Annotated in this window: 202 protein-coding genes and 1 pseudogene; 161 read left to right on the top strand and 42 right to left on the bottom strand. The window is 45.3% G+C overall.

Annotated features, from left to right (window positions below):
- Positions 1-372: 372 nt before the first annotated feature.
- The 5 genes from ERX55_RS02760 to fabI all read left to right on the top strand — a co-directional run bounded on the left by ERX55_RS02760 (position 373) and on the right by fabI (position 6176).
- Positions 373-1731, top strand: coding sequence for an AAA family ATPase (locus tag ERX55_RS02760; RefSeq protein ID WP_133451068.1), 1359 nt, complete (start codon positions 373-375; stop codon positions 1729-1731).
- Positions 1721-2482 (top strand): hypothetical protein, encoded by a 762-nt coding sequence (locus ERX55_RS02765; protein ID WP_133451069.1) that lies wholly within the window; start codon positions 1721-1723, stop codon positions 2480-2482. The genes ERX55_RS02760 and ERX55_RS02765 overlap by 11 nt, the downstream gene beginning before the upstream one ends.
- A 95-nt stretch (positions 2483-2577) precedes the next feature.
- A complete protein-coding gene (locus tag ERX55_RS02770; protein ID WP_133451070.1) occupies positions 2578-3423 on the top strand; it encodes an RluA family pseudouridine synthase in 846 nt (281 codons plus the stop codon).
- A 35-nt stretch (positions 3424-3458) separates the two neighbouring features.
- Complete coding sequence (locus tag ERX55_RS02775) at positions 3459-5285, top strand: monovalent cation:proton antiporter family protein (protein WP_133451071.1); 1827 nt, start codon at positions 3459-3461, stop codon at positions 5283-5285.
- 120 nt (positions 5286-5405) lie between these two features.
- Complete coding sequence (fabI, locus tag ERX55_RS02780) at positions 5406-6176, top strand: enoyl-ACP reductase FabI (RefSeq protein WP_133451072.1); 771 nt, start codon at positions 5406-5408, stop codon at positions 6174-6176.
- 42 nt (positions 6177-6218) lie between these two features.
- Here the strand turns inward: fabI and ERX55_RS02785 are convergent, their stop codons facing one another.
- On the bottom strand, positions 6219-6716 hold the full coding sequence (locus ERX55_RS02785; RefSeq protein ID WP_133451073.1) for a 2'-5' RNA ligase family protein: 498 nt from the start codon (positions 6714-6716) through the stop codon (positions 6219-6221).
- A 40-nt stretch (positions 6717-6756) separates the two neighbouring features.
- Positions 6757-7458, bottom strand: coding sequence for an alpha/beta hydrolase (locus tag ERX55_RS02790; RefSeq protein WP_165983686.1), 702 nt, complete (start codon positions 7456-7458; stop codon positions 6757-6759).
- 103 nt (positions 7459-7561) lie between these two features.
- Between ERX55_RS02790 and ERX55_RS02795 the strand changes: the two genes are divergently transcribed.
- Positions 7562-8674 (top strand): AI-2E family transporter, encoded by a 1113-nt coding sequence (locus ERX55_RS02795; RefSeq protein ID WP_133451075.1) that lies wholly within the window; start codon positions 7562-7564, stop codon positions 8672-8674.
- Here the strand turns inward: ERX55_RS02795 and ltaA are convergent.
- Both ltaA and ERX55_RS02805 read right to left on the bottom strand, forming a co-directional pair.
- The gene (gene ltaA / locus ERX55_RS02800) at positions 8669-9868 is read right to left on the bottom strand and encodes a lipoteichoic acid biosynthesis MFS flippase LtaA (protein WP_208001501.1); all 1200 of its coding nucleotides are present in this window, start codon (positions 9866-9868) and stop codon (positions 8669-8671) included. The two genes, ERX55_RS02795 and ltaA, sit on opposite strands and share 6 nt — an antisense overlap.
- Entirely contained in the window at positions 9846-11015 is a 1170-nt protein-coding gene (locus ERX55_RS02805; protein WP_133451076.1) for a diglucosyl diacylglycerol synthase, read from the bottom strand. The genes ltaA and ERX55_RS02805 overlap by 23 nt, the downstream gene beginning before the upstream one ends.
- Before the next feature lie 201 nt (positions 11016-11216).
- On the opposite strand from ERX55_RS02805, the gene ERX55_RS02810 reads away from it, so the two are divergent.
- Genes ERX55_RS02810 through ERX55_RS02830 form a run of 5 tightly spaced genes read left to right on the top strand, consistent with a single transcriptional unit; the run spans position 11217 to position 17295 of the window.
- Entirely contained in the window at positions 11217-12692 is a 1476-nt protein-coding gene (locus tag ERX55_RS02810) for a UDP-N-acetylmuramoyl-L-alanyl-D-glutamate--L-lysine ligase (protein WP_243721439.1), read from the top strand.
- A complete protein-coding gene (locus ERX55_RS02815) occupies positions 12673-12912 on the top strand; it encodes a YueH family protein (RefSeq protein ID WP_133451078.1) in 240 nt (79 codons plus the stop codon). Before ERX55_RS02810 ends, ERX55_RS02815 begins: the two co-directional genes overlap by 20 nt.
- Before the next feature lie 10 nt (positions 12913-12922).
- The gene (locus ERX55_RS02820; RefSeq protein WP_133451079.1) at positions 12923-14485 is read left to right on the top strand and encodes a peptide chain release factor 3; all 1563 of its coding nucleotides are present in this window, start codon (positions 12923-12925) and stop codon (positions 14483-14485) included.
- Positions 14486-14501: 16 nt separating this feature from the next.
- Positions 14502-15938: a trypsin-like peptidase domain-containing protein gene (locus tag ERX55_RS02825; protein ID WP_133451080.1), complete on the top strand. Its 1437-nt coding sequence runs from the start codon at positions 14502-14504 to the stop codon at positions 15936-15938.
- A gap of 13 nt (positions 15939-15951) precedes the next feature.
- Positions 15952-17295: a TrkH family potassium uptake protein gene (locus ERX55_RS02830; protein ID WP_243721440.1), complete on the top strand. Its 1344-nt coding sequence runs from the start codon at positions 15952-15954 to the stop codon at positions 17293-17295.
- Here ERX55_RS02830 and ERX55_RS02835 read toward each other — a convergent pair.
- Positions 17282-18748: an ATP-binding protein gene (locus ERX55_RS02835; protein ID WP_165983687.1), complete on the bottom strand. Its 1467-nt coding sequence runs from the start codon at positions 18746-18748 to the stop codon at positions 17282-17284. The two genes, ERX55_RS02830 and ERX55_RS02835, sit on opposite strands and share 14 nt — an antisense overlap.
- 45 nt (positions 18749-18793) lie before the next feature.
- On the opposite strand from ERX55_RS02835, the gene ERX55_RS02840 reads away from it, so the two are divergent.
- Positions 18794-19645, top strand: coding sequence for a bifunctional metallophosphatase/5'-nucleotidase (locus ERX55_RS02840; protein WP_165983688.1), 852 nt, complete (start codon positions 18794-18796; stop codon positions 19643-19645).
- 10 nt (positions 19646-19655) lie between these two features.
- Here the strand turns inward: ERX55_RS02840 and ERX55_RS02845 are convergent, their stop codons facing one another.
- The 3 genes from ERX55_RS02845 to ERX55_RS02855 are packed head-to-tail and all read right to left on the bottom strand — an operon-like array spanning position 19656 to position 20932.
- A complete protein-coding gene (locus tag ERX55_RS02845; RefSeq protein ID WP_133451083.1) occupies positions 19656-20246 on the bottom strand; it encodes a CPBP family glutamic-type intramembrane protease in 591 nt (196 codons plus the stop codon).
- A complete protein-coding gene (locus ERX55_RS02850) occupies positions 20239-20418 on the bottom strand; it encodes a YkvS family protein (RefSeq protein ID WP_133451084.1) in 180 nt (59 codons plus the stop codon). Before ERX55_RS02850 ends, ERX55_RS02845 begins: the two co-directional genes overlap by 8 nt.
- Before the next feature lie 43 nt (positions 20419-20461).
- Positions 20462-20932, bottom strand: a complete 471-nt coding sequence (locus ERX55_RS02855) for a sigma-70 family RNA polymerase sigma factor (RefSeq protein WP_133451085.1) — start codon at positions 20930-20932, stop codon at positions 20462-20464.
- 209 nt (positions 20933-21141) lie between these two features.
- Between ERX55_RS02855 and ERX55_RS02860 the strand changes: the two genes are divergently transcribed.
- Both ERX55_RS02860 and ERX55_RS02865 read left to right on the top strand, forming a co-directional pair.
- On the top strand, positions 21142-21600 hold the full coding sequence (locus ERX55_RS02860) for a competence protein ComK (protein WP_133451086.1): 459 nt from the start codon (positions 21142-21144) through the stop codon (positions 21598-21600).
- Between the two features lie 115 nt (positions 21601-21715).
- On the top strand, positions 21716-22162 hold the full coding sequence (locus tag ERX55_RS02865; protein WP_133451087.1) for a MarR family winged helix-turn-helix transcriptional regulator: 447 nt from the start codon (positions 21716-21718) through the stop codon (positions 22160-22162).
- Between the two features lie 57 nt (positions 22163-22219).
- Here the strand turns inward: ERX55_RS02865 and ERX55_RS02870 are convergent, their stop codons facing one another.
- The 3 genes from ERX55_RS02870 to ERX55_RS02880 all read right to left on the bottom strand — a co-directional run bounded on the left by ERX55_RS02870 (position 22220) and on the right by ERX55_RS02880 (position 27740).
- The gene (locus ERX55_RS02870; RefSeq protein WP_133451088.1) at positions 22220-25750 is read right to left on the bottom strand and encodes an N-acetylmuramoyl-L-alanine amidase; all 3531 of its coding nucleotides are present in this window, start codon (positions 25748-25750) and stop codon (positions 22220-22222) included.
- A 209-nt stretch (positions 25751-25959) separates the two neighbouring features.
- Positions 25960-26433 carry a DUF2538 family protein gene (locus ERX55_RS02875; protein ID WP_133451089.1) on the bottom strand — a complete coding sequence of 158 codons (474 nt, stop codon included), beginning with the start codon at positions 26431-26433 and terminating at the stop codon, positions 25960-25962.
- Between the two features lie 14 nt (positions 26434-26447).
- On the bottom strand, positions 26448-27740 hold the full coding sequence (locus ERX55_RS02880) for an LCP family protein (protein WP_133451090.1): 1293 nt from the start codon (positions 27738-27740) through the stop codon (positions 26448-26450).
- A gap of 253 nt (positions 27741-27993) precedes the next feature.
- Between ERX55_RS02880 and ERX55_RS02885 the strand changes: the two genes are divergently transcribed.
- The 7 genes from ERX55_RS02885 to ERX55_RS02915 all read left to right on the top strand — a co-directional run bounded on the left by ERX55_RS02885 (position 27994) and on the right by ERX55_RS02915 (position 37786).
- Complete coding sequence (locus ERX55_RS02885) at positions 27994-29250, top strand: nucleotide sugar dehydrogenase (protein ID WP_133451266.1); 1257 nt, start codon at positions 27994-27996, stop codon at positions 29248-29250.
- 94 nt (positions 29251-29344) lie between these two features.
- Positions 29345-30154 (top strand): ABC transporter permease, encoded by an 810-nt coding sequence (locus ERX55_RS02890; RefSeq protein ID WP_133451091.1) that lies wholly within the window; start codon positions 29345-29347, stop codon positions 30152-30154.
- A gap of 18 nt (positions 30155-30172) precedes the next feature.
- Positions 30173-31105: a hypothetical protein gene (locus tag ERX55_RS02895; RefSeq protein WP_133451092.1), complete on the top strand. Its 933-nt coding sequence runs from the start codon at positions 30173-30175 to the stop codon at positions 31103-31105.
- Positions 31105-33801, top strand: coding sequence for a glycosyltransferase (locus ERX55_RS02900; protein WP_133451093.1), 2697 nt, complete (start codon positions 31105-31107; stop codon positions 33799-33801). The genes ERX55_RS02895 and ERX55_RS02900 overlap by 1 nt, the downstream gene beginning before the upstream one ends.
- A gap of 8 nt (positions 33802-33809) precedes the next feature.
- Positions 33810-35525, top strand: coding sequence for a hypothetical protein (locus tag ERX55_RS02905; RefSeq protein WP_133451094.1), 1716 nt, complete (start codon positions 33810-33812; stop codon positions 35523-35525).
- 13 nt (positions 35526-35538) lie between these two features.
- Positions 35539-36891 (top strand): glycosyltransferase family 4 protein, encoded by a 1353-nt coding sequence (locus ERX55_RS02910; protein ID WP_133451095.1) that lies wholly within the window; start codon positions 35539-35541, stop codon positions 36889-36891.
- Positions 36884-37786, top strand: a complete 903-nt coding sequence (locus ERX55_RS02915) for an ABC transporter ATP-binding protein (RefSeq protein ID WP_424960675.1) — start codon at positions 36884-36886, stop codon at positions 37784-37786. The genes ERX55_RS02910 and ERX55_RS02915 overlap by 8 nt, the downstream gene beginning before the upstream one ends.
- A gap of 29 nt (positions 37787-37815) precedes the next feature.
- Here the strand turns inward: ERX55_RS02915 and ERX55_RS02920 are convergent, their stop codons facing one another.
- Positions 37816-38625: a glycosyl transferase gene (locus ERX55_RS02920; protein WP_133451097.1), complete on the bottom strand. Its 810-nt coding sequence runs from the start codon at positions 38623-38625 to the stop codon at positions 37816-37818.
- Positions 38626-38929: 304 nt separating this feature from the next.
- Here ERX55_RS02920 and ERX55_RS02925 point away from each other — a divergent pair, with 304 nt between their 5' ends.
- The 3 genes from ERX55_RS02925 to ERX55_RS02935 are packed head-to-tail and all read left to right on the top strand — an operon-like array spanning position 38930 to position 41130.
- Positions 38930-39595 (top strand): YncE family protein, encoded by a 666-nt coding sequence (locus ERX55_RS02925; RefSeq protein WP_133451098.1) that lies wholly within the window; start codon positions 38930-38932, stop codon positions 39593-39595.
- A gap of 45 nt (positions 39596-39640) precedes the next feature.
- A complete protein-coding gene (locus ERX55_RS02930) occupies positions 39641-39898 on the top strand; it encodes a YncE family protein (protein WP_133451099.1) in 258 nt (85 codons plus the stop codon).
- 56 nt (positions 39899-39954) lie between these two features.
- On the top strand, positions 39955-41130 hold the full coding sequence (locus ERX55_RS02935; RefSeq protein ID WP_133451100.1) for a glycosyltransferase family 4 protein: 1176 nt from the start codon (positions 39955-39957) through the stop codon (positions 41128-41130).
- A 28-nt stretch (positions 41131-41158) separates the two neighbouring features.
- On the opposite strand, the gene galU is transcribed toward ERX55_RS02935, so the two are convergent.
- Complete coding sequence (gene galU / locus ERX55_RS02940) at positions 41159-42031, bottom strand: UTP--glucose-1-phosphate uridylyltransferase GalU (protein WP_133451101.1); 873 nt, start codon at positions 42029-42031, stop codon at positions 41159-41161.
- A gap of 230 nt (positions 42032-42261) precedes the next feature.
- Here galU and ERX55_RS02945 point away from each other — a divergent pair, with 230 nt between their 5' ends.
- The 15 genes from ERX55_RS02945 (at position 42262) to ERX55_RS03015 (ending at position 57624) form a co-directional block, all read left to right on the top strand.
- Positions 42262-44091 (top strand): polysaccharide biosynthesis protein, encoded by a 1830-nt coding sequence (locus ERX55_RS02945; protein ID WP_424960676.1) that lies wholly within the window; start codon positions 42262-42264, stop codon positions 44089-44091.
- A 41-nt stretch (positions 44092-44132) separates the two neighbouring features.
- Positions 44133-44810 carry a YveK family protein gene (locus tag ERX55_RS02950; protein WP_133451103.1) on the top strand — a complete coding sequence of 226 codons (678 nt, stop codon included), beginning with the start codon at positions 44133-44135 and terminating at the stop codon, positions 44808-44810.
- A 9-nt stretch (positions 44811-44819) separates the two neighbouring features.
- The gene (locus tag ERX55_RS02955; protein WP_133451104.1) at positions 44820-45506 is read left to right on the top strand and encodes a CpsD/CapB family tyrosine-protein kinase; all 687 of its coding nucleotides are present in this window, start codon (positions 44820-44822) and stop codon (positions 45504-45506) included.
- Between the two features lie 33 nt (positions 45507-45539).
- Entirely contained in the window at positions 45540-46742 is a 1203-nt protein-coding gene (locus tag ERX55_RS02960; RefSeq protein WP_133451105.1) for an oligosaccharide flippase family protein, read from the top strand.
- 298 nt (positions 46743-47040) lie between these two features.
- Positions 47041-48099, top strand: coding sequence for a hypothetical protein (locus ERX55_RS02965; RefSeq protein ID WP_165983689.1), 1059 nt, complete (start codon positions 47041-47043; stop codon positions 48097-48099).
- 9 nt (positions 48100-48108) lie between these two features.
- Positions 48109-49266 carry a glycosyltransferase gene (locus ERX55_RS02970; protein WP_133451107.1) on the top strand — a complete coding sequence of 386 codons (1158 nt, stop codon included), beginning with the start codon at positions 48109-48111 and terminating at the stop codon, positions 49264-49266.
- The gene (locus tag ERX55_RS02975; protein WP_133451108.1) at positions 49263-50267 is read left to right on the top strand and encodes an NAD-dependent epimerase; all 1005 of its coding nucleotides are present in this window, start codon (positions 49263-49265) and stop codon (positions 50265-50267) included. Before ERX55_RS02970 ends, ERX55_RS02975 begins: the two co-directional genes overlap by 4 nt.
- An 8-nt stretch (positions 50268-50275) precedes the next feature.
- Positions 50276-51604, top strand: a complete 1329-nt coding sequence (locus ERX55_RS02980) for a phenylacetate--CoA ligase family protein (protein ID WP_133451109.1) — start codon at positions 50276-50278, stop codon at positions 51602-51604.
- A gap of 4 nt (positions 51605-51608) precedes the next feature.
- Positions 51609-52883, top strand: a complete 1275-nt coding sequence (locus tag ERX55_RS02985) for a nucleotide sugar dehydrogenase (protein WP_133451111.1) — start codon at positions 51609-51611, stop codon at positions 52881-52883.
- Between the two features lies 1 nt (position 52884).
- Positions 52885-54042 (top strand): glycosyltransferase family 4 protein, encoded by a 1158-nt coding sequence (locus ERX55_RS02990; protein ID WP_243721442.1) that lies wholly within the window; start codon positions 52885-52887, stop codon positions 54040-54042.
- Between the two features lie 3 nt (positions 54043-54045).
- Positions 54046-54951 (top strand): SDR family oxidoreductase, encoded by a 906-nt coding sequence (locus ERX55_RS02995; protein WP_133451112.1) that lies wholly within the window; start codon positions 54046-54048, stop codon positions 54949-54951.
- Positions 54947-55507: a sugar transferase gene (locus ERX55_RS03000; protein WP_133451268.1), complete on the top strand. Its 561-nt coding sequence runs from the start codon at positions 54947-54949 to the stop codon at positions 55505-55507. Before ERX55_RS02995 ends, ERX55_RS03000 begins: the two co-directional genes overlap by 5 nt.
- Positions 55508-55517: 10 nt before the next feature.
- Complete coding sequence (locus tag ERX55_RS03005) at positions 55518-56039, top strand: PglD-related sugar-binding protein (protein ID WP_133451113.1); 522 nt, start codon at positions 55518-55520, stop codon at positions 56037-56039.
- Positions 56040-56252: 213 nt separating this feature from the next.
- Positions 56253-57050 (top strand): tyrosine-protein phosphatase, encoded by a 798-nt coding sequence (locus ERX55_RS03010; protein WP_133451114.1) that lies wholly within the window; start codon positions 56253-56255, stop codon positions 57048-57050.
- 1 nt (position 57051) lies between these two features.
- Positions 57052-57624 carry a YdcF family protein gene (locus ERX55_RS03015; protein WP_133451116.1) on the top strand — a complete coding sequence of 191 codons (573 nt, stop codon included), beginning with the start codon at positions 57052-57054 and terminating at the stop codon, positions 57622-57624.
- A 426-nt stretch (positions 57625-58050) separates the two neighbouring features.
- Here the strand turns inward: ERX55_RS03015 and ERX55_RS03020 are convergent, their stop codons facing one another.
- Positions 58051-58410, bottom strand: a complete 360-nt coding sequence (locus tag ERX55_RS03020) for a two pore domain potassium channel family protein (protein WP_133451118.1) — start codon at positions 58408-58410, stop codon at positions 58051-58053.
- Positions 58411-58628: 218 nt separating this feature from the next.
- Here ERX55_RS03020 and ERX55_RS03025 point away from each other — a divergent pair, with 218 nt between their 5' ends.
- The 3 genes from ERX55_RS03025 (at position 58629) to ERX55_RS03035 (ending at position 62544) form a co-directional block, all read left to right on the top strand.
- The gene (locus ERX55_RS03025) at positions 58629-59387 is read left to right on the top strand and encodes a glucose 1-dehydrogenase (protein ID WP_133451120.1); all 759 of its coding nucleotides are present in this window, start codon (positions 58629-58631) and stop codon (positions 59385-59387) included.
- 38 nt (positions 59388-59425) lie between these two features.
- Positions 59426-60655 (top strand): ArgE/DapE family deacylase, encoded by a 1230-nt coding sequence (locus tag ERX55_RS03030; protein WP_133451121.1) that lies wholly within the window; start codon positions 59426-59428, stop codon positions 60653-60655.
- 230 nt (positions 60656-60885) lie between these two features.
- On the top strand, positions 60886-62544 hold the full coding sequence (locus ERX55_RS03035; protein ID WP_133451122.1) for an FAD-binding dehydrogenase: 1659 nt from the start codon (positions 60886-60888) through the stop codon (positions 62542-62544).
- Positions 62545-62631: 87 nt separating this feature from the next.
- Here ERX55_RS03035 and ERX55_RS03040 read toward each other — a convergent pair whose 3' ends face one another.
- Positions 62632-63552 carry an alpha/beta hydrolase fold domain-containing protein gene (locus ERX55_RS03040; RefSeq protein ID WP_133451123.1) on the bottom strand — a complete coding sequence of 307 codons (921 nt, stop codon included), beginning with the start codon at positions 63550-63552 and terminating at the stop codon, positions 62632-62634.
- A 30-nt stretch (positions 63553-63582) separates the two neighbouring features.
- Positions 63583-63729, bottom strand: a complete 147-nt coding sequence (locus tag ERX55_RS11385) for a hypothetical protein (protein WP_165983690.1) — start codon at positions 63727-63729, stop codon at positions 63583-63585.
- A gap of 415 nt (positions 63730-64144) precedes the next feature.
- On the opposite strand from ERX55_RS11385, the pseudogene istB reads away from it, so the two are divergent.
- Positions 64145-64902, top strand: a pseudogene (gene istB / locus ERX55_RS03045) (IS21-like element helper ATPase IstB).
- A gap of 76 nt (positions 64903-64978) precedes the next feature.
- Here istB and ERX55_RS03050 read toward each other — a convergent pair.
- Positions 64979-65542 carry a hypothetical protein gene (locus ERX55_RS03050; protein ID WP_133451124.1) on the bottom strand — a complete coding sequence of 188 codons (564 nt, stop codon included), beginning with the start codon at positions 65540-65542 and terminating at the stop codon, positions 64979-64981.
- A gap of 338 nt (positions 65543-65880) precedes the next feature.
- Here ERX55_RS03050 and ERX55_RS11650 point away from each other — a divergent pair, with 338 nt between their 5' ends.
- The 9 genes from ERX55_RS11650 to ERX55_RS11600 all read left to right on the top strand — a co-directional run bounded on the left by ERX55_RS11650 (position 65881) and on the right by ERX55_RS11600 (position 79154).
- On the top strand, positions 65881-66066 hold the full coding sequence (locus tag ERX55_RS11650) for a hypothetical protein (protein ID WP_341777455.1): 186 nt from the start codon (positions 65881-65883) through the stop codon (positions 66064-66066).
- A 59-nt stretch (positions 66067-66125) separates the two neighbouring features.
- On the top strand, positions 66126-66251 hold the full coding sequence (locus tag ERX55_RS11655; protein WP_341777456.1) for a hypothetical protein: 126 nt from the start codon (positions 66126-66128) through the stop codon (positions 66249-66251).
- A gap of 482 nt (positions 66252-66733) precedes the next feature.
- Positions 66734-71047: a SpaA isopeptide-forming pilin-related protein gene (locus ERX55_RS03060; protein WP_133451125.1), complete on the top strand. Its 4314-nt coding sequence runs from the start codon at positions 66734-66736 to the stop codon at positions 71045-71047.
- Positions 71048-71104: 57 nt separating this feature from the next.
- On the top strand, positions 71105-72571 hold the full coding sequence (locus tag ERX55_RS03065) for a SpaH/EbpB family LPXTG-anchored major pilin (RefSeq protein WP_133451126.1): 1467 nt from the start codon (positions 71105-71107) through the stop codon (positions 72569-72571).
- Positions 72572-72637: 66 nt separating this feature from the next.
- On the top strand, positions 72638-73501 hold the full coding sequence (locus ERX55_RS03070) for a class C sortase (RefSeq protein ID WP_133451127.1): 864 nt from the start codon (positions 72638-72640) through the stop codon (positions 73499-73501).
- Positions 73502-73505: 4 nt separating this feature from the next.
- Complete coding sequence (locus ERX55_RS03075) at positions 73506-74327, top strand: class C sortase (protein WP_133451128.1); 822 nt, start codon at positions 73506-73508, stop codon at positions 74325-74327.
- A gap of 396 nt (positions 74328-74723) precedes the next feature.
- Positions 74724-75446, top strand: a complete 723-nt coding sequence (locus ERX55_RS03080) for a WxL domain-containing protein (RefSeq protein WP_133451129.1) — start codon at positions 74724-74726, stop codon at positions 75444-75446.
- 69 nt (positions 75447-75515) lie between these two features.
- Positions 75516-76505 carry a WxLIP family cell surface protein gene (locus ERX55_RS03085; protein WP_133451130.1) on the top strand — a complete coding sequence of 330 codons (990 nt, stop codon included), beginning with the start codon at positions 75516-75518 and terminating at the stop codon, positions 76503-76505.
- A 6-nt stretch (positions 76506-76511) separates the two neighbouring features.
- Entirely contained in the window at positions 76512-79154 is a 2643-nt protein-coding gene (locus ERX55_RS11600) for an Ig-like domain-containing protein (protein ID WP_133451131.1), read from the top strand.
- 38 nt (positions 79155-79192) lie between these two features.
- On the opposite strand, the gene ERX55_RS03095 is transcribed toward ERX55_RS11600, so the two are convergent.
- Positions 79193-79612, bottom strand: a complete 420-nt coding sequence (locus ERX55_RS03095) for an RrF2 family transcriptional regulator (protein ID WP_133451132.1) — start codon at positions 79610-79612, stop codon at positions 79193-79195.
- Between the two features lie 175 nt (positions 79613-79787).
- Between ERX55_RS03095 and ERX55_RS03100 the strand changes: the two genes are divergently transcribed.
- From ERX55_RS03100 to ERX55_RS03110, 3 genes are all read left to right on the top strand, one after another.
- Positions 79788-80936 (top strand): globin domain-containing protein, encoded by a 1149-nt coding sequence (locus tag ERX55_RS03100; RefSeq protein ID WP_133451133.1) that lies wholly within the window; start codon positions 79788-79790, stop codon positions 80934-80936.
- A 184-nt stretch (positions 80937-81120) separates the two neighbouring features.
- Positions 81121-81426, top strand: coding sequence for a DUF3243 domain-containing protein (locus tag ERX55_RS03105; protein WP_133451134.1), 306 nt, complete (start codon positions 81121-81123; stop codon positions 81424-81426).
- Positions 81427-81486: 60 nt separating this feature from the next.
- Positions 81487-82314 (top strand): manganese catalase, encoded by an 828-nt coding sequence (locus ERX55_RS03110; protein ID WP_133451135.1) that lies wholly within the window; start codon positions 81487-81489, stop codon positions 82312-82314.
- A 154-nt stretch (positions 82315-82468) separates the two neighbouring features.
- On the opposite strand, the gene folD is transcribed toward ERX55_RS03110, so the two are convergent.
- Entirely contained in the window at positions 82469-83317 is an 849-nt protein-coding gene (folD, locus tag ERX55_RS03115; protein ID WP_133451136.1) for a bifunctional methylenetetrahydrofolate dehydrogenase/methenyltetrahydrofolate cyclohydrolase FolD, read from the bottom strand.
- 203 nt (positions 83318-83520) lie between these two features.
- Here folD and purE point away from each other — a divergent pair, with 203 nt between their 5' ends.
- The 11 genes from purE to purD are packed head-to-tail and all read left to right on the top strand — an operon-like array spanning position 83521 to position 94617.
- A complete protein-coding gene (gene purE / locus ERX55_RS03120) occupies positions 83521-84003 on the top strand; it encodes a 5-(carboxyamino)imidazole ribonucleotide mutase (RefSeq protein WP_133451137.1) in 483 nt (160 codons plus the stop codon).
- Positions 83990-85099: a 5-(carboxyamino)imidazole ribonucleotide synthase gene (gene purK / locus ERX55_RS03125; protein WP_133451138.1), complete on the top strand. Its 1110-nt coding sequence runs from the start codon at positions 83990-83992 to the stop codon at positions 85097-85099. The genes purE and purK overlap by 14 nt, the downstream gene beginning before the upstream one ends.
- Positions 85100-85798 (top strand): phosphoribosylaminoimidazolesuccinocarboxamide synthase, encoded by a 699-nt coding sequence (purC, locus tag ERX55_RS03130; protein ID WP_133451139.1) that lies wholly within the window; start codon positions 85100-85102, stop codon positions 85796-85798.
- 2 nt (positions 85799-85800) lie between these two features.
- Entirely contained in the window at positions 85801-86052 is a 252-nt protein-coding gene (gene purS, locus ERX55_RS03135; RefSeq protein WP_133451140.1) for a phosphoribosylformylglycinamidine synthase subunit PurS, read from the top strand.
- Positions 86052-86714 carry a phosphoribosylformylglycinamidine synthase subunit PurQ gene (purQ, locus tag ERX55_RS03140; RefSeq protein WP_133451141.1) on the top strand — a complete coding sequence of 221 codons (663 nt, stop codon included), beginning with the start codon at positions 86052-86054 and terminating at the stop codon, positions 86712-86714. Before purS ends, purQ begins: the two co-directional genes overlap by 1 nt.
- A gap of 3 nt (positions 86715-86717) precedes the next feature.
- Positions 86718-88895 (top strand): phosphoribosylformylglycinamidine synthase subunit PurL, encoded by a 2178-nt coding sequence (gene purL, locus ERX55_RS03145; protein ID WP_133451142.1) that lies wholly within the window; start codon positions 86718-86720, stop codon positions 88893-88895.
- Positions 88874-90292, top strand: a complete 1419-nt coding sequence (purF, locus tag ERX55_RS03150) for an amidophosphoribosyltransferase (protein ID WP_133451143.1) — start codon at positions 88874-88876, stop codon at positions 90290-90292. Before purL ends, purF begins: the two co-directional genes overlap by 22 nt.
- Positions 90293-90294: 2 nt before the next feature.
- The gene (gene purM, locus ERX55_RS03155) at positions 90295-91320 is read left to right on the top strand and encodes a phosphoribosylformylglycinamidine cyclo-ligase (RefSeq protein ID WP_133451144.1); all 1026 of its coding nucleotides are present in this window, start codon (positions 90295-90297) and stop codon (positions 91318-91320) included.
- A 2-nt stretch (positions 91321-91322) separates the two neighbouring features.
- Positions 91323-91886, top strand: coding sequence for a phosphoribosylglycinamide formyltransferase (gene purN / locus ERX55_RS03160; protein WP_133451269.1), 564 nt, complete (start codon positions 91323-91325; stop codon positions 91884-91886).
- Between the two features lie 10 nt (positions 91887-91896).
- Complete coding sequence (purH, locus tag ERX55_RS03165) at positions 91897-93375, top strand: bifunctional phosphoribosylaminoimidazolecarboxamide formyltransferase/IMP cyclohydrolase (protein ID WP_133451145.1); 1479 nt, start codon at positions 91897-91899, stop codon at positions 93373-93375.
- A 9-nt stretch (positions 93376-93384) separates the two neighbouring features.
- Complete coding sequence (purD, locus tag ERX55_RS03170; protein ID WP_133451146.1) at positions 93385-94617, top strand: phosphoribosylamine--glycine ligase; 1233 nt, start codon at positions 93385-93387, stop codon at positions 94615-94617.
- Between the two features lie 264 nt (positions 94618-94881).
- On the opposite strand, the gene ERX55_RS11605 is transcribed toward purD, so the two are convergent.
- Complete coding sequence (locus ERX55_RS11605; protein WP_279512548.1) at positions 94882-95010, bottom strand: hypothetical protein; 129 nt, start codon at positions 95008-95010, stop codon at positions 94882-94884.
- A 139-nt stretch (positions 95011-95149) separates the two neighbouring features.
- Here ERX55_RS11605 and auxA point away from each other — a divergent pair, with 139 nt between their 5' ends.
- The 5 genes from auxA (at position 95150) to ptsP (ending at position 100418) form a co-directional block, all read left to right on the top strand.
- Entirely contained in the window at positions 95150-96427 is a 1278-nt protein-coding gene (gene auxA, locus ERX55_RS03175) for a lipoteichoic acid stability factor AuxA (protein WP_133451147.1), read from the top strand.
- A gap of 168 nt (positions 96428-96595) precedes the next feature.
- Positions 96596-97756, top strand: a complete 1161-nt coding sequence (locus ERX55_RS03180; RefSeq protein ID WP_133451270.1) for a class I SAM-dependent rRNA methyltransferase — start codon at positions 96596-96598, stop codon at positions 97754-97756.
- Positions 97757-97811: 55 nt separating this feature from the next.
- A complete protein-coding gene (locus ERX55_RS03185) occupies positions 97812-98339 on the top strand; it encodes a DUF697 domain-containing protein (protein WP_133451148.1) in 528 nt (175 codons plus the stop codon).
- Positions 98340-98442: 103 nt separating this feature from the next.
- Entirely contained in the window at positions 98443-98709 is a 267-nt protein-coding gene (locus ERX55_RS03190) for a phosphocarrier protein HPr (protein WP_133451149.1), read from the top strand.
- Positions 98709-100418, top strand: a complete 1710-nt coding sequence (gene ptsP / locus ERX55_RS03195; protein ID WP_133451150.1) for a phosphoenolpyruvate--protein phosphotransferase — start codon at positions 98709-98711, stop codon at positions 100416-100418. The genes ERX55_RS03190 and ptsP overlap by 1 nt, the downstream gene beginning before the upstream one ends.
- A 481-nt stretch (positions 100419-100899) precedes the next feature.
- Here the strand turns inward: ptsP and ERX55_RS03200 are convergent, their stop codons facing one another.
- Together ERX55_RS03200 and ERX55_RS03205 are read right to left on the bottom strand one after the other, a co-directional pair.
- A complete protein-coding gene (locus ERX55_RS03200; protein WP_133451151.1) occupies positions 100900-101673 on the bottom strand; it encodes a metallophosphoesterase in 774 nt (257 codons plus the stop codon).
- Positions 101666-101890, bottom strand: a complete 225-nt coding sequence (locus ERX55_RS03205) for a glutaredoxin family protein (RefSeq protein ID WP_133451152.1) — start codon at positions 101888-101890, stop codon at positions 101666-101668. Before ERX55_RS03205 ends, ERX55_RS03200 begins: the two co-directional genes overlap by 8 nt.
- Before the next feature lie 173 nt (positions 101891-102063).
- On the opposite strand from ERX55_RS03205, the gene ERX55_RS03210 reads away from it, so the two are divergent.
- From ERX55_RS03210 to ERX55_RS03220, 3 genes are read left to right on the top strand one after another with little or no spacing between them, the layout of a single operon-like run.
- On the top strand, positions 102064-103413 hold the full coding sequence (locus ERX55_RS03210; RefSeq protein ID WP_133451153.1) for a cytochrome ubiquinol oxidase subunit I: 1350 nt from the start codon (positions 102064-102066) through the stop codon (positions 103411-103413).
- Positions 103413-104432, top strand: coding sequence for a cytochrome d ubiquinol oxidase subunit II (locus ERX55_RS03215; protein WP_133451154.1), 1020 nt, complete (start codon positions 103413-103415; stop codon positions 104430-104432). Before ERX55_RS03210 ends, ERX55_RS03215 begins: the two co-directional genes overlap by 1 nt.
- A 3-nt stretch (positions 104433-104435) precedes the next feature.
- Complete coding sequence (locus ERX55_RS03220; protein WP_133451155.1) at positions 104436-105098, top strand: potassium channel family protein; 663 nt, start codon at positions 104436-104438, stop codon at positions 105096-105098.
- A 34-nt stretch (positions 105099-105132) separates the two neighbouring features.
- Here ERX55_RS03220 and rnjA read toward each other — a convergent pair whose 3' ends face one another.
- Together rnjA and ERX55_RS03230 are read right to left on the bottom strand one after the other, a co-directional pair.
- Positions 105133-106809, bottom strand: coding sequence for a ribonuclease J1 (gene rnjA / locus ERX55_RS03225; protein WP_133451156.1), 1677 nt, complete (start codon positions 106807-106809; stop codon positions 105133-105135).
- On the bottom strand, positions 106809-107021 hold the full coding sequence (locus ERX55_RS03230) for a DNA-dependent RNA polymerase subunit epsilon (RefSeq protein ID WP_133451157.1): 213 nt from the start codon (positions 107019-107021) through the stop codon (positions 106809-106811). The genes rnjA and ERX55_RS03230 overlap by 1 nt, the downstream gene beginning before the upstream one ends.
- 176 nt (positions 107022-107197) lie before the next feature.
- Here ERX55_RS03230 and ERX55_RS03235 point away from each other — a divergent pair, with 176 nt between their 5' ends.
- On the top strand, positions 107198-107974 hold the full coding sequence (locus ERX55_RS03235; protein WP_133451158.1) for a Cof-type HAD-IIB family hydrolase: 777 nt from the start codon (positions 107198-107200) through the stop codon (positions 107972-107974).
- Positions 107975-108410: 436 nt separating this feature from the next.
- Here ERX55_RS03235 and def (ERX55_RS03240) read toward each other — a convergent pair whose 3' ends face one another.
- Positions 108411-108965 (bottom strand): peptide deformylase, encoded by a 555-nt coding sequence (gene def / locus ERX55_RS03240; RefSeq protein ID WP_133451159.1) that lies wholly within the window; start codon positions 108963-108965, stop codon positions 108411-108413.
- Positions 108966-109076: 111 nt separating this feature from the next.
- Here def (ERX55_RS03240) and ERX55_RS03245 point away from each other — a divergent pair, with 111 nt between their 5' ends.
- The 13 genes from ERX55_RS03245 (at position 109077) to ERX55_RS03305 (ending at position 120857) form a co-directional block, all read left to right on the top strand.
- The gene (locus ERX55_RS03245) at positions 109077-109712 is read left to right on the top strand and encodes a YkyA family protein (RefSeq protein ID WP_133451160.1); all 636 of its coding nucleotides are present in this window, start codon (positions 109077-109079) and stop codon (positions 109710-109712) included.
- Between the two features lie 171 nt (positions 109713-109883).
- The gene (gene pdhA, locus ERX55_RS03250) at positions 109884-110999 is read left to right on the top strand and encodes a pyruvate dehydrogenase (acetyl-transferring) E1 component subunit alpha (RefSeq protein ID WP_133451161.1); all 1116 of its coding nucleotides are present in this window, start codon (positions 109884-109886) and stop codon (positions 110997-110999) included.
- Between the two features lie 3 nt (positions 111000-111002).
- Entirely contained in the window at positions 111003-111980 is a 978-nt protein-coding gene (locus ERX55_RS03255; protein ID WP_133451162.1) for an alpha-ketoacid dehydrogenase subunit beta, read from the top strand.
- Between the two features lie 69 nt (positions 111981-112049).
- On the top strand, positions 112050-113351 hold the full coding sequence (locus ERX55_RS03260) for a dihydrolipoamide acetyltransferase family protein (protein WP_133451163.1): 1302 nt from the start codon (positions 112050-112052) through the stop codon (positions 113349-113351).
- A 3-nt stretch (positions 113352-113354) separates the two neighbouring features.
- Complete coding sequence (gene lpdA, locus ERX55_RS03265; RefSeq protein WP_133451164.1) at positions 113355-114761, top strand: dihydrolipoyl dehydrogenase; 1407 nt, start codon at positions 113355-113357, stop codon at positions 114759-114761.
- 66 nt (positions 114762-114827) lie between these two features.
- Entirely contained in the window at positions 114828-115112 is a 285-nt protein-coding gene (locus tag ERX55_RS03270) for a UPF0223 family protein (protein WP_133451165.1), read from the top strand.
- Positions 115113-115215: 103 nt separating this feature from the next.
- A complete protein-coding gene (locus ERX55_RS03275; protein ID WP_133451166.1) occupies positions 115216-115758 on the top strand; it encodes a helix-turn-helix domain-containing protein in 543 nt (180 codons plus the stop codon).
- A gap of 9 nt (positions 115759-115767) precedes the next feature.
- Positions 115768-116856: an ABC transporter ATP-binding protein gene (locus tag ERX55_RS03280; protein ID WP_133451168.1), complete on the top strand. Its 1089-nt coding sequence runs from the start codon at positions 115768-115770 to the stop codon at positions 116854-116856.
- Complete coding sequence (locus ERX55_RS03285; protein WP_133451169.1) at positions 116853-117656, top strand: ABC transporter permease; 804 nt, start codon at positions 116853-116855, stop codon at positions 117654-117656. Before ERX55_RS03280 ends, ERX55_RS03285 begins: the two co-directional genes overlap by 4 nt.
- On the top strand, positions 117656-118456 hold the full coding sequence (locus ERX55_RS03290) for an ABC transporter permease (protein WP_133451170.1): 801 nt from the start codon (positions 117656-117658) through the stop codon (positions 118454-118456). The genes ERX55_RS03285 and ERX55_RS03290 overlap by 1 nt, the downstream gene beginning before the upstream one ends.
- The gene (locus tag ERX55_RS03295; RefSeq protein ID WP_133451171.1) at positions 118456-119529 is read left to right on the top strand and encodes an ABC transporter substrate-binding protein; all 1074 of its coding nucleotides are present in this window, start codon (positions 118456-118458) and stop codon (positions 119527-119529) included. The genes ERX55_RS03290 and ERX55_RS03295 overlap by 1 nt, the downstream gene beginning before the upstream one ends.
- A 73-nt stretch (positions 119530-119602) precedes the next feature.
- Complete coding sequence (locus tag ERX55_RS03300; RefSeq protein WP_133451173.1) at positions 119603-120418, top strand: DUF4064 domain-containing protein; 816 nt, start codon at positions 119603-119605, stop codon at positions 120416-120418.
- 28 nt (positions 120419-120446) lie between these two features.
- Positions 120447-120857, top strand: coding sequence for a hypothetical protein (locus ERX55_RS03305; RefSeq protein WP_133451174.1), 411 nt, complete (start codon positions 120447-120449; stop codon positions 120855-120857).
- A gap of 35 nt (positions 120858-120892) precedes the next feature.
- Here ERX55_RS03305 and ERX55_RS03310 read toward each other — a convergent pair whose 3' ends face one another.
- A complete protein-coding gene (locus ERX55_RS03310; protein WP_133451175.1) occupies positions 120893-121483 on the bottom strand; it encodes a YktB family protein in 591 nt (196 codons plus the stop codon).
- Positions 121484-121568: 85 nt separating this feature from the next.
- On the opposite strand from ERX55_RS03310, the gene ERX55_RS03315 reads away from it, so the two are divergent.
- Entirely contained in the window at positions 121569-122390 is an 822-nt protein-coding gene (locus ERX55_RS03315; RefSeq protein ID WP_133451176.1) for an inositol monophosphatase family protein, read from the top strand.
- Here the strand turns inward: ERX55_RS03315 and ERX55_RS03320 are convergent.
- Positions 122372-123250, bottom strand: coding sequence for a hypothetical protein (locus tag ERX55_RS03320; protein WP_133451178.1), 879 nt, complete (start codon positions 123248-123250; stop codon positions 122372-122374). The two genes, ERX55_RS03315 and ERX55_RS03320, sit on opposite strands and share 19 nt — an antisense overlap.
- 152 nt (positions 123251-123402) lie before the next feature.
- Positions 123403-123588, bottom strand: a complete 186-nt coding sequence (locus ERX55_RS03325; protein ID WP_133451180.1) for a DUF5325 family protein — start codon at positions 123586-123588, stop codon at positions 123403-123405.
- A 95-nt stretch (positions 123589-123683) separates the two neighbouring features.
- On the opposite strand from ERX55_RS03325, the gene typA reads away from it, so the two are divergent.
- Positions 123684-125528, top strand: coding sequence for a translational GTPase TypA (gene typA / locus ERX55_RS03330; RefSeq protein ID WP_133451182.1), 1845 nt, complete (start codon positions 123684-123686; stop codon positions 125526-125528).
- Position 125529: 1 nt separating this feature from the next.
- Positions 125530-125859 (top strand): YlaH-like family protein, encoded by a 330-nt coding sequence (locus tag ERX55_RS03335; RefSeq protein ID WP_133451183.1) that lies wholly within the window; start codon positions 125530-125532, stop codon positions 125857-125859.
- Positions 125860-125890: 31 nt separating this feature from the next.
- Here ERX55_RS03335 and ERX55_RS03340 read toward each other — a convergent pair whose 3' ends face one another.
- Positions 125891-126367 carry a hypothetical protein gene (locus ERX55_RS03340; RefSeq protein WP_133451271.1) on the bottom strand — a complete coding sequence of 159 codons (477 nt, stop codon included), beginning with the start codon at positions 126365-126367 and terminating at the stop codon, positions 125891-125893.
- A gap of 122 nt (positions 126368-126489) precedes the next feature.
- On the opposite strand from ERX55_RS03340, the gene ERX55_RS03345 reads away from it, so the two are divergent.
- From ERX55_RS03345 to ERX55_RS03355, 3 genes are all read left to right on the top strand, one after another.
- Positions 126490-126762 carry an Fpa/YlaN family protein gene (locus tag ERX55_RS03345; protein WP_133451185.1) on the top strand — a complete coding sequence of 91 codons (273 nt, stop codon included), beginning with the start codon at positions 126490-126492 and terminating at the stop codon, positions 126760-126762.
- A 46-nt stretch (positions 126763-126808) separates the two neighbouring features.
- A complete protein-coding gene (locus ERX55_RS03350; protein ID WP_133451187.1) occupies positions 126809-127999 on the top strand; it encodes an FtsW/RodA/SpoVE family cell cycle protein in 1191 nt (396 codons plus the stop codon).
- Positions 128000-128100: 101 nt separating this feature from the next.
- Positions 128101-131526: a pyruvate carboxylase gene (locus tag ERX55_RS03355; protein ID WP_133451188.1), complete on the top strand. Its 3426-nt coding sequence runs from the start codon at positions 128101-128103 to the stop codon at positions 131524-131526.
- A 33-nt stretch (positions 131527-131559) separates the two neighbouring features.
- On the opposite strand, the gene ERX55_RS03360 is transcribed toward ERX55_RS03355, so the two are convergent.
- Positions 131560-132471, bottom strand: a complete 912-nt coding sequence (locus ERX55_RS03360) for a COX15/CtaA family protein (protein ID WP_133451272.1) — start codon at positions 132469-132471, stop codon at positions 131560-131562.
- 276 nt (positions 132472-132747) lie between these two features.
- Here ERX55_RS03360 and cyoE point away from each other — a divergent pair, with 276 nt between their 5' ends.
- The 7 genes from cyoE (at position 132748) to ERX55_RS03395 (ending at position 139282) form a co-directional block, all read left to right on the top strand.
- Positions 132748-133659: a heme o synthase gene (gene cyoE / locus ERX55_RS03365; protein ID WP_424960677.1), complete on the top strand. Its 912-nt coding sequence runs from the start codon at positions 132748-132750 to the stop codon at positions 133657-133659.
- Between the two features lie 31 nt (positions 133660-133690).
- On the top strand, positions 133691-134755 hold the full coding sequence (gene coxB / locus ERX55_RS03370; protein WP_133451190.1) for a cytochrome c oxidase subunit II: 1065 nt from the start codon (positions 133691-133693) through the stop codon (positions 134753-134755).
- A gap of 22 nt (positions 134756-134777) precedes the next feature.
- Positions 134778-136679, top strand: a complete 1902-nt coding sequence (gene ctaD / locus ERX55_RS03375) for a cytochrome c oxidase subunit I (protein WP_133451191.1) — start codon at positions 134778-134780, stop codon at positions 136677-136679.
- Complete coding sequence (locus tag ERX55_RS03380; RefSeq protein WP_133451192.1) at positions 136679-137308, top strand: cytochrome c oxidase subunit 3; 630 nt, start codon at positions 136679-136681, stop codon at positions 137306-137308. Before ctaD ends, ERX55_RS03380 begins: the two co-directional genes overlap by 1 nt.
- Before the next feature lies 1 nt (position 137309).
- The gene (locus ERX55_RS03385) at positions 137310-137729 is read left to right on the top strand and encodes a cytochrome C oxidase subunit IV family protein (protein ID WP_133451193.1); all 420 of its coding nucleotides are present in this window, start codon (positions 137310-137312) and stop codon (positions 137727-137729) included.
- 128 nt (positions 137730-137857) lie between these two features.
- On the top strand, positions 137858-138811 hold the full coding sequence (ctaG, locus tag ERX55_RS03390) for a cytochrome c oxidase assembly factor CtaG (RefSeq protein WP_133451194.1): 954 nt from the start codon (positions 137858-137860) through the stop codon (positions 138809-138811).
- A 9-nt stretch (positions 138812-138820) separates the two neighbouring features.
- On the top strand, positions 138821-139282 hold the full coding sequence (locus tag ERX55_RS03395) for a DUF420 domain-containing protein (RefSeq protein ID WP_133451195.1): 462 nt from the start codon (positions 138821-138823) through the stop codon (positions 139280-139282).
- A gap of 72 nt (positions 139283-139354) precedes the next feature.
- Here ERX55_RS03395 and ERX55_RS03400 read toward each other — a convergent pair whose 3' ends face one another.
- The gene (locus ERX55_RS03400; RefSeq protein WP_133451196.1) at positions 139355-139714 is read right to left on the bottom strand and encodes a winged helix-turn-helix transcriptional regulator; all 360 of its coding nucleotides are present in this window, start codon (positions 139712-139714) and stop codon (positions 139355-139357) included.
- A gap of 157 nt (positions 139715-139871) precedes the next feature.
- Between ERX55_RS03400 and hxlA the strand changes: the two genes are divergently transcribed.
- Together hxlA and hxlB are read left to right on the top strand one after the other, a co-directional pair.
- Positions 139872-140504, top strand: a complete 633-nt coding sequence (hxlA, locus tag ERX55_RS03405; RefSeq protein ID WP_133451197.1) for a 3-hexulose-6-phosphate synthase — start codon at positions 139872-139874, stop codon at positions 140502-140504.
- 6 nt (positions 140505-140510) lie between these two features.
- Positions 140511-141068 carry a 6-phospho-3-hexuloisomerase gene (gene hxlB, locus ERX55_RS03410; RefSeq protein WP_133451198.1) on the top strand — a complete coding sequence of 186 codons (558 nt, stop codon included), beginning with the start codon at positions 140511-140513 and terminating at the stop codon, positions 141066-141068.
- Positions 141069-141196: 128 nt separating this feature from the next.
- Here hxlB and ytvI read toward each other — a convergent pair whose 3' ends face one another.
- Positions 141197-142246 (bottom strand): sporulation integral membrane protein YtvI, encoded by a 1050-nt coding sequence (ytvI, locus tag ERX55_RS03415; RefSeq protein ID WP_133451199.1) that lies wholly within the window; start codon positions 142244-142246, stop codon positions 141197-141199.
- 50 nt (positions 142247-142296) lie between these two features.
- Positions 142297-142656, bottom strand: a complete 360-nt coding sequence (locus tag ERX55_RS03420) for a YugN family protein (protein WP_133451200.1) — start codon at positions 142654-142656, stop codon at positions 142297-142299.
- A 119-nt stretch (positions 142657-142775) separates the two neighbouring features.
- On the opposite strand from ERX55_RS03420, the gene ERX55_RS03425 reads away from it, so the two are divergent.
- The 4 genes from ERX55_RS03425 (at position 142776) to ERX55_RS03440 (ending at position 146269) form a co-directional block, all read left to right on the top strand.
- Complete coding sequence (locus ERX55_RS03425) at positions 142776-143678, top strand: CAP-associated domain-containing protein (protein WP_165983691.1); 903 nt, start codon at positions 142776-142778, stop codon at positions 143676-143678.
- Positions 143679-143691: 13 nt separating this feature from the next.
- Complete coding sequence (locus ERX55_RS03430) at positions 143692-144120, top strand: YlbF/YmcA family competence regulator (protein ID WP_243721443.1); 429 nt, start codon at positions 143692-143694, stop codon at positions 144118-144120.
- Positions 144121-144131: 11 nt separating this feature from the next.
- Positions 144132-144668, top strand: a complete 537-nt coding sequence (locus ERX55_RS03435; protein ID WP_133451202.1) for a methyltransferase domain-containing protein — start codon at positions 144132-144134, stop codon at positions 144666-144668.
- 263 nt (positions 144669-144931) lie between these two features.
- On the top strand, positions 144932-146269 hold the full coding sequence (locus ERX55_RS03440) for a sodium-dependent transporter (RefSeq protein WP_133451203.1): 1338 nt from the start codon (positions 144932-144934) through the stop codon (positions 146267-146269).
- 378 nt (positions 146270-146647) lie between these two features.
- Here ERX55_RS03440 and mprF read toward each other — a convergent pair whose 3' ends face one another.
- The 3 genes from mprF to ERX55_RS03455 form a co-directional block, all read right to left on the bottom strand.
- Positions 146648-149140, bottom strand: a complete 2493-nt coding sequence (gene mprF, locus ERX55_RS03445) for a bifunctional lysylphosphatidylglycerol flippase/synthetase MprF (protein ID WP_165983692.1) — start codon at positions 149138-149140, stop codon at positions 146648-146650.
- Positions 149140-149739 (bottom strand): C39 family peptidase, encoded by a 600-nt coding sequence (locus ERX55_RS03450; RefSeq protein ID WP_133451205.1) that lies wholly within the window; start codon positions 149737-149739, stop codon positions 149140-149142. The genes mprF and ERX55_RS03450 overlap by 1 nt, the downstream gene beginning before the upstream one ends.
- A gap of 87 nt (positions 149740-149826) precedes the next feature.
- Positions 149827-150735, bottom strand: a complete 909-nt coding sequence (locus tag ERX55_RS03455; protein ID WP_133451206.1) for a glycerophosphodiester phosphodiesterase family protein — start codon at positions 150733-150735, stop codon at positions 149827-149829.
- A gap of 85 nt (positions 150736-150820) precedes the next feature.
- Between ERX55_RS03455 and ERX55_RS03460 the strand changes: the two genes are divergently transcribed.
- A complete protein-coding gene (locus ERX55_RS03460; RefSeq protein ID WP_133451207.1) occupies positions 150821-151057 on the top strand; it encodes a DUF2129 domain-containing protein in 237 nt (78 codons plus the stop codon).
- Here the strand turns inward: ERX55_RS03460 and ERX55_RS03465 are convergent.
- Complete coding sequence (locus ERX55_RS03465; RefSeq protein ID WP_133451208.1) at positions 151052-151438, bottom strand: DUF7147 family protein; 387 nt, start codon at positions 151436-151438, stop codon at positions 151052-151054. The two genes, ERX55_RS03460 and ERX55_RS03465, sit on opposite strands and share 6 nt — an antisense overlap.
- Before the next feature lie 29 nt (positions 151439-151467).
- Here ERX55_RS03465 and rsmD point away from each other — a divergent pair, with 29 nt between their 5' ends.
- Entirely contained in the window at positions 151468-152013 is a 546-nt protein-coding gene (gene rsmD, locus ERX55_RS03470; protein WP_133451209.1) for a 16S rRNA (guanine(966)-N(2))-methyltransferase RsmD, read from the top strand.
- A complete protein-coding gene (gene coaD / locus ERX55_RS03475; protein ID WP_133451210.1) occupies positions 152003-152491 on the top strand; it encodes a pantetheine-phosphate adenylyltransferase in 489 nt (162 codons plus the stop codon). The genes rsmD and coaD overlap by 11 nt, the downstream gene beginning before the upstream one ends.
- Here the strand turns inward: coaD and ERX55_RS03480 are convergent.
- Entirely contained in the window at positions 152466-153521 is a 1056-nt protein-coding gene (locus ERX55_RS03480; protein WP_133451211.1) for a tRNA(Met) cytidine acetate ligase, read from the bottom strand. The two genes, coaD and ERX55_RS03480, sit on opposite strands and share 26 nt — an antisense overlap.
- A 123-nt stretch (positions 153522-153644) precedes the next feature.
- Between ERX55_RS03480 and ERX55_RS03485 the strand changes: the two genes are divergently transcribed.
- The 32 genes from ERX55_RS03485 (at position 153645) to ERX55_RS03640 (ending at position 186416) form a co-directional block, all read left to right on the top strand.
- Positions 153645-154139 carry a YceD family protein gene (locus ERX55_RS03485; RefSeq protein ID WP_133451212.1) on the top strand — a complete coding sequence of 165 codons (495 nt, stop codon included), beginning with the start codon at positions 153645-153647 and terminating at the stop codon, positions 154137-154139.
- Positions 154140-154160: 21 nt separating this feature from the next.
- A complete protein-coding gene (gene rpmF, locus ERX55_RS03490; RefSeq protein WP_133431044.1) occupies positions 154161-154334 on the top strand; it encodes a 50S ribosomal protein L32 in 174 nt (57 codons plus the stop codon).
- Between the two features lie 118 nt (positions 154335-154452).
- On the top strand, positions 154453-156027 hold the full coding sequence (gene bshC / locus ERX55_RS03495) for a bacillithiol biosynthesis cysteine-adding enzyme BshC (protein WP_133451213.1): 1575 nt from the start codon (positions 154453-154455) through the stop codon (positions 156025-156027).
- 137 nt (positions 156028-156164) lie between these two features.
- Entirely contained in the window at positions 156165-156596 is a 432-nt protein-coding gene (gene mraZ, locus ERX55_RS03500) for a division/cell wall cluster transcriptional repressor MraZ (protein WP_133451214.1), read from the top strand.
- Positions 156597-156606: 10 nt separating this feature from the next.
- On the top strand, positions 156607-157542 hold the full coding sequence (rsmH, locus tag ERX55_RS03505) for a 16S rRNA (cytosine(1402)-N(4))-methyltransferase RsmH (protein WP_133451215.1): 936 nt from the start codon (positions 156607-156609) through the stop codon (positions 157540-157542).
- An 11-nt stretch (positions 157543-157553) separates the two neighbouring features.
- Positions 157554-157931, top strand: a complete 378-nt coding sequence (gene ftsL, locus ERX55_RS03510) for a cell division protein FtsL (protein WP_133451216.1) — start codon at positions 157554-157556, stop codon at positions 157929-157931.
- Positions 157918-160218, top strand: a complete 2301-nt coding sequence (locus ERX55_RS03515) for a penicillin-binding protein (protein WP_133451217.1) — start codon at positions 157918-157920, stop codon at positions 160216-160218. Before ftsL ends, ERX55_RS03515 begins: the two co-directional genes overlap by 14 nt.
- Positions 160219-160233: 15 nt before the next feature.
- Complete coding sequence (gene mraY / locus ERX55_RS03520) at positions 160234-161202, top strand: phospho-N-acetylmuramoyl-pentapeptide-transferase (RefSeq protein WP_133451218.1); 969 nt, start codon at positions 160234-160236, stop codon at positions 161200-161202.
- A gap of 1 nt (position 161203) precedes the next feature.
- Positions 161204-162556, top strand: coding sequence for a UDP-N-acetylmuramoyl-L-alanine--D-glutamate ligase (gene murD / locus ERX55_RS03525; protein ID WP_133451219.1), 1353 nt, complete (start codon positions 161204-161206; stop codon positions 162554-162556).
- Positions 162538-163428, top strand: coding sequence for a cell division protein FtsQ/DivIB (locus ERX55_RS03530; RefSeq protein WP_133451220.1), 891 nt, complete (start codon positions 162538-162540; stop codon positions 163426-163428). Before murD ends, ERX55_RS03530 begins: the two co-directional genes overlap by 19 nt.
- A gap of 101 nt (positions 163429-163529) precedes the next feature.
- Complete coding sequence (gene ftsA, locus ERX55_RS03535; RefSeq protein ID WP_133451221.1) at positions 163530-164879, top strand: cell division protein FtsA; 1350 nt, start codon at positions 163530-163532, stop codon at positions 164877-164879.
- A 29-nt stretch (positions 164880-164908) separates the two neighbouring features.
- On the top strand, positions 164909-166072 hold the full coding sequence (gene ftsZ, locus ERX55_RS03540; protein ID WP_133451222.1) for a cell division protein FtsZ: 1164 nt from the start codon (positions 164909-164911) through the stop codon (positions 166070-166072).
- A gap of 67 nt (positions 166073-166139) precedes the next feature.
- Positions 166140-166892 carry a peptidoglycan editing factor PgeF gene (pgeF, locus tag ERX55_RS03545; protein WP_133451223.1) on the top strand — a complete coding sequence of 251 codons (753 nt, stop codon included), beginning with the start codon at positions 166140-166142 and terminating at the stop codon, positions 166890-166892.
- A complete protein-coding gene (locus ERX55_RS03550; protein WP_133451274.1) occupies positions 166892-167542 on the top strand; it encodes a YggS family pyridoxal phosphate-dependent enzyme in 651 nt (216 codons plus the stop codon). The genes pgeF and ERX55_RS03550 overlap by 1 nt, the downstream gene beginning before the upstream one ends.
- Positions 167543-167551: 9 nt before the next feature.
- Positions 167552-168040: a cell division protein SepF gene (locus ERX55_RS03555; protein ID WP_133451224.1), complete on the top strand. Its 489-nt coding sequence runs from the start codon at positions 167552-167554 to the stop codon at positions 168038-168040.
- Positions 168037-168330, top strand: a complete 294-nt coding sequence (locus tag ERX55_RS03560) for a YggT family protein (RefSeq protein WP_133451225.1) — start codon at positions 168037-168039, stop codon at positions 168328-168330. Before ERX55_RS03555 ends, ERX55_RS03560 begins: the two co-directional genes overlap by 4 nt.
- A 58-nt stretch (positions 168331-168388) precedes the next feature.
- Positions 168389-169159, top strand: coding sequence for a YlmH family RNA-binding protein (locus ERX55_RS03565; protein WP_133451226.1), 771 nt, complete (start codon positions 168389-168391; stop codon positions 169157-169159).
- A gap of 21 nt (positions 169160-169180) precedes the next feature.
- The gene (locus ERX55_RS03570) at positions 169181-169684 is read left to right on the top strand and encodes a DivIVA domain-containing protein (protein WP_279512550.1); all 504 of its coding nucleotides are present in this window, start codon (positions 169181-169183) and stop codon (positions 169682-169684) included.
- Between the two features lie 210 nt (positions 169685-169894).
- Positions 169895-172618 (top strand): isoleucine--tRNA ligase, encoded by a 2724-nt coding sequence (gene ileS, locus ERX55_RS03575; RefSeq protein ID WP_133451228.1) that lies wholly within the window; start codon positions 169895-169897, stop codon positions 172616-172618.
- Positions 172619-172751: 133 nt separating this feature from the next.
- Positions 172752-173243, top strand: coding sequence for a signal peptidase II (gene lspA / locus ERX55_RS03580; protein WP_133451229.1), 492 nt, complete (start codon positions 172752-172754; stop codon positions 173241-173243).
- The gene (locus ERX55_RS03585; RefSeq protein ID WP_133451230.1) at positions 173230-174135 is read left to right on the top strand and encodes an RluA family pseudouridine synthase; all 906 of its coding nucleotides are present in this window, start codon (positions 173230-173232) and stop codon (positions 174133-174135) included. Before lspA ends, ERX55_RS03585 begins: the two co-directional genes overlap by 14 nt.
- A 181-nt stretch (positions 174136-174316) precedes the next feature.
- The gene (gene pyrR / locus ERX55_RS03590; protein WP_133451231.1) at positions 174317-174841 is read left to right on the top strand and encodes a bifunctional pyr operon transcriptional regulator/uracil phosphoribosyltransferase PyrR; all 525 of its coding nucleotides are present in this window, start codon (positions 174317-174319) and stop codon (positions 174839-174841) included.
- 99 nt (positions 174842-174940) lie between these two features.
- Positions 174941-176248, top strand: coding sequence for a uracil-xanthine permease family protein (locus ERX55_RS03595; protein WP_133451232.1), 1308 nt, complete (start codon positions 174941-174943; stop codon positions 176246-176248).
- An 11-nt stretch (positions 176249-176259) separates the two neighbouring features.
- Positions 176260-177138 carry an aspartate carbamoyltransferase catalytic subunit gene (locus ERX55_RS03600; protein ID WP_133451233.1) on the top strand — a complete coding sequence of 293 codons (879 nt, stop codon included), beginning with the start codon at positions 176260-176262 and terminating at the stop codon, positions 177136-177138.
- Position 177139: 1 nt separating this feature from the next.
- On the top strand, positions 177140-178420 hold the full coding sequence (locus ERX55_RS03605; RefSeq protein WP_133451234.1) for a dihydroorotase: 1281 nt from the start codon (positions 177140-177142) through the stop codon (positions 178418-178420).
- The gene (locus ERX55_RS03610; RefSeq protein ID WP_133451235.1) at positions 178413-179507 is read left to right on the top strand and encodes a carbamoyl phosphate synthase small subunit; all 1095 of its coding nucleotides are present in this window, start codon (positions 178413-178415) and stop codon (positions 179505-179507) included. The genes ERX55_RS03605 and ERX55_RS03610 overlap by 8 nt, the downstream gene beginning before the upstream one ends.
- On the top strand, positions 179500-182673 hold the full coding sequence (carB, locus tag ERX55_RS03615) for a carbamoyl-phosphate synthase large subunit (protein WP_133451236.1): 3174 nt from the start codon (positions 179500-179502) through the stop codon (positions 182671-182673). The genes ERX55_RS03610 and carB overlap by 8 nt, the downstream gene beginning before the upstream one ends.
- Positions 182674-182682: 9 nt before the next feature.
- Complete coding sequence (locus ERX55_RS03620) at positions 182683-183441, top strand: dihydroorotate dehydrogenase electron transfer subunit (protein WP_133451237.1); 759 nt, start codon at positions 182683-182685, stop codon at positions 183439-183441.
- Positions 183438-184367, top strand: a complete 930-nt coding sequence (locus tag ERX55_RS03625) for a dihydroorotate dehydrogenase (RefSeq protein WP_133451238.1) — start codon at positions 183438-183440, stop codon at positions 184365-184367. Before ERX55_RS03620 ends, ERX55_RS03625 begins: the two co-directional genes overlap by 4 nt.
- Complete coding sequence (gene pyrF, locus ERX55_RS03630; RefSeq protein WP_133451239.1) at positions 184357-185055, top strand: orotidine-5'-phosphate decarboxylase; 699 nt, start codon at positions 184357-184359, stop codon at positions 185053-185055. The genes ERX55_RS03625 and pyrF overlap by 11 nt, the downstream gene beginning before the upstream one ends.
- Positions 185049-185660, top strand: coding sequence for an orotate phosphoribosyltransferase (gene pyrE / locus ERX55_RS03635; protein WP_133451240.1), 612 nt, complete (start codon positions 185049-185051; stop codon positions 185658-185660). Before pyrF ends, pyrE begins: the two co-directional genes overlap by 7 nt.
- Before the next feature lie 60 nt (positions 185661-185720).
- On the top strand, positions 185721-186416 hold the full coding sequence (locus ERX55_RS03640) for a hypothetical protein (protein WP_133451241.1): 696 nt from the start codon (positions 185721-185723) through the stop codon (positions 186414-186416).
- 35 nt (positions 186417-186451) lie between these two features.
- Here the strand turns inward: ERX55_RS03640 and ERX55_RS03645 are convergent, their stop codons facing one another.
- Positions 186452-188098 (bottom strand): phospho-sugar mutase, encoded by a 1647-nt coding sequence (locus tag ERX55_RS03645; RefSeq protein ID WP_133451242.1) that lies wholly within the window; start codon positions 188096-188098, stop codon positions 186452-186454.
- 12 nt (positions 188099-188110) lie between these two features.
- Complete coding sequence (pulA, locus tag ERX55_RS03650) at positions 188111-190147, bottom strand: type I pullulanase (protein ID WP_133451243.1); 2037 nt, start codon at positions 190145-190147, stop codon at positions 188111-188113.
- A gap of 191 nt (positions 190148-190338) precedes the next feature.
- On the opposite strand from pulA, the gene glgB reads away from it, so the two are divergent.
- Genes glgB through ERX55_RS03680 form a run of 6 tightly spaced genes read left to right on the top strand, consistent with a single transcriptional unit; the run spans position 190339 to position 198786 of the window.
- Positions 190339-192282 (top strand): 1,4-alpha-glucan branching protein GlgB, encoded by a 1944-nt coding sequence (gene glgB / locus ERX55_RS03655; protein WP_133451244.1) that lies wholly within the window; start codon positions 190339-190341, stop codon positions 192280-192282.
- Positions 192279-193427, top strand: a complete 1149-nt coding sequence (locus tag ERX55_RS03660) for a glucose-1-phosphate adenylyltransferase (protein ID WP_133451245.1) — start codon at positions 192279-192281, stop codon at positions 193425-193427. The genes glgB and ERX55_RS03660 overlap by 4 nt, the downstream gene beginning before the upstream one ends.
- A complete protein-coding gene (gene glgD, locus ERX55_RS03665; protein ID WP_243721446.1) occupies positions 193427-194533 on the top strand; it encodes a glucose-1-phosphate adenylyltransferase subunit GlgD in 1107 nt (368 codons plus the stop codon). The genes ERX55_RS03660 and glgD overlap by 1 nt, the downstream gene beginning before the upstream one ends.
- A gap of 13 nt (positions 194534-194546) precedes the next feature.
- On the top strand, positions 194547-195944 hold the full coding sequence (locus ERX55_RS03670) for a glycogen synthase (protein WP_133451246.1): 1398 nt from the start codon (positions 194547-194549) through the stop codon (positions 195942-195944).
- 11 nt (positions 195945-195955) lie between these two features.
- Positions 195956-198358 carry a glycogen/starch/alpha-glucan phosphorylase gene (locus tag ERX55_RS03675; protein ID WP_133451247.1) on the top strand — a complete coding sequence of 801 codons (2403 nt, stop codon included), beginning with the start codon at positions 195956-195958 and terminating at the stop codon, positions 198356-198358.
- 50 nt (positions 198359-198408) lie between these two features.
- Positions 198409-198786, top strand: a complete 378-nt coding sequence (locus tag ERX55_RS03680; protein WP_133451248.1) for a YbaN family protein — start codon at positions 198409-198411, stop codon at positions 198784-198786.
- 427 nt (positions 198787-199213) lie between these two features.
- On the opposite strand, the gene ERX55_RS03685 is transcribed toward ERX55_RS03680, so the two are convergent.
- Positions 199214-200875, bottom strand: a complete 1662-nt coding sequence (locus tag ERX55_RS03685) for an Rqc2 family fibronectin-binding protein (protein WP_133451249.1) — start codon at positions 200873-200875, stop codon at positions 199214-199216.
- Positions 200876-201005: 130 nt separating this feature from the next.
- On the opposite strand from ERX55_RS03685, the gene gmk reads away from it, so the two are divergent.
- The 12 genes from gmk to ERX55_RS03745 all read left to right on the top strand — a co-directional run bounded on the left by gmk (position 201006) and on the right by ERX55_RS03745 (position 214372).
- Positions 201006-201629 (top strand): guanylate kinase, encoded by a 624-nt coding sequence (gmk, locus tag ERX55_RS03690; protein ID WP_133451250.1) that lies wholly within the window; start codon positions 201006-201008, stop codon positions 201627-201629.
- On the top strand, positions 201629-201823 hold the full coding sequence (rpoZ, locus tag ERX55_RS03695) for a DNA-directed RNA polymerase subunit omega (RefSeq protein WP_133451251.1): 195 nt from the start codon (positions 201629-201631) through the stop codon (positions 201821-201823). The genes gmk and rpoZ overlap by 1 nt, the downstream gene beginning before the upstream one ends.
- 73 nt (positions 201824-201896) lie before the next feature.
- Entirely contained in the window at positions 201897-203087 is a 1191-nt protein-coding gene (coaBC, locus tag ERX55_RS03700; RefSeq protein ID WP_133451252.1) for a bifunctional phosphopantothenoylcysteine decarboxylase/phosphopantothenate--cysteine ligase CoaBC, read from the top strand.
- A complete protein-coding gene (gene priA, locus ERX55_RS03705; protein ID WP_133451253.1) occupies positions 203077-205455 on the top strand; it encodes a primosomal protein N' in 2379 nt (792 codons plus the stop codon). Before coaBC ends, priA begins: the two co-directional genes overlap by 11 nt.
- 98 nt (positions 205456-205553) lie before the next feature.
- On the top strand, positions 205554-206039 hold the full coding sequence (def, locus tag ERX55_RS03710) for a peptide deformylase (protein ID WP_133451254.1): 486 nt from the start codon (positions 205554-205556) through the stop codon (positions 206037-206039).
- A complete protein-coding gene (fmt, locus tag ERX55_RS03715; RefSeq protein ID WP_133451255.1) occupies positions 206032-206958 on the top strand; it encodes a methionyl-tRNA formyltransferase in 927 nt (308 codons plus the stop codon). The genes def (ERX55_RS03710) and fmt overlap by 8 nt, the downstream gene beginning before the upstream one ends.
- Positions 206951-208255 carry a 16S rRNA (cytosine(967)-C(5))-methyltransferase RsmB gene (gene rsmB / locus ERX55_RS03720; RefSeq protein ID WP_133451256.1) on the top strand — a complete coding sequence of 435 codons (1305 nt, stop codon included), beginning with the start codon at positions 206951-206953 and terminating at the stop codon, positions 208253-208255. Before fmt ends, rsmB begins: the two co-directional genes overlap by 8 nt.
- Entirely contained in the window at positions 208255-209346 is a 1092-nt protein-coding gene (rlmN, locus tag ERX55_RS03725; RefSeq protein WP_133451257.1) for a dual-specificity RNA methyltransferase RlmN, read from the top strand. The genes rsmB and rlmN overlap by 1 nt, the downstream gene beginning before the upstream one ends.
- Positions 209347-209351: 5 nt before the next feature.
- Entirely contained in the window at positions 209352-210089 is a 738-nt protein-coding gene (locus ERX55_RS03730; protein ID WP_133451258.1) for a Stp1/IreP family PP2C-type Ser/Thr phosphatase, read from the top strand.
- A complete protein-coding gene (pknB, locus tag ERX55_RS03735) occupies positions 210089-212059 on the top strand; it encodes a Stk1 family PASTA domain-containing Ser/Thr kinase (protein ID WP_133451259.1) in 1971 nt (656 codons plus the stop codon). Before ERX55_RS03730 ends, pknB begins: the two co-directional genes overlap by 1 nt.
- A gap of 131 nt (positions 212060-212190) precedes the next feature.
- Positions 212191-213099, top strand: a complete 909-nt coding sequence (locus ERX55_RS03740; protein WP_133451260.1) for a hypothetical protein — start codon at positions 212191-212193, stop codon at positions 213097-213099.
- Positions 213092-214372: a cytochrome P450 gene (locus ERX55_RS03745; protein WP_133451261.1), complete on the top strand. Its 1281-nt coding sequence runs from the start codon at positions 213092-213094 to the stop codon at positions 214370-214372. Before ERX55_RS03740 ends, ERX55_RS03745 begins: the two co-directional genes overlap by 8 nt.
- A gap of 36 nt (positions 214373-214408) precedes the next feature.
- On the opposite strand, the gene ERX55_RS03750 is transcribed toward ERX55_RS03745, so the two are convergent.
- Positions 214409-214714 carry a rhodanese-like domain-containing protein gene (locus tag ERX55_RS03750; RefSeq protein WP_243721447.1) on the bottom strand — a complete coding sequence of 102 codons (306 nt, stop codon included), beginning with the start codon at positions 214712-214714 and terminating at the stop codon, positions 214409-214411.
- A 141-nt stretch (positions 214715-214855) separates the two neighbouring features.
- Between ERX55_RS03750 and ERX55_RS03755 the strand changes: the two genes are divergently transcribed.
- Positions 214856-216859 carry a KUP/HAK/KT family potassium transporter gene (locus tag ERX55_RS03755; protein WP_133451263.1) on the top strand — a complete coding sequence of 668 codons (2004 nt, stop codon included), beginning with the start codon at positions 214856-214858 and terminating at the stop codon, positions 216857-216859.
- Positions 216860-216990: the final 131 nt, after the last annotated feature.

A 216990-nucleotide genomic window follows, 5' to 3' on the forward strand; every position in this document is an offset into this window, starting at 1 on the left:
TCAGGAAAATGGCTACCGTAGGTAGTCAGCTTATCTGTAAAAACAATAAAAAGACGAAGAAAAATGTTAAACATACATTTTTCTTCGTCTTTTTTTATAAGCTAGAACTCCTTATGTCCCAGACTCTTATTTATTATGTATTAGTATTAAATGTTTATATCGATTTCTTGCTAACATAAATGTTAAAAGGAAAACAAAATCTTAAATTAAATATTTAATAAAGAATATTATTCAAACAAGAAAATTATTAATTTTAAATAGATTTTCAGTAAATTTTTAAGCTTTTTAGATTTTATTTTGTTTAAATCCTTGTTATTAATTAATAAAAAATATATTCTTAAGATAAAACTTGACAAAATTTAGAGGGATATTATGCAAAATTTAATTAGAATAAAAAATGTGAAGATAGAAAATGTGAAGAATGTAAAATATGGAGAATTTTCTACAAAAATTGATTTCGAAAACTTTAATGATTCTGATGTTTTAGGATTTTATGGACAAAATGGATCTGGAAAAACAGCAGTTGTAGATACTTTTATATTATTAGAAAAATTAATGGATTTACAATCGTTGAATTCTATTAAAAAGAAGTTAGTTAATATTGATGGTAATTCAGCATCAATAAAAATAGAATACATAGTCAAATTAAACAATAATAAAGAATATTACATTGATTATGAAGTTGAAATAGGTATAGATGAAGAAGATAACTATTTCGTTCAAAAAGAAGTGATTAGATATAAAGAGAATCAAGAAAAAAAGAGATACAAACACATAGTGTCTTATCAAGATACTAAATTTTTAATTAGAACACAACCATTGAGTAAACTTAATGAGAAGAACAGAATATCTGCTCAAGTAGCTATAAAAATAGCAGAAAAAGAAAGAACTTCAATAGTTTTTCAAACGGATTTAATTTCCGTATACAAAAAACTCCTTAATAATGAAGAGTATATGTTGTTAAAGTGCATTGTAAACGAATTTAGATCGGGTCTACATATAATTAAAAACTCTGATTATGGCTTATTAATGGCTAATATATTAATGCCATTTAATATTCATCACGAAAGTATTAAAGGGACAGTACCTTTAAATGAATATTATGAAAGTGAAAGCCTTCTACTTGATGATGAGATGTTTGATATTCTTAAAAATGATATATTCCCAAGTATAAATGTAGTATTACCTGCTATAATTCCTGGTTTAACCATAGATATTAGAAAAACAGGAGAAAAGACTAAGAAAAATGGTAGTACTGGTATTGAGTTCGAATTACTATCAATTCGCGGGGAGACTTCTTTGCCATTATCAGAAGAATCTGAAGGAATTAAAAAGATAGTATCTATGCTTAGTGTTTTATCTGCAATTTTTAAAGAACCTAATTCATGTGTTGTTATTGATGAATTAGATGCTGGCGTATTTGAATACTTACTAGGAGAATTATTGAAAATTGTTGATGAAAGTGGTAAAGGACAGTTGATCTTTACATCTCATAATTTAAGAATTGTGGAGTTACTGCCTATTAAAAATATTTGGTTCACTACAACTAATCCTTATAATCGCTATATTCAACTTAAATACACTAATGAACTTTCAAATAATAGAGATATTTATATTCGCGCACTACAAATTAAGAATCAGCAAGAAGAACTTTTTGATAAAATTGATAATTTTGAAATTAGAAGAGCTTTTAAAAAATTAGCAAGAAGAGGAAAGTTGAATGAATTATAAAATAGTAGCCTTAGTTGAGGGTGATACAGATGAGGCAATTATTAAAACTATCTGTAAAAAGTATAATGACGAATTTGAAGTTTTTATAGTCAGAGGGGATTTATTCACAGAAAATACTTACTCTAATGATAGCATTAAAAGTCTTATTGGGAATAAAGTGAAAAATGAAGTGATGAAAAAATATAAGCTAAAAAAAGAAGATATTGTAGCAGTAATTCAAATTTCGGATATTGATGGAGTGTTTATAGGAAATAGCAAGGTAGAAGTTTCTGATGAAGTTGAGAGAATTCTGTATACATCTGATGGAATAAAAGTATGTAGTGAAAAAAAGAAAAAAGAAATTGAAAATAGAAATAAAGCTAAATGTATTAATTTATGTACGATGATTTCATCAAAAATTTTAGAAGATTTAGAGTACAAATTATTTTACTTCTCTTGTAACTTGGAGCATGTCCTTTTTGACAATATGAATATGGAACAAGATGAGAAAGACGAAAGAGTGTACGATTATATTGAAGATTATAATGAAGAAGAACTTTTAGAAGTTCTGGAAGAGATTGCTTCTACTAAGAATAATGGTAACTTTGATGAAGATTATAAAGAAAGTTGGGTAAAAATCCAATCAGATACAAAGATTCATAAAGATACAAATGTTAACTTGATAATCGAATATATAGAAAAACTTGCAATAGAAAATAAAAGGGCAGAAAAAGGGCGTAAAAATGTTAAAAAGGGCAACACTCAGAAATAAGAAATTAATTAAATTGCTTCTAAACCTTGATATGACAGCGTTTTTTAACTGTCAGAATATAGCTGATATTTTACCCATGATTGCGAGTGAATAAGATGAAGATTGAACTGCAAGTGACTGACCCTATGCTTCTGCGCACCTTCTTAGCAGAACAGGCCATATCTAAAAAAAGTCTGAGCGCCATTAAACGTAATGGTGCTCTTTTAGTCAATGGCATCCGGCAGACGGTGCGGGCGAATGTGGTGCCCGGTGATGTCGTCACTGTTGTCCTGCCGGCTGAAACACCGAGTGCCAGTCTTGTGCCGAGTGAGGGGCCGCTTGAAATTCTCTACGAGGACGATGCGCTGTGCATTGTCAATAAGCCGGCAGGTGTCTCGACCATGCCGTCACAGCTCCATCCGCACGACAGTCTGGTGGAACGCGTGCTCGCTCATTTTCGCGAGCAGCGTACAGCCGGCATCCCTCATATTGTGACGAGACTCGACCGGCAGACAAGCGGAGTCGTCATTTTTGCGAAGCATCAGCTGATCCATCACTGGATGACCGGCATCATTGATAAGGTGTATCTCTGTGCAGCAACCGGCCGGCTGCCTGCAAGAGGCAGGATTGACCTGCCGATCAGACGGAAATCTGAGTCGATCATCGAGCGGATCACAGCACCAGACGGCAAACCGGCCTTGACGAGTTATCTGACGCTCCTTCGCAGTGAACATTCTGTCGCCCTCGTCAGACTGCACACGGGAAGGACCCATCAGATTCGTGTCCATTTCAAGGCGATCGGTCATCCGCTGTTAGGTGATACTTTGTATGGCACAGACCAGTCAACCGGACGTCAGGCGCTGCATGCCTTTCAAGTCACCTTCAGCCATCCGGTCACAGCGCGGCTGATCACTATTCAGGCTCCTGTCCCGCATGACTTAAGATTTGTCATACCGATATGATATAATAAAGTGATTTTTATAAATAGGAGGTATGTATGGAACATCATCATATGTTATCGCTCGTTATTATCATGATGACGGCGCTTATTACACCTTTGCTAGTCAACCGTCTGCATCTGAACTTCCTGCCGGTTGTCGTAGCGGAGATTCTGATGGGGATTCTGATCGGTAAATCGGTCCTGAATCTCGTTGAACCGAATGAAGTGCTGAATATCCTGTCCACGCTCGGTGTCATCTTCCTGATGTTCCTCAGCGGGCTTGAAATTGATTTTTCAGCATTTAAAACGAACAAGGAGAGCAAATCCAGGGAACCGAACCGACTCGTTCTGACATCAACTATATTTGCCGGCATCTTTCTGTTGTCGATTCTTGCCGCCTATATCCTGAAATGGATCGGCCTGGTCGATGATGTGCTGCTGATGGTCATCATCATCTCCACTATATCGCTCGGCGTCGTCGTGCCGACACTGAAAGAGATGAATCTGCTGAGAACTTCCATCGGTCAGATTATTCTGCTGGTGGCAGTGATCGCAGACCTCGCTACCATGCTGCTGCTCACTGTCTACGGGACGCTGCATGCCAAAGGGGATTCGCCTATCTGGCTGATAGGGATATTAGTGGTCTTTACCGCCATCTTCTATTTCATGGGAGGCTACTTCAAGAAATCTGAACTGATCCATAAGCTGCTGGAAGGGACCACGCAGATTGGGATTCGTGCTATCTTCGCCATGATCATTTTACTGGTGACATTGGCAGAGGGGGTCGGTGCAGAGAATATTCTGGGCGCCTTTCTGGCCGGGGTCGTGGTCAGTTTGCTCGGTCCTGACAAGGATATGGTCCATAAGCTGGATTCATTTGGCTATGGCTTCTTCATCCCGATTTTCTTTATCATGGTCGGGGTCGACCTGAACATTCGTGAGCTGCTGAAAGAGCCGTCCATCTTGCTCATGATTCCTATTCTTTTTGTCATCTTTTTCCTGACGAAAGTCATTCCGTTGAGCCTGCTTCTCAAGTGGTACGACAAAAAGACGGTGCTGGCGTCCTCCTTCCTGCTGACATCGACTTTATCACTCGTCATCGTCAGCGCGAAACTGGCAGAGCAGCTCGGCACGATATCCAACACCTTATCCGGCACCCTGATATTGAGTGCCATCATCACCTGTGTCATTGTGCCGATTTTCTTCAAGAAGCTGTTCCCGGTTGAAATCAGCGAGGAAAGAATCATCAATATTGCCTTTATCGGGAAGAACCAGTTATCGGTGCCGGTTGCACAGACCTTTAAGACCGCTCTCTATAATCCTACCTTGTACTATCTGGAAAATAATAACTATAAGCAGGAGATCACAGACTTAAGGGTCATTGAAATAGAAGCTTATACACCTGAAGTACTGGAAGCGGCTGGCCTGTTTGACAATGATATCGTGGTCTGCTCCGCGAATGACACGCCGATCAATGTGAAGGTCGCTTTAATGGCGAAAGCGCATGGTGTCGAACGCGTCATCTGTCGTCAGGCGAACGCCGGCGACGATGCGGAACTGCAGGCGGCAGGCGTTGAGATATTCAATGAGTTTGACAGCACGAAGACATTGCTGAAGAGCATGATTGAATCACCTAATATGCTCAGCCTGTTATCGAATGTGGAATCTTCACTTTATGAGATTGAAATGTTGAATACACGTTATCATGAGATGACGCTGCGGGAATTCCCGTTTGGCGGCAATATCATCTTTGTCCGTATTCTCCGCAACAACAATTCCATCGTGCCGCATGGAGATACGGAGCTGCACTTCAAAGACCGTCTGATCGTGACGGGCAGCAGACAGTATGTCGACCAGCTGAAACGAGAACTGGAACTCTTTTAATAGAAGCAAGAAAGTGTCGCGAAGAGATAAAAATTCGCGGCACTTTCACTATTTCTTGCAATATGGTCGCATTATCGCTAAATTAGTAGTAGGTACTAATTTATGAATGAGAGGGATAGTATGTTAAATTTAGAAAATCAGCGCTTTGTCATTATGGGTGTGGCCAATAAGCGCAGTATCGGCTACGGCGTGGCACAAGTGCTGGACGCAGCAGGCGCAGAAGTCATCTTCACTTACCGTAAGGAGCGTTCGAAAGAGGCCATCCTTAAATTGCTTCCTGAATTAAAGAATAATAGTGACGCACTGGTCGTTCAGTGTGACGCGGAAGACGATGCATCGATTATCCGCGCATTCGAGGAGATCGGTCAGACAGGTCAGATCAACGGTGTATATCATTCGATTGCCTTTGCGGATCCGGAGGACTTACGTGGTCGCTTTTCAGAGACCTCTCGGGAAGGCTTCCTGAAAGCACACAGCATCAGCTCCTATTCACTGACGATTGCAGCACGTGAAGCCAGCAAGATCATGGCGGAGAACGGCAGCATTGTGACGACGACTTATCTCGGCGGCGAGATCGCCATCGAAAACTACAACGTCATGGGTGTGGCGAAAGCCTCCCTTGAATCCAATGTCCGATATCTTGCGCTTGACCTCGGGGCACAAGGCATCCGTGTCAATGCCATCTCAGCAGGTCCGATTCGTACCGTCAGCGCAAAAGGTGTCGGCGGACTCAGCACTATTCTCCATCAAGTCGAAGAACGTGCACCATTGAAACGTAACGTCGACATTATCGATGTCGGCCGTACAGCAGCTTACTTACTGAGTGACCTGTCGAGCGGTGTGACGGGCGAGAATATTCACGTGGATGCCGGTTATCATATTGTCCGCTAAAAAAAGACCTTGGACCTTCTATCAGAAGATCCAAGGTTATTTTTATGAGTTTAACTTGAACGTTTCATAGACATTCCAGTGACCGTTCTCCAGCTGGTAGCACAGGCTGATCTTATCGATGGTCTCACTGTAGTTGACGCTGGTCATCTGCAGCTGGCCGTAGACATCTTCAAATTCCTGGCTTGTCAGGTCCTGTGCAATCGTCAGGTGAGGTACATAGGGATGCGGGTCCTCGCCGAATAGTTCAGCAAACTGACGATGTAGATGCGTGAGTGTCTCATTCTTTTCTACTTTGAAATAGATGACATATTTCACGGGTGCAAAGTTGGATACTTTATTGATCTGAATATCAAACGTTGACGTATGTTCCGCAACAGCCGCGACCTGCTGGGCAACTTCATCGATATCAGCAGCCTCAAAATGACTCTTCAGTGTCATATGCGGTGCGATGACCGAGTAATGTGAATCATAGCGCTTGCGGTACGAATTGACTTTCTCCTGTAACTCGAGAGAGGGGAAGATGGCGATACCTAGTTTCATATGATAGCCTCCTTAATGTTAATACTACAAGTATAACAAATTACTCTCCTAAAAAATATAAAAGAATGGAAGCGATTTCTGGTTTCCATGTTCGCCATGTATGTCCGCCGGCCAGTTCACGGTATTCATGTTCAATGCCCCGGGCAGTGAGTGCAGCGTGAAAGGCGCGGTTAGGCGTCAGGAAGTCAGCGGTCGCACCGGACATAAGCTTGAATGCCTTTTCCTCTTTGCCGACCAGCTGGACGTACTTGACAGGGTGTTTCAAGGCGGCGAGTTCCTGAGTAATAGCTGCTGTGATCATCGGACTGAATAATGCAGCTTCATTAAAACGCTCGTCATTCAACGATAGGGATAAGGCGATACTGGCAGCGAGGCTGTCACCCATTAACAGCCGTTTATCCGATACTCTGAAATGGGTCGCCACAAAATCCTCCAGTTCTGACGTCACAAACGCGATCATTTTCGTCTTATGCGGGCTATCCGGATGATACTCCTGTGAACGGGTCTCAATATCTGGATAGTGAACGAAGATGATGATGCTGGCAGTCAGCTGGTCATTTAGTTCTTCATATTGTCTGTGCAGCTGCCCCAGCTGGCTGAAATCCTGACCGTCAAATGCGATGATGACGGCATGCTCTTTGAGTGCCGAATAGCTGTCCGGCAAATAGATGCCGAGCTTGACCGTACGCGCCAGCGCTGTACTCTCTATTTCAAATGGGGTCACGAGTCCACGTTTAAACATATCATCACTCATTTCTTTTTCATAATTTTAGCATAAATGAACTTAAGGCAATAAATTAGGGGTAATAGAGTATAATGAAAATATCAATCATAAGGAGGACTCTATGTTCAATAAAGTCTGGTTCAGAGCGGCTGTCGGGCTGCTGCTTGCGTTTTTAATTGTTAAATATTTCCTTGAAATCAATCATATCTTCTATCCGCTGATCGTGATTGTCCAGTCCATTGCACTTCCGCTCATTCTAGGAGGATTCCTGTATTATATTACAGTACCGTTTCAGAATTACCTTGAGCAGAGACGCAATATGTCACGAGGCAAGAGCCTGCTTATCATCATCCTGCTGATGCTGATGTTAGTGGCTATCTTTGTCTTGATGATCGCACCGATACTCACTAGACAAGTGTCGTCATTTATCAATAATTTCCCGACGATTCAGAAAGAGTTCCAGTCTTATATCAGCTATGCACTTGACCAGCGTGACAAACTGCCGGATGATATGAAACAGCGTATCAATGATGCCATCCAGAAGCTGAATAATATGACAGGCGCACTGCTGACGAACAGTGTGCAGTATGTCACGACGGTTGTCTCGACATTATTCCTGCTGATTCTTGTGCCGTTCTTCCTGATTTACATGCTGAAGGATCATGACCGCTTTATTCCGTTTGTCGCGATGCCTTTTACCGGGAAACGTAAAGAATTTGTCGTCAATCTGCTGAAGGATATCGACAAGACGCTCCGTAGTTACATCCAGGGTCAGGTGACAGTCAGTATCATCCTGGGTACGTTGCTGTTGATCGGCTATCTCATCATCGGTCTTGATTACGCACTCGTGCTTGCCCTGTGGGGGATGGTCACCAACTTAATTCCTTTCCTCGGACCGTACTTAGCGATTATTCCGGCGCTCATCATCGCGCTGATTCAAAAACCTGTCATGGTGGTCTACGTCATTATCATCATGACAGTCGCACAGCAGCTGGAAGGGAATGTCATCACGCCTAACATCATGGGCAAGTCACTGAACATTCATCCGCTGACCATTATCACTGTCATCCTGGCGGCGGGTAATCTGGGCGGCTTTGTCGCTATCCTGATAGCGGTGCCGACTTATGCTGTACTGAAGACCATCGTCACGAATATATACAGACAGCGTCAGAACATTACGATACAGGCCAGCAAGGTCGTCGAAGATAAGCAAGAAAAAAAGAATCCATTATAAGGATTCTTTTTTTTGCGTTCTATGCTGGTTAAGGAAGAAGGCGCTGTAAAATAAAGCGAGCAAGGCGAAGATACAGGCGGATACGTAGAGCGTTGTATTGACGTTTCTGGCTATTTCAGCGACGAAACCGCCGATGACCGGTCCGATCATCGTTCCGATGCCCTGCAGACTATTGAAGACACCCCAGGACTCTTCTTTCTGCTCCTCATGGACATGCTCGGCGACGAATGTGTTCCAGCCGGGTAAAAGCATCCCGTAGAAAAGGCCGATGACCAGCCCGATTATGAGCGCCAGTATGAAGAGGTGCAGCTGACTCAGCACGAAAATACTGATGCCGAAGACCAGAAAGCCTGCGATGATAATGATATGGCTGACGACTCTCGGCATATGGTCCATGATTTTAGAGATGAAGAGCATGGCAATCGTACAGCCGGCACCGCCCGCGATAAGCAGATAGGTATATTCAAGTGTCGTCACATGCAGATGTCTGACGGCATAAGAAGGCAGTATAGGCACCAGCATGCCGATCGCTATCCCTTGAAAGACGATACCCGGAAAGAGGGCGAGATGCCGTGTCATGACCTGCTTGATCAACTTAAGCTGAGCCTTCAAGGTTTTCTTCTCGATATAAGAGACTTCCGTCTTCACAAAGAAATAGAGTATCCATGAAATGAACGCCACAAGCGCCATCAGAAACGTATAACGTGTCGGATGAACCTTGAAGATAAGATTCATGCTGACCATGCCGGCCAGCATACCGACGAGCCAGGCGAAATAGACGTAGCCCATCTGCTTGGCGCGTGCGCACTCATTCACAGAGCTCAGCATCACAACCCATATCGGACAGACCGCTACACCTAGCAGAATCGCTGCCAGGAAATAGACGATGACCTGGTGGCTGACCACAATCAGGCTGAGAGAAGCGACAGCGAGCAGAAAGCACAGATTCAATACTTTCTTCGTACCGAAGCGTCGCAAAAGAAACCCTGTGGAAAAATTCATCAGTGCATCACTGATGAAATGAAGTGAGATACAGATCGATGTCACACCGACTGAAATGCCTAGAGCTGTAGTCGGCAGAATAGGCAGATAACTCAAGATGAACATCCCTCTGGCGAATTCCATCAGAAACAGAATGACCAGCATCTTCGAGAAATCTGACCCACGCATGTTACCGCGCAAAGATTCTCGCATACAGGGAGGCTTTAGACTGCAGCTGCTGGGTAAGAAGGGATGTATTCAGCATATCAATGAGATCCTGACAGATGGTTTCAGATGACCGCGCGTGATAACCCGCACGCATCGCACGCTGCATCTGTGCCAGTTCCCGGGAATCGGTCAGCAGGGTCGTCAGCACGTGCAATGTTTCATCCACAGTGTGCGTGATACGCGCATAGCCCATCCGGCTGAAATAGACGGCATTTTCACCTTCCTGACCGGGAGCAGGATTAAAGAAGACCAGGGGAATCGCCTGACTCAGGCTTTCCGAGATGGTGATGCCGCCCGGTTTCGTCAGCATCAGATCACAGGCGTTCATCCATTCGGCCATGTCGTTTGTGAAGCCGAGAACCTTCATATTAGGTTCAGCATCAAATTGACTGAGCTCACGCCGCAGTTTCTTACTGCTGCCACAGACCACGACAAACTGGAGGTCTGCACGCTTGTTCAGTTCGCTGAGCATAGCGCTGAATCCTTCAACAACCCCGAATGCACCGGCCACCATGAGCAATGTCTTTCTGTCCGGATCCAGGCCGTGCGACTTCAACCAGGCGGCGCGGTCGCGTCTGACCTCAAATTCAGGATGAATCGGAATACCTGTCACCTGAACATCATCCGCGTCAATGCCGATGGACAGCAGCTGTTCTTTCGTATGTTCAGCCGCGACATAATATTTCTTTGAGCCGGGTGTGATCCAGTTCTTATGCATATTATAGTCAGTGATGATAGTGGCGACCGGAATCTTCAGTTTTAACTGCTGTGTCAGCAATGAGACGACCGGAGTCGGAAAGGTCAGCAGGATCAGATTGGGTGTCTCATTCGACAGAATATTGATCAGCCGGTTCAGACCGTAGTATTTATAGAAACATGAGTTGATGTCGTCTGGATTTGAGTAGTAGAACATTTTGTATGTTGAGCGGAAATATTTGTAGCTGTTGATATACCATTTCTTCAGGGCGGACGTCACAACAGGATGCGCTTCAAGAAAGAGGTCATGCTGAATAAGCGTCAGGTTACTGAGGTTCATCTGATTGAACTGATTAACGATGCTGTTCGTAACCGACAGATGTCCATTACCGAAAGAACCAGTGATAATAAGGATTTTTTTATTCTTTATCAACATTAACACGCTCCAGGAGTATAATTGTTCTTAGCTAGTTTATCTCATTATAGAGACTTTGAGCAAAAAATTTGAGTACATTACAGAAAAATTACAAATACTGGACAAAAATTAATAATCAGCCCCTAAAGGGGATGCTATATTTTTCAGACTCATTCTTTAAAAAAGTGTATAATAAAGAATTGAATTAAAGGAGGTATGCCTGTGAAAACTGAAGCACTGCTTAACCTGATAAAAGTAAAAAAAATAAAAGGTGAACTGCCTGAAGAAGTCACTGATATTACGACAGATTCACGTACGGCCGGCCCGACTAGTATTTTTGTGGCCTCAAAAGGCTACACAGTCGACAGCCACCGCTTTATCCCGAACGTCATCGAACAGGGCTGTCAGCTGGTGGTGACAGCGCATGAAGTCGATGCCCCTGTCGCCCAGATCATTGTGCCTGATACGTTACGGGTGGCAAGTCTATTTGCGCAGGCCATTTTTGACTATCCGGCTGCAAAACTGAAGACATTCGGTGTGACCGGTACCAATGGAAAGACCAGTGTCGCAACGATGATCCATCATCTGCACCGTGCTCTTGACATCCATAGCGCCTATCTCGGCACCAATGGGCTGCAGATCGATGAAACGGTGACGAAAGGTGCCAATTCCACCCCGGAAACCGTCACACTGACGAAAAGCATTGTGCAGGCACTGGAACACCAGGCAGAAGCCATGAGTTTTGAAGTGTCGAGTCACGGGCTCGTGCTCGGCCGGCTGAACGGCGTGGACTTTGACGTTGCCATATTTACGAACTTGACACAGGACCACCTGGACTTTCACGGCACGATGAAGGACTACGGCTATGCGAAATCGCTGCTTTTCAGCCAGCTCGGCAATCATCCTTCTTATGCCGTACTGAACAGTGACGATGCCTTCTCCGAGACACTGCGCACGGTGACAAGCCGCGAAATCATCACGTATGGCATCGACCAGCAGGCGGATTTCAGGGCCACTGCTGTCGAAGAGACGCTTTACGGCACCACATTTACCCTTGAGTCACCAGAAGGGGAATTTAAAGTCGAAAGTCCCTATCTCGGCAGATTCAATGTCTCTAATATCATGGCCGCTATAGCAGCGCTCTTTGCTGCTGGACATGACGTTGAGAGAATCGTCCAAGCGGTACCGGCGCTGCCTCCCGTTGAAGGGCGGCTGGAAGTGCTGGACCGCAGTCTGCCGATTGATCTGATCATTGACTATGCACATACACCGGATGGCATGAACAAATTGATAGATGCCGTGCAGCCGTTCGTTAAAGGCAGGCTCATCTTCCTGGTCGGCATGGCGGGAGAACGCGATCTGACGAAGACCGCTGACATGGGCGCTATCGCCTGCCGTGCGGATTATGTGATCTTCACACCGGATAACCCGGCGAATGATGACCCTAAGAAGCTGACGGATGCTCTAGAAGAAGGGGCGACCCATCAGAACTTCAGGTCGTTCACGGACCGTAAAGAAGGCATTCTGCACGCCATCGATATGGCTGAAGCGGGCGATATGGTCGTCCTGGCCTCAAAAGGACGTGAACCTTATCAGATTATGCCCGGTTACGTCAAAGTCCCGCATCGTGATGATCTGATCGCACTGGAAGCGGCCTATCAAAAATTTGGAGGACATCATGAAAATCAGACAAAGTAACAGTGAGAACCTGAGCTGCAAAGTCTATATCTATGAGAATAAGAAAGAAGAAAACTTCATCGTCAGTATCCCGGATATCTTCTTCTCTATTCAATATGATTATGACTTATACGGTGAATCACTGATTGAACATCTTTACTTGCATCTATTCAATATTCTAGACGACAAAGAAGCACAAGAACTCGCGCTGCGTATCGCGCAGTGGACGAGCGAAGTTTAAGGAGAACATTATGACATTAAAACAGGAAGTAGAAATCAGAAAGACCTTTGCCATCATCTCTCACCCCGATGCCGGTAAGACGACATTGACCGAAAAACTCCTGCTCTTCGGGGGCGCCATCCGCGAGGCGGGAACAGTTAAAGGGAAGAAGACAGGTAAATTTGCGACCAGTGACTGGATGGACGTCGAAAAAGAACGGGGGATCTCGGTAACCAGTTCTGTCATGCAGTTTGATTATGACCATTATAAGATCAATATCCTGGATACACCGGGGCACGAAGATTTCTCCGAGGATACATATCGTACGCTGATGGCTGTCGACAGCGCCGTTATGGTCATCGATGCTGCCAAAGGGATAGAGCCGCAGACGCTGAAGCTCTTTAAAGTCTGTAAAATGCGCGGCATCCCGATCTTCACCTTTATCAACAAATTGGACCGTGTAGGTAAAGAGCCGTATGAACTGCTGGAAGAAATTGAAAAGACGCTTGATATCGAGACGTATCCGATGAACTGGCCGATCGGTATGGGTCAGTCTTTCTTCGGTATCATCGACCGTGAGCATAAGACGATTGAACCGTTCCGCGATGAGGAGAATATTCTGCATCTGAATGAGGACTTTGAACTGATTGAGGACCATCCGATTAAAAATGACGTCGCATTTGAGACAGCAGTGGAAGAACTGATGCTTGTGGACGGTGCCGGCGAAGTATTCGATGAAGAGAAATTACGTGCAGGTGACTTGACCCCTGTCTTCTTCGGTTCAGCGCTTGCTAACTTCGGTGTTCAGAACTTCCTGAATGCCTACGTTGATTTTGCACCGATGCCGTCAGGCCGCACCACAGCAGAAGGTGATGTGGTCAGCCCGTTTGAAGAAGCGTTCTCTGGCTTTATCTTTAAGATCCAGGCCAATATGAATCCCGCTCACCGTGACAGAATCGCCTTTATGCGCATCGTCTCCGGGGCATTTGAACGCGGAATGGATGTGACGCTGACGCGTACAGGCAAGAAAATGAAGATCTCCCGCTCCACCACTTTTATGGCGGACGACACACAGACCGTCAACCATGCAGTCAGCGGTGACATCATCGGTCTGTATGATTCCGGTAACTATCAGATCGGTGATACATTGGTCGGTGCCAATCAGAAGTTCCATTTTGAGAAGCTGCCGCAGTTCACCCCTGAGATCTTTATGAAGGTCAGCGCGAAGAACGTCATGAAGCAGAAACATTTCCATAAAGGGATAGAGCAGCTCGTTCAGGAAGGCGCGATTCAGCTCTATAAGACACTCTATACGAACCAGATCATCCTGGGTGCGGTCGGTCAGCTGCAGTTTGAAGTATTTGAACACCGTATGAAGAACGAATACAATGTCGACGTGATAATGGAACCGGTTGGCCGGAAGATTGCGCGCTGGATAGAGAACGAGGAAGCCATCACGGATGCGATGAACTCAAGCCGTTCGATTCTCGTGGATGACCGCTTCGGCAATAAAGTCTTTCTGTTTGAGAATGAATTTGCGACGCGCTGGTTCCAGGATAAGTTCCCTGAAATTAAGCTCTACAGTCTGCTGTAATTGAAGGGGGAGCAAGATGGGAAAAATTAAAATACTGAAAAAGGAATACTTGCGGCCGAAACGCCGGTTCAGTCACCATGAAGAGAGGGAAACAACGACTCATCAAGAAGTTATACCGGATGAAGTCACGTCAGATGAAGTTACGCCTGATGAAGTTCCGTCAGATGAAATGATGTCTGACGGAACTGCCGGACAAGCTGAAATAATCGATAAAGTCACGATCACAACAGCGTCAGAGCATGCTGAGGCAGAGGCATCTGATGACTCAGCGCCTGATGACTCAGCGCCTGATGAGGAAGCGGCCAGCCAGGTAGAGGAAGCGGCCGCACCTGTCACGCCTCAGCCAGCCGCGCGCAACTCTCATTTCCGCTGGCTCTACTTGATTCCTGCTGTCCTCTTCGGTATGGCACTCATGATGCTCTGGCATCTATTCGCTGATCAGCCGGCACCTGAGAAACCGAAGACGGTGCAGGAGACGCTGACGAAGACGGAAAAAGCGATCAAGATAACGAAAGACCATGTCGTCAGTGTCGTCAATCTGCAGAAAGCGAATAATCTGTTGAATGAAAGTGAAGTGCCTGAAGAAGTGGGTATCGGCAGCGGAGTCATCTACAAGGTCACCGACAAAGCGGCCTTTATCGTCACGAACTATCATGTCATCAAGGATGCCGAGACCGTTCAGGTGACGCTGAGCAACAACAGAAAAGTCAAAGCCAGCGTCATCGGCAGCGATGAATGGACCGATCTCGCGGTTATCAAGATTCCTAAAGGCCAGCTGAGCGGCCAGATGAAGTTCGCAGACAGCGATAAAATCATCGTCGGTCAGACCGCCATCGCAATCGGCAGTCCGCTAAGCCAGACTTTCGCCGGGAGTGTCTCACAAGGCATCATCTCAGGATTAAACCGGGCGGTGCCGGTTGATATGGACGGCGACGGACTCTATGACTGGGAATCTAATGTCATTCAGACAGATGCCGCAGTCAATCCCGGTAATTCGGGCGGCGCGCTCGTCAACGATCGTGGAGAACTCGTGGGTATCAATGCGATGAAAATCTCGCTTGATAATGTTGAGGGGATCAGCTTTGCGATTCCGAGTAATGATGTGAAGAAGATAATCGCCATATTAGAAACGAAACATAAGATTGTCAGACCTGAACTGGGCGTCCAGGTCCAGGATATCAATAATCTGCAGCTGGATGCGGTCAGACAGCAGCTGGGTATCCCGGCTGATAGAACTGAAGGTGTGATTGTCATGGGTGTAGAAGGTGGTTCTGCCGCACAAGCAGCAGGTCTTCAGGCACAGGACATTATCACTAAAATGGACGGTAAGCAGCTGAAGAGTCTGGTTCAGTTCAGAAAGATTCTGTATTATGATCATCAGAAAGGTGATACATTGACGATGACCGTGCTGAGACAGGGTAAAACTGAACAGCTGAAAGCGATATTAAAGTAAGGGTGGGAATCCAGTGAAGAAAAGAATATGGCGGCTGACACCTCAGCAGTGGATTGTCGTTTACTATCTCATCGCTATGCTGGTCTCCTTCTTGCTGCTGCGTCTGCCATATGTGCATAGACCAGGCGTCCATGTCTCCTATATTGATTCGATGTTCCTCGCTGTCTCAGGAATCAGTGTCACTGGACTTACACCGATGTCAATCGTCGATACCTACTCGCTGTTCGGTCAGATCATTATCTTGATCATCCTGAATATCGGCGGTCTGGGGGTAATGGCGATGGGCACACTTGTCTGGGTCATCCTCGGCAAGCGCATCGGTATTCAGGAGCGGCGTCTGATCATGGTGGACAATAATCAGGAGCAGATGACAGGTATGGTGCAGCTGCTGATAGAAATTGTCAAGGTACTGCTGACGATTGAAGCAGTAGGGGCGCTGCTGTTAGCCTTCTATTTCTACAAAGATATGCATTCCGTCAAAGACGCGCTTTACCAGGGATTGTTCGCCAGTGTAACAGCGACAACGAATGGAGGACTGGATATCACAGGTGCATCCCTCAACCCTTATGCCGATGACTACTTTGTCCAGTCCATCGTCATGATACTCATTGTGCTCGGCGCCATAGGATTTCCGGTTATCATTGAGATCAAGACTTATATTATGAACAGAGTGCCTAACTTCAGATTCAGTCTGTTTGCGAAGCTGACGTTATCCACCTATGCCCTCCTGCTGATTGTCGGGACAGTGGTCATCTATTTACTGGAAATGGGCAATGCGTTCAAAGGATTGTCATGGCATAAAAGTCTGTTCTATGCCATGTTCCAGTCCTCTACGACGCGTAGTGCAGGTCTCACGACGATTGATCTGACAACATTGACCGAAGCGACACAGTTCTTTATGGGGGGACTGATGTTCATCGGTTCTTCGCCGAGCTCTGTCGGCGGGGGGATCAGAACGACCACCTTTGCCATTCTGGTCTTGTTCATCATTAACTTCAGTAACGGCCGGACGACGATTCAAGTCTTCAACAAAGAAATACACCCGCTCGATATGCAGCGGGCGTTTGCGGTCATGATTCTGGCTATTATCATCTGCTTCACTGCTTTGGCCGTCATTCTAGGTTTTGAGAACGGCAAGCATCAGTTCCTCGAAATTTTCTTTGAAGTGATGAGCGCATTCGGCACGTGCGGCCTGTCTCTCGGCATTACTTCTGAGCTGACCATGCCATCGAAAATCGTCATCATGATCGTGATGTTCATCGGTCGTGTCGGCCTGATCACATTTGTGGTCATGCTCGGCGGTAAAGCAGAGCCGGTGAAATATCATTATCCAAAGGAACGGGTCATGATTGGCTGATCGGCAGCCGGACAATGAAGGTGGTGCCGACATCGACCGTGCTCTGTGCTTCAATCGTTCCGCCTGCCAGTTCAATCATATTACGGGTAACAGGTAATCCAAGTCCTGTTCCCGTTATTTTTGTGGTGAAAAACGGTTCATAAAGCTGATTCAGTGTACTCTCTGACATACCGATTCCATTATCACTGATCGTGATGATGATCATATCCTGCAGCTGCACTTTAATTTCAATCACACCGCTGCGACCTTCTGGTATCGCCTCCTTGGCATTCTGCAGAAGATTGATCAGCACCTGCTTGAGCTGATCTGTCGCCATCATGGTATAGAGCTCAGGTTCCTGGTAACTGGATATCAGGCGCATCTGATGGACATCAAAGTCATATTTCATGAAATTCAATGTATCTTTGACGACTTTAACGACTTCCGTCGGCTCATTGTTTTCTTCCGTCGGCCGTCCGAGGAGCAGAAACTGACCGACGATATCCGTGATGCGGTCGATTTCCGTTTTGATGATAGCGAAATGAGGATTGTCACCTTGACGGTCATACTTCAGTTCCAGGAGTTCGACAAATCCTCTGACAGATGTCAGGGGGTTTTTGATTTCATGTGCAGTGTTGGCAGCAAGCATGCCGATCAGCTCTTTTTTCTGTGCATTGATTTCTTCGATCAGGCGGAGCTTTTCTTTCTGACGCTCATATATGTTATTGAACAGCTGGATGGTGGCAACGATCAGGGTCAAGAGCAAGAAGAGGATAGCGGTCGTTTTTAAAGCCTCCAGCTCTAAGTGCCGGTTGGAGGTAATCTTAAGGCGCCAGTCCACATTCTGGAGTGTTTTGCTGCTGGAGACACCTTCTTCATTCAGCTTTCTGGATGTGAAAATCACATTGTTATTAAGATCGGTCAGTTCAACAGATCTGAGGCGCTGGACAGCATCGACAGAAGTCATCAGTGTATTGATGTTCATTTCTGCCACTATGACGACCGGCTGTTTTTGATAGGTCATAAACTTTGAAATATAAATATCATCGACGCCGTTAAATTCTTCTGTACTGAAATTGATGGAAATCTGGTGCGGATCTTTATGCTGCTTATAGAAATCATATGAATGTTCACGTCGTCCGACCAGGTTGCTGTTGGATGAAATGATGACTCTGCCGTTCTGATCGATGATACTGATACTTTTGTAGCTGCCGTCTTTGCTTCTTGAGCTGTTGATGGCGCTTTGGATGGCCTCGGTTTTAGGGGCTACTTCCATGACAGTGGCAATGGTCTGCACGGTGCTCGTCGCATCATCAATAAAATTGGTGATCTGCTGCTCATGGATACTTAAACTGCGGTCTATCGAACTCTGTTCGAAGTCTTTGTCATGCTGAAGAATGACAAAGTAACTGAAGATGCTCAGTGTTAAAGTGATGATCAGATTCACTAAAATATAGCGCTGTAGATATTTCATAAAGACTCCTGACATGAATTTGATATAATGAGAAAGGGTGATTGCATGCATCAATTTGATATACATATTATAACAACAAATAACATACGTGGCATGCTCTTCTCGGACATGAATCTGCTCAAGGCCGCTCATTACATCCAGAAAGTCAGACGGAATGCCTCACACCTGCTGATCCTGAATAACGGCAACACGCTCTGCGGGTCTCCCGACAGTGACTTCATAGCAGCGCAGAAGAACAGCAGGAATCCTGTGATTGATGTCATGAATCATATCGGCTACGATGCAAGCGGCATCAGCTACGAGGATTTTGCCCATGGACCACGATTATTCAATCAGGCTGAGGCGATGGCACAGTTCCCTTTCCTGTGTGCGAATATCCTCCATAGCAGAACGAAGGAAGCCTTTTTTAATACCCCTTACATCATCAAACAGGTGGGTGGTATGAAGGTCGGCATCCTGGGAATGACCGCCACTCAGGCGTTCCGGGAGCATTATAGTGATGACTTCTATATGGAGAAGACGGTGGATGCCGCACGACGCTGGATAAGATATATGCGTGAAAAAGAGAATCCGGACTTTGTCATTGTCATGTATTACGGCGATATTGCCTCTATCTCCGCCCGTGAAAAAATGCGCCGTGCGACAGAAGGGGTTGATCTGATGCTGTCTAATTCAGGATTAAATGAAGTGATAGACGGAACAGGGCATGTCAATCTGCCGCACGACATCTCTGAGCTGAGCCATATTCAAGTGCAGTTCAGACAACGGACCACCACTTATGAGCTGGTTGATTATCACGCTGAAGCTATTCAGCTGAAAGGCTTCATGGAAGACCACTGGCTGCAGGATGAACTCTATTATATTGAACAGGAATTCAAAAAGACCAGCACCGATTAAGGGGCTGGTCTTATGCGTAGAACAGAATCAGGATGATGGTGGCACATATGGTAGCTGCAATAGGGGTAATCAAGCGTTTTGAGTACTGGAAGGCAGCTGCCGTTATCAGCTGTATACCTACCAACGTGATCAGCTGCTGGACGCTCAGCACCCATATAAAAAGACTGACCGAGGCAAGGCTGGTCAGTATCACGGCCAGCACAGGATTAGTCATCTGTTCCTGGAGCATCGTCCGGAAGTAAAGTTCATGTAGGGGAACAGTCACTGCCAGTGAAATCATCAGCTGCCAGCGGTAATGAACACCGATTGATATCAGTGTCGTCATAATGGCTTCATAGCTGATAGCAGGCAGGAACTGGACGAGTACAGTGTACAAGACAACAATTGCCACACTGGCGATGAGGCTTGCCAGCAGCGACTGGCCGATCCTTCTGGAAGTCAGATGCCGCTTATAGAGCAGGTAACTGAATGTGGTCAGTAGAAATATCCCTGTCATCATGTGCCAGAAGACCTGATCCTCCTGTCTCATGAGGAACAGCAGGATATGAAACAGCACAAACGATATCAGAAAAAGAGAAGGTTTACTCGTCACCTTAGTCATTGATGATTTTATAGCGTTTATGATTGATAACCGTTTTTTCAGGCTGTTCAAGCTGTTCGAAGTTATCCATAATTGTCAGATCGACAATCACAGAGTTTTCGTTCACTTTTTCGACTCTGCCGCGCAGTCCCTCGTGGAATTCTACGACATTTCCAACTTTAGCGATATCCATATTCATGACCTCCTCCAAATATACTAAGCGTCATTATACTAAATTACGCCTGGTTTTGAAATGGCAAATCATTATTTTCCTGTAATTTGATTCGAGCTTTCTTGCGGATGTATTTCACCTGGGCCACCGTACGGTCCATTTTAGCCGCAATTTCAGCCAGAGTATAGCCCTCACACCGGTAAATGAACCACGTGCGTTCCTCCTCCGTTAAAATCTCGATGGCTAACGGCTCACTCTCCAGCTCCTCTCGTTCAGGTAAGCTCTCATCAGCCATCAGCTGGAAGCGTTGCTGATAGGTCATCCGTCTCCTGATTTCATCAAGGAGACAGAATTTCAGCTGCAGGTAGACATACTGTGACTCATTGGGTGTCCTCTCGGGATCGTACGTTTGAGTAAGGTGCCAAAGTCTGATCAGTGCGAGCTGATAGTAATCATCGCGGTCATAAGTAATATGATACTGATGGAGCAGGTGATGAATCATGCGGTCATACTTCACATACCATTCTTCAAACATCTCAATGTCCTGACGCGATCGATCGGCTGAATATTTCCGGATGACTCTATCTTAAAGGCTCTGAACAGATCAGCAAAACCGAGAAATAAGACAAATTTGTAGATTATATTAATTTATAGGCCTATTTTGTTATTTTTTAGCATTTTATCTCTCTTTTTGTCAATAAAACCTTATAATGTTCAAGAAAGCCATTAGAAGGAGGAACTGTTATGCAACACTTTTTAGGTCATGAAGTGGTTTATATTCGTCGTACTAATGAAACACAAGGACAGACTGAAATTGCTTATTATGATGGTAAGGTAGAATGGGTGGACGCCTCACCGGACTTCCTGCTCAATCACACACTTAAAATGCTGAACAGCAGTCTGACTGCCAGCCGGAAATCAGTAAAAGAAAGCCTGAAGTTTGCCCAGTTTACGCCTGTCATCATCGACGCCTCCCAGAACCTCGTGTTCTTTCCGCTGCATCCGAAAGATAGCTATGAAATGTGTTATATCAATAATCAGCACTTCTTACAGGCGATTGATTATGAAGAGACGATCATCTATTTCACAAACGGCAGATCACTCAGTGTCAAAGAGAAATCTGCTCATATCCTGAAGCAGTATAACAAGGCGCTTCAGGCCACAGATTTTTACAGTAAAATGAAAAAGAGGTTCCTGCAATAAGTAATACTTAAATAGATAGTGGACTATTAATTGTAATTTTATCTCTAAATGTATTGCACATGTGTTATACATCGATTATAATTTGTTTAACTGTTATATATTAAGGAGAAACACTATGGGAGACCAACGTTTAAAAAGATTTGGACAATTAATCTATTTCGTTAACACTAAAATCGATGAAATCACTGGCATTGAACTCGCAGATTACAACGTATCACGTGAGCAGATCTACATGCTCGAACTGATCAAGAATGAAGACAATATGACACAGAAGAAACTGATCTTTAAAATGAGTAAAGAGCAGACCGCTGTATCCCGCTCGATTAAAAAACTGGCAGAATACGGTTATATCACGAAAGAGCAAAGTATGTATGATCTACGGTCTACTGTGCTGAAGCTGACACCGCAGGGACAGGAAATCGTCGATATGGCGGATGGCATCAAAGCGAAAGTCGTCCGCAGCTTTATGAAAGAACTGAACAAGAAGGAATCCGAAGAACTGATCAACATCTTGGAGAAAATCTATCACTCATTCAGTATCAGAGATCCATTTAAATTTTAAGGGGACACGACAGCTGTCGTGTTTTTTTGTACAAAAAAGCAGGCATTGCGCCTGCTTTTATTTGTATTGATCAATCAAGTATTTCAGTCCTGTCAGTTCAATGCGGCGATAGAACTCTGCGATACGCAGCGCATTCTTAGATGCCCATTTAATATCAGTCGCGTACTGATGTGTCGCAGGATTAGCTGGGTTCCAGCGCATCTCATAGAGCGTAAACTGCTTATTACCGAAATAGTTCTGTGCGACGTACTGAGCACCGCCGATAATCGCCTTGGCAGGAGTGTTCCAGCCTTGCTGATATGCATACTGAATGCCGCTATTTAAAGCATTGTTGTCGACTGCACGTGTCCCGTACATATTGTAATACTTCGTGCCGGAAATCGTGGCCTGGCCGGTCGATGCATGATAGCCCATGCCGTTACTTAACTGGCTGGTGCCATTACCGGTCTCCCATAGCGCATGACTGATCAGATAGATTTCATTGATATTATACAGCTTAGAAGCTTCAGCAAAAGCAGCGCCTTGGTTGGCAAGAATGCCTTTATTCTCGAGCAACGTATTCAGTTTGGCAGCTGAGATGCCTTGAGAACTATTCAGACTCAGGAACTGGTATTTCTGTGTGGCATCGTTCTTGAAAAGGGCAGGATCAATGCTGGCACGGACTTCAGATGCTGTGGCTTTACGTGTCAGCGTACGGCCGTATTGATCTGCGTAAACGACTTGCGGGTTGACTGTCATCTGTCTCGCAACAGCTTCATTAAGCGTCGTGGCAGCAGGCACCACTTTTGTAGTGACGGGTGCTAAATATCTGCCTGCAATCCAGCCGACAAGACCGGTAGATGACAGGGTGCCTTTATGCCATAAGGACATACCGATTTTTTCTGTGCGCACGATATTGAAACGTGCACCAATATCGTTTTTGAGTGGACGGATCAGCTGGCTCGGACCGCCTGCAGCAATCGTATAAAGTGCGCCGTCAGGTGAGGTGACAGAGTAGACAGCTTTTTTGTAACTGACTATCTTTCGGCTGTTCAAATATAAGTTTTTACTATTGATCCAGCCGACCGGCTTAGACTGAGCATCCACAACAAAGTAATAGGTGTCATCTCCTTTACGTGCCTGAGTAGTCACGTAATGCTGGACCTGTTTACTTGCACCCGGCAGATAGGACTTCAGATTATTATCTGTATAGATGACAGCACCAGTAGACAATGTCTTACCCATTTTTGTTACTTTTTTCATTTCGCTGAAGACATCAGATTGTTTCGTTACATGGCCTGCATACATCCAGCCTGTTGTATTGGTCGCCGGCAGTAGCCCTTTCAGCCAGACACTGGCACCGACTTTCTCACTGCGGATGACATTGAAATACTGGTTCTGCAGGTTCTGGTTAACAAGGAGCTGCTGACTGCTGCCCCCTGATGGCATGGAGTAAATCTTCGCCGTCGAAGAAGTCACTTTATACGGTGCAGGTGCTGTGCTTAAAACGCGAGCAGTCTTCTGACTGATCTGATTATCTTTGATCCAGCCTAACACTTTATTGTTTTCATCAAGCACCTGATAATAATTCACTGAATCTTTGGTCCCTTGTTTATTGATAAAATACTGAATATAAGGCTTGCTGGTTGTGACCTTTGTCAGATTGATATCTGTATAGATTTTGGCACCTGTCGAAGGGGTTTTACCGTACATATTGACAGTCTTGATGCCCGTCAGGGATGTGCTGGCAGCTGTGAGATGTTTACTGCTGATCCAGCCGCTGAAGCCGTTGATAGTGCCGAAGTAATAATCAGTCGCATTGACGGTCACTTTCTTCGTCGGATTGAATGCCTGGTTGATCTGACTTGAAAGGTTATCGTACTTCTGGCTTTCCATCGCCCAAGGCATGCTATAAATACCGGTAGCAAGCGCATTGATTTTGAATTTAGAGGTAACAGATTTTTCGCTGCTGCGTGTCGCTTGTGTGAGCTGATCAGATTCAACCCAGCCACGAGGCACCCCTGTTTCATCGGAAATAAGATAGTATGACTTGCCGTTATAATCCGCTTTTTTGTTCACATAGTAGGTGAAATTGGCTTTCTCTGCAGCAGGTGTGGCAGTGGTACTCGTCACAGTAGAATATACTGGTGCAGTCGCAGTTTTAATCCGCGCCATCTTGGACTGGGCAGTGACGACCGGTGGAGCTGCAGGTGGTTGTGCAGCCGGTGGAGTAGTCGGTTCGACGACCACTGGCGGTGTTGTTGTACCTGCAAGTGCCTGCACTTTCTGGTTATATTTCAGCGTGACCAGTTCAGCGAGTTCATCCATGGTATAACCATTCTCCTGGAACCAGCCGTATGGGTCGCCGTGATCAGTGCCTCCAAGGAAGTTAGAGACTGCTCTATGCGACCATAATGTCCCTGAACCGTCATATTCTGCTGAATCAACAGGCAGGTCATAGTAAAGCAGGTTCGTCGCAATATAATCGGCATAGTTATTGATTGCTTTCGCGAAGCGTTCCTTACCGTAGACGCGAACGAGTTCCACATGGATGAAGCGGGCATTGCCGGCTGGACCTGCTCCCCATGCAAGGTAATCGGTATCTGCCGTCTCAATAATTTCATTGTCATCTACAAATGCATGAACAAATGCGTTATTCCAGTTGTTCTTCATATAAGCGACTTCACCGTAGATGGTTGAAGTCGGATTGGCTGTTTCGTGCGCAATGACCCCTTCAGGCTTTCCTACCCCATTGCGATAAGCGATCTTAGGCAGATCAGCTGCAAAATCTTGTTTATAAGTGGGCACTGTATAGTTCTGTGACAAGATGAAATTATTGGTCTCAGATGTTGAAGCTGCGAGTGTCCGCGCCCGTGTAGTAGGTGTCATTGATAATGATAATGTCTTCGGCGCACTGCGCTGTAAAGTGACGGCGCGTTTTTGAGTCAAGTTGCTGGAAGATTGCTGAGTGAGAGTTTGAGCGACTGCGGGTTTCGTGGCAGTAACACTTTTGGTTGCCACTTCAGCGGTTTTAACAGGTGCTGCAGTGACAGGTTCTGGTGTAACTGTAGCAGCTGATTCATTTGTCGTTTTCTTTTGAGCGGCAGCCGGTATTTCAGTGGAGACCGGTTCTTTCACAGACGCAGCGGCCGGTGTCTCAGTCGTGACTTCCTCTGTTTGAGCAGCCGGCGTTTCGGTAGAGACTGATTCTTCAACAGACGTCTTGGCCGGTGTCTCAGTCGTGACGTCAGCTGTTTGAGCAGCCGGCGTTTCAGTGGAGACTGATTCTTCAACAGACGTCTTGGCCGGTGTCTCAGTCGTGACATCAGCTGTTTGAGCAGCCGGCGTTTCGGTAGAGACGGGTGTTATTTCTTGAACAGGATTTTCAGTTGTTGCCGTAGTAAAGTTATAAGGTGTTGCAGTAGCATCTATCGTTTGTTTGACATCATAAACTTTTTTCTGCTCTGCAGTTGATGCATTTTGATCATCGGTTTCATCATTTTTTTCAGTTTCAGCTGAAACTTGATTTTCTGCTGCCTGTGCTGTTGAGTGTGCAGCTAACATCATGAACAGTAGAGAAGATGATTTGTAGAAGAATTTCGAATTCATAGGGGCACCCTTTCATTTGCAATAATCTGAATCTTTTTCAGTATAAAATGATTAAACGTTGAAGTATAGGGCGATTGAGACTTTGTAATATGACTTTAACATTTAAATATATTATTTACTTTTCACTTGTTCATCTACCTATTCTATATATCGTTACAGAAAAAGGATTGAGATAAATACAAAAACCACCTATCCAAGCGGATAGGTGGTTACTGTGCTTCCCGTCTGATGATAGCGGTGTACTGCCAGAATATTTTCATCTGTCTGATGTTCCAGTGGTTCATCCCCAGCGAGTAGCCGGATGGGTTGAATATCTTGACGTCTGACACTTCGAGCGCTGCTGCCAGCATATACTGATAATAGACATCCAGCTGCTGAAAAGAGGGACTTAACTGACCGTTCTCAAAGATAAAATCAAACGGAACTTCATAATCAAAGATATCAATCACGTTAAAGATTTCAGGAATCGCGATCAGATAGCAGGCGCCGTCGATAAGCGGACTGTCATCTGCCTGATGATAGTAGACTCTGAGTGACTCATAGTTCTGGCGATGAAATTCATCGATAAAATAGAACTGCTCGCGCATGTAGGACAGATCACCGGCATGAACGATCTGCTCCTCGAGTTTATCGAACATCTTATTGATATGTTCATATTTCTCATATGTTTTACGTCGTGACATCTAACCATCCTTTCTTAGTATGATTGAGCTGATGAATAGTCTGGGCTGAAATGAGTGTCTTCAGTTGCCGGTGGATACTGCTGCACCGGTTCAGTCGTTGCGACTTCAGTGGTCGGCGTATACTGCTGCACCGGTTCAGTCGTTATGACTTCAGTGGTCGGCATCTCTGTTGCCGGTGCTTCGGTCTGAGGCACAGGTGCCTCAGTAGTCACTTTGTCATGTTGCGTTTTTTCAGAGCTGGTTTTAGTATGCTTACTGACCTTCACTTGATAGGCTTCATCAATCTTGCTGATTTTCATCGGTTCCAGTGGAATGAGGTCACCATACAGCTGGATGACTTTATAGCTCAGCAGGTCTTTGCGTGACTTAGCGGGTAGTCCCAGGTCCTGACGCAGAAGACTAGCTGTCTTCGCGACATTGGAGAAGTCTGGGTTGAAATAATAAACACCGTTGTACATATAGTCTGTCCCTTTTAGCTGCGCACGTTTGAACTTGACGTTGTCTTTAGAATAGGTCGTAGCGAGGGAGGTGATATCATTAAATGATAAATTATGCTTGGCGTTATTGCCGACGATGTTGACCAGTTCATCTATCTTGTCGAGCGAATCTGTCTGCTTGGCCTTTTTAATGATCGCTTCAATCATCTCGGCCTGACGTTTACCGCGGCCGAGGTCCGTATCGACGTGGCGGCTGCGCACGAGTGCAAGCGCCTGGTCACCATTGATTTTCTGATAGCCTTTTTTGACTTTAATACGACCGATGTCATTCTTAGTCGGTTCATCTATATCAAATGGTACATTGAAGTTGATACCGCCGAGCTGGTCGATGATATCGACAAAGGCCTGCATGTTGATACGCGCATAATAATCGACCGGCACATCGAAAAGGGTCTCAACTGCCTGCATGGAGGACTCAGGGCCGCCGTCCGCATGTGCGTGCGTGATTTTATCATAATAGCCGACCGATGGAATATAGCTTAATGTATCGCGCGGAATACTGACGAGACGGATCTGCTGTTTGTCCCGGTTGAATGTCCCTAGAATCATTGCATCTGTTCTTGCTTTATCAACCGACTGACCATCCCGGCGACGCGTCAGACTGTCATCAATACCGAGGAAGAGAATAGAGACATGGTTCATGGCTGGATTGACAGCACCGTCTCTTAATGAAGATTGGATTGTATTATCGGTGTAAGACTTATCGACTGCATTTTTAGTCTGAAAATAGAGAAAAGCTGCGTACGTAGAAGGCGCTATAATCAGACACAGGCTAAGGAGAATCAGAAGTATTTTCATGGGTTTTTTCATTATTTGTCACCTATCTTCTTCTATTTAAACTACACAATTATACTCGATACCTATGAAGACGACAACTTTTTTATCTTATTACACCTGATAACCTTATGATTTGAAAAGGCTGCTGAAATAGGTTACCTTATCTGTGATTCACTATATCTTGATTCTTTAATCAGGATTGATTATAATTATAATGTTTATAATGGATATCAAGCGGCTGACAAACGCTGATATCACTACTAACTCTATTGAAGGCGGGATTATTTTGAAATTAACAACAGTAGGACTTGGCTATATCGGTTTACCGACCTCTATTATGTTCGCAAAGCATGGTGTAGACGTTGTCGGTGTTGACATCAATCAGAAAGCTGTTGATTCACTGAACAGCGGGAAAATTCATATCGAAGAGCCGGGCCTTCAAGAAGCATTTGAAGAAGTCATCGCAAGCGGTAAATTCAAGGCGACGACTCAACCTGAACCTGCTGACTGCTTTATCATTGCCGTACCAACCCCTAACAACGCAGATCAGTTCAAGTCATGTGACATCTCAATGGTCATGACAGCAGTTGAATCTGTGCTGCCACTTATCGAAAAAGGCAATGTCATCATTGTTGAATCAACGATTGCACCACGTACAATGGATGACTTCGTTAAGCCACTTGTGGAATCTAAAGGCTTCACTATCGGCGAAGATGTCTTCCTCGTGCACTGTCCTGAGCGTGTGTTACCTGGACAGATCATGCATGAACTGATTCACAACAACCGTATCATCGGTGGTGTGACTCAGAACTGTATCGAAGCAGGTAAGAAAGTCTATGGCACGTTCGTTCAAGGTGAAATGATTGAAACAGATGCGAAGACAGCTGAGATGAGTAAATTGATGGAAAACACCTACCGTGACGTCAATATCGCCCTTGCCAATGAACTGGCAAAAGTTTGTAACCAGCTGGATATCAATGCGCTTGATGTCATCGAGATGGCGAACAAACACCCACGTGTCAACTTACACCAGCCAGGCCCAGGTGTCGGCGGTCACTGTCTCGCGGTCGATCCTTACTTTATCATTGCTAAAGACCCGATCAACACAGATATCATCCAAGTCGGCCGTAAGATCAACAACCAGATGCCGCACTATGTGGTGAACAAAGCGAAAGAAATCTTAAAAGCAGTAGACGGCAAGAAACTGACTGTCTTCGGCCTGACGTACAAAGGGGACGTTGACGATATCCGTGAATCTCCGGCATTCGATATTTACGAGATGCTGAAAGATCTGGACTATGAGGTTGTGGCATACGACCCACACGTTGACCTGGATTTCGTTGAAAAAGATATTAAAGCAGCTGTAAAAGACAGCTCGCTCGTGCTGGTCTTAAGCGATCATTCAGAATTCAAACAGTTAACAGACGCTGACTTCGAAGGTATGAAAGATCAACTGATTTTCGATACGAAGAACGTCGTGAAATCAGACTTCGAAACGACGAAGTATTACAACTTCGGTAACCTTTACACTTTCAACCAATAATCAACAATATAAATTAGAGGTGAAACATTAGCGCCAAATGGATAATGCTTAAATAATCCTGGAGTTAATGTTTCACTTTTTTATAGGAGTGCCTATGAAAGACTTAATTCAATTATTCAAGGAACAGTTCTCACATCTTGAACTGATCTATAAACTGGCGATCTTTAATGTTAAAAGTGAATATTCAAACCATTATCTAGGAATCTTCTGGAACATTCTGCAGCCTGCCCTGCAGGTCGGTCTGTACTATCTTGTATTTGGACTGGGCCTGCGGAGTACACGTGCTGATATAGACGGCATTCCCTTTATCATTCATCTGATCAGCGGCTTATTTCCCTGGCTGTTCATCTCACAGTCCATCAATCGCGGATCCAATGCGATTTTCTCTAAGCTGAGCATCGTGACGAAGATGAAGTTCCCGTCAAGTACGCTCCTGTCCATCACGTTTGTCAACTCATTGATCAATCTGCTGATTACGACAGCGTTCCTATTTGTGGTCTCGCTGTATCATCATTATGTACCCGGCTGGCATTACTTGATTTTCATCTACTTCATTATCGCAAGCTATGCCTTTATTTTCGGACTGTCACTCATCATGAGTACACTCACTGTATTAGTGCGGGATACCCGTAATCTGCTGCAGAACTTTCTCCGGATGTGCTTCTTCCTGACACCTGTTTTCTGGTCTATCGAGAACTCAACCCCTGTCATGAAGCATATAACAGGTCTTAATCCATTCACTTATCTGGTCGGTGTCTATCGCAGTGCCTTCACGCATGCGGGCGGAGGCTTATACGGCGCATGGCATGACCATCTTTATTTCTGGGCGCTCAGTCTGCTGCTGCTTTTCATCGGGGCGAAGATCCACTTTAAGTTCAGAAACAGATTGGTCGATTATTTATAAATTATTATGAGGTGAACTATGAACACGGAATTTATTAATGATAATTTTCAGTTCGTTGAATATATTCTCGTCAATGAGCCAGCTGAAAATGAGATTTTTCTAGACAAGGAAATGACCGAGGCAATCGGCAGTGTGAAAGACTACAACAACAAGATCGTCAAAGTCGTTTCTCATGATTTCAATGAGGATCAGAAGATGGTGCTTGTAGAATATAAGAATGTGCTCGTCGGCTGGTTTGAACTTGTCGCTTCTATTCCGCTCTTTAATAAGAAGAACGAGAAAATTGAAGTGAAATATGAGGATTTCTATTCGCCGGAGCTCAACAGCCTGATCAACAAGAATGGCGACTACAACTTATATTTCCAGCGGTATCAGGTATTCAGCCGCTTCTTTGCCTATCATAATGGCCAGCTGCTGGAAGCAATCTTCAGAAAGAATACGTTTGTGGCCTTCGCGCCGTCAGAAGTCATCGACCGGATAGAAGATGTGGAGGTATATACACAGCTGAAGCATGATCAGACAGAACTCTATGCGACGTCTAAGATGGACGAGAAAATTCTCATGAACCAGCTGGACCGCGAAGAGGAAGTCTTTGTCCAGGCGGTCTTTCCGCGTCTGAAGCGGGCACGGATCAAGCAGGGTGCTGTCGCAGGCTGGGTGTCAACGGATGACCTGGACGGCTTTGAGACAGTGACGCCGGCAGAACAGGACTTCAGTGAGCAGGCCATCATCGCTCAGCACAAGGACATGATCTATAGCAATGAACAAGCTACAGTCAAGAACATCATGATGAAACTGCTGAATGAAAATATTGCACTTGAGAAGAAACTGCTCAAGCAGAAAGAACTGACTAAAAATGTGACGAAACGTTACGCTAATCTGCGCAGTTCTAAACTGGGTAAGCTGCAGCTTGTGATCTGGGAACGACGTTCAAAGCGAGGTAGAAAATAATGGTGTTTAGTAGAGAACATAATTTTCAGGACAAAATTGTCAAACGAATCCTGAATCCTGATGAAGTGTCAGAAACGACAGAAGAACAAAGTGCGAAGAATGTAAGTGAGGCGACGCCCGTCAGCTTCGATGTGCTGGAAACAGAACGTAAGATAGAGCGTTACCAGCAGTATCAGGATGTGCTGTCCCGTGATTATCACCTGGCGTTATCTCTGCTCGGTAATATGAAGGAGAATGAATCCTTTGTTGATTTCCTGGAGAAATGGCAGCGGGAAGGGAAGACCGATTTCTTCAGTAAGCTGGAACCTTACCTGGCGACATTACCGGAATCTAACGGCAGCCGCGTCTTCAACAAGATCAACAAACGCGTCGGTATCATCTGTGATGAGTTCCTTTATAACAGTTATAAAGATGTGGTGGACCTTGTCTATATCCCGCATGACTATGAAGAGATCGATCTTAACTTTGATTTTGTGATTATCGCGACCGCCTGGACAGGTATCGACAAAAGCTGGTCCGGCCTTGCCTCATTGAACGGTGCGGTCAGACGTCACGCGATTGAGCTGATTGCGCTCCTCAGAGCGAAACAGATTCCTGTCATCTTCTATTCCAAAGAAGACCCGGTGAACTATGATGTCTTTAAAGATTTAGCGACATATTGTGATTATATCTATACGTCAGCCATCGAAATAGAAGATGCTTACCGTGAGTATACAGGCAATGACAAAGTCAGCACCCTGTCATTCGGTATCAACCCGCATTATCATAATCCGGTCGGTACACGGACGGACTTAAGCCGTCGCTACAAGGATGAAGTCATCTTTGCCGGCAGCTGGATGGTCCGCTACCCGCAGCGTAATAAAGAAGCGGCGCGTATCTTTGATGCCATCATCAAGAACGATACGGAACTGACCATCATTGACCGTAACCTGGAACTGCAGCGTTCCCGCTATTACTTCCCGCTGCGTTATATCCCGAATGTGACCGGACCGCTCAGTCACGAGAATCTGCAGAAGATCCACAAGATCTTCCGCTGGGCGATCAATGTCAACTCAGTGAAATATTCTGATACGATGTTCGCGAACCGTATCTATGAACTGCAGGCCTTCGGTAATCTGCTCCTGTCCAACTACTCAGTCGGCGTCAATAACAAGTTCCCGAATGTCTTTATCCTGAACCATCAGTCAGACTTCAGAACAATCTTCAACAATTTATCAGAGGATGACCTGAAGTCCATCCAGGCCAAAGGTATCCGGAGTGTCATGAGAAGTGAAACAACGTATCATCGTATACTGCAGATCATGCACGACATCGGTATCGACTATACAGATACCTTTGAACATGCGATCTATGTCGTTGTCCCTGAGATCACAGCAAGCATCCAGCAGCAGTTTGACGCGCAAAGTTACGGCAATAAACACCTGATGACCGAGCGTGACTTTAACGCAGCCGGTCTGACAGAAGGTTTCGTGACTTACTTCAAGGATCCTTACTACTACGAAGAATATTATCTGGAAGATCTGTATAGTGCTTTCAAATATACAGACGTGGACTTTGTCACTAAGTCAGCGGATGAGTCAGAGCATCATAACTACACATCTAGCCAGTATGATGGCTTGACTTTATATGATATCAGCACGATGAAGCAGGCCGACCTGACAGGGTATGCACTGGACCGTGTTGAAGTGACGACACCACAGGCCCTTGCAGCTATCCCGGTCAATCGCAGCAAGAAGCTCAGCGTCATCATTCCAATTCATAATAACGGGACTTATCTTGAAGATAAATGTATGGCGTCACTGAAACGTTCCAGCATGTATGATGAGATGGAGATCATCTTCGTCAATGACGGCAGTACAGACGAACTGACAATTCAGATCATCAATCGTCTGCGCAGACAGAATCCATCCATCGTCTACTATGAATTTGACAGCGGCAGCGGCAGTGCGTCTCGTCCTCGGAATAAAGGGGCTGAACTGGCCTCAACAGATTTCATCACTTATCTGGATCCGGACAATGAAGCGATCGGGGACGGCTACAAGTATCTCTATGATAAGCTGCAGGACAACCCTGACCTTGATATGGTGGTCGGTAACATCCTGAAAGAAGATAACAAGAAACGCTCTGAGTTCAACTTCTATGTCACAGGGACGAAGTACAATAACGGTGAAGCACTGATCACGGATCCACATGACTTTATGGAACGCTGCGGTTTACGTGCACAGAGTATCCAGGCGCTGGTGGTCAAATCAGACATCATCAAGAAGAATAACCTGCGCATGGTTGAAGGTGCAGCCGGTCAGGATACGATGTTCTTCCAGGAACTCGTCCTGAACTCAAGACAGGTGCTACTAGTGAAAGAGTATATCCATATGTACTACGCGGCAGTATCCGGTTCTGTGACCAATACCATCTCCAAGAAGTTCTTTGACAAATACTATAAGCTCGAAACAGAACGTATTCCGTTCCTGCTGAAGAACAAGCTGATGGATACGTATATGGAAAAACGCTTCAACTTCTACGTCAAAGGCTGGTACATCGTCAGACTCGACCGTATCAACCCTGAGGAACGTGCTGAAGCTATCACACGTTTCCTGGATATCTACAGTCTGTATGATGAGTATGACCGCCCTGAAGATAAAGATTTAAATGATGTCATCAAGAGTCTGAAAGAAGAAGTCAATTATCATAAGTAGGTGAAAATATGCAGGTTGATCAACATTATTTTAGAGGATTTGTCTTAACTGAACAGCCCATCACTGGACAGGAGATCAAGACTTTAAAGATCGGTTCGTATATTCTGTCACATTCCCCGGATTTGCCCGTGACGGAATATAAGGGCGAGCGTCATCTCATCCTTCTCGGCTACGCCGTGATGGAAGATATTTCACTTTCTACCCGCGATATCCTGAAGATGCTCGATACGAACCCGGCTGATCAGCAGGCATTACTGAACCGCATGAACGGCCGCTATATATTACTGGTAGGGGAGGACGACCTGAAAGTCTATCCGGATGCCACAACGCTGCGGCCGGTCTTCTATCATGAATCACTGCCCATTGCGGCATCTCATAGCGGACTCGCTGCCTATGTCGCGAAGCACCACTACGAGGCAGCGGTCGCACAATACGACGGCATGATCAATGGGTATCTCGATTTTTCACGTTACCACTATATTTATAAACTGAATCCGAACACGTATCTGTCACTGCACAACCAGCAGACCACACGTTTCTTTCCGTCAGAGGATTACGAGGTGATGGAGACGACAACGATTCTGCAGGACGCCATCCGCCATTTTACGGCGATGCGGGACTGGCTGCGTACCCAGGACACTTATCTGACGATTACAGCGGGTATTGATTCAAGGGTATCACTTGCTGTGATGCATGATAAGGCACTGCCGCTGCTGACTTACAACAGTACGGCGAAGTTATCGGCTTTTGCAGAACAGGCTTATGCGAACGATATCAGGATTGTCAGTGATATCATTTCAGATCTCGGTCTGAACCATACGTTATTCCAGATTGATGCCAATCAGTACATCAGTGACGAGACAAAGGACTATGCGCGGCAGTTTGAGTCCTCTCACTCCTACAGCTTAAGTGAGAAGCTGGCAGCAAGCGACTTCAGAGGAAAAGTGCATATCAAATCCACTATCTTTGAGCTGGCCAAGCTGCCGGTCGTGCCCCGATATTATGTACCTGATGACTTTTCATTCAAGGAGGTCATCAAGCGGAAGAAGCCGGAAGCCCTGACGATAGATGCTGATGAGATGATGGAATCCTATTTCCGACGTGCTGATCTGACTGTCGCCAAAGCGCGCGGCCACTATCTGCCGGACCTCTACTATCAGGAGCAGCGGATGGGCAACTGGCACAGCAATATCACCCAGGAGACGGATAACAGTGTCGAAGTCTTTATTCTGCTGAATACACGGGAGATGCTGCGCCGGGTCACCAGCGCGAGTCTGTCTGACCGTAGACGGAAAGTGCTGCACCGCGAATGGATCAACCATTTCTGGCCGGTGCTGAACTTCTATCCCATCAATGAACAGGAGAACCTCTACACCCTCTACAAAGAACAGCAGGGTTCAGTAGAGATCGAAGGGGACGACGTCATTATTGCCGGCGATCAGGTCGTGCCGAAGTTTCCGCTCAAGAAGACAGAGGTCACCTTCAACCTGCGCAATAAAGGCACAGAACCGTGTGCAGTCAATATCATGAGTCATTATAAGAATGCTGCTGCTGTCGGCACGCTCAGCCTGCAGATAGCTGATCAATGCTACCCTTATCAGGCGCTGACGACAGGTAAGTCACTGGTCGTTGAGCCGGATGGTGTGGTCAGCGTGACGATCAAGTACAATAAGCTTTACGACCGTGAGTCCTGGCAGAAAGCTGCCAGACTGACGATAAACTAAGAAGGTGAAATAAATGAAGAAAGTAACCATGTTTGTCTGGAATCATTTCACTAACGATGCGCGTGTCAACCGTGAGTGCACAGCGCTGTCAGAGAAATATGACGTCAATCTCATCGCCATCGATGATCCGAAGGACGCTTCCGTCAAACCCTATGAAGAAATCAATCCGCATTTCCATGTGACACGTGTCAGACGCTATCCGCTTGTCATCACCTGTTACCAGCAGGACAAGAACCGCTTCCTGATCACAGTCGGTGCGGTATCGACCGTGATCAGCGCGGCATTTCTCTACATCAACTGGATGCTCCTGATCTACTTTGCGTCCGCCATGCTGATGGCCGCTATGATGATCAAGATCCGCAAGTTCCGGAAGAGCTTTGTCAACGGTGCGGTCATTCTGCGCATGATCAAGGAAGGCTACAGGCAGAACGCGGATATTTACCATTCGAACGATCTGAATACCCTGCCGCAGGGGATTGTCTGTTCGAAGCTGAGACTCAAACCGCGTAAACTGATCTACGATTCACATGAAGTGCAGTCATCACGTACAGGCTACGATCCGAAGAAAATCAAACGGATTGAACGCTTCCTGCTGAACTTCGTTGATGAGATGATGGTTGAAAATCATACACGCGCCCAGCATAACGAGGATATCTACGGTTTCTATCCACGGACGCTCTATAATTACTCGGAGCTCTACAACATTGACGATAAACCGAAAGTTGATCTTCACGCCCAGCTCGGTCTGCCGCAGGATGAGAAGATTCTGCTGTATCAAGGTGGCCTGCAGCAGGGCCGGGGACTGGAACTGCTCATTGAAGCGATGCCGCAGATCAAAGAGGGGACGCTCGTCTTCCTCGGTGCCGGTAAGCTGGAGAAGAAACTGAAGGAACTGGCCGCAGCAAGTCCGGCGAAGGACCGCATCAAGTTCATCCCGAAAGTGCATTTCAAAGAGCTGCCTTCCTATACAAGAGAAGCCTACCTCGGCTTCCAGGTGCTGCAGAATATCTGTTTCAACCATTATTCGGCATCGTCCAATAAGCTGTTCGAATATATCATGGCGCACGTACCTGTTGTCAGCTGTTCATTCCCTGAAGTGAAGAAAGTCGTAGAAGGCGAACAGGTCGGCCTGGCTGTCGATAGTCATTCCGCAACAGAAATTGCGGGTGCTGTCAATACGCTGCTCAAGGATCCGGCGCTCCGCAACAGGCTGTCAGAGAACTGCAAGACAGCGAAACTGAAATATAACTGGGACGTTGAACAGCAGAAGCTCTATGACACTTACACCGCTGTGGAGAATAAAGAAGTGGGCTGGCTGTCGACTGACCAGACGCGCTTCACGAAGGATGGTGAGGTTATTGTCTAAAGTCAAAGTCAGCCATGTCTCGAAAGTCTATGACCTGAATAACAGTAAGAAAGATAAGCTCATCTCCCTTTTTACGTTCGGTAACTTCTATAAGGAGAAACCGTACTACGCGCTCCGGGATGTGTCGTTTGAAGTGGAGGCCGGGGATTCAGTCGGCATCATCGGGCTGAACGGCTCAGGTAAGTCAACCTTGTCGAATATCCTCGGGGAAGTGACACAGGCCACATCGGGCACGATTGAGATAGAAGGACGAAGCTCACTCATCGCCATTTCAGCGGGTCTTAATAACGAGCTGACAGGGGTCGAGAACATCAAGATGAAATGTCTGATGCACGGCATGAGCGAGAAGGAAGTCAACGAGAAGTTCGATGATATCGTGGCGTTCAGTGAGCTGGACGAATTTATCTATCAGCCGATCAAGTCATACTCAAGCGGTATGCGGTCACGTCTCGGCTTCGCCATAGCGATTCATACAGAACCGGATGTGCTGATTGTCGACGAGGCGCTGTCAGTCGGTGACGAGACGTTCTCCAACAAATGTATCGCCAAGATGCGTGAGTTCCAGGAGAAAGGCGTGACGATCTTCTTCGTCTCGCATTCAACCTCACAGATCAAGAAGATGTGTAACAAGGCGCTCTGGCTGCAGTTCGGTGAGGTCACGGAATACGGTGACGTCAAGACGGTGACGGACAGCTACGCGAAATATATGCGTGTCTACAGACATAAGCCGAAAGAAGAACAGCTGGCCTATAAGAAAGAGATGATCGCAAGACAGCAGGAACGCGGTGAGGCCTTCCTGAAAGATAAAGAGAAGAAGAGCCCGGTCGATTACCTCATCGGCTTTGCGCTGACCGGTCTGCTTGCAGCTGGCACCTATTTCCAGCTCTTCCACTAAAAAAGACTCCCATTCCTATGGGAGTCTTTTTATAATGACATCTTCTTCTGGATGGTTTCATTAAGAATCTTCAGTGTATCCTCTTTACCGAGCGGGTTATGGCCCTGCTGCTGGTTGTGATACATCAAGTATTTGATGGAGCTCATGGCCATCTTGTATTTACCGAGGTTCGCCACAAACGGTGTGAAGTGATTGTCAACATCAGATTTACATTCTAAGTTCTGCATATAGTAGATATTCGGCACGCCGTATTTCTTGAAGAAGGCGGTCGCAGATAGGCGTTCACCGTACTGTTTATTCGCTTCCACCTTATCGTCGGTTCCAAGGAGCCGCTCCAGCATCTTTATCACTGCACTCTCGTGATAGCGGAGCACATAAGTCTGCGGGTTATTGACAAGGGCCATGCTGCCCGTATCCAGACTGGCAAGCAGCAGGGACATATAACCGCCGGCAGAAGAACCGAAATAGATCGTATGGGCACTGTCCAGGTTCAGCAGTGCTCTGAACTTCAGCGCGAAGGCGGAATAATCCTGGAGATAATGACGGTCAGGTGTGCCGACCCCCCAGCCGAGTGTCAGGCCGTTATCGTGGAGTGAACGGTCATCCACAAAGAGACAGTTCGCCTGGATATCTTCAGACCAGGAATACCGGTTGAACGTCGGCAGCTGGCTTTTGGACGGGTCATAGGCACCGTTTGAGAAGACCACCAGTTCAGGGTTGCCTGTCTTAAAGTGGGTTCTGAAATAGAAATCAAGTCCATCTTTCATCACCTGAATGGTTTCCACTGCATCAAACGTCAGGTCTTCGAGTGTCATCGTGTCATAGTGAAGAGTTTTCATCGTATAAATCCTTTCAGTCTTTTCTTTAATTTATCATCTTTCAGTGATTAGTCAAGAAATGACGTTAACCGCTTACATCACTCATTTAAACTGGAAAATCCTATGGTATAATGAAGCATCAACGTTAAGGGGAATGCTTATGAAAAAATCACTGTTATTAGCCGGGCTGCTCATGCTGGCCGGCTGCAGTCAGCAGGACAAGACAACAGCAGAACCGGCACCAAAGGAGACGGTAGAGACGACAACGGAAGCACCATGATCAGAGAAGCCGTCAACTGAAACTGCAGCATCCGATACGACCCGGATGAAGCACCTCGCCAGTCTGGCTGAAGGACCTATCACACCGAAGTCGGTGGTCGCGAACGGCCACGGTCAGCTGATTGCGAACAATATGATGTATCAGCATACCGTCACGCTTTATGATGCCAAATCCCGCAGGCTGACCCAGACACTCAGTGACAAGACGGATCTGTCTGCCATCGGTATCCATCAAGAAGTCAGCGGCGCACCTGTTGAAGCCGTGTGGACGAGAGACGGCAAGTCTGCCTATGTGTCTCAGTACCAGCTGACAGGGCTCGGTGCTGAAGCAGAAGACGAATGTACAGCAGGCACGGGTATCCAGCCGTCAGCTGTCTATCGCTATTCCCTTGATAAGAAAGACTGGGATCAGGTCATTCAGGTCGGCCGGGTGCCGAAATATGTCGCACTGACCCCGGACAACAAGCAGCTGCTCGTCTCCAACTGGTGTGACAAGTCGCTGTCTGTCGTCGATACAAAGACCGCAAAGGAAAGAAAGAGAATCCCGCTGAACTCGATGCCCCGCGGTATCGTCACGCTGAAAGACAATCATACGACCTACGTGACAGCGATGTACGCCGATGAAATCTACCGCGTCAACCTGACCACCGGTAAAAGTGAAGTCGCACTGAAGACAGGCAGCCGTCCGCGTCACCTGGTCATTGATGACTAGGAGCATATCTATCTCACCGTCGCCAGTGCCAATGAACTCATCAAGATGGACAGGAATGCGCGCATACTCGCGAGGACACAGACCGGGCAGGAACCGCGGTCGATGACGCTAGCACAGGACAACAAATCCCTGTATGTCGTCAACTACAACGAAGACACGGCATCCAAATTTGATACAGCGACACTTAAGCCGCTGCAGAAAGTAAGGACCGGGCATATGCCGATCGGTATTACCTATGAACCTGTGACGCACACTGTCTGGGTGGCCAATTACAGCGGCTCACTGGATGTCTACAGCCAATAGAAGTATCCGTCCTGAAATGCTATAATAGACGGACTATACTAAAAGGTGAGAGAAATATGAAGATACTACTCGTAACACAGAACTTCTATCCGGAAATCGGCTCCGGCGCGAACCGCTTCAGAAATCTGTACAAGCATCTATCGGGACACCATCAGGTCGACGTGCTGACGACAGAGCCGAGCTATCCGAACGAGAAGATGTATCAGGACCAGAAGTTCTGGTACGATGAACAGATCAACCAGTCAGCTGACATCAAGCGCATCAAGATGCGCACCTCCAAGCAGAGCAGATCCATGGCGATGCGTCTCCTCTATTACTTTGAGCTCGGGCTTAAAGTCAGAAGAACCATCAGGAAGCAGCAGGCAGCCTATGATGTCCTCTATGTCACGACACCGAATATCTTTATGCCGTGGGCGGCGTTCTTCGGTCAGAGACATGAGACGAAAAGAGTGCTCGAGGTCCGGGACCTGTGGCCGGATTCACTGACCGGCATCGACAAGCTCAAGTCATTCAAGTTCATCTTCCCGGTCCTGAAATTTCTCGAGAAGCGGATGTACCGCGTGTCAGACACAATCATCATCAATAACGAAGGCTTCAGGGCCCATATAGAGCAGCTGGCGCCACAAGTCAAGCAGTATTACTTCCCGAATGCCTTCAATCAGGAAGAGCTTGCCTTCAGTGAAGTGACCGAAAACTTCAAGGTCATCTATACCGGCAATATCGGCTTCGCCCAGAGCTATGACCAGCTGATTGAAGTAGCAGAAGGACTGGAAGAAAGAGGCATCTATTTCAACGCCGTCGTCTACGGTATGAATGCCCATAACTTCTTCAACTATATCCAGGAGCATAACTTCAAATATGTGACTGCCTATCATGAGAAAAGCCGGCAGGAATGCCTCGAGATGATCCGCACGCATAATATCCAGCTCTCCCTCTTAAAGGAGACAGATACCTTCCTGACGGTTCTCCCCGGTAAGATCATCGACGGCATCGGCTGCGGTGTACCGGTCGTCACGAACCTCGGCGGCTATGCCAATCAGCTGATCAACGACAATCAGGTCGGTTACGCGAAAGAACGGGCGACAACAACAGAGATACTCGATGCGATTGAACAGATTAAGCATAACCATGCACTCGAACAGCAGATGCGGGAAAATGCACGGACGCTCGTACAGGAAGAGTTTCTGTGGGAGAAGAATATTAAGAAGCTGGAAGAAGTATTGAAACAATAAAAGCGATCCGCCAAGTGCGGATCGCTTTTTATTGATGGCGTTTAATTAAATCCTCCATAAAGGGAAGCAGTTCCTCCTTTAAGTCTGACCGCATCGCATACTCCAGTGTCGTTGTTACAAATCCTAGTTTATCACCGACATCATAACGGCTGCCCTCGAAGTCATAAGCATAGACGCTTGTGGCTTCATTGACTTTCTGGATGGCGTCCGTCAGCTGGATTTCTCCGCCTGTGCCGATTTCCTGGGCATCCAGATAGTCGAAGATATCCGGTGTCAGGACGTATCTGCCCATGATGGCGAGCCGGGAATCCGTCGTGCCGAGTTTCGGTTTCTCGATCAGGCGGTCCACTTTGTACATGCGGCCTTCTTGTTCTGAACTCTCGATAATACCGTAACGCTCAGTATCCTCCCTGGTGACCGTTTTGGCGCCAATCACCGAAGTACCCGTCTGCTCGTAGACATCCATCAGCTGCTTGATGGCAGGGACCTCAGCGTCCACAATATCATCACCGAGCAGTACAGCGAACGCTTCATCACCGATAAACTGTTTCGCAGTCCAGATGGCATGGCCCAATCCGCGCGGTGATTTCTGTCTGACATAGAAGATGTTCGCTAAATTCGTTGAATGTTCAACCTTCTCAAGCAGATCAGTCTTATTCTTCTCCTTCAAGTTCAGTTCGAGTTCCAGCTGAGAATCGAAATGGTCTTCAATGGCACGCTTATGTTTGCCGGTGACGATAATGATGTCTTCAATACCGGCAGCGACTGCTTCTTCAACTATGTACTGAATGGTCGGTGTATCGAGTACCGGCAGCATCTCCTTCGGCATTGCTTTAGTGGCAGGCAGAAAGCGCGAGCCGAGTCCTGCTGCAGGAATAATGGCTTTCGTAATTTTCTTCATCTACATTTCCTCACACGTTATATTTACTCATATCATAACAGAAGGGACGCTGGCATGTCATTCATACATACCAAGGAGGAGTATCATCGTATAATAGTACATCACATTAAATATGAAAAAAACATAGGTAATCTGTATTTTTTTAGAAAATGGACTAGTAATTCAATAATTCTTTAGTAAAATAAATGTAAGAGTATTTTCAAGATTTTGATGAGGAGTGCATAACATACATGAAGAAACTGAAAACATTGAGTTTAGTGGCGGTTGATAGTTTTATTATTATCTTCGCCATTTTTTGTGGGCGCCTGATCACAGAACGGCCGGATCTACCGCCAGGATTATTTTATATTGTGACATTAGCGTTATTATTATTCACTTTCCAGTTATTCGCATACATATTCAATCTCTACCAGTGGATGTGGCAGTATGCATCCATCAGGGAAGTCGTTAACGTCTTCTATTCAGTGTCATTCAGCATTCTGACAAGTATGGTCGGTGTCGTGCTGTTCTTCAGATTACTGCATTACAATTTTGATATGCCGGTCAGTCTCTTCTTCATTGCTTGGCTGATTGAGCTGGTGTTTATAGGCGGGCTCAGACTGGTCGGCCGCATCATGTATCTCGACCGGATGGATCACACGGATAATGAACGTGTACTGATCTTCGGTGCGGGACGGGGCGGGGCTATCCTCGCGCGTCAGATGAACCATGTCCAGCGCATGAAGATGACGCCTGTCGTCTTTCTGGACGATGATCCGGACAAACATAAGAGGGTCATCAACGGCGTCAAAGTGGTGGGCGACCGGACGAAACTGGAGGAAACCATTCAGAAGTACAATATCGATAAGGTTGTGATCGCGATGCCGTCCCTCGCGCGCAACAAAGTGAAGGAGCTCTACGACAAATCCAGTGCCTGTGACGTTAAAGTGCAGATCATGCCGGACATCGACGACATCCTCGCCGGCCGTAAGGAGGTCTCCATGCTGAAGAATATCGATCTAGAAGACCTGCTTGGCCGTGATCCGGTCGTACTGGACTCAGAAGAGGTCTCCAATGCCATCAATAATAAGACCATTCTCGTCACAGGGGCCGGCGGTTCCATCGGTTCTGAGATTGTCCGTCAGATCAGCAAGTTCGGCCCTAAAGAAGTAATTCTCCTCGGACACGGTGAGAACAGCATCTATCTGATTCATCAGGAGATGATGAACCTTTACAAAGACGGCGCTATCAAGTATATCCCGGTCATCGCAGATATCCAGGACCGCGATAAAATCTTCAGCGTCATGACGCAGTATAAGCCGGCCATCGTCTATCACGCAGCAGCACATAAACATGTGCCGATGATGGAGGCGAATCCACGGGAAGCGGTCAAGAACAATATCTTAGGGACTAAGAACGTCGCAGAAGCGTGTGCTGCAGCGGGTGTCGAAACTTTCGTCATGGTATCAACAGACAAAGCAGTGAATCCGCCGAACATCATGGGGGCGACAAAACGCTGGGCAGAGATGATCATTCAGAACATGAACGGTCACAGTGCGACGACATTCGTCGGTGTCAGATTCGGCAATGTCCTCGGCAGCCGAGGTTCTGTCATCCCACTCTTCCAGAAACAGATTGCAGCAGGCGGGCCAGTCACGGTCACCCACCCTGACATCACCCGTTACTTCATGACGATACCTGAGGCATCACGTCTTGTCATACAAGCAGGTGCACTGGCACAGGGCGGTGAAATATTCGTCCTTGATATGGGACAGCCGATGAAGATCGCGGACCTTGCGAAGAACGTCATTGAACTGTCGGGTAATACAGTGGAGGATATCGGTATCGAATTCACAGGACTCAGACCAGGAGAGAAGATGTACGAGGAACTGCTGAATGAGAATGAAGTCTCAGACAAGCAAGTACATGACAAGATCTATGTCGGGAAAGCAGTGCCGAAAGATTATCATGAACTCCTTGAAGAGATTGATCAACTACTTATGATGGATAAGGAACAGATGAAAGAATTTGTCATAAGAGAGGCCAACAAGAAATTTTACAATTCCCAAATGAGTCATTAAAAGTTATGATAAAGGTAAAATAATTTATATTTGGAGGCATTATGGAAGAAGTAATCGATTTAAAGGAAATATTGGAGATTTTAAAAAGGAACTTCAAGCTTATCTTAGGACTTGGTATTACGTTTGCGTTATTAGCATTCATTGTTTCAGCTTTTCTAATGAAACCGATTTATCAGTCTGAATCACAAGTGATCATCAACCAGAAAGGGAAAGATACCAACGTCTACAATCCAGGTCAGGTGCAGACGAACTTGCAGCTGATCAATACATATAGTCAGATGGTCAATTCTAAAGTGGTGCGTCAGCAGGTCGTTGATAATTTAAATCTGAAAACAGACGAAGAAGCGCTCGCTTCAAGAATCAGTGTGACAAGCGAAGCAGAGTCACAGTTAATGAAAATCAATGTATCAGGGCCAGAGACTAAAAACAATGCGCGCATTGCGAATGAACTCGCAGCAGTCACACAGAAAGAAGTTAAACGTGTGATGGGTGTCGACAACTTATCTGTCTTCTCAAAAGCAGATGAAAACGAAAAACAGTCTCCGATTAAACCGAAACCACTTAATAATGCGATTATCGCAGGGTTACTGGGATTGATATTAGGAACAGCGATCGCCTTTATGAAAAAATTATTAGACAACCGTATGAACACAGAAGAAAAAATCGAGCAATATCTAAGTCTGCCAACGCTTGGTAAAATCTATAAAATTCAGGAATAGGAGCCAGACATGAAAAAAATAAAAAGTAAAGAAATTAACCAGCTGGAAATCATGAACCGGCCTAAATCTGTCATATCGGAACAATTTCGAACGTTAAGAACAAATATTCTTTTTACTTCATCAGATAAAGCGATTAAACGCGTCATGATTACTTCATCTGAACCTGAAGAAGGAAAATCAACTGTATCTGCAAATGTTGCTGTCGCCTTTGCGCAGGCAGGCTACAAAACAATACTTATAGATGCTGATATGCGTAAACCAACGCAACATAAGATTTTCTCATACACTAATACAAGTGGTTTATCTAATTTAATAGCAGGACAGGCTGATCTTTCATCAGTTATAAAGGTTACAGAAATAGAGAATCTATCTCTTATTACATCAGGGCCTGTACCACCTAATCCAGCTGAATTATTAGGATCAAAAGTAAAACAGAATCTTCTTGAAACCCTTGAACAAACTTTCGATATCATCATAATTGATACAGCACCGGTTTTGGCGGTAACAGACTCAAAGATTATTTCAAATTTAGTAGATGGAACTTTGCTTGTCATTAATGCGACTAGAAATCATCGCGATAAAGTCATCTCAGCAAAAACAGAACTTGATAAAAATCGAGCTAATATTTTAGGGGTAGTTTTAAATAAATTAGACAAAGAAGAAGAAGGATCTAATTATTACTATTATGCAGAGTAGTTACTTCATTTTAATAATTGAGGAGATTTTGATTTGAAAGCACTTTTTGGAAAACTTTCGGTAGTGCTTCTAGCGAACATTACAAATACATTAACTAAATTAATGATAGTGATATTAATAACAAAGATTCTAGGAAGTAGGCAGTTAGGTGAATATACTTTAGCGTTGGCAATTACAGCGCCTTTATCATTACTATTTAATATGAAACTGAGGGCCTATTTAGTATCGAGTGATAACATTAATTTTTATATAAGTAGTAAGTTTAGGACATTAACAAGTATCCTTTCACTTATTATCTGTGAAATTATTGCGTTAATTTTTTACAAAGATTTATTTCTTATTATTACATTAGTAATGATATTAAAAGTGTTAGATATTAATTCGGAATTTTATCAAGCTTTTCCTAACAAATTAAAAAAATTTAAAGAATCATCAATCTTATTAATTATAAAATCCATAATATCACTATTATTATTTACATTAGTAATAACTTATACTGAAAATTTATATTTCTCATTAATAATCCAGATTATTTTTACTTTTATCTTTCAGTTTTTTGAGAGAAATTATCTGTATAAGGCTGGAAATGCATTTTCTTATAAAAATAATGTAAGTTTTAAAAATCTCTTTATTTCATTATTACCTTTAGGTATTGTACAAGCAATTTATACTTATTCAGCAAATATTCCGAAGTTTGCACTTGAAAAATTTTATAGTATTGAATTAGTAGGAATTTTGTCTGCACTACTTTATATTATTACAATTGTTAACCTTCTCATGAATACCATAAGTCAAACGTTTTTACCTTATATGAAAAAGCTATATAAAAATGATAAAAAGAAATTTAATAAATATTTACATATTTATTTAAATCTAATAGCACTTGCAATTGGACTAATATTTCTTATTTTGAATAGTATTTTAGGCGAAAGTATTCTTCAAATTTTATTTAACAACAAAATTTCAGAATTCAAAAATGTTCTTCTTATTATGACTATTGTTATTCCTAGTTCAATTTCTTCTTGGATATATGATTCTGCTTTACTTTTAAAAGGAAGCGTTAAATTTCAACCTTTGTTTTTAATTATAAGTAGTTTAATAACTTATATTTTAAGTTTGATTTTAATACCTCCTTATGGTGTTTATGGAGCAGCATATGTGCTAGGTGTGTTCCATTTATTAAATTTGGTATTCAAAATTGCTTATTATACAATACCTAGTAGTAGGAGTGAGTAAAATAAATAATATAATAATTATTTTTACATTATTTTTCTCTATATATTCTGTGTATTATACTAGTAATTATACTGTACATGATGGATATGAAAATCTATATATTTTGCCTTTAGCAACGATTATTATGGGTGGATATTTATTAATCAAATCCTCTAAAAAATTTTTACTTTCATTAATATATATAATTTATTTTATCAGATATTCATTGCTTTCTTTCTTAGTTGTTAAAACAGGATGGTACGAAGGAAGATCATATTATACTCCTAGCATCGAGAATTTTAACAAGAGTATTATTCTAATGGGGATGGAATTAATTGTAGTATTGATATCGTACATTATTTTGCTTAGAAAAAAAGATTTTGATATATATAAAGTTGATTTTCGTTTTCGTCATATTAGTCCTGCTTTAAATCAAGTTTTTGTCATATTTATTATAATATCTATTTTATTATCTCCTTTAATTATTGACCACATAACTTTTTTAGGTATAGGAGAACAGAAAAAATTAAATGAACTTAGTATTACGCAAACAATTATATTTTTTATGTTATACCTATCAAAATTTTTATTGATTGGTCAAACTATAAATTTTTTTTACATTAAATATAATCAAAAACCTTTAAATAGATATCTTTTAATAACTATCATACTGGTTCTAGTAATTAATTCTATTTTTATAGGGTTAAACAGAATGGATGTAGTATTAGCGATTTCATCTGCATTGATAATATTAAATAATTTATATAAAAAAAAAATGAAAGTCTATAATTATTTAATTTTTACTTTTTTACTGATATCCTTATACATTATTTCACTAGGAAGAGCTACTTTTAGTTATCAGATAACATCAAACAAATTAGCATTATTAACAGATTATCTCCAAATATATTTTGCTGGTATATATAATGTAGCTCTATCTTTAGACATAAGTATATACATTAAACAAAATGTATATATTACATTTTTGTATGATGTTATAAGACCTTTTCTTGGTCTTAATATGTTATGGAGACCTGAAACATTACTTACAAGTACAGAATTGTTTAATCAAAGAATTTTTGAAAATAATCAAGTTTCACAAATCATACCTCTTTTGGGTCAATTTTACTTACCTTTTGAATTATTATCTGTATTTATCTATCCTATCTTAATTATGCTCATTATTAGATACTTTTTACAAAAAGTTTTTGATAATAATTTGACTTATAGCATGATATTAATTGTTATTGTTCTTAGAGCCATTATTACAATATTTCAAAATTTAAGCATATTTATTAATGAACTGTCATCACTTATTATTTTGTTATCGTCTATAGTTTTATTTAAAAATTTACTTTTGAAGGTATCTAATAAATAGGAGGATTATATGAAAGCAACATTTATTCACGATTTTCCAGTAATTATATCTAATGAAAATTACTATTCATTGGGAGGTTTTCCAGAAAATATATGGGATAGATATTTAAAGTACTTTGATGAACTTAATATAATTTGTAGAATTAGTTCTGATAAATTCGATATAAATAAATGTGTTAAATCAAACACCCACAAAGTCAATTTTTATCCTCAGTTAAATTATAGTAGTTTAAGAAATTTGAGTAAAAGAAGAGCCTCAATAAGAAATATGAATACTATTATCAAAGAAAGTGATTTTGTTATTATAAGACTTCCTAGTATATTGGGGGTTGATGCTTTTAAATTCATAAAAAAATATAATAAACCTTATTTAGTAGAAGTAGTTGGAAATGGGTATGATGCATTTAATTTAACTAATAAAATTAGTGGGAAAATTTTAGCTCCATTTATTCACTACATGATGAAAAAAATTGTTTACAATGCTAATGGTGCTATTTATGTTACTGAAAAATATCTTCAAAATATTTATTCAACTAAAGGAATAAATGATAATGTATCTAATGTAAACATAGATTGGCAAGAAACCAGGAATTTTAATTTTGAAAAAAAGATAAATGTAAACAATGTAATTAAAATTGGTTTTATGGGAAAGCCCGATCTTAGTTATAAAAATTTTTACAGAGGAATCGACTACCTAGGCAGATTTTCTAAAGAAAAAGGATATAATTTTGAAGTTTCAATAGCTGGTGGTGAAATAAATAATTCATTAAAAGAATTATTTAATAAATATAGTCGTTTAGAACTCAATAGTGTAGGCAAATTGTCTAATAAAAAATTAGTAAACGAATGGTTTAAAACTCTAGATATTTTTATTCACCCAAGTTTGACTGAGGGACTACCACGAGTAATATTAGAAGCATTTTCAAATAACAAACCAGTTATAGCCAGTAATGTAGGAGGTACTCCAGAATTATTAAGTGAAGATTTTATGTTTAATCCATTATCATATGATGAATTTAAGGTAGCATTAATGAAGTTGCTTGATAGTGATTTAAATAAAGTTTTAAACGAGAATAATATTAAACTGAAGAATTATGATTCTGCATTTCTACAACAAAAGAGAGATAGGGTCTTTAAAGAAGTATTGTATAAGGAGAGATTAATATGAAAAAAGTATTGATTACAGGAGTTGCAGGGTTTATCGGTTCTCATTTAGCAAAAAGATTAAAAACTGAAGGTTATGACGTTTTTGGAATCGATAACCTTAATGATTATTATGACGTTCAACTTAAAGAAGATAGACTAAAAATATTACTTGAAGGTAATATTAAAAGTTATAAAATTGATCTTTCAGATAACGAAGCGATTGATAAAGTTTTTTCAGATGAACGGCCTGAAGTTGTTATTAATCTAGCAGCACAAGCAGGAGTGCGTTATAGTCTAGAAAACCCCTATACTTACATTACGAGCAATATAAATGGATTTATGAGTATTTTAGAAGGGTGTCGTCATTACGGTGTGAAGAATCTTATATATGCTTCTTCTAGTTCGGTATATGGTGCTAATACTTCTAAACCTTTTTCAACATCAGATAATATAGATCATCCATTAAGTTTATATGCAGCTACAAAAAAATCTAATGAGTTAATGGCACATACATACAGTCATTTATATAATCTTCCAACAACTGGTCTAAGATTTTTTACAGTTTATGGTCCATGGGGTAGACCTGATATGGCGCTTTTTAAATTTACGAAAGCAATTATTAATAATGAAATCATTGATGTATATAATCATGGCAATATGATGAGAGACTTCACTTATGTAGATGATATAGTAGAATCTATTACTAGACTTGTTGAAAAACCGGCTAAACCGAACCCAAACTGGGATGGAGCTAATCCGTCGCCTGACTCTAGTTATGCACCATATAAAGTCTATAATATTGGGAATAACTCTCCGGTAAGATTAATGGAATTTGTAGAAGCCATTGAAAATAAAGTAGGTAAAACTGCTAAGAAAAACTTTATGGATCTTCAAGCGGGAGATGTTCCAGAAACATATGCTAATGTAGAAGATTTATTTAGGGATATCAATTTTAAACCAAAGACTAATATTCAAGATGGGGTTAATCGTTTTGTAGACTGGTACATTGACTATTATAAGTAGGTGGAAATATGCATAAGATATATTATAAAAGTCCCGTTTTTATTCAACATGTGATGACCTCTATATATGGTTACAAATTAAAGAAAAAAAGATATACTGAATCTTACTTTAAACATTTAGAAAATTATAGAAAAGCTAATATAACAGAAGAAGAAAATGTCAGACAATTAGTTAACCATCTTAAAAATAATATTCCTTTTTATCAAAAAAAATTAAATATTATGCCTAACTCACTAAAATCATTATTAGATTTACCGATGACTTCTAAAGAGGATTTAAGAAATGAACTTGAATTAAGATCAGATTCTTCAAAAAAAGATAATATCAATAAAACGGGCGGTACTACTGGTAAAAGTTTAAAAGTTTATTCTTCAATTAATGATATAAATAAACGAATGGCATACTTAGATTATATTAAAACTTTATATGGAGTCGAGCCGTTTTCTAAAAGAGGTTCATTTACCGGCAAAGAGATTGTTCCGCAAAATCACAAAAATATACTTTGGCGCTATAATTGGCCTATGAACCAAACCTTGTATGCTTCTTTTAAAATGAATAAAGACAATGTTAAATATATTTATGAGCACATGAGTAAGTTTAAACCTTTATCTCTAGATGGTTTTCCATCCTCTATTCATTTATTAGCAAAATATATATTGCAAAATAATATTAAAATTAGTTGGACGATTAAAGCTATTTTTCCCACTGCTGAAACGCTCACAGATAAAATGAGAGAAGATATAGAACGTGCTTTTAATACAAAAGTGGTGGATCAGTATGCGAGTAGTGAAGGTGCTCCTTTCCTGTTCTCTGATGATGGAAAAAAGTTTCATATAGGACATGAAACAGGATTATTTGAGTTTTTCCGAGTAAAAGACAATATATATGACATGATTGTAACCAGTTATATTAATGAAGCCACTCCTATTGTTCGTTACAAAATTGGTGATCAAGTTTTAATAAACTCAACCGAAGAATACTTAACCAGTTATCAAAAAGATGTACCCATAACTAAGATAATTGGTAGAGGAACTGATTATTTAGTAGGTGATAACGGCAATATTGTTACAAGCGTCAATATGTCTAACGTATGCAAAGAGTTTGGTGATCAAGTTATACAATCACAGTTTATTCAAGTTGACAACAATTGTTTTGATATAAATTTAGTGGTAACTAAGTCTTTTCTTGATAATAAAGAAAAAGCTGAATCTTTATTAACTGAAAAGTTAAACCATAGATTAGGAATCAACAATAAGTATAAGTTTAATTATTTAAATGAAATTCCCAAAGAGAAAAGCGGTAAAACAAGATTCATAATAAATAAGATAGGTGGATAGCTGTATGAATAGAAAATTAGGTATTGTCGGTTTAGGATATGTAGGATTACCGGTTGCGGTTGCATTTGGAAATATTGGAGAAATTATTGGTTTTGATATTAACGAGAAGCGTATTGAAGAATTAAAATCAGGTTATGATCGCACAAATGAAGTGGCGTCTAAAAAGCTTCAGAACTCCCATATTACTTTCACTAGTAATAAAGAAGACTTGAAGCAAGCTGACTTTATTATTGTTGCGGTACCGACACCGATTAACGAGCATAATCATCCTGATTTAACACCGCTTATTAAAGCAAGTGAAACGGTAGGTTCAATTCTCACAAAAGGGACAATCGTGGTCTATGAGTCAACTGTATATCCTGGTGCGACTATGGATGACTGTGTCCCTGTACTTGAGAAGTTTTCAGGTCTTAAGAACGGTAAAGACTTCTTCGTAGGTTACTCACCAGAACGTATCAACCCGGGCGACAAAGTACATACTTTCGAAACCATCACTAAAGTTGTCAGCGGTCAGACACCAGAAGTATTAGATATCGTAGCTGATGTTTATTCTTCTGTGGTGAAAGCTGGTGTACATAAAGCACCTTCTATTGCCGTAGCTGAAGCAGCGAAAGTTATTGAGAATACGCAACGTGATGTGAACATTGCATTAATGAATGAACTTGCTATTATTTTTGATAAAGCGGGCATTAATACGAAGGATGTATTAGAAGCGGCGGGAACGAAGTGGAACTTCCTTAAATTCTATCCTGGTCTTGTCGGTGGTCATTGTATTGGTGTGGATCCGTATTATTTAACGCATAAAGCACAAGCGCTTGGTCATCATCCAGAAGTTATTTTATCCGGTCGCCGTATAAATGATGGTATGGGCAAATTTATTGCTTCAACGATTGTAAAGGAAATGTTGAAGAAAAATTTAACTGTTCTTGGTGCCAAAGTAAATATGTTAGGTTTAACATTCAAAGAAAATTGTCCGGATTTACGAAACACGAAAGTTATCGATATTATTAATGAACTTGAAGATTATGGTCTTGAAGTTAAAGTCAATGATGTTGAAGCGGATAAAGCGGAAGCTAAGAAATTCTATAATATCGATCTTTTAGATTTAGATAAAATGGAAGAAACGAATGTAATAGTATTTGCGGTTTCACATAATGAATATGTAGAAAATAAAGATCAATACTTATCTAAGTTAAGCGGGAAGGGGCTTATTATAGATATTAAAGGTATTATTGATGATTCAGACATAAAAGAGGATCAATCTATCTGGAGGTTATAACTTGAAACCGAAGATTATGCAAATATCTGCCATTGATATGACTATGAATAATTTTCTGCGTCCGCTCAACCTAGCAACCCGCGAGGCAGGATGGGATGTTCATTGCGTCTGTCATGAAGGACCTTTTACAAAACAAATTAAAGATGATGGTTTCAAATTTCATAATGTCAAAATTGATAGAAAAATCAGCCCTCTATCAAATTTAAAATCAATTATTAAACTTGTGAAATTGTTCAAAAAAGAAAAACCTCAGATTGTACATGTCCATACTCCAGTAGCTTCAGTTCTTGGTCGCATAGCTGCTAAAATAGCAGGAGTTCCTACCATCATTTATACTGCTCATGGGTTCTATTTTCATGAAGGAATGTCTGATAAACAATATAAATTCTTTTTCTCTATTGAAAAATACATTGGACGTTTTTGTACAGATTATATTTTTACTCAAAGCCAAGAAGATTATGAAGTAGCAAAGAAACATAAATTTTTAAGAACAAGCAAGATTGATCATTACGTATGTATAAGCAATGGTATTGATTTAGAAAATAAATATAATTATAAACTCAAAACTGAAATAGAAAAAGAGAACTTGAGAAAGAAACTTGAGATACCTGATGATCATTTAATAGTAAGTTTTATTGGTCGTCTAGTAAAAGAAAAAGGAATTGTTGATTTATTAGATGCCTATAGTTTGCTTAAGGAAAAAAATATTACAATTATTATTATGGGAATGTTGCCTCATGGTGAACGAGATACAACAACTCATGATTTCATAAAGAAATACGAAGCTAATAAAAATATAAAGTTTGTAGGTCATGTTAATAACGCTGAAGACTACCTAAATTTAAGCGATATTTTTTGTCTCCCGTCATATCGTGAAGGGATGCCGCGTTCGATTATTGAGGCGATGGCTATGAAAAATGCTATCTTAGCAACTAATATACGCGGCAGTAGAGAAGAAGTAATAAATAATGAAACTGGTTATTTATTCGAAGTCAACCGCAGTGATGAAATAGCTAAATATATTGATTATCTAAATAATAATAGAGAATTGTTAGATGAATTCAAGGAAAAAGGTTTGATAAGGGCTCATGAACTCTATGACGAAAATAAAGTTGTCGCAAAGCAATTAAATATTTTCAACAAATTTAGAAAGGATTAAGCGATGAAACTTTTAATTACTGGAGCTACAGGTAATTCTGGATTATTCTTTTTAGAGCACTTAAATAACAATAGCTTAAATTATGATGAAATTCGATGTGTAGTTAGAGAATCAACTAATACTAAAGCATTAGAACAGTTTGGCAATTTAAATATAAAATGCGTTACAGGTGATTTAACGGATGCATCTTTCTTAGATAAAGTTACCCAAGATATAGATACAATATTAAATATAGCAAATATTCGTTTTTCTCCATTATTAGCAACATATGGACAAAAAAATAATGTTAAATGGTTAATTGGTGTTCATACTACAGGAAGATATTCCAAATTTAAATCTGCATCTTCCGAGTATATTAAGATTGAAGATACCCTTCTAAATACAAGACCGATTAATCTGACTATTTTAAGACCAACTATGATTTATGGAAATATGAAAGATCATAATATGAAAAAATTAATTAAATTTTTAGATGCTTTCCCGATATTTCCTGTATTCGGAAAAGGGAAGAATTTACTGCAACCTGTCAGAGCACAGGATCTCGGCAAAGCTTATTATGATGTTCTATCAAATCCAAAGATTACTCAGAACAAAGAATATAATCTTTCAGGAAAAGATGAGGTAGAGTACAGGACAATAATTAAGATGATAACTCATAAACTTAACAAAAACGTGCTGATTTTTCCTGTTCCTCTTCAATTATCTTACAAGATTGCTATGTTCGGACAAAATTTTATTCCTGGTTTTCCCATTAAAGGTGAACAAGTATTAAGAATGCAAGAAGATAAGGTGTATTCTCATTTACCAGCTACACAAGATTTTGGGTATGACCCTATGAGTTTCAAAGAAGGTATCGAATTAGAAGTCGAGGAATACTTAGCTACGAAAAGAGGCAGTAAGAATGATTAAGAGAAGTTTTGATTTATCTTCTTCCTTGTTGGGACTCGCTGCAGTCACACCTATTCTGATTGTAACAGCCATTGCAATTAAAGCAGATTCCAAAGGGCCGGTACTTTTTAAGCAACAACGTCCTGGACTCAATAATGAATTGTTTACCATTTATAAATTCAGATCCATGGCAGTGGAGACACCCAATGTTGAGACGGCAAAGTTAGGAGAAGGTGTCTCATACATTACTTCTGTAGGAAAATTTATTAGAAAAACTTCTATTGATGAACTGCCACAATTAATTAATGTGGTTAAAGGTGATATGTCTATCGTTGGTCCGCGCCCAGCTCTGTACAACCAATATGAATTAATTGAAAAGAGAACATCGTTAGGCATTCATCAGATAAAACCGGGTATTACTGGTTATGCTCAAGTGATGGGGCGCGATGAGATTTCAGATGATCAAAAAGTCCAATATGACAAATATTACTTAGATAACCAAAGTTTCATGTTCGATATGTGGATTATATGGGAAACGTTGAAAGGTGTAGTTACCTCAAAAGGTGTTAGTCACTAAGGAGTTAATAATGAATATTGTTATTATAGGTCGTGGTGGTTTTTCATATGTCGTAGAAGAAGAACTAAGTAAACTGGGTAGTTATAATGTAGTAGGATATATGGACGCTTCTATTGAAGTAAGTCATATAAAGGAAAACAGATACTATTTAAAAATGTTTGATTTGGATTATATCAAAGATGACATTTATTACTTTATTGCTATTGGTAATATTGAAGTAAGAAGAAAAATTGTAGAGCAACTTAATATTCCTTCCAATCGATTTATTACCATAATATCCAGGGATGCATATGTCAGTTCATCTGTAGAAATAGGGAACGGTTCATATATAGGACCGGGAACAATTATTAATGCAAATACAATTATTGGCTCTCATACCACTATTAATACAAGAGTAACAATAGAACATAACTCTAAAATAGGCGATTTTTGTCTAATCAACACGTCGAGTACTCTTTATAGCCATACTACTATTGAAAGCAACTCCGTTGTAAAAGTTGGTAGTGTAATTGTTGTTAGACAACCTGAATAACAAAATGACCTTTTTAGTACTATTTATGAAAAATAGGATATTCTCAAACTTTTTTAAAAATAAGTATTTAAATTCTCATAATATGAATAGCCAAAGATTTATGCTTATAAAGCAAATCTTTATGATTTTATTCACTGGAAGGTGTGATTTATTGCTCATACCTTCTTCTTTTTGATATAAAATAGTATTAAGAGTTTTAAAGGAGGTTTTCTTATGATAGACATCCACAACCATTTACTTATCGGTGTCGACGACGGACCGAAGTCTGAACAGGATGTGATTGAATTATTGCGTCAGGCTGAGGGACAGGGCATCACTGATATTATTGTCACACCGCATCACTATTCGGGTGACTGGCTGAATCCAAAGGAAACTGTTTTGCTGAATATCAAGGATATCGAGCGGATTATTAATGAACAGCAGATTAATATTAAGGTTTACCCTGGACACGAGATCCGCGTCAATGAGAAGATCATCGATGAACTGAAGTCAGACTATAATATGCCGCTGAATGACTCTAAGTATGTGCTGATTGAGTTTCCGTTCTCTGATTATCCGCATTTCGCTGAACAGCTGCTGTATCAGCTTCAGATGGCAGGCTATGTGCCCCTGATTGCGCATCCGGAACGCTGTAAACCACTGATCAAGAATCCGGATAAGTTATTTGATGCGATTGAAAAAGGGGCGATTGCACAGGTGACGTCAGCGTCTGTGACCGGTGATCTAGGTGACAATCTGCAGGAGACGTCGCTTGAGATGATCAAGCATAATCTCGTTCATATCATCGGCAGCGATGCGCATCATGCTGAGACGCGTCCGTTCCTTCTCAAGGAAGCCTATGATGTGGTGGAAAGGGAGTTAGGGCCGGAATATGTGGAGCGTCTGAAAGCTAATGCAGAGGCGATCCTTCATAATAGAGACGTTCGAGTGAAGCCACCAGAAAAGATGGAAACCCATTATACGAAGAAGTCCAGCTCAAAAAAGAGAAAGAAATTCCTGGGATTGTTCTAATATGATGAAGACGACCAAGCAGGCTGCGTTGATTATCCTTACACTCCTCACCCTGTTCTTATCATTCGTCTTAGTGGAGAGTTTGCAGACCACTAAAAGTGATGTGCCTATTAAGAGTGACGTCATTGTTGTATTGAACGGAGGCTCGGGACGAATTGAGAAGGCAGTTGAAATTTATAAGCAGGGGCTTGCGTCTTACATCATTCTGTCCCCGGCTGATATTACAAAGCCTGATGATATTTATCAGCAGGCCATCCGTCTTGGCGTTCCGGCTGATCGTCTGCTTGTCGACAGCGTAGCGACGAGCACCTACAAAAACAGTACGATTGTCAATGGCCTGATGGACCGTCATCACATGCGTTCAGGCATCGTCGTGACTAGTGATTATCATCTGAAACGGGCGAAGGAGATTTTTGAACGCTATAAAGGCAATAAATACTTCTTCTATGTCGGTGCGCCGGATACCAAGGGTCGTTCCTGGTATGAGCGACCGGATGCCTTAAATCTCTGGCAGTCAGAGCTGAAGAAAAATATCGGGTACCGCCTCGGATTATTCAGATGGATAGATGAATAAAGAGAAGGTATTGTCTTATAGAGTAGCTTCATTCAGTACAAAATAGGAGCCATGATTAGTCATTTTCTAATCATGGCTCTTATTTTAATAGCTATATTGCAGTGCTTTCGCACTTGAAAAACCATGGAGTGACTCGGCATGTCATTAACGTCTTAAAAATCCTCAAAAACAGCGGAATAAAATTCCTTATTTATGGGTAAAGTTGAACCGTGACAAAGTTTGACTGTTCTTCTCTGACATTCCTCTGAATCAACTCTAATAAACCCGCTATCCGTTATCGTATCTCTTGATGTCACTTAGCTGAACGCTTCTTTATAGAGCAATGCTTTCTTTTTCGCCCTTATTAAATTCATCAGGTAATTTATGCATAGAGCTCAATGTTACCATGATAGAAAATATCTTCTGTATACATAGATGTAGCCGCTTTTACTTTTCACGTCTGTTATAGACCCCGCTATTCCTTTGTTTTTTGGTGAACATGGCTTGGGCTATAACGACAAGCGTCGTCAGCATCGTGCCAGAACCGGTTAGTAAATAGATCATCATAAATACTTTATCCATTACTGTTTCAGGATGATAATCCACTGATAAGGAGGATGGAATGAGGATGACGATGCTTGTATAGAATGCGTCGAACAGTGAAAGATGGTTCACGTTAGTGAGATAGATGGTGCTGCCCAGTAAAATAAACGCTAAAGTTAAAATCAAGGCCTTAGAAATCGGCTGCTTTACTACATGCCATAGAGAAGTAACTAGCCTTCTGAGGGCGATAAGAAGTGAGATCATTTAATGGCTCCTTTATTGATGATAAATTTGTTATATATGATACTAGTTTACCTCATCTAGGTTATTCTATAAAGGCCGAAACGAAACTTTCCATCATTCTCAGTAAAATGCTATTTGAGGAAGTGATTGGCTTCAATAGCTTGAATAGTTTGAAAAATTTTGTATGTAAGATTAAAATTAGAGTGTAACAATATTATTACAAGAAAGAAGGAGATTCAATGGGAAGACTCGACAGCAAAGTGGCGATTATTACTGGAGGGGCGTCAGGTCTGGGGAAACATGCAGTCAGCATGATGCTGGCAGAAGGCGCCAAAGTCGTCATTGCAGACTTGAATGATGATCTGGGGAGAAAGGTTTGTGATGAACTATCCCGACAGTTCCAGGATAAGGTACATTTCGTTAAATTAGACGTTACGGATGAAAGAATGTGGCAGCAGACTATCGATGAAACAATCTCTAAGTTTGATCAAATTGATATACTTGTGAATAGCGCCGGTATCAGTATTTCCAAGAATATCGAAGCCATGAGTCTTGAAGATCTTAGAAAATCTTTAGCTATTAATGTTGAGGGCCCTTATTTGGGGATGAAGGCGGTTATTGAGGTGATGAAGAGTCACGGGGGATCTATTATCAATATCGGTTCTATGGCAGGTGTGGTGGGTCTGAGTCAGGCGATGCCTTATAGTACCAGCAAAGGTGCTCTCAGATTGATGACCAAGTCAGTGGCGGTCTACTGTGCTAAACAAGGCTACAACATCAGAGTGAACACAGTGAACCCGGCATATATCAGAACCCCTATGTTAGAAGGTGTCTATAATGATGAACAGATTGAAGGTCTGAAGACATTGATTCCTTTAGGTAAACTAGGGACCATGGCTGATGTGTCTCAAGCGATTGTTTATCTCTCGTCTGATGAATCGTCATTTATAACAGGTGTAGATATAAATATTGATGGCGGGGTAAATGCAGGTAAGTAAGAGCTTGTCTTTGAATTGAAGAAAGAGGAGTGAGGGATATGGCAGTGATGAGTCAAGAAGAGAAAGTGAGATTACTGTCGGATGTCGTAGCAATTAAGAGTGTGAATGACAATGAACGTTCCGTATGTGAATATCTGCAGAAACTATTAAGCCGATATAATATAGCGTCGACTATTGAGAACATTAATGAAGATAGAGCAAATTTAATTGCGGAAATAGGAGAAGGTAAGCCGGTACTTGCTTTTTCAGGCCATATGGATGTCGTTTCAGCAGGCAACAGCGACAACTGGAAATATGACCCCTTTGAAATGACTGAAGAAAATGGAAAACTCTATGGGCGTGGTACAGCTGACATGAAATCAGGATTAGTCGCCCTGGTCATTGCCATGATTGAAATTCAGAATGAGAATCTGCTGAAGAAGGGGACTATCCGGTTACTGGCCACAGCCGGAGAAGAAATGGAGCAGAAAGGGTCAGAACAACTTTATCGCAACGGTTACATGGAGGATGTCGATGCCCTTATCATCGCTGAACCGTCAGAATCCATGATCGCATATGCCCATAAAGGTTCGATGAACTTCCGTGTGACCTCAAAAGGGAAAGCAAGTCATAGTTCTGCTCCTTTCATGGGTCAAAATGCTATCAAGCCTTTAATAGGATTTATTGGAGAAGTCGAAAATGAATTTAATCATATTCTGCGGGATACAGAATTTAAAGAACTGGATTTTTCACCTCTTTCAGAGAACGCTAAAAAGGAACTTGATATTGAAATAAGTAGTGAATCATTAGGTTCGGCTATATTAACTAATACCATTATTCAGGGCGGTAACCAGGTCAATTCGATACCTGAATACGCTGTAGCTGAATTCAATGCCAGAACAGTGCCTGAATTTGACAATGAACAAATGCTGGATTTATTCAAGAAGACGATGAAAAATCAGAAGGGTACACATGAGTTAAGTTTAGAGCTCAACTTAAATCTTCCGCCGGTTGTCACTGAAAAAGAGAACAGGTTAGTCACGCTCTCAAAAAAATATGGTGAACACTATTTGGAGCATGCTATTCTGGTAGCGCCGACGATGGGCGTGACGGATGCCTCCAATCTGCTGAAGGAAAAGGATGAAGATTTCCCTTTAGTGGTCTTTGGACCAGGAGACCCTTCCATGGCCCATCAGACAGATGAGTACGTCGAGAAAGAAAAATATATCCGCTTTATCGAGATTTATAAAGAGATAGCAGTCCGTTATCTGAGTGGCATGGATCATTAACTGAAATGGCGACCTTAATCATTTGCTCTCTAATGTGCTGAATGTTCGATATCCGCTTTCTGGTGACAAATGGTCGTCTGGGATGTCTGTTAAGACGTTTCAAGTTTAATGGCACTCAATGCTTTACACTTCAATAGACCAATCTGATAGCAGGAGATATTGTTAAGATTGTACAAGTGTCTATAGCAGTGTCAGAAGAAAGAGAACGATCAGACAAAAGGGGGATTATGATGAAGAAGAAAGTATATATTATTGGCGCAGGGCTGAGCGGCTTAGTAGCCGCAACGGAGTTACTGAAGTCGGGTCATGAAGTCGTCATGCTGGATCAGGAGCCTGAGCAGGCGATAGGGGGGCAGGCTTTCTGGTCATTCGGCGGTCTATTTCTTGTCAATTCAAAAGTACAGAGACGTCTCAAAGTCAAGGACTCATATGAACTGGCCATGAATGACTGGATGGGGACCGCGCGTTTTGATCGGCTTGATGGCGAGGACAAGTGGGCGAAAGCCTGGGCGGAAGCTTATGTCCACTTTGCAGCGTTCGAGAAGGAGGACTATCTTCATTCAATGGGCGTGAAGCTATCACCGATTCTCGGCTGGGCAGAGCGTGGCGGCAGTCGTGCAGACGGCCATGGTAATTCTGTACCAAGGTTTCATCTGACATGGGGAACAGGTCCCGGACTGGTGCAGCCGTTTGTTGATTTCGTACTGAATCATGAACACTTTCATTTCCTCCCGCGTCATCAGGTGACCCATCTGACCATTGAAGATCATCAAATCAAAAAGATTTCAGGTAATATCCTCGTACCGAGTGACGTGGAACGCGGGGCGCCCTCTTCCAGAGAGATCATTGATTCGTTTACGTTTGCAGTTGAGACATTGATTATCACGACAGGCGGTATCGGTGCCAATCATGAACTGATCAGGCAGAACTGGCCGGCAAGGCTCGGCAAGGCGCCTGAGCACATGATTCAGGGGGTACCCGATTCGACAGATGGCAAAATGCTGAAGATCAGTGAGGATGCCGGTGCCCGCCTCGTCAATAAGGACCGGATGTGGCATTATACGGAGGGCATCAAGAACCATTCTCCAATCTGGCATAATCATGGCATCCGGATCATCCCGGGTCCGTCCTCTATGTGGTTTGATGCTGAAGGGAACCGGTTTGAAGCGCCTGACTATCCTGGCTTCGATACACTGCATACACTTGAATCCATCACGAAGACCGGCTATGATTATTCGTGGTTTGTGCTGACAGAAGATATCATGAACAAGGAATTTGCGCTCTCGGGTTCCGAGCAGAATCCTGACATCACGAATAAAGATGTCAAGGAAATCATCAGTGAGCGTCTGTTCTCTCACGGCACAGGGCCGGTCAACAAGTTCAAGACGGATGGCGTTGACTTTGTCCGGGCGGCGAATCTGCCGGCGCTTGTAAGAGGGATGAATCAGCTTGTCGGCAAGGAGCTCATTGATTATGATAAGCTGCGTCGTCAGATAGAAGCACGCGATATGCAGGTGGATAACCCTTTCAGTAAGGATCCGCAGATCACGGCGATCAATGACACCCGTCATTTTCTTGGTGACAAGTTCATCCGGACCGTCAAGCCGCATAAGCTGCTGGACGGCCGTCCGCTGATCGCTGTTAAACTCAACATCATCAGCCGTAAGACATTAGGGGGCATTCAGACAGACCTGAACAGTCAGGTCTTCCATCAGGACGGCGAACTGATTGAGGGATTGTACGCTGCGGGTGAAGTCGCTGGTTTCGGCGGTGGCGGTGTTCACGGCTACGGTGCATTAGAAGGTACTTTTCTCGGCGGCTGCATTTTCAGCGGATTGCGCGCTGCAGCAGGGATTGACCAGATAGAGAGTAAACATACAAATAGTTGAATTTAATAATTATAACAAAAAATGGGAAATCTCAAGGATTTCCCATTTTTTTGTTTTTCAATGTGATTTTTCACAGGACTTTTCGGTCTATGAGTGAAGGATTTCTATTATTTTTTTACGGGCATGGGAAGCTTCCTTTACAGGTAAAACCGGGAATACATGGTTCATCTTAGGATAGACAAATGTTGTAATATCCATCCCTTCCTCAGTTAATTTTCTGTCGAATTTCACTGCATCAGGATACAGAATATCATGGGTCCCTATGAAATGAATGAACTTTGCTTTTGTGTTGAATTTTCCGAAAATTGGACTTAATATCGGATTTTCAACATCTAGCTGACCGGCCCAGAATTCAGCTATAACCTTTAATCCTTCAGGTGCCAGACGTGGATCCGATTTTTCATATTTTCGTATGTCTGGATTGGAAAAAGTCATATCTACACATGCAGAAAGTAAAATAATGTTTTGAGGTTCCCGTAGATTTCTTGCTTCAATCATCTGTATCAGTCCTAAGATGATATTTGCACCAGCAGAATCACCCATAACCGTGAATTTCTTTCTGTCCGTTATAGTCTCAATAATGTCGCTGTATAATAGCAGGAGGCTTGAATAGGCATCATAATAGTTATGATGAGGAATCTTAGGATAAATGGGCACAATGATTTTGGCTTCCAGATGTCTGGCCATATACTCAATGAAATTCCAATGAACCCATAACGGCTGATTCATCCAGGCTCCCCCATGAATATATAGAATGGTTTTTTGATTGCTATCCTTTTGATCATTGATCATATATACTTTCATATTGTACTTTCTTATGAGTGCAACCGGTCGAGAGAAGAAGCGTTTTTTTGCTTTATATTCTGTCTTTTTTTCCTTCTTGTTAAGCACTAAATTTCTAGTTTCATGATAAGATGAATAAATCTTTTTCGTTCCGAGACTTCGAAGTATTGTCTCTAAAAGATGGCTTGAAATTGACCTTTTTTTATCATAAAAAACGATAGACATATCTTCGCTCCTTTTGTCGTGTATCGCTTATCAAAATAAACTGACCAGTTTGTCATCTGCGATGAAACCTATAGCTACTTCCATCGTCACTCGGTAGCTAAGAAATTCTCTTGGACAGTCATTAAGTGAATGAGCGACCTGAATGATAGAATCATCTGTCACTGAATTGCAATCCATGTCCTTTACTCAATGTAATGGGTTTAAAGAGATGAGAAAATAATGCTGAAAACATAGAATGAAGAGCATTTTCAATATCAGCTACCTTATTAAAAGGAGTCTAGGCTGCTCTGTATTAAATCCTTATGTTTTATTTGGGGGGAAATACATAATGAGTTTAGCACATAAGGTCTTCTTAGTTGTCTAGCTTAATCTGACTATCGATGCATACGAAAAAGTGTCCGGATACAAGTGTTTAATAACCAGATACACGTTCATTATAACATGAAACTGACCGCCTGCCATACCATAAGTCAGTCTAAGCTCAACTATCAGAAAGAGCACTACATCGAATCACTAAGGTCCTCATCCCTTACTATCCAGAGGTCGATGATCTGGCAAAGGCAAATCTCAGAGCCATCGGGGAGATGTATGAATGATAGAGACAACTTCAAACTACAGGCAGCTTCTTGCGAATCTGGAATATCTGAAACAGATGGCCTTACATCTGGATGAAGTCGTCGACTTCAGCATCACTCATGAAGTTTCTTTCATCGATTGTCTCATCAGGCTGACCAATCATGAGATTGACGTCAGAGAGAAGAATATGATCCAGTCCATGGTCAAAGTGGCAGGATTTCCTTTTCTCAAGGAGATGAGCAGCTTTGAGTTTAGATTTCAGCCGGGTATCAATCAGCAGCAGATCATGGATTTTATTTCGCTCAGGTTTATTGAGAATCAGGAAAATATCGTCTTTTTAGGGCCAAGTGGGGCGGGGAAGACCCATCTAGCTACTTCGATCGGGATAGCAGCAGCCAAGAAACGAAACAGCACCTATCTCATCAAGTGCCATCAGCTAATTGAAAATCTCCGCAAAGCACGGACTGAAAGTAGACTTGAATCAAGGCTGAAGCACTACAGCAGATATAAGCTTCTAATCATCGATGAGATAGGCTACCTTCCGATAGATGTCGCGAAGGCGCAAAACTATTCTTTCAGCTTATCGACCGTCGTTATGAGAAGAAAAGCACTATATTCACGACTAACGTCAATTTCAAGGCGTGGGGTGAAGTATTTCTGGACACTAAAATAGCGAATGCGATCCTTGACCGCATCCTACACCACGCCACCATAGTATCGATTACTGGACGATCCTACAGATTGAAAGATCACTTTCCTTCGGAGAAGGAATAAAACTGTACACCGTTATTCAGGCGGAAATGTACATATTTAACTTGACGTTTATACAAAGAGAGTTAAATCAATCAATTTACCCTATATTTTCTTCTATAAATAGTTCATCTGTCCGTCTCATTCTCCATTTATCTATCAAACTTCCTTCTAAATGACAAATAAAATGTCCATCTAATAATAAATATTCTCCATCCTCTGAACCTTGTCCGCTAAATTCGACTTTTATATGATCTTTCTCAAAATATCTAGAAATATAGTCCTTCATCTCTTCATATGCAAGGATGTAGGATTTTGCGTCTTCATTATCAAGAACGTAAGCACTTACTTTCATTTGTCCATTTACCAGACCATTAATATGAGATAAAATAGGTATCTGTTTCCACAAGGCAATTATCTTGCCTTCATTAGGAGAAAACATATATTTACTTAATATAAATTTGCTGTTCATCCATTCAATTTCTTCATACACTGGAAGTGAATGATATTCCATATAATATTCTTCATATGTTGTATCTTCGAATTTCTCTAGATCAACTGTAATATAATCAATTGATTTCAGCCAATTCTTTACTGAATTTTCTGAATCAAATAAACCCACTGTACATATCTGCATGTCCTGGTGCAATTCCAATAAATACATAATTACGCTCCTTTATAGAATGGGTATCTCTGTTTTTTTATCTTCCTCAAATTCATAATAAAGGAAGCATATATATCAATTTTATCATGAAAACTTTGAAGGACAAGCATCTTTCTAAAAACAGAAAATGTCTTATTTAATACTGCGGAGCTAGCAGAGAAGCAATACTGTCACAAAAAAATGTTCTCTGCATGCAGTAATAGTCAGGTTTGATGTTTCAGTGGATATTATTTGTTGTGACTACCTTGAAAATGAAACTAGTGGGTGGGTCCGAACGTATTTAATAGAATGACACCGGTGATTATGAGAAGCTGCACCGTCAGATAGAAGCACGCGATATGCAGGTGGATAACCCCTTCAGTAAGGATCCGCAGATCACGGCGATCAATGACACAAGACATTTTCTCGGTGACAAATTCATCCGTATGGTCAAACCCCATAAGCTGCTGGATGGCCGTCCGCTGATCGCTGTTAAACTCAACATCATCAGCCGTAAGACATCAGGGACATACAGACGGACCTGAACAGTCAGGTCTTCCATCAGGACGGCGAACTGATTGAAGGAGTATACGCTGCGGGTGAAGTGGCAGGTTTTAGCGGCGGCGGTGTTCACGGCTACGGTGCATTAGAAGGTGCTTTTCTCGGCGGCTGCATTTTCAGCGGATTGCGCGCTGCAGCAGGCATTGACCAGGCAGCACGTGACAATTAAATAGTCTAAGAAAACAGAGCGAAAATTCGCTCTGTTTTTTTTGCTCACTTTCGGATTTAAATCATGACAATTATCATGATTGGATGATGACCAGCAGAAACAGAAGTAGTTCAAAATATGCATGTAAAAAACTGATTTTAATTGTATTTTTCAAAGAAATTTAACAAAAAAAGTTAATTGTTAAGTTATATTTCGTATTACGAATTAAAAAACGGTAAATATAGGGATTTGTTTTATGTTAAGAATAATACAGTCACTCATTACAGTACTAAAAGGAAAAATGTAACTGATAAATCTAACTATTTAATATGTGAATATTATTTATATTATATAATTGTTATATTTATATAATACATATTGTGTTAAATTTAGTTAAATAAAAAAATTAATGAATAGAGTTTCTTTTTCATTTTTTAAAAAAGTATTGCCATATTGAATTTGAGGATGTTAATATCCAAGGAGTAAGTAAAAAGGAGGAAGCTATGAGGAAAAAAAGTATGATAGTCATGATTATTATCCTGCTACTGAATATGTCATTATCAACTAACTTCTATAATATAGGACATGCCAGCACTCAGACCTCCTCCGCAGACCAACCCGAAATAATAGCAGTACATGAAAATGGAAAAACGAACAACCGTCTGAACTGGAAGCTTCTATTCAATCAGCAAGGAAACACTTGGAAAGAACGAGCTGTCAAGATGAGGCTGGAAGGCGGTCAACAAGTCAATGACAGTGAACTGAAGACCGTATTGTCAGCTAAAGGCATCTCTGCCATCAAGTCAGATACTGTGGACAATGAATATATCCTGAACTTCACGCAGCTGGACAAGCCGGTAACTGTGGAGATATCTACAGAAATACTAAATGAGGACAACAACTTCAGACTTACACTCACTACGAATGAAGCGGGTGCTGAGATAAAAGCAAGCGATACGTATTATCCAATGATAGAGGAGACAGGCCGTATCAGCTATCAGGAGGTACCCGAAGCGGTCACAGCACCGCCTACCATTATCTCACTGATCGATAAGGCAACCGGAACAGTCGTCCAGCAGCAGACCATTCAGCCGGACCAGACCTCTTATCACTTCACTGATGTCAGAAAGCTGACTGATGACAATAGACCGGTTGAATATGAAGTGAAGACAGAGCCGCTTGGTAATTATAAGACCGCTATAACAGGTGGTAATATTGAGCAGCGCTATTTAACCGCTGTCATAAAGGGGACTATCGCGAATGATTTCGGTCAGCCTCTGACGCTGCAGTTCATCGATAAAGCGACACAGGCGGTCATCGACTCACTGACAGTGGAGAAAGATGCGGAAACTTATGTGACAGACACCCTTCCGCTGAACGATCAAGACGGACAGAAGATTGACTATGAAGTACGGGCAGCGGACGTTGACGGCTATGTCGTAGAGCTGAATGATTTCAATATTACCGTGACAAAATTGCCAGAAGAGGCGACAACAGAAGAAGCCACAACGGAAGAGACAACAACAGAAGAAGCGAAGACTGATGAAGTGACGACGGAAGAGATGTCAACAGAAGAGTCGAAGAGCGATGACGTGACGGCAGAAGAAACGAAGACAGAAGAATTGCCGACTGATGAGGCGATGACCGAAGAGACGACGTCTGAAGAAATGACAACAGAAGAGGCAACGACAGAAGAGGCAACGACTGAAAAGCCGACAGAAGAAGTCAAAACAGAAGAGATAACGACTGAAAGACCGGCAACGACGGAAGCACAACCCGTTGAGAGTTCTGTGGTCTACACAGCACCTAAGTTCCGTTCATTCCGCACGATGAGTCTAGCGTCAGCACCTGTGACAACACTTGCTGCAGCCACCGCTTATTCTGCAAGTGATTATACGTACACTAGCAATACTTATGAAAATCGTAGCATGAAAGCGACATTAGAAGGTGTTATGGCAACAGATCAGAGTAAAATCGATTGGACCATGACAATTTCAAATGATAATCAAAGATATTATTACACTTCAAATTTAGAAGATATTGTTGTAAGTAATAATTTGAATTATATGACTTCGCTAAATTTAACTAACCCGAAATATAATTATTCAACAAGTCTTAATGTGACTAGGAGAAGTACAGGTGCATATACTTCTGAATTTAAAATATATCCTTTTGATACAACTTTAAAATTTTCGACACCTATTACTAATTCAAATCAGTCCAGCTACTCATTAACCATTGGTGGAATGTCTTATGCGGGAGATTATCCTGTCAATTTGACCGGCACTTTCACATTGAAAGAAAAATCATCAGCGCCTGTTGTGAAGCCAGTGTCCGTTTATAGTACAGCGGTAACAGGAACGGCAGCACCAGGGGCTACAATCAATGTTATGAAAGGCACGGCTCAAGTAGGAACGGCGACAGCTGATAGTTCGGGTAACTATTCAGTGGCAATTCCTAAACAAACGGTAGGAACAGTTTTAAGTGTCACTTCAACTGAAGCAGATAAACGAGTGAGTGATTCAACAAATGTTACCGTCTCGAGTTCAGTGCCTATGATTATCAATAGTGTATATAGCGATCAGACTTATGTGACTGGGACTGCCGAACCTGGCGCGATGGTTACGATTAAAAACTCAATGGGGGCTGTCCTTGGGAGTACTAAAGCATCTCCTGATGGTTTGTATTTTGTGGAACTATATCGTCCGTTAATTGCAGGAACTGTCATTACTAGTGAAGCAGTTTCTACTATTGGCACAAAAACAGCAACTGCAACCGTCCTTGCTGCCAGCAGTACAGGGACGCCAGGAAGCGGCGTAACCATTATTGAACCTAGTCCGACACAGAAATGGCCATATCCTAGTGATTCTTGGGACGAACGTGGTTTATACCGTAATAGAGTGCCTCAACCGGTTGAATACAACGAATCATTCCAGTGGAAAGCGGCACAGCCTACAAGTACACCAAATGAATACGCAATTGATTTAAAAACCCAAGGGAGAGTTGCATCTACGGTAGAACCTCTTGACATAGTTTTAGTTTTAGATGTTTCTGCGAGTATGAATGAACTAAGTGTTGACAAAAATAAAAAGATTACAAATATGTATAATAGTGTTAAAAGTTTCGTTCAGGAAATTACAAAGGCTAATACTTCTACAAAAAGTATGGTCAGAATTTCAGTGGTAACTTTTGGTAGTCATGCATCACAACCGTCACCTTTTGAAACTTCAGCTGCAGCAATTATTAATAGACTACCAAGTACAACTGCAACTGGCGAAGAAGGAGGAACATTTACTCAACAAGCACTTAATACTGGCATTAGGAGCTTCGAAAATAACGGAAATAAGAAAGTCATGATAGTGATGACAGACGGAGCGCCAACTTTTAGTTATTTAGGAAAAGTAGGAACCACTGCAAAAACTATCACTGAATTTGATGAGACAAAGATAAAAGGTAGTGGAAGGTCTTATAGTTTAGATGGTAATAAAATATTAAGTTATGATACAAATCAGTATTCATTAAGAAATTCAGTTGTAGTGGATAATAATGGAGATCCGACAATTTCCCAAGCTAATAAAAATAAACATGACTACCCATCTGTAAATATATTCTCTGTTGGTATGGATACGGCAGGAGGTAGTAGTGGTGCAACTGTAACACAAATGAACGAAGTATTAAATGCTATAGCGTCTAAACAAGATAATAGTCTGTCCGTTTCTGGAAGTTCAGAAGGTTTGAATAATGCTATATCTAAAATTTCCCAAAGTATATCTAACAGCATTTCTAACGGGGGCGTTACAGATCCAATTGGTCCTATGTACGACTTGAATCTAGGCAGCAATAATGTATTTGATGCTTCAGACTACACATTGACAGCATCTGATCCTGCCTTAATCTCTAATGGCAAAGTAGTTCCAGTTTATGATCCGACAAAACGTACAATTACTATTCCTAATCTGAACTTAGGTAAAGGCGAATGGGTCAATATCAATTATAAAGTCAAGTTGCGGGTGACTGATGACAGCTTTGTTGAGAACCAGTGGTACCCGATGAATGAACGAACAACTCTTCGTGCAACTCCGACAACAGCTGATAAAGATTTAAGAGATTATCCGATTCCCGAAGCAAGAGCGACGAGTCCAGTCTATAGTTTCAGCTTCAATAAACTGAGTGATGCGAATACGCCGCTAGGTGGTGCTACTTTCGAACTGAAAGACGCTGCCGGCAAGGTGATGACTCAGACTTCCAGTTCAAACGGCCTAGTTAAGTTCGATAACCTGAAAAAAGGGACGTATACATTAACCGAGACTGTAGCACCGTCCGGTTATGGCAAGGATTCTAAGACGTATACGGTCGTCATTGCGAGTAACGGCGACATCAAAGTCGACGGCGTGCTTTACTCAGGCACGAATGTCTTCAAGGTTATCAATAAGAAAGTGCTCGGTTCTATTGAGGTCATCAAACATCAGAGTGGTGATGAAAGCAAGGTACTTGCTGGAGCTACATTTGAACTGCGGGATTCGACAGGTAAAGTAGTAAAAACAATGACGACTGGTACAGATGGTAAGGTACTTTTCAGCGAATTGCCGCTTGGCAGCTATTCGCTTGTGGAGACAAAGGCGCCTGCCGGCTACCAGCTGAAGTCCACACCTTTGAAAGTAGAGGTGACATCTGCCACTAAAGTGGTCGTCAAAGTCGCCAACCAAAGTACTGCGTCAGTCCTTCCGAATACAGGCGGCATAGGCACTTGGCTGTTCACGCTCTTTGGTCTACTGATGATTGCAGTCTCACTGATTATCAGAAAGAAGTTTGCATAAATTAAGCCGCATCCGCGGATTAATATAAATAAATTATAAAAATATGAGGAGGCATTTATGTCTAAATTATTCAAACGTTTGCCGCTACTTCTGGTTCTTGCGTTATTAGTAAGTATAGTTTTACCTGTAAGTCAGGCTTTTGCAGCTAACGAAACAACTTTAACGATACACAAGATTGATGGAACAGGTGTTGATACACATCCTGCAACTAATGGAGAATTAACGGGTGAAGGGCAAAACTATAAAGGGATCCAGAATATTAGTTTCACTTATTGGAGCATCAGTAAAGAACAATTTGACGCGATGAAAAATGATTCTGCTAGTTATAAAACAGTAGACATGGTTGAAGGTAAGTATGGTGACTTAAAAGGAAAAGGTATAAATACGGGCGTTACTGATGTAAAGGGTGAAGTTAAAGTTACGAATTTAGCAGAAGGTTATTACTGGTTCGTAGAAAATACACCAACAACAGTTGCATCGTCAGCAGCAGTCCCATTCGGCTTAAGTCTGCCGCTTTCAAATGAAGGTCGCACGGGCTATATTAATGATTTACATGTATATCCTAAAAACATTCTTGAAACTACTAAACCTACAATCGATAAAGATGTGAAAGCTGATGGTACTAAAGAAGCGAACTACAATGTAGGTGATGAATTCAATTGGTTCATTCAGCCAACAATTGTTAAAGGTATTGCTGATTATGCAAAATTTACAGTGACTGATAAAATCGATACAAAGTTAGATTTTAATGATGCCAGTAAAGTTGTTGTCGAGTTAAACGGTCAAGCTATGCTAGCTGGAACTGACTATGTTGCAGAGTATGATGCTGCAACACGCATATTAAAAGTAGATTTCACTAGCGAAGGACGCAAAAAGTTAGGAACAGCCATTGGTGGTAAATTAAACATTAAAGTACCAACAAAAATCAACAACACAGCAATCATGGGTCAGGCGATTAAGAATAATGCCACGTTGACATTCGACAATAATCACGGTACGAGTGGCACGCCTTCTGTACCAAAAACTGATATTCCTAAAGTATATACAGGCGGTAAGAATTTCATTAAAACTGCAGAAACTGAAGACGGTAAACCACTTCCTGATGCTAAATTCGTTATTAAAAATTCAGCGGGTGAATTTGTTGCCATTGACGATAATGGAGTTGTGACTTATGTTAAAGATCAATCAAGTGCAGAAATATTCACTTCAAAAGAAGACGGAACATTTGAAGTAAAAGGTTTAGCATATGGAACTTATACTTTAATAGAGACTAAGGCTCCTGAAAAATATACACGGCCAACTAATCCTGAAACACCATTCACAGTAGACAAAACATCTTACTACACAGATCCTGAAGCAATTACAAGCACAGATACTGCACCAACAGCAGCGCCGACAACAATTATTAACAAACAGACGTTTATCCCTAACACAGGTGGTATCGGTACAGTGATCTTCACTGTTGTAGGTCTTGCATTAATGGTACTGGCATTCGTATTGTTAAGAAGAAGACAACAAGCTTAACATCATGCTATATAATAATAAGGTAGACTTTGGTCTGCCTTATTTTTTATAAGGAGGAGAGTCATCTTGAGCTCCGAGAAAAAACAGAAAAAGAATCATCGTCTTTCTAATTTAATATTTGCCCTTATATTTCTTATTGGTCTTGGTATATTGATCTACCCGATGATCAGTGCCGTCTACTATGATTATGAATCCGGGACTGAAGTAAATGACTTCAACAAAGAAGTGGAGCTTTTGTCCGACAAGGAGATTGACAGTCGTATTGAGAAGGCGAAAGCCTATAATGAGTCACTGAACGGCAATGAAGTGCTCCATGATGCCTACAGTCAGGAAGAAGAAGCAGCAGGTAAGAGGGAATATGCGAAGATGCTGGAAGTGCACGAGAAAATAGGACACGTGGAGATTCCGAGGATTCATCAGGATTTGCCGCTGTATGCGGGGACGACTGAGCGTGTGCTGCAGCAGGGTCTCGGTCATCTGGAAAATACGTCACTGCCAGTAGGTGGCAAGTCGACGCATAGCGTCATCACCGGCCATCGCGGTCTGCCCGGCAAGAAGCTGTTTACAGACTTGGATAAGATGAAGGTCGGCGATATGATTTATGTACATAATATCAAAGAGATCCTGGCCTATAAGGTGGACCGTATTAAAGTGATTGAGCCGAATGACTTCAGCAAGCTGAAGATTGTCAATGATAAGGACCAGCTGACACTGCTGACCTGCACGCCGTATATGATCAACTCGCACCGTTTGATTGTCACCGGTCACCGCGTGCCGTATACACCTGAAGAAGCGAAAAAACATGAGGCGGCACAGGAGCCTTGGTGGTATAAATTCCTGAATGTCTACAAAAACTACTTGATTGGTCTTGCTGTAGCGCTTATCTTATACTTATTATACCGTCTATGGAATAAGCGGAAGAAGAGGTAATGTCATGAATAAGTGGCTTTCTGTTGTGCTGTTTTGCGCGGGGCTCTTTATCTGTCTCTATCCCCTCGCTGCGAAAGTGTACTATAACTATGATATGTCGCAGGAGTCTGAAGCGCTGAATAAACAATTTCAGGTGGACTCTGACGACCAGAAGAATAGATATATACAGTTTGAGCAGTACAACCGGCAGATGACGATGAATCAGACGATTGAAGTGCCGGCAGTCAAAGTGAAGAAGAATGACAGTGACGATGAACAGATGTTTTCCGATGATGTCATCGCGACAGTGAAGATCCCGGAGCTGAACCTGCATTATCCGGTATACGACAAAGCGACGCCGGCAAACTTGAACCGCGGTGTGTCACGTGTTGAAGGCACGAGCTATCCCGTCGGCGGCCGCTCGACAAACAGCGTCCTCGCCGCGCACAGCTATTCGCCTTACCATGAATGGTTCACACATATTGACCGTCTGAAAAACGGCGATCAGGTGATCATCAACAACTTCAAAGAGACACTATACTATCGAGTGTATGACCGTGTGATTGTGACGCCCGACAAAGTGGAGGCGATGGCGGTCAGACAAGGGAAAGATATCCTTACACTTCTCACGTGTACACCGTCAGGAGCAGAGCGTCTGCTCATCTATGCCGAGCGGACGACGAAAGAGGGAAAGAAAGTGACACCGAAACTTGTTCTGCCGCAGCCTATGGAAGAAAAATCCATATGGGAGAAAATGAAAGTGCTGTCAGATTCCTGGCTGCTTTTATCGATTGCTGGCCTATTATCACTTATGTTTATTGACAGACTTATTCGTAGTAGAAGCTAGAAAACGCGCCGTCCTGCTTATCAAGCAGGGCGGCTTTATGCTTATGTATCTTTATAAAGACTGATTCGCAGCACTGTACGAGTCATCCATCAGAAATTCAATTGCATGAACTGCTAAAAAGTAAATTCGATATAAGCCTTCAGCTCAATTCCCACAGATTAAATAAGGGAACTGATGAGTGTTATGAGGCCTGCTGAGATTAAGATGCCGAAAAAGACTATAAAATAAATATTTCAAGATAAAAGTATTGCTAGATTATTTTGTGTATGATAATATTTGAAAGTCGTTTATTTTATAGAGTGATATTAAAACAAAAATCACCTGAACTATTTAGTTGGCATCAATCATATTGCTTTATAACAAAATAAAAAAACGTTATTATAAGGAGAACAGGAAATGAAAACAAACAAATTACTAGCAACGTCTATCGCAGCAGGATTATTGGTAACCCCATTTGTAACTACTAATGCACATGCTGAAACTCAATCAGCAACATCTCAGGCGAGAGTAGAGTTCAATTTACCGGAAAACGAGGTAACGCCTCAATCGCCTGACGGTTCAGGTCAGACTAATAACAGTATTGTGTCCGGTGATCTCGAAAAGGGTGGTACAGGTACTATAACTAATCAGACAGGATCATTAACTTTGGACTACGTGACTCACTTAGACTTTGGTGTTCATACAATTGACACAGCTAGACATGTTTATAATACAACAACAAATCAGCCTTATATTCAGGTTTCTGACCGTCGCGGTTCAGGTGAAGGATGGAATGTCACAGCGGAACTCGGACGTTTCAATGATGGTAAGGCGGATACATTACCGGGTGCAGCAATCAACTTAAGTAATGGCGCAGCAAAATCTTCAGCTACTACATCCCAACCAATTCCTGAGGATAATATTGAACTGGTTTCCGGTCAGGGGGCTCAACCTGTGGTCAAAGCAGCTGCCAAAACAGGTGAAATCAGTACAGCAGAAGGTTTAGGCACATGGACAGTAGACTGGCTCTCATCAAATCCTGAGAATGAAAAAGTCACATTAACTGTTCCGGAAGGCGCGGCTTCCCCAGGGACACATACTGCGACAATCACTTGGACTTTGGGAGCAACTCCTGAGTAATAGTATCTTGACTTTACAGGCTCCAGGCATTATGCCTGGAGCACTTTTAATATAACGGGAGGTTTAACGATGAAGAAAATGATATTCGTGCTTATAACATTATTGCTCGTGCCATCCGCTGCCTATGCTGATACTGGAGATGTGCCGTTTTCTGTGGCACCGGTCTTCCCTGATAATCAGTCTGAGGAAATAACGGATTATTTCGATCTGGAGATGAAGCCTGGTGACGAGCAGCAGCTGAAGGTCAAGCTGTTCAATACGACGGCTAAAATGAAGGAGATAACGATATCAGCTAATTCTGCTGTTACAAATGGCAATGGTCTTATAGTCTATGATGGCAGTCTGAAGTCTGAACAGCAGCAGCCGTTCAGTGAACTGGCAGAGGTGAAGGAGAAGACGGTTAAGCTTGCGCCCGGCGAAACACGGACGACCAGTATTAAGGTCAAAGCGCCTGATAAGGACTTCGATGGTGAACTGCTGGGCGGCTTACACTTTCTGCAGAAAGCAGACACTGATGAGACAGGGAGCGTCCAGATAAAAAATAACTATGCTTATGTCATTGCTGTCCGTCTCCACGAACAAGGCAATGACACTGCTGTGGAACCAAAACTCAGCCTAAAGAAAGTCAAACCAGCACTTGCCGGTTACCGGACAGCAGTAAAAGCAACATTTGTCAATGAGGAGCCTGTAAGGATGAGTAAGCTGAAGTTCGATGCCCAGGTGTTCAGAAAAGGCAGTGACAAACCATTGTATGTACAGTCAATTGACAGCTTCGCGATTGCACCGGATGGAACATTTGAAGTGCCGATGCTGCTGAACAATCAGCCGCTTGAAGCTGGAGATTATATTTATAAGGCAACATTCAAGGATGGCAGTCAGACTTATCCTCTACAAAAAGAGTTCACAATCAACCGTGAGCAGGCTGAGAAAGTGAACAGCCAGGCGATTGAACTGGATAAGCAGACAAACTGGTGGCTCTATATTGCTGCCGCATTACTTGCGATTATTGGTTTACTGATCTATTTAGTGGTGAGGTTAAGCAGAAAAGTAAAGGGGTAGATGAAGATGAATCGAATAACTAAAGTCATGATGATTCTGCTGTTATTCATCACTTTTATACCAATGCCTGTGCAGGCAGAAACTACGCTCTGTGAAGACACAGTATTTAAGGTGAGTTCACCTCGGACGGGTGATACGAAGCTTTCCGGTACAGCTCTTAAAAACGAGGGTCTGACAATCAAAGTGGATGAAGAAGAGTACCCTTTGACGGTCAAAGCAACGGGTGAATACGAGCTGACACTTGACCAGCCGCTGAATGACGGTCAGAAGATAATCATTGAGCAAGGGTCCAATAAACTAGAGATAACAGTGGAAGAGAAGCCAGCAGAAACTGAGCAGCTGTTAGAAGCGGCTTTTAACTGCGACGGATTAGTGGATAAACCGACGACAGAAGAACCGACGACAGAAGATGCGTCAACAGAGACTAAGACAGAGGAACCGACAACGGAAGAAGCGTCAACAGAGACTAAGACAGAAGAACTGACGACAGAAGATGCGTCAACAGAGACTACGACAGAGGAACCGACAACGGAAGACGCGTCAACAGAGGCTAAGGCAGAGGAACCGACAACGGAAGACGCGTCAACAGAGGCTAAGACAGAGGAACCGACGACCGAAGCTAAGACAGAGGAACCAACAACCGAAGCTAAGACAGAAGAACCGACGACAGAGCAGCCAACGGTAGAAAAACCGAGTACGACATCGGCGACAACAGAGCCGCCTGTCTCCAGTTCAGTTGTCTTCAAACAGCGATTTACACGTTCGCTGCTCCCTTCTCTTGACAGCTCAGTTCAAAGAACCGCAGTTGCTACTACACCAAGGTATACATCATGTCCGACTCGGGACCAATATAACAGCTCTATTTCAGTGAACAGTGATGGACCGTTCAGACAGAGTGTACAGGGTAATGTAGTCTGTGTTAAATCAGTGTCAGAATTTGATGCAGAAATTAAAAATGGTGCAACTGAAGTCATTATATTTATGGCGGATATGGATAATGTCACACCTAATCGCGCGTCTCTGGATGTTATATTGAAATCTGAAACTGGACAAAAAGTGATTGATGCTAATGGCTACAGCCTTTCTGTAGCAAATGGAGGTTATCTTCTTGTCAACCGAAATTCTGATATTACTAACTTAATAGTGAAAGATGCATCGAATTTATACTCGGCTAATAATGAAGATATTAATGGTATGTTCAATATTGACTTCGTTGGTATCAACGTTAATATTGTCAACTCAACTTTTAACAGAGACAATCTGGCGGCCGGTCATTTAGGTGCCAGCTGGGAGAGTGCATTGCATTTCTATGGTACCAACATTATTAACTCCAATTATAATTATTCAGTTTTCTATCGCTTTGTCCATGTCCATGATAATGCATCATTGACGTTGAATAATGCCCAGAAAAGCGGCTTTAATTTTCAGACAAGCGGCAAAACGTCAGTTGCTGCTCCGAAAAGTGGTATGAAGATTGGACGTAATGCGACAGTCAATATCAATGTCAAAAATGATGCCGGGATACTTAGTCAGAATAATTTGTTCGAACTGACAGTTGGTGCGGGTAGTAAACTCGATGTAAAAGCTGATAGAGGTTTTGTGATGAATACATCTACTAAAGGAGAAATCACATTTGATGAAGGCTCAATCGTCAAGATGGACACCACATCAGATACTTTTAAATTAACCAGTGATACATCAATAGCTATCAACAGCACTGCCGATGTCGACCTCAGAAGTTCAGCCGGTCGTCTCTTTGGAGGTAATAAGACGCACACATTTGATATCCAGAACGTTGCAGTAAGAAGCTGGCTGACTGATAGCAGTAAAGCCCATGATTACCAGACACCGCTGATCTCATCAGGGAGCTTCTCTATCGGACCGAAGGTGACGACTCCTATTAGTAATATGGGTACTGATGATTTCGCCAAACAGTTTCCACCGACGATGAAGCGTATACAGTTCATACCGTCTGTTAAGCCGCCGGTTCCGCAGGCTGTTATTGACGACACGGCATCGACTATCACGGGGACCGCAGTCCCTGGTAGCGTGGTGACTCTGAAGAATATGAACAGAACGACCAATAACGTGAAGACGGCTACAGCTGATGCGTCAGGAAATTTCGTTTTCACTGTGCCTGCTGGTTTTCTGTTCAAAGGAGACGTTCTTGAGTTCACCGCTGCAAACAACGGGCTCACGTCTGCACCGGTGACCCGCACAGTGTCAGGGAATACATTGCAGCTGCAGCAGCCTGCTGATATTACATTTAAATCATCAGTCATCGGTAATAGTCAAAATCAGTTAATCCGCCGGGAATCCCCTGTAGATTACTCAGTGAAAGTGAAAGATACCCGCTCAAGTGGTAACTGGAATGTCACTGTAAAGGCGACTCAGCTGATGACGAAAAGCAAAGAGCATGAACTGAAAGATGCACTGATTTTTAAGGAGAATAGTCAGGAGACTGTTCTCTCTGGCAGCTCAGCAGTTAGAGTGGCTGATAAAAAATCAATGACAGCAGATACATCGACCGGTCTGTACGAAAAGAAGTGGACCAACGATAGTGGTATCCTGTTGAAAGTAGATCCTGTAGCAATCTCTCCCGGCACTTATAGTGGAACGCTGACCTGGACGTTGACGTCTGGTCCGTAAATAAAGCCCTCAACACTGATGTTGAGGGCTTTATTTTTTTACAGGTATGTTGTTTTTTTCAGCGCCGGTGTAATATCTTTCAGCGTGTACTGGTCCAGCACATTGAGATAGGCGAATAGTGCCTGGCCCAGCACGGACTGCAGGCCGCACTTGCCGATGATAGGACAGGTGTTCGTCTCGGGATTGAAGCATTCAACGAGATTGAAATGCTCCTCCGTCTTACGCACTAGTTCGCCGATATTGATATCCTCCGGCTTCTTGTTCAGTTTGATGCCGCCGCCGCGTCCTCTGACAGATAAGATATAGCCTTCCAGCGCCAGGTTATGGACGACTTTAGTGAGATGATTCTTCGAGATATTATAGAAGCGGGCGATTTCATCGATCTGGGTCAGTTGTGACTGCGGGGCCAGATACATCAGGACACGAAGCGAATAGTCTGAATACAAGGTCAGTTTCATTGGGCAGACCTCCTTTATCATTATTATAAATCACATTCTCCTATTATGCCTTGACAATTTCAGTAAATGCAAATGTGACAACTTTTTAAAGTTATTTCATTTATATTTGTGCAGGAGCAGAAATAAGGGTAGAATAAAGGTGTATTTTAAATGTATCTTTTAGGGGGACTTATTTATGTTATCACAGGAAACCAGAGAAATAATCAAAGCAACAGTGCCTGTTCTCGAACAGCATGGTACAGAGATCACATCCGTCTTCTATGCCCATATGTTTGAAGAACATCCGGAACTGCTCAATGTCTTCAATAAAACAAACCAGAAACTCGGCCGTCAGCAGACTGCGCTTGCTCAGACCGTCCTGGCAGCTGCGAAGCATATTGACCATTTAGAAGCGATTATCCCGAACGTCAATCAGATCGCACATAAACATAGAGCGCTGGAAATCAAGCCTGAACACTACCCGATTGTCGGTGAGAACCTGATCTATGCCATCAAGAAAGTATTAGGTGAGGCAGCGACTCCGGAGATCATCAATGCCTGGACTGAGGCATACAGTGTCATTGCTGATGTCTTTATTCAGATGGAAGCGGCCCTCTATAAAGAAGCGGAATGGCAGGGCTTCAAACCATTCAAAGTGGTACGTGTGAAGGACGAATCTGCGCATATCAAGTCATTTGTTGTGGAACCCGTGGACGGTACGCAGTTGAAACCGGTCGTGGCGGGCCAGTATATTACGGTCAAAGTCCATCCGGAAGGTGATTCGAACGATATGCTGCGTCACTATTCCATCTGTCATACCGATGTATCACAAGGGCTTGAATTTGCAGTGAAACGCGATGTGCAGGGTGACGTCAAAGGTGCAGTATCTAACTATCTGCATGACCGCGTGAAAGAAGGGGACGAGATCCTGTTATCAGCACCGGCAGGCGAATTTGTCGTTGCTGACACCGACCGTCCACTTGCTTTCATCAGCGGTGGTGTCGGCATGACACCGCTCATGGCGATGCTGCACGCGCAGGCGGCTGAAGGAAAGGACATCAAGTTCATTCACTCGGCATATAACCGCGATGAAGTGGCGTTTAAGGATGAGATCACTTCTTTCCATCATAAGGGAAATGTGCAGTTCTACTTCAATTATTCAGAGAATGCGGGTCGTCTGTCGAAAGAGAAGCTTGAGAAGATATTGACAGGTGAGGAAGAAATCTATATGTGTGGCAGCGTCGGTTTCATGGAGAGTCTGCTGGCTATCCTTGATGACATGGGCGTTTCTCGTGACCATGTTCACTTTGAGCCATTCGGTCCGAAGATGAGTATCACAGCTTAATAGGAGTATTGATATGCCGGAAGCCGTGCCAGGCTTCCGGTTTTTTTGTGTTTTAATGCGAGTAAACCAGCCATTGACAAAAATATTCATCTCAAATGTTTATTTCATAATATTTCCGGTTATATAGACAATGTAACCCTTATGGTTATAAAAAGGACTTCGGTCTTAAAAAGGAGCTATTATCATGTCAAATCTTAATCCAGAACAAGCTGTCAACAACATGAGCAACGAGGACAAAGAACAGATTTTAGCAAGCTTCAATCAATTCAAAAGTTTTTTAGGCGACAAAGTCGAAAAAGCTGAGAACATGGGTTTCAGTGATGAAGCAATTGCGAAAGCAGCAGAAAAGTTAGCAGACCAGTTAGCGAAACATCAGGAACCTAAGAACCGTGAAGAGAAAGTATTGAACGAATTATGGGATAGTGCTGAAGGCGAAGAGAAATCAGCGATTGCCCGCGCATTAGTAAGAATGGTACAAAAAGAAGCATAAGATAATGCAGACTGCGTCAGCGGTCTGTTTTTTGCTGATTAAAATCTGAGGAGGTATTCTATGTTTTTACATGATAAACATCTGCAGTTTGAAGCTAAACCGGTGAAGCCGGATCCCCTTATGGCTAAGCGTGTCCAGGAATTGATTGGCGGTCAGTATGGTGAGATGAGTGTCGCTATGCAGTATCTGTTCCAAGGTTGGGGCGTCAGAAAGGGCAATGAACAGTATAAAGATCTGCTGCTTGATGTCGGGACAGAAGAACTCGGCCATATCGAGATGCTGGCGACAATGGTAGGGCGTCTCCTGGACGGCACGTCAATTGAGCACCAGGAAGCAGCGATGAAGGACCCTGCGACCGCTGCTATTCTCAGCGGTATGAACCCGCAGCATGCGATTGTGGCGGGGATGAATGCACGGCCGGCTGACAGTGTGGGTAATCCTTGGAACGGCAGCTATATTATCTCCAGCGGTAATCTGCTCGCTGACTTCCGTGCGAACTTAAATGCAGAGTCACAGGGCCGCACGCAGGCTATCCGTATTTATGAAATGACGGATGATCCAGGCCTCAAAGATATGCTTGCAGTCTTGATTGCCCGCGATTCATATCACCAGAATCTATGGCTCCAGGCGATTGCGGAACTTGAAGAGGTAGAAGGCAAGATCACTCCTGGTTCCTTCGACCGTAAACTGGAACGTGAGGATATCGCCTTCTCGCTCTATAATCACTCAGCAAGCTCAGAAGAAAGCGCTAAAGGTTCATGGGCGAAAGGCAAGACACCTGCAGGCGACGGGAAATTCAAATATGAATCAAAAGTCCTGGTAGAAGGGGCAGTCCCTGAACTTGAAAATCCGCATCCATCGCTTCATTCAACGAAACCAAAGAAATAATTAACAACCCCGGGAGCTCAGAGAGCTTGCCGGGGTTATTGTCTGTATGGTGATAAAAAGGAGTCCGCTATTCCATAAATGGCGGACACCTCCTACCGCTAGCCACATAAAATAACCACTTCCAGTTATCCGGAAGTGGTTATTTGTCATCCCGTTATTTGACGGAACGCTGTGCTGCAAGCAAGGTGTTGTTCAGCACCATGGTAATGGTCAGCGGTCCTACACCACCAGGTACAGGTGTAATGGCGCCGGCTACTTCTGAGACTTCGTCATATTTCACGTCGCCTGTCAGCTTGCCGTCAACCACTGTGTTTCCGACGTCTACGATGACCGCGCCCGGCTTCACATCGTCTTTTGTGACAAGGCCAGGTTTACCGACTGCAGAGACGATGACGTCTGAACGTTTCAATGTTTCTTTCATATTCGTGCTGCGTGAGTGAAGCAGGGTCACTGTTGCATTCGCATCAGTCAGCAGTTTGGCAACAGGCTGACCGACGATGTGTGAACGGCCGATGACGGCAACTTCTTTACCGGTCAGATCGATGTCCGCGTTCTTCAGGATTTCCATGATACCGAGTGGTGTACAAGGAATGAATGTTTCCATCCCTGCATACAGGCGGCCGATGTTGATCGGATTGAAACCGTCCACGTCTTTTTTAGGGTCGATTGCTTCCAGTACTTTTTCTTCAGAGATTTGTTGCGGCAGCGGGACCTGTACCAAGATGCCGTGGACAGCCGGATCTTCATTCAGGCGCTTGATTTCTGCCAGGACTTCTTCTTCTGTCGCAGTTTCGTCCATCTTGACGATTTCCGATGACATGCCGATCTTCTCTGCTGATTTCTTCTTGTTGTTGACATAACTCTGGCTCGCACCGTCGTTACCGACAAGGATAACGGTCAAGTTAGGTGTCGTGCCTTGTTCCTTCAGTTTTTCCACTTCTCTCTGCAGGCCTGCACGGTATTCCTGTGCGATTGCCTTACCGTCTAACACTTTTGCTGTCATGCTGTCTCCTCCTGTAAATCGAACATTTTTAATTAATTTCAACTTAATTATCACTAGAAACCGAACTAATTTCGAATAATTTACTTAAAATTAATTAAAATGTTCGTTTATTCGATTGAAATCTGATAGCACTACTGGTATGCTACTACTGTAATCATCTCAATTTATGAAACGGTTTTCAATAGATATGGAGGTAATTTTTGATGAAAGTTGCTGTAGTTATGGGGTCGTCATCTGACTGGCCGACGATGAAGGAAGCCGTCACTGTTCTGGAGTCATTCGGCATTGCCGCTGAGGCTTCAGTGGTGTCTGCCCACCGCACGCCGCTGCAGATGGTCGACTTCGCACGCGAGGCGAGAACGCAGGGGGTTGACGTCATTATCGCTGGTGCTGGAGGCGCCGCTCATTTACCGGGTATGATCGCCTCTATGACGACACTGCCTGTCATCGGTGTACCGATTGAGACTAAGACGTTAAAAGGATTGGACTCACTGCTATCCATCGTCCAGATGCCCGGCGGTATACCTGTTGCCACAACGGCCATCGGTTCAGCCGGTGCGAAGAATGCGGGGATTCTGGCCGCACGTATCTTAAGTCTGAAGGACGAGGCTTTAGTTGAGAAACTGGATGACTACGAAGCGTCCCTTGTCGAGAAAGTGGAGGCGATGCAGCATGACTTACACTAAACTGGCGGTCGGCTCAACGATCGGCATCATCGGCGGGGGACAGCTCGGCAAGATGATGGCACAAAGTGCGCAGGCACGCGGCTTTAAAGTCGCTGTCCTCGATCCGGATGACACGTGTCCCGCACGCTACGTCAGCCATCATTTCATTCAGGCGCCTTATAACGACAGTGAAGCCCTGCAGCAGCTGGGGGCACTGTCTGACGTCATCACGTATGAATTTGAGAATATCAGCGGCGAGGCCCTCAGCAAGATCACCTCACAGTTCAACGTGCCGCAAGGGGCAGAGACGGTCGTCACCCTGCAGAATCGCCTCGCTGAAAAAACAGCACTTAAAGAAGCGGGTGCAGCGGTAGTGCCGTTTGTCTCTGTGACGAATCAGGAGGGACTGCAGGAGGCTGCTGAGACGCTCGGTTTCCCGTTTATGCTGAAGACGACGTTCGGCGGTTATGACGGTAAAGGTCAGCTGGTCATCGCAAGTGCTGAGGACTTCAAGCAGGCAGATGAACTCCTCGCGGTCCGTCCTTGTGTCGCTGAAAAACGCATCAACTTAAAATCAGAGATCTCCATCACCGCTACTGCTGCCGTGGACGGCCAGGTGGTCTTCTTCCCGGTACAGGAGAACATACATCGCAACCAGATTCTCTATAAAACGACGGTGACCGGTGAGCATCCGTCTCAGGCGCAGGCGGTGGATGAAGTCAAGAAAATCATGCAGGCCATTTATTTTGTCGGCACTTTTACGGTCGAGTTCTTCATCGACCAGGATGACACGCTCTATGTCAATGAAATTGCGCCACGTCCCCATAATTCCGGACATTACTCAATCGAAGCATGTGATTATTCGCAGTTCGATACCCATATTCTCAGCGTCGCCGGCTGGCAGCTGCCGGAGCGGATTGAATTGCTGAAGCCTGCTGTGATGTTCAACTTGCTCGGTCAGGACCTTGACACGATGGAGGATGTCTTCAGCGACCATGCTGACTGGCATGTCCATGTCTACGGCAAGGAAACCCGTAAGGACAACCGCAAGATGGGCCACGTGACGATTCTTGATCTGAATAACGACTATGAAGCGATTTATAAGGAGAGAATGTAGATGTTAGTGTATGAAGGTAAAGCGAAACGCGTCTTTTCAACAGATGATGAGCAGGTCTACCGTATCGAGTACAAGGATGAAGTGACGGCCGGGAACGGCGCGAAGAAGGATGTCATGGCAGGAAAAGGCCGGCTGAACAACCTGATCACAAGCCGCTTCTTCGAATTATTGATGGACGCGGGCTATCCATCACATTTCATTGAACGTCTGTCAGACACTGAACAGCTGGTCAGAAAAGTCGATATCACCCCCCTCGAAGTCGTCGTACGTAACATCGCAGCAGGCTCCATCACAAAGCGTCTCGGTTTCACAAAAGGTGAAAGCTTCAGACAGCCGCTCGTTGAGTTCTACTACAAGAAAGATGAGCTGAACGATCCGCTTGTCACAGATGACCATGTCAAGCTGCTTGGTATTGCGGACGATGTTGAGATTGCTGAACTGAAACGTCAGGCACTTGCCATCAACGACCACCTGATCGCGCTCATGAACCGTATGAACCTCGACCTTGTCGACTTCAAGATTGAATTCGGTAAGGATAAGGACGGTCATATCCTGCTTGCTGATGAAATCTCACCTGACACGTGCCGCATCTGGGACAAGGAGACAAAAGAGAATTTTGATAAAGATGTGTACAGGGAAGAGACAGGCTCACTGATTGACACTTACATCCACTTCTACAATAAAATGGAGGCTTTATAATCATGAAAAACATCGAACTTTACATCACATTACAGAAACAGGTTTTAGATACGCAAGGTCAGACATTGACGCGTGCCGTGCACGATTTAGGTTACAGCGGGGTCAATGATATCCGGGTCGGCAAAGTCCTGTATATGACAGTGGACGAAGCGACAGATGCAGCAGTGGATAATGTTGTACGGACACTCAGTGAGAAGTTATTCGCGAATACCGTCATTGAAGAGTACAGCTACAAAGTCGTGGAGGCGGAATAATGAAGTTTGCGGTCATTGAATTTCCGGGGTCAAACTGTGACCGGGATATGCTGAATGCAGCGCTCATCACAGGTATGGAGGCAGAATATGTGGACTACCGCAAGACGTCACTGGAGGGTTATGACGGTGTGCTGATTCCGGGCGGGTTCTCGTTCGGCGATTACCTGCGCTGCGGTGCGATGGCACGAGTCGCACCGATTGTCGATGAAGTCAGACGTTTCGCTGATGAAGGGAAGCCCATCCTTGGTGTCTGTAACGGCTTCCAGATCCTGACGGAGATCGGTTTACTGCCGGGCGCGCTGCTCCATAACGAAAGCCACCGCTTTATCTGTCGTGATGAGCACCTGACCATCGTCAACCATGAGACGCAGTTCACGCATCTATATGACGAAAATGAAACAGTGGTCTACCCGATCGCCCACGGTGAAGGGTCCTACTACTGTTCAGAAGAGACTTTACAGGAACTGAAGGCTAACAGGCAGATTATATTATCCTATTCCGAGAATCCGAACGGTTCTTTAGAAGATATCGCCGGCATCATCAACAAGGCAGGCAATGTCTGTGGCATGATGCCTCATCCAGAGCGTGCGATGGATACGCTGCTCGGTTCTGACGACGGTAGACGTTTATTCCAAGGTATTCTAGAAAGCTGGGGGAAATAACAGATGAGATTTTTAGAGCCAACGATTGATGAGATCAAGATCAACAGATTATATGCGGATATGGGGCTGTCAGATGCTGAGTACGACAAAGTGTGTGATATTTTAGGCCGCATGCCGAACTATACAGAGATCGGCATCTTCTCCGTGATGTGGAGTGAACACTGTTCCTATAAGCATTCAAAGCCGTTCCTGAAGCAGTTCCCGACGTCCGGTGAGCGTGTCCTGATGGGGCCGGGTGAAGGCGCGGGAGTGGTCGACATCGGTGACAACCAGGCTGTCGTCTTCAAAGTGGAATCCCATAACCATCCGAGTGCGATTGAACCTTACCAAGGGGCGGCGACAGGTGTCGGCGGTATCGTCCGTGACATCGCCTCTATCGGTGCACGGCCGGTTCAGCTCTTGAACAGTCTGCGTTTCGGAGAACTGGATGCCAAACAGAACCAGCGTCTCTTCTCCGGGGTCGTTGCCGGTATCGGCGGTTACGGCAACTGTATCGGTATCCCGACAGTCGCAGGCGAGATTGAATTTGACTCACAGTATGACGGCAATCCGCTGGTCAATGCGATGTGTGTCGGTGTCATCGACCACGACAAGATCCAGAAGGGGACGGCGAAAGGGACCGGCAACCCGGTTATCTATGTCGGTCTGAAGACAGGACGCGACGGTATCCACGGTGCGACGTTTGCATCAGAGGAGCTGAACGAGGAATCTGAATCCAAGCGGCCGTCTGTTCAGATCGGTGATCCATTTGTCGGCAAGAAGCTGATGGAAGCGACACTTGAAGCCATCACTTATCCGGAGCTTGTCGGCATCCAGGATATGGGGGCAGCTGGTCTGACGTCCTCTTCATCTGAGATGGCAGCAAAAGGCGGTTCAGGCATCCATCTGCACCTTGAGAAGGTACCGACACGCGAGCCGGGCATCTCCCCTTATGAGATGATGCTCTCTGAGACGCAGGAGCGCATGCTGCTCGTCGTTCAGAAAGGGACGGAACAGAAGTTCCTTGATCTGTTCGACCATCATGAGCTGGACAGTGCCGTTATCGGTGAAGTGACGCATACAGACCGCTTCGTCCTGAGCTATGAGGGTGAGGTCTATGCAGATATTCCGGTGCAGCCGTTGAGCGACGAGGCGCCTGTCTATGTGCTTGAAGGCAAGGCCGCTGACTATCAGGCAGTCGAGCATGACTACTCCCGTATCGATGCCCAGGACGTCTTTGACCGTCTGCTGAAGCATCCGACCCTGGCCTCTAAAACATGGGCCTACTCCCAGTATGACCAGCAGGTCGGGGCGAACACCATCATCAAGCCAGGCCTGTCAGCCGGCGTGACCCGTGTCGAAGGGACGACTAAGGCCATTGCGTCAACGATTGACGGCGAAGCACGCTACGTCTTCAACCATCCTTACCAGGGCGGTAAGATGGTCGTTGCTGAGGCCTACCGCAACTTGATCGCGGTCGGCAGTCTGCCGCTTGCGATGACGGACTGCCTGAACTACGGTAACCCGGAGAAACCGGAGATCTACCAGCAGCTTGCGGATTCAACGCGGGGGATGGCTGAAGCCTGCCGGGAACTCAATACACCGGTCGTCTCAGGGAATGTCTCCCTCTATAATGAGACAAAAGGTGAAGCCATCTTCCCGACACCGGTCGTCGGTATGGTCGGCTTAATAGAGGATATTGAATATTTACGCGACTTCACACCGACAGAAGGTGAATCGATCTACTTAGTCGGCGCAACAGGCACAGACTTCAGCGGCTCGCAGATCGAGAAGCTGCTCTTTGATGAAGTGGCGCACTCAGAAGTAGCGATTGATCTGGCACTTGAAGCTGAACGCGGTGCAGCCATCCGTGAACTGATCACAGGCGGCAAGCTGTCTCACGTGCAGGCAGTCGGTAAGGGCGGCGTCGCCATCAAGCTCGCGCAGATGGCAGCCTATCTGGAAACCGGGATTGAAGCGAAGATCGATATTCCTGTCGAGCAGCTCTTCAGTGAGACCCAGGGGCGTTATCTCCTGATCGCCAAGGAAGACATTGAACTGCAGGATGCGATTAAAATCGGTACGTTCGGCACTGAGCGCTTCAGAGTTGAAGCGAATAACGGCGTGGTTGAACAGGATGTGAACAGTATCATCAGTACGTGGAGAGGGGCAATCGACCAATGTATGACATCCGCGGTCTAAACGAGGAATGCGGGGTATTCGGTATCTGGAATCATCCTAACGCAGCGGAACTGACTTATATGGCGCTCCACAGCCTGCAGCACCGTGGCCAGGAAGGCGCAGGGATTGTCTGTTCAAACGGCGACAATCTCTTCGGTGCGCGTGGTATGGGGCTGTTACCTGAAGCGATCAGTCAGGTACAGCTGGATTCACTGCGAGACTACCGCAGTGCGATCGGTCACGTACGCTATGCGACGACAGGGGCGTCTGAGCTGTCGAATGTCCAGCCGTTCTTGTTCAAGCATTCTAAAGGAGATCTTGGTCTTGCGCATAACGGTAACTTGACGAATGCACGTCAGATCCGCCAGGCGCTGGAGGAAGAGGGCGCGATATTTCAGACGTCTTCTGACTCTGAAGTTCTGGGTCATCTGCTCTTCAAGGCGAAGTCGCCGAGCTTCAAGTCGAACCTGAAGGCCGCGCTCAACCAGATTAAAGGGGCCTTCGCTTATCTGGTCCTGCAGAAGGACAGTCTGACAGCGGCACTGGACAGTCACGGGGTCAGACCGCTGATGCTCGGTCAGATAGATGGAGCCTACTGTGTGGCCAGTGAATCGTGTGCACTCATGGCGATCGGCGCGGAATATATCCGTGACGTCGAGCCGGGTGAGGTGCTGACATTCAATGATGACGGGATGGACGAAGATTTCTATGCGCTTGAGACGAAGCATCGCATGTGCTCGATGGAATATGTCTATTTCGCACGTCCCGATTCTGAGTTCCGTCATCACTCCATCTATAATGTACGTAAGGCGCTCGGTGAACAGCTGGCGAAGGAAATGAACGTTGAGGCGGACATCGTCATCGGCGTACCGGATTCCTCTCTGCAGGCCGCTAAAGGCTTCTCGAGCTACTCGGGCATCCCGAATGAACAGGGCTTGCTGAAGAACCGCTACGTCGGCCGGACGTTCATCACGCCGGACCAGAAGATGCGTGAACGCGCTGTACGTATGAAGCATGCGCCGATCCGTGATGTCGTGGAAGGTAAACGCGTCATCGTCATTGATGACTCCATCGTCCGCGGTACGACGAGCAAGTATATCGTCAAGGCCCTGCGTTCAGCAGGTGCCAGAGAAGTGCACATGGGTATCTCGTCGCCGCCGCTGAAGCATCCCTGCTATTACGGCATTGACGTCTCGACTCATGCGGAACTCATCGCTGCCTATCAGACAGTGGAGGAAATCCGTCAGGAGATAGAGGTCGATTCACTGACGTATCTGTCTGTCGAAGGGATGCATGACGTCTACCGCCGCTTCGAATCGAAAGGTGAGTGTGACGCCTGCTTCACGGGCAACTATCCGATTGAAATCGTCGATCACCTGTTACCGCAAGAAAAAGAGAAGAAGACGAAGGGAGTCTAATCATGTCAGAAGCATATAAATCGTCAGGCGTGGATATCCATGCGGGATATGAATCGGTGGAACGTATGAAAAAACACGTAGCGCGTACCATGCGTCAGGAAGTACTCGGAGGTCTCGGCGGATTCGGTGCCGCATTCGATCTCTCACAGCTGAATATGAAGGCGCCGGTCCTGGTGTCAGGAACAGATGGAGTCGGTACCAAGCTGCGCCTTGCCATAGACGCAGACCGTCACGACACCATCGGCATTGATGCCGTCGCGATGTGCGTCAACGATATTCTGACCACGGGCGCACTGCCCCTCTACTTCCTCGATTATCTCGCCCTGAACAAAGTCGACCCCGCGATCGTCGAACAGATTGTCAAAGGTGTCGCTGAAGGCTGCGTGCAGTCCGAGTGTGCACTGATCGGCGGTGAGACGGCGGAGATGGGCGATATGTATCATGCTGGAGACTACGATATCGCTGGCTTCGCGGTCGGTGCTGTCGAGAAGGAAGACTATATCACCGGTGAGAAGATTCAGGCGGGCGACGTCATCATCGGCCTGCAGTCAAGCGGCATCCATAGTAACGGCTACAGTTTAGTAAGAAAAATTATCCGGGATAATAATATTGACTTAGAGAGCAGAATCGGTGACAGGACAGTGCTTGATACCGTCATTGAACCGACCCGGCTCTATGTGAAGGCGGTCAAAGCAGTCATCCAGTCGAAAAAAGTGCACGGCATGTGCCATATCACAGGCGGCGGCTTTATCGAGAACATCCCGCGCGTGCTGCCGGCAGGCCTGTCAGCACAGATTGATGTCTCAGCTATCCCGGAGCAGCCGGTCTTCAGATGGCTCGAGGAGCAAGGGCAGCTTGACCGCCTGGAGATGTACAATGTCTTCAATATGGGTATCGGCTTCGTCATCATCACAGCTCAAGAGGACAAGGCGGCAGTCCTTGAGATGCTGCAGGCGGCCGGAGAAGAAGGGATTGTGATGGGGACGATTGCAGCGCATCAGGACCCGATCACCATCACAGGTCTTTAATGATGAAAAAAGTGGCGATATTTGCGTCAGGCAGCGGCTCAAACTTTGAGAGGATCATGGCCAATATAGCGTCAGGCTATCTGGATCATATTCAGGTGACAGGTCTTTATGTCGACCAGGCGGACGCATACGCCATTGAACGGGCAAAGCGCTACGCGGTGCCCGTTCATCTATTCGAATTGAGCGCATTTGACTCTAAAGCAGCATATGAACAGGCGATACTGGACAGACTGGTGGCCGACGAAGCCGAGTGGCTGATTCTGGCAGGCTATATGAAGCTCATCGGTCCGACACTGCTTGAACCTTATGAAGGGCGCATCCTGAATATCCATCCTTCTCTCTTGCCGAGCTTTCCGGGGAAGGATGCAATGGGTCAGGCAGTCCGTTACGGCTGCCGCGTCTCCGGTGTGACAGTTCATTATGTCGATGCCGGCATGGATACCGGACAGATTATCGATCAGGTGGCCTGCCCCGTCTATGCGGACGATACAGTTGAGACCTTACAGCCCCGTATCCAGGCGATAGAATACGAACTTTATTCCCGAGTCATCAAAACTATCATATAAGGAGTCCATCATGAAAAAAGCATTGTTAAGTGTATCAGATAAAACAGGGATCACTGCATTTGCCGAGCAGCTGATCGAACAGGGGTTTGAGATTTTTTCAACAGGCGGCACGAAGAAAACGTTGGTCGATCACGGCATCCGCGTGCAGTCAGTCAGTGAACTGACCCACTTCCCGGAAATCATGGACGGCCGCGTCAAAACACTGCACCCTCATATCCACGGCGGTATACTGGCGGACCGTGACAATCATAAGCACCTGGATGCACTCAGTGAGCATGGCATCGAGCTGATAGACCTTGTCGCAGTCAATCTCTATCCGTTTGAAGAGACGGTGGCGCAGCCGGATGTCACTGAAAAAGAAGCGATTGAAAATATTGATATCGGTGGTCCGACGATGCTCCGTGCGAGCGCGAAGAACTTCAAGCATGTGCTGACAGTGGTGGACCCTGCTGACTATCCACGTATCATTGCGCACCTGAAGTCCGGTGAGACAGACGAAGCGTTCCGGAAAGAGCTGATGGTCAAGACCTTCCGTCATACCGCTGAGTATGATGCGGCGATTGTCGAGTTTTTCAGTGAGGCGAGCACAGCCCTTCGCTACGGCGAAAACCCGCAGCAAAAAGCGAAGTTCGTCAAGACATCTGATGCACCGAATACAATCGCAGGTGCCAAGCAGCTGCACGGCAAGGAACTCAGCTATAACAACATCAAGGACGCGGATGCGACACTCCAGCTCGTGAAGAAATTCAGCGAGCCGGCAGCAGTAGCGGTGAAGCACATGAATCCGTGCGGGGTAGGTGTCGGTGAGACGATTGAAGAGGCCTTCAGCAACGCTTACGCCGCAGACAGCCAGTCCATCTTCGGCGGGATTGTCGCGTTGAACCGTCAAGTTGACGCGGCAACTGCAAGAGCGCTCAGCGAGATTTTCCTCGAAGTTGTGATTGCGCCGGGCTACAGTGAAGAGGCACTTGGGATTCTGACGCAGAAGAAGAATATCCGTCTCCTTGACATACAGATGGATGCGGATGAAGAGACAGAAGAATTTGTCTCGGTATCCGGCGGCTATCTAGTGCAGGATAAAGACAATGCCGTCCTGAGCCGTGACGAGATGACTGTCGTGACAGAAGCACAGCCCACTGAAGCGCAGTGGCAGGCGATGGCACTCGGCTGGACAGTCGTGAAAAGCGTGAAAAGTAACGCGATTGTGCTGGCGAATCCGAAACAGACGGTCGGTATCGGTGCCGGTCAGATGAACCGCGTCGGGGCAGCGAAGATCGCGATTGAACGTGCGATTGAGATGAATGACGATGTGATTTTAGCGAGTGATGGCTTCTTCCCGATGAGTGATACCGTGGAGACTGCTGCAGCGGCAGGCATCAAATGTATCATTCAGCCGGGGGGCTCTATCAAGGATCAGGATTCCATTGATGCAGCGAATCAGCTGGGCATCGCCATGGTGATGACCGGCATGCGTCACTTTAAACATTAGGAGGTTGTCATGAAGGTACTTGTAATCGGTTCAGGCGGTCGTGAGCATGCACTCTGCCATAAGCTTAAGCAGTCCGCGCGCGTCGACGAAGTCTTCGTCATACCGGGCAATGATGCGATGGTCAATGTCGCGACCGTCGTCAGCGCAATCAAAGAGACAGAACAGGGTAAGATTCAGGCATTTGCGTTAGAGCACGGTGTGGACTGGGTGGTCATCGGTCCGGAACAGCCGCTGACAGAGGGACTGGCTGATGTGCTGACAGCAGCGGGCATCAAAGTGTTCGGCCCGAACAAGCGGGCAGCGCAGATAGAAGGCTCCAAGTCTTTCGCCAAGGAACTGATGGCGAAATACGGTATTCCGACAGCGGCCTATCAGGTTGTGACGACAAAAGAGGACGCACTGGACTATCTGGCCAGCCATCCCGCACCGATTGTCCTGAAGCAGGACGGTCTCGCTGCAGGTAAAGGGGTTATTGTGGCGATGACACATGAAGAAGCGGTCGGCGCCATCGAGTTCTTCTATCAGGACGGCGATGCTGAAGTGGTCTTCGAGGAGTTCCTGGCAGGTGAAGAGTTCTCGCTGATGGTCCTTGTCAATGATGACTTCATCGTTCCTTTTGACGTCATCGCACAGGATCATAAGCGCGCCTATGACGGTGACCTCGGCCCTAACACAGGCGGCATGGGTGCCTACTGTCCGGTGTCACATATAGGTGATGATGTGTTAGAAATGACGAATGAGACAATCGCTTATCCGGTCGCGCGGGCGATGCACGAGGAAGGGCTGAATTATTTCGGCTTACTCTACATCGGTGCGATTATCACTGAAGACGGTCCGAAAGTCATCGAGTTCAACGCGCGCTTCGGCGACCCGGAATGCCAGGTGCTGCTGACGAAAATGGAGAGTGACCTGATTGAAGTGCTGGAAGCGCTTGACAACAAGAAGGCGATTCAGCTTCAGTGGTCTGATGAGGCAGTCGTCGGCGTGGTACTCGCCTCAGAAGGCTATCCTGGGAGCTACGATAAAGGCCATAAAGTCTACGGCTATGACGGTTCACTTGACTACTACATCAGCGGCCTGAAAAAAGAGGAGGACTGGGTGACGGACGGTGGTCGCGTCATGCTTGCGATCGGTCAAGGCCGGTCGATTGAAGAAGCCGTCAAAAGCAGTTATGACAAAGTCGGACAGATTACGAGCGACGGTCTGTTTCATCGTAAAGATATCGCACATCGTGCATTATAAGAACGGACGGAACCTGTGGTGACAGGTTCCGTTTTTTATATTACAGGGGGCGCGTGTGGCTGTAACGTCCCGCAAAGTGGAATAGCGGGACGTTACCCGACATCAAATAGAGTTATGAGCGATAAACGATAAATATCGCTCATAACTCATGGTTTATCTTCAACTGCACACTGTTATGAGCGATAAACGCGATTTATCGCTCATAACGGCTAGCTAATCCCGAACAAAAAAAGCGAGGCGGCTGCCTCGCTTCCGTTTTCTATATTATTCAAACGTTTTCTGTACGTCTTCGTGAGTCGCTTCTTTACCTGTGTCGTTCTGCTCGTTCTGTTCTACTGGTTCTTTCGCTTTTTCAGCATCTTCTTTATGCTGTTCGATTTTATTGTTAGTCATGATTGATTCCTCCTAAATGATGATAGTCTGTTATTCCCTTTAAAAATCAGTTCTAAACATCTAATACTTAAGTCTGATATTTCCATTTAAATGGGACAAATCCCTATGTTTTCACTATAATAAGGCGTGAGGTGAAATCATGAAATGGTTTAAAAATAACATTGAAGTCCTGATCGGCTATCTGCTCGGCGCCTTGCTTCTCGGCTTGGGTCTTTTTATATTTTTCAATGCCGATGAGATTGTTCATTTCAAGGAGATAGCCATCAACCGCCTGCACATGGCCCGGCTCTCTGACTTCATTAATATTTATAGTTACGCGTTCATCGAGCTGCTTAGTCATTACATCACCGCTTACCCGTATATGTATAGCCTGATATTTGTCCTCTACGGGCTGGGGCTCTTCTATATCAGCCGCACGCTCAAGAAGACAACGGCCCATGACCCGCAGATTTCGCTCTTTTATCTGATGACGGCGATTTTCCTGTTTCTCCTGACGGCGCTTTTCATGTTCAAGGTCTATCACATTTATGCGCTCTTCTATTTCGTCGCGTTTCTGCTGCTTGTCTTCTACGTGCTGAACCGCCGCCATCTAAACAGTGAGTTCCGTAAGCTGCATTATCTCATTCTGATCTTCATTTTTGGCGTGGCCTATATCGTCACACAGAACCACGTCTATGACCAGCTTGTGGATGAGAAGGTGACACCGCTCGAACTGATGGCCCTCAACTTCTTCTTTATTCTGTTTTCTGCCATGGGGGCTCTGGCGCTCGGCAACTATATCTTCCTCTACCGCGCGAAGAAGATAGATCCTGAAGTCCATGCGATGCGACGGGCAAATAAACGTAAGCGTGACCATAAGTTCAGCCGCGTCATCAATCATCAGACCAACGATGCCCTGCAGCAGCTCTCCGAACAGTCGATGAAGATTGACGAGCGGCTGATGCTGAGCTGGAATCGTTTCAAGGCCGGCATCCGGCGCAGAATCGATCTGCAGGATGAGGATATTCCGCGCTGGATGCGTAAACCGAAATGGTTCAGTTTCTTCCAGATTGAAGTGCTTTTCGGTGTGCTGATTCTGTTGCTGACGATTATAGAGCTGAACAACCGCAACATACTCTTTAATGTCAGCAAGTTTAACGTCGTCAAGATGCAGTATTTCTATGAATGGCTGAGTCTTTTTGCTCTGTTTGTCGTAGTGATTCTCTATCTGGTGTTCACCATCACCATTCATTTACGCAACCGCGGCTACTTCGGTCAGCTGTTTACGATTTCGATTCTTTTCATTGAGATCATGACGAGTTTCTATCTGATGCTCTTCAAAGGGATTTCAGTCTCACTGTTTATTCCTCCTGTTATAGTACTGCTTGTTATCCTTGTCACACCGCTGTTTTTCAATCATCTGCGTAAAAATTACTAATTGCTATTGTATAACAGTTGCGGGTGTTCTATAATAAGGGAGTACAGTGATGGGAGAATAGCACTTTGGGGAAAGTGCTGTGATAAAACAAGAACGTTGCATAAAGGGTGCCTGGGGGGGCACTCTTTTTGTGTTATAGTGGAGAAAACAGAAAAAGAAGGTGCAGTAATGAAGAAAGTAGTATTAAAGCACAAGCATGACAAGAAATATCGCGACGGCTATCTCGTGCTTGAAGAAGCCGATATTTTTGATATGGATACGATGAACGAGGGCGAGCGCTTTGTGCTGAAGGCGTCAGACGGGACTGACCTCGGGCTTTTTTATTTTGGCCGCCAGAACCGCGGTGCAGGCTATAAGATCAGTGACAGTCTGGAGACAAAACTAGATGAGCGTTTCTTTAAGCTGCTCTTTGAAGCGGCGAAAGAAGAACGCGCATCCCTCTACAATTCAGGTCATACGAATGCGTTCCGCGTGTACAACGGAGAAGGAGACGGGCTCGGGGGCTTTACCGTCGATGATTATGATGGTCATTTCCTGATTCAATGGTATTCCAAAGGCATCTATCACTACAAGGAAGCGATTGTCCGCAGCCTGCAAGCGGTATTCGACTGCAAAACGCTTTATGAGAAGCTGAGATTCGATAAAAATGTCCCGACACACCGCATCAGTGAGGAAGCGGTCGAGTTTCCGATCATCATCACAGAGAATGACCTCTTCTATACAATCAACTTCGAGGAGGGTCCGATGACTGGTATCTTCCTCGACCAGCGTGATGTGCGCAACAAAATCATGTCTCTTGATCTGAAGAAGCCGATGCTGAACTTGTTCGCTTATTCAGGCGGTTTCAGCGTGGCGGCCGCAAAGAATGGCCAGGAGACGGTCAGCGTGGATATCGCTAAACGCTCACTCGAACTGATCGAGCAGAACTTCGCTTTAAATGAGATCAATATCGACAAACAGCTGCTCTATACGATGGACGTCTTTGATATGCTGAAATATTGTGCGCGGAAGAAGATGACTTTTGACCTGATTGTCATTGATCCGCCGAGTTTCTCACGTTCCAAGAAGAAGCGCTTCAGCGTCAAGGACAACTACCATGAACTGATTGAAGGTGCACTGCCCATCCTGAATCGCGGCGGCTACCTGGTGCTCAGTACAAATGCGAGCAATTACGCGCTGCCTCAGTTCAAGAAAATGATTCAGCAGACACTGGCAGGCAGAGACTATGAAATCACTGACGTAATGGGACTGCCTAAAGATTTCAGGACGACGCATTTATACAAGCCTTCCAAATATCTGAAAGTGGTCTTCGTCAAAATCCTTGATTAACAGGCAGGATTTCCGGGAATAAAACATTAACTTTATAAAAAAGGACGTGTCATTAATGGGAATTCTAGATACAGTAATCAATCAAGTCGGCAAAAACTTAAATACAGGCAAACAGAAGACCTTGCATTCTCTGCCCGCTACTGAAACGGAACTGATAGAACGCCGCCAGCAGGCAGAGAAGATCATTCAGAATAAATCACTGATGAGTTCAGCAGCAACTGTTGTGCCGATTCCGGGTATCGATGTCGGGGTCGACCTTAAGCTCATGAAAGATATCATCGAAGACATCAATAAAGTCTACGGGCTGAGCCATAAACAGGTCAATAATATGGCTGCTGATATGAAACAGCAGGTGATGTTCACTGCGGCGAAGAAAGGCAGCGACTTCATCGGCCGGAATATCACAACGAAACTGCTGACGGTCGTCCTCAAAGCTTTCGCGAAACGTGAAGCAGCGAAACAAGTCAGATGGATTCCGGTGGTAGGTCAGGCAGTGGCGGCTGGCATCAGTTATAGATTGATGAAGAAATTGGGCGAGGATCATGCGAGGAAATGTGAGCAGGTCGCGCGCAGTTTAATGTAGCCGTCTAAAAAATTTGAAGTATCCGCCAGGTTTTGCTATTCTAAAGCTGTATAGACATAAGGTTTATATATAAAATTATGCATCCTAAAGGAGAAGATGAACGATGGAACAACAAAGCTATGTCATTATCGACGAAACAGGTATTCACGCACGCCCGGCTACTATGCTGGTTCAGACTGCAAGCAAATTTGATTCAGATGTGCAATTAGAATACAACGGTAAAAAAGTGAATCTTAAATCTATTATGGGCGTAATGAGTTTAGGTGTCGGCAAAGACGCTGAAATCACTGTATATGCTGAAGGTACTGATGAGAAAGAAGCAATTCAGGCTATCAGCGATGTACTGTCTAAAGAAGGTCTGACTAAGTAATGTCAATGACTTTAAAAGGAATCGGCGCTTCAGATGGCGTTGCGATAGCAGAAGCTTATCTGTTGATCGAGCCCGATTTATCTTATAGCGATCAGAAAATCACAGATACTGAAGCAGAAGTAGCAAAGTTTAAAGCGGCGATTAATGAATCTAAAGTAGAACTGACGCAGATCAGAAACAACGCGGAAGTCGCATTAGGTCCGGATAAAGCGGCTATCTTTGATGCCCATCTACTTGTGCTTGAAGACCCTGAACTTATCAATCCGATTGAAGAGAATATTCGCACTAACCAGACCAATGCACCAAGTGCGCTGATGGAAGTCGCAAATAACTTCATCACTATTTTTGAATCGATGGACAATGAATACATGAAAGAACGCGCTGCGGATATCCGTGACGTTTCTAAACGTGTTCTTGCTCATTTATTAGGTGTGACTTTGCCGAGTCCGAGTACCATTGATAAAAATGTGATCATTATCTCTCATGACTTGACACCGTCAGATACCGCCCAGCTGAACAAGCAGTTTGTCAAAGGTTTTGCGACGAATATTGGTGGGCGTACAAGCCACTCTGCCATTATGAGCCGCTCTTTGGAAATTCCAGCTGTAGTGGGAACAAAAGATGTGACGAAGTCTATCAAACAAGGCGATATCATTATCATCGATGGTTCAACAGGTGACGTCATCATCAATCCTGATGAGAACATGATCTTTGTTTATAAGGATAAGCAGGCCAAGTTCATTGAGGACAAAGAAGAGCTGAAAAAGCTTGTCAATGATAAAACGGAATCAGCAGACGGCGTTCACGTCGAACTCGCTGCGAATATCGGTACACCTGACGACTTAGAAGGCGTTATCAATAACGGTGCTGAAGGTATCGGTCTTTACCGTACCGAGTTCCTTTATATGGGGCGTGAGTCTATGCCGACTGAGGATGAGCAGTATGAAGCTTATAAACGTGTGCTGTCAGCAATGAAAGGCAAACGTGTCGTGGTTCGTACTCTCGATATCGGTGGCGATAAAGAGCTGCCATATCTGAACCTGCCGCATGAAATGAATCCATTCCTCGGCTACCGTGCGATTCGTCTGTGCTTAGATCAGCAGGATATCTTCAGAACACAGCTCCGTGCTTTACTGCGCGCATCCACTGAAGGTCATTTAAGCATCATGTTCCCGATGATCGCGACCATCAATGAATTCCGTCAGGCGAAAGCGATTCTGGAAGAAGAAAAAGCGAAATTGACAGATGCCAAAGTTAAAGTAGCTGATGATATTGAAGTTGGTATCATGGTTGAAATCCCTTCTACAGCGGCGATGGCTGATATCTTCGCCAAGGAAGTCGATTTCTTCAGCATCGGTACGAATGACCTGATTCAATACACAATGGCTGCTGACCGTATGTCAGAACGCGTCTCATATCTATATCAGCCATACAATCCGGCCATTCTGCGTCTAGTGAAGCAAGTCATTGACGCCAGCCATAAAGAAGGCAAGTGGACAGGTATGTGCGGCGAAATGGCCGGCGATACCACTGCTATTCCTCTGTTACTGGGTCTTGGCTTAGATGAGTTCTCGATGAGTGCGACAAGCATTCTGAAAGCACGTCGTCAGATCAAGAACTTAAATCGCGGTCAGATGCAAAAACTGGCAGAGCAGGCGCTGAACTGTGCGACACAGGAAGAAGTCGTCCATCTTGTCAACAACCAGTAAAATAAACAATGAAACAGCGATAGCTTCTGATTAAATTCAGAAGTTATCGCTGTTTTTGTATCAGTAGGGAGGGTAACGTCCCGCAAACGGGATCTGCGGGACGATACGCAGCATCGGACCAGCAGAAACGAGGAGTAACGTCCCGCAAACGGAATCTGCGGGACGATACGCAGCATCGGACCAGCAGAAACGAGGAGCAACGTCCCGCAAACAGGATCTGCGGGACGATACGCAGCATCGGACCAGCAGAAACGAGGAGCAACGTCCCGCAAACGGGATCTGCGGGACGATACACAGCATCGGACCAGCAGAAACGAGGGTAACGTCCCGCAAACGGGATCTGCGGGACGATACGCAGCATCGGACCAGCAGAAACGAGGAGCAACGTCCCGCAAACAGGATCTGCGGGACGATACACAGATTCATCTCAATCATTCATGATAGTATAAAAGCCATACCCTTTTCAGGATATGGCTTATTTTTAGTGGATATTGAATAAGGTGATCTCCGGCGGACAGAAGAGACGGATGGGCAGATGGGTCGTGCCGAGGCCGGGGGAGACATGGAGGGTCATTGCCCCGATCCGGTAGAGCCCTTTGACATATTTACGTCCGAGCTGTGGCTTGACTGGCGCACCCACTAGAGGGAAGCGGATCTGACCGCCATGACTATGCCCGGAGAATTGTACATCGACTTTAAACTGCTCGACGAAGTCCGCATAGTCCGGCTCATGGACAATCATCATCGTCAACATATCATCCGGCCGGTTCTTCAGCGCCTGATACATATTGCCTTTACTATTGATAATATCGTCCAGACCGCCCAGGAAGATAGGTTCCTGATCAAAGTCGAGGACGACCCCTGTATTCGTCAGCAGCTGGATGTTGCTTGCACTGAGTATACGACTGATACGGGGTGTCTGATGAATACGCTGATCATGGTTGCCATATGAGAAGAAGACGCCAAGCGGTGCTGTCATCGTCTTAAGAAGCGGAATCAGATGCTCCGGATTGTGGTAGTGGTCGATATTGTCAAAGAGGTCACCTGAAATGATAATGATATCCGGCTGCAGATCGTTGATGAGCTGGATATGATATATAAGGTCATCATAACTATAGTGAAAGCCGAGATGCAGATCTGAAATATGGATGACTTTAAGAGGTGCTGCATGCGGCTGTCTCAGGAGATTCAGTGTATGTCTTTTAATGACGACATCCTCTTTTTTGGATTTAAAAGGCAGCCAGTTCTTATTCATGTATCAAGGCTTCTATTCTATCCATATCAACTGAACGGATGACTTCACCGTTAATAATGATCAGCGGCGTACTGAATGCATCCATCTCCATCATTTCCTGACGATACGCGCCGTGCTTGATATTCTTCTCGGTGAAGGGAAGATTCTGTTCATTGAAATAGTTCTTGATATATTGACAGGGCGGACAGCTGTCCTGGGTATAAAGGGTAATATTCATTCAATCATCTCCAAATTAGAATCTTTATCATCGTAGCGTTTTCTGCATGAAATTTCAAACTTTGTTCACTAAATCTTTACAAAATAAATGAGCCTTCTATTAGAATAATAGGGAATGGTCTAGTATAATAAAGCTATCAAATTTGTGATAAAAATCACATAAGGAGGAAATTAATGGATGCTGTTGTTATCAGTAGATTACTGACAGGTATGACGCTGGCATTTCATATTATTTTTGCAACGATAGGTGTTGCACTACCATTTATGTTTATGATTGCTGAAGGCCTCGGACTTTACAAGAAAGACCCTGCATATCTGGCTATGGCCAAACGCTGGGCTAAAGGTTTTACCATCACAGTCGCAGTCGGTGTTGTAACCGGTACGATCATTGGGCTGCAGTTATCGCTCTTATGGCCGTCGTTTATGCGTATCGGCGGGCAGGTCATCGCGCTGCCGCTTTTCATGGAGACATTCGCGTTCTTCTTTGAGGCGATTTTCTTAAGTATCTATCTCTATACGTGGGACCGTTTCAAAAACCGCTGGCTGCACTGGCTGCTGACAATTCCTATCATCATCGGCTCGACGATGAGTGCGCTTTTCATTACAAGTGTGAACTCATTCATGAATACACCGGAAGGCTTTGATATGGTCAAAGGTCAGCTGGTCAATATTGATCCAGTGGCGGCCATGCTGAACAGTTCATTCTTTGTGCGTGCGTTCCACGTTGTCACAACGGGCGGTATGACGATTGCATTTATGCTCGCAAGTATCGCAGCTGTTAAATTATTACGTAATAAGTTTGACAGCGACCGTGCTTATCATATCAAGGGCTTAAAAGTGACCGTACTGACGGGTCTTATCTTCTCGCTCTTTGCGATGATGGCAGGTCACGCTTCAGCGCAGTTCCTTCACCACGAACAGCCTGAGAAATTAGCGGCTATGGAATGGCATTTTGATACAAGCAGCCGTGCTGATCTCGTGCTATTCGGTACGGTAGATGAAAAAGCACAGGAAATCAAAGGGGCTATCAAGATTCCAGGTATGCTGAGCTTCCTGGCTGATAACAGTATTGATACGGAGATCAAAGGGCTGAATGACATACCGGTTGATGAACGTCCGCCGCTGGTGATTCATTATTTCTTTGATTTAATGGTATTTTTCGGTGTCTTCTCGTTCACTATTTCTGTGCTGTACTTCATTATGAAGAAGTTCAAGAAAGACTGGGCGCACCATTCCTTTATGCTCTATATGATTGCATTGACCGGTCCGATGAGCATGCTCGCCATCGAATTCGGCTGGTTCCTGGCAGAAATGGGTCGTCAGCCTTGGATTTTAAGAGGCTATATGAAAGTAGCGGAAGGTGTGACACAGGCTAACGGTGTCTCACTGACACTGGCAGCTTTTGGACTGCTGTACCTCATCCTCGGCTTCTCATGTGTCTATGTACTCATCCGCATCTTTAAGGATAAACCTGCGGCGGTTGACATCGAAAATAACCGTGCGAATGTAGGAGGAGAAGCTTAATGGATTATCAGCACATAGGAATCACTGTACTGTGGACATTCCTCTATGGTTACATCATTGTGGGCGCCGTCGATTTTGGCGCCGGTTTCTTTATGCTTTATGCTAAAATCATCAAAAAAGATCATATTATCAATGAACTGATTTCGCGCTACTTGAATCCGGTATGGGAAGTGACGAATGTCTTCCTCGTCTTCTTCTTTGTCGGTATCGTCGGATTCTTTCCGGACACAGCCTATTATTTCGGGACGACATTGCTGATTCCGGCATCAATCGCGCTGATATTACTGACGATTCGCGGTGCATTCTACGCCTTTGAGACATATGGTAAAGACACGAAGTTCCAGTGGGTCTTCCTGTATGGGATGACGGGTCTCTTGATTCCCGCATCATTCTCCACTGTCCTGACCATTTCTGAAGGCGGATTTATTGAGAAGACAAAGAACGGGGTCTCACTCGATTATTTTGAACTGCTGATGAGTCCCTATGCCTGGGCGGTCGTGTTCTTATCCATCATCTCGGTCCTATACATTTCATCCGCTTTCCTGACCTACTATGCGCATAAAGCAGAAGATCATCCTGCCTATGAGCTGCTGAGAACATGGTTCATGATCTGGGCAGGGCCGATGATTGTCATCTGTCAGTTTGTGTTCCTGAGCTTAAGACAGCATAATGCTGAACACTTTAATATAGCCGTTACACATTACTGGTGGCTCTTCGGCTTAAGTATCATCTTCTTCGTAATCGGCTTTGTCCTGATATGGCAGCGTCGTCATCATGGCATCGCTTTTATTGCGATTATGATCCAGTTCGCTTTAGCGTTCTACGGTTACGGAATCAGTAAGATGCCTTATATTCTGTATCCTTATATCGATCTCAACCATGCGGTCGTCAATGATTCAATGGCCCTGGCCCTGGTGATTGTGTTTATTGCAGGTTTACTTTTACTTGTTCCTTCTTTAGTATTATTACTGAGATTATTCATCTTTGATGCAGATTACGTCTCAGGAAAACGGAGGTAGAGAATGGAAAAGGAATTTGTAGTCATCGGGCTTGGTCGCTTCGGCGGCAGTATTGTCCGAGAACTGAATAAACTGGATATCGATGTCATGGCCATTGACAGTGATGAAGCACGTGTCAATGAATATGCAGATATTGCCACTCATGCAGTGATCGCAGACTCAACAGATGAGACTGTGCTGAAGAGTCTCGGTATCCGGAACTTCGACCATGTGGTCGTGGCGATCGGGGATAATATACAGGCGAGTATTCTGACGACATTGATTCTGAAGGATTTAGGGGTTGCGAAGGTGACCGCGAAAGCGCAGAATGACTACCATGCTAAAGTACTGGATAAGATAGGAGCTGACGTCGTCATCCATCCTGAAAGGGATATGGGCCGACGTCTTGCTCACAAACTGTCCAATTCATCCATTATGGATTATCTGGAGCTGGCAGATGAGCATTCCATCGTTGAGATCATTGCAGGTCCTAAACTGCAAGGGACCTCATTACTTGATTTAGATCTACGTGCGAACTACGGCCTGAATATCATTGCGATCAAACGGAACGGTCATATTACCGTATCGCCGGATCCGGGCGAGTACATCCAGCAGGGTGACATCCTTATGGTCATCGGTCATGACAACGACCTCGGCCGATTTGAGAGCAAAATGGAGGATAACTAAAAAAGCTGAACAGCAAGTTGCTGTTCAGCTTTTTTTAATTGTCGACATTCATGATCATCGGCAGGATCATCGGACGGCGTGCAGTCTTATCATAAAGATAAGGGGAGAGGCTTTCCGTGATCGCATTTTTGATATGATGCCATTCAACATTTTCTGTATGGTTCAGTTTATCGATGACTGTTTTCTTGATCATGCGCTGTGCGTCATAGATCAGATGACCGGATTCGCGCATATAGACGAATCCGCGTGAGATGATGTCAGGACCGGCTAATAGCTGACCTGTTCTGAAGTCGATACTGACGACGACGATGACCAGACCATCTTCAGAAAGAATCTTACGGTCCTTGATCACGACGTTACCGATGTCACCGATACCGCTGCCATCGACCAGGATATTGCCCGACTGAATCTTACCTGCATAACGTGCAGAGTCACGCGTCAGTGCCAGTACATCACCGTTTTCATGGATAAAGACGTTGTCAGGATCAACACCGCAGTCTATCCCTAACTGACCGTGCAGTTTCTGCATCCGGTATTCCCCGTGAATCGGCATGAAGAATTTCGGTTTAATCAGGCGGAGCATCAGTTTCTGCTCTTCCTGAGAACCGTGTCCTGATGTATGGATATTGGACAGTTTGCCGTGGATGACATCTGCGCCCGCTTTATAGAGCGCATTGATCGTGCGGTTTACACTCTTCGTGTTACCCGGAATAGGGGAACTTGAGAAGATGACTGTGTCATCCGGGATGATGCTGACCTGACGGTGCGTACCGTTTGCGATACGCGACAGGGCAGCCATCGGTTCCCCTTGAGAACCTGTACACAGGATAAGCAGTTTATGCTTCGGAATACTGTTGATCTTGTTCGCTTCGACAAACGTCTCAGGCGGCACCTTGATATAGCCGAGCTCTGTCCCGATCTTGATGTTGTTCTCCATCGAGCGGCCGAAGATGACGATCTTGCGGTCAAACTTCACGGCCGCTTCAATCGCCTGCTGTACACGGTAGATATTTGAAGCGAAAGTCGCAAAGATAATACGGCCTGTGCATTTACGGAAAATCTGCTCCACACTCTGACCGACCGCACGTTCACTGATCGTAAAGTTCGGTACTTCTGCATTTGTCGAGTCAGAAAGCAGGCAGAGCACACCTTCTTCACCTAGTCCGGCCATACGTGCGATATTTGCCGGCTCACCGACAGGCGTGAAATCAAATTTAAAGTCGCCGGTATGAACGATTTTACCTTCTGGTGTATGCACGACGACACCGTACGCTTCCGGAATGGAGTGCGTCGTCAAATAAAATGTGACTTTCAGGTTATCAAACTCAAAGACACTGTCTTCTGTGATCGGGTTCAGTGAAGCAGTGCGCAGGAGATGATGTTCTTCCAGCTTGTTGCGGATCAGCCCCAGTGCTAACGGCCCACCGTAAATTGGTACATTCAGTTGTTTGAGCAGGAAAGGGACACCACCGATATGGTCTTCGTGACCATGAGTGATGAAGAGACCTTTGATCTTGTGCTGGTTCTGCACGAGATAAGTATAGTCCGGAATCACATAATCTATTCCGAGTAAGTCATCATCCGGGAATTTAATCCCCGCATCAATGACGATAATTTCGTCCTTGTATTCCACAGCATAGGTGTTTTTACCGATTTCGCCCATTCCACCCAGCGCGAATACGCCGACTTCATTTTTTTGCAGGAGATTCATTAGATAGTCTCCACTTTGAACGCAGGTGATTTCTCTTCGTATGCGAGGTGTGCACCTTCAAGTTTCTGAACGAATTCAATGTTGTAAGGGCGATCTGCTAATGATTTACGGACTTGTTCTTCCGTCTCAGCTTCAACATATAGAACTTTCGTGTTTTCGCGAATGATAACTTCGCTTCTGTCTTCCTGATAAAATACTTTAAAAATTGCCATATATATATCCTCCTAAATGAATAATTAACATAAATAAGGCCCTAGCTGCTCTAGGGCTCTTCACCGTACAGATTGTATGAGTATCTTTATTTTACATGAAGTTAAGAAGGAGTGCAAAGTAAAAACTAGAGTTTAGCAATAAAGTGAGATATGGTTAAGGAAAAGGAGGAATCAATTTGACTCAGAAACTGATATTTTTCGATATAGATGGCACGCTGTATGACAGACAGCATCACATCCCGGAGACGACCCATGCTGCGATACGTCAGCTGCAGGAAGCGGGGCACACCCTTGCTATTGCTACAGGTCGTGCGCCCTATAACATACAGGAAGTGATAGCGGATACCGGCATTACGAATTTTGTTGCTTTTAACGGGCAATATGTGGTCTATAACGCTGAGGTGATATACCGTAACCCGCTGGATGTACACACCTTGACCAAACTGGAAGCCTTAGCAAGGGAGAAGGATCACCCGATGGTCTTTCTCGGTGAAAAAGAGGCCGTATCCAATATCAGGCATCACGATCACATCACAGAAAGTATGGGTTCCATCAAACTGGATCATCCAAGATTCGAAGATGAGTATTTCAAGCATCATGATATTTTTCAGGCGCTGCTGTTTCAGGACAGCGAAACGGATGATGTGTATGACGATCAGTATCCGCTCATTAAGTTCTACCGCTGGCATGAGTTCAGCCGTGATGTTGTGCCGTCCAACGGTTCAAAGGCAGAAGGCATCAGAAAATTTGCGGAGAAACTAGGTTTCAGTCAGCAGGATGTCATAGCAGTCGGTGACGGCAACAATGACTTTGAGATGATTGAATGGGCCGGAACAGGTATTGCGATGGGCAATGCAGTAGAGGGACTCAAGCAAATTGCCGATTTTGTCACGACGGATGTAGAAGATAATGGTATCCAGAATGCCTTCAAGAAGCTGGCCCTTATTGAGTAAGAGTTGTGGTGGTATGGAAAAGCGGTAGAGAAACGTCCCGCAAAAGGTGTCTGCGGGACGATACGCCAGTGAACACACGGAAATATGAGGAGAAACGTCCCGCAAAATAGATCTGCGGGACGATACGCCGGTGAACACGCGGATATATGAGGAGAAACGTCCCGCAAAATAGATCTGCGGGACGATACGCCGGTGAACACGCGGAAATATGAGGAGAAACGTCCCGCAAAAGGGATCTGCGGGACGATACGCCGGTGAACACGCGGAAATATGAGAAGGAACGTCCCGCAAAAGGGATCTGCGGGACGATACGCCGGTGAACACGCGGAAATATGAGAAGGAACGTCCCGCAAAAGGGATCTGCGGGACGATACGCGGATACAGGAGCGTAAGCCTATATAAAAAGAGTTGCCAGCGAAAGATCTGGCAACTCTTTTTATTCTACTGCTGTCGCATTCTCTTCAGGTTTAAATGGATCCGCCTGATTGATGTGATCATAGAACATGACACCATTCAGATGGTCAATTTCATGCTGCACAACGATTGCAGCGAAGCGGTTCAGGCGGAGTTTGACTTCTTCACCTTCACGGTTAACAGCTTTTACTGTGATGCGGGCATAGCGGTGAACAAGCCCGGGTATATTCTCATCAACACTCAGGCAGCCTTCACCTTGAGGCAGATAAGCTTTCTCCACACTATGGCTGACAATTTTCGGATTGAACAGCTGATGCGTGATATAGTCTTCTGTCTGCTCATCATAGAAATGAATGACGAGAAGACGTTTACTGATGTTTAATTGAGGGGCAGCTAATCCGACCCCGCTTCTCAGTTTATATTTCTTAGCTATCTTGTCGTCCTGACTGTTCTTCAGGAACTCAAGCATCTCATCAGCCAGCTTTACATCCTCCTGTGATAATGGGAGGCTGACTTCCTGCGCTTTCTCTCTCAGCGTCGGATGTCCGTCTCTGATGATGTCTTTCATGGTTAACATGTAATCACTCCTTTTTTATAATATAGCAGAAACGACACCTTAGGATAAACATTGAATCACTATTTAAAAAAGGCTACTATAAAACTGAATGAAAAAGGAGGAACAATTCATATGAAGAAACTAATTATCGCTGGCCTGTCCGTCGTCATGCTTGCCGGCTGCGGGAATAAGACTGAGCAGCTGGAGAAATTCTACACCCAGATTGATGCGGTCAACGCAAAAGAGAAACCAGTGGTCGCAGTCAACAAGGAACTCCAGAAGCTTGAATCTGAAAAGGTGGAGCTGTTCAATAAAATCAGTAAAGCAAAAAAACAGGATATTAACCTCATCAACAGCACGGCAACAAAACTTGTTCAGAATGCTTCTGCCAGAAGTACGGCAATCAATAAGGAAATCAAGGCCTATGATGAATCAGAGAACGAATTCAACAAGGCGAAAGATTTAGCCAGTGAAATTAAAGATAAGGATCAGAAAAAAGAAGCATCAGATCTGACCGATGCTCTGGAAAAAAAGTACAGCCAGCATGATGGACTGATGACAGCCTACCAGGATGTCCTGAAAAAAGAAAATGATTTATTCAAGTACTTACAGGGTAAAAGTCCAGAGACGAGCGGCGTCAATGCTAAGATTGAAAGTCTGAACACATCAACGAGTGCTTTCCAGAAAAAAATGACGGTTTTCAATCAAACAATGGAGCAAGTTCAGAAGGAATCCGGCGATATCGTCAAGTTATTGAACAACAAATAATTGTACTATAACAGAAAAAGTTATATCGGTATAACAGAGTGTTCGATTCCTATTGTTTCAACAAATAAAACCCTTTAATTGTTGCGGATTTTTTTTGTTTAACACTAGAACAGTTTTATGTTAGAATAATTCAAGTAAATATAAATATATCCGAAAGGTTTGGTGAATTGAATGGCTTCGAAGAAACAAGCACCATTCGATGCAGTATCAGTACTCAATGAAATTGAATCTAAGTTTGAAGTAGTTCAAGTTTTAGATTTAGATGGTAATGTCGTAAACGACGCATATATGCCTGATTTAACTGATGAACAGTTAGTAGAATTAATGGAGAGAATGGTTTGGACTCGTGTCCTTGATCAGCGTTCGATCTCATTAAACCGTCAAGGTCGTTTAGGTTTCTATGCACCAACAGCAGGTCAGGAAGCTTCTCAGTTAGCATCTCAATACGCCCTTGAAAAAGAAGACTGGATTCTTCCAGGTTACCGTGATGTACCACAATTAATCTGGCATGGTCTTCCATTGACAAAAGCATTCTTATGGTCTCGTGGTCACTTTACAGGCAGCCAGTTCCCAGAAGGCATGAATGCACTTGCACCTCAGATCATCATCGGTGCTCAGTATGTTCAGACAGCTGGGGTTGCGCTTGGTCTTAAGAAAAAAGGCAAACAGAATGTGGCGATCACTTATACAGGTGACGGCGGTTCTTCACAAGGTGACTTCTATGAAGGTATCAACTTTGCATCTGCATTCAAAGCACCAGCTATCTTCGTCATCCAGAACAATAACTATGCGATCTCTACACCACGTGAAAAACAGACAGCTGCTAAAACTTTAGCACAGAAAGCTGTTGCAGCAGGTATCCCAGGTACTGTTGTAGATGGTATGGACGCACTTGCTGTTTATTTCGTGACGAAACAAGCACGTGAACGCGCGATCGCTGGTGACGGTCCTTCATTAATTGAAACAATGACTTACCGTTATGGTCCACATACGATGGCAGGGGATGACCCGACACGTTACAGAACATCTGATGAAGACTCTGAGTGGGTTAAAAAAGATCCGCTTGTACGTTTCCGTAAATTCCTTGAAAACAAAGGTCTTTGGACTGAAGAGAAAGAAAACGAAGTAATGGAACGTGCTAAAGAAGAAATCAAGACTGCTCTTAAAGAAGCAGACGGCACGCCTAAACAGACTGTTTCTCAATTAGCAGAAATCATGTATTCAGGCGACATGCCTCAAAACTTAAAAGAACAATATGAAATCTACAAAGAGAAGGAGTCGAAGTAAGTCATGGCACAAATGACGATGATTCAAGCAATAACAAATGCACTGCAGACAGAACTTAAAAATGACGAAAACGTCGTAGTTTTCGGTGAAGACGTTGGTGTCAACGGTGGTGTATTCCGTGCGACTGAAGGACTTCAGAAAGAATTCGGTGAAGACCGCGTCTTCGATACGCCGCTTGCGGAATCAGGTATCGGTGGTCTGGCAATCGGTTTATCTTTAACAGGTTTCCGTCCAGTCATGGAAATCCAGTTCTTCGGCTTCGTCTTCGAAGTATTCGATTCAATCGCTGCTCAAATTTCACGTCAGAGCTTCCGTTCAGGCGGCACTAAGCCTGCACCGATTGTCATCCGTTCACCATTCGGTGGTGGTGTTCATACACCTGAACTTCACGCAGATAACTTAGAGGGCTTAATGGCTCAGACACCGGGTATCAAAGTTGTTATCCCGTCTAACCCATATGATGCTAAAGGTCTCCTGATCTCAGCTATCCGCGACAACGATCCAGTTGTCTTCCTTGAGCACATGAAGTTATATCGTTCATTCCGTGAAGAAGTACCTGAAGAAGAATATACGGTTGAAATCGGTAAAGCAGCAGTGAAACAGGAAGGGACAGACCTTTCTATCATCACATACGGTGCAATGGTACAGGAATCTATGAAAGCAGCTGAAGAGCTTGCTAAAGAGGGTCATTCAGTTGAAGTCGTTGACCTGCGCACAGTTCAACCTCTTGATATCGATACAATCATTGCTTCTGTCGAAAAAACAGGCCGTGTAGTCGTCGTTCAAGAAGCACAAAAACAAGCAGGTGTAGGCGCAAACGTCGTTTCTGAAATCTCAGAACGTGCTGTGCTGAGCCTTGAAGCACCGATTGCTCGTGTCTATGCACCTGATACTGCATACCCATTCACACAAGCTGAGAATGTCTGGTTACCAAACAAAGACGGCATCGTGGAAGCAGCAAAACGTACTTTAGAATTTTAATATCCGTGAAAAGTACGCTTGTACTTTTCACTTTCCCTATAAAAAAAGATATTCTAGGAGGAACTTAAAGTGGCATTTGAATTTAAATTACCGGCACTTGGTGAAGGTATTTTCGAAGGTGAAATCGTTAAGTGGTTCTTTAAAGAAGGCGACACAGTTAACGAAGACGATATTTTATGTGAAGTACAGAATGATAAATCTGTAGTTGAAATCCCATCACCAGTATCTGGTACGGTTACAGAAGTAGTAGCAGAAGAAGGTACTGTTGCTAACCTCGGTGATGTCATCATCAAAATTGACTCTCCTGATGCACCTGCGGATTCTCACGCTGAAGAAGCTAAAGAAGAGCCTCAAGCAGAAGTAAAAGAAGAAGCTCAAACAGAGGCACCAGCGCCTGCTGCTGCTACACAAGCAACAGATGTTGAAGTGGATGAGAACCGCCGCGTCATCGCTATGCCTTCTGTCCGCAAATTTGCGCGTGAACAAGGCGTTAACATCAAAGCTGTCCAAGGAACAGGGAAAAACGGCCGCGTCTTAAAAGAAGACATCGAAGCATACAAAAACGGTGGCGCTGCTTCAGCTGCCCCAGAAGTTGCAGCAGCTCCAGCAGCCCAAGCGACAGAAGCAGCTGTGACACCAGCTCAACCTATCGCTGCTCCAGAAGGTGACTTCCCAGAGACACGCGAAAAAATTCCTGCAATGCGTAAAGCAATTGCTAAAGCAATGGTTAACTCTAAACACACTGCGCCTCACGTAACATTAATGGACGAAATCGATGTTCAAGCATTATGGGATCACCGTAAAAAATTCAAAGAAGTGGCTGCTGAGCAAGGCACTAAACTGACATTCTTACCTTACGTTGTAAAAGCTTTAGTATCAGCTCTTAAAGCTTATCCAGCACTGAACACTTCTCTTGATGATGCAACTGAAGAAGTCGTACACAAACATTACTACAACATCGGTATCGCAGCTGATACAGAACGCGGCTTACTTGTACCTGTCGTGAAACACGCTGACCGCAAATCAATCTTTGCGATTTCTGATGAAATCAACGAACTTGCTGTTAAAGCTCGTGACGGTAAACTTGCGCCTGCTGAAATGAAAGGTGCTTCATGTACAATCAGTAATATCGGTTCTGCTGGTGGTCAGTGGTTCACACCAGTTATCAACCACCCAGAAGTAGCGATCTTAGGTATTGGCCGTATCGCTCAGAAACCAATCGTCAAAGACGGCGAAATCATTGCAGCGCCAGTTCTTGCTTTATCACTTAGCTTTGACCACCGTCAAATCGATGGTGCAACAGGTCAAGCAGCTATGAACCATATCAAACGTTTATTAAATAATCCAGAATTATTATTAATGGAGGGGTAAAGAATGGTAGTAGGAGATTTCCCAATTGAAACAGATACTATTGTAATCGGTGCAGGTCCTGGGGGTTATGTTGCAGCTATTCGTGCAGCACAGCTCGGACAAAAAGTAACAATCGTTGAGAAAGGCGCTCTTGGTGGCGTATGTCTTAACGTCGGCTGTATCCCATCTAAAGCGTTACTCGCGGCTTCTCACCGTTATGAGGTTGCAAAACATTCAGAAGATATGGGTATTACAACTGAAGGCGTTAAAGTTGATTTCTCTAAAGTTCAAGAATTCAAGAACAGCGTTGTTAATAAATTAACAGGCGGTGTGGGTTCTTTACTTAAAGGCCGTAAAGTAGAAATCGCAGAAGGTGAAGCTTACTTTGTGGATGCCAACAACTTAAAAGTGATGACTGATAAAGCGTCACAAACTTATACTTTCAAAAACGCGATCATTGCTACTGGTTCTCGCCCGATTGAAATCCCTAACTTTAAATTCGGTAAACGCATCATCGATTCTACTGGTGCTTTAGCATTACCAGAAGTGCCTAAAAAGTTAGTCGTTGTCGGCGGCGGTTATATCGGTTCTGAGCTCGGAACAGCTTACGCTAACTTCGGTACTGAAGTCACTATTTTAGAAGGCGCTAAAGATATCTTAGGCGGATTCGAAAAACAAATGACTCAGATCGTTAAAAAAGGTTTAAAAGCTAAAGGCGTGACTATCGAAACAGAAGCGATGGCTAAATCAGCTGAAGAGACAGACAACGGCGTAACTGTAACATACGAAGTAAAAGGTGAAACGAAGACAGTTGAAGCAGACTACTGCTTAGTGACTGTAGGACGTCGTCCAAATACCAACGATATCGGATTAGAAGAATTAGGTGTTAAACTGACAGACCGTGGTTTAATCGAAGTCGACAAACAAGGTCGTACATCTGTTGACAACATCTTCGCTATCGGTGATATCGTTGCAGGACCACCACTTGCGCACAAAGCATCTTATGAAGCGAAAGTTGCGGCTGAAGCGATCTCAGGTGAAAAATCAGAAGTGGATTACCTGGCGATCCCAGCGGTATGTTTCACTGAACCTGAACTTGCGACAGTGGGTTACACTGAAGCGATGGCGAAAGAAGAAGGTCTTGAATATAAAGCTTCAAAATTCCCATTCGCAGCAAATGGCCGTGCATTATCAATCAATGCATCTGAAGGTTTCGTGAAATTAATCTCTCTTAAAGAAGATGGATTACTGATCGGCGCACAAGTTGCAGGTTCTGGTGCATCTGACATTATCGCTGAACTTGGTTTAGCCATTGAGACAGGTATGACTGCTGAAGATATAGCGATGACTATCCACGCTCACCCAACTTTAGGTGAGATTTCAATGGAAGCAGCTGAAGTTGCGATCGGTCACCCTATCCACACGATGTAATACTTTTCAATCACTATTAAAAACGCTATTCTATTTATAGAATAGCGTTTTTTTATGGAGGTCAATATGGAGTACAGTTATCCGTTAGATTTAGATTGGACACCTGACGAAATGGTAGCGGTCGTCAATTTTCTGGCAGCTATCGAACAGAGTTATGAAAGTAAGATCAATATTGATGAACTGAAGATGAAATACGATCAGTTCAAGAAGGTCTGCCCGGGTAAAGCCCAGGAAAATAATATCTACAAGGATTTCAAGAAAGCCTCAGGATATGATGGTTATCCGGTTATCAAGAAAATGCGTGAAGCACTGGGTTCAGAGACTAAAGTGATCTCAATGACAAAAATATAATGAATTACCCCCTTCATATTGTTTAATAGTCCTAATTTTGATAAATTATAAGTAATGATATTAAACTTATTGTTTATTATTTTTAAACAGAAGGGGGTTAGTTATGGATATTGGAAAGAAGATTAAAGATCTTCGACGTCAGAAAAATCTGACCCAGGAAGAACTGGGTGAACGGACCGATCTATCAAAAGGCTACATCTCACAGCTGGAGCGCAATCTCAGCTCGCCATCAATGGAGACGTTCTTTAATATACTGGAAGTGCTGGGTGCTAAGCCTGCAGAATTCTTCAGTGATGCCCTCTATCAGCAGCAGATACATTATCCCCTGTCAGAACAGACCTTATATGATGAATATGACAATGGCTACATGATCAACTGGCTTGTTCCGGAATCAAACGATTATGATATGGAGCCTGTGATCATCACTTTAAAGCCGGGGGCTGAATATAAGAAGTTTGAGCCTTCTCCGTCAGAGAGTTTTATGTATGTCATGGAAGGTCGTGCTTCCATCAGAATAGGGCGGAAAGTCTATACAGCTGACCAGCATGAATGTTTTTATTTCAAGGCGAATGAATCCCATCAGTTGTTTAATCAGGAAAAAGTAGAGGCGAAAATTCTCATTGTCGCAACGGAATCTTATTTATAGGAGGAATATATGGACAAGTTTATTGCATTTAACGATGTGACGAAAGTATATGATGGTAACCCGGTATTAAAGGGCGTTAACTTTGAAATAGAGGAAGGCAAGTTCTACACCTTACTGGGTCCTTCCGGCTGCGGTAAGACGACCATTCTGCGGCTGATTGCGGGCTTTGAGAAGCCGACATCAGGGGATGTGTATTTCGCAGGTCAGCGCATCAATGATGTGCCGGCCAATAAACGTCAGGTCAATACCGTCTTCCAGGATTATGCGCTCTTTCCGCATCTGGATGTCTTTGAGAATGTGGCGTTCGGTCTGCGCATCAAGAAGATGGACAAAGCACTTGTCGAGTCAAAGGTGAACGAAGCATTGAGACTGGTGAAGCTTGAAGGCTACGGCAAACGCCGGATCGCTGAGATGAGTGGAGGCCAGCGTCAGCGTGTGGCTATTGCGCGTGCCATTGTCAATGAGCCGGAAGTGATCCTGCTTGACGAGCCGCTCAGTGCACTGGACTTGAAACTGCGTACAGAGATGCAGTATGAGCTGCGTGAACTGCAGCAGCGTCTCGGCATTACATTTATCTTTGTGACACACGACCAGGAAGAGGCGCTTGCGATGAGTGACTATATCTTTGTCATGCGTGATGGTCATATCGAACAGAGCGGGACACCGCTTGATATATACGATGAGCCGGTCAATCGTTATGTCGCTGATTTCATCGGTGAGTCGAATATTATTCCGGGACGCATGGTACGCGATTATGTCGTTCAGATCTATGGCAAGGAATATGCCTGTGTCGACAGAGGGTTCAAGCCGAATGCTGAAGTCGATGTGGTCATCCGGCCGGAGGACCTGGCGGTCACAGCAGCAGCTGAAGGGAAGCTGCAGGCCCGTGTCGATTCCCAGCTCTTCCGCGGGGTACACTATGAAATCTGTCTCTTTGATGCGGAAGGCAACGAGTGGATCTGCCACACGACAAAACCGGCACCTGTCGGAGAAGTCGTCGGCTTAACTTTCTCTGAGCAGGCGATTCATATCATGCTGCCGGGAGAGACTGAAGACGAGTTTGATGCCCGCATTGAATCCTATGAGGTACAGACATGAGAGAAGCAAAGAAATATTTTCTGATCCCGTATCTGATATGGATTATCTTTTTCATCATTCTGCCTCTTGTCTCCATTTTTTATTCAAGCTTTATCAGCCTGGATGGCAAATTCACATTGGAGAACTATGCTGATTTCTTTAGCGGCACCTATCTGCAGATGACACTGACATCATTTCTCTATGCGCTGATCATCACGTTGTTCTGCCTGGTTATTTCATATCCGGTCGCACTCGCTATACGGAATACACGAAATAAACAGTTCTGGCTGCTGCTGATCATTCTGCCGACATGGATCAATCTGCTGCTTAAAACTTATGCGTTCATCGGTATATTAAGCAAAGAAGGCACTGTCAATGATGTGCTGTCCTTTCTGCACCTGCCGCATACGCAGCTGCTGTTCACGAATACAGCCTTTATCATTGTCTCTATCTATATTTACATTCCGTTCATGATTCTGCCGATCTTCAACAGTATGGATGCCATTCCGGAGAACCTGATTCAGGCTTCACGGGATCTCGGAGCAGACAGATGGACGACATTCAGAAAGGTCATCATGCCCCTGTCATGGGAAGGTGTCAAGACAGGCATTCAGATCACCTTTATTCCGGCACTGAGTCTCTTCATGATCACGCGTCTGATTGCCGGAAATAAGGTCGTCAACCTCGGCACCGCTATTGAAGAGCAGTTTCTTGTCACACAGAACTACGGAATGGGCTCCACTATCGCAGTCTTCCTGATTCTTTCCATGGCACTCGTCATGATCCTGACTAAACAACGCGAGAGCGAGGGCAGAAGTTAATGAAATTGCAATCAAAAATAGTTTTAGCCATTACTATGCTGCTTCTTTACTTTCCGATATTCTTTCTAATGTTCTATTCTTTCAACAGTGCAGGTAACATGAACCGTTTTGAAGGATTTACACTGGATCACTACAAAGCCGTCTTTCAGAACAAGCGGCTCATGGTCATCATATTGAATACCATTGCAGTGGCGCTGATTGCAGCCAGCATCTCGACCTTGATCGGTGTCTTCGGCGCCCTTGGTATTCATTATATGCGCAACAAGAAGATCAAGATTGGTTTACTGACCTTGAATAATATTCTGATGGTCAGCAGTGATGTCGTCATCGGCTCGTCCTTCTTGATTCTTTTCACTATCATCGGACATTTTACGGGCCTCGGCCTCGGCTTCTGGTCTGTCCTGATCTCTCATATCGCTTTCTGCGTGCCGATTGTCGTCCTGATGGTGCTCCCGAAACTCTACGATATGAATGAATCATTGATCAATGCGGCGACAGATCTCGGCGCTTCAACGTATCAGACGCTCTCGCGTGTCGTCATACCGCATCTGATGCCTGGCGCTGTAGCAGGATTCTTTATGGCATTGACCTATTCGCTCGATGACTTCACTGTCAGCTTCTTTGTGACGGGCAATGGTTTCAGCGTGCTCTCTGTTGAGATTTACTCTATGGCACGTAAAGGGATTTCTATGGAGATCAATGCGCTGTCAACGATCCTGTTTGTTGTGGTCATGGCGATTATTGCGGTCTATTACTTCATCACGAATAAAAGTGAAAATAAACGGAGAGGAGCAATCTGATGAAAAGATTATTGCAGTTGATTGGTGTCTCTCTTCTCGTTGCGATACTCCTCCTGGTGTCGACCCGCTTTATCGATCCCCCGCCAGAAGCGGGTAAAGGTAATGTGCTCTATGTCTATAACTGGGGAGAATATATAGATCCTGACTTGCTCAAGAAGTTCGAGAAGGAGACAGGGATCCGTGTGATCTATGAGACGTTCGACTCGAATGAATCCATGCTTGCCAAGATCAAGAACGGGGGCACGCACTATGATATAGCGGTGCCCAGTGAGTACGCGATTCAGAAGATGAAGTCTGACCATCTGCTGATTCCGATCGATCACAGCAAGCTGCCGAACCTGAAAAATCTGGATCCGGATTTTCTTGATAAAGACTTCGATCCAGGCAATCGATATTCGATTCCTTATTTCTGGGGGACGGTCGGCATCCTTTTTAATCCCGACCATACGAAAGGCATCGATTTTTCAAGCTGGGACAGTCTGTGGGATAAGCGTCTGAAGAACAATGTGCTGATTGTAGACGGTGCACGTGAAGGAATGGGTTTCGCGCTTAACAGCATGGGTGAGTCTCTGAACGAAAAAGATTCCGCTAAGCTCAGTCAGGCAGAAGCGAAGCTGAAATCCCTTGCGCCGAATGTCCGCGGCGTCGTCGGTGATGAAATCAATACGATGATGGTGCAGAAGGAAGCGGATGTGGCAGTGGTCTGGAGCGGGATGGGCGCTGACATCATGACGGAAAATGAAGACCTTGATTTTGTCGTGCCGAAAGAAGGCTCGAATCTCTGGTTTGATAATATCGTCATTCCTAAGACCGCCCAGAATGTGGAAGGGGCTCATCAATTCATCAATTTCCTGTTAGACGCAAAAAACGGCAAACAGAATACGGAATGGGTGGGCTATGCGACACCGAACAAGGCCAGTTATCAGTTACTTGACCAAGAAACACGGGAAGACGAGCGGTTCTACCCAAGTCCTGCTGTCAGAGAGAAACTGGAGGTCTACGAGGATTTAGGCCCTGAAAAAATTGCAGAATACAATGAAAGGTTCCTGCGTTTCAAGATGTCACTTAAGTAGTCCACCATTTTAAATGATTATCACGGCTTCATCAGGGTATTGAACTATTAACTACAGTTAAGGAGATGAAAGTATGGCGAGAAGAGAATACACACAGACAGTGAAACCTGTCAGCAGAATTCCGGAGAAGATCTTTGGCTGGTTAAGCTGGTTATCATTGCTCGGATTATTAGGACTCGGTCTTTATTCATTACTTGTATCTGGTAATGATCCGAACTTTATGAATGAGATGGAACGTCAGCTGAATGAAAATCCGCAGCTGTCAGATTTCCGTGATCTCATGGCACAGAACAACATGACTGTACCTGAATTTGTCAGCTATATCATGAAAATCGCCTGGGGTATCCTGGCATACCTGGCACTGCCGCTTATTTTAGGGCTCATCGGTCTGTTATCGATGAAGAAACGTATACTAGCAGGTGTGATGCTGCTCCTTGCTGGTTTACTGACGGCTCCATTATTTTTGACAATCGCTTTATTCTGGATTCCTTTATTCTTCTTCATTGCAGCTATTCTGCTGTTTGCACGTAAAGATAAAGTCATCCGTAATGAAGACTACTATCATGACCATGAAACAGTCTCTTATGACCGCGACCGTCAGCCGGCGCCTGTCTATGTAGAACGGGATGCAGATATTGAACGTGAACGCGTTGATGACTTCAAGCATGACGCCTATGTGGATCGCACAGCAGATGTGGAACGTGACCATGCATTGCAGGAGACGGTGGTGACTGAGGAACGGACTGTTGATGCGACACCTGTTGATACAGACGAGACCGTGACCTATCATCGTTCAGAAGGTGACCGTGTGAAGTATGTCGACAAAACTGTTGATGCGACTGAAGAGCGTCGCCAGAACTATAATAACCGTATGAACCGCAATGATTAAAAAAGAGCTGACAAGCTCTTTTTTAAATATGAAGAAAACTTTACTGGTTCTCTCACTCATCATGACTGGAGCGGCACTGCTCTTCCCGCTCAAGCTCATGATTCTGACTTTTGACCCTGATTTCATCAGCGAATTCACCGGGGGCTGGAATCACCGTATTCGAGAGATGATTCAAGAAGAACGGCTCTCTTATTCACAGGGCATGCTGCTGATTTTTAATGCGGAGATGACGGTCAGTGTCATGCGACGGGCAGTCCTCGGTCTCAGCATCTGGCTGCTCAGTCTGGCGGCTGTCCTGATGACAAGCCTGAATGTGACCGGCAAGCGTCTGCTGAATATGCTGCTTGCTGCAGCCATCATTATATCGCTGCCTCTCGTCGTGGTACCGGTGCTGCTGCTCGTGGTTCTTATCCTCATAAATACGCAGAAAAGTCTCTGACCGGTGCGGTCAGAGACTTTTTAGGTAGGGGATAGTCAGCGCAGTTCAATCAGCTTGAGAAAAGTGTCTTCCACTTCTTGCAGGAAGGCCTGGTCTGATTGCAGTGCCGGGTGGCCCGGCTCGTATCTTTTGCCGAAAAGAAGCTCACCTTTTTTGACGTTCTTAAGACGCAGGAGATTGTCACAAAGCGCCTCTTCTTCAATGGCTTCACTTGCTTCTTTCATATGGTCGCGCTTCATGATAAAGTCATCCAGCGCTAAGATGGTCTGTTCTTTTTTCATGAAGGTCTCTGCTACTCGTTCTTTCTCGGGAGACTCATAGATGACGCCGTATAATACAAAGACATGGGAGCCGAAGAGACCGATCTGAAAATGAGGCAGCATCTTATAGCCGCGTTTATGGGTGGAAAATGCCACCCATGTGTCGTCAGGCGGATTCGTTGTCCGCCGTAAATGTTTGGCCACATGCGGATAATAGGTCTCGCCGGTCTGAGCGGTCAGAAAATCACTGAAATAGTCACCCAGCTTCTCCAGTTTCGGCCGCGTGGTTTCAATGAGCGCTGTCATCCGGTTCTCCAGGCCCTCTATTTCAAAAACCTTGAAATCTTCATCTGTAAAGTGATACATCTTATCCTCCTGCTGTTGTAGAATCAATTCATTTTGATTGAATAGTGACTCATGTATAATAGAATTAAATCAAGGAGGAACGCTTATGTCAATTTATCAATTTGCAAAGTCAATCGTGCTTCTTGCAGGACAGCGAATCAGAGAGGAGCTGTCTCAGGAACTGATTATAGAAACAAAGTCCAATCCGAACGATTTAGTGACCAATATGGATAAAGAGACAGAAGCTTTTCTGGTCTCACAGATCAACGAGCACTATCCGGAGCACCGGATTATCGGTGAGGAAGGTCATGGCCAGGATGTGACCGATACTGAAGGATACCTCTGGGTCATCGATCCGATAGATGGTACGCTGAATTTTGTGCATCAGCAACAGAACTTCGCTATTTCCATCGGTATTTTTCATGACGGCAAAAAATATGCGGGTGTCATCTATGACGTCATGAACGACAAACTTTATCATGCTGAAGCGGGGCACGGCGCCTACTTAAACGATCAGCCGCTGCCGGTCTTAAAGGATACAGAGCTTGTGACCTCCATCATCTCCATGAACCCGAACTGGCTGACTAAGGAGCGGACTCGGGACATGTATGCACCGATTGTCCAGGCGGCACGCAGCGCGCGCAGTTACGGCTCAGCAGCACTTGATTTTGCCTATGTGGCAACGGGGATTATTGACAGCTACATCACGCTCAGACTGCATCCGTGGGATTTCAGCGGCGGTATGATCATCGCTGAGGAAGTAGGTGCAGTTGTCTCGAACCAGTTAGGTGAGAAGCTTGATCCCCTGCATTCAAGCTCCATTCTGGTGGCGAATCCTGCTCTGCATCAGGAACTGCTGAATGATTACCTCAGTCCATATCGCGCCAGATTAAATGAAATACATCAAGGTCAGTTTTCCAGAAGATAATAAGTCCCTTTTGTTTTACCTGCTGTATGAAAGTGCTTCTTTAGCAGCGAAGCCACTTTTGCAGCAGGTATTTTTTTGTTGCACCATTTATACATGATATCTTTTGTCAGTCTGTTCTCCGGAAAGAGTGACATGTATTCGTGTGCAGCCCGGATGAATGCCTGGTCAAGCTGTGAAATTTCACGGCACTTCAGGCAGAGGATGAGATGGTGATGATAATTGAATTCTGATAGCTGGTCACAGTGGGGACAGCGCAGTCCATTTTTGACGCCTGCCTTTACTTGATAGGGTGCATCTGTCGTTTCAGCGAGCTGGATGGTAGAAGGCGCAAGATTGAGTTTCGGTGCCGTCATCTGAGCCAGATAAGCGGGGAGTGTGGCTGCCGTCAGAATCATGCTGCTGTGACTCAGCGCATTCAGTTCAAAGTCCGGGCTGAGACAGACCGCTCTGATCTCAATGTTGAGCGACCGGTCCAGCAAGTACTGTAGCCCTAGTTTCACACTCATCAGCTGGGCCAAGTCTTCATGAACTCTGCCCGTGAAAAACGCTGTCAGCATGCCCTGGTCGTTCAGGGTATGAATCCCTTGATAACTGTTCAGTTTCAGCAGATGGATGGTGTCGGATTCCACTAGAATGACGTTCAGACCGATTGTCCGGTGGTAATCCTGATAAGTGTAATGCCAGATGATGTCGACTTGAGCGGTGATTTCCGGCGTCAAAAATGTTTCAAACTGCTCTTCTATGAGCTTCTGGTGCGTAAGAGACTGCAGCATGTTCAGCTCTTCATCAGACAGTGTGGAACGATGGCGCAGGGCTTCCAGGCGGGCAAGGGCAGGATAGGTTCTTTTTTTGATGATCATGACTTCACTCCTTTCCCTCATAATTTATTACGGCAGGACCGAAGACACAAATGACAGAAAATGCTGAATAACGATAAAAGACCAGCAGTTTTTGATAAACTGCTGGTCTTTCATCATTTTTTGTGGTGAAACTGACTGCTTTTGAAGAAAAATTACAGCCAGTCATTTTCCCGGTATTTTTTCTTCAACGTAAATCCGAGGCCCATTATGGCGATAAAAAGCAGGATACTGATTGATATGATGAGCAGGCTGCCTTCTGCCATCCCGGCACTGATGCCGATCAGACAGACGACTGCCAGAAATGCAAGAAGCAGAAAAATGGCTTTACTTTTTTTCATAGGGTTCCCTTCGTACAGCTTTATAGTATATCTTTCTGATATATGCTATAATATCACAGTTACATAATAAACTGTAGATGTGAAAGGGACATAACATGACAAATTACAGAGAAGATGTGCGTAACATTGCCATCATCGCCCACGTTGACCATGGTAAAACAACATTAGTAGACGAATTATTAAAACAATCAGGTATTTTCCGTGCCAATGAACATGTTGAAGAACGTGCGATGGATTCCAACGCGCTTGAAAAAGAGCGTGGAATCACGATTTTAGCGAAAAATACAGCTATTGACTATAAAGGAACACGTATCAATATCCTGGATACACCAGGCCACGCCGATTTCGGTGGAGAAGTAGAACGTATCATGAAAATGGTAGATGGTGTGGTGCTTGTCGTAGATGCCTACGAAGGCACGATGCCTCAGACGCGTTTCGTACTGAAAAAAGCACTGGAACAGAACCTGAAGCCGGTTGTCGTTGTCAATAAAATTGATAAACCATCTGCGCGTCCGGAAGAAGTCCTTGATGAAGTGTATGACTTATTCATTGAACTGGATGCCAATGACGATCAGCTGGATTTCCCTGTGGTATATGCGAGTGCCATCAACGGGACTGCGAGTCTTGATGCAAGTACACAGGATGATAACATGCAGTGCTTGTATGAAACCATTCTTGAATATGTACCGGCACCGGTTGATAACCGTGATGAGCCGCTGCAGTTCCAGACAGCGCTTCTTGATTACAACGACTATGTGGGACGTATCGGTATCGGCCGTGTCTTCCGCGGTACGATGGAAGTCGGCCAGCAGGTTGCCCTGATCAAGATTGACGGCACGGTGAAAAACTTCCGTGTGACAAAAATCTTCGGTTTTTTCGGCTTATCACGTGTGGAAATCGACAAAGCATACCCAGGTGATTTGATCGCCGTATCAGGTATGGAAGATATCAACGTCGGTGAGACAGTGACACCTGTCGACCACCAGGAAGCATTACCAGTTCTGCGTATCGATGAGCCGACACTGCAGATGACATTCTCAGTCAATAACTCACCGTTCGCGGGTAAAGAAGGAAAATTCGTGACGGCCCGTAATATCCAGGACCGTCTGGAGTCTCAGCTTGAAACAGACGTTTCATTACGCGTTGAATCAGTTGGACCGGATTCATGGACCGTATCAGGGCGTGGTGAACTTCATCTTTCTATCCTGATCGAGAACATGCGTCGTGAAGGCTTCGAACTGCAGGTCTCTAAGCCGGAAGTTATCATCAAGGAAATTGACGGTAAGAAATATGAGCCTTACGAACGCGTACAGATCGATGTACCGGAAGAGAATACAGGTTCCGTCATCGAATCTCTTGGCACGCGTAAAGGTGAAATGGTCGATATGAGCACATCTAATGGCCAGACCCGTCTGATCTTCAATGTGCCTGCACGTGGCTTGATCGGCTACCGTACAGAATTTATGTCGATGACACGAGGCTATGGTATCTTAAACCATACCTTTGATGAATACCGTCCGTACCTTCGTGGCCGAATCGGTGGCCGTCATAACGGTGTATTGGTCTCCATGGACAAAGGGGTGGCGAGTACGTATGCCATCTTGGCATTAGAGGACCGTGGGGTTAACTTCATGGAGCCGGGGACAGAAGTTTACGAAGGTATGATTGTCGGTGAAAACTCTCGTGACAATGACCTGACCGTTAATATCACGAAGGTCAAAGCAGCGAACAACATCCGTTCTGCGACGAAAGAACAGACAACGACTATGAAGAAACCAAGAATCATGACGCTTGAAGAGGCGCTTGAATACATCAATGACGATGAGTTACTGGAAGTCACACCTGAGTCTATCCGTCTCAGAAAGAAAACTTTAGATAAAGCTCAGCGTGAACGTGAACAGAAAAAAGCGAAAGCTGCTGCTTTAGCAGAAGAGGAATAAGATGCTCGGCTTAAGTAAAGGTGTCAGCACAAATCCTTCCGAACGTCTTTCTTTCCTTGCGAAGCTTTTCCAGGTGGATACACATCCACAGCAAGGTATGTGGATGCTGTTGATCGCCATCTTTATCTTAAGTGCTATCGTCTATCACCTCGGTTTTGCCCGTAAGCTGAAGCTGTGGCAGAATATCGTCATCTATATCCTGCTCTTCTTAGGCTGTATTCTACTGACATTCCTCGCAGTCTTTCTGCCGGTCGGAGAAAGTCTGATTCTTGCGGCCATCGTCTTCGGTCTCTATCGACTGCGGCTTCATAACGAACGTCAGCAAAAATAAGAACCCGCACAGCTTGGCTGTGCGGGTTTCTTTATATCGCTTCAATGGCATTGACGTGGTCAATCTTCTGGCTATATTCACCGTTATATATGAAGGCATCAACCATGCCGTCCTCATACAGACGTTTACCGTTTTTAGAGAACTGGAAATACAGCTGGGACACATCTTCCAGCCTGATATCTTCGTGCTCGTTACCGTTCGATAGTCTGATGGCTGCTGCATCTGCCTCGGGTTCTGTAATCGCGAAAAAAGGTGCCATATTGATTACATAGGTCCCTTCAAGTAGTTGCTGCTTCTTGAACTTTTTCTCAGAGTTCAAGGTCGGCGGTTTTGCGCCGCCTTCCAATATATCCCGGTTCCAGGCCTTATTATCTTTAAATGAGATCGGTTCTACCCCTGTCGTTTTCCCTGCTTCCATCTCTTCAATCGTGATTTTGCGGTCATCGAAAATCCACGTCGATGGATCAAGTGTAATCTTAAATTTAACTTTCCCTTGTATTTGGATAATCAAGTGTCTCACTCCTTTCATTTAATTCTATCACAAGCCCTGGCTGTCATGTACTTTTGCTTGATTTTTATACTGCCCTACTATAAACTTTTAAAGTATAGAAGAAAAAGGGGTGTATGTCTATGGAACCAGTCGATTACAAACAACAGGCATATGACCAGCTTAATCAGGATGCAGAGAAGATTCTGCAGCTGATTAAAGTTCAGATGGATAACTTAACGATGCCCCAATGTCCGCTTTATGAAGAAGTCCTCGATACGCAGATGTATGGTCTGGGTAAAGAAGTGGAGTTCGCCGCAAAGATTGGATTGATAGATAGAGAATTTGGAAAAACTCTGTTATCCGGCCTGGAAAAAGAACTTTCCAAGTTACATGATGCATTTACCAACGTCTAGAGCAGATGCTTTAGACTATTTTTTATTAGAATTGAGTGATTGAGTTGTGAATCAGTTAAGAAGGTTCTTCAAATACATAAAAGATTATTCCAAGTATGTCGATTTTTCGCTTATGATCACCTATATCGTGCTGTGTATGATGGGGCTTGTCATGATCTACAGTGCGAGTATGGTCGGCGGGCCGCGCGGGATGCTGTCGGGTACAGGTCCAGTCAGTTCGACCCATTTCTATAAGAGGCAGCTCTTTGCGATCATCCTGAGCTTTGGTATTGTCTTTTTCATGACTTATTTCATGCATATCAATATCATCAAAAATAAGCGTGTCCAGCAGAGCTCGATTATCGGTGTCCTCATTCTGCTCATCGCGACGATGCTCTTCGGGACGGAAGTCAACGGCTCGAAAAGTTGGCTGAATACCGGTATCATGATGATTCAGCCGGCAGAGTTTCTGAAGATAGTGACGATCATCTACCTGGCTTATATCTATGATAAAAAGAAAAATCTCAATCATTTCAGCTGGGATCTCTTTGCGCCGATTATGCTGATCGGCTTCTGTTCAGGACTTGTTCTTTTACAGCCTGATATGGGGTCCACCTTGCTGATCTTTATGATCATCATTAGCATCCTGCTCTACTCAGGGATTGCCTTCGGAACGATGATCAAGACGTCAGCGGTTATTTTCGGGGTCGCCTGTCTGGCACTGGTTTTTAACTTCGTGACGACCGGTAACCTGTTATCGCCTCACCAGGTGGCGCGCTTTGAGGTACTGAAGAATCCCTTCAAAGAGGAGAGCGGGATCGGTTATCATCTGTCCAATTCATTGATGGCCATCGGTAACGGCGGACTGTTCGGTCGCGGACTCGGCAACGGCATCATGAAGCTCGGCTACTTGCCGGAACCGCATACGGATTTCATCTTTGCGGTCATCGCTGAAGAACTGGGATTAACAGGTGTAGTCGTCATCATTTCACTGCTGTTCTTTATCGTTTATAAGGGATTTATGTATGCAGCCCTTGCCACCTCCATGTTCTACCGTCTGATCTGTATCGGTGTGGCAAGTTATATCGGCATTCAGACCTTCATTAATCTCGGCGGTGTCGTCGGGCTGATTCCGTTGACAGGTGTGCCGCTTCCTTTCTTAAGTTACGGAGGCTCCAGTATGCTCAGTCTTTCCATAGCTGTCGGCTTGCTGCTTATGGCTTCTAAGCATGTCAAACAGGAGCGTCTGAACCGCTAAATAACGAGATCGTCACATCTTGAATGTCAGAGTCATCATTCATGTTGTATAATGAACATGTCAGCAGGGCTGGCATGTTTTTTTATTTGAGGAGGATGATTATGCGCCAAATTACCAAGCTTTTAGCAGCAAACCGCGGAGAAATTGCCATCCGTATTTTCAGAGCAGCGACTGAACTAGGTATTCCTACAGTTGCCATCTATTCCAAAGAAGACAGCCGGTCCCTGCACCGTTATAAAGCGGATGAAGCTTATCTCGTCGGTGAGCATTTAAGTCCGACTGACAGTTATCTCGATATTGAAGGGATCATCAGTATCGCTAAGCAGTGCGGCGCTGATGCGATTCACCCGGGTTATGGTTTCCTGAGTGAGAATGAAACATTTGCACGCAGATGTCTGGAAGAAGGCATCATCTTTATCGGGCCTGAGCTGCGTCACCTTGACATGTTCGGCGATAAAGTGAAGGCGCGGAGTCAGGCCACTGCCGCTGATCTGCCGGTCATTCCGGGCACAAAAGAGGCAGTCCGCTCATTTGAGGAAGTGGCAGCATTTGTCGAAACGCATGGTTACCCGATCATCATCAAAGCTATCTCTGGCGGCGGCGGGAAAGGGATGCGTATCGTTGAACAGGCAGACGAACTTGAAGAGGCCTATACAAGAGCGCAGTCTGAAGCGCAGAAATCATTCGGCAACAGCGAAGTCTATCTCGAGAAACTCATCAGGAATCCGAAGCATATTGAAGTCCAGATTCTAGGGGACCAGCATGGTAACCTTGTTCATCTGTTTGAGCGGGATTGCTCTGTGCAGCGGCGCCATCAGAAGATTGTGGAAGTCGCACCATCAGTCGGCCTCTCTGAGGATATGCGCAGGAATATCTGTGATGCCGCTGTTAAACTGATGAAGAGAGTCGGCTACGTCAATGCCGGCACAGTCGAATTTTTAGTCGCAGAAGATGCCTTCTATTTCATCGAAGTGAACCCGCGTGTCCAGGTGGAGCATACGATCACTGAGATGGTCACAGGTGTGGACATCGTCAAGACACAGCTTCTGATTGCTGACGGCGAAGCACTGCACGATGCCCGTATCGAAATGCCGCAGCAGGAGGAGATTCAGACGTTGGGCTATGCCATTCAGTGCCGGATTACGACTGAAGATCCGCTGAATCACTTCATGCCAGACTCCGGTACGATCATGGCTTACCGCTCGAGCGGTGGTTTCGGCGTCAGACTGGATGCAGGAGACGGCTTCCAGGGCGCTGAGATTTCGCCTTACTATGATTCACTGCTGGTCAAAGTCTCCACACAGGCGCTCACTTTCAAGCAGGCAGAGGAAAAGATGATCCGCTCGCTGAAAGAAATGCGTATCCGGGGTATTAAAACCAATATCCAGTTCCTGATCAATGTGGTGCAGCACCCCGTCTTTGTCAGCGGGGCATACAACACGAACTTCATAGATGCGACACCTGAACTGTTTGATATCAAGGAACCGAGAGACCGTGGAACGAAGACGCTGGAATATATCGCTTCAGTCAGTGTGAATGGTTTCCCTGGCGTAGCCAATGCCAGACCGGATGTGCTGATCCCGAAGCTGAACTACGAGAAGTCACTGACAGGTTCAAGGCAGCTGCTCCTGGACGAAGGACCGGGAGCAGTAGCGAAGTGGCTGCAAAGTCAGAAGGATGTGCTGATCACGGATACGACTTTCCGCGATGCCCACCAGTCTCTTCTTGCGACACGTGTCCGCACTAAGGATATGATGGACGTTGCACCTGCGACGAGCAGACTGCTGAAAGAGGCGTTCTCACTTGAGATGTGGGGGGGTGCCACATTTGATGTGGCCTATAACTTCCTGAAGGAAAGCCCGTGGAAGCGGCTGGAGAATCTCAGAGCAGCGATTCCGAATGTTCTGTTCCAGATGCTACTGCGGGCATCGAATGCAGTGGGCTACAAAAATTATGCAGATAATGTGATTGAGAAATTTGTGGCTGAAAGTGCCGCGGCAGGTATCGACATCTTCCGCATATTTGACTCACTCAACTGGCTGGATCAGATGAAGGTCGCTAATGAAGCCGTCCAGCGGGCAGGCAAGATTTCAGAAGGTGCTATCTGCTATACAGGGGATATCTTAAATCCGAAGCGTTCTGATGTCTACACACTTGACTACTATATCAAGATGGCGCGTGACATGGAACGTGCGGGCTTCCATATTCTAGCGATCAAAGATATGGCAGGACTTCTGAAGCCGGAAGCGGCCTATCAGCTGGTCGGTGAACTGAAAGCGGCAGTCGATATGCCGATTCATCTTCATACACACGATACGAGTGGTAACGGTATAGCCACTTATTCGAGAGCGATTGATGCGGGTGTGGATGTCGTGGATACAGCTATCGGGGCGATGAGCGGTCTGACGAGTCAGCCGAATGCCGGCACCCTTTATCATGCAAGGCTCGGCACAGCGCGCGAGCTCGCTGTTGATATAGCGGGACTTGACGAACTGTCCCATTACTGGGAAGCGGTCCGTCCCATCTATGCAAGTTTTGAGAGTGATATTAAAGCACCGAATGCTGGAGTCTATGCGCATGAGATGCCTGGCGGCCAGTATTCGAACTTGAGACAGCAGGCGGTCAGTCTGGGACTGGGCGAACGTTTCAGTGACGTCAAGGATATGTACCGTCGTGTCAATCTGATGTTCGGTGATATCGTCAAGGTGACGCCGTCGTCCAAAGTAGTCGGCGATATGGCACTTTATATGGTGCAGAATGACCTGGACGAGATATCTATTTATGAGAAAGGGGCGTCCCTCGACTTCCCGGCATCTGTCGTCCAGTTCTTTAAAGGTGAGATCGGTCAGCCAGCCAGCGGTTTTCCAGAGAAACTGCAGCAGTTGATCTTAAAAGGACAGCCTGCACTGACCGGTCGACCAGGTCTGAGCATTCCGGATGTAGACTTTGCAAAGCTTGAAGAAGAGCTGCAGGCACTGCTGAAGACAGAGGTCTCAGCACAGGATGTCATCAGTTATGCCCTCTACCCGAAAGTATTCCTTAACTATAAAGAGACCGAGAAGATGTTCGGGGATATCTCTAAGCTTGATTCACAACTCTTCTTCTATGGCATGGAGAAAGGGGATGTTGTGGCGATTGAGATTGATAAAGGTAAGACATTGATCGTCAAACTGATCAATATCGGTCATGTTCATGCGGATGGCCATCGCTGGGTTTATTTCGAGATGAACGGTATGCCGCGTAAAGTTTATGTAAAAGATACCGCAGTTGAAGTGACATCAGCCGCTGTCCGTAAAGCAGACCCTTCAGATTCCTCGCATATCGGTGCACAGATGCCGGGGACAGTAGGAGAGGTGAAGGTCAAAGCGGGCGATACAGTCGTCAAAGGACAGGTCCTCCTCGTCACAGAAGCGATGAAGATGGAAACGTCCGTGCAGGCACCTTACGCAGGAACGATCAAGGAAATCAATGTTGAGACAGGAAATGCGGTTAAGACGGGTGATCTATTAGCTGTACTTGAACCATAAAAAGAAGGAAGGTCAGCTGACCTTCCTTCTTTATTATTGTCTTAATTTAGCTCTGGAGATAAGTAAGATGAAATAGCAGAGTAAGCCGAAGAGCAGGGTGATAAATAGTGCGTGCAGCAGAGCGATATAAAGGTTGAGACCGCTGAATATGGTAAGCGCGCCCGTTGTCACCTGCAGACAGATAAGAATGAAGGCGGTCAGATAACCATATTTGATGACGCGATACTGCGCATAATTTTTCACAGCATGATAGGTGATATAGGCGAGCCAGATAAAGAGAAGCAGCGCCAGTGTGCGGTGGCTCATCTGCACCCATTCGTAGAAATTCTGGGGCAGCTGGAACTGGCCAGGCTGACAGAGTGGCCATGTAGAGCAGGCCAAGCTTGCTTTCGTATGTCTGACCAGTGCACCGCTATAGATAACGAAGTAGATAAAGCTTGTCAGTCCGACTGTATGGTAGCGCAGCGGATTCTTGATAATCAGCTTTGTCGCATCAAATTTCTGGTCCACTTCAAAGATCAGGAGCATGAGCAGAAAGACAGAACTGTAGCTGATAAGAGAAATGCCGAAGTGCAGCGCCAGGATAAAACTGTTCTGCTGCCAGACCACAGCCGCAGCACCGATTAACGCCTGCGCAAAAATAAATGCCATGCTCATAAAGCAGAGCAGTTTAGTTTCTCTTTTATGGCCGATATGTTTCATGCTGAGTATGACGAGCCAGGTGACAGACAACAGTGCAAGACCGGAAACCCCTCGGTGGGCGAGCTCGATCAATGTTTCCTTCGGTATAGAAGTCGGCATGAGTTTACCATGACAGAGCGGCCAGCTTCTGCCGCACCCATCAGCTGAACCTGTCTTCGTGACAAGTGCGCCTCCAATCTGAACGAAGAGCATCAAGACAGTCGTAAAGACTGACAGCCATTTTAAGTTTTTTTCATTTAACAACATGTTCACCTCTGAAGTTCTTGTGGTCGTGAATTTCGAAAACAATTCTTTCAATATATATGTTAAAATATTTCCGGATTATCATTTTATGTTCGAATCCCTATGTTATAGTATAACAATGTTTGGTAACTGTAAATGTGTCACATATGTGAATACTCTTTCTTGTCGCTTACAGTAAAATGTTATCATTTTATTTCTGAAATATATAGAATTTGTGTCAATTTTGATTTATTATTGTTAATATATGCGTCAGGTGAGTAAAGGAGGTTGGAAATGCTGAATGAAAATGTCATCATTCCGATTGATGAGAGCAGGCTAACAGCGAAAGATATTAAAGCTGTGATTAAACTCGGACTGGTGCAAGGTAACTTAATCCCGACATTCGTCGGAGGCTGGCTGGCGATTATTCTGACAGGTCAGTCGTTCCTCGGCAGTATGCCGGAATTGATTGCAATGCTGTTAGGCTCTGTATTAATAATGGGTGGTAGTTGTGCATTAAATAATTTTTACGACCAGGATATTGATGCTCTGATGCCGAGCAAGATGAACCGGCCGAGCGTGACAGGTAAAATCAGTACCAAGCAGTTGCTGATGCTCAGTCTGATACTGATCGTCATCGGACAGGCGCTTCTGTTCTCTATTAATATGACAACAGGTATCATTGGTTTTCTTGGCGTGTTCGGTTATGTCATTCTCTATTCTGTATGGTCTAAACGTCATTTAGTGTCAAATACGATAATAGGGAGTTTTCCGGGTGCAGTTCCACCGCTTATCGGGTGGGCAAGTATCAATCCTGACTTATCTACAACAGCCTGGATGCTGTTTATCATCATGTTTGCCTGGCAACCCGCTCATTTTTATGCACTTGCAATCAAGCGTAAGGATGAATACGGTTTAGCTCATATCCCGATGCTGCCGACTGTCAAAGGCTTCGAACGCACGAGACTGGGCATGCTGCTATGGGTGATGGTCTTGTTGCCGACGCCGTTCTTCATGGCGGAGCTCGGGTCTGTCTTTATGATACTGGCCACGTTACTGAATATCGGCTGGCTGCTTCTAGCTCTATCAGGCTTTCGGACCGGTGTCAAGGAAGCGAAATGGGCAATGCAAATGTTTATCTATTCTTTAAACTATTTGATGATATTTTTTGTTATGATAGTGGTAGTTACTTTAATTCAAATGATTTAATTATGAATGAGTGAAAGAGGGGTTATTCTTAATGAACAAATTGAAGAACACAAAATTGTTTGGCCTGTTTTTTGTTCTGGCAATGACTTTAGCTGGTTGCGGTAAGCCGTACTTATCAGTACTTCGTCCGGCCGGGGAAGTGGCACAGGAGCAGTTCAATCTGATGATGCTTGCTGTCTATATCATGATCGGTGTTATTTTAGTCGTTCTCATTATCTTCATCTTAGCTGTGCTTAAGTTCAGACGCGGTAAAGTCGGCGAAAACTTCATGCCAAAACAAGTAGCAGGTAATCATAAACTTGAAATTATCTGGACAACCATTCCGATTATCTTACTTCTTATCTTAGCGATTCCTACTGTGTCTCTGACATTCAAGTTAGCAGATACTAAGGCGATGGATAAAGTGGATGAAAAAGGTAAGAACAAAGAAATGATTGTCAACGTTACAGCGAATCAATACTGGTGGGAATTTGAATATCCGAACCAGGAAGTTGTCACTTCACAGGAATTAGTGGTTCCAACGGATACAAAGGTTTATTTCCGACTTCATTCAGCTGATGTTAAACACTCATTCTGGATTCCGGCTGTCGGCGGTAAAATGGATACAAACGTTGAAAATATCAACAAGTTCTATTTAATCTTCGATTCTAAGAAAGCGAAAGAAGCAGATAATGTCTTCTATGGTAAATGTGCAGAGTTATGTGGACCTTCACACGCACTGATGGACTTCAAAGTTAAAGCATTGGACAAAGCAGACTTCGATACTTGGATCAAAGATATGCAAGGTACTAAAAAAGCAGTAGCAGCAACAAGTGATCAAGCTAAAGAAGGGGAAAAAGTCTTTAAGCAATCATGTGTCGGCTGTCACGCAGTTACACCAACAGGTAAAGGGGCTAAAGGTCCTAACTTAACGACATTCGGTGAGCGTACACGTATCGCTGGTGTTTTAGAGCATAATGAAGAGAACCTTAAAAAATGGATCAAAGACCCTGACAGTGTTAAACCAGGTAACAAGATGACAGGTCAGTACAAAGTTTCTGACAGCGACATCGATGCACTTGCTGCATACTTAATGGAACGTAAAGTCGAGAACTAAAGTTTAAAGGGAGGTTACACAATTGTCTACACAAGCTAAAAGAGGTTTTGGTGCAACAATTAAAGAATATTTAACGACTGTTGACCATAAAAAAATCGCGATTCTTTACTTGATTATGGGTGGTCTGTTCTTCGCAATGGGTGGTCTCGAAGCGATGTTCATCCGTATCCAGCTCGCTGTACCTGAAAATGATTTCTTATCAGCGGGTCTTTATAATCAAGTACTGACCATGCACGGTACTACGATGATTTTCCTGGCAGCGATGCCGCTGTTATTCGCATTTATGAATGCAGTTGTGCCATTACAGATCGGCGCACGTGACGTCGCGTTCCCATTCTTAAACGCACTTGGTTTCTGGTTATTCTTCTTCGGAGGAATCTTCCTGAACTTATCATGGATCTTAGGCGGGGCACCTGATGCAGGTTGGACATCTTATGCATCATTATCACTTGCTTCAACAGGTCACGGCATTGACTTCTACGCACTTGGACTTCAGATCTCCGGTGCAGGTACATTAATTGCCGGTATCAACTTCCTAGTCACCATCATCAATATGCGTGCACCTGGTATGACATACATGCGTATGCCATTAATGACTTGGACAACATTCGTTGCTTCAGCATTAATCGTCTTCGCATTCCCACCACTGACTATCGGTTTATTCTTACTCATCTTCGATAGAATGTTCGGTACTGGATTCTTTATCGTCTCTCAAGGTGGTAATACGATCATCTGGGAACATTTATTCTGGATCTTCGGTCACCCGGAAGTATATATCTTAGTGTTACCAGCGTTCGGTATCTTCTCTGAAATCATCCCGACATTCTCAAGAAAACGTCTGTTCGGTTATTCAGCGATGGTATTCGCAACAGTATTAATCGGTTTCTTAGGCTTCATGGTATGGGCTCACCATATGTTCACAGTCGGTCTTGGACCAACAGCGAACGCGATCTTCGCGATTGCGACAATGGCGATTGCCGTACCAACAGGTATTAAAATCTTCAACTGGTTACTGACTATCTGGGGTGGTAGTATTGAGTTTACAACACCGATGCTTTATTCTTTAGCCTTCATTCCATCATTCGTTATGGGTGGTGTGACAGGGGTTATGCAGGCATCAGCACCAGCTGACTATCAGTACCATGATTCTTATTTCATCGTTGCGCATTTCCACTACGTCATCGTCGGCGGGGTTGTCTTCGCATTACTTGCAGCACTTCATTTCTACTGGCCGCTGATGTTCGGTAAGATCTTAAGTGAAAAATTAGGTAAGATTGCATTCTGGATCTTCTTCTTCGGTTTCCACTTAACATTCTTTATCCAGCATTTCCTTGGTTTAATGGGTATGCCGCGTCGTATCGCGACTTACTTACCAGGTCAAGGCTATGACACTTTCAACTTAGTATCTACAATCGGTGCTTTACTCATGGCTGTAGCGGTTATTATTACAGTGATCAACGTCATCTTGACGACTGCTAAAGCTCCTAAAGTGGGACGCGATGCATGGGGCGATGGACGTACGCTTGAGTGGTCTTTACCACAGCCTGTTCCATTCTATAACTTTGCTCAGACGCCACTTGTACGCGGCTTAGATGCATTCTGGTTAGAAAAAACGAAAGGCAATGGCGAAATTTTACCAGCTGAATCTTTAGGTGATGTTCATATGCCTAACAATTCAATTCTGCCATTCATCCAATCTTTAGGTTTGTTCGTCGCAGCATTCGGTGCTCTCTACTTTGCAGATGGTAAAGAATGGGCGATCGATGCCGTGAAAGATTTACCTGTTCAAGCTTGGTCACCATTTGTTCTTGGATTAGGTCTCCTGATTACTGTAGGTGCTATGATGGCACGTTCACTGAAAGATGACCATGGTTACCACATCACTAAAGAAGAGTTGATTGAGTACGAAAGAGGTGTGAAATAATGGCACATGTTGAAGAAAAAATGACAGTTGAAAGATGGCCAAGTCACCCTGAGACTGCATCACTTGAAGGTAAAAACAAGTTAACCGGCTTCTGGATTTTCCTGGGCGGTGAGACAGCACTCTTTGCTTCATTATTTGCAACTTACCTAGCACTTAAAGACCATGTGCCAAGTGAAGAGCACTTAAAAGCAGAACAGTTATTCCATTTACCGCTGGCATTTGTCATGACGATGTTACTTTTAACATCGTCTCTCACAAGTGTCTATGCAATGTACCACATGAAAAATTATGATTTCAAGAAAATGCTGACTTGGATTGTGGTCACTATCTTACTTGGCCTGTGTTTCTTGGGGCTTGAGATCTACGAGTTTATAGAGTATGTCCATCAAGGTCATACCTTCCGCTCAAGCGCATTTGGTAGTGCATTCTACTTCCTGGTAGGGACGCACGGACTTCACGTTTTAATCGGTCTTGGCTGGGCAATCCTGCTTGTCATCCGTAACATGAAGCGTGGATTATCAGTCTACAATGCAGCGAAGTTCAATACTTTCTCGTTATACTGGCACTTTATTGACGTAGTCTGGGTATTCATCTTTACAGTAGTTTACTTGTTAGGGGTGTTAGGATAATATGGCTAAAACGAATGAACATTACGTATCAGAACATGTTAAAGTGAGAGAAGTAGGCGCTGTAGAAACACATGAAGTTCATCAAGCTCACGCACCACGTTTCAACCGTGCGAGATTTGACTATGATCGCCGTAATCGTACATTAGAGATGAGACAACAGGTGACGACGTTTGCAGTGATGATCTTCCTGACATTCATCGCCTTCGGTATGGTCGCAGCAGGATTAGATAAGGCAGTGGTTTTACCGCTCCTAATCCTGCTGGCATTCGTACAGGTTATTCTGCAGTTCTTCTACTTCATGCATATGAGTCATGACGGTCACGGTGTAGCGAAGATTTTTATGATATCAGGTATCTTCCTGGCCTTATCGTTTGTTGTGATGGCACTCTACCTGACTTGGTTAGGTGACCCACTTAAATAATGAAGACACCACTGACGCAGTTCAGTGGTGTTTTTTTTAAAAAGACATAAAACGTTCGTTATTGTAAGGTCCGTCCTTTTCCATTGTATTTTATAATTAAACTAAGATTATATTTTTGGAGTGATTATATGCATAGTCTCAGTTCGGTCTCTATATTTGGTTTCTTTGCGAACTGGAGTCCGTTTTATATCGTCACGCTTCTGTTTGTGACGGCTGTCTATTTTTTATCAGTGACCAAGTGGCGGCATGAGATTCCAGGTAACCGACCGTTGAAAAGAAGAGAAGTCATCCTCTTCATTATCAGCATGATCCTCATCTACATTGTAAAGGGCAGTCCGATTGATTTACTCAGTCACATTATTTTCAGCTTCCATATGCTGCAGATGGCTGTACTCTATCTGATGATCGTGCCGATGCTGTTCTTTGCGGTACCTAGCTATCTGATTGATTACATCGTTTCACGTCCTTATATAAAGCCTGTATTTGATGTGGTGTCGCGTCCTGTCTTTGCCATCATTGTCTTCAACGGACTGTTCAGTATCTACCATCTGCCGGTTGTACTCGACTTCCTGAAACAGAGTGCGACATTACATTCACTGTTCACGGTCCTGCTCTCTGTCGCTGCATTTAATATGTGGTATCCGGTATTCAATCGCACTGAGCTGCCCCGTAAACAGCTGACAGGTCTGATGAAGCTTGTTTATATCTTTATGATCGGGGTGCTTCTGACGCCGAGCTGTGGACTGATTATCTTCTCCCAGCACCCGATGTACCGCACCTATACTGATCCGAAAGCTTGGCTTGGGGCGATGGCGCTCTGTGTTCCGCAAGGTACGCTGGATAGCGTCATGAGTGCCACTAATATATCTGGTCCGCAGTACTTCACGAATATGTCGTCACTTGAAGATCAGCAGACGGGTGGCGTCATCATGAAAGTGCTGCAGGAGGTCTTCTTCGGCTTTATGCTGTTCTATGTCTTCTTTAACTGGCGCTGGTCAGAGGGCAGGAATGAGGAAGAGACGACACAGCGCAGCCTGGAAGCTCGTCAGAGAGAACAAGCTTACTTTAATCAATTCAGATAGGAGAATAACATGAATTTACCGATCTTACCGACTATCAGTACATCCTTTATCGTTATCAGTGCGATCCTTGTCGCTATCGGCTGGTATAAAGTTGCGAAGAGAGACTTGGAAGGCCATAAGAAAGTGATGCTCGCAGCTGGGGCGAGTGCGCTGACGTTCTTTATCATCTACGTCTCTCGTACCTTATTCATCGGCAATACCTCTTTTGGCGGACCGGACAGTATTAAACTGTATTACACGATATTCCTGGTCTTCCATATCACACTCGCTACAACAGGCGGTGTGCTGGGCCTGATTATGATTGTGTCAGGACTGAAGGACAGATTGAATATCCATAGAAAACTAGGTCCGACGACTTCCATCATCTGGTTTTTTACAGCTATCACCGGTGTTGCGGTTTATTTACTGCTTTATGTCTTTTATAAGGGCGGCGAGACCACGTCAGTCTTTAAAGCGATTCTTGGCATCTGACACTTTGATGCAGCTGAAAAAACTCTCCAAGCAAATAAGCTTGGAGAGTTTTTTTGATTGCTGATATTCTGCTCATTTATCCGGGGTCGCCTGTTCTTCCGGCAGCACTTCATCGATATAATATCTGCCCCAGTCGTACATGGCGTCTAAGATGGGCATCAGCTTCATCCCTGCGTCAGTGAGCGAGTATTCGACTTTAGGCGGAACGACGGCATAGACTTCGCGGTGGACAATCAGATGGCTTTCCAGTTCTCTCAGCTGATTGACCAGCATACGCTGCGTGATTCCCGGCATCAGTGATTTCAGCTCACCAAACCGTTTCGTTCCTTCCTTGCCCAGATACCATAAAATCAGCATCTTCCATTTACCACCGATAACAGCAAGCGTCAGCTCTTTCTCACAGTTAAATAGTCTATCTCCTAAGTCAGGCATATCTTTCTTCCTTTCTGGTCAGTATACTTTTGTACACTATATGTTATTAAAGTGCGTACTTCTTATATCGTATCATAGACGCTATAATGAGAGAAGAGCTGAGGGTGAGACTTCAGCATAAGTATGACTAGACTGATAAAAGAGGAGCTATATATAGATGAAATTACAATTAGCATTAGACCTTGTTGATATTCAAGGCGCACTGGAAGTCGTTGAAGAAGTTCAAGACCATATCGACATCGTTGAAATCGGCACGCCTGTCGTGATCAATGAAGGATTAAAAGCAGTCAAGGCGATCAAGGATGCATTTCCTGCCCTGACTGTTCTGGCAGACCTGAAAATCATGGATGCAGCAGGTTACGAAGTCAGCCAGGCTGCAGCAGCCGGTGCTGATATCATCACTATTCTGGGTGTCTCGGAAGATGAATCTATCCGCGGTGCAGTAGAAGAAGCCCGAAAACAGGGCAAGGAAATCCTGGTGGATATGATCGCGGTTAAAGATATCGCAGCACGTGCAAAAGAACTGGACGAACTCGGTGTCGACTATATCTGTGTTCACACAGGCTATGACCTGCAGGCGCTCGGCAAAAATTCCTTCGAAGATTTAGCGACGATCAAAAGTGTCGTCAAAAATGCGAAGATAGCTGTCGCAGGCGGCATCAAACTAGAGACACTGCCTGAGGTCATCAGCCAGCAGCCTGACTTAGTGATCGTCGGCGGCGGCATCACTTCACAGGAAGATAAAAAAGCGACTGCCCGCGAGATGCACGAATTAGTCAAGCAGGGATAGTATCTGATGAAGACGACTGAATATCTGACGGCGATCATCGATGAGCTCATCCAGACAGTTCCTCAGATTTCTGAAGAAGAGACAGCACAACTCGTCACAGCCGTACTGGAGGCGGACAAAGTGTTTGTCGCAGGTGCCGGCCGTTCCGGTCTTGCGGGCAAGGCCTTTGTCATGCGCATGATGCATATGGGGATTGATGCCTACGTGGTCGGTGAGACAGTGACAGCGAACCTGGAAGCAGGCGACCTGCTGATTGTCGGCTCAGGCTCAGGAGAGACATCTACCCTCGTCCCGGTCGCTGCTAAAGCGAAGCAGCTCGGCGGTGTAGTCGCTGCTGTCACCATCAATCCGCAGTCGGCTATCGGTCAGCTGGCCGATATAGTTGTACAGCTGCCCGGCGCTGTCAAAGACCAGGCGAAGAGCGATTACAGCACCATCCAGCCGATGGGCTCACTGTTTGAGCAGACGCTGCTGTTGTTCTATGATGCAGTCATTCTGAAGTATATGGAGATGCATCAGCTCGATTCCGGCAAGATGTACGGTAAGCATGCGAATCTGGAATAACCTAAGACTGAAGACCTTGATTCCTACTGGAATGAGGTCTTCAGTCTTTTCTTGCATGCATACCTTTAGAATAAACAAGCAAAAAAAGAAAAACTCAGCACTGGGGTGAGTTTTTCTTCAGTGAAAGCTTATAGCTTGAAGTTCATCTTGACGGCACCTGACTCGATGAAGGTCACGATGATCAGGAGGATGATCGGGCCGATAAAGAAGCCGATAAAGCCCATCAGTTTCAAGCCGATGTACATGGAAATCAAGGTGGCAAGCGGACTCAGTCCGACACCGTTGCCCATAATCTTCGGTTCCAGTACTTTGCGCTGCACGAGCAGGAAGACTGAAAGAAGCGCGAGCTTGATGGCTGTTACATTGTCGCCTGTAATCAGCTCATACAGCGTCCACGGAATGGTGATGCCGGTAGCGCCGATAATGGGCAGTAAGTCGACGATACAGATGATCAGGCTGAGGATGAGCGCATTTTCCGGCACGATAAATAACAGACCGATAAATGTGAAGACCCAGGTGATAAATGATAAGATGACGGCCGCTCTGAGCATGCCGAAGACAGAGGTAGAGACCTTCTGCCAGATCAGCAGACCCCGCGAGTAGGTTTTTTCATATGTATGCTTGCGTATCAGTTGCTTCATGCGTGTGACTTCCAGCATAAAGAGGAACAGAGCAACCAGGAACACCAGACCGGAAATAATCAGCTCAGGCAGCATGGAGACAAAATTGGTGATGTTCTGGACGCTGAAATAGTCAGCGATACTATCACGCATAGAAAGAAGGAACTTCTGCACTTCATCATTGAGTGAGGCGGTTACGCTTGATGGGAGCAGCTGTTTCAGTTTCACTTCGACACTCGACCAGGCCGCGATCAAGGTGTCTGCTTTAGCCGGCAGACTCCTGACGAAATCGAATAAGGCTTCAATCACTTTCGTCAGTATCAGGTAAAGCAGCACTAATAAAATGAGCAGAATACCTGAATAGAGGGCCGTCACACTCCATTTACGACTGCCGAATTTGAACTCCAGCTTTCTGACAGCGGGTTCCAGCACTAAGGCAAGTATCAGTGCGCTGACAATCGGAATTGATATGGGTAAGATGAAATAAAAGAATAAAACGGTGAGAACAATAAAGACCGCTAAGGTCACATTCTTTTTAGTTAAAAGTCGCTTGAACACATTCTGTCCTCCTCATGGCTATTAAAAAAGACGCGGCATATGCCCACGTCTTAAGCAAGGATTTCTCTGAGATCGTTACTGATACTGATGATTGTACGTTTGCAATGTTCAACCACTGCTGGCGGAAAATATTCATCCTCACCATATTCGATACCGGTTGGATAATAGTGCTTACCTAAGTAAGGATCCATCATCTGTAGTTTAGCGTTCCGAGCACCTACATCACCTTCAACGGCGTAACCTGGAATGCGAAGGTAGTAAACACCTTCTTCAATCTGATATTTCAAGTCGTATGTGACACGTTCGTAATCCCAGTGGCCACCCAGATTAAGGCCATGTTTATTCATGACGTGCTGAATCACATTCTGATCAGCTACGATGTTTTCAATACCTGAATTGTCGAATACCATTTCATTTACCTCCCTCAATATGCTCAACTCTAATTTTATGACAAAAAGAGGATTGTTGCAATCAGTTATTTATTCATGTGCAAATAATGTATAATATGAAAAAACAGACGGAGAAGCTAATGAAGACTATAATATTTAAAATGCTGTTAGTTCTAATAGCGCTACTAGGACTCTTTCTGCTGTTCTATGCTCTCGGAGATTTTAATCGCCTGGAGGAAACCAAGCAGAATGATCAGCCAGAAGAAAGACCGAGGAATGCAGCGCTCACTGAGGGACCGGGGACCTACATCGGAGAATCAATTGACAGCTGGACAGCAGTCCATGGTTATCCGGACCGCATCTATCAGGCTGATAATAAATATCAGCACTACATCTATCACGACAAGAATGCATTTTATGATGTCCGGGTAAGAGAGAATCAAATCGGCATGATCTATGCGACAGGTCCGGAAGCTGATATTGAACCGTTCACTGTAAACCAGCAGGCATCAGACATTTTCAGAGGCACTTCTATCGACACTGAACCGAGCGTGATGTCTGAGGACGGGGATTATCATTTTGAGTTGACTGAAGTTGACCTTAAGACACAGCTGCTCATTCAGTATGATGATGTCTATACTCAGGTCTATATCGACCGAGAGACAGGCAAAGTGATGGCCGCAAGATTTATGTCGGCGCCGCTGCTCGTTCAGATGCTGCCCTATACGGCTCACTTGAACGGTCAGCCTATAGAGCGTACAATGAGGATAGAGCAATCTATTCTGCAGGAACAGAATGCTCAGCAGACATTGATCGAAATAATCAATATGATGCGTGCAAATTACGAAATACATCCGCTGCGCAAGATAGAGAACGATGAGTCTATGTGTCAGCAGGAAAACAGTACGACAGCTTATGACTCAGCTGAAGCAGTTAATCAGTGGCTGAATGGGCATGAGCGTGGAATGATGCTTAACAATCACTACGACAGCATTGTAGCCTCAGTGAGTGATTGTTACGGTGTCCGCTATATCAAGAATTAAATGGGGTATGAGGATGATTTATGATGACCAGCTGTTCACTGTGCTGGACCGGGCAGATGAACTGAACAGCATGATTCTGACAAGTGAATGTTACAATCAATATAGACTGGACCAGCTGGCTTTAGAACAGGACACAGAAGTCGCGGTCATGAAGACGAACTTACTCAGACTGAAGGAACGATACGACGAAGTGATGCGGTTCGGCCGCTATCATCCGGATTATATGGAGACATTACTCACGACAAGAAGAGCGAAGAAGGCGTATGACCTCCATCCTATTGTCGCAGCCGCGAAGAGAAGCGAGGTGGCCCTTCAGACCTTACTCGATGAAGTCCTTGTCATTATTGCCGGTGCTGTTTCCGAAGAAGTGAAAGTAGAAAGCGGTAATCCATTTTTTACTACTGACCACAGTTGCAGCGGCGGCTGCTCCTGTTCAGCATAAGAGGTGCGGATGTGGGTAACAAGAAAGAACGCAAACTGAGAAAAGACTGGCAGAAACGCTATACTTTTTTTGAGCAGCCAGTAGAACAGGTCTACCGTACAGGTTTTATGACTTCCTTTTATTTCAGGCAATATGCACGATTCATCTATCGTTTACCCGCCCGAAAAAAAGTGCTGGCTATCGGCTGTTTCAATGGTGTCCTGCTGAGTACAATCGACCGCGAGACGGCGATAAAAGGTTATTATATCGATCAGGCGCCAAAGGATATGGAACAGGCCATCCATCTTTATCCGCACTTTTCCTATAAGCAACTGAAGCGTACACGCATCCCCTATAAAGACAAGAAATTTGATGTGATCTACGTCAGTATTCCGTTTCATCTCTTCTATGAGCCGGAAATCCTTATAGCGGAGCTGATCCGTACCGGCCATTCTTTTGTTCTGTTTGATATCAGGCGTCATGACTGGCTTCCTATGCTGGTGGATGCCGGACTGTTACCGACTGTAACGATTGAGCGGGCCCTTAAATATTATCATATCGAACTGTAGAAAATGGTTGTCTATTATCAGAATATTTGATAAAGTATAGTTATTCTAAAAAGAGGTGCTTAACCATGAAGAATCCAATGACGCAACTGAATAGCTGGCAGCTGTCATAGGACTTATATCCGTCATAGATATAAGTCATCTATGACGGTCTCTTCAGGTTTTAATTTACTGAGGCCGTGTCGCGTACATCGGCTTCTTTTTTTCGGCCGATGTCTGCACATCGGCCGTTTTTTTTAGGAAAAAAAATAAAAGGAGTCAATAATATGGAAACACGTGCATCATGGAATTCTAAATTAGGTTTTATATTAGCAAGTGCTGGGTCAGCGATAGGGCTGGGTGCCATATGGAAATTTCCCTATGTGATGGCTGCCAATGGGGGCGGCGCATTTTTAACGGTCTTTATTGTTTTTACGCTGTTGATTGGACTGCCGCTTCTTTTATCCGAGTTTGTGATTGGCCGACATGCACAGACGAACAGTACGAATGCCTTCAGTAAAATGACAGGTCGGAAAATGTTTGACGGCATCGGTCATCTCGGCAATATCGGTGTCTTTCTGCTCCTCAGCTTTTATAGTGTCATCGGTGGCTGGATCATCATTTATTTTGTGCGCACGCTCTTTTCACTGCTCACAGGCAGTCATCACGCGCAATATGATGAGCTCTTCGGCGTGCTGATCAGTCACCCGCTATACGCTTTGGCCGGTCAGTTCATCTTTATCACCCTGACTGCGCTCATTGTCGCTGCCGGGGTCGAGAAGGGGATAGAACGCGCATCAAAAGTCATGATGCCGCTGCTCTTTATCTTCTTTATGGTCATCATTATCCGTTCTGTCACCCTTGACGGAAGCATGGCAGGGATCGTGTATTTCCTGAAGCCTGATTTTCATGCACTGAACAGGGACAGTATCCTCTTCGCATTAGGCCAGTCCTTCTTTTCACTGTCAGTAGGGTTTGGCGGCATGCTGACCTATGCTTCTTATTTAAAGAAAGAGACTGATCTCGTCCAGTCCGGTCTGTCTATCGTCGGCCTTAATATTTTAGTGACTATACTTGCAGGGCTCGCCATATTTCCGGCGACGACAGCGCTTCATATCGACAACGCGGAAGGGCCGGGGCTCCTGTTCGTCGTTCTGCCCTATGTCTTTGATCAACTGGCATTCGGCCAGCTGTTCTATCTGATCTTCCTGCTGCTCTTTCTGTTTGCGACAATCACGTCATCGATCAATCTGATGGAAATCAATGTCGCAAATATGATCAAAGGAAATGATGCCAGACGCGGGCGGGCTGTTATCCTGCTGACTATCTTGCTGTTTGTTGTAGGCGTCCCTTCTGCCTTATCCTTCGGCGTCCTTGGGGATGTAAAGTTTTTAGCAGGTACATTTTTTGATAATATGGATTATCTCGTATCCAATATCATGCTGCCGATAGGTGCCCTTGCTTTCTCCTTGTTCTCAGGTTATGTAATGGACAGACGCATTGCTGAAGAAGAACTCGTAATAGGCGTGCGCTACCAAGGGCTGTTTAAGATTTGGGTCATGCTGCTGAAGTATCTCATTCCAGTCATTATCATACTGGTTATGGGGTCCTTGTTATTTAAGTAAGGAGGTTATGAGCGATAAACAGGAAATATCGCTCGTAACTGGAGAGTGTGGATAAAAAACCGCGAGTTATGAGCGATAAACAGGAAATATCGCTCATAACTGAAGAATAAGGATAGAAAACCGCGAGTTATGAGCGATAAACAGGAAATATCGCTCATAACTGGAGAGTAAGGAGAGAAAACAGTGAGTTATGAGCGATAAACAGGAAATATCGCTCGTAACTGAAGAATAAGGACAGAAAACAGTGAGTTATGAGCGATAAACAGGAAATATCGCTTATAACTGAAGAATAAGGATAAAAAACCGCGAGTTATGAGCGATAAACAGGAAATATCGCTCGTAACTCGCAGTAAAAGGGGCCACTCACGTAGCCCCTTTTTATTTCTTATTAATAGTCAGTCCGATGCGCACCAGATTCCAGACAAGTGAAGTATAGGTTCTATAGACAACGAATCGCTCGTTCCATTCAGGATTATATTTCTGTTTATATTTCCGCAAGCCCTGGAAACTGTACAAGTTATTGAAATGATTGAAGACATGTCCCGCGACGCGTTCACGCGCATAGCCATAACGATTCTGACCGACGTTAGATAATGTGGCCATTCCCATATTGAAGTAGTCATAGCCTTGCTCTTTTGAATACAGCAGCATATTTAAGTACAGGGCATCCATGGCGGGAATATCGAGATCCGGCAGCCAGCGTATTAAATCAACTGACAAGGTGCTGTTATAATTTGTCGGCATGAGTGTAGAGAATGCAACGATGCGTTGATCCGCGTCTTTTAAGACAGCTATAGGTGCCTGCTCGAGATAATGTCTAGTAAATGATCCGACAGAGAACTGCATCTCCTGTTTGCCGTTTAACCATGCATCGCTCACCGTCTTCAGTTCATCAATCAATTCATCAAAAGGTGCTTCTACAATCGAGAAGAGATACCCCTCTTTTTCAAGTTTGTTCAGCGTGGCGCGAAAGGCACGCTGTTTTTTACCGCTGACGGTAAAGTCCTGCAGCGGAATCAGGGCTTCTTCGCCGATCTTGAAGAAATGATTGCCGAAGCCGTGGTAGAGCGGTAAATATTTTGACTGCACCTGATAAAAGATGACGTCACTGCCGAGGAAAAAGGCCTTGTCGTAGAAGTCCATCAGGAGCTGTTCGAAGTGCTCGCGGTTACCGACCGGATCGCCCATGACGATGAGCGCATTCTTCGTCTTATGGAACATCAGGAAGGCATCGCGTGCCTCATTCAAGAAAAATGATTTATCACCCGTGAAAGCCAGGTGACTGACGTAGCTGCCTTCGATATCAATGATTGATTTCAGTTCTTCCTCAGTGACAGCATCCGCCAGCAGATGATGATATTTTCTCGAGTAATAATAAGTGATCAGTGCACTGACAACGGCGAATATCAGGACTGTCCCCCACATCAGTGCACCGAGCAGCTGATCATCGAAATGAGTGGCTTTATGGGGATAAATCTCCAGCATATCGATGGTCACCCAGTGATTGACGGCTAGCATCAGCAGCATCAGCGCTGTGCTGATGATCAGTTTGAGAGGGGTCAGGCTGCGCTTAATCATGGTTGTCTTACGATATCTGAATATCAGGAGCAGCAGGATGGTCGTCAACCAGACGTAGGAGACGATCGTCCCGTACGAGAGAAAAGTCGTGACCAGCAGCATGGCGGTCGATAGGCTACTGAGCATGGTCGCACGCTTTGTGCCGTGCATGACGCCGTTTGCGCTGATCAGAAGCGTCAGACTGGCAGCGACGTGGAAGATGATGATGACTGAGTAATAAGTGTAACGTTTCTCAGCTATCGCATCATAGACAATCAGAAAATGATTGAAGTAGTAGACAAGACTGGTGATGATGGTCAGCAGCGCGACAATCAACCCGGAAAACTGATAAGGTGAGGATTTCTGCAGTGCGCGGATAAAGGAGCCGGTCATGGCCGCTGAACTCAACAGCTTATTATCCTCGATATAAGTCTTGGCGCTCTCTTTGTATTCAAAGACTGACAACAGCAGCGCGACAAGAAGCGGAAAGAAATAGTAGACGGTGCGGTAGAGCAGTAACGCAAGGAGCGCTTTCTCCTCGCTGACGCCCAGTGTGCCGAGCCCTGTTAACATCACCAGGTCAAAGGCACCTAAGCCACCTGGAATCATGCTGATGATACCGGACAGTGACGCTATGATGAAAAGGCCTGCTACCGCCGGCAACGCCACCGCCATATTTAATTCATGCAGAATGAAATAGAAGAGGACAATCGCTGCCAGCCAGTCAATGATGGAAACGAGTGTGAAATTGACGCCGAGTAACCGCTGCTCCTTGCTGATCGGCTTGATGATGGTAATGATGAGATAAGCAGGCGCATAGATACAGGCAAAAAGAACAATCCAGTTGCCATACGGGACTGCTTTAATATCAATCAGTCCATAAGCGATATAGCACAGGACGCTGAGACCGCTGATGGTGGATAATAACAGCAGACTGATGGCCCGCTTGAGCGGCGCATGAGCAGGTGCTTTAGGCTCGTACTGAAATATGCGGAGACCAGCGCCAAATAAGCCGCCGAGGCCCAGAATATTGTTAAATGCATTCGTTATAAAACTGACCGGCAATAAGTGACGGAGAGAGATATTCACATTTAACTGGCGCGTCAGCACATAATCATAGAGAGAGAGCGACAGAACAGCGGTCAGACCTGCAACGATGATCAGGATAAAGTTGAGGGTCGGCAGCTGGCGGAACAGGTGAATGGTTTCTTTGAAGTTGACCTGGGACAGTTCACGTGCCAGGATGACCATCGCTGCTGTAAAGAATATCAGAATCAAACTGGTTTTCAAATAAGATAAAGTACGGGAGTTCATCATACACCTTCTTTTTTAAAGATACAGAGACGTCCTGGCGACTCATAGCTTTTCCTGAACCGTCTTTTAGACATTTTCATGATCTGTCTGCGGGACGGCAGGAGAGCCGGCAAGAGGATAGGCCCGATCTTCATCCAGAGCGGGTCGATATAGTAATAATAGTTGCGGTCATAACCGATAAGCAGAGTGATATGGATGTTGCTGACCCAGTGTTTCTTGCCATCTGAGGTATGGAAGATACGCTCAAGAGCAGTAAATCCAAGATGCGTGTGATAGATGAGGACCGGCTGATTGTGATCGAGCAGTTTTTCCAGGTCAGGGAGAGTAGCGCCTGTGCCATCCACTATACGGGCATCAAACTGCTTTAAATAAGGGACAAATGCGGACGGAAAAATGGTCTGATGACTGTTCAGACTGATGAAGGAGGGATGACCGACATAGCCTTTCTCCGGATTAGAGTCATGTTTCGGCCAGTATTTCATCAGTTTCTCAGGCGCGACCGCCCCGCCAAGCAGCATGCTTGCCGCCACACCTTCACATCCCATGATCATCGGTTTTGGATACCACTGACTCTGGGGTCTGACCGGGATAAGTTTCATTTGATGCGCCTCACTTTATAATATAGTAGATTTGTTAATAAATGGCAAATGATTAAAAAATCGTGCAGATGATCTGCACGATTTTCCTTATTTACGATAACGTTCTTTGATTAGGTGGTAAGCCAGGTCCGGCCGGTCAGTGACGATGGTATGAGCACCTTTCTGAAGGAGGTCATCCATCTCGTCGATACTGTTGATGACCCAGTAGCCGACCGCAATATTATGGCTGGCAAGGAAGCTCATCCAGCGGGCTGAATCCAGGCGGATGCCGCGGAATGACGCCGGTATCTGGAATGTATCGGCTTCGGGCTGATAGAGATGACCATAGCCGCTCGTGTATAACGCATATGCTTTTCTGACTTCGTTGACGCCGGCGCCTGTAGCAACGGCTTGATTAAGTGACTTAAAACGTGCTGTCTGCTCATCATGGAAGCTTGTCACAACGACGCGGTCTGCGGCACCCAGTCGTGTAATCAGCTGGTTCAGAAGTTCCGGTGCCTTAGCGCCTGCCACGGTCTCCGGACGGTCTTTGATATCGATATTGATGCGTTTATCCGGGAACTTTGTGATCAGTTCTTCCAGTGTGACGATACGCGCATCTTTGCCTCTGAATGGATAATCTCCATTGATATCCTTGAAATAGTAGCCGAAATCAAGGTGCTGCAGTTCGCTGAGTGTCTGGTCAGCGATAAGACCAGTCCCGTTCGAGACGCGGTCGACATAAGCATCATGGAAGACCACAATCACGTCATCCTTTGTCACGCGGATATCAATTTCAAAGCCATCCACTTCAAGACGTGCCGCTTCGTTAAATGCGGGCATTGTACTTTCCGGTGCCAGTTTCATCCCGCCGCGGTGCGCGAAGACGTAGGGTGCCCGGCCTGTGAAGTAAGGGCGGATGGCACGTTTTTCATTTTTAGCGAGCTGCTTTGAAACAGCAATACTTGTCCCGTAGGCAGCGAGGAGCATGGCGCCTGTTTTCACTGTTTTATTCATATAGTTGCCTCCAGTCATTTTGATACATTTTATTTTACCAAATAACATGATACTATAAAAGAAACTGTAATAATGAGGTTGAACGATGACTTTAACGCCCAGAACAAATTTAATTATTTATATGAAGAGCAGCAAGAATGAGCGGCAGCTGAGAAAATATGGCCATATCGCTTATTTCAACCGCAAGGATAAATGGTTATCGCTCTATATCGATACAGACAGAATCGATGAAGTACTCGAGCAGCTCTCCCGTCTGAAATATGTGCTGAAGGTGGAAATCTCGCCCTATCAGACACTGGAAACAGACTACGAATCCTTATAGAGGCGGCAGCTGCCTCTGCAGTCTTAGGACACCGATCAGATAATTGTAGAACAGCGCCCGTTCATGGAAATGGTGCATCGCTTTAGTCTCAAACTCCAGGAAAGGTAAGTGGTAGTCTTCAGCCCAGCTTCTGATGAGATCAAAACGCTTGTTGGATGCCGGATAAGGATAGGGAATGGATTCAAATGTAGCATAAATGCCCTGGAAATGGCCCTGGGTGGTCGGCTTCATGATAACGAGGATGCTCGTCATTGGTGTCTCTTCAAGTGTGGTGTGAAGAGCGACGACACTTCTGATGCGGTCGTGATTATAACGGATCAGCTCCTCGAATTCAAAGAAATCGCTGAGGCCGGGCCCCAGTTCGATAAATGATTGTGACATAATTAATCTCCTTTTAGGTAGGTGTAAGCGTGCGTGTAATAGCAGGTAAATATAAGAAACTCAAGATTGAAGCGGCACCCGGCATGACCTCGAGACCGACGACAGATAAGATCAAAGAGAACATCTTCAATATTCTAGGACCGCTTGATGGTATGGGCCTGGATCTCTTTGCAGGCAGCGGCGGCCTGGGTATTGAAGGCTTGAGCCGCGGCCTCGAGTCTGTTATATTCGTAGATGGCTCGAAAGAAGCGGTCACCGCCATCCGTAAGAATATTGAAGCGATCGATGAACAAGTAGAAGTATATCGCAATGATGCTTTCCGTGCATTAAAAGCTTTGAAGAAACGTGATATCAAGTTCGATATCATCTTTCTGGATCCGCCGTATCAGAAAGGGCTGCTGAATCAAGCACTGGAACAGATAGAGACGTTCCAGCTGCTCAAGCCGGATGGGCTCATCATGTGCGAATGTGGCAAAGATGAAAGGGTGAACCCGCGTTCTTTCTCGCTTATTAAAGAAGAGATATACGGGACAGTTAAAATAAGTATATTAAAAGGAGTTCAACATGACGATTAGACGAGCAGTCGTACCTGGCAGCTTTGATCCCATTACCCTCGGCCATCTGGATATCATCGAAAGAAGCGCGAAGATCTTTGATGAGGTCCATGTCTCCGTTTTGCATAATTCTAGTAAAGCAGGACTGTTTTCAATGGATGAGCGCCTGGCACTCATCAAGGAAGCGACTGCTGCCTGGCCGAACGTCCAGGTTCACTACTTCTCAGGTCTTCTTATCACGCACTGTGAGAATATAGGGGCCCAGACGATTGTCCGAGGTCTGCGTGCTGTCAGTGACTTTGAGTATGAGATGCAGCTGACAAGTATGAACAAGAAACTGAATGATGATATAGAGACGCTTTATATGATGACAAATAACCATTACTCTTTTATCAGTTCAAGCATCGTGAAAGAAGTCGCTAAATACGGTGGCAGTGTAAGTGAAATTGTCCCGCCGCATGTTGAAGAAGCGCTTAAAAAGAAGTTCGCTGATAAATAACAGGTGTGTTGAAATCATTTCTTCTGTCGCCTGATACGAGATTATAGATCTGCGTCGCTCGGACTTCCAGTGGATAGAGCGATGCATTTTTTTTATTGATGTTGGTGTGTACATGGGGAAGTCCCTTGATATAGGCCCGGCCCTTGTCATTCATCGCCAGAACCCGTATATCAGTGATGGTCTGCCTGTCTGTAATATTGAGCAGCGTGCAGGCGAGGAGACGCTGCAGACGTGTATACGTATAGCGCTTCGTCTTGATGGCCTGCATATAGCTCTCGAAGTCCTGTGACGCATTGATACGGGATTTCAGTCTGTGCTCAAGGCCTTCAGTCATCATATAAATATTTCTCAGCTCTTCAGCTGTGTGACTGATGATTTTATATTTCAGCAGCGGAAAGAAATCCTCCCAGCTGACTGCAAGAGATGTATCGATAGCTGCGGGCACTGCCATAGAGAAATCATGTCCTGCTGCGATTGCCCGGCGTACAGCGGTAGCACTGGCAATACGCCCCGTCAGCTGAGTGTCATGATAATGGTTCTCTATACGCTTGACCGGTATCAGCTCCAGTCTGCTGTCAGCTGCTTTGATATATTGCATGGCAAGGATGTTGTTCGGCTGCGAGAAAGCTTGATCCCCCGTCATCTGCGCATAGCTTCTCCCGCTTTTAACATCGACTGTTTTTACACGGTACGCCTCAGCTGTGAGCATTTCAAGGTCATCGCATTCCGCGCCGAACGCCAGGGCATCACAGCCCAGAAGCTCAGCCGTCCTGATTCCACCATAGGCGAAGTCGTCAGCATAGCTGAGCGCATAGAACTGGGGCAGCTCCACAACGAGATCGCAGCCTTTAAGTGCTGACTCTGCACGGGCGAACTTACTGAAGATCGCAGGTGCGCCGCGCTGTGTGAACTGTCCGCTCATAATGGCGATCACAATGTCCGCCTGACTTTTCTGACGCGCCATTTCCGCATGGTAATGATGCCCGTTATGATAGGGATTATATTCAGCGATGATAGCGACTGACTTCATTGATATTCACTCCTGTTGTCGTTATAATGAACATTGTATCAGAATATACTGTTAAGAAAAAATCTTGACAAAGTATATAGTTTGAAGTTAAAATAAATTTTGTGTTTGTAAGAGGTGAAACCTATGAAATGGTCTATTAATCAACTTCGTAAACACCAGGATGCACCACTTCAGTTTGAGAATGATGTCGAATTTCCGCATCTTATTGATAATCTTCAGTTGATTGACTTATCACCGATTCATGTAGAAGGTACTTTGACCACTAAGTCGAAGGAAGTCTATGCAGATATTCTGATCACAGGTCATTTTGTGATGGAAGATGCTAGAACCCTTGACCCTGTTGAAGTTCCTATTCATATTGAGTCGCTGGAAGTATTCGATATGAATGATTTTGATCTAGACGAGGAATTGAACCGTCATGAAATCATCAACGGCATGATCGATCTGAAACCTGTCGTTGAAGAATTGGTTGTACTCGAAAAGCCTGTCCGTGCCGTTAAAGAAGACTCTGAAATGTCTCTGACGGAAGGAAAAGGCTGGGAAGTTGTTAACGAGGATCAGCTTCAGCAGAAACCTGCTGTCGATCCGCGTCTCGCTAAATTGCAGGATCTGCTTTAATATGTAGAGGAGGAGAAAAACATGGCAGTACCAAAAAGAAGAACATCTAAAACAGCAAAAAGAAAACGTCGTACGCACTTCAAAATTTCAGTACCAGGTATGGTAGAATGCTCAAGCTGTGGCGAAATGAAATTATCACACCGTGTATGCCCATCATGTGGCGCTTACAACGGTAAAGAAGTAGTCGCTAAGTAATACATTCCCTTATTTCTGAAGAGAAATAAGGGCTTTTTTTATGTTTAAGCAACTACATTGTAATATGGATTTTAAATCTTTATAATTGTGAACAGAATAATATGAAGGAGTTCGACTCATGAAGATATCAACCGTTCAAGATGACCGACAGAGTTTTCTAGGTAAATATGCAGCAGGTGACTTCCACAGTTATGATTATGCGCTGCAGGAACCTGGCATCTATGAGAAGCGTCATCAGATTGCGCCTCATCCACATTCTGAAAAGCTTGGCCAGGTCATTGAAAACTATATGTCTGACCTTGAGCTGTCCGTTTCCCAGCGTGACAATCTCAGCGCACTACGCGCAGGTCATCAAGTGGTCGTCGGGGGACAGCAGGCAGGCTTGTTTATCAGTCCGCTCTACACCATACATAAAATCATCTCAATCATCGTACTGGCAGAAGAACAGTCTCAAGCGCTGGGCACTCAAATCGTTCCGGTCTTCTGGATAGCAGGTGAGGACCATGATTTCAGTGAAGTCAATCATGCTTATCTCTACAATGAAAGTCAGCGTCGCATGGAGAAATTGAAAGTGGCTACCAAGCGTGAAGCAGAAGATTCCGTCTCGCATTTCGACTTGACTGAAGAGGAGATGGCAGCCACAGTTACAACCTTCATCAGTCAGCTGCATGAAACAGAACGCACGCAGACGCTCTACAATCAATTGATGCAGCTGCCGTTAAACTGGACGGCTCATTTCAAGCACTTAATTCATGAACTGTTTAAAAACTATGGCCTGATCCTGATTGACAGTGCAGATGCTGAACTGAGACAGCTGGAAAAAGATCAGCTGCTCTGGATGTTTGATCATCATGCAGAGATTGATGCTGCTTTCCAGGAAGGTCAGCGCAAGATGGATTCCTATTCCATTGAGACGACGACAAATGTGCACTTGTTCATGTCTGTAGATGGTAAACGTCAGCTGCTGAATGAAGTAGACGGCCGTTATTATCTAAGTAAATCAGATGACAGTTTCACGAAAGAAGAGATCCGTTCACTGATTGAGCATTCACCTGAACGCTTCAGCAATAACGTGGTAACAAGACCTCTGATGGAAGAACAGTTGTTCAACACCCTGGCTTTTATCGGCGGACCTGCTGAAGTCAGATACTGGGGCGAACTGCATTCAGTCTTCCGCTTTGCAGAGCGCGAGATGCCGATTGTCATGCCTCGTCTGCGCATCACTTATCTGGATGCACGTATGCGTAAACTGCTGGAGCGTTATGAACTGCCTCTAGCAGAAGTCGTCACGCACGGCTTGCAGGAGCAGAGCGGCCATTTTCTGCAGCAGGATGCGAACACAGCGTTGTTTGAGACACTTTACCAGACAACTCAGGATTTAGAGTCCTCGTATGAGGAGATGATGCAAATTGCTGAGAGTGAGCAGGTCAGCCGTCTGATCGCAGCTAATTTAAAGCATCATCTGAAGCAAGTGGATTACTTGAAAAAGGCCTATAATAAAGAGCTCCATCAACGCAATAAAACCGTTCTGCAGCACTATAATGAAATCGACGCACATCTTCATCCAAGAGGCGGTCTGCAGGAACGCACGTGGCATCCGTTAGTCATGCTGAATAATTATTCACTTGCGCTTTTTGATGATGTCATTGAAAGCGTTCACTATACTTTAGACCATCAGGTTCTAGAAATTTAATACACTTGTATAAACCATTTTACATATATGTAAAATGGTTTTTTTATTTTTTTTAAAATAGTTGTGGGATTTTTTATATAATTTGTGGTGAAAAGTGGGGACGTATGGTAAATTATTAGGGAGACGAGGTGATAGCGATGTTCATGGGAGAATATTCACACCAGATGGACGCGAAGGGACGACTCATTGTCCCAGCCAAATTCCGTGATGAATTATCAGAACATTTCGTGATTACACGTGGTCTTGATCGCTGTTTGTTCGGTTATACACTTGCTGAATGGCAGAAAATCGAAGAGAAGCTTACCTCTCTCCCGATTACGAAAAAAGACGCTCGTAAATTTATGAGGTTGTTTTTCTCAGGGGCAGTTGAAGTTGAACTGGACAAACAGGGACGCATCAATATCCCGGCTAACCTGAGAGAGTATGCGGGTCTATCTAAAGAATGTATCGTCGTCGGCGTCTCGACCCGGATTGAAGTGTGGGACCGCGCTGAATGGCAGAAATTCTATGAGGAAACTGAACCCCATTATTCAGAAATTGCTGAAGAGCTGATTGATATAGATTTTTAGGAGGTAGAATATGTTCCATCACATCACCGTATTATTAAATGAAACAGTCGATATGCTGGATATCAGGAAAGACGGCGTTTATGTCGATTGTACATTAGGTGGTGCAGGCCATAGTCTCTATCTGGTTCAGCAGCTATCGGATTCAGGCAGACTGATTGCAATCGATCAGGATGATACTGCACTGGATAATGCCAAAGAAGTACTTAAAGAACATTTACATAAGGTTACACTCGTTAAAAATAATTTCCGTCATTTACGGACGGTTCTTGATGAACTGAATATCGATAAAGTAGACGGCATTCTCTATGACCTTGGTGTATCAAGTCCGCAGCTGGATGATGCTGAGCGAGGCTTCAGCTATCATCAGGACGCACGACTGGATATGCGTATGGACCGCACCCAGGACTTATCAGCTTATGAAGTGGTCAATGAATGGCCGTACGAAAAACTCGTATCCATCTTTTATCGTTACGGAGAAGAAAAGTTTTCTAAACAAATAGCAAGAAATATTGAAAAAACAAGAGAAACACAACCGATTGAAACGACAGCACAGCTCGTTGATCTCATCAAAGAAAGTATCCCGGCCCCTGCACGACGCAAGGGCGGACACCCGGCGAAAAGAGTCTTTCAGGCCATCCGGATAGCTGTCAATGATGAACTAGGTGCATTTGAATCATCAATTGAACAGGCGATTGATTCAGTTAAAGTAGGCGGACGTATCTCCGTCATCACGTTCCATTCCTTGGAGGACCGGATGTGTAAACAGATTTTCCGCGAATATGGAAAGGGGCCTGATGTGCCGCGAGGATTGCCGGTTATACCGGAGGAATTCAAGCCGAAGCTGAAACTTGTCAACCGCAAACCTGTTGAATCTTCAGCAGAAGAATTGACTGCCAATAATAGAGCGAGAAGTGCGAAGCTCAGAGTAGTGGAAGTATTAAAATAAGAGGTGACAACATGGCAGCTGAATATGTAAACAGAAATGTCTTTGACCAAGCGTATGACACACCCGTTAAAACTAAAACCAAAACGGCAACAAAAACCCATGTTGTTTCATTATCCAAATTAGAAAAAATGGTCTACTTAGTCCTTGTGGCATTGATTGCACTGGTCAGTAGTTATATGCTATCTTTAAAGTATGATGCGTATGATATGAATAGCAAAATTGCAACAACACAGTCTGAAATTATTCACCAGAAAGATATCAACGGCGAATTAAAATCTGAAGCAATGAAGCAATCATCTTACGAACGTATCTATAGTAAAGCACAAGGTTACGGCCTGAGCTTGAAAAATGATAACGTAAAGGTCGTGCAAAAAGATGGCAGCAATTAAAATAAAGAAAAATAAAATAGGAGCAGTCCTTCTGGTTTTGTTATTCGGACTGCTCTTTTTTCTGTTGATTTTTAGATATTCCTTTGTGATGCTGACAGGCACATCATCCGGACAGGATCTTGTGCTTAAAGCGAGTGAGAAATATGCGAGAAGTATCATCAACCAGCCTAGACGCGGCAATATTTATGACCGCAACGGGCAAATCCTTGCCCAGGATGTCAACGCCTACAAACTGATTGCAGTCCTGGATAAAAATATGAAGAACACTGATCAGTCGCCTGCGCATGTGGTGGATGTCAAGAAGACGTCTCATGCCCTGGCGAAAATCATCGACATGCCGGAGAAGGAGATACGTGCTAAGCTATCAACAAAGAAAGCGTTCCAGGTTGAGTTCGGCAAAGCAGGCAGAGATCTGACCTATGCACAGAAGAAGAGGATCGAGGCATTGAAGTTGCCCGGCCTGACGTTCTTCGCAGAGAAGAAGCGTTTCTATCCGAACGGCAACTTTGCCTCACACACGATAGGATTCGCAGAAAAAAATCCGGATACAGGGCAGATTGAAGGGATGCTCGGGATTGAGAAGGTCTTTAACACTTATCTGTCCGGACAGCCCGGCAGGACCTCATTCAACCAGGATATCTGGCAATACGTGCTGCCTAACTCAGGGAATGTCAAGCCGGCAGTCGACGGCGATGATGTGCATCTGACCATCGATAAGAATATCCAGATATTTGTTGAGGATGCGATGGATAAAATGGTGAAGCGCTATAAACCGAAGGATGTCTTTGCGGTCGTAGCTGATGCGAAGACAGGAGAAATACTGGGCTTCAGTCAGCGTCCGACATTTAATCCTGAGACAAGAGAAGGTTTTGGTGATAAATGGCAGAATGATTTATTCCAGAATACCTATGAGCCCGGCTCAACATTCAAGACATTCGGACTTGCTGCTGCTATCCAAGAAGGTAAGTATGAGCGTCAGAAGAAATATATGTCAGGGACAAGGAAGGTTGAAGGCCACGAGATTTCCGACTGGAACGATGTCGGCTGGGGCAAGATTTCCATGAATGAAGGCTTTCAGCTGTCCTCGAACGTCCTGATGATGAAACTGCAGGACGAAGTCGGCATTGATAAAATGGAGAAGTACTATGAAAAATTCGGCTTCGGCAAGAAGACCGGCGTGCTCTTTGACGGCGAACCGGCAGGGAATATTTCGTGGGGAGATCCGCTGAGCCAGAAAGTTTCAGCTTTCGGTCAGTCCACGACAGTGACGCCTGTACAGATGGTTCAGGCGGAGTCCGCTATCCTGAATGAAGGTCAGATGTTGAAACCTTATATCGTTCAGTCTGTGACTTCTCCCGACCGCTCAGTCGTTATAAAAGGTAAGAGAGAAGTGGTCGGTCAGCCGATCACAGCCGATACAGCCAAAAAAACAATGCGGGAATTAAAAGATGTTGTTTACGGTTCTGAGATGCATGCGTTTAATTACCGGATAGATGATTATCAGATCGCCGGGAAGACCGGGACAGCACAAGTCGCTGACACAGAAAACGGCGGCTACGTGCAGGGACCGAACCCGTATTTCGTCAGCTTCATGGGTTATGCGCCCGCAGACAAGCCGAGAGTCATCGTCTATATGGGGATGTCTTTAGCCCAGAAAAACGACGCAGAAGCGTATAATATAGGTGTCTCACAAGGCTACAAGCCATTGATGGAGAATACGCTGAAATACCTCGATGTCTCGTCCGGTTCAAAGAAAAACGATAAGGTGACGACGACTGAGGTGCCGGTTGTTCTCAATGACAGCACGGATAAAGCGGTATCTGAAATCGAAGCGAGAAACCTGAAGCCGGTGGTACTGGGTACGGGTGACCAGGTGGTGGCGACACAGCCCGCATCCGGCCACATGCTTGAAGGAAGCAAGGTACTGCTCCTGACTTCAGGTGATATCACCCTGCCTGATCTCTCCGGCTGGTCTAAACGTGAACTTAATGCACTTGAGACATTGACGGGCGCCTCGATTAAGTTTGACGGCAGCGGCTATGTCATTAAGCAATCCGTTCCTGCCGGTACAGCTGTTAAAAAAGGTCAGGAGATCGTCGTTGATATGGATTCACTAGACCCGTTGAAACAGTCAACGGCTTATGACCAGATAATTGATGCGGAACGTAAAGATGAAGAAAACGCCTTGCAGAAAGAAGTCGACCAGTCGAAGAAACAGTCTGAAGAACAGACATCTGCACAGGCCAAGGAGTCAAAAACTACAAAGGAGAAAGCGGCTACCGACTAGCCGCCTAAAACTAATATGAAGACAATTATTTTTGCACTGAGTGCTTTTATTCTGACCGCTATCCTCGTGCCGATCTTTATCCCCTTACTGAAACGCTTGAAGTTCGGCCAGTCCATTCGCCAGGAAGGACCTCAAAGCCATATGAAGAAAAGTGGAACACCGACTATGGGAGGGCTGACTTTTCTGCTGAGCACTTTACTGCTGAGCCTGATCGCCCTGCTGTTTGTGGAAGACCGTGGTCCTATCATACTGCTGATATTAGTGACACTTGGTTTCGGGCTTATCGGTTTTATCGATGACTATATCATTGTGGTGAAAAAGCATAATCAGGGGCTGACATCAAAGCAGAAGTTTCTCTTGCAGATTCTGATTGCTGTATTGTTCTATTCTGTCAGCCGTTTTCTAGGGCTGCTTGAAATCAGTACAACAGTCAACATTCCATTCACTGATGCAGGGTTACCGTTAGGTATTCTGTATATTGTGTTCATCATTTTCTGGCAGGTCGGTTTCTCTAACGCGGTCAACCTGACAGACGGTGTTGATGGTCTGGCGACCGGGCTGTCCATCATTGCTTTCGGCTGCTATGCCTATCTGGCTGCTGTACAGCAGCAGGCAGGCATCATGCTCTTCACACTGATTCTGATCGGCAGCTTGGCAGGGTTTCTCCTCTACAATAAAAATAAAGCCAAGCTTTTTATGGGAGACACCGGATCGCTTGCCCTCGGCGGCATCATCGCCACTGTCTCAATTATGCTGAACCAGGAACTGACGCTTCTTTTCATCGGCCTGATGTTCGTAGCAGAAACATTATCAGTGATGCTGCAGGTGGCCTCATTCAAGTTAACCGGCAAACGTATTTTCCGTATGAGCCCGCTTCATCACCATTTTGAACTGGGCGGCTGGAGCGAGTGGAAGATTGTCCTCGTCTTCTGGGCAGTCGGCTTAATCAGCGGCTTGATCGGTATTTATTTAGGAGTGAACTAATATGAAAAATGTGACAGATTATCAAGGTCAGCACGTCCTTGTACTCGGCCTTGCGAAAAGTGGTTATGAGACGGCTAAACTATTATTGAAGTTAGGGGCGACTGTGGTCGTCAATGACGGCGGCTCCCTTGAAACGAGTGAGGATGCGCAGGCGCTGCGGACGCTTGGTGTGCGCGTCATTGACCAAGGCCATCCGCTTTCGCTGCTGGATGATACTGACCTGATCGTCAAAAACCCGGGCATCCCTTACCAGATAGAAATTCTGCAGGAGGCTAGCAGACGCAGCATTCCGATTATCACTGAAGTGGAGCTCGCTTATCGCATCCATGAGGGACGCACGATTGCCATCACAGGGACCAACGGTAAAACGACGGTCACTTCACTTATCGGCGATATGTTCAAGCAGAGTGACGTGAAAGGGCATCTGAGCGGTAATATCGGATACGTCGCCTCAAAAGTGGCGCAGGAAACAGCACCGGAGGACTATATGCTGACGGAGCTCTCATCCTTCCAGCTGATGGGGATTCAGACCTACCGGCCGCACATCGCCATCATCACGAATATTTATTCCGCGCATCTGGATTATCATGGCACGCAGGATGAATATGTCCGCGCCAAACTGAATATCTTTAAAAACCAGACAGCTGAAGATTTCCTCATCTTCAATTCTGACCAGAAGGCCTTATTGGATGACAGCGACATAAAAAGCCAGGTTATTTACTTCTCGACGTCACAAGAGACCAACGGCAGCTATATTAAAGCGGACAAAGTTTATTTCAGAGATGAATTCATCATTGATGTAAAGGATATTGTTCTGCCAGGTAAGCATAACCTCGAGAATGTGCTGGTCAGTGTGGCAGCCTGTAAACTCGCAGGGCTCCACAACGAAGCGATCATTAAGACGCTGACAACATTCAAAGGCATCAGCCATCGACTGGAGTTTGTGACAGCACATAACGGGGTGCGCTACTACAATGACTCCAAAGCGACCAATACACTCGCTGCGTCATTTGCCCTTGACGCCTTTAATGAACCGGTACACTGGATCTGCGGCGGGCTCGACCGGGGCAATGGCTTTGAGGATTTAGACCGGCATGTCGAGCGGGTGAAACGGATGTATATTGTCGGTAAGACTACTGAGAAGTTGAAGTTATTTGCTGATCAGCACGGCATTATGTATACCATCTGTCAGGACGTGAAAGATGCGGTCAATCAGACGGCAGACTATACGAAGGCCGGAGAGGTAGTCCTGCTTAGTCCGGCCTGTGCCAGCTGGGATCAATACAAGACATTTGAAGTGCGCGGTGATGAGTTCATCAGACAGGTCGGTGTCATATGTCAGATGAACGATTAAAGCAGCTGAAACAAGGTGGACGTCAGAAAAGAAAAAGAAAACGTAGAATCCAGTTCGCTATTTTTATGGCGGTGATCTGTATGGTCACGTTAGTCCTTCTATATATGTTTACAGGCATCAGCTATGTCAAAGACGTGAAGATTGCAGGCAATCATCTGATTACTGATAAGAAAGTCAGCGAAATACTGGATATAGGGAAGAACAGCCGCATCTATACACTGCCCGTCACTGAGATGGAGCAGAACCTCCGGCTGCAGGACGGCGTGAAAAACGTCGAGATTCAGCGTCATTTCCCGAATCAGGTCGATGTGAACATACAGGAATATGCGGTGCGTGCCATCGTCGCTGATGGCAGCACCTATCATCCGGTGCTCGAAAACGGTCAGATCCTGAAAAAGCAGCAGGCTGATAAATCGGGTCCGATCTTGAATGACTTTGAAGGCAGTGACAGGGTAAGGATGATTGATATCCTCAACCGGACGGAAGAGTCCATCCGCAATAACATGTCTGAAATCAACTTTCTGCCTAATCGTGAGGCTTCTGCCCGTGTTCAGATCTTTATGAACGATGGACTGGAAGTGATCGGTGATTTACGAACGATGGGCGACAAGCTCAACTATTATCCGGGTATGATGAAGGATATTCCTCGAGACTCTAACGGCAATCTGATCAAACCAGGTATCATTGATCTGGAGATAGGGGCCGTCTTTATTCCATATGAATCAAAAAAAGCGGAAGAGAAGCGGCTTGAAATTGAAAGTGAAATAGAAGCGAAGAAAGAACGGGACAAGAAAAAACACGATGATAAAATGCAGTCTCTTAAAAAGAAACTGGAACGGCAGAAAGAGAGCAAGACTGCTGAACAAGGATGAAGCAATATATGAGGTGTAAAACCGTTTTTTTGTTCACAATGACGTATGAATCATGTAAACTTAAAATAGTGTAAAAATTAGAAAAAAGGGGTGCCTATAGAATGGAAGAACATTACTATGTAGCCATAGATATCGGCTCAGCGAGTGTAAAGGTGGTTGTTGGCGAGAAGTTTCATAACGGAATTAACGTCATAGGCACAGGCCAGACATTCACAGATGGGATCAAACGTGGCGTCATCGATGATTTTGATGTCGCGAAGCAAGCGATTTCAGACGCACTTAAAAAAGCCAAGATTGCTTCTGGTGTCGACATTAAAGAAGTCTTTGTCAAGATGCCGGTTATTCATACAGAGATCCTTGATATTGAGAATGCGATTCAGTTCAACGGCGAATCGACTGAAATCACAGGCCAGCATATAGAAGATGTCCTTGATTCAGTTCGCGATAAATATCAGGCAGACAACACAGAGATCATCGGTGTCTATCCGAAACTCTTCATCGTCGACGATATTCATGAAGTCAGCGATCCAAAAGAGATGGTAGCCACTCAGAGTCTCGCTGTTGATGCAGGTGTGATCACCATCAATCGCTCTCTGCTCGTCAATACTTTAAGATGTGTGGAAGCATGTGGTGTCGAGGTGCTGGATGTCTATTCAGATGCCTTCAACTATACCCATATTCTGACACCGACTGAAGTTGAACTCGGTGCCTGCGTCATTGATATCGGTGACCAGCTGACACAGGTCGCCTTCTATGAGCGGGGTGCATTATTTGATGCGGACAGCATTCCGGTCGCAGGCAGCCACATTACAAACGATGTCGCGCAGGCCCTGAACACTTCCTACGATAAAGCGGAGCGCATCAAAGAGCAGTACGGTCATGCGTTTTATGATAACGCAAGCGAACAGGACGTATTTCATGTCACGCAGAACGATAAAGAGGAAGAAGCGGCTTTCAATCAGAAAGAACTCAGCGATTACATCGAGGCGCGTGTCGAAGAAATCTATGAGGAAGTATTCGAGCTGCTGCAGGAAATGGGCATTGATAAAGTGAACGGCGGTTTTGTCATCACCGGCGGCACGGCCAATATGCTCGGCATCAAAGATCTGCTGCAGGACATGGTGAATGAGAAGGTCCGCGTCCATATACCGACTCAGATGGGCATCAGAAAGCCTGAATTCTCCTCAGCAATCGCGACCATCTCAAGTGGTATTAACTTTGATGAACTTCTTGATTATGTTACAATTAATAATCATGAAACACCTGTGGAAGAACAGTACACAGTTTCCGAGGAAAAATCCAAACCAGCTAAAGGTTTATTTAAACGAAAAAATCAGGTCAATGTCGAATCAGGTGAAACAGTGACTGTTAAATCTGACGATATTGATGAAGAAGTAAAAGAAGAACAACCAGGATTAATGAAAAAAATCATGAAATCATTATTTGAATAATGGCCATTACAGTATAGGAGGAAAAGGGAATGTTGGAATTTGAACAAGGATTTAATCATCTGGCTACATTAAAAGTCATTGGTGTCGGTGGAGGCGGTAATAACGCAGTCAACCGAATGATTGAACACGGTATGAACAATGTTGAATTCATCGCAATTAATACTGATGGCCAAGCATTAAACTTATCAAAAGCCTCATCAAAAATTCAGATCGGTGAGAAATTAACGCGTGGATTAGGAGCGGGTGCCAATCCTGAGATCGGTAAAAAAGCCGCTGAAGAATCACGCGAACAGATAGAAGATGCCATCCAAGGTGCGGATATGGTATTCGTCACTGCTGGTATGGGCGGTGGTACAGGTACGGGTGCAGCGCCGGTCGTGGCCAAGATTGCTAAGGAAATGGGCGCGCTGACAGTCGGTGTCGTGACTCGTCCGTTCTCATTTGAAGGCCGTAAACGTCAGACACAGGCAGCAGCTGGTGTAGAGGCGATGAAAGCAGCTGTCGATACACTGATCGTTATCCCGAATGACCGTCTACTTGATATCGTCGATAAATCAACACCGATGATGGAAGCCTTCAAAGAGGCAGACAATGTCTTACGCCAAGGGGTACAAGGTATCTCTGACTTGATCGCAGTATCCGGTGAAGTCAACCTGGACTTCGCTGACGTTAAAACGATCATGTCCAACCAAGGTTCAGCATTGATGGGTATCGGTGTCGCTTCGGGTGAGAACCGTGCAATGGAAGCCGCTAAGAAAGCCATCTCTTCACCTCTTCTTGAGACTTCAATCGTCGGTGCACAAGGTGTCCTGATGAATATCACAGGTGGCGAATCGCTGTCACTGTTCGAAGCACAGGAAGCTGCCAACATCGTTCAGGATGCAGCAGATGAAGATGTCAACATGATTTTCGGTACAGTCATCAACCCTGAACTGCAGGATGAAATCGTTGTCACTGTGATTGCGACAGGATTCAATGATAAGCCGGTCCGCCCGACGACGAGTACACCGGTAAGAGAAACGCCAAGAGAAGAGCGCTATGAGTCACAGCAGACTTCATACGTACAGCCTTCTTATTCGCAGTCACAACCACAGACTCAATCCCAGCCTAAACAGACTGAATCACGTGACAGTGACCTCGATGTACCAAGCTTTTTACGTGACCGTTCACGCTCACGCCGTACAAGAAGATAACCAGACTATTCAATCGGTCCTATCGTCACTCAGGTGATCGTGGGGCCTTTTTTGTTAGGAGAAGCTGATGTATACAGAACTTAAACGAGTTGATAATAAAGTAATCGGTATCACAGAGAGACAAGGCGGATTCAGTCCTTATCCGTCAGATGCGATGAATATGGCGCTCTATATCGATGATGAAGCTGAAAATGTCATGCTGAATCAGCAGCGTCTCGCTGAAGCGATTGATTTCAGTCGTGAGAACTGGGTTTTTCCGATCCAGACGCATGGCAATAAGATAGCGGAAGTGACGCGGGCTGACAGAGGAACGAATATCAGCGAACTGACAGAAAGTCTGCATGGGATCGATGGCTTATACACGTATGACCAGGGTGTGCTCCTGACGATGTGTTTTGCCGACTGTGTCCCTGTCTATCTATACTCGGACCGGGATGGATTTATTGCACTCGGACATGCAGGCTGGCGCGGGACACAAGGTGAGATCGTCCAGAAACTGATCGCAGCCTATCCGTCACCTGAGCACTTACACTGTGTCATCGGCCCGTCAATCTGTGCGGACTGCTACGAAGTGAATGCAGACATTAAAGGACAGTTCAGCGCGGATACTGAACGCTATTTTGAGCTGAAAGACAACGGCAACTACAAAATCGACCTGCAAGGTATCAATAAAATGCTGGCGCTACAGGCAGGCATACCCAGCGATCAAATTGTCATCAGCGGCATCTGTACAGCAGAGGACGACCGTTTCTTTTCTTATCGCACTGAAAACGGTAAGACAGGCCGCATGCTAGCTTTTATAGGAACGAGGGAACAATGATGGATGTAAAAGACAATCTGAAGGCGATCAATGAGGAAATCGAGGCAGTGACAGCACACCCTCCCACTGTTATCGCCGTGACAAAATATGTTACAATAGACCGAGCACAAGAAGCCTATGATGCGGGTCTCAGACATTTCGGTGAGAACCGGATTGAAGGGTTTCTTGAAAAGAAAGCAGCCCTGCCGCAGGATGCGACATTTCATTTCATCGGCTCTTTGCAGACACGAAAAGTGAAAGAGGTCATCAATGAAGTCGACTACCTGCATTCACTGGACCGCCAGTCGCTTGCTGATGAGATAGAGAAGCGCGCAGTGCATACGATCAGATGTTTTGTCCAGGTCAACGTCGCAGGTGAAGACTCCAAACATGGTTTTGCACCTGAGGAGGTCATGTCCTTTGTCGAAGGCCTGAAGGATTTTGAGAAGATAGAGGTCGTCGGTTTAATGACGATGGCACCACATATTGAAGATCAGACCCAGCTCCGTACATACTTCGCTGAACTGAAGCGACTGCAGCAGAAGATCGCTGCACTCGGCCAGCTGAATGCGCCGTGTACAGAACTGTCGATGGGGATGAGTAATGATTACTTGTCTGCCATCAGTGAAGGGTCAACATTTATTAGAATTGGGACTAAGTTAGTCGGATAGGAGGCTGTCATGGCGATTAAAGATGTATTTAAAGGATTCTTTGTCATTGATGATGAAGATAATGAAAACGAAGTTTATAGCAGTGAGGATACAAGAGAAGAGCGGTTGCGTGCACAATCTGTCCAGAAGCAGTCAGCACCTGCACCTGTGAAACAGATCAAGACGACTGAAAAACGTGTCGTTAAACCTAATGTGGTCAACATCAAACCGGAGCCTGTATCTGCCAGTTCAAAGATGTGTCTCTTTGAGCCACGAGTATTTTCAGATACACAGGATATTGCAGATGAGCTGAAAAACAGAAGGGCGACCCTGGTCAACCTTCAGCGCATTGATAAGATCTCTGCGAAGCGTATCATCGATTTTCTGAGCGGGACGGTCTATGCCATAGGGGGCGATATACAGCGTATCGGCCAGGATATATTCTTATGTACACCAGATAATGTAGAGGTGGCAGGCAGCATCACTGAGATGCTGGATGCGCCAGAGGAGGAAGAATGAGCTTAGGGGTTATTGCAGCTATCTTAAATGGCATCTTATTTTTACTGACGGTTTATTTCTACGCCATTATTATCTATATCTTTATGTCGTGGATACCGGGCTTAAGAGAATCATTCATCGGCGAATGGATCAGCAGATTTGTTGAGCCTTATCTTGAGATCTTCAGAAAGATCATTCCGCCGCTCGGCATGTTCGATTTTTCACCGATCGTAGCGATCTTTGTCCTGCAGATGTTCCAGCGAGGGCTTGTCGCTATCTTTAATCAGTTTATCGTACCGATGTTTATGTAATTAGAGAAAATAATCTCATGCAGGTGAGGTTATTTTTTTATCTGAAAGGACAGTTAGAATGAATATCATGCAGCATTTCAGAAACGAGGAGCAGGCTGTCATCAGGAGTGCCATGCAGTTCTGTGAACGGGTTGACCAGACCTATGCACCTGTTCTTACCCCTTTTCTTGATCCACGTGAACAGTATATCTATTCAGTCGTTGCGAAGCAGGCAGGTGTCAATATCTCATGCTTCGGGGGCGATGAGCAGAGTGAACGTCAGCGTGCTCTATTAGCACCTGATTATTTTGAGGCCGCTGAAGAAGACTTCGAATGCCAGCTGATTGAAGTTCATTATCCGGATAAATTTGTCACATTATCCCATCGCAACCTGCTAGGGTCGATCATGCAGACCGGCATCAAGCGTGAGCAGCTCGGAGATATCAGAGTAAGCGCACGGATTCAGTTCGTCGTCACGAATCAGATGGCGCTTTACCTGCAAAGAGAGCTGACAAAAATCAAAGGTGCTGCGGTCAAGTTAGAGCCCGTGCCTTTTACTGACATGATACAGTCAGAGGCGCATTATCAGACACAGTCGACGACGATTGCGAGTCTGAGGCTTGATGCGGTCATTCAGCAGCTGACGCGTAAATCTCGCGCAGTAGCTCAGAAGATGATAGAGGCAGAGCATGTCAAAGTCAATCACAGTGTGATCACAAAGACGAGCTTTACGGTCGAAGAAAGTGATTTAATTTCAATTAAAGGCTATGGCCGTGCTAAAATAGCTTCGATAGGTGATCGTACTAAAAAAGATAAAATCAGAGTGACGTTTGAGACGTTGTTCAATTAGAGGTGAAAAAAAGTGGAATACATGCCAAGAGATATCGAGATGAAACAGTTTAATATCGTTCACAAAGGACTGAATGAGAATGAAGTCAGAGATTATTTACGTGAACTCAGTGATGAACTTGAGAAACTGCGCGAGGAAAAAGCAATGCTGCAGCGTATCATAGATGATAAAGATGAGAACATCAGCCGTTTCCGCGCTGTCGAGAATACGATAGGCGAGGCGCTGGTCGTGGCTCAGCGTGCAGGCGATGAGATCAAGGCTTCAGCAGGCATGCAGGCAGATGTCATCATCAAGGACGCCCAGAATCATGCTGATATGCTGGTCAACGATGCGATGCAGAAGGCACGGGAGATTGCATTCCAGACTGAGGATATGAAGCGGCAGTCAAAGATATTCCGCGCCCGTTTCCAGATGCTTGTGCAGGCGCAGCTTGATTTACTGCAGAATGAGGACTGGGATTATCTGCTCAACTACGATTTAGAGACTAAACCTATTGAACAAACACCTGATAATAAGGTAGAATAAGATTAATATTGATGAAGACGGTGCTCGTGTCCTCATATCTTCCAGCGAACTGACGATGGTGCAAGGTCAGTATATGAGACGAGTACGGATCACTTTGTCCTTAATTAAATATGTTAATGAGTGAACTCCAGGAGTTAAGCAGGGTGGTACCGCGGATTGATCCGTCCCTGCACTTCTGGTGTTTTTTATTACTAAAATGGAGATGATATGATGGATTATAAAGAGACATTACTGATGCCTAAGACCGACTTTCCGATGCGCGGCGGCTTACCGAACAAAGAACCACAGATTCAGGAAAAATGGAATGAACAGGATTTATATCATAAAATCCTGGAGAAGAATGCCGGCAAACCGACTTATATTCTGCATGACGGACCTCCTTATGCGAACGGCCAGATTCATATGGGTCATGCGCTGAATAAAGTGATCAAAGACTTTATCACGCGCTATAAGGCGATGACGGGCTTCAACGCGCCGTATGTCCCGGGCTGGGATACACACGGTCTGCCGATTGAACAGGCACTCACTAAAAAAGGTGTGAACCGTAAAGAAATGTCTGTCGCAGAATTCCGTGAACTGTGTAAACAGTTTGCGCTGGAGCAGGTCGAACTGCAAAAAGCAGACTTTAAGAGACTGGGTGTCAACGGGGACTGGGATAAGCCTTACATCACGCTGCAGGAGAAATTCGAAGCGGAACAGATTCGTCTTTTCGGTGATATGGTTAAAAAGGGCTATATCTACAAAGGGAAAAAACCCGTCTACTGGTCTCCTTCAAGTGAATCTTCTCTAGCAGAAGCAGAAATTGAATATCAGGATAAAGTATCGCCTTCTATCTATGTTGCTTTTGACACGAAGGATGGTCAAGGTAAAGTCGATGCCGGTGTTAAGTTCGTCATCTGGACAACAACGCCGTGGACAATCCCGTCTAACGTTGCCATCGCTGTGAATCCAGCACTGAATTATGTGCAGGTCAAAGTAGATGAATCCTCTTATATCGTTGCTCAGGCGCTGCTTGACTCCGTATGTGAAAAAGTAGGCTGGGACAAAGATGCCGTTGTCATCGAGAAGGAATTCAAAGGGACCGATCTTGAATACATTATGACGCAGCATCCGTTCATCGACCGTGAGTCACTCGTCATTCTCGGCGACCATGTCACAACTGATGCCGGTACAGGATGTGTTCATACCGCACCAGGTCACGGGGAAGATGACTTTATTGTGGCACAGAAATATGACCTGCCTGTGATTTCTCCACTCGACGATAAAGGGGTCTTCACAGCAGAAGCAGGTGAATATGAAGGCATCTACTATGATAAGGCCAATAAACTGATCACTGAGAAACTGACAGAAGTGGGTGCACTCTTAAAACTTGAGTTCTTCACTCACTCCTATCCTCATGACTGGCGTACGAAGAAACCGGTTATTTTCCGTGCGACACCGCAGTGGTTTGCGTCTATCAATAAAGTGCGTCAGGATATCCTGGATGCCATCGAAGAGACAGAATTCAAAGTCGACTGGGGTAAAACCCGCATCTATAACATGATCCGTGACCGGGGTGACTGGGTGATCTCCCGTCAGCGTGCATGGGGCGTTCCGCTCCCTGTCTTCTATGCGGAGAATGGTGATATCATCATGGACGAGGCTGTCATTGAGCACGTCGCGACACTGGTTGAAGAGCACGGTTCGAACGTCTGGTATGAACGAGAAGCAAAAGACTTGTTACCGGAAGGTTTCACTCATGCCGGCAGCCCGAATGGCGAGTTCACGAAAGAGACAGATATCATGGATGTCTGGTTTGACTCAGGTTCTTCACACCGCGGCGTTTTAGAAGCGCGCGAAGAACTATCATTCCCGGCAGACCTCTACTTTGAAGGCTCTGACCAGTACCGCGGCTGGTTCAACTCTTCTATTACAACAGCGGTGGCGACACGCGGTCAGTCACCTTACAAGAAACTGCTGTCTCATGGTTTCGTCATGGATGGTCAAGGCCGTAAGATGAGTAAGTCTCTCGGCAACACGATCCTGCCTGAGAAAGTTGTTAAACAGATGGGTGCAGATATCATCCGCCTGTGGGTGATGTCAGTGGATTACCTGGCAGATGTACGTATTTCAGATGATATTCTGAAGCAGGTTTCTGAAGTTTATCGTAAAATCCGTAACACGTTCCGTTTCTTACTCGGTAACGTCAATGATTTCGATCCTAAAAATGCGGTTGCTTATGAAGATTTAGCTGAAGTTGACCGCTATATGCTGAACCGTCTGTATGATTTTGTCGGTCATGCACACAAGCATTACGAAAATAACGATTATCTCTTCATCTATCAGGAATTGCAGAACTTCATCAATGTTGAACTCAGCAATTTCTATCTGGACTACGGTAAGGACATTCTTTATATCGAAGCAGAGGATGCACCTATCCGCCGCAGCATGCAGACCGTCCTCTATGAAATCTTAGTCTCACTGACAAAAGTGCTGGCACCGGTTATCCCGCACACGGCTGAAGAGATCTGGGGACATACACCGCACGTTACTGAAGAAAGTGTTCATTTGACGGATATGCCGGAGACGCATGAAGTTGACAGTCAATTAGTCGAGAAATGGGAACGTTTCCTGACGATCCGTGATGATGTCCTGAAAGCGCTGGAAGAAGCACGTACAGAGAAAACAATCGGTAAGTCACTGGAAGCAAAAGTGACGGTCTACGTTGAAAATGCTGAAGACAGAGCTATTTTAGAGTCAATGGACAATCTTCATCAGCTGTTTATTACCTCACAAGCGGTCCTGACAGACAAGAAAGCAGGAACCGATTATGTATCAGCAAATGTCCTGGTAGAGAAGGCGGAAGGCGAAAAATGCGAACGCTGCTGGAACTACTCAACTGAACTGAACGATGAGCATCTCTGCCCACGCTGTGCAGCGGTGGTCGCTGAATAAGAGAAACGCCGCATCCCGAGGATGCGGCGTTTTTATGCAAATTAATAATTTATTTTAAATATGTTATGTAAACTTATTATTATAAGACGGTTTCATCAATCTATGGTAGAATAATTGAGATTGGAGTGAAAACATGAATAGAAAATATAATCTGCATCTGATGCTGCCGCTTGCTCTTTTTCTTATGGCAGCTGATCAGCTGACAAAATGGATTATTGTCAAGACGATGAATATCGGTGACTCCGTATCTGTCATCGGTGATATCTTAGAGATTACTTCCCATCGTAATTACGGTGCAGCGTGGGGCATGCTGCAGAATCAGATGGTCTTCTTCTACATCATCACGCTTGTCGTGCTGATGGCCATCATTTATTTCTACAGAACTGAGGCACCGTTCAAGCCCGTGATGCAGCTGGGGCTGACGCTTATTTTCGCGGGTGCTGTCGGCAACTTCATCGACCGCTTGTTCAGAGGGAATGTCGTCGACTTTATTGATACGAAGATCATCAACTATGATTTCCCGATATTCAATGTCGCAGATGCCTGTCTGACTTTGGGTGTCATCGTACTGATTTATGAGATTTTAATGAATGATAGTAAGGAGAAAAAGCATGCAAACATTTAATTTTGAAGTACAGGAAGAAGAGGTCGGTCAGCGTATTGACAAATATCTGACAGACTCAAACAGTGACTGGTCACGTAATCAGATTCAGGACTGGATCAAGAATGGTTTAGTCGTCGTCAATAATAAGCCCGTCAAGGCGAATTATAAACTGCGGATGGACGATGAAATTGTGGTGACCGAAAAACCAGTGGAAGAAGTCGATCTTGTCGCTGAAGACCTTGGAATTGAGATCTACTATGAAGACAAAGATGTCGCGATTGTCTATAAGCCGAAAGGAATGGTGGTTCATCCGGCACCGGGTCATCCGAACGGCACGCTGGTCAATGGTCTGATGTATGCCATCAAGGACTTGTCCGGCATCAACGGCGAGATCCGTCCGGGCATCGTCCACCGTATCGACAAAGATACATCCGGATTACTGATGATTGCGAAGAATGATATTGCCCATCGCGGATTAGTCGAGCAGCTGGTTGATAAAACAGTGACCCGTAAATATACAGCGCTCGTTCATGGCGTGATTCCTCATGAGTTCGGTACGATTGACGCGCCGATCGGCAGAAATCCGCGTGACCGCCAGGAGATGTCCGTGCAAGATGATGGTAAGCCAGCAGTGACCCATTTCAATGTACTGGAGACATTTGATAAATACTCATTGGTTGAATGTCAGCTTGAAACAGGCCGTACCCATCAGATCCGTGTGCATATGAAGCATATCGGCTATCCGCTCGTCGGTGACCCGAAATATGGTCCGAAGAAGACATTGGATATAGGAGGCCAGGCGCTGCATGCTGGCGTCATCGGCTTCAATCATCCTGTAACGGATGAATACATTGAGCGTTCAGCAGATTTACCGGAGTATTTCGTCGAACTGATCCGTAAACTGCGCAAATAACAAACCGTTTTTGATGACGTCGCCTTTAAAGGGTGAAACTTGCATTTGACATCAATCTGCATTATGGTAAGATGAATATAACTTAATCACGTTGCTTTTAACTGAGTCCAGAGAGGCTCATAAGGCGTTGAGCAGGATAACCTCACGTCTATTTGACGTGAGGTTTTTTAGGAGGGTTATGATGAAACAGCGGATTGTACTTGACGACAAGGCGATTGACCGGACTCTGACGCGTATAGCGCATGAGATCCTGGAGAATAACAAGGGCACACAGAATCTGGTGCTGCTCGGTATCCGTACACGCGGCGTCTTCCTCGCTGAACGTATTCAGGCGAAGATTGAACGGATTGAAGGGATCACTGTGCCGACAGGTGTGCTTGATGTCACTAAATACCGGGACGATGTGACGGACCGGGTAGATACAGATGTCCAGGCCTTTGAGATTGATGCGGATCTGAATGGCAAACATGTGGTCATTGTGGATGATGTCCTTTATACAGGCCGCACAGTGCGTGCTTCCCTGGATGCCATCCTGGACCACGTGCGTCCGAACCGCATCAGTCTGGCGACGCTGGTCGACAGGGGACACCGTGAGCTGCCGATTCGTGCGGACTTCATCGGCAAGAACATTCCGACGGCGCTCAGTGAAGAAATCATCGTCATGCTTGATGAAGTGGACGAAAAAACACAAGTCTATATTAAATAACTCTTTTAAATCGGTACGAGAGACCGGCAAAGGGTGATTAAGTGAAAACTTAAGCCTCTTTGCGTACGCAAAGAGGCTTTTTTTAAAAGGAGAATATACATGCAGATGAATGAAGAGATTTACGACAGAACAGTGGAACCGATTTATGATGTTCATGAAAAACCGAAAAAAAGTGAATGGCTGCTGCTCAGTTCACAGCACTTATTCGCGATGTTCGGTGCGACAGTCCTCGTCCCTTATTTGACGGGCCTGCCTGTCTCAGCTGCCTTGATTGCATCAGGTCTCGGCACGCTGCTGTACATCTTGATCACGAAAGGCCAGATTCCGGCTTACCTCGGCTCAAGTTTTGCTTTTATCACGCCGATCATTGTCGGCTTAAAGACGCATGAGCTCGGAGAAATGCTTGTCGCCCTCTTTATGTCAGGGCTGATGTATGTCATTATCGGCTTCCTGATTAAACTGAGCGGCACTGACTGGCTGCTGAAACTGCTGCCGCCGGTCGTCGTAGGTCCGGTCATTATGGTCATCGGACTTGGCCTGGCACCGGTTGCAGTCAATATGGCGATGTACACAGATAGTGGTGCAGCGACCGGCTACAACGGCAAGTATCTCATTATTGCAGGCGTCACTTTACTGACAGTGATCGCGTTCAATATATTTGCAAAAGGCTTCTTCTCCATCATTCCGATTCTGATGGGCATCATCACAGGTTATATGACAGCCGTGATGCTCGGGGTGGTAGATTTTTCTGGCATTGCTAAAGCACACTGGCTGCAGCTGCCTGATATTTATATGCCTTACCGCGATTACACGCCGACATTTGACTGGGTACTCATCATGGTCATGATACCGATTGTCTTTGTCACAGTGAGTGAGCACATTGGTCATCAAGTGGTCATCAATAAGATTGTCGGCCGCGACTTCTTCAGAAATCCCGGACTGCACCGCAGTTTGATGGGAGACGGCATCTCAACTATGGTCGCTGCATTGATCGGCGGGCCACCGAGCACGACGTACGGTGAGAATATCGGCGTGCTGGCCATCACCAGAATCTACAGTATCTGGGTCATCGGCGGGGCAGCTGTCCTTGCTCTTATTCTGGGCTTCGTCGGCAAGTTCACTGCGCTGGTCTCCAGCATTCCGACACCTGTCATGGGCGGTGTATCCATCCTGCTCTTCGGTATCATTGCAGCAAGCGGCTTACGGATGCTCGTTGAGTCAAAAGTCGATTTCGGTGATAAACGCAATCTGATCATCGCATCTGTTATTTTAGTACTCGGTATCGGTAAAGCACACATTGATTTCACGGTACAGAACATTCATCTGAACATTGAAGGTATGGCGCTTGCCGCGCTGGCAGGCATCCTGCTGAACCTGATCTTACCTGAAGCAAAAGTACACGAATAGGAGCGGATATAATGGATAACTTCTTATCAATCGCACATCTCTCTAATGAAGAAATCATGTCGATCATCACTCAGGCACAGCGTATCAAAGCAGGTGAAGTCGAACGTTTCGCGGGCTATGCCGCTAATCTTTTCTTTGAGAACTCGACCCGAACCAAATGTTCATTTGAAATGGCTGAGCGTAAACTCGGGCTGGATGTCATTCCGTTTGAGACGTCAACTTCATCTGTCACAAAAGGTGAAACACTTTATGATACAGCAAAGTCACTGGAAAGTATCGGCGTCGATGTCCTGGTCATTCGCCATCCTGAGAACGAGTACTATAAAGAGCTCGTCAATCTCGGTATACCAGTCGTCAATGGTGGGGATGGCAGCGGTCAGCATCCGAGTCAGTGTCTGCTGGACTTGATGACTATCTACGAAGAGTACGGTACTTTTGAAGGACTGAACGTACTGATCTGCGGTGATATCCTGAACTCACGTGTCGCACGCAGCAATCAGGAGGCACTGACAAGACTCGGTGCGAAAGTACGCTTTGCTGCTCCGGACTACTGGCAGGACAAAACGATTGATGCAGAGTACGTCAAGATTGATGACGTGATAGAAGAACTGGATGTCTGTATGCTCCTTCGTGTCCAGCACGAACGGCATAACGGCGGCAAGACGTTTGAGGAAGCCCACTATCACCATGAGTTCGGTCTGACTGGTGAGCGTTACAACAGAATGAAGGATACGGCAATTGTCATGCATCCGGCACCTGTCAACCGCGGAGTGGAGATTGAATCACAGTTAGTGGAAGCAAGTAAATCACGGATCTTCAGACAGATGGAAAATGGCGTCTATACAAGAATGAGTATTTTAAGTCATATTCTGAAAAAGGGAGAGAAATAGAATGAGTACATTACTGCGAGGCGGACAGATTTTAGAGAATGGCCAGCTTGTTGAAAGGGACATCAGAATAAAGGACGGTAAAATTTCAGAAATCGGTGAACACTTAAATGTTTATAATAGTGAAATCATTGACTTGAACGGCCAGTTTGTGTCAGCAGGATTCATCGATGTACACGTCCATTTACGTGAGCCCGGCGGTGAGCACAAGGAGACGATCGAGACAGGTACAAAAGCAGCAGCGCGCGGAGGATTCACGACGGTCTGCCCGATGCCGAATACACGTCCGGTTCCTGATACAGTGGAAAACCTAGATCGACTGAATAAAACGATTCAGGACAATGCAGTGTTACGCGTGCTGCCCTATGCCTCTATCACAGAGCGTCAGCTGGGCGAGAAGCTGGTGGACTTTAAGGCACTGAAAGAGCACGGCGCATTTGCATTCACTGATGACGGTGTCGGTGTCCAGACGGCTTCTGTGATGTACGAGGCCATGCAGCAGGCAGCGAAGCTCGACATGGCGATTGTGGCCCACTGCGAGGATAACTCACTGATTTACGGCGGCGCTATGCATGAAGGTAAAGTATCAGAGAAGCTCGGGATTCCTGGAATCCCTTCTATATGTGAGGCTGTCCAGATTGCGCGTGACGTTCTGCTCGCTGAAGCAGCAGGCTGTCACTATCATGTCTGTCATGTTTCAAGTAGAGAGAGCATCAGAGCGATTCGCGATGCAAAGAAAGCAGGCATCAATGTAACAGCTGAAGTCACACCGCATCATCTGCTGCTGAACGAGAATGCCATCACTGAAGATGATGCGATCCTCAAGATGAATCCACCGCTGCGTTCTAAAGAGGATCAGGAAGCATTGATTGAAGCACTGTTAGACGGCACAATCGATTTCATCGCGACAGACCATGCACCACACGCGGCAGAAGAAAAAAATCAGCCGATGGTCAAAGCACCGTTCGGCATTGTCGGCAGCGAGACAGCTTTCCCGTTACTTTACACAAGATTTGTTAAAGACGGTGACTGGACGCTTGCACAGCTCGTTGAATATTTGACAACAAAACCGGCAGATGTCTTTAAACTGCCCTATGGCAGGCTCGCAGTTGGAGAACCGGCAGATATTGCTGTTATTAATTTAGATGAAGAGTATGAGATTAAAGCAGAAGACTTCTTATCAAAGAGTTCAAACACACCCTTTATCGGAGAAAAAGTCTTCGGTAATGTGACTTTGACACTGGCAGAAGGGAAAATCGCTTATCAGGAGGGGCAACATGCGTAAACAAAGATTTTTAGTACTGGAAGACGGCACGATTTTTAAAGGCTACCGTTTCGGCAGTGAGAAGGAGACAGAAGGGGAAATCGTTTTTAATACAGCGATGACAGGTTATCAGGAAACACTGTCTGATCCTTCCTATACAGGACAGATCATCACTTTCACCTATCCGTTAATCGGTAATTACGGTATCAACCGTGATGACTATGAGACGTTGAATCCTTCATTAAAAGGGATGGTCGTGCGTGAGGCGTGTGAACTGCCAAGCAACTTCCGTAATATGGCTTCACTTGATGAGACACTGAAAAATTACGATATTCCGGGGATTGATGGTGTTGATACACGTAAACTGACACGCATTATCCGCCAGCACGGTGTACTTAAAGCAGCATTTGTTAATGAGGAAGCGGATGTAGAAGCGACTATTGCAAGTTTAAAAACAGCTGAATTTCCGACGGATGAAGTGGCGCAAGTATCTACAAAGACCGCCTATGTCTCAACAGGTAACGACTTACGCGTTGTGCTGATTGACTTCGGCAAAAAAGAGAATATTGTCCGTGAGCTGAATCTACGCGGCTGTGATGTCACAGTCATGCCCTGGAATACAACAGCAGAAGAGATCCTGCGTTTACGTCCGGACGGCGTGATGCTGTCAAACGGACCGGGTAATCCGGAAGTCGTGCAGGAGGGCATCCAGATGATCAATGGCATTCTCGGTAAAATACCATTCTTCGGCATCTGCCTCGGTCATCAGCTCTTTGCCCTTGCATGCGGTGCCTCTACATTCAAGATGAAATTCGGTCACCGCGGTGCGAATCATCCGGTCAAGAACCTGGCGACCGGTAAAATTGAGATCACATCTCAGAACCATGGCTACTCAGTAGACCCTGAAACAGTGAAGGATACTGATCTAGTGATCACACACGTCGCACTGAACGACGGCACTGTCGAAGGTCTGCGCCATAAAGAACTGCCGGCATTCTCAGTGCAGTATCACCCTGAAGCAAGTCCAGGGCCACACGATCCAAACTACTTATTCGATGATTTTATTCAGATGATGAACGAAAATAAAGGGAGTGTCATGAATGGCTAAACGTAATGATATTAAGACTATACTCGTAATCGGTTCAGGTCCGATTATTATCGGGCAGGCAGCAGAATTCGACTATGCAGGGACTCAAGCCTGTCTTGCGCTACGCGAAGAAGGCTATCGCGTGATCCTCGTCAACTCTAACCCGGCGACCATCATGACGGATACCGAGATAGCGGACAAAGTCTATATCGAGCCGTTGACCCTTGATTTTGTGGCGCGCATCATCCGTAAAGAGCAGCCGGACGCACTGCTGCCGACACTCGGTGGTCAGACTGGACTGAATATGGCGGTCCAGCTGCACGAGGCAGGTATTCTGGAAGAGAATAACGTGACGTTGCTCGGCACGAAACTGTCATCCATCGAACAGGCGGAAGACCGCGACCTATTCCGCAGCCTGATGAATGAACTCGGCGAACCGGTACCTGAAAGTGATATCGTCAACGATGTGCAAGGAGCCGTTGATTTTGCGAATGACATCGGCTATCCGGTGATTGTACGCCCTGCATTCACGATGGGGGGAACTGGCGGCGGTATCTGTCATGACGAACAGGAACTGATTGAAATCGTGACGAACGGTCTGAAATACTCACCGGTGACTCAGTGTCTGATTGAAAAATCTATCGCAGGGTTCAAGGAGATAGAATATGAGGTCATGCGTGACTCCAATGACAACGCAATCGTCGTCTGTAACATGGAGAACATCGATCCGGTCGGCATTCATACAGGGGACTCAATCGTTGTGGCACCGTCTCAGACATTATCAGACAGAGAATACCACATGCTGCGTGACGTTTCGCTGAAAATCATCCGTGCACTTGAGATTGAAGGCGGCTGTAACGTTCAGTTAGCGCTTGACCCGCATTCCTATAATTATTACATCATTGAGGTCAATCCACGGGTATCACGTTCTTCTGCGCTTGCTTCTAAGGCGACAGGCTATCCGATTGCTAAACTTGCTGCGAAGATTGCAGTCGGTCTGACACTTGATGAGATGTTAAACCCTGTTACAGGGACAAGCTATGCAGCATTTGAACCGGCACTCGACTATGTCGTCTCTAAAATTCCGCGGTTCCCGTTCGATAAGTTTGAGAAAGGTGAGCGGGTCCTCGGCACACAGATGAAAGCGACAGGCGAAGTGATGGCAATCGGGCGCACATACGAAGAATCATTACTGAAAGCGATTCGCTCACTTGAATATGGAGTGCATCACCTCGGTCTACCTAATGGTGAAGAGTTTGAGCTGGATTTCATCAAGCAACGTATTCTGGAGCAGGATGATGAACGTCTGTTCTTCATTGGTGAAGCACTGCGTCGCGGCGTGACACCTGAACATATTCATGAGCTGACTAAAATCGATCTCTTCTTCCTGAATAAAATGCAGCACATCATCGATATTGAACATGATTTAAAGGAACATCCGGGAGATATTGATCACCTGATCTGGGCCAAAAAATATGGTTTCAGTGACCGCGTGATTGCTCACCGCTGGAATATGTCAGAACGGGAAGTCTATGACTTAAGACAACAGCATCAGATTCTACCGGTCTATAAGATGGTCGATACTTGTGCCTCTGAGTTTGAGTCAAACACACCTTACTTCTACGGCACTTATGAAACAGAAAACGAATCAGTCGTGTCTGATAAGAAGAAAGTCATTGTGCTCGGGTCCGGTCCGATCCGTATCGGTCAAGGGGTTGAGTTTGACTATGCAACGGTCCACGCGGTATGGGCGATTCGTGAGGCCGGTTACGAGGCCATCATCATCAATAATAACCCTGAAACCGTATCAACAGACTTCTCCATCTCGGATAAACTGTACTTCGAACCGCTGACGGAAGAAGAAGTGATGAACATCATCAATCTTGAGCAGCCGGAAGGGGTTGTCGTCCAGTTCGGTGGCCAGACCGCTATCAACCTGGCGGATAAGATTGAAAAGTACGGCGTTAAGATATTAGGGACTTCCCTTGAAAACCTGGACAGAGCGGAAGACCGCAAGGAATTTGAAGCGCTGATGCAGAAGATCGGGATCCCGCAGCCGCTCGGTAAAACAGCCACTTCAGTGGAGGAGGCTATAGCCAACGCTAACTATATCGGTTATCCCGTGCTGGTTCGCCCTTCATACGTTCTGGGTGGCCGCGCCATGGAAATCGTCTACGATGAGCAGGAACTGACCAGCTATATGACGCAGGCAGTGAAAGCAAGTCCTGAACATCCGGTGCTGATTGACCGTTATCTGACCGGGAAGGAAATCGAGGTTGATGCTATCTGTGACGGTGAAACGGTCGTCATTCCAGGTATTATGGAACATATTGAACGGGCGGGTGTTCACTCAGGCGACTCAATCGCTGTTTATCCGCCGCAGAGCTTATCACAGGAACATATTGCTACACTGGCAGACTACACAGAACGTCTCGCACGCGGCTTAGAAATCATCGGTCTGCTCAATATCCAGTTCGTTATTGCGGACGACAAAGTCTATGTCCTGGAAGTGAACCCGCGTTCAAGCCGGACCGTACCTTTCTTAAGTAAGATCACAGAAGTTCCGATGGCGAACCTGGCAATGAAGGCCGTGTTAGGTGAGAAACTGACTGACAAAGGCTACTCAAATGGTCTCATCCCTTTCAAAGAAGGGGTCTTCGTTAAAGCGCCGGTCTTCAGCTTCAGCAAACTTAAGAACGTCGATATTACGCTGGGTCCGGAGATGAAATCTACCGGGGAAGTCATGGGTAAAGATGTCACATTAGAGAAAGCCCTTTATAAAGGCCTGGTTGCCAGCGGACTGCAGGTCAAGGATCATGGTACAGCACTGGTGACAGTCGCAGATAAAGATAAGGCAGAAGTGACTGAACTTGTTAAACGTCTGCATAATGTCGGTTACCGCATCATGGCGACAAAAGGCACAGCGCAAGCTTTAACAGAAGCGGGTATTCCGGTTGTTGAAGTCAGCAAGATCGGTGATGAGCTGAACTTGCTGGATGTCATCAAGGATGGTCGTGTCCAGCTCGTCATCAATACGATGACAAAAGGGAAGCAGTTTGAGCGGGATGGTTTCCAGATCAGACGTGAATCAGTGGATAACGGTGTTCCATGTCTGACATCTTTGGATACAGCACGTGCCTTAATCGATGTCATTGAAAGCATGACATTTAATATGAATCAGATGTAGGAGGATATCATGCAGGAAAAAATGACGGTTGTCAGTCACAATCTGATTGCACGAAATATTTATGAACTGGTGATGCAAGGTGAAATCACGCGTAACATGCAGACACCTGGACAGTTTGTTCACATCAGAGTCGGAGATTCTTCTGAGTTTATGCTCAGAAGACCGATCTCTATCTGTGAGGTGGACCGCGAGAAGGCAACACTGACCTGTCTTTACCGTGCGGATGGTAAAGGGACAAAAGCTCTGGCTAAAGCTAAAGCAGGTGACGCAATCGATATTCTAGCACCCCTCGGCAACGGTTTCCCGGTGGCAGCAGCGAAAGAGACAGCGCTATTGATCGGTGGAGGAATTGGTGTGCCCCCTCTGTATGAACTCTCCAAACAGCTGAATAGCAGAGGCATCAGAACGATTCATGTGCTGGGCTTCAATTCTCAGGAAGATATCTTCTATGCGGACAAGTTTGCAGCACTCGGCGAGACCCATATCGCGACAGCGGACGGCAGTTACGGCACACAGGGCTTTGTAACAGATGTGATACGCGATCTGCCGCAAACATATGATACGTTCTACACTTGTGGTCCCATCGTCATGATCAAGGCGATTCAGGCGGCACTGCCGGATACTGAAGGTTACGTATCACTTGAAGAACGGATGGGCTGCGGCATCGGGGCATGTTATGCCTGTGTCTGCAAGGCCGACAATGAACATGGCTACGTCAAGATCTGTACCGATGGACCGGTCTTTAAGAAAGGAGAACTGGAACTATGAGACTGAACGTAAAACTGCCTGGCCTCGACTTAAAGAACCCGGTGATGCCGGCATCCGGCTGTTTCGCTTTCGGTCAGGAATATGCCCGGTTCATGGATTTAAATAACTTAGGGGCTATCATGATCAAAGCGGCCACCAAAGAACAGCGCTTCGGTAATCCGACACCGCGTGTAGCTGAGACATCGAGCGGTATGATCAATGCGATCGGCCTGCAGAATCCGGGGGTCCATCATATTATGGACCATGAACTCAAGTGGCTTGAACAATTCACGACACCGATCATCGCAAATGTAGCAGGTTCTACTGAGGAAGATTATGTCTATGTCGCAGAACATATCTCAAAGGCCCCGAATGTTCATGCGCTTGAACTGAACATCTCGTGTCCGAATGTCAAGGAAGGCGGCATTCAGTTCGGCACTGACCCCGTGACAGCTGCACGTCTGACACGTCGAGTAAAGGAAGTGTCGAGCGTTCCGGTATACGTCAAACTATCACCGAATGTCACAAACATCGTCCAGATGGCTCAGGCTGTCGCGCCTCACTGCGACGGCTTGACGATGATCAATACGCTCGTAGGTCTGCAGCTGAACAGCAGAACAGGCGCACCGATTATCGCCAATACGATCGGCGGCTTAAGTGGTCCGGCCATTAAGCCGGTCGCTATGCGCATGGTCTACGAAGTCCGTCAGCATCTGGATATTCCTATCATCGCAATGGGCGGCGTGACTTCAGCGCAGGACGTGATTGACTATATCTCTGTCGGGGCAGATGCGGTGGCTGTCGGGACCGCGAACTTCCAGAATCCGACGGTCTGTCAGGAGATCATTGATGAACTGCCGAGCCTGCTGGACACACTTGGCGTCCAGCATATACATGAGCTTAAAGGACGAACACTCAATATTCTGGGGGTAAAAAATGAACACTGATCCCATTATCGCATTAGACTTTAAAAATATGACAGAAGTACTGACTTTCCTGAAGCCCTTTGATGAACGGCTTTTTGTCAAGATCGGTATGGAACTCTATCTGCAGAACGGACCCGCAATTGTCAAGGAAGTCCGTGACCTCGGGCATGATATCTTCCTCGACCTGAAGCTGCATGATATCCCGAACACGGTGGGCCAGGCGATGAGAGGCCTTGCCGGCCTGGATATCCAGATGATCAACGTGCATGCGGCAGGTGGCAGTAAGATGATGAGAGCGGCACTGGACGGCCTGCAGCAAGGCGGCAGTCAGGCACAGCTTATCGCCGTCACTCAGCTGACAAGTACGTCAGAAGAGATGATGAATCAGGAGCAGGGTATTCCGGGAAGCATTAACGACAGTATTGTAAACTATGCACGCGTGACGCGCGATGCCGGACTTGCGGGAGTCGTCTGCTCAGCAAATGAAAGTGCTTTAATACGTGACGCGTTAGGTGAAGCGTTCCTGAAAGTGACGCCGGGTATTCGGACGCTGGAAGATGCACAAGGTGATCAAGTCAGAATCGCAACGCCTGAATTTGCCCGTCAGAATGGGTCGACCCATATTGTGGTCGGTCGCTCAATCACACAGGCGAGTGATCCGGTTGCGAAATATCATTCAATTAAGAAAGCGTGGGAACAAGGATGTTAAAGGAAGAGATTGCAAAACGTTTACTTGAAATTGAAGCAGTGTCACTGAGTCCGGACGAACCGTTCACATGGGCATCCGGTATCAAGAGTCCTATCTACTGTGACAACCGTCTGACGATGTCTTATCCGGAAGTGCGTGATGAAGTAGCTGAAGGACTCGTCACACTCATTAAAGAACATTTCTCTGATGTAGAAGTCATCGCAGGCACCGCTACTGCCGGGATTCCTCATGCGGCATTCGTGGCACAGAAAATGGCGCTGCCGATGAGCTATGTCCGTTCATCAAGCAAGAAGCATGGTAAAGGGAATCAGATTGAAGGACTTGTCAAACCGGGTCAGAAGGTGGTTGTCATCGAAGATCTGATCTCAACAGGGGGTTCTGCAATTGATGCAGCAGATGCACTTAAAGAACACGGCGCGGAAGTACTGGGTATTGTCGCGATTTTCAGCTATCAGCTTAACAAGGGGCAGGAGCGCCTGGCAGCAGCGGGTTATCCCTACTATACATTGAGCGATTTTGATTCACTGATCAAAGTTGCCGCTGATTTAAAAAGAATAAAAGAAGAGGATATCGCGACGTTAGTGGATTTCCGTGATAATCTTTAACCCTGAAACGACTCGTTTGTTGTATACTACAATAAACGAGTCGTTTTTTGGAGGTGACATATGAGCAAAAAATGGGATCACATCAATTCCTTTATTAAGGACACCACGCCCGCGAAAAGGGTAAGACAGTTTAATCAGCTGCCGGACAAGAAATCCAGCCTGAAGGCATTAGTGATCAGACCTGCAGCAGAGTTTGAGTATAAAATAGAGTCATTTCAGAGTTTTTTTAAATATACCTTGTCCAGGCCCCAGATTGTCGCAGATGATCAGACGAGCGGCAGATATTTCCTCTGGGCCCTGCTGAATCTCCTGCTCTATATTGTCATCCTCTTTTTCGTCGGTGCGGTCGGTGAGCAGTTTGACTGGCAGGAAGGACTGCAGTATGCCTTATCCGGACTTGTCTTTACACTTGTACTCATTATTTTCACATTCTTCACTCAGCTGATTTCAATCAACGCCAATATTACCATCTATAAGGTTTTTGTAGATATATTGAGCTATTACACATTGGTCTGTGTCTTCGGTTTCATCCAGTTCGGCTTTAAGCTGTTGTCATTGCCTTATAATCACGCGTTAGAAATCCTGACATTTCTAGTGGTGCTCAGTATTCCGACGCGACTCTTCATCTCCTATCATCAGGACCATAAATTTGAAGTGGATATCTTTAAGATGAACTTGTTACTACTCGTACTCATCGTCCTGTATATGATGTTCACACGCCATATCAGCTGGCTCAATTTCTTCAGCGGCATTTAAAAAGCACTTGACCATCGGGTCAAGTGCTTTTTTGCTCAGCTGAAAAACAGCTGGTTTATTTTTTCTGCAATGGTATCAATGTCATCAGTAATGAGCGAGACATATAGTTTGATCTTGGGCTCAGTACCTGAAGGTCTTAAAGCAATCCAGCCGTCCTCAAAGAAGAACTTAAGGACATCGGCCTGAGGAAGGTCAATAGTATGCACACCGTCCGCATCCACGCGCTCCTGCTTGAGATAATCTTCTGTTGCGATGACTTTTAGTCCGGCTATCTCGCTCGGGGCATTGTCCCGTGCTTCTGTCATGATGTTCTGGATCTTTTCTTTGCCGCTCTGCCCCTCAAGAGTATGGGCGAAGAGCTTCTCCTGATAGTGACCATAGTCACGGTAGAGGTCGTTCATCTGATCGACTAATGTTCTGCCTTCATTTTTCAGTTCGCTGGCCAGCTTGATGATTAACGGCACAATCTGGACTGCGTCCTTGTCACGCACGAATGGACTGGCCATATAACCGTAACTTTCCTCGTATCCGAAGATGTAGTGGTAACTGTTCTGCGCTTCAAATTCCGCGATTTTTTCTGCGATGAACTTGAAACCGGTCAGGACATCAAACATTCTGACGCCGTTGCGCTCTGCGATGACTTTTCCGAGCTCACTGGTCACAATCGATTTAACGGCAGCCCGGTCCGCCATCCCTTCTGTCTGGCCGATGCGGTAGTCAAGAAGCAGACTGCCGAGCTGATTGCCGTTGAAGTAATGGTAGTCGCCGTTATGCAGCGCTACGATCCCCATACGGTCAGCATCTGGATCCGTTGCAATCAGCAGATCGGCCTTTGTTGCTCTGCCGAGTTCGACTGCCATATCGAATGCATCATGGTCTTCAGGATTCGCCGATTTTACACTGGTGAAATCAGCGTCTGGCTGACATTGCGCTTTAACCAGCTCATAGTTCTTAAAACCGACCCCATCAAGAATTTCAGGTACAATCGGCACACTTGTGCCATGCAGGCTTGAGAAGACCACTTTCAGGTCGGACTTCGGCATGTCACCGATTAATTGGATGACCTCCTGTTTGTAATCCGTGACGACTGCCTCAGGAACAGGCACAATCAGGCCCGCTTCCTGCAGCTCTTCTTTACTTTTCACTGCGATATTCAGTTCATCTGCTATCTGGCTGATATACTGGCTGACTTTCTGCGAACCTTCAAGCGCAAGCTGACCGCCGTCTGGTCCGTAAATCTTGATACCGTTATATTCCGGCGGGTTATGACTTGCTGTGATCATCACACCTGCATCTGTCTGAAGATGGCGGACAGAATAGGAGAGTTCCGGTGTTGTATGATAACGGTCATAGATATAAGTTTTAATCCCATTTGAAGCGAGTACGATAGCTATCTCATCACAAAATTCCGGTGAGAGGTGACGTGTATCGTAAGCGATAACGACAGTAGGGGCCTGGGCGATTTCGTTGAGATACTGACTGAGTCCGAGTGCCACTTTCTGCACAGTGAAACGGTTCAGACGATTAGGCCCGAGACCCAGTTTCCCTCTGATCCCTGCTGTACCAAATGCAAGTGTACCTTCAAACCCTTCAGCCTGCTGTTCCGAAGAGAGTACGTTGAACTGAGAGTCAGAGATTAAACTTTGTGATAATTTTTCTTCCCATTGCTGTCTTGTTGGCATAATGAACGCTCCTTAGTCTAATGTTTTTCTAAGTACCAGACATTCAAAAGGCTTTAACGCGATCGATCCGGCAACTTCACCTGTTGAATGTGCATTACTGAGTTCTATATTAAATACCCCTGGTCTCGGCAGTTCAATCGTATGATTGAGGACAGTAGGATTGAAGAAAAGAATAAACTCATCATCCTTGTCAAAGAGAAGAATGCCGAGCACAGGGTCTGGTGCCTTGACTTCGATAATACGTGTCTGAATCGATAAAGCATCCTGAAGATGAAAGACTTCATAGGTTTTCTTCAGCTGAATGGCTTTTCTGATGATGTCGATATCTTCATTGTATTTCATGCGGCGGTTCCAATCAATGCGATTGATGAAATCGCTTAAATTATAGGTGTTGCCATGCCCGTACTTCGTTCTGTAAAATTCCTGACCGGCATGGATAAATGGAATCCCCTGGCTGAGAATGGTGAAAATAGTGGTCATCTGATGGAGTTTCAGCACATTGTCGGTATGCTGTCTTGATGGATAGCTCAGGCGGTCAAACAATGTATGATTATCATGAACCTCTGTATAGTTGATGGTCTGACCGACCGGTAGCCCGTAGTCCCCTTGAAAGAGTTTAAAAACCCGTTCCCTGAAACGTCCGCCACCATTGATATAACCGGTGTCAGCGATATCAAAATTATTCCCCTTTAATGTGTCCCTGAAGTAATCGTTGAAAAAATGAATGCGCGGCACGAGGTAGGCCTGGTCATGTGTGGTCTTCTGATCATCAGGGAGGGCGGTATTGAGATGCCAGCCTTCTCCGAGAATGAGCATATTCGGATTGATGGCCGTCAACTGGTCCTCAACTTGCTGCATCGTCTTGACATCAATCACGCCCATAAGATCAAAGCGGAAACCATCCACCTGAAAATTTTCCGCATAATAGACCAATGTGTCGAGAATAAACTGGCGGGCCATCTGTCGTTCGCTCGCGAAGTCATTGCCGACACCCGTCCCGTTACTGAGCGTTAAGTCAGGATAATAGCGGAAATAATAGCCCGGAACAAGACGTTCAAAAGAAGAAGAAGGCTGATGGAAGACATGATTAAAGACAACATCCAGGATGACGCCCATCTGCGCAGCATGATAATGCTGAACAAGGGACTTCAGTTCAACTATTCTTCTGACCGGATCTGCAGGATCAACAGAAAAACTGCCATCAGGTGTCTGAAAATACATCGGATCATAGCCCCAGTTATAGCTCGTCGTAAAATGGACGTCATCCACTTTGGCGAAATCATTGATAGGCAGCAGTTCGATATGGGTGATGCCGAGTGATTTCACATAATCAAAGCCGGTCGTATAGCCGTGTTTCGTCGTGGCTCCGGACAGCGTCATGGCCTCAAATTTCCCTTTCAGCTCGTCAGGGATGCCGCTGTTCGGATGCATCGAGAAGTCGCGCACATGGACTTCGTAGATAATACTATCTGCAGGAGGCAGAATAGGTCTTGCATGAAGAGAGAATCCAGACGGTGCGGCGTTCGGATCTACGACGACGCCGGCAGTGGAATTGACCGTCAGCCCTTTGGCGTATGGATCGACGACTTCATGATATTCGTGATTCACTTCAACGCCGTAGAAATAAACGGCACCGAGGTAATCGCCTGTCAGTGTCAGGGACCAGATGCCACCCTCATAGTTCATCGCATAGGGTTCTTGGTTGACGAATAGTGTCATCTTGCTGGCGACAGGGGACCAGACCTTGAAGGTCGTATGTTGACTTGTGTAAAGGGCGCCGTAATCATCCGGGCGTGCATAAAGCTGGTCAAATTCAGCCGTTCGGACGACTTGACCTGAGACAACCGGCAGGCGGACGTCTAAAAACTCGAGCCACCATGTGCGGTTGAGTGCAATAGGACTTGCTGCCGTGAATAAATAGTGCTCAGCGGTGACGGTTTTGATTTCCAGGGGTAACAGCTCGACATCACTTCTCAGATAGGCGGGCCCTTCGACAGGTTCCGCGTATTTTAAAGAGATCGTCGTCAAAGTGTCGATATAACCACGCATAAATTTAACAACCTCCTGCTAGGAATAGTTTCATTATAAGGATTTCAGCTGTTTTTTTCTCCTTATATGCTGTCAAAAAGACGATATTGTCTTAATTTTTGTAACATTCATAATTAATTAAAGAATTTCGCATTTATTTTGCTGTTAAAAGAGGGTATGGACTATAATGGAAGTAAAGTGACAGAGGGGAAATGATAAAGTTGCAACCTATTTCAGACTTAGATCAATATCTTTTTCATCAAGGGACGCACTATGAATCCTATCAGTTCCTGGGTGCCCATTATGACCAGGCAAGTGCAATGACCACCTTTACTGTCTGGGCGCCTCACGCACGCCAGGTCAGCTTAGGGCTTGATGCGAACAGCTGGACCGGCGCTGACTACCCGCTCATCCGGGTGACGGAGGCAGGATTGTGGCGCGCGGCGTTCAAGGTAGCCCCGGGGACCACATATAAGTATGTCATTGGTACGGATAAAGGCCGGCTGCTAAAAGCGGATCCTTATGCAAGATATGCGCAAAGAAGACCCCGTACCGCTTCCATCGTCGAAGCCCCTTCTACTTATCAGTGGCAGGATGCCGAGTGGATAGCAAGACGTGAGAGCAGTGATCATTTTAAATCACCCATTAATATATATGAGGTGCATTTAGGCACTTGGCGCAAACATGAAGCGGAGCAGGGCGGCCTCAGTGTAGATGACTATACAGACAAGACCTATTATACCTATAGAGAGATGGCAGCGGAGATGGTCCCATACATCAAGGAGATGGGCTACAGTCACGTCGAGATATTACCGGTGACAGAGCATCCATTTGATCTATCATGGGGCTATCAGGTGACCGGTTATTACGCACCGACCTCACGTTACGGTACACCAGATGACTTCAAGTATTTAGTCGACACCTTTCATCAGGCAGGCATCGGTGTCATCATGGACTGGGTACCCGCGCATTTCTGCAAGGATGACCACGGTCTCAGACAGTTCGACGGCCGGCCGCTATATGAACACCAGGATACTAAAAGGGCCGACAAAAAAGGTTGGGGCACGCTGACGTTTGATTATGGCCGTCCGGAGATTCAGAGCTTCCTGATCTCCAATGCCAACTACTGGCTGACAGAATTCCATCTGGACGGCTTGCGTGTGGACGCTGTACACAGTATGACGGACCTGAATTTTGAAAATCATACGCCGGACTCAAAAATCTATAACGAAGATGGCACCAGTATTCATAAAGAAGGCGTCGCATTTATCCAGAAATTAAACACAGTCGTTTTTAAATACCATCCGCATGCCCTTATGATGGCAGAAGATTCTTCTGATATGCCGATGATTACAGCGCCAGTCGACAGAGGCGGACTCGGCTTCAATTATAAATGGGATCTGGGCTTCATGCATGACACACTTGATTATTTCGAACTGCCGCAGGAAGCCCGTCGCTACCATCATCAGAACCTGACCTTCCCGATGATGTATCGCTATAACGAAAACTATATTCTGCCGTTTTCACATGATGAAGTCGTCCATGGCAAATTATCGATGCTTGATAAAATGCCTGGTGACCAGTGGCAGAAGTTTGCCAATTTACGCGCATTATACGGCTATCAGATGACGCAGCCGGGTAAGAAGCTGTTATTCATGGGGAGCGAGCTCGGTCTCTATTCTGAGTGGAAAGATAAAGAGCAGATTGACTGGTTTATTCTTAAATATCCTTATCATCATGGCATGCAGAAATATGTCCGCGCCCTTAATCATTTCTATCTCAGTCATCCGGCGTTATTCGCCGCTGATTTTGAGCCGGAGGGCTATCAATGGATAGACCCGGATAACAGTCAACAGTCTGTCATTACTTATATGCGTCGGAGTAAGGACGAAGAACTGATCATTGCCATCAATATGACTGGACAGGTGTACTATGATTTTGAAATTGGTGTGCCTGAAGATGCAGGATACAAAGAAATATTCAGCTCTGATGCAGAGGAATTCGGTGGCAGCAATCAGTTGGTATCAGACGAGCTTTTTGCAGTTAAGAGCGAGAAACAAGGGTATAAATATGTTATCAGAACGAAATTGCCACCGTTTGGTCTATCAGTTTACCAGCAGACGGCTCAAATCAAAAAAATGGGGGAATCCAGATGAGTACAGAAGTAGTAGGCATGTTATTAGCAGGAGGGAAAGGCACACGACTGGGACAGCTGACTAAGAATATCGCTAAACCCGCTGTGCCTTTCGGAGGTAAGTACAGAATTATTGATTTTACACTGAGCAATCTTTCCAATTCAGAAATTTCAACAGTAGGTGTACTGGTTCAGTATGCACCGCTACTTCTCAATCGTCATATCGGCATGGGTAAGCCTTGGGGCCTTGACCGTCAAGAAGGCGGGATTTCAGTGCTGGCGCCCTTCGCCAACCAGGAAGGTGCCTCATGGTTTGAAGGGACAGCGGATGCCATCACGAAGAACATTCACTTCATTGACCAATATGATCCGGAATATCTGCTGATCCTGTCAGGTGACCATATCTATCAGATGGATTATCAGCGCATGCTCGACTTCCATAAGGAAAAGCATGCAGATGCTACCATCTCAGTTATTGAAGTTCCACTGGAAGAAGCCTCACGTTTCGGAATCCTGAATACAGAAGAGGACTACAAAATCTATGAATTCGATGAAAAACCGGCAGTACCAAAGAACAACCTTGCATCAATGGGGATTTATATCTTCAACTGGAAACTGCTTCGGGAGTACTTAGTGGAAGACGAAAAGGATCCAAATTCAGAGCATGACTTTGGTAATGACATCATCCCTAAAATGCTCGACAATGGCAAACAGCTCTACGCTTATCGATTTGATGGCTACTGGAAGGATGTAGGGACGATCCAGTCGTACTGGGAAGCGAACATGGACTTACTGGAAGAGGATCTCGCACAGCTATTGAACAGCAAGACGTGGCCGACCTATTCACACGAACTGAACCTGCCTCCTCAATATATCGGTGCGGAAGCAGAGCTGAAGGACTCACTTATCTGTCCGGGTTCATTTATTTTCGGCAAAGTGAATCATTCTGTACTGTTCAGTGAAGTTGCCATCAGACAAGGGAGCCTGATTCAGGATGCTATCATTCAGCCGAGAACTGAAGTCGGTGAAAACTGTGTCATCAAGAAAGCGATCATCATGCATGACCTGATGATTCCGGATGGCGTCACAATTGACGGTTCAAATGAAGCGGAACCGATTGTAGTCGGTCCTGACAATATCGATGACTTTATCAAGGGAGGTAAATAATGATGCGTTCTTTAATGGGCTTAATTAACTTGGAAAATGAACATGACTTTCTGGAGGAGCTGACTTACTTCCGTAACGGTGCGAGTGTGCCTTTCGCTGGTCGGTATCGTCTTATTGACTTCAGTATCTCCAATATGGTGAACTCCGGAGTGGATGAACTGGCATTGTTTGTCAACCAGAAGTACCGTTCACTGCTTGACCATCTTGAAAACGGGGAAAACTTCGGACTGAACGACAAGCAGTCACGTTTTTTCGTGCTGCCGCCAGACTGGCATGACCCGACTGATATTTCTCGCGGGGATTTAAGACACTTCCATAACAACCGCGATTTCTTCAGCCGTTCTAAGGGCACAGATGTCATCATTTCCGGCTCCCAGTTTATAGCGAACGTCAACTATAAAGACGCTTTCAAATATCATGTGGAGACTGATGCTGATATCACATTGATCGGTGAGGTCGAAAACGAGCTGCAGGAGATGCATAGCCCGGTCCAGCGTATCAATGAAGAGAATGGCAGAGTGACTTTCCTGAATCATGACCAAAGTAATCCGCATCTTTTTACGGGTGTCTACATCATTAAGAAAGAGAAGTTAATGGATATCCTGAATTTCTGTATCGGTAATTATAAAGATAACTTCTTTATTCAAGGTATTCAGGAGCGGTTAGGTGAACTGGACGTGAGAGTCTATGATATCGATACACGTTCGTTCTACATCAGTTCACTTAAGACGTTCTATCACAGCAACCTGGCTATCCTGAATCCGGAGATCTACAAAGATATATTTATGCAGGAGTGCCGTGTCCGTACTAAGATCTCCAACCAGCCGCCAACTAAATATAAAGAAGACTGTACAGTGAAGAACTCTATCGTAGCGAATGGCTGTGTGATAGACGGCACGATTGAGAACAGCATTCTGTACCGCGGCGCTACTGTGGGTAAAGGAGCTGTCATCAAGAACTCCATTATCATGACGAACAGTAAAATCGGTGAAAATGTCGTGCTTGAGAATGTTATACTGGATAAAGACGTCACAATCAATGATGGCCAGCGCTTAGCGGGTTCGAATGATAAACCGTTTGTTGTGGCAAAACGTCAAACAATATAGAAGAGGTATAAAAATGAAAAAAGTATTGTTTGTAGCTTCTGAATGTACGCCATTCTTTAAATCGGGTGGACTTGCTGACGTGATCGGCAGTCTCCCGCAATATTTAAATGACACGGATGACTGTGAAGTCCGTGTCATTCTGCCGTTATACTCCGCCTTGAAGTCTGAATACCGTGCACTACTGACTGAAGTGATGATATTTGAGACGGAAGTAGGCTGGCGAAGACAATATACAGGTATTTACGAGATGATCTATGAGGGGGTCCACTATTACTTCATCGACAATGAGCAGTATTTCAAGCGTGACAATCTGTATGGCTATGAAGATGACGGCGAACGATTCGTCTACTTCTCGAATGCGGTTATCGAGTTCATCTACCGGGGCGACTTTAAACCTGATGTGCTCCATGGTCATGACTGGCAGGCGGGTGCAGCGGTTGCAATAGCTAAAATCAAGCAGCCGGTGCCCGGCATCCGGACCATCTTCACCATTCATAATATTCTCTATCAAGGCTGGATGGAGCATGCAGCATTCGGTGACCTGTTCAACCTGGATATCAGTCATTTCTCAGGGTTCGAATGGGGCGGCATGCTGAATTTAATGAAGGCAGGCATCTTCCATGCTGACAAAGTGACGACAGTCTCTCCGACTTACGCTGAAGAGATCAAGACCGCTCATTACGGTGAAGGATTAGAACCGATGCTCAATATGCGCAGCGGCGATCTTCTGGGTATCATCAATGGGCTGGATGTTGATGATTATAATTCGATGAAAGACTCAAATATAGATGTCCCGTTTAAAACATCTATCATCAAGAAACGCCAGAATAAGAAACGTCTGCAAAAAGAGTTTGGCCTGCCCGTTAAAGAGGTGCCGATGTATGCGATCATCACGCGCATGGTGGAACAGAAAGGCCTGCATTTGATCACGCATATTTTGGAGGAATTCATCCAGCAGGATGTGCAGGTGGTGATACTAGGTAACGGGCTGTACGAGTTCGAGTCCTACTTTAACTATTTAGCGGCTAAGTATCCGGATAAAGTCTATACTTACATCGGTTTCAGCGAAGCCTTATCGCGCCGGATCTATGCGGCAAGTGACTTCTTCATCATGCCATCACTCTTTGAGCCGTGCGGGCTGTCACAGCTGATCGCGCTCCAGTATAAAGCAATCCCGATTGTCCGTGAGACAGGGGGCCTCAAAGATACCGTGCTGCCTTTCAACATCTATACGGGTACGGGCACCGGTCTGACGTTTGCCAATTATAATGCCCATGAGCTGCTGGACCGGCTGAACTACTCTCTGACTATCTATCACGACACAGAACTTTACAAGAAGATATTCACTAATATTACGAAGGTCAACCATAGCTGGTCTCAATCTGCACACCAATATCTTGACATCTACTAAGGAGAATAAAAGTGAAGACATTTACTAAAGAGGAATTTCGTGAGCTGTTGGACAAGAAGGTTAGAGATAAAAGAACGAAGACACTGGAAGAGACGACAGATAAAGATCTATTCTATGCGATTGCCTCTATCATCAAGGATGCTATCAATGAGGCGAGTATTGACACTAAGCAGCGCTATATCCATGACAAGAAACGTCAGGTCTCCTATTTATCAATGGAATTTCTGATCGGCCGCTTAATTGAAAGCAACCTCATCAATACAGGCTTCAAGAAAGTCTGTGATGAAGTATTGATGGATTTAGGGCGTCAGCCGAGAGAGGTTTACGGAGAGGAGCAGGATGCTGGTCTCGGCAACGGCGGTCTTGGCCGCCTGGCTGCATGTTTTCTTGATTCCATTGCGAGTTTAGGATACGCGGGTCATGGCTTTGGCATCCGCTACCGCTATGGTCTGTTTGAACAGCGTATCGTGTCAGGCAGTCAGATCGAATTGCCGGATAACTGGCTCCGAGAAGTCTATCCGTGGGAGACACGGAAGACCGATGAGGCGATTGAAGTTAAGTTTGGCGGGGAAGTTGATTTTACGGTGGAAGATGATCAGTATATTTTCCATTACCGCGATCAGGAAGTCGTATTGGCTGTCCCTTATGATGTCGGGATTGCCGGCTATGAGAATGATGTGGTGAATACACTCAGATTATGGAGTGCTGAAGTACCTGAGAATGCCATCAGCCCTGATCAGCATAAGAATCAACTCGAATATATGCAGAGCGTAGAAAAGATCTCCGGCTTCCTTTATCCGGATGATTCGACAGAAGAAGGGCGTTTCCTGAGACTGAAACAACAGTATTTCCTGGTTTCTTCTACTATTCAGACCTTAATTCGCCGTTTCAAAACACAATATGACATGTCGATTGAACACTTCCATGAGAAGAATGTGATTCAGATCAATGATACCCATCCGACTTTCGGGATTCCTGAATTGATGCGTATTCTGATGGATGAGGAAGGATTAAGCTGGGACGAGGCGTGGACCATCACCACGCACACATTTGCTTATACCAATCATACCATCATGCAGGAGGCACTTGAGAAATGGCCAGTTGACATGGTCAAACGTGTCAGTCCGAGGATTTACATGATTATTCACGAGATCAATGAACGCTTCTGTCAGGAGGTCTATCTGCATCACGAGGAGCTGCGTGACCGCATCAGTGAGCTCTCAGTCATCAGCAATGACGTCATTCATATGAGCAAGCTTGCGATTGTCGGCAGCTATAGCGTCAATGGTGTCGCAGCACTGCATTCTGATATCATCAAAAACTATACGTTCCATGATTTCTACCGCTTAACGCCGGAGAAATTCAATAATAAGACCAATGGTATCACGCACCGTCGCTGGCTGATGGGCGCTAACCCGGGTCTCACTGAGCTGATTACGGATGCCATCGGGGACCACTGGATCAAGTCACCGGTAGAACTGAATCAGCTGCTTCGCTACCAGAATGATCAGGATTTCCTCGAGCGCTTAGCGGAAGTGAAACTGCAGAATAAGAAAGTCCTGCAGGATGTCATCTACAAGAAGACAGGTATAGAAGTGAATGAACATTCTATATTTGATGTTCAGGTCAAACGTCTGCATGAGTATAAGCGTCAGCTGCTTAATATTTTCCATGTGATTCATCTGTACAATGAAATCAAACGGAATCCTAAGCTGAAAATGGTGCCTCAGACCTTCATTTTCGGGGCAAAGGCAGCACCAAGCTACCATCTGGCGAAAGAAATTATTCGTCTGATTCATCTGGTGGGCAACTTAGTCAACGAGGACAAAGATGTAGCAGGTCGTATTAAAGTGGTCTTCCTTGAGAACTATAACGTCACATTAGCAGAATACATCATGCCAGCTGCTGAGATTTCTGAACAGATTTCGACAGCCTCTATGGAAGCTTCAGGTACCGGCAACATGAAGATGATGATGAACGGCGCGGTTACTTTAGGAACGATGGACGGGGCTAACGTTGAAATCGCGGAGCTGGTGGGTAAGGAGAACATCCTGATCTTCGGCCTGTCGAGTGAGGAAGTCATTCGCTATCAGAAAGAAGGCGGCTATCAGGCGAATGATCTCTACCGGACAGACGATCGCCTGAAGTCTATCTTGGACGGCTTAAAAGACGGCCGATACGCGAAAGGTGAGACATTCAGCGATATCTACTACCGTATCTTAAAGAATGACGATCCGTACTTTATCCTGAAGGATTTCACTTCATACCTAGAGACGCATATCAAAGCGGTGACACTGTATGAAGACAGTCAGACGTGGAATAAGATGAGTCTCGTGAATATTGCACAATCAGGCAAATTCTCAAGTGACCGGACGATAAATGAATACGCAACAGATATCTGGAAATTGATTTAATTGAGTGGAAGACAGTCTGCCGGCTGTCTTTTTTTGATAAGGAGGCAGATATGCGAATAGTTTTAATCTCAATGGGAATCGTGTCGACCCTGCTCGGTCTGATAGGTGTCATTCTGCCACTCTTGCCGACGACCCCGTTCCTGCTTCTCGCCGCCATCTGTTTTGCCAGAAGTTCAGACCGTTTTCATGACTGGCTGATCTCAACAAAAGTCTACCGCGCTTATGTGCTGGAGTTTCAGAGGAATAAAGGTTTCACTTTCAGACAGAAGCTGAAGATGCTACTGAGTCTTTACATCGTTGTCGGCTTTTCAATCTGGATGATAGAGCATCTGTATATCAGAATAGGCCTGATAATCATGGTCATTCTTCAGACCTTTGTTCTCTTTGCGTTTATCAGGACGCTGCCGGCAAGCAAAGACAATGGCTGACCGCAAGATGACTGAGTGATGAGAAGTGCCGGAAAGCTGAGTGATGAGCGACAAAAGGGATTTATCGCTCATAACTGCCATGAGAAGTGCCGGAAAGCTGAGATATGAGCGACAAAGTGGATTTATCGCTCATAACTGCCATAAGAAGTGCCGGAAAGCTGAGATATGAGCGACAAAGTGGATTTATCGCTCATAACTGCCATAAGAAGTGCCGGAAAGCTGAGATATGAGCGACAAAGTGGATTTATCGCTCATAACTGCCATGAGAAGTGCGGGAAAGCTGAGTTATGAGCGACAAAGTGGATTTATCGCTCATAACTGCCATAAGAAGTGCCGGAAAGCTGAGATATGAGCGACAAAGTGGATTTATCGCTCATAACTGCCATGTTAAAAAGACAAGACCGTGCAGTCCATGCACGGTCTTGTCTTATTTGACTCTCATCTGGTCGACAATCTGTTTTTCAGGGTCGACGTATATGGTTGACTGATCCGTATATGTCACGAATCCGGGCTTTGCACCACTTGGCTTATGCACATGTCTGATTAATGTATAGTCTACAGGGACACTGGCCGATTGACCGGCTTTTGAATAGTAAGCGGCAAGCATAGCTGCATCCATCAGGTCACTGTCACTCGGGTCTTTTTTCATGATGACGACATGGGAACCAGGTATATCCTTCGTATGGAACCATGTATAATCCTTACGTGCGACTTTGTGGGTCAGATAATCATTCTGCAGATTATTTTTTCCTACTAATATCTCGGTCCCTTCAGATGACTGATATTTTTCCAGGACGACTTTGTCCTTGCCTTTCATTTTCTGTTTTTGGCGCTTTCTGAGCAGGCCCTGTTCCATCAGTTCTGCACGCATCCCCTCGATATCTTCATAGGTGATATAGGAGAGCTGTCCTTCAAGGTTCTCAAGATAAGCGATCTCTTCTTCTGTCTCTTTGATCTGACTTGCTGCATGAACTTTACGTGTTTTCAGCTTGTTGTACTGCTTATAATAGTATTGCGCATTTTCTGCAGGTGACTTGCGCGGATTCAGAGGAATCGTGATGTTCTCATTTGTATAATAGTTGAATGCCTCAAATTCAGACATGCCGTTTTTCAGCTGATACATATTGGCGGTGATCAGTTCGCCGAAGAGCTGGACATCCTCCATTGTTCGGGTTTCTTCCAGTTCATTGACGAGCTTCTCCAGTTTTTTTCTGTCCTTGTGCAGCAGCTGTGTGATGTGGCGGCTGAGATCGATGCTGCGGGACTTGATGCGTTCACGTTCACCGCGTTCGTTGAAATAGTAGTCGAGTAACTCTGATAACGTCTCAAAGGTCTGATCAGGTGTACCCAGGGTCTCAAGCGGCATGAAGTAGAAGAATTCCTTGGGCGCCCGGTTATAGTAGACAGGCTGTACCTTTTCTGACTTGGCCATAAACTTCCTGAAGGCAGTATCGACGTCATCGTCCAGTGCGAGCAGTTCATCTATGGCGAGCGGACTGAATCCCTCGATAACGTTCAGGAGCTGGCGGCGGACAGGAGCCGTATCAAGAAAATCAGAGACCCGTTCCAGCGTATAAGGGTTGTGTTTAGTTGCTGTCGGCGGCTCCTCGTACTTGAAGCCGGGCATGATTGTCCGCGCGGCATTGGTATTCGGCGTCAGATGCTTCATGCTTTCTAAGATCTTACCCACGTCATCCGTTAATATCACATTGCTGTGCTTGCCCATCAGTTCGATGACAAGACGGCGCTTGACGGGATCACCGATCTCATCGGTATTGTCAATATCGATGAAGACAATGCGGTCATTCCCTTTTTGGCGGAAGCCTTTGATAATACCGCCTTCCAGATGTTTACGAAGTACGCGCAGAAACATCGGGGGTTCAAAAGGATTCGGCGCCTTATTATCTGTCAAGTGCAGCCGTGCAAAATTCGGATGCGCTGAAATCAGTAGCTGCTGATTTTTACGGTTCGCACGGACAGTCAGAATAATGGTCTGGTTGTCCGGCTGCGTTATTTTATTAATACGTCCTGAGACGAGGAATTGTAACTCTTCGAGCATCTTGCCCGTAAATAATCCATCAAATGCCATTTATTTCACCTCTATATGATATTTATTTAGTTTAACACTCGAAGCTAAGAATATAAAATGAAGCATGTATTTTTCAAAAAATATATGTTACTCTTATTAATAATCATTTAATTGTAGAAAGGTCGTAAAGATGGAAAACGAAAAAGGTTTATTAATTGTTCTATCGGGTCCTTCCGGCGTAGGAAAGGGCACTGTCAGGAAAGCAATATTTGATGACCCGGACACGGATTTCGAGTATTCTATATCTATGACAACACGGAATATGCGACCGGGGGAAGAAGACGGCCGTGATTATTTCTTTAAGAAACGAGAAGAATTTGAAGCGTTGATTGAGGCTGATGCATTCATCGAGTACGCTGAATATGTCGGTAACTACTACGGCACACCTGTGCAGTATGTCCGTGATACAATGGATGCGGGCAAAGATGTTTTCCTTGAGATCGAAGTGGAAGGTGCGAAACAAGTGCGCAAGAAATTCCCTGAGGCCCTCTTTATCTTCCTCGCGCCGCCATCACTTGCTCACCTTGAAGAAAGACTGATCGGCCGCGGCACGGAGTCCAAGGATGTGATTGCCTACCGCATCTCAGAAGCGCGTAAAGAAGTTGAGATGATGAATCTTTATGACTATGTCGTGGTCAACGATGAAATTGAGCAGGCGAAATCACAGATTCAGACCATCGTTGAAGCGGAACACTTAAAAAGAGAACGTATAGAAGCACGTTTCAGAAAAATGTTACTGGAGGTAAAAAAATAATGTTATATCCACCATTAGATAAAATCAAAGAAAATGTAAATTCAAAATACCTGGTCGTGACACTCGCGGCAAAACGTGCACGTGAACTTCAGGACAATCCTGATTCAAACTTACTGGAACGATATGTTTCATATAAACCGGTCGGACAGGCTCTGGAAGAAGTAGCTGCCGGTCGTATCCATGTAGAAGAATAAGTCGGCGATCGCCGGCTTTTTTGTTTGCAGAAGATTCATGTATAATAGTAGTACTATCAATGAGGAGGCCGTCATGAAGATCTTATTAAGTGTAACAGGGGGCATCGCCGCTTATAAGGCGATTGACCTGACCAGTAAACTCGTACAGCGTAACCATGAAGTGAAAGTCATGATGACACCGTCTGCGAGAGAATTTATCACACCTCTGCCGTTTCAGGCACTTAGCCGTCACGAAGTCCATAGCGATATCTTTGACGAGACAGAGCCGGACGTCATCAAACATATCGATCTGGCAGACTGGGCGGATATCAACATCATCGCACCGGCGACCGCTTCTACTATCGGTAAACTGGCACATGGCATCGCAGACAATATGGTGACGACTACGCTGATTGCATCGACCAAGCCGACATTCATCGCACCGGCGATGAACAGCAATATGTACAGCCACCCGGCTGTTCAGGAGAACATCCGGAAATTAAGTGCGATGGGATACCATTTTATCGATCCAGGCAGCGGTTTTCTGGCATGCGGTTATATCGCGAAAGGACGTATGTCTGAGCCGCTCGACATCATCAGGGCGGTCGAGGCGTTTCAAGTCGCAAAGCAGTACCAGAATGACTTAAAAGGGAAGAAGATACTGGTGACAGCGGGTCCGACGATTGAACGGATTGACGCTGTTCGATATTTGACGAACAATTCAAGCGGCCGCATGGGCTATGCAATTGCTGAAGCGGCACAGCTGCGCGGTGCGGATGTCACACTCGTCAGTGGTCCTGTTCAGCTGGAGGTACCGAACAATGTCCGTTTCATACAGGTGGAAAGTGCAGCTGAGATGTTTGACGCGGTGACGAAGCGCATGGACCAGGATATCATTATCAAGGCAGCAGCAGTCGCAGATTATACGACCGAAAGACAGCACGGCAAGATAAAGAAAAAAGACGAGGATCTGACGCTGACCCTGCAACGTACACAGGATATTCTGAAATATTTAGGCGAACGTAAGACGACTCAGTATCTGGCAGGATTCGCCGCAGAAACAGAGCAGGTGGAGATGTACGCGCGCGGTAAACTTGCCAAGAAAAATGCAGATGTCATCATCGCCAATAATGTCGGTGACTCGTCTATCGGCTTCAAATCAGACCAGAACGCGGTTGAGATGTTCTTCAGAAACGGCATGAGCCGTAAAATCGGGAAAATGCCGAAACGGGAGATGGCCCATGAAATACTGACAGCTATTAAGCAGGATATTCATGTACGCTAGAATTGTCGTCGATGTCAATGCGAAACGAGTCGACAGGCTGTTTGACTATGAGGTGCCCGAGCAGCTGAAGTCTGTTGTGCAGATCGGCATGCGGGTAGTCGTCCCGTTCGGACCGAGAAAGAGACAGGGCTATATCATCGAGCTGATGGATGAGGCGCATGAAAAAGAGCTTAAATCTATCCTGCATATCCAGGATATGACACCGGAGCTCAACAAGGAACTTATTGCCTTAAGTGAATGGATGCAGACGACGCATATCGCAAAAAGGATCGCCGTACTGGACATCATGCTGCCGCGTGCAGTGAAAGGCAAGTATCACAAAGTCTATCGTCTGGAGGAACCGGAGGAAATCAGTGATGAACTCTACACCCTTTTCAGAAAACAGCAGGTCCGTATCAGCTCGCTGTCTGCGGATGACATCCTCAAGCTGAAACCTTATGTTGAATCGGGTGTCATTACTGAAGATATAGAGGTCAATCAGCAGCAGCAGGTCAAGACACTTAAAGCGGTTGAACTGTGTGATATCAATGTGGAGCAGGCACTCGCGACCTTGCGCAGCGACAAGCAGAAGGACTGTCTTCTGTCACTTGCAGATGAAGGCAGACTGACTCTGAAGGAATTGAAGGCGCGTGACTTCTCAGCTGCTGTAGTATCAGGTCTTGAGAAGAAGGGGCTCATCAGAAAGATAGAGATAGAAGCTGCACGTGATCCGTTTGCGCACCGCACGGTCCATCCTGACGCCAAAAAGGTGCTTCTGACTGAGCAGCAGGCCGCCTATAACCGCATCAGACAATCCATCGATGACGAAGAACATCGCGTCTTCCTGCTGCACGGTATAACTGGAAGCGGGAAGACGGAAGTCTATCTGCAGACGATTGCGGATGTGCTGGCTCAGAATAAGACCGCCCTCATGCTGGTACCTGAAATTGCGCTGACACCGCAGATGGTGGAGCGTTTTAAAGCCCGCTTCGGCGATGAAGTCGCAGTCATGCACTCCGGGCTCAGCATCGGCGAGCGCTATGATGAGTGGCGCAAGATCAGAAGCGGTCAGGCACGGGTGTCTGTCGGCGCACGCTCCAGTGTCTTTGCACCGTTTGAAAATTTAGGCATCATCATTATTGATGAAGAGCATGAGGCAAGCTATAAGCAGGAAGATTATCCGAGGTATCATGCACGTGACGTGGCATTCTGGCGCGGCAGTTACCATAACTGTCCGGTTGTTCTAGGCAGTGCTACGCCGTCGCTTGAAAGCTATGCACGGGCGGAAAAAGGGGTCTATGAACTCCTGACCATCCAGACGAGAGCCAATCAGTTTCCGGTGCCTACTGTCCAGGTCGTCAATATGCGTGATGAGCTTGCTGCAGGCAACCGTTCGATGTTTTCGGCGGAACTGACCCGGGCCATCAACGACCGGATCCAAAAAGGTGAGCAGATCGTCCTGTTCCTGAACAGAAGAGGGCATGCACAGTTTCTTCTCTGCCGCGACTGCGGACATGTACCGAACTGTCCGAACTGTGATATCAGTCTGACTTATCATAAGGTGACAGACGAACTGAAATGTCATTACTGCGGACACAAGGAATATAAGCCGCTCACCTGTCCGAACTGTGAGAGTGAACACATCCGTGAGATGGGTGTCGGCACCCAGAAGGTGGAGGAACTCATCTATCAGCATTTTGAAGGGGCGAGGGTCATCCGGATGGATAATGATACGACCTCCCGTAAAGGCGCGCACGAGCAGCTGCTGACAAAATTCAAGAATCAGGAAGCGAATATTCTGCTCGGCACCCAGATGATAGCGAAGGGACTGGATTTCCCGAATATCACATTAGTCGGTGTGCTGAATGCTGATACCATGCTGAACCTCCCGGACTTCAGAAGCAGCGAGCGGACCTTCCAGCTGCTCACTCAAGTGGCCGGGCGCGCAGGCCGGGCTGATAAAGAGGGCCATGTCATCATTCAGACGTACAATCCTGAACATTACGCCGTGCAGTATGCTAAAAACAATGACTATGCGGGTTTCTACAAAGAAGAGATGACGTACCGGAAGATCGGCAAGTATCCGCCTTACTATTATTTGGTCAATCTGGTCTTCAGCCATGCAGAGATGAAGGAGGTGCTGCTTGAAAGTAAACACATTCACCAGACGTTGCTCCAGCACCTCTCGCCGTCCAGTTACGTGCTGGGGCCCGCCCCCTGCACCATCGCGCGCATCAATAATCAGTACCGCTTTCAAATCATCATTAAATTCAAAAGTGAGCCGGCACTTTTGGAGGCGCTCACCTACCTCGATGATCATTATTATGATAAGTTCGTTAAGAACAAGTTTTCCTTAAGCATCGATATCAATCCGCAGATGCTGATGTAAAGTTCCTTATTCCATGGAGTAAGGAACTTTTATTTGCTTACAGGGCAGTGATTCATTTATACTAATATGATGCATAAAAAAGAGTAGGAGGTCTCAAGATGACCGTAAAAAAACTGATTGACCAACATGATAGACTGCTGCACCGTGAAGTGAAGGATGTCACAAAGTTTGATGATTCGCTGCGCCAGCTGATCCTGGATCTGGAAGATACGATGTATGAGTCAGATGGCGTGGGTATCGCCGCTCCTCAGATCGGGGTGGATCTGAAAGTGGCTGTCGTGGATATGGAGGAGGACGGTATTCTTCAGCTGATTAATCCTGTGATCACCCATTATTCAGCAGAGACAGCTGTGGATATAGAAGGCTGCCTCAGCCTGCCGGATGTATTTGGCGAAGTACCGAGAAGTGTTAAAATAGAACTGACGGGTAACGATCTGAAAGGCAATACCGTTGAAATGACTGCTTTCGATGATATCGCCCGGGTCATTCAGCATGAGGTGGATCATTTATATGGTCATCTGTTCACAGAGAAGATGACACGGGAAGTCAGTCCTGAAGAACTGGAGGAGATGTATCATGACTAGCATTATTTTTATGGGGACGCCTGATTTCTCAGGCCCTATTTTAGAGGCAGTCGCAGCAGAGTACGAAGTCATCGCGGTGGTGACGCAGCCTGATAAACCTGTCGGCCGTAAAAAGGTGATGACGCCGCCGCCAGTCAAAGTGACTGCTGAAAAATTAGGCATCAAGGTCCTGCAGCCTGCGAGACTGACAGGTTCAGATGAACTGGCAGCAGTCATCGCCATGCAGCCCGACTTGATAGTGACAGCGGCATACGGTCAGCTGCTGCCGGAGGAACTGCTCGCGGCACCGCGGCTCGGCTGTATCAATGTGCACGCGAGCCTGCTGCCGAAGTATCGCGGCGGTGCGCCGATTCATTATGCCGTGATGAACGGTGAGAAGGAGACGGGGGTTTCAATCATGTATATGGTGAAGAAACTGGATGCAGGGGATGTCATCAGTCAGCGTGCCATTCCGATTGAAGAAGCAGATGATGTCGGCACTCAGCATGATAAGCTGTCGGCATTAGGTGTCGAGCTGTTGATGGAGACCCTCCCTGCGATTATCAGTGGCACCAATCAGCGGCTGCCTCAGGACGAGAGTCTTGTTACATTTGCTTCTAACATCAGCCGTGAAGATGAACGGGTGACATTCGACCGTACGACGCCAGAAGTCCATAACCATATTCGCGGCCTGTCACCCTGGCCGGTCGGCTATGCACAGCTGGAAGGACAGAATATGAAGCTCTGGTCAGCGCGCCGTGCAGCAGGTGACGGTCAACCAGGAGAGATTCTCGCGGCAGACAAAGAAGGCCTGCTGGTTGCGACATCTGACGGGGCCGTCCTGCTGACAGAGATACAGCCGGCGGGTAAGAAGCGGATGGCTGCAGGCGACTACGCTGCTGGCCGTAAAGACTTAATCGGGAAGGTGTTCAATGGATAAGAACGTCAGAATGGTCGCACTTGAAATTCTGGATGATGTCCTGACTGCAGGTGGCTACAGCAATTTGCTGATCAACGCTGCAATCAAGGAAGGAAAAGTAGAGGAGAAGGACCGTGCACTCCTGACTGAGCTCGTCTACGGTACGCTGCAGCATAAGCTGACGCTTGAATATTATATAGAGCCTTTTATTAAGGCGAACCTTAAAGGATGGATGAAACGCCTGCTGCTTATGAGCGTCTATCAGGCCGTCTATTTAACGAAGATTCCCGACCATGCCATCATCAATGAGGCGGTCGAGATCACTAAACGGAGAGGTTCTTATTCAGGTGCAAAGACCATCAACGCTATACTCCGTCACTTTCAGCGCAGTGAGTTGCGTTCATTTGCTGAAATCAAAGATGACCTGAAGCGTCTGAGCATTGAGACGAGTACACCGCTGTGGCTGGTCAAGCACTGGAAGACACATTTCGGTCTTGAAGTCACGCGCAGAATCTGTCTGAATCTGCTTGAACGGCCGGATACAAGTGTCCGTGTCAATACGACAAGAATCACGGTTGAGGATGCCATCACTCGTCTTAGAGCTGAAGGTTTTACAGTAAGACAGTCTGATGTCGTGCCGGAATGTCTGTTTATTGAGGGCCCGCCGATTGTGCAGACCCGCCTGTTCAAGGATGGCCTTGTCTCTGTACAGGATGCCTCCAGTATGCTGGTGGCCCATATCATGGACCCGGAACCGGGCGATCATATTCTGGATACATGCAGTGCCCCGGGCGGCAAGACCTGTCATATGGCAGAGAAACTGAATCAGACAGGCCATATCGATGCACATGATATACATGAGCACAAACTTGATCTGATTGAGTTCAATTTACGTAAGCTGCGTCTGGCGAATGTCGCTGTTTCACTTCACGATGCACGCGCACCGTTTGACAGACAATATGATAAGGTGCTGGTTGATGCACCGTGCAGCGGTCTAGGGGTTGCAAAGCGTAAGCCGGAGATTAAATATGAGAAGACTGCTAAAGATATCGACAACTTATGGCCGCTGCAGCTTGATATTCTGCGCAATGCCGCAGATGCTGTCAAGCCGGGCGGACTGATGATATACTCTACATGTACAATTGAACAGATGGAAAACGAAAATGTCGTCTATTCATTTATCAAAGAAAACAGAGATTTCGAAATAGAACCGATTGAACTTGCGGGTGAAACCCATCAGACCTTGCAGATTCTGCCGCATGATTTTAATGCCGATGGTTTCTTTATTGCGAAACTGAGAAGAAAGGATGTGTCTTAATGGCACTGCTCGAGAAAAAGAAAAATAAATTCATGCCTCAATTTGAGAAGCCGTCTATCTATTCACTGCAATTAGATGAATTGAAGGACTGGCTCGCTGACCACGGTCAGCAAAGCTTTCGCGCGAAGCAGATCTTTGACTGGCTTTACGTCAAACGCGTCACGTCATTCGAGGAGATGACGAACCTATCCAAGGATCTGCGTGACCAGCTCGAAGCGAATTTTGTGATGACCACACTTAAAACGGTTGTGAAACAGGAGAGTAAGGACGGCACGATCAAGTTCCTTTTTGAACTGCAGGATGGTTATACGATTGAAACGGTGCTGATGCGGCATGATTACGGCAACTCCGTCTGTGTCACCACGCAGGTCGGCTGCCGTATCGGTTGTACTTTCTGCGCCAGCACACTGGGCGGCTTAAAACGAAATCTAGAAGCAGGTGAGATCGTCGCGCAGGTGCTGAATGTGCAGATGGCACTGGATGCAACAGAGGAACGGGTCAGCCATGTCGTGATCATGGGTATCGGAGAACCGTTTGAGAACTACGATGAAATGATGGACTTCCTTAAAATCATCAATCATGACAACGGGCTGAATATCGGTGCGCGTCATATCACAGTCTCAACTTCAGGCGTAGTCCCGCGTATTTATGACTTTGCAGATGAAGAGCTGCAGATCAACTTCGCGCTAAGTCTTCACGCAGCAGACAATGATGTCAGATCCCGTCTGATGCCGATCAACCGTGCCTATAATCTCGACAAACTGATGCCGGCCATTGAATACTATACCGAGAAAACGGGCCGTCGTATCACATTTGAGTATGGCTTGTTCGGCGGGGTCAATGATCAGGTCCAGCATGCAAGGGAACTGGCTAAGCTCATCAAACATCTGAACTGTCATGTCAACCTGATACCCGTCAATCATGTGCCTGAAAGGGACTATGTCCGTACGTCCAAGGAGGACATCTTCAAGTTCGAGAAGGAACTGAAACGTAATGGCATCAACGCGACAATCAGACGTGAACATGGCTCTGATATTGACGCGGCATGTGGTCAGTTAAGAGCGAAAGAACGACAAGAAGAAACGAGGTAAAGAGGATGGAAGCACGCTTTTTCACAGATGTAGGGCATACCCGTGACCATAATGAGGATGCAGGGGGCATCCTGACCAATCATACTGGCCAGCAGCTGCTGATTGTCTGTGATGGCATGGGGGGGCATAACAGCGGGGAAGTGGCGAGTCATTTTGTGGCTACTCGTCTGAAAGAAATCTTTGAACAGGAAAATCTGATTGAATTCAATCAGGCGGAAGAGTGGCTGAAAAATAGAATCGCTGAGATTAATCGTGAATTATATGATAAGGGTCAGCATGAAATAGCCAATCAGGGCATGGGCACCACCCTTGTCGCAGCCCTGCTGTTTGACAAGAAAGTGGTCGTTGCGAATGTCGGAGATTCCCGCAGCTACCTCATCAATGACCGCGAGATGCGTCAGCTGACGATTGATCACACGTTTGTTCAGCATCTGGTGATGGCGGGGGAGCTGACGAAAGAAGAAGCAGCTACCCATCCTCAGCGTAACATCATTACTAAAGTGATCGGCACAGACCGGACAGTGATTCCTGATATCTTTACATTTCCGCTGACGCGTTATGACTATCTGCTGCTGTCATCAGATGGTCTGACAGATTATGTGCCGGAAAATCAGGTGCATGACATCATCATGCAGGAAGAGCCATTAGCAGAGAAAGGTGAACGGCTGATCAACCTGGCACTCGAGAGTGAAGTCAGGGACAATGTCTCATTTGTGCTTTGTAAGCTCGGGGGTGTGTTTTAATGCTTGGCCATATCATCAGTGAGCGTTATCATCTGACCAAACTGATCGGCGGCGGTGGTGCAAGCCAGGTTTATCTGGCAGATGACCTTATTTTGGAGCAGCAGGTGGCGGTCAAAGTCATCACTATCCCCGCACATGATAAAGAGCGTGCAGTTCAACGTTTTGAGCGCGAGGTCGAGAATGCGACGACGTTAAGCCATCCCAATATTGTCAAAGTGCTCGATGTGGATGAGGACGACTATCATTATTACTTAGTCATGGAATATATTGACGGTCCGACACTGTCTGATTACATTCAGGAGAAGGGCCGGCTGTCTGTTGAAGAAGCAGTCTACTTCACGAAGCAGGTTCTGCGAGGCATCGGTCATGCGCACCAGCATATGATCATTCACCGTGACATTAAGCCGCAGAATATCCTGATGACCCATGATCAGATTCTGAAAATCACGGATTTCGGTATCGCACGTGTACTGAGTGAGACCGCGATGACACAGACGAATCACATCATGGGCTCCGTCCATTATTTATCGCCGGAACAAGCGAAAGGTAAAGCGATCGATGAATCTTCTGATATTTATGCGATAGGCGTGGTTCTCTATGAAATGCTGACAGGTAAGCCGCCTTTTGAAGGTGAATCGGCCGTAAGTATTGCCATCAAGCAGATACAGGAAGCGTTGCCCCTTGTCACTGAGGTGCGGGATGATGTGCCGCAAAGCCTGGAAAACGTCATCATCAAAGCGACGATGAAGGAGAAATATAGCCGTTACCGTACAACCGATGAGATGTACAGCGACCTCGCGACTGTGCTGGATGAAAAGCGCAGGGAAGAAGCGCGGTACACCGTAATAGAGGACAAGACGATGGTCATGCCGGCTGTGCAGACAGACAGCGGAAGTGAACGTGCGGAACCGAAGAAGAAAAACCGTTTTCTGCTGCTGTTTCTTCCACTGCTGCTCCTCCTGATTTTAGGGGGGATGGCCGTGTATCTGTTCATGCCTAAAACAAGTTTTGTCCCTGACATCACCGGCCGGCAGCTGAGTGATGGCGTGAAGTTGCTGGAAAAGGAGCATCTCCGCAAAGGTCGTGTCATCAATGAGTTCTCTGAACAGTACGAAGACGGGATGATTATTTCGGCAAATCCGTCTGACGGAGAGAAGGTCAAGGAATTCACTAAAATCAACCTCGTGGTCTCTAAAGGCAGGGAGACATTCCGCATCAAGAACTACATAGGTCAGAATATTGAAACCGTCAAAGAAAAACTCTATAAGGCAGGTTTCAATAAAGTGAAGGTCCAGGAAGTGGAGAGCGACAAGGCTGTCGGTGACATTCTCAGTCAGAATCTTGCTGAAGGAGAAGAGGTGGAACCGGCGAAGGCGACGATGGAGCTGAAAGTTTCTAAAGGTCATGATGATATCTATATGAATGACTACCGCGGACAGGATTATCAGTCGGTCAAGGAACAGCTGGAAGCGCAGGGCTTTAATGTGAAAATCAGTGGTGAGAGCTATGATGCCGAGGTTGAGGCAGGCCATATCCTCAGTCAGAGTGCTCTGAATTTAGCGTTGCCGTATGGTTCAACGGTTAGTTTTGAGCTGTCTAAAGGTAAAAAGCCGGAAAGTGAAGAGCCGACGACAGAAGAACCGACGACAGAAGAGCCGACGACAGAAGAGCCGACGACAGAAGATCAGTCAGACGACTCTGCAGCTATGATTAAAAACTATACCTCAACGGTCATCGTTCCATACGGCGGTAGTTTCGAAGGTCCGACAAGCGGCAAGGCCCAGCTTATAGAAATCTATGTCGAGGATAAAAATCATCAGCTGACCGATGTTTACCAGACCATTTCAACGAGCAACAACCAGACCGTGACGATTCCGATGATCATAGAAGAAGGCAAGGCCGGTCGTTATGTCATCAAGATTAACGGCAAGACCTTTGAAAAAGAAACCATCGACTATGATGACATTTAAAAGAGCTTGATCAAGCCATGCTTTTAGCTTCCGCAGCTAATCGCATGGTTTTTTTGTATTTTTAATCGATGTCATGCGTTAAAAGGTCTGTTTAAGGGTAGTAAATGATTGTGAGAAGATGGGGGGCAGCCATGTATGAATACGTAACAATATTTAAGAAAGTGAGATCCATTCTTGAAGAACTTGGATTGAAAGACGATATGGTGAGTGAGAACTATCAATCCGTCTTTAACAAGCTCAATCCAAATCCTTTCACTTTTCAGCAGGTAATGGTTGATTACCTTGCCGAATTCAATCTGAAGTCGCTGGATTTTGTCGATCAGCGGGACTGGTCGAGCGGCATTCGCGTCAGAAGAAAGGGCGATGTGCTGGTCGTGACAGCAGTCACGGCAGACAGAAGATTTGTGGTCGGCGACTGTATCACTCATTTATCAGGCGATGCGATTCCGCTGCTTGGTGAACGCTATCAGAAGCTATTGTTCAATGAGAGAGCAGACAGGCAGGACTGGCATCCTATTCTGAAGAAGCAGCATGAAGCAACGGTGCTGCGCGGTGACCAGATTTATACGTTTGATCTGAAGGCGTTTGAAGAAGACGGGACGGCAGAAGTTTTTGCACGTGAAGGCTATACGGAGATCATCGTGCATCACATCAGACACCTGTATCAGCTGGAAGCTGGTAAAGAGCCGCTGCTGATTGATCTGCGGGATGCTTACGGGGTGATACCTGAAGAACGCATCAATGTTCTGGCTGAGCGATTCTCAGAAGCCGTGTTCATCGTTGACGCGATGACTAAAGGCAGTGCTGAACGTCTGGTCTCTCAGATAAATAAGCGTCAGCTGGTCGGTCAGGAGACTTACGGCCAGGCTGGACGGCTCTACAAACAGTCTTTAGGGGAACAGTTCTTCATTTACTCTGAAGGTAAAGATATGACGGTAATCCCGGAGACTGTGGTAGAATTGAACTATGAGACAGATATTGGCAGTGATACTGCCATTCATTTACTAACACAACATGAAGGGGGCAATATTTATGGCTAAACGTATGCCGAAAGTTAAAGGGCTCGATCAAACACTCACTGTATTAAAAGAAGGTTATGAATTTATACCGAACCGCACAAGAAAACTGAATACAAATGTCTTTGAAATACGTATTCTTGGCGGTAAGAAAGCGGTTGTCATCAGCGGTAAAGAAGCGGCTGAATTATTCTATGACAATGACAAGACTGAGCGGGCGGGGACACTGCCGAAACGACTGGTCAAAACATTGTTCGGTAAAGGTGCGATCCATACCACGACAGGCGATAAACATAAAAACAGAAAATCCTTATTCATGTCCCTTATGACAGACAACAACCTTGAGTATCTGCGCAAACTGACGCGCAACTACTGGTTTGAAGATACTGCACGTCTTCAGGCGATGGACCAGACGAATGTCTACCAGGAGGCTACGCTTGTATTGCTGAAAATAGGTTTCCGTTTTGCGGATGTCCCATTCGATACGCCGGAGCGGATGGAGCAGTATGCGAAGGATATGAATGCGATGGTTGATTCCTTCGGCTCTATCGGCACGGCTTATACAGGTTACCGCCGTGCACTGAATGCGCGTGACCGTGTCGAGGATTACCTGGAGAAGCAGATCATCGCGACACGTAAAGGTAAACTTTTCCCTGAGGAAGGGTCAGGTCTATATGAATTCAGTCACTGGAAAGATATGAACGGCAAGCACATGGATTCACGTCTTGCGGCAGTGGATCTGATGAATACGATTCGTCCGCTTGTAGCGATCAACCGCTTCATCTCCTTCGGTGTACTGGCGATGCACGAATATCCGGGTGAACGTGCACGCGTCGCTCAGAATGATAACAGCTATGCTTACAAATTTGCACAGGAAGTCCGTCGTTATTATCCATTCGTGCCGTTCCTGCCAGGTAAAGCGAAGCAGAACATCACCTTCGAAGGCTATAAGATTGACAAAGATACCATGCTGATCCTGGATATCTTCGGCACACTTCACAGTGAATCATTATGGGAGAATGCGGAACAGTTCTATCCGGAACGTTTCGAGAACTGGGACGGCAGTCCATTCGATCTCATTCCTCAAGGCGGAGGCGATTACTATACCAACCACCGCTGTGCGGGTGAGTGGATGACCATCATCATTATGGAAGAAACGATGAAATACTTTGCCCGGGAAATCCAGTATGATGTACCGCCGCAGGACTTCACTGTAGATCGCACTAAATTACCGGGCCAGATCAACAGCGGCATGATTATTGAGAATATCCGCAATAATTTTGACCGTCGTCGTTAATAAAAAAATCCGCAAACTTCTGTTTGCGGATTTTTTTTATTGCTCTATTTCACCTTGCCAGCTGTCCATGCCGCCTTCAACATTCGTGACATCATATCCTAGATCATGCAGATAATGTGCAGCTTTCTCTGAACGCATTCCGCGCTGACAGATGACATAATAGCTTGTGTCTTTCTTCAGTGAGTCTGCGCGTTCTGAAAGCTCCGATAAAGGATAGTTAAATGATTCTTTGATATGCCCGGCAGCATATTCCTCTTTCTCCCGGACATCTAAGACCACATCGTCTGTCCCGACTTGCAGCGCTTCTTGCAATGCAGCTGCTGTAACTGATTTTAATGTCAACTTGATCACCTCTTTAAAATATTGTGTTGCTATAATATTATACCCTGATGGGTTCAGCATTATCCAAAAAAGGGGATTGAACATTGTTTGTGCTAGGCGTATGATATGGAAGTCATTTAAATTGTATAAACGAGGTCTACTATGAAAACAGAAAATACAGGCAACCGTTTTAAACTGGCAATGATGCTTGTCGCTATAGGAATTGTTTATGGTGATATCGGTACATCACCGCTTTACGTTATGAAGGCAGTGGTTGAGACGAACGGCGGCATGGAGGCGATGACAGAACGATATATTATCGGCTGTCTCTCACTCATCATCTGGACGATCACCCTGCTGACGACCATTAAATATGTGCTGATTGCCATGCGTGCAGATAACCACGGCGAAGGAGGGATCTTCAGTCTCTACACGCTCGTGCGACAAAGACGGAGCTGGCTGATAGTGCCTGCTGTCATTGGAGGAGCAGCGTTACTTGCTGATGGTATTTTGACACCCGCTGTGACGGTGACATCTGCCATCGAAGGGATTCAGGAGATACCAGGTCTTAAAGACTCTGTTCTGTCTGAGCAGCGGTATATACTGGCGATTGTCATTGCGGTCATCACACTGGTTTTCTTTGCCCAGCGATTTGGCACGGGCAGTATCGGTAAGATCTTCGGACCCTTTATGTTCATCTGGTTCAGTATGCTGGGTGTCTTCGGTATTATGAATATGACAGCTGACCTGTCTGTTCTAAGAGCGCTTAACCCGCTCTATGGTATCGAGATTCTATTCGATGACAGCAATAAGATGGGGCTGATGATCCTCGGCACTGTCTTCTTGGCGACAACGGGAGCAGAAGCCCTCTACTCGGATATGGGGCACGTCGGCAAAGGTGCCATCTACCGGACATGGCCATTTGTCAAACTGATGCTGTTGCTCAACTATTTCGGACAGTGTGCCTGGATAATCGGACGCATTAAGACGCACGATTTTAAAGCCGGGCAAGTCATCAACCCATTCTTCCAGATCATGCCTGAATCATTTATCTTTATCGGGGTTATGATTGCAACAGGCGCAGCCATCATCGCTTCTCAGGCGCTGATTTCGGGTTCATTCACTTTAGTATCGGAAGCGATCCACTTACGTCTGATGCCGAAGGTGGATATTAAATATCCTTCTACGATCAAAGGACAGATGTATATTCCGTCTGTGACCTTCTTTGTCTGGCTGCTCTGTATCATGGTGGTGCTTTATTTCAAGACTTCTGTCCATATGGAGGCAGCATATGGTTTAAGTATCACGGTGACGATGATGATGTCGACTATCCTGCTCTGGCACTACTTGATCCAGAGAAAGCATCATGCAGCACTTGTGACGCTCGTAATCGGCTTCTTTCTCGTGCTTGAAGCGGCATTTTTCATCTCCAGTCTCGCGAAGTTTATGCACGGGGGTTATATCGCCGTTCTGATCTCTCTGGCCATCGCACTCCTGATGGTGGTCTGGTACAAAGGTTATCAGATCAAGGACCGCAGAACATATGATATCAATATCGATCTCTTTAAAGGACAGCTTGAACAGCTGTCACATGATAAGCGGTTCCCGAAATATGCAACCAATCTCGTCTATCTCTCGACAACAGATGATATGAAAATGGCGGAAAAACAGATCTTTAAATCTGTTCTGGACGGCATTCCGAAACGTGCCGATATCTACTGGATTGTCAACGTCAAGGTTTCTGACCAGCCCTTCCAGGTCAATTATCAGATAGAGGACTTCGGAACGAACAACGTCTTTAAAGTCCAGCTGATACTCGGTTTCAGGATGCATCAGAATGTCAATCTCTACATCAAGCAGATTGCAGCCAGAATGCTGAAGAATGGCTGTATACCGGAACAGCACCGTACTTACGGAACCAATCCGGCGCTCAGACTGGCTGATTTCACTTACATTATCCTGCAGGATGACCTGCCGATTGATGCGAAGATAGCATGGCGCGACCGCTTGATCATTGAGACGAAAATCTTTATCAAGAAGTTCACCGCATCACCGATACGCTGGTTTGAACTGCCGTCCAATGAAGTCCACTATGAGACCATTCCTATTTCTATGCCGATCAATAAAGTACCGATGATCAAGCAGATTAAAAAGATGAAGAAATAAATAAGAGTCTGGGACATAAATAACTAAATCTACGATTTATATAATGACTCGAAAGAAAAACGGAAATTCCATTGAGGAATTTCCGTTTTTAAGTGCAAAAAAAGAAGCTCTCTTATATAATGTAGTCACCA

The sequence above is a fragment of the Macrococcus bovicus genome (genome assembly GCF_004359575.1).
GTDB lineage: Bacteria > Bacillota > Bacilli > Staphylococcales > Staphylococcaceae > Macrococcus > Macrococcus bovicus.

Coding starts and splice junctions, on each gene's coding strand:
- mprF (WP_165983692.1), bottom strand. CDS start 149,140: ATGAACTCCCGTACTTTATCTTATTTGAAAACCAGTTTGATTCTGATA.
- ERX55_RS03745 (WP_133451261.1), top strand. CDS start 213,092: ATGGCTAAACGTATGCCGAAAGTTAAAGGGCTCGATCAAACACTCACT.
- ERX55_RS03385 (WP_133451193.1), top strand. CDS start 137,310: ATGGCTAAAACGAATGAACATTACGTATCAGAACATGTTAAAGTGAGA.
- purC (WP_133451139.1), top strand. CDS start 85,100: ATGTTAGTGTATGAAGGTAAAGCGAAACGCGTCTTTTCAACAGATGAT.
- ERX55_RS03425 (WP_165983691.1), top strand. CDS start 142,776: ATGAAGACTATAATATTTAAAATGCTGTTAGTTCTAATAGCGCTACTA.
- ERX55_RS02815 (WP_133451078.1), top strand. CDS start 12,673: ATGAAAATCAGACAAAGTAACAGTGAGAACCTGAGCTGCAAAGTCTAT.
- ERX55_RS03290 (WP_133451170.1), top strand. CDS start 117,656: ATGAAATTGCAATCAAAAATAGTTTTAGCCATTACTATGCTGCTTCTT.
- ileS (WP_133451228.1), top strand. CDS start 169,895: ATGGATTATAAAGAGACATTACTGATGCCTAAGACCGACTTTCCGATG.
- ERX55_RS03680 (WP_133451248.1), top strand. CDS start 198,409: ATGCGAATAGTTTTAATCTCAATGGGAATCGTGTCGACCCTGCTCGGT.
- ERX55_RS03185 (WP_133451148.1), top strand. CDS start 97,812: ATGGGAATTCTAGATACAGTAATCAATCAAGTCGGCAAAAACTTAAAT.
- ERX55_RS03565 (WP_133451226.1), top strand. CDS start 168,389: ATGAATATCATGCAGCATTTCAGAAACGAGGAGCAGGCTGTCATCAGG.
- ERX55_RS11650 (WP_341777455.1), top strand. CDS start 65,881: ATGCAGGTGGATAACCCCTTCAGTAAGGATCCGCAGATCACGGCGATC.
- ERX55_RS03660 (WP_133451245.1), top strand. CDS start 192,279: ATGAGTACAGAAGTAGTAGGCATGTTATTAGCAGGAGGGAAAGGCACA.
- fabI (WP_133451072.1), top strand. CDS start 5,406: ATGTTAAATTTAGAAAATCAGCGCTTTGTCATTATGGGTGTGGCCAAT.
- ERX55_RS02935 (WP_133451100.1), top strand. CDS start 39,955: ATGAAGATACTACTCGTAACACAGAACTTCTATCCGGAAATCGGCTCC.
- ERX55_RS02965 (WP_165983689.1), top strand. CDS start 47,041: ATGGGGATGGAATTAATTGTAGTATTGATATCGTACATTATTTTGCTT.
- ERX55_RS11600 (WP_133451131.1), top strand. CDS start 76,512: ATGAATCGAATAACTAAAGTCATGATGATTCTGCTGTTATTCATCACT.
- ERX55_RS03220 (WP_133451155.1), top strand. CDS start 104,436: ATGGAAAAGGAATTTGTAGTCATCGGGCTTGGTCGCTTCGGCGGCAGT.
- ERX55_RS03585 (WP_133451230.1), top strand. CDS start 173,230: ATGCAAACATTTAATTTTGAAGTACAGGAAGAAGAGGTCGGTCAGCGT.
- ERX55_RS02950 (WP_133451103.1), top strand. CDS start 44,133: ATGGAAGAAGTAATCGATTTAAAGGAAATATTGGAGATTTTAAAAAGG.
- ERX55_RS03105 (WP_133451134.1), top strand. CDS start 81,121: ATGTCAAATCTTAATCCAGAACAAGCTGTCAACAACATGAGCAACGAG.
- ERX55_RS03085 (WP_133451130.1), top strand. CDS start 75,516: ATGAAGAAAATGATATTCGTGCTTATAACATTATTGCTCGTGCCATCC.
- ERX55_RS03515 (WP_133451217.1), top strand. CDS start 157,918: ATGGCAGCAATTAAAATAAAGAAAAATAAAATAGGAGCAGTCCTTCTG.
- ERX55_RS03755 (WP_133451263.1), top strand. CDS start 214,856: ATGAAAACAGAAAATACAGGCAACCGTTTTAAACTGGCAATGATGCTT.
- glgD (WP_243721446.1), top strand. CDS start 193,427: ATGATGCGTTCTTTAATGGGCTTAATTAACTTGGAAAATGAACATGAC.
- ERX55_RS03310 (WP_133451175.1), bottom strand. CDS start 121,483: ATGTATCACTTTACAGATGAAGATTTCAAGGTTTTTGAAATAGAGGGC.
- purS (WP_133451140.1), top strand. CDS start 85,801: ATGAAAAACATCGAACTTTACATCACATTACAGAAACAGGTTTTAGAT.
- bshC (WP_133451213.1), top strand. CDS start 154,453: ATGAAGATATCAACCGTTCAAGATGACCGACAGAGTTTTCTAGGTAAA.
- rpmF (WP_133431044.1), top strand. CDS start 154,161: ATGGCAGTACCAAAAAGAAGAACATCTAAAACAGCAAAAAGAAAACGT.
- ERX55_RS03560 (WP_133451225.1), top strand. CDS start 168,037: ATGAGCTTAGGGGTTATTGCAGCTATCTTAAATGGCATCTTATTTTTA.
- ERX55_RS03255 (WP_133451162.1), top strand. CDS start 111,003: ATGGCACAAATGACGATGATTCAAGCAATAACAAATGCACTGCAGACA.
- purF (WP_133451143.1), top strand. CDS start 88,874: ATGTATGACATCCGCGGTCTAAACGAGGAATGCGGGGTATTCGGTATC.
- purE (WP_133451137.1), top strand. CDS start 83,521: ATGAAAGTTGCTGTAGTTATGGGGTCGTCATCTGACTGGCCGACGATG.
- ERX55_RS03060 (WP_133451125.1), top strand. CDS start 66,734: ATGAGGAAAAAAAGTATGATAGTCATGATTATTATCCTGCTACTGAAT.
- ERX55_RS03420 (WP_133451200.1), bottom strand. CDS start 142,656: ATGGTATTCGACAATTCAGGTATTGAAAACATCGTAGCTGATCAGAAT.
- pknB (WP_133451259.1), top strand. CDS start 210,089: ATGCTTGGCCATATCATCAGTGAGCGTTATCATCTGACCAAACTGATC.
- ERX55_RS02890 (WP_133451091.1), top strand. CDS start 29,345: ATGAAAGACTTAATTCAATTATTCAAGGAACAGTTCTCACATCTTGAA.
- murD (WP_133451219.1), top strand. CDS start 161,204: ATGAAAAATGTGACAGATTATCAAGGTCAGCACGTCCTTGTACTCGGC.
- ERX55_RS03530 (WP_133451220.1), top strand. CDS start 162,538: ATGTCAGATGAACGATTAAAGCAGCTGAAACAAGGTGGACGTCAGAAA.
- ERX55_RS03320 (WP_133451178.1), bottom strand. CDS start 123,250: ATGATCATCAAAAAAAGAACCTATCCTGCCCTTGCCCGCCTGGAAGCC.
- ERX55_RS03075 (WP_133451128.1), top strand. CDS start 73,506: ATGAATAAGTGGCTTTCTGTTGTGCTGTTTTGCGCGGGGCTCTTTATC.
- ERX55_RS03455 (WP_133451206.1), bottom strand. CDS start 150,735: ATGAATAAAACAGTGAAAACAGGCGCCATGCTCCTCGCTGCCTACGGG.
- auxA (WP_133451147.1), top strand. CDS start 95,150: ATGAAATGGTTTAAAAATAACATTGAAGTCCTGATCGGCTATCTGCTC.
- ERX55_RS03035 (WP_133451122.1), top strand. CDS start 60,886: ATGAAGAAGAAAGTATATATTATTGGCGCAGGGCTGAGCGGCTTAGTA.
- ERX55_RS02870 (WP_133451088.1), bottom strand. CDS start 25,750: ATGAATTCGAAATTCTTCTACAAATCATCTTCTCTACTGTTCATGATG.
- pdhA (WP_133451161.1), top strand. CDS start 109,884: ATGGCTTCGAAGAAACAAGCACCATTCGATGCAGTATCAGTACTCAAT.
- pulA (WP_133451243.1), bottom strand. CDS start 190,147: ATGCGTGGTTATATCGACACTTTGACGACGATCTCTTTAAAATACGCG.
- coxB (WP_133451190.1), top strand. CDS start 133,691: ATGAACAAATTGAAGAACACAAAATTGTTTGGCCTGTTTTTTGTTCTG.
- ERX55_RS03550 (WP_133451274.1), top strand. CDS start 166,892: ATGGATGTAAAAGACAATCTGAAGGCGATCAATGAGGAAATCGAGGCA.
- ERX55_RS03300 (WP_133451173.1), top strand. CDS start 119,603: ATGGCGAGAAGAGAATACACACAGACAGTGAAACCTGTCAGCAGAATT.
- ctaG (WP_133451194.1), top strand. CDS start 137,858: ATGCATAGTCTCAGTTCGGTCTCTATATTTGGTTTCTTTGCGAACTGG.
- ERX55_RS02785 (WP_133451073.1), bottom strand. CDS start 6,716: ATGAAACTAGGTATCGCCATCTTCCCCTCTCTCGAGTTACAGGAGAAA.
- ERX55_RS03100 (WP_133451133.1), top strand. CDS start 79,788: ATGTTATCACAGGAAACCAGAGAAATAATCAAAGCAACAGTGCCTGTT.
- hxlA (WP_133451197.1), top strand. CDS start 139,872: ATGAAATTACAATTAGCATTAGACCTTGTTGATATTCAAGGCGCACTG.
- typA (WP_133451182.1), top strand. CDS start 123,684: ATGACAAATTACAGAGAAGATGTGCGTAACATTGCCATCATCGCCCAC.
- ERX55_RS02920 (WP_133451097.1), bottom strand. CDS start 38,625: ATGAAAACTCTTCACTATGACACGATGACACTCGAAGACCTGACGTTT.
- ERX55_RS02995 (WP_133451112.1), top strand. CDS start 54,046: ATGAAACTTTTAATTACTGGAGCTACAGGTAATTCTGGATTATTCTTT.
- ERX55_RS03570 (WP_279512550.1), top strand. CDS start 169,181: ATGCCAAGAGATATCGAGATGAAACAGTTTAATATCGTTCACAAAGGA.
- ERX55_RS02845 (WP_133451083.1), bottom strand. CDS start 20,246: ATGACTAAGGTGACGAGTAAACCTTCTCTTTTTCTGATATCGTTTGTG.
- purH (WP_133451145.1), top strand. CDS start 91,897: ATGAAAAAAGCATTGTTAAGTGTATCAGATAAAACAGGGATCACTGCA.
- ERX55_RS03190 (WP_133451149.1), top strand. CDS start 98,443: ATGGAACAACAAAGCTATGTCATTATCGACGAAACAGGTATTCACGCA.
- ERX55_RS03325 (WP_133451180.1), bottom strand. CDS start 123,588: ATGAAAAAAAGTAAAGCCATTTTTCTGCTTCTTGCATTTCTGGCAGTC.
- ERX55_RS02955 (WP_133451104.1), top strand. CDS start 44,820: ATGAAAAAAATAAAAAGTAAAGAAATTAACCAGCTGGAAATCATGAAC.
- ERX55_RS03270 (WP_133451165.1), top strand. CDS start 114,828: ATGGAGTACAGTTATCCGTTAGATTTAGATTGGACACCTGACGAAATG.
- priA (WP_133451253.1), top strand. CDS start 203,077: ATGTACGCTAGAATTGTCGTCGATGTCAATGCGAAACGAGTCGACAGG.
- ERX55_RS03450 (WP_133451205.1), bottom strand. CDS start 149,739: ATGAAACTTATCCCGGTCAGACCCCAGAGTCAGTGGTATCCAAAACCG.
- ERX55_RS03050 (WP_133451124.1), bottom strand. CDS start 65,542: ATGTATTTATTGGAATTGCACCAGGACATGCAGATATGTACAGTGGGT.
- ERX55_RS03440 (WP_133451203.1), top strand. CDS start 144,932: ATGGAAACACGTGCATCATGGAATTCTAAATTAGGTTTTATATTAGCA.
- ERX55_RS03275 (WP_133451166.1), top strand. CDS start 115,216: ATGGATATTGGAAAGAAGATTAAAGATCTTCGACGTCAGAAAAATCTG.
- ERX55_RS03005 (WP_133451113.1), top strand. CDS start 55,518: ATGAATATTGTTATTATAGGTCGTGGTGGTTTTTCATATGTCGTAGAA.
- ERX55_RS03460 (WP_133451207.1), top strand. CDS start 150,821: ATGACTTTAACGCCCAGAACAAATTTAATTATTTATATGAAGAGCAGC.
- ERX55_RS03295 (WP_133451171.1), top strand. CDS start 118,456: ATGAAAAGATTATTGCAGTTGATTGGTGTCTCTCTTCTCGTTGCGATA.
- ERX55_RS02875 (WP_133451089.1), bottom strand. CDS start 26,433: ATGTCACGACGTAAAACATATGAGAAATATGAACATATCAATAAGATG.
- ERX55_RS03245 (WP_133451160.1), top strand. CDS start 109,077: ATGAAGAAACTAATTATCGCTGGCCTGTCCGTCGTCATGCTTGCCGGC.
- ERX55_RS02880 (WP_133451090.1), bottom strand. CDS start 27,740: ATGAAAAAACCCATGAAAATACTTCTGATTCTCCTTAGCCTGTGTCTG.
- ERX55_RS03480 (WP_133451211.1), bottom strand. CDS start 153,521: ATGAAGTCAGTCGCTATCATCGCTGAATATAATCCCTATCATAACGGG.
- ERX55_RS03205 (WP_133451152.1), bottom strand. CDS start 101,890: ATGAATATTACCCTTTATACCCAGGACAGCTGTCCGCCCTGTCAATAT.
- pyrE (WP_133451240.1), top strand. CDS start 185,049: ATGTTAAAGGAAGAGATTGCAAAACGTTTACTTGAAATTGAAGCAGTG.
- ERX55_RS11605 (WP_279512548.1), bottom strand. CDS start 95,010: ATGACTAACAATAAAATCGAACAGCATAAAGAAGATGCTGAAAAAGCG.
- ERX55_RS03620 (WP_133451237.1), top strand. CDS start 182,683: ATGCAGGAAAAAATGACGGTTGTCAGTCACAATCTGATTGCACGAAAT.
- ERX55_RS03640 (WP_133451241.1), top strand. CDS start 185,721: ATGAGCAAAAAATGGGATCACATCAATTCCTTTATTAAGGACACCACG.
- ftsL (WP_133451216.1), top strand. CDS start 157,554: ATGGCAGCTGAATATGTAAACAGAAATGTCTTTGACCAAGCGTATGAC.
- purL (WP_133451142.1), top strand. CDS start 86,718: ATGAGATTTTTAGAGCCAACGATTGATGAGATCAAGATCAACAGATTA.
- ERX55_RS02970 (WP_133451107.1), top strand. CDS start 48,109: ATGAAAGCAACATTTATTCACGATTTTCCAGTAATTATATCTAATGAA.
- ltaA (WP_208001501.1), bottom strand. CDS start 9,868: ATGCGAGAATCTTTGCGCGGTAACATGCGTGGGTCAGATTTCTCGAAG.
- ERX55_RS03030 (WP_133451121.1), top strand. CDS start 59,426: ATGGCAGTGATGAGTCAAGAAGAGAAAGTGAGATTACTGTCGGATGTC.
- ERX55_RS03315 (WP_133451176.1), top strand. CDS start 121,569: ATGTCAATTTATCAATTTGCAAAGTCAATCGTGCTTCTTGCAGGACAG.
- ERX55_RS03040 (WP_133451123.1), bottom strand. CDS start 63,552: ATGTCTATCGTTTTTTATGATAAAAAAAGGTCAATTTCAAGCCATCTT.
- rlmN (WP_133451257.1), top strand. CDS start 208,255: ATGGCACTGCTCGAGAAAAAGAAAAATAAATTCATGCCTCAATTTGAG.
- purK (WP_133451138.1), top strand. CDS start 83,990: ATGACTTACACTAAACTGGCGGTCGGCTCAACGATCGGCATCATCGGC.
- rsmH (WP_133451215.1), top strand. CDS start 156,607: ATGTTCCATCACATCACCGTATTATTAAATGAAACAGTCGATATGCTG.
- def (WP_133451159.1), bottom strand. CDS start 108,965: ATGTTAACCATGAAAGACATCATCAGAGACGGACATCCGACGCTGAGA.
- ERX55_RS02850 (WP_133451084.1), bottom strand. CDS start 20,418: ATGGATATCGCTAAAGTTGGAAATGTCGTAGAATTCCACGAGGGACTG.
- fmt (WP_133451255.1), top strand. CDS start 206,032: ATGACTAGCATTATTTTTATGGGGACGCCTGATTTCTCAGGCCCTATT.
- coaBC (WP_133451252.1), top strand. CDS start 201,897: ATGAAGATCTTATTAAGTGTAACAGGGGGCATCGCCGCTTATAAGGCG.
- ERX55_RS03345 (WP_133451185.1), top strand. CDS start 126,490: ATGGAACCAGTCGATTACAAACAACAGGCATATGACCAGCTTAATCAG.
- ERX55_RS02945 (WP_424960676.1), top strand. CDS start 42,262: ATGAAGAAACTGAAAACATTGAGTTTAGTGGCGGTTGATAGTTTTATT.
- ERX55_RS03555 (WP_133451224.1), top strand. CDS start 167,552: ATGGCGATTAAAGATGTATTTAAAGGATTCTTTGTCATTGATGATGAA.
- ERX55_RS02980 (WP_133451109.1), top strand. CDS start 50,276: ATGCATAAGATATATTATAAAAGTCCCGTTTTTATTCAACATGTGATG.
- ERX55_RS03600 (WP_133451233.1), top strand. CDS start 176,260: ATGGATAACTTCTTATCAATCGCACATCTCTCTAATGAAGAAATCATG.
- ERX55_RS02900 (WP_133451093.1), top strand. CDS start 31,105: ATGGTGTTTAGTAGAGAACATAATTTTCAGGACAAAATTGTCAAACGA.
- galU (WP_133451101.1), bottom strand. CDS start 42,031: ATGAAGAAAATTACGAAAGCCATTATTCCTGCAGCAGGACTCGGCTCG.
- purM (WP_133451144.1), top strand. CDS start 90,295: ATGTCAGAAGCATATAAATCGTCAGGCGTGGATATCCATGCGGGATAT.
- ERX55_RS02860 (WP_133451086.1), top strand. CDS start 21,142: ATGCAACACTTTTTAGGTCATGAAGTGGTTTATATTCGTCGTACTAAT.
- rsmB (WP_133451256.1), top strand. CDS start 206,951: ATGGATAAGAACGTCAGAATGGTCGCACTTGAAATTCTGGATGATGTC.
- ERX55_RS03645 (WP_133451242.1), bottom strand. CDS start 188,098: ATGCCAACAAGACAGCAATGGGAAGAAAAATTATCACAAAGTTTAATC.
- ptsP (WP_133451150.1), top strand. CDS start 98,709: ATGTCAATGACTTTAAAAGGAATCGGCGCTTCAGATGGCGTTGCGATA.
- ERX55_RS03080 (WP_133451129.1), top strand. CDS start 74,724: ATGAAAACAAACAAATTACTAGCAACGTCTATCGCAGCAGGATTATTG.
- ERX55_RS03285 (WP_133451169.1), top strand. CDS start 116,853: ATGAGAGAAGCAAAGAAATATTTTCTGATCCCGTATCTGATATGGATT.
- ERX55_RS02805 (WP_133451076.1), bottom strand. CDS start 11,015: ATGTTGATAAAGAATAAAAAAATCCTTATTATCACTGGTTCTTTCGGT.
- ERX55_RS03025 (WP_133451120.1), top strand. CDS start 58,629: ATGGGAAGACTCGACAGCAAAGTGGCGATTATTACTGGAGGGGCGTCA.
- ERX55_RS02790 (WP_165983686.1), bottom strand. CDS start 7,458: ATGTTTAAACGTGGACTCGTGACCCCATTTGAAATAGAGAGTACAGCG.
- rpoZ (WP_133451251.1), top strand. CDS start 201,629: ATGTTATATCCACCATTAGATAAAATCAAAGAAAATGTAAATTCAAAA.
- ERX55_RS02910 (WP_133451095.1), top strand. CDS start 35,539: ATGAAGAAAGTAACCATGTTTGTCTGGAATCATTTCACTAACGATGCG.
- ERX55_RS02825 (WP_133451080.1), top strand. CDS start 14,502: ATGGGAAAAATTAAAATACTGAAAAAGGAATACTTGCGGCCGAAACGC.
- ERX55_RS02865 (WP_133451087.1), top strand. CDS start 21,716: ATGGGAGACCAACGTTTAAAAAGATTTGGACAATTAATCTATTTCGTT.
- ERX55_RS02760 (WP_133451068.1), top strand. CDS start 373: ATGCAAAATTTAATTAGAATAAAAAATGTGAAGATAGAAAATGTGAAG.
- ERX55_RS02770 (WP_133451070.1), top strand. CDS start 2,578: ATGAAGATTGAACTGCAAGTGACTGACCCTATGCTTCTGCGCACCTTC.
- ftsA (WP_133451221.1), top strand. CDS start 163,530: ATGGAAGAACATTACTATGTAGCCATAGATATCGGCTCAGCGAGTGTA.
- ERX55_RS03670 (WP_133451246.1), top strand. CDS start 194,547: ATGAAAAAAGTATTGTTTGTAGCTTCTGAATGTACGCCATTCTTTAAA.
- ERX55_RS02775 (WP_133451071.1), top strand. CDS start 3,459: ATGGAACATCATCATATGTTATCGCTCGTTATTATCATGATGACGGCG.
- ERX55_RS03280 (WP_133451168.1), top strand. CDS start 115,768: ATGGACAAGTTTATTGCATTTAACGATGTGACGAAAGTATATGATGGT.
- ftsZ (WP_133451222.1), top strand. CDS start 164,909: ATGTTGGAATTTGAACAAGGATTTAATCATCTGGCTACATTAAAAGTC.
- purQ (WP_133451141.1), top strand. CDS start 86,052: ATGAAGTTTGCGGTCATTGAATTTCCGGGGTCAAACTGTGACCGGGAT.
- ERX55_RS02930 (WP_133451099.1), top strand. CDS start 39,641: ATGGACAGGAATGCGCGCATACTCGCGAGGACACAGACCGGGCAGGAA.
- rnjA (WP_133451156.1), bottom strand. CDS start 106,809: ATGAATCTCCTGCAAAAAAATGAAGTCGGCGTATTCGCGCTGGGTGGA.
- ERX55_RS03395 (WP_133451195.1), top strand. CDS start 138,821: ATGAATTTACCGATCTTACCGACTATCAGTACATCCTTTATCGTTATC.
- ERX55_RS02765 (WP_133451069.1), top strand. CDS start 1,721: ATGAATTATAAAATAGTAGCCTTAGTTGAGGGTGATACAGATGAGGCA.
- ERX55_RS03230 (WP_133451157.1), bottom strand. CDS start 107,021: ATGGCAATTTTTAAAGTATTTTATCAGGAAGACAGAAGCGAAGTTATC.
- glgB (WP_133451244.1), top strand. CDS start 190,339: ATGATAAAGTTGCAACCTATTTCAGACTTAGATCAATATCTTTTTCAT.
- ERX55_RS03305 (WP_133451174.1), top strand. CDS start 120,447: ATGAAGAAAACTTTACTGGTTCTCTCACTCATCATGACTGGAGCGGCA.
- ERX55_RS02975 (WP_133451108.1), top strand. CDS start 49,263: ATGAAAAAAGTATTGATTACAGGAGTTGCAGGGTTTATCGGTTCTCAT.
- pyrF (WP_133451239.1), top strand. CDS start 184,357: ATGAACACTGATCCCATTATCGCATTAGACTTTAAAAATATGACAGAA.
- lspA (WP_133451229.1), top strand. CDS start 172,752: ATGAATAGAAAATATAATCTGCATCTGATGCTGCCGCTTGCTCTTTTT.
- coaD (WP_133451210.1), top strand. CDS start 152,003: ATGACGATTAGACGAGCAGTCGTACCTGGCAGCTTTGATCCCATTACC.
- ERX55_RS03355 (WP_133451188.1), top strand. CDS start 128,101: ATGCGCCAAATTACCAAGCTTTTAGCAGCAAACCGCGGAGAAATTGCC.
- ERX55_RS03465 (WP_133451208.1), bottom strand. CDS start 151,438: ATGTCACAATCATTTATCGAACTGGGGCCCGGCCTCAGCGATTTCTTT.
- ERX55_RS03020 (WP_133451118.1), bottom strand. CDS start 58,410: ATGATCTCACTTCTTATCGCCCTCAGAAGGCTAGTTACTTCTCTATGG.
- ERX55_RS02840 (WP_165983688.1), top strand. CDS start 18,794: ATGCATCAATTTGATATACATATTATAACAACAAATAACATACGTGGC.
- ERX55_RS03335 (WP_133451183.1), top strand. CDS start 125,530: ATGCTCGGCTTAAGTAAAGGTGTCAGCACAAATCCTTCCGAACGTCTT.
- carB (WP_133451236.1), top strand. CDS start 179,500: ATGGCTAAACGTAATGATATTAAGACTATACTCGTAATCGGTTCAGGT.
- hxlB (WP_133451198.1), top strand. CDS start 140,511: ATGAAGACGACTGAATATCTGACGGCGATCATCGATGAGCTCATCCAG.
- ERX55_RS03110 (WP_133451135.1), top strand. CDS start 81,487: ATGTTTTTACATGATAAACATCTGCAGTTTGAAGCTAAACCGGTGAAG.
- ERX55_RS02820 (WP_133451079.1), top strand. CDS start 12,923: ATGACATTAAAACAGGAAGTAGAAATCAGAAAGACCTTTGCCATCATC.
- def (WP_133451254.1), top strand. CDS start 205,554: ATGACCGTAAAAAAACTGATTGACCAACATGATAGACTGCTGCACCGT.
- ERX55_RS03095 (WP_133451132.1), bottom strand. CDS start 79,612: ATGAAACTGACCTTGTATTCAGACTATTCGCTTCGTGTCCTGATGTAT.
- ERX55_RS03200 (WP_133451151.1), bottom strand. CDS start 101,673: ATGAATAAGAACTGGCTGCCTTTTAAATCCAAAAAAGAGGATGTCGTC.
- ERX55_RS03485 (WP_133451212.1), top strand. CDS start 153,645: ATGAAATGGTCTATTAATCAACTTCGTAAACACCAGGATGCACCACTT.
- ERX55_RS03685 (WP_133451249.1), bottom strand. CDS start 200,875: ATGGCATTTGATGGATTATTTACGGGCAAGATGCTCGAAGAGTTACAA.
- ERX55_RS02795 (WP_133451075.1), top strand. CDS start 7,562: ATGTTCAATAAAGTCTGGTTCAGAGCGGCTGTCGGGCTGCTGCTTGCG.
- ERX55_RS03180 (WP_133451270.1), top strand. CDS start 96,596: ATGAAGAAAGTAGTATTAAAGCACAAGCATGACAAGAAATATCGCGAC.
- gmk (WP_133451250.1), top strand. CDS start 201,006: ATGGAAAACGAAAAAGGTTTATTAATTGTTCTATCGGGTCCTTCCGGC.
- ERX55_RS03430 (WP_243721443.1), top strand. CDS start 143,692: ATGATTTATGATGACCAGCTGTTCACTGTGCTGGACCGGGCAGATGAA.
- ERX55_RS03065 (WP_133451126.1), top strand. CDS start 71,105: ATGTCTAAATTATTCAAACGTTTGCCGCTACTTCTGGTTCTTGCGTTA.
- mraY (WP_133451218.1), top strand. CDS start 160,234: ATGAAGACAATTATTTTTGCACTGAGTGCTTTTATTCTGACCGCTATC.
- ERX55_RS03400 (WP_133451196.1), bottom strand. CDS start 139,714: ATGCCTGACTTAGGAGATAGACTATTTAACTGTGAGAAAGAGCTGACG.
- purD (WP_133451146.1), top strand. CDS start 93,385: ATGAAGGTACTTGTAATCGGTTCAGGCGGTCGTGAGCATGCACTCTGC.
- ERX55_RS03015 (WP_133451116.1), top strand. CDS start 57,052: ATGATGAAGACGACCAAGCAGGCTGCGTTGATTATCCTTACACTCCTC.
- ERX55_RS11385 (WP_165983690.1), bottom strand. CDS start 63,729: ATGGATTGCAATTCAGTGACAGATGATTCTATCATTCAGGTCGCTCAT.
- ERX55_RS02905 (WP_133451094.1), top strand. CDS start 33,810: ATGCAGGTTGATCAACATTATTTTAGAGGATTTGTCTTAACTGAACAG.
- ERX55_RS03605 (WP_133451234.1), top strand. CDS start 177,140: ATGAGTACATTACTGCGAGGCGGACAGATTTTAGAGAATGGCCAGCTT.
- lpdA (WP_133451164.1), top strand. CDS start 113,355: ATGGTAGTAGGAGATTTCCCAATTGAAACAGATACTATTGTAATCGGT.
- folD (WP_133451136.1), bottom strand. CDS start 83,317: ATGACAGCAAAAGTGTTAGACGGTAAGGCAATCGCACAGGAATACCGT.
- ERX55_RS03215 (WP_133451154.1), top strand. CDS start 103,413: ATGGATTATCAGCACATAGGAATCACTGTACTGTGGACATTCCTCTAT.
- ERX55_RS02985 (WP_133451111.1), top strand. CDS start 51,609: ATGAATAGAAAATTAGGTATTGTCGGTTTAGGATATGTAGGATTACCG.
- ERX55_RS03010 (WP_133451114.1), top strand. CDS start 56,253: ATGATAGACATCCACAACCATTTACTTATCGGTGTCGACGACGGACCG.
- ERX55_RS03595 (WP_133451232.1), top strand. CDS start 174,941: ATGCAGATGAATGAAGAGATTTACGACAGAACAGTGGAACCGATTTAT.
- ERX55_RS03730 (WP_133451258.1), top strand. CDS start 209,352: ATGGAAGCACGCTTTTTCACAGATGTAGGGCATACCCGTGACCATAAT.
- purN (WP_133451269.1), top strand. CDS start 91,323: ATGAAAAAAGTGGCGATATTTGCGTCAGGCAGCGGCTCAAACTTTGAG.
- ERX55_RS02835 (WP_165983687.1), bottom strand. CDS start 18,748: ATGAAATATCTACAGCGCTATATTTTAGTGAATCTGATCATCACTTTA.
- ERX55_RS02855 (WP_133451085.1), bottom strand. CDS start 20,932: ATGTTTGAAGAATGGTATGTGAAGTATGACCGCATGATTCATCACCTG.
- mraZ (WP_133451214.1), top strand. CDS start 156,165: ATGTTCATGGGAGAATATTCACACCAGATGGACGCGAAGGGACGACTC.
- ERX55_RS03610 (WP_133451235.1), top strand. CDS start 178,413: ATGCGTAAACAAAGATTTTTAGTACTGGAAGACGGCACGATTTTTAAA.
- pgeF (WP_133451223.1), top strand. CDS start 166,140: ATGTATACAGAACTTAAACGAGTTGATAATAAAGTAATCGGTATCACA.
- pyrR (WP_133451231.1), top strand. CDS start 174,317: ATGAAACAGCGGATTGTACTTGACGACAAGGCGATTGACCGGACTCTG.
- ERX55_RS02925 (WP_133451098.1), top strand. CDS start 38,930: ATGAAGCACCTCGCCAGTCTGGCTGAAGGACCTATCACACCGAAGTCG.
- ERX55_RS03380 (WP_133451192.1), top strand. CDS start 136,679: ATGGCACATGTTGAAGAAAAAATGACAGTTGAAAGATGGCCAAGTCAC.
- ERX55_RS03740 (WP_133451260.1), top strand. CDS start 212,191: ATGTATGAATACGTAACAATATTTAAGAAAGTGAGATCCATTCTTGAA.
- ERX55_RS02895 (WP_133451092.1), top strand. CDS start 30,173: ATGAACACGGAATTTATTAATGATAATTTTCAGTTCGTTGAATATATT.
- ERX55_RS03210 (WP_133451153.1), top strand. CDS start 102,064: ATGGATGCTGTTGTTATCAGTAGATTACTGACAGGTATGACGCTGGCA.
- ERX55_RS03625 (WP_133451238.1), top strand. CDS start 183,438: ATGAGACTGAACGTAAAACTGCCTGGCCTCGACTTAAAGAACCCGGTG.